Below are 230,686 nucleotides of genomic sequence, written 5' to 3'. Positions count from 1 at the left end.
CGGCTAAACAAATTGCTAAACACAGCGATCAACCGATTTCCACCGGAGCCTATGTTGGTGGTACCGATAAATTGCGGCAGGAAACCAAGTTGAAGCGGGAACAACCACAACTCGTCATTGGAACGCCAGGTCGGATTTGGGATCTGATCAAAAACGGTGGCTTAGACGTTCATACGGCTTCCCAACTAGTCATTGACGAAGCTGATATGACACTTGATATGGGATTTTTAGACGTTGTGGATAGTATCGCTGCCAGCTTCGGTAAACATGTCCAAATGATGGTCTTTTCGGCCACCATTCCACAAAAGATCAATGTTTTTCTCCGCAAATATATGCAAAATCCAGTCATTGAAGAAATTCCGGTTTCCTCAATTATTAGTCCCACGATTGATAACTGGTTAATCTCGACTAAGGGCCACGATAAGAATCAGTTAATCTACCGGCTCTTAACTGTTGGGGAACCTTATTTGGTTTTGATTTTTGCCAACACCCGAAAACGAGTGGAAGAATTGACAGATTATTTGAAGAAACAGGGCCTGAAAGTTGCAATGATTCACGGCGGTGTTAAACCCCGCGAACGAAAGCAAATTATGAGACGGGTTAAAAACCTGGACTTCCAATTTGTGGTTGCAACCGATCTCGCGGCCCGAGGAATTGATATCGAAGGGGTTTCTGAAGTCATTAACGATGATATCCCGACTGAAGATCTTGAATTTTTCATTCACCGAGTTGGCCGAACCGGTCGGAATGGGATGTCTGGAGTGTCGATTACCCTCTATTCACCGGATGAGGAAAAAGACGTTCAAGAACTCGAGAACATGGGGATTCATTTCAAGCCAAAAGCATTGAGTAATCACGAGATTGTCGATACATACGATCGCCATCGTCGAAAGACTCATCGCAAGAAGCACGAGAAGCTTGATCCAACCATGATTGGCATGATTAAGAAGAAAAAGAAGAAAGTCAAGCCTGGTTATAAACGTCAAATCAAGATGTCAATTGCCCGAAAAGATGAGATGGACCGTCGGGTTAAAAAGCGTGAAGAAGCTCGTGCCCAACGAAAGCAACGAAAGAATAGCTCATCAAGGTACAGGTAAATAATTGACAGCAATTTAACGAACAAGTATAATTTGGTTGTTTAAGAATATGCTGATTGGATTTATCTTTTAGAAACGTTTTGGTTGATGTAAAAAACGATTTAAACCAATCAGTGCTCTCTTAACTTTCACATGAAAACGCAACTCTACGTTATAGAGATTAAGTGGTTACGATAAACATCGTTGCAATCAGAGTGGTACCGCGTCAATCGGCGTCTCTGTTAGCAACGGTGTTTTATTTTGTCAAAGGAGAATTAATGATGAAAAACTTAAGCAGTGGTCAAATCCGACAAATGTTTTTAGACTTTTTTCAAGAAAAGGGCCATACAATTGAACCAAGTGCCTCTTTGATTCCGGTTGAGGATCCAACTTTACTCTGGATTAATTCCGGAGTTGCTACTATGAAAAAATACTTCGACGGTTCGGTGGTTCCAAAGAATCCACGGATGACGAGTTCTCAAAAAAGCATCCGAACCAACGATATTGAAAATGTGGGAAAGACGCCTCGGCATCACACATTATTTGAAATGTTGGGAAACTTTTCAGTTGGTGACTATTTTAAAAAGGAAGCCATCACTTGGGCTTTTGAATTGCTGACTTCGCCAAAATGGTTTGGTTGGGATAAAGAGAAGCTTTATATGACCGTTTATCCCAAAGATACAGATGCAAAGAAATTTTGGGAAGAAGTGGGTGTTGCTCCCGACCACATCATTGAAATGGAGGATAATTTCTGGGATATTGGTCAAGGACCTTCAGGACCTGATTCAGAAATTTTTTATGACCGTGGAGCTGATTTCGATAATTTGGCTGCTGACGATCCCGAAAATTATCCTGGCGGTGAAAACGATCGTTGGCTGGAAGTTTGGAATATTGTGTTCTCACAATTTAACCACACGCCCCAAGATACGTATGAACCTCTTCCGAGAAAGAACATTGATACTGGAATGGGTCTCGAGCGGGTGGTTTCGATCTTTCAACACGCCCGGACGAACTTTGAAACCGATTTATTTTTGCCAATGATCAGGGAAACCGAAAAGTTAAGTGACGGCAAGAAATACAACGCTAATAAACATGATGATGTCGCCTTCAGAATTATTGCTGATCACGCTCGAGCAATTACTGTTGCCATTGGGGATGGTGCTTTGCCTTCCAACGTTGGCCGTGGCTATGTAATCCGGAGACTAATTCGACGGGCAATCGTGAATGGGCAGCGTTTGGGAATCAATGAGGCCTTTTTGTACAAATTGGCTCCAGTGGTTGGTCAAACACTTGAATCTTATTATCCAGAAGTATTGAAGCAAAAAGATTATATTGCTAAAGTCATCCGGTCCGAGGAAGATCGGTTTAACGAAACATTGGCTGATGGAATGAAGTTATTGCACCAGGTGATTACTGATGCCAAGCAGAATAGTCAAACCGTGATTGATGGCCCGACGGCATTTAAACTGTATGACACTTATGGATTCCCAGTTGAACTGACTCAAGAAGAAGCTGGGGAGGTTGGCCTAACAGTGGACCATAAGGGATTTGAAGCTGAAATGGATAAGCAAAAGCAACGGGCCCGTGATGCGAGAAGTGGGGCTAAATCCATGGGTGTTCAACGTGATCTATTGCTTGAAGTTAAAGATCATAGTGAATATGTCGGCTATGATACCCTCGAAGTTGATCATGCCAGCATTGAAGAAATTATTGAAAATGAAAAGCTGGTTAATCAGTCAAAGGGTGGGACAGTTGAAGTCATTTTCGATAAAACCCCATTTTATGCTGAAATGGGTGGCCAAGTTGCTGATCGAGGAGTTGTCCTTGATGAAGAAGGCGATAAGGTTGCCGATGTTGTTGACGTTCAACATGCGCCAAATGGTCAGAACCTGCACACTTTGAAAACTCAAGAGCCATTAATTAAGGGCAACAAGTATCACTTAGTGGTTGATCGATTGTTCCACAGTCGAGTTGAAAAGAACCATACCGCAACTCATTTGCTCGATCAATCATTACGAAATGTTTTGGGTGGCCATACTCAACAAGCCGGGTCATTAGTTGAGCCTAACTATCTAAGATTTGACTTCAACCACTTTGGTCAGGTGACTGACGAAGATTTGGAAAAAGTTGAAAACATGGTGAATCGCCAAATTTTCAACGAAACGAACGTTGACACAGTTGTCACTGATCCGAAGACCGGTAAGAAGATGGGTGCGATTGCGTTATTCAGTGAAAAATATGGTGACAAGGTTCGAGTAGTCAGTATCGGTGACTTCTCAGTCGAATTCTGCGGTGGTACTCACGTTAAGAATACGCGAGACATCGGCTTGTTTAAGATTGTCTCGGAATCTGGTGTTGGAGCCGGAATTCGTCGAATTGAAGCTGTTACTTCCAAAGATGCCTTTAAATTACTGAATGATCGTAATAAAGAGCTCAATCAAATTGCCAGTTCTTTGAAGGTTAACCAAATCAAGGATGTGCCAACCCGAGTAACTCAAGTTCAAGATGAAATCAAAGAGCTTCAGCAAAAACAGCAGTCCCTCGAGGCGAAGCTGGCTGGTCAGCAAGCCCAAAATGTCTTTAATGACAAGAAACAAGCTGGTGACAAGACGATCATTACCGGTATCATTAAAGACGCTGGAATGGATCAGCTGCGACAACTGGCCGATACTTGGCGATCTAAGAAACTTTCAGATGTATTAGTGTTAGGAACTGGCAGTGGCCAGAAAGCTAATTTAATTGTTGCAGTGGCGGATGATAAGGTAAAAGCTGGTATTAAGGCCGGTGACTTGATTAAATCAATCGCCGGTAACATTAAAGGTGGTGGCGGTGGTCGACCAAACATGGCCCAAGCTGGCGGTAAGGATCCGGCCGGGTTGGATAAGGCAATGAACGCTGCTGTTGATTGGTTAACTAACAAATAATTATTACACTGCGATTACATGTCGATTACATTGCCTCTCTTGATTGTAGTTTTACGGATAATCAGTTAAAATTAGTACAAATGACCGTATGTCATAGAGGTGAATCGTATGAGTTCGTTAGATAAAACAATGTTTTTTAATTTCAATGAGGATCAGCCTAAAGACGTTCGAGATACATTATTGACTGTGTATGCCGCATTGGAGGAGAAGGGATACAATCCTTACAATCAGATAGTTGGGTATTTGATTTCCGGTGATCCTGCCTATATTCCACGTAATTTGGACGCTCGTAATTTGATTCGCAGGCATGAACGCGATGAGATAATCGAAGAACTAGTTCGTTTCTATTTGGACAACCATCCAAGCAATCAGCCAACAGAAACAAAAAAAGGTGAAAAATGAGATTAATGGGATTAGACGTTGGTTCAAAGACCGTGGGAGTTGCAGTTAGTGACGCTCTTGGTTGGACTTCTCAAGGGGTGGAAATCATTCCAATTGATGAGGAGAATCAACAATTTGGTTTAGATCGGGTGGCAGAACTAGTCGATCAATATGAAGTTGACGGCTTTGTCGTTGGCTTACCCAAAAACATGAATAATTCGCTGGGGCCTAGAGCTGAGGCTTCCGAACAATATGGTAAGCGTTTGGAGAAGAAGTTTGATCTACCGGTCGACTTTGAAGATGAGAGATTGACAACTGTTGAGGCTCAACGGATGCTTACTGAAGAAGCCGATATTTCTCGGAAAAAGCGAAAAAAGGTTATCGATAAGTTAGCAGCAGGATTGATCCTGCAAAACTATCTAGACCGAAAAGGAAAACTAACAAAAATTTAGCGAGGTATGCAAATTATGGCAGATGAACCAGTACAACAACAAATTACACTAGTTGATGACAATGGTGAAGAAACGTTATACGACGTTTTATTCACTTTTAAGTCAGAAGACTTCGACAGATCTTATATCCTGATTTACCCAGCCGGCAAGAGCGATGATGATGAGGTTGAAATCCAAGCATATGCGCTTCCAAAGGGCGACGACCCAAGTGATCCTCAAGGCGGTGAACTTCAGGCAATCGAAACCGACAAGGAATGGGATATGATTGAATCAGTCCTTAATACCTTCTTAGGCAAAGATGGCGATGATCAAGACGATGATGGCCAGTAAAGTGGCGGTTATTTGATCAAATGGATGCAGGGATTGAGAACAAAGCGTCAGTTTTGTCTCAGTCCTTTTTAATTGATTTTTTTAGGATGTGAGTGAATGGAAAAAAAGGAGAAACGGCGATTTAAAGCAACAATTGCTGGTAAAGACTATGTATTGGTGGGTAATGGAACCGTTGAACACATGCAGGCGGTAACTGATTTACTCAACGAACAATTGAATCAATTGCATGAAGCAATGCCAACTTCCACAGAAGAAGAGCGGGCAATTTTGATTGCTTTCAATGCAATTTCTAAGCAATTTGAACTTGAAGAGAAACATCTTCAGCAAGGGCACTCAACTCACAAAAATGATTAGTCGAATACGAGAGGTTGATGACGATGATTTTTGATATTGGCATTCTTTTCATTTTAATCATTGGCTTTCTAAGAGGTATTCACCGGGGGCTGGTAGTGGAACTATTCAATCTGGTCGGTTTTTTTGCTGCAACGATTGGAGCCATTATTTTTACCACACCGGTGAGTGATTTTTTGGCTGGGATTTTGAACAATCATTCGGAAAACACCTCGATGGGAACAATCATTAAGTGGATCGTATTTATAGTCGTATTTGTGATCATTACCAGGCTCGTCAGGATGATCCGAAATATGATCAGACCTGTTACCAAACTGCCCCTTATTAGTCAGGTGAATTCATTACTTGGCGGCGGGGTGAATCTTATTTCACATTATTTATTGGTTTTTATTATATTGAGTTTCTTGTTGATCTTGCCCAGTCAGGCAATTCATCAGCAATATGATCAATCGGCGATTTCTCAATGGATTGTGACCAAGACCCCAATTCTGTCCGACAAGATGATGCAGATTTGGGATGAGAATTCCAGTGAGGTGAACGTATGAACGAAAAAGTATTAGAAACACTCGAATATGACAAAATTAAACAGCAGCTGGCTGCTTATTTAACAACGGATCGGGGCAATGAGATTTTGGGGAATTTACGACCCAGCCCAGATTTTGATGTGGTCACTGATCGGCTCAACGAAACGGCTGATGGGGCTGATATTGTCCGGTTGAAGGGCGAAATTCCAATTCCAAAATTAACGGAAATTTCTCCGTACATGAAGCGACTCCGCATTGAAGACGCCTCATTAGGCGGGACTGAGCTGGCCCACATTACTAAATTATTGAGAGCCGTTCAGGTGGTTCATTCATTCTTCAATGATTTGGCAGAAGAGGCAGTTCATTTGCGAACAGTGACAAAAACTGTCGATCAATTGACTTTGATGCCGGAAATTACCAAACGAATGATTTCCTCGATCGATGATGATGGCCGGGTCTTAGATTCCGCTTCTTCAGAGTTGCGGTCAATTCGAAAGTCCATTGGTCGCACTCAGACTGATATCCGGGCCAGGATGGGCAAATTTATTAAGGGATCGGATTCTAAATATCTCAGCGAACCGATTATTACCGTTCGTGATGACCGATTTGTCCTGCCAATCAAGGCAGAATACAAGCAACGGTTTGGTGGGATTGTCCACGATCAAAGTGCTTCTGGGCAAACGCTCTACGTTGAGCCCAGCAACGTGGTTGAAATGAATAACCAACTTCGAAGGGATCAGCTTGCTGAAAAAGCCGAGGTTCGGAAAATATTGGCTGAATTAACCAATCTCATTCGACCATATCGAAATGAATTGATGCAAAATATGAACTTGGTTGGTCAGCTCGACTTCGTCAATGCCAAAGCGAAGTATGCTCATCAGACTGGTAGTGTGCTACCACTGATTTCTTCCAAAAATGTTGTTAATTTGAGACAAGCCAGGCACCCGTTAATTGATAAGGACCGGGTAGTGGCTAACGATATCGCGATTGGTGATCAGTATCAAACAATCATCGTGACCGGCCCAAACACGGGTGGTAAAACGATTACAATTAAAACGGTTGGCATTCTCCAGTTGATGGGGCAATCGGGGCTGTTTATTACCGCAAACGAAGACAGCCAAATCGGCGTGTTTGATGAAGTCTTTGCCGATATTGGTGATGAGCAGTCAATTGAAGCCAATTTGAGTACTTTCTCGTCCCACATGGATAATATCATTTCGATATTGCATCACATTTCCAAAAAGAGTTTAGTGTTACTGGATGAATTGGGTGCTGGGACCGACCCTAAAGAAGGGGCTGCGCTCGCAATGGCGATTATCGATGCAATTCATGCTACTGGGTGCGAATTAATTGCCACGACCCACTATCCTGAACTAAAGGCATTTGCATATAATCGACCAGGAGTCATCAATGCTTCGATGGAGTTCGATGTCGATACCTTACGGCCAACTTATCGATTCTTGATGGGTATTCCCGGTCAAAGTAATGCATTGAATATTGCCAGAAAGCTTGGGTTCCCCAAACAAATTATTGACAATGCCCGGGCATTCACCGATTCGAAAAATCAAGATATCAATAACATGATTGAGGAATTGACGGCCCAAACCAAACGGGCTCATGATGAAGCAGATCAATTGCAGCGCCAGCTGAGTGAATCAACGAAACTTCATCATGAATTGACTGATCAATTTAATAAATATCAAAGCCAAAAAGACCGTTTAACCGAGCAAGCCCAAGAGCGAGCGAATCAGGTGGTCGAAGAGGCTAAAAAGAAAGCTGATAAAATTATTGCCGACCTTCACCAAAAGCAAAAACAGGTCGGCAAAGTCGCAGTTAAAGAAAATGAATTAATCGATGCAAAGGGTGCCCTCAACAAGCTGGAAGTAGCTCCTAATTTAAAGAAAAATAAGGTGCTCACCAAAGAAAAAGCTAAGCATGATTTTCATCCTGGTGACGACGTGTTGGTCAAATCATACGGCCAACAGGGTTCCCTGATTGGAAAAGAAAAAAATGGTACCTGGGATGTGCAAATTGGAATTCTCAAGATGAAAATCAATGAAGCTGACCTTGAAAAAGTTGGTAAAGAGAAGAAATCAAACCAAAAATTTCAAACGCATGTTTCCAGAACTCGTTCAACCGGGATGTCACCAACCCTCGATTTGCGGGGTCATCGATATGAAGAAGCGATGTACGAGCTGGATCGATACATTGATTCGGCCTTATTAGCCGGTTACCCGTCTGTTACGATTATTCATGGTAAAGGTACCGGGGCACTTCGAAAAGGCGTTACAGACTATTTAAAGCGCAATAAACGGGTAAAGAGCTTTGGTTATTCTGCCCCCAACGCGGGTGGCGATGGATCCACCATCGTGAAATTTTAATAATAAATTGTGTGCAACTTATTTGCTTTTTTTCAAATAATTGGTAGTATTAGTTTATTAGAAGATGGGAGTGTTTGAAATGGTTAAAGAAACAACAGATCAAACTTTTGAGCAAGATACTGCCAAAGGCGTTACTTTGACAGACTTCTGGGCAACTTGGTGTGGTCCTTGTCGGATGCAATCACCAGTTGTTGAAGAATTAGCAGATGAAATGGCTGACGTAACCTTTAATAAAATGGACGTCGACAAGAATCCGAATACCGCCTCAAAATTTGGCATCATGAGTATTCCAACTCTGCTTGTTAAAAAGGATGGCCAAGTCGTTGATACAATCGTTGGCTATCATCCAAAGGAACAACTTAAGAAGGTATTGGCTCAATATACTGACTAATGTCTAAAAAAGCGTTGCGAAAGACCTCAGAGGCCTTCACAGCGCTTTTTAAATTGCAAACAGTTATTTAGTTTTTGGTTCAGCAATAGAATCATCAGAGTTCTCAACAATTTTGAAAATTTCTGATGCCTCTTGGCCATCGTTGGGCTTGTCCTTGCTTAAATAAGTGGTGATCAACACAATTCCCTTGGAAGCGTTGATCTTCTCGACTTCAGATTCCGCTTGCTGATCAAGAATGTACTGGCAGCTTTGAGCAATGAAGCCGGATTCTAAAAAGAAATCAGGATCTTCAAAAAGTGATAGGCGATTGGCGACGATTTCGCCGCTTAATTGCCAGTTGATCTGGCTGTTGGTCCGCTTCAGTAATTTGAGATCACCAAATTTGAACTGGCTAAAGAAGGTTTCCAAATCTTCATAAGTTGGGAGTCGGTGAGTTCGAGATAATCGCTTACCCGCCCAGTAAGAAATCTCGTGTGAATCATTACCTAAAATGCTGGGTAATAGATCATCACGAATGAGTTCTTGACCAAGGATATCTGTGCCACTGTTGCTGTTAATCAATGTGTTATATGCTTCGTTATCCATTTTTTAATCTCCATCAATGCAAAATGTAATAAAGTTATTATACAATATATTTACTAAGTCTGTTTTGTTAGTTGAATATCTTAATTGCTTGCAAGATAATGATATTAGCAATAAAGGAAGAAGGAATTCAGGTGGATAATCGCCCAATTGGCGTGATGGATTCGGGGGTTGGTGGTTTAACTGTCCTCCGCCAAATTGTCAAAATACTTCCAAATGAATCGTACATCTTTGTTGGCGATCAAGCCAATTTACCGTATGGGCAAAAAAGTTCAGCAACGGTCAAAGCATTAACAAAACGGATTGCTGACTATATGTTGACCCAAAACGTTAAATTATTTGTCATTGCTTGCAATACATCAACCGCCGCTTCGCTGGAATATCTTCAGCAGATTTTACCAATCCCTGTGATTGGCGTCATTGCCCCGGGGAGTGAATCGGCTGTTAAAACTTCAGCTACTGGTCAGATTGGTGTGATTGCGACAAATGGGACCGTTCGATCAGGAGACTATCAACGAATTATCACAAATTTAAATCCGGAAAGTCACGTTTACGCTTTGGGTTGTCCTGAATTTGTGACGATGGTTGAGCAAGGGCTGGCTGGAACGCAAGCTGCTCAGGTCGCCGTTAACAATCGGTTAGCCTATTTTAGTGATTTGCCGATTGACACACTGGTCATGGGATGTACCCATTTTCCAGTTTTGAGTCAAGAAATTCAAAACGTCGTTGGCCAGCAGGTGTCACTGGTGGATCCAGGGATAGCCACTGCTCAAAAAGTCGCAGAGTATTTGAACAAGCACCAACAACTATCGGCTGGTGCTGCTAACATCGCTAACCAGTTTCATACTACCGGTAATCCAGCTGAATTTGCAAAGATTGCTGAAAATTTATTAAATAAAAAAGTTGTTGCTGATCACTTAGATATCTGAAAGGGATGCTCATAACTTGAAACAACCAGATCAAATTGTGATTGTTTCCAAGAACGATCACAAAATTATCGAATTTGAAGATGCTTTCAAGGACACGGGAATTATTGTCAAATCACTCAAGCATTTTCCAGACGCACCAGACGTTGAAGAAACCGGCACCACATTTGCTGAAAACGCAACGCTCAAAGCTCAGGCAATTATGAAGTACACTGGCCAAGCGGTGATTGCCGATGATTCTGGCTTGGTTGTCAAATCATTGAATGGCGACCCGGGTGTTCATTCAGCTCGCTATGCTGGCGATCATGATGACGCAGCTAATAACGCTAAACTTCTTAAAGAAATGCAAAATAAATCCAATCGGGATGCCTATTTTGAATCAGTTCTGATATATTTAACTCCAGAAGGCGACAAAGTTGAAGCCGCTGGACGAGTGAACGGGCAGATTCTGAGCGCTCCTCGTGGTGATAACGACTTCGGCTATGATCCGCTCTTCTATGTTCCGGAAAAGCAACAGACCATGGCTGAGATGACAACTCATGATAAGAATATGATCAGTCATCGTGGCCGGGCCATTCGAAACATGATTAACAAACTACAAGGGTTGTGGGATCAATGAAAATTGTCGTTGTCAGTGATAATCATGGTGATCGTCAGATTATTGAAAAGATCGTGGATCGGTATGCCGGAAAGGTTGATGGAATTTTCCATTGTGGGGATTCCGAGTTTCAGGCAGATGATCCATTAGTTGCAAAACTCCATATTGTTGTTGGCAATATGGATGCGAGTTCTTTTGCAACTGATGAAACTGTGACGATTGGGGATGAGGTGGTTTTACTTACCCACGGACATCTCCAAAATGTGAATGGCGGATTACTTACCTTAGAGTTATTTGCAAGGAGCAAGCAAGCCACCATTGCATTGTTTGGTCACACGCATCAACTTGGTGTCACCCAAGATGATGGGATCTTATTACTGAATCCCGGCAGCATTTCATATCCACGGGGTAAATATGCATCAATTGGCGGGACTTACGCAGTTTTATCTGCGGATCAGAATCAGTATGATGTCCAGTATTATGACCGTCAATTAACCCCTGTTAAGGACTTACATTTCACGTTCACTAAATAAAAAGGAGACCTTGTTCATCAATGATTGATAAGCCAATCGAAACTGTAATGAGGGAAAGTAAGCGGGATATTCTGATCCCTGCAGATTTAGTTGCAACGGTTAACGAAGATAATAATCTTCAACACGTTTTCCTCGTACTCACAAAAATTAAATATGCCAAGATTCCAGTTCTGGATAATCATAATCATTTTAAGGGATTGGTATCTTTGTCGATGATTGCGGAACAAATGCTGCAAGACACCGGTATTACAACCCGACCACTAGAGACAATGAAAGTCAAAGAGGTCATGCAAAAAGAAGTGCCGACAATTTACGAGCGGGATAATTTAGAGGCTATTCTTCGTTATTTGGAAGATGAAAACTTTCTGCCTTATGTTGATGGTAATAATGAATTTAAGGGAATTATTACGCGGCGGGAAATTTTCAAGGAACTTAATTACCTTGCCCATAATTTTTCAAAGCATTACATTGCTTTACCTGTGTACATGCAGGCCAATAAAAAGACCGATCACAAGACTAGCGTGAGTAGTTCGTAAATCAAGTGTTCATCAGGACTTTCCACAAAATGAATAGTTGGTTAGCAATGGGAAAGTTAACCGGTCTTAAGATTTAATAAAGCCAGAGGCGAAGACGCTCGTTGGAAAAGCATTTAGAAATGCAAATTCGTCCTCTATTCTTATATTGATAAAACTTGTGATAAATAGCTGATATCCGCTATCTATGTCAAAAAACAATGTCATTCAAAACTAGAATGCATTGTTTTTATTTGGATTCTGGGATCAAATTGCCTTTGCCCCCCTTTTCTTGTTTTTAGCGCCTCATTTTCTGTTATGTCTGGTTGCCATTTATGATCAAATATGTCACACTTTTCAATGAAATGATTGTTTGGGGGAAGGATGAAACGGTGTGGATATTCTATATTGTGGGGACGACCGCATGCTTGATGGGTTGATTATATCAATCTTATCACTCACTAAGCATGCTCAAGAACCATTGCGAATCTTTATTTTAACCGGTACGTTGCAGAATCGGCATCGGCAGTTTTCCGCGCTAACTGATAAGCATGTCACAGTGTTGGATCAAATTGCCAAACGCAAGAATTCGGCCCACTCAGTGACTAAAATTGACATGACTGCGCTATTTAACGCCGACCCACCAAGTGCGAATATCAACACTTTGTTTACACCATATAGCATGTTACGGCTGTACAGTGACTTAATTCCGGAATTTTCTGACCGGATTCTTTATCTGGATGCCGATGTCGTTTGTCGGCAGTCGTTTGAATCGTTTTACCATCAGTCATTGGAAAATACCGAATTTGTGGGTGTGCTTGACCATTACGGTCGGTGGTTCTTCCACCACGAATGGCAGCTCTTTGACTACGTAAATTCAGGAGTGCTGTTGCTTAATCTGAAGGCGATTCGGACTGACGGATTATTTAAACGCTGCCGTGACTATTGCCGCCGACGACCAATGATTATGCCTGACCAGTCAGCGATTAATAAGCTGGCGCACCATAAGCGGTTAGCCTCTGAACGCTATAATGAGCAGCAGGATGTGCAAATTGACACGGTGTTTCAACATTTCTCCACCCGCTGGTCGTTTTGGCCGATTATTCATACCGTGTCCGTCAAACCCTGGGATGTTGATGAGATGCACGCAAAACTCCACCTACACATTTATGATGATATTTTGGCGGAATACCAGAACGTTGTCGAAGAATTGAATGACGAGGCTTCTATTCCGGCAAATTCGTCATCGGCTGGTAAATTGAATCAATAAATCAAAAAGGCAATTCGATTAACAATTCCGAAATTGGAAAACGTTAATCTGGTTGCCTTTTATGTTTGAAGTTGTAATGGCTTTTTATCGGTGGAAAATTGATTTTGAACGTATTCCCGGTATAAGGGATGGGTGGCGACCAATTGCTGGTGAGTGCCATGCCCGCTCACTTGGCCGTCCTCAATGAAGTAAATTTCGTTGGCATCGGTAATCGTACTGAGTCGGTGAGCAATCACCAAGGTTGTTCGGTTGACCATCAACTTATCAAGGGCGTGTTGGACCATCATTTCTGATTCGGAATCCAAACTAGCGGTGGCTTCATCCAGCATGAGAATTTTGGGATCCCTGAGAAATGCCCGGGCAATGGCGATGCGCTGCCGCTGACCACCGGAAACTTTGATTCCGCGTTCGCCGACTTCGGTATCGAGTTGTTGGGGCATGGCTTTTATGAAGTCAGTGGCATAAGCCATCTTGAGAACGGTCCACAATTGGTCATCGGAAAATGAACCAGGAAGGCCATAGGTTAGATTATAGCGAATCGTCCCCGACATAATGGCGGCGTCCTGGCCGACTAAGCCAATTTGGCTGCGCCAGTCGGCAAGCTTGAGCGAGTTAACGGGGGTTTCACCGATTGTGATTGATCCACTGTCTGGTTCATAAAAGCGCTCAAGAAGGCTAAAGATGGTTGATTTTCCGCCCCCAGACGGCCCGGCAAATGCAATTACCGAGTTCGGTGCGGCTTCAAATGACACATCGTGAAGGATTGGTTTGTTTGGCTGGTATGAAAAACTAACCGCATTCATTCTGAGAGTCTTACCGGAAATGTTTGTGGTAAGACCAACATGCGGGTCTTCTTCGACAACACGAAGCAGTGACTGGATCCGGGTTGTCGACCCGCTGGCCTTAGCCACGTCAGTCATAAATTGGCCAAGAACCGTGAAAGGCCCAATGAGCTGGACCAGATACATCAGAAATGAAAATAATGTACCAATATCAATAGCGCCTTGACGAACCCGAATTGCTCCGTAAGCTAATACGCCGATCACCATTGCCATCATGATCATTCCCATAACCGGGCCGGCAATTGAATCATAAATTGCTTCACGTAACCCGATGTGATAGAGTCTGGCCATTTGGCTGTTGCCGGCCTTTTGTTCAAAGGGCTCGGCAGTGGATGATTTGACAAGCCGGATCTCGCTTAACATTTCACCAGCTTTTCCGTTTAAGTCTGCCAAGGCATCCTGGCGCGCCCGGGCAATCTTGTGAGACGCGCGGATGATTGGCAAGAGGCCGACAAGAACCAGCGGAACGGCGATAAACATAATTAACGTCATCCGCCAGTCCATGATCAGCATCAGGATCAAGGCGCCAACCAATTGAATTGTCGACGTGGCAGTACGTGGCACGGAATTAGCCAGCAGCTCCTTAACCTGGGTGGAGTCATTGACCAATCGGGACGTTAATTCACCAGACTTGGTTTGATCAAAATAGGCAACTGGCAGATTCAAAATTTTTTGCCAAAGCCGGGCCCGGAGCTTGTATACGACGTCTTCACCAAAGAACCCAAGAATACTGCCGGAAACGGCGCCGATTATTGTGCTGGCAATGAACAACCCGGTAACGCCGATCACCAAGCCATGATTGATGGCATGGCCAATTGAATTGATAATTGTTTTGGCCAACATCGGCACTGCTAACTGCATGCCAGTTGCTAGGACGCCAAGCAAGAACCCGCAAATGAGCTGCCAATAGCGGGGATGAATTTGGTTGATAAGTTGGATAAATGATTTAAAATTAAATTTTGTTGAGTGATGTTTTTGCATGACCAACGGCCTCGAATGATTAATTTAATAAAGGAGTTAACTTAAGTATCCTAGCATAGCTGTTTCCAATTACACAACAATTTCACGAAAATGTCGGTATTTTGAGTACAGCTATGCTAAAATGAACCCATTATTGGCATGTGAATGACTTATCAATTAAAATGGGTTCTGTATGGGATTCATTTTTCGAAGTGGGGATGATTGAATGGGGCGCCCAGGGAAAACGTATTATTACCGGAATTGGGATGATGATGTCGTTTTTACTAAGCATCAAGAAGCTTCAATTCCACCGGGATTTATTTGGTTACATACGAATTGGGTTTATCGACTATCTTCAACGATTGTGTCCGGGTTGTGCGTTGGCTTTGCGACGATCTATTGTCGTTTGTTTTTACACGTGACCTTTCAAAACAAACGTTGTCTGCGCACTCAAGGGAAACAGGGGGCGTTCGTTTTTGCAAACCACACTCAACCGCTGGGTGACGTCTTTATCCCAATGTTGGCGGCCCTTCCTCGCCGGGCATACACCATCGCTGAAGCTGCTAACTTAGGAATTCCAATCGTTGGAAAAATGCTGACGATGGGCGGGGCGTTGATTTTGCCGGCTAAATTGTCACAGATGATGCAATTCCAACGGGCGATGACGGTTCGCCTCAAGCAGCACCAGCGTATCTTCGTTTATCCGGAGGCTCACGTTTGGCCTTACTACACAGGGATTCGGCCGTTTCCAAACGGGGCGTTTCACTATCCGGTGTCAGCCAACGTGGCCAGTTATGCCATGACGGCAACTTATCAGCAGCGAAGGGGATTTACCAAACCACGAATGATTATCTACTTCGACGGTCCGTTTTATCCTGATTCGGCACTGCCCAGAAAAGTCCGCCAGGAAAAATTACACGATGAAGTTCGTCATGCGATGATTGTTCGCAGCCGTCAAAGCAACGTTCAGTATGCGAAATATCAGCGGCGGTCGGATTCATCAGAGTAAATTAGAGGGGGAAAATAAATGTCATCATCAGAAATTCCAGTGTTCTTTGCGGTCGATGATAACTACGCGGCGTATTTGGCTGTGGCGATAAAGTCATTGACAGCCCACACCGATCCATCCCGTCAGTATCACCTTATTATTCTCTGTGATAATTTGAATACAGCAAATCAAGAATTGTTAAAAACCTACCAGCAAGCCAACGTGGCAATCAGCTTTGTGACAATTAATGCCCAGTTAAAACGCGCAATTGATGATCATGGTAATAAATTGCGCAGCGACTATTTTACATTTACGATTTATTTCCGACTATTTATCGCTGAATTGTTTCCAGATTTGGATAAGGCGCTCTATTTAGACGCCGACACGGTAATTCTGGATGACGTCGCAAAGTTGTACGACATCTCGTTACGATCTAATTTAATTGGCGCGGTTCCGGACTATTTCATCGGTCATACTCCAGAAACAATTGATTATGCCAATCAGGCGGTCGGCATTGATTCCCAGAAATACGTTAACTCGGGGGTCCTACTGATGAACTTGAAGGAAATGCGAGAGTGTCACTTCGCTGATCATTTTCTTAATCTTCTTAATCGCTATTATTTTAAGAGTTTGGCTCCAGACCAGGATTATATGAACGCCATTGCCAGAAAACGAATTTGCTATCTTGATTCTTCGTGGAATGTTCAGATCACGACCCCACAAACGGTCAAGCCACGACTGATTCATTATAATTTATTTGCTAAACCATGGCGATATGCCGATGTACCCCGGCAAGATTATTTCTGGCATTATGCCAAGCAGACCAGCTTTTATTCAGAACTTAAACATGACCTTACCCAGATGACGCCTGAGCAAACCGAACGTGATCAGAAAAATCAACGAGATTTAATTGCGTTGGCAGTTAATATTATCAAGACGCCGGTGACATTTGCGGCGATTTCAAAACAAGGAGTAAAAATTGCGCTATGACTTTTACACCAGTAAAACTTGGTGATCGCGATAAGGTGATTGCCAATATTGAAGCCAATGCCAACCGCGGCCATTTCAATGATAAAGTGGAAATTCATGATCCTGTTCTAAATCTTGATCAGCAGCACGAGGTTCTCAAGACTTATCTTGCGTTGCGCCAAACCCACCGATACCAGTGGCGAGGAGCTGAGGCACGATCGATGATGAACGTGGCAGCAAATATGGCGGCGGCTGATATGAAGGTGAGAGGGGCTGAAAATCTTACCAATATCAGTTGGCCGGCAATTATTACCTGCAATCATTTTAGCCCCATTGATAGCCTGCTGGTCCGTTCTGCGTTAAAGCAGCCTGATCTGGCAATTGTCGTCGAGCTTACCAATCTAAAGATGAGCGGGATGTTGGGCTTCTTGATGACCTATGCGGACACTATCCCAATTAGTGACAGCATTGAGTACATGGGTCACGAATTCATCAGCCTTCTAAAGCAGGCCCTTTCGCATCAGCAGTCAATCTTAATATATCCAGAGCGGGAGATGTGGTTTAATTATCGCAAACCGCGACCAGCTGAGCGTGGGGCATACTACTATGCAGTTAAACTCAACGTTCCCATTGTGTCCTGCTTTGTCTCAATGGTTGACGCTCCGACGAAAAATGATCCTCACGGAATTGATTTTACATTTCATATATTACCGCCCATCTTTCCCGATCAGCAGTCGGGCACGCCGCGGGAGGTTGCCGACAAAATGCGACGTATTGACGAACAGCAAAAAATGACCGCATACGAAGCAGCCTACAAGCGACCGTTTCGACCGGCATTTGAAAATCAAGATATCGCCGGTCATTATGGTTAGCCATTCTAACGTTATTAACAAAATTGACAGAGATTCATCTGCATCACTGAAAGGTGATGTTTTTTTGTATTGAGATATGAATCAATTTAATTCTGATGAACCGTGCTTCATGTTTTAAAACCTTTGCCGACTAATGTCTCAGCCCCTCTTTATCTTTTGGGATAAGTCCTTTTAATGGATTATTCGAAGATGATTAATTTGGAACAGCCCAATACCTCACTTTGATTTTTGATTAAACACTTAAATCAGGCAACTGGGATGGTGACATTCTAACTTGTTTTGACTAAAAAAGGCATTGATGAGTGTCATCAATACCAGAAAGTTCAGCTCTTATATTACTGAGCAGCTAGATCCAGCGTTAGGCTGAGTCTCTCTTTTCAAATTAGCAAGCGTACGGTGATGTTTCCACCAATTTTACTTGGGCGAGTTTCCCGGCATCACTACCGGACTGCTAGGAAGCGTTATTCCATTTTTGTTTAACTCTGAAAGGTACTTTGCTAAGAAGTCGTGGGATATTTGATATTGGGCGCCGTTTTTCGTTGTGATATTAACTTGCACAACTAATTTTCCATTGGGTAAATTGACTGTTCCAATCACTTTCGGTTGGCCAATAATATCTGGATAGTTCTTAATCTCTTTAGCGTTAATTTGATTGATAATCTGAATCACTTTATCAATAGGGGTTTCCGGGAGAATTGCCACTTGAATCATTGCGGTCATGTTATTGCGAGACATGTTGGAGATTGTCGTGATGGTTCGATTAGGAATGAACGTGAGGGTCCCATCGTCGGCAACAATTTGAGTGGTACGCAGACCAACTGAGCTGATTGTTCCTCGGATAGCGTTAATCTGGACATATTCCCCAACTTCAATTTGCTTTTCAAGCAGGATGAAGAACCCGCTGACAATGTCGGTCACAAAGCCCTGAGCACCAAGACCAATTGCCAAGCTAAAGACACCGGCACTCGCAATCAATGTACCCACGGGAACCCCGATAGCGGATAAGACTGAGTAGATCCAAAAGAACCATAAGCAATAGACCAAAATATTCATCGTGAGAGTGTGAAATGTTTTGATCCGTTTTTCAGTCACTGTATTCTGATATTTTTCCCGGTAACGTTTAAAGAAATGGTTAATGATTGTTTTGCCAAGCCGGCGACAAATTAACATCAGAAGTGTTAATAATAAAACGACGCCAATTTTTTCGCTCACTTGGACGAGAAGTTGTTGCCAATCGAATAAGTTGACGTAATGTTTCCAATTAATTGATAAAATGATCGGACTAACTATTTTTAACATTTTGGTTCCTCAATTCTTTGATATAAGTACATATTAGCAAATCAATCCGTTAATTGAAACAGGTGTCATGAAAAACAATTTCATTGTCAAACCCTGATGGTAATGCTATTCTTAAGTAAATTGTTGCACAAGGAGGAATCTTGATGACAGTTGGACAGATCGCGGGATTGATCGCCGCAATTGCGTTTTTATTACTCGTACTATTTATCGGTTTGTTCTTAATGAAGGTCAGCAAAACCATGTCTGAAGTGAATTCGTCGATCCGTTCCATGACCAGCAACGTCGATGTGATTACCAAACAGACGGATAAAATCATGGCCACATCCAATAGTCTGGTCAAAGACGTAAACGACAAATTAAATATTGTAACCCCTGTTTTTCAAGCAGCTGCAGATTTAGGTGAGAGCGTTTCAAGTCTTAACAAGGCCACTCAGAATCTGACTGGAAAAGTTAAAGAAACCGGTAAAAAGGGTGTCACGGCTGGAATTGCTGGCAAGTTTGGCAAATCTGCTTGGAATATGTATCGTAACCATCGCCACTCTAAGAATCATCCAACAGAATAAATAAGGAGGTTGTTCATATGGGTAAAAAACTTGCAAGCGGAATTTTCGCCGGATTGTTAGGTGCTGGATTATATGCAGCCTATCAAAAATTAGATGAAGATAAAAAGAATCGTATGAAGAAAAATTTGCGTGAAAAATCAGACGAATTGCGAGATCGGGCAGTTGATTATGCGTTTTACGCAAATGACGCGATGAGTGATTTTAAAGATGTTTTAAAAGACGAGATGGACCAGGCAAAGGGTAACGTCAAGGACGCTTCTTCAAAGTTCTCAGAGAAAGCTAAGACTTTCACTGATAATCAACAAGAGACTGAGGATGGTAATGCTGAGAAGAGCCAAGATGACATTGTTGTTGATGCGACCGAAGCTTTTAAAAATTCAGGAATCCCAAGTGCCGATGATGATTTGAATGAAGAAAGCGATGAACCATCAACAGATAATGCGGCTTCGTCAGACGCGGCAAAGCCGGATGGTGATGGGGCTCCAGAAAAATAAAGCAAACTTGTATTCATTGTCTGGGTGCCATTTAAAGTTGGTGCTTTCAGCAGAAGTGTACTAAGGCTTTGTAAAAGGATATCGTGTCATACTCCTCTTATCCAGGTGGTCGAGCGTCATCCTTTTTATTTTAAGGTCCGCCAAGGAAATGCAAAGCGAATGTGTCTACTTTTTACGTTTCTAACATAACGACTTCAACTCAAAAAAGCCCTCCAAGCGATTTTTCATCGATGAGGGCTTTTAGTCTGCTTAAAATTATTTTTCGACGTATCTTAATTCTTTCGTGGTGTGAGTAAATGGCTCAGAACCTGTTTCAGTTACATGGACACAGTCTTCAATTCTGACCCCGGCAACGTTTGGAATGTAAATTCCGGGCTCGATTGAGAAACACATCCCTGGTTGAAGTTCCATATCATTACCTTCCATGATAGATGGAAATTCATGTTCGCTCATTCCCATTCCATGACCCAATCTGTGAATAAAGTATTCGCCATAACCGGCTTTGGCGATCACGTCACGGGCAATCTTATCCAGTTGGGCGGCGGTAACTCCGGGTTTCACTGCAGCTTGGGCCGTGAGTTGTGCCTCCAGACAAACTTTATAGATCTCCATTGATTTTTCATCAGGTTTGCCAACCGCAATTGTTCGAGAAGCGTCACTAATGTATCCTTGCCAAACTGTTCCTAAATCAAATAGGACTAATTTATTGTTTTCAATCTTCTTTTCACTGGTAGCACCATGAGGTTCAGCCGCGTGAGCAGCGGATTGAACAAGTGAAGGGAAACTCAATTCCATGATACCATTTTGCATCAAGGCGTATTGGAGAACGGCAGCAACCTGGTCTTCGGTTTTGCCAGCCTGAACAGCTTCAAATCCCTTTTGGAGGGCAAAATCATCCCATTTCCCGGCAATCTTAAGCTTTTCAATTTCGTCAGCGGACTTGATCAACCGCATTCGCTCGATGAACGGGGTGAGGTTTGCTGAAAAGTCACCGTTTGGAAATAACTGTTGAAGGTTTTCGAGCCGTTCTACGGAAAGCTGAGCCTTTTCAATCGCAAACTTTTCGGTGTCAGCATGCCGGGCTGAAATTTGATCGGCAATCATTTTCCATGGGTCTTCATGGTCCAAGTAGCCGTAAACCGGACTTGTCCAACCGGTATCTTTGATTGCTTCAGTTTCCAATGCAGGTCCAAATAAGAATGGATCATCATTCTTAAAGACTACCAACATTAATACCCGCTCAGCTGGATCACTGTAAAAAGTAGTCAGATACTGGATTGTTTTGGGATCGCTGATTAAGGCAACATCTTCATTATTGTCAGCAAGCCAACGTTGGACTTTTTCTATTTTATTCATCGGGTTCCACTCCTTCATATTTTACCAGTAGTATATCATAACTATTCTGCAGAAAATTCCGCTTACACTTGAATTTTCACAAATGTTAGTTTATGATTTAATTGAAAACGTTTTCAAATTGCCGTCGGGCTTTTTATTTGTTATATTAGATGGTGTTTTGAAAATCGATGAAAACAGATTGTGACATGGAAGAAAGGGCTATCTTTATGGATAAACAAACGATTACAATTTATGATGTTGCCCGAGAAGCTAGCGTATCAATGGCAACTGTCTCGAGAGTAGTGAATGGAAACGCTAATGTGAAGCCTGCCACCCGTAAAAAGGTGTTGGACGTGATCGAAAAGCTGGACTATCGACCAAATGCGGTTGCACGAGGCTTAGCAAGCAAAAAGACCACGACGGTTGGGGTGATTGTTCCAGATGTGACAAATATGTACTTTGCTTCACTCGCACGTGGAATTGATGATGTTGCAACGATGTATAAATACAATATTATTTTGACCAATTCGGATTCTAACAGCGAAAAAGAAATCAAGGTGCTCAATACCTTACTGTCAAAGCAAGTTGATGGCATTGTCTTTATGGGTAACGAAATTACTGAAAAGCTCCGTGAAGAGTTCAAACGAACTAAGACACCAATTGTCTTGGCAGGATCTGTTGATGATGAGGGAGACAACCCAAGTGTTAACATTGACTACGTTGCCGCCGTTCAAGAAGAAGTCAAGAACTTAATCGACCGTGGGAACAAGCGGGTTGCCTTTGTTTGTGGGCCACTTGATCAAGCAATTAATGGAAAGTATCGTTTGAAGGGATACAAGCAGGCCTTAAAGAGTGCCGGGATTGCTTATGATGATAAGCTGGTGTTTGAAACTGATGATACATACAAGACAGGCACCTTGCTTCAACCGGCATTAATGGCCGTGAATGCCACTGCAGCAATGGTTACTGATGATGAATTGGCTGCCGGTATCATGAATGGCATGTCAGATGCCGACGTTAAAGTTCCTGAACAATTCGAAATCATTACCAGTAACGATACAAAATTAACTGAGATGGTTCGACCAAAAATGTCGTCAATTACTCAGCCACTTTACGATATTGGTGCGGTTTCAATGCGTTTGTTAACCAAGTTAATGAACAACGAGCCAGTTGACGAGAAGAATGTCTTGCTTCCTTATGGTTTGATGAAGCGTGAATCAACAAAGTAATCTCGCTTCCGGTACGCTCAGTTTGATTGAAGATGGTTTCATTTTACAGAAAACGTCCGCTTGTGGATCGATTGAAAAATCTTGAAACGCTGGGACGTATCTGGTAAGATGTTGTCGTATGTTTGAAACTAGTAAACTATTTAGAAAAGAGGAGTTATTATGTCAGGACATTCAAAATGGCATAACATTCAGGGCCGTAAAAACGCCCAGGATGCTAAACGTGGAAAGATTTTCCAAAAAATATCACGTGACTTGTATCAAGCCGCTAAAGCAGGTGATCCTGATCCCGAAAATAATCCTCAACTGCGTTTGGTAATGGAAAAAGCTCGTGCTGCTAACATGCCTAAAGACAACGTTCAACGAGCAATTGATAAGGCTTCCGGTGTTGGTGGAGCCAAATTTGAAGAAATTACTTACGAGGGTTATGGCCCAGGTGGAACTGCAATCATGGTTTCCGCTTTAACTGATAATAAAAACCGAACGGCAGCTGCTGTCCGTTCCGCATTTACTCATCACGGTGGCTCACTTGGTGCTAACGGATCAGTTTCATACATGTTTGATCGAAAGGGTTACATTGTAATCCTTAGAGATGGTCTTGATGCTGATGAAGATACAATGTTGATGGACGCATTGGATGCCGGTGCTGATGATATGAATTCTACTGATGAAGAATATCAAATCTTCACTGATCCCAAATCCATGCCCGAAGTACGAGATGCGCTTCAAAAGAAGGGCTATGATTTGGATACGGCCGAAGTCCGGATGTTCCCAGAGAACACAACCGAAGTTCCGGAAGATAAGATTTCTCAATACACTGGTTTGATCGATGAGCTTGAAGATAATGATGATGTGCAGGATGTCTATGAAGCCGCTACATTACCTGAGGGCAACTAATTTAATAGTTTAACCAATCAAGGATGACCATTTTTGGCCATCTTTTTTTATTTTCTAAATAAATTTCATTTAGTCTCCGTATTTAACTAATAAGGGGTGAAATAAATGGAAATTAGCCAACAAATTGATGCACTTTTATCTGATGCGGTATCCAGACAGGCAAGTGATATCTATTTTCTGCCAATGAACGGTGAATATCAGGTCAAAATTAGAAGTCAACAGGAGGTGACTTTGTGGGATCAAGTTAGGTACTTAAAGGCCCGGAGAATGATGAATTATTGCAAGTATTTAGCAGACATGGCTTTGAGCGAGCAGCGGCGGCCACAATTGGGCGCAATGGAATGGCATAGTGGCGATGCAAAATACGCACTCCGATTATCGTCGGTCGGCAACTTCAATGACGATGAGTCAATGGTGATTCGAATTATTTACTCTTTAGCAGATGTGAAAGGGACTTTCGTCAATGATCATCAGATTCGGACAATTGCTGAGTTAAGTCAGCGTCGGGGATTAGTCGTGTTTTCAGGGCCAACCGGGTCTGGCAAGACAACGACCATCTATAATCTTGTGAAAGACTTGGTTTCAGATGAATTTGTCATGACGATTGAAGATCCAATTGAAATCAAGGAATCCCGTTTTCTCCAGTTGCAAGTCAATCATGACGCGGGGATGGACTATGCCGATCTAATTAAGGTCGGTCTTCGGCATCGACCAGATATTTTTATTATCGGTGAAATTCGGGATCAGGAAACAGCGGCAGCTGCGGTTAAAGCCGCCCTGAGCGGTCATTTGGTATATACAACCGTTCATGCTCAGGATCCAGTTGGGGTGATTCAACGGTTGAGTCAGCTTGGAATTGATGATGAGTTCATTTCTCAAGCATTGACTGCAGTTGCCTATCAGCGGCTGTTGCCGACAATTGGCGGGGACCAACGCGCTCTATTAGTGGCCCATGATTTCGACAAATTAACGTCGATGACAAACTATGATTGGAGTGACTGGCAGAATGAGCTCAAACAAGCAGAAAAGTCGGGGTTGGTATCCGAGCAAACTGTTCAAAAATATTGGCAGGGGTAATCGATGGAATACAACCATTCAGGCGAATTTCTTTGATTCGTTGGCCAACTTGTTAAACATTGGCTTTTCACTTACAGAAGCGTTGGGATTCATCGCTGACACTGATAAGCAATTGACGAGCGGCGTTATCGAAATCCAGCAAAAATTGACAGATGGTTATTCATTTTCAGAAAGTATTAAGTCGATGGTTGACGCCCAGTCATATCACCAATTGCTGATAGCTGAAAGACATGGGCAATTACGTGAAGTATTGGCCGAGCTGGCCACCTTTGATCGGCTGAAGCTCAAGCAATTTAAAAAAATTCACGCGATCCTGGTTTACCCGCTGTTTTTATGCTTAATTTTGCTGATTCTGATCACAATGATTCACGTGTATGTTTTCCCACAAATTGAACAACTCATGCCAAGTATTAACGCCGGTCAAACCAAGAACCCGACAACGATGATCATTAAATGCATCGGCATCATTGTAGTTGCGGGCGGTATTCTTTTCTGGCTGCATTTGCGGCGACAAAATGCCATCAAGCGGGCTCAGATACTAGTCAAGTTGCCACTTGTCGGGCCGCTTTGTCGCCGATACATTGCTTATTATTTGGCCAGCAATTTGGCAACCTTACTTAAGAACGGGCTAAGTGTGCAGGAAATTTACCACACATTAAATGAGTTTGATCCGCATTCGTTATTGTATGAACTTGGTCAGCAATTGAATGAAGCGATTGTTGGTGGCCAATCAATCCAGCAACTTGTCAATCAGCATCAATTCATCCCCAAAGAGATCCTGAAATTTATGAGTTCCGGGAATACGATCCCCGAAATGGCAAATTCAATGACCGCGTACTCAAAATTAATGTTTGACGAAATGATTATGACGACCAACAAAATGATTGGCTTCATTCAACCCGCAATGTTTATGATCATTGGCATCACAATTGTATCGACTTACTTCCAACTGCTAGTTCCAATTTACAGTTCAGTGAAAGGAATGTATTAACATGAAAAAAACTTTGAAGAAATCCAAAGCAGGTTTTACGCTAATTGAAATGACGATCGTGTTGTTCATTATTTCCCTCTTGATTTTGATTATTATTCCCAACCTAACCAACCAGAGAAAACATGCGCAATCTGTGCACACCTCTGCCATGAGTTCCGTGGTCCAGGCTCAGATAGATGCCTATACCAGCCAGCATCCGACTGTTAAATCGGTTGGTTTTACCGAATTAAGTCGCGATGGCTATCTTACCAAGAAACAGGTGAAAGAGGCTAAAGATGAAGGGCTGAAGATTGCAAACAATGAAGTCACGAAATAAATCGGCGTTTACGATGATTGAGTTGATTGTTTATATGGGTATCATCGTGGCTGTTTTGCTCCTAGATTTAGCATTGACAAAAGTGATTAAAGTTGGCAATCCGGCGGAGAATATTTTCTGGGAAGCGGTTGAAGATTCTTGGAATGAAATGAACATTAAATCTCAAATTTATCATACCGGTTATCGAATTGACTTCAATCGTGATCGGATGGTCTTTATTCCAGGTGATCGGCGAATCAAACGCAAAACTATCGATTATCCTGGTACATTAGAACTCAAGCAGCATGTTCAATTTTCTGTGGCGGATGACGGTTTTGAAAGCCCTCGAACGATTCATTGGTACACCACGGATGGCCAGGAAAAATATCAACAGCGAATTCAATTAGGATGGAGTGGTTATCGTCTTAAAACAATATACTAGAAATGGCTTTACTGCCATCGATTCACTGATTGGGTTAACAATTATTTCGGTTTTCAGCCTGTTTTATATTCACGTCACAACGCAAATGAATCGAAATATTGATCATTCTCAGCGAGTCATGGTGGTAGAACGGAAAAATTACGAGAGGACAATTCATCATTAAGGGGAAGAAACGGAAGGGCTATTTATTAATTGAAAGCTTAGTGAGCTTAATGATCTGCATCTGCGCGGTTTGGACAGTTGTGGTTATGATTAAATATGTTGGCCAAACCCGCAACCGGCATCAGGTTGATTTCTATTCATATGTCCAAATCCTTGAATCTGAGCGGTTTAAGTTTGAATTGCAAAACGTGCGGTCAAAAGATGTCAGAATGTATAGCCCAGTCACCAAGAAAAAATATCAGATGCAACTTTACGACGACATGATTAGAATAACCGGTGTCAAAATGGGCCATATCCGTGCATTAACAGCTGTTAAGGATGTGAAGTGGTCACGTGATCGGGGGTGTCTTAAAACAGTCGTTACTTTTTCGAACGACCAAACATGTTATGCATATTCAAAAATCAGTAAAAAATAAAGGCCGTCAGGGATCATTGACGGTTGTTGCAATCATTTTTACAGGCATTTTACTCACATGTTTAATTTTTCAATGTGTGTCTTATAATAAAGAAATATCAACGATTTATGAAATCACGCAAAGTTATCGAAATAAACGAATGGTCAATAACCCGTCGCACCTCAAACCGCCAGCAAAAAGTCACCAAGCAGAACGCGATTAACCTCATCTATTTGCGAATTGAAAGATTATTGACTTCAACCCTTGTGTTTTTGTAAACTTACTTGAATTGTTAAAGCCTTTTCTGGTAGTATTTAATAGTGTTCAAGTATTGTGAAAAGGAGTTGAGCATTCTGACAGAAGGACAAATTGAACGTTTCTTTGACATTTTGAACCGAGCCAGCGAGCTGATTCAAAAAGCTAGGGATCAATCCTACTTGGATTCACTCATCGAAACATTGGCCGTGATTCAGGATCCGGATACTGAGGAATCAGGGCTAAATGATGCCGACGCAAAGAAGTTAATCAATATTTGTTCGGAATTTAAACGAAGCGAATATGATTCTGAAACACTTCGTAAGGGCCTTCAAATGGCTATTCTAAAAGCGATTCGGGTTGACAATGTTCAGGCTAATTACCAAATAACCCCTGATACGATTGCTAACGTGATCGGCTATATCATTTCCGGAATATTCCGGGGTACTGAATCGATCAGCTTGCTTGATCCCGCAATGGGGACTGGAAATTTACTAACAGCTTTAAATAACCAGTTAAGCAATACATTGTCATTAACGCCAACGGTTTCCGGAATCGAAAACGATGATGCCATGTTTGAACTTGCCGCCGACTCATTTGAACTTCAACACATTCATGCCGAATTATTTCATGAAGATGCCGTTCAAAACGTCCTGGCCCCCATGGTTGACGTTGCCGTTAGCGACCTGCCAATTGGTTATTACCCAATTGATAAGAATGCCAAGGGATTTGCCACTCACTCTGAAAATGGTCATTCATACGTTCACCATTTGTTGATTGAGTTTGCAATGAACCATGTCAAAAAAGGTGGCTTCGGGTTCTTTTTGGTTCCCAGTCAACTTTTTCAGACGGATGAAGCCAAGCAGCTGCTAAAATGGATGCAGGGCAGGATTTATTTACAAGGCCTACTTAACTTGCCAAGTGAGTTATTCCAGAATGCAGCCGCTCAAAAGGCAATCTTGATTTTACAGAACACGGGTGAAAAAGCTAAGCAAGCTGATCCGGTTATGCTTGGAGAATTCCCGTCATTCAAGGACCAACAAGCATTTGCCAAATTTCTAACTGAAATTGACGCTTGGGAAGAAAAAGATCTTAAATAAAATATTAGAGGAGCAAATTTATCGTTATGGGAAAATCAATCGCAATTAACGCTGGTAGTTCAACACTTAAGTACAAGTTATTCCAAATGCCCGAAGAAAAAGTTTTATCAAGTGGTGCCATTGACCGAATTGGCCTTGGCTCATCAGAAGTATCAATTAAATATGGCGATGGTAAAAAGTTTAAAGACACTGAAGACATTGCGAACCATGAAGAGGCCATTCAGCTTGTTTTAGACAAATTACTAAGTTTGAAGATTATCAAGGATTATAACGAAATTACCGGAGTTGGCCATCGAATTGTTGCTGGTGGTGAATTATTCCCTGATTCAGTTGTGATTGATGACGATGTAATGAAGAAAATTGAATCATTGACCGACTTCGCGCCGTTACATGAACCTGCTAATTTGCTGGGGATTAAAGCCTTCAAGAAGATCTTGCCCAACGTCATCAGTGTTGCAGTATTTGATACGTCATTCCATACGACACTGCCAGAAGTTAACTACATGTACAGTTTGCCTTATGAATATTACCAAAAGTTCCAAGTACGTAAATATGGCGCTCACGGTACCAGTTATCGTTATGTTTCTCAACGAGCAGCTAAAATGTTGAACAAACCACTTGAAGACCTTAAGCTGGTTGTCCTTCATTTAGGTGCCGGCGCCTCAATTGATGCGATTAAAGATGGTAAATCATTTGATACGTCAATGGGCTTCTCACCTGTTGCTGGGATCACAATGGCAACTCGTTCAGGAGACGTTGACCCATCAGCACTTCAGTATGTGATGGATAAGGCTGGTATCAAGGATATGGATGAAATGGTTGATATTTTGAACCATAAGTCCGGCTTAGTTGGTGTTTCTGGCGTTTCTGCAGATATGCGTGAAATTGAAGGTGTCATGCATACAAACCATCGGGCAATGCTGGCTCGTGAAATCTTCAAGAATCGAATCATTCGTTACATCGGTAGTTACATTGCTGAAATGGATGGGATTGATGCACTGGTCTACACAGCCGGAATTGGTGAAAACGATATTATGATTCGCCAAGAAGTTGCTGACAAATTGGATTACTTTGGCATTAAAGTTGATCCAAAAAAGAATGATATTCGTGGCGTTGAACGCGATCTTTCAGCAGAAGGCTCAAAAGTTAAAACTTTGTTGATTCCAACTGATGAAGAGTTGATGATCGTCCGAGATATCGAAAGATTACGTCAAGCTCAAAAATAGATTTAGTAACGGATTTAAAAAGGTTCAAAAAGTATTTGGCCGTGATATTGCATCACGGCTTTTCTTTTAAAAAGGAGGCAACTCATTGACCGATCAGCAGAATGATCAACAATTATCTCGGGGGCTCAAGAATCGACACGTGCAGTTAATTGCGCTGGGAGGGACGATTGGAACTGGACTATTCTTAGGTGCCGGTCAATCCATTCATTTGGCTGGACCGTCAATTATGCTGGCATATATGATTGCCGGGTTGGCGTGTTTTCTGCTAATGAGAGCGCTGGGTGAACTGCTACTGTCTGACTTAAGCAGCAACTCGTTCGTATTTTTTATTGAGAAGTACCTCGGTGATAAAATTGGTTTTGCAATTGGTTGGACATATTGGATGTGCTGGATTTCCATTGCAATGGCCGAGGTGACTGCCTCAGGGCTTTATGTTCAATTCTGGTTTCCAAAAATACCAATTTGGTTGACCGGATTAGTGTTGCTGACAATTTTATTTATCATTAACATTATTGCCGTTTCTGCATTTGGCGAGACTGAATTCTGGCTGGCTATCGTTAAAATTGTGGCAATTGTGGCATTGATTTTGGTTGGCATTATTTTGGTTGCTGTCCATTTTAAGACACCATATGGTCACGCATCTCTCAGCAACGTTATCGACGGTGGGATTTTTGCAAAAGGAATTAAAGGCTTCGTGTTATCATTTCAGATGGTGTTATTTAGTTTTGCTGGGATTGAAATGATTGGCATGACCGCTTCTGAGACTCAGGACCCGACCGTCACGATTCCTAAAAGTATCAACGAAGTGCCTACCCGAGTGTTATTGTTCTATATTGGATCTTTGTTAGCACTGATGAGTATCTTCCCTTGGCAACATGTTTCACCTGTGTCAAGCCCGTTTGTGCAGGTGTTTGCAGGTGTCGGAATCAAATCTGCAGCGGTTATCATCAACTTTGTGGTCCTGACAGCAGCAATTTCGGCTTGCAATAGTTCATTATTTACAACTGGTCGAATGTTATTTTCCCTAACCTATGGCGGGAAATCAAAATTTAGTCAGCGGGTTGGAAAATTGTCGAGAAGGCAGATTCCGTTTAACGCCATCCTGTTTTCCACTGCTGTGATTGCCGTCATTGTTTTATTAAGCATTATGATGCCGGGAAATGTGTTCAGCTTCATTTCAAGTGTCGCAACGACTTGTTTCTTATTTGTTTGGGGAATGATTGTTGTTGCCCACATTAAGTACCGACACGAAGTTAAACGCAGTGGCAAGCATTCTGAACTGAAGTTTAAAATGCCACTTTTTCCAATTTCGGATTACTTTGTGTTGGCATTCCTGGTCTTTGTTGGCTTTGTGCTACTCCTCAAAACAGACACCCTGATTGCCCTCATTGGGTCGATTATTTGGCTTGGAGCATTGTTTGTTGTAAAAGCAATATCAGATCGAGCAAAGGAAAGCTAAACTTTTTAATTACTTCATTTTGCTCGGGTGGTATCATTGACTGTATACTTAATCTAATTGAAAGAAGTCTTTTCATGCAATATTTTACAGCTGACACTCATTTCTTTCATGAACGATTATTGGGACTGAGCGAATTTGCTCCGCGACCCTTTTTGACTGTTGAAGACATGAATGAAACGATCATCAATAATTGGAATAAGCGTGTGGGTCCTGACGATATTGTTTACCACTTGGGCGACATTGCTATCTTGCATACGCGCCCTGAGAAAGTAGCCTTGGAAAAGATTTTTGAGGTGCTTGATCAGCTCAATGGCCGACTCGTGCTCATTAAAGGCAATCATGATTCTCGAGCCTTATTTAAATATCTGCAGCAACACAATCATCCGGTTGGTAATCATAACAAGTTTGAATTTCATGATGTTGGCGTTTTGATTAAAATGAATCACCGTCAATATTACATGACCCATTACCCGATGATGTTGGGGATTGTGAAGCAAATTATCAATTTGCATGGACATATTCACCATTATGCAGTGCCGGTAAAAGAAAACATTAACGTTGGGGTGGATACGCCCGAAACAGATTATTTAACTCAGAAACCGCCTTTTGGCACACCATTTTCTCAGGCAGAAATTGAAAAGATGGTCGAACAAAAGGCAATTGATTTTGCAAAAAGACAGTAATTATAGGTGGTTATTGGATGACTGAAAAAATTACGATTTTACACACAAATGACATCCATTCACATTTTGAAAATTGGCCGCGCATCCGGCGCTTTATTACCAGTCGCCGGGAGCTTTTGAATCAGCAAAAGAATTCTTCAGTGATCACAGTGGATCTGGGGGATGCGGTTGATCGGGCGCACCCATTGACGGAAGTGACCAATGGCAAAGCGAATGTTGAGCTACTTAATCAGATCCACTATGATGCGGTCACAATCGGCAATAATGAAGGCTTAACCAATAGTCACGAGCAACTAAATGAGTTATACACCGATGCAAATTTTGATGTGGTATTGGCGAATATTTTAGATGATAAAACCAAGCAGATTCCTCACTGGGCAAAACCATTTAAGATTGTAACAACCCCTGAAAAGACCCGAGTTTTGATCCTTGGTCTGACTGCACCGTACGTGTTAACTTACCCAATCTTGGGATGGGACCCGATTTCACCAGATGCGGTGATACCAAGAATTTTAACGCAAAATAAAGGTAAGTATGACATCGCGGTTCTGTTATCGCACTTAGGTCACGACGTAGATCGACGGTTGGCCCGGAAGTTTCCTGAGCTTGATGTCATCATTGGATCTCACACTCATCATTTGCTGGTTAAGGGTGAGCGGATTAATACATCCTTGTTGGCTGCCGCGGAAAAGTGGGGCCACTATATCGGTGAGATTACGATCAAGGTCGATAAACATCACAAAATTCTTGAAGATCATGCAGTCGTTACCAAAACGGAGACTTTACCTGTAGATCCTAAAGATGACAGTGAAATCACTGAGTACCAACAACATGGTGAAGCACTGTTAGCAAGAAACAAGCTTGCCCGAATTAAGACGCCAATGACAACTAATTTAGTTGGCCATTCAAGGTTAGTTGATGAAGGATTGCATTCAATTATGGAAAAGGCTGAAACTCAGGCTGGCATTCTCAATTCAGGATTATTTTTAAGAAATCTGCCAACCGGCATTGTTGACCGAAATCAGCTTCATCAGATGTTGCCTCACGCAATGCACGTCATGCGAGTTACTTTAGATGGCTACAATTTGTGGCGATTGATCAAAGAAATGGAACGTAATCATAACTTTTTGATCAAGTTCCCACAAAAAGGCATGGGTTTCCGGGGTAAATACTTTGGGGAATTGCATTATAATGGACTACGGTACGATAAAGACGCTGGTCAACTATTCTTTAGAGAAGAGTTAGTGTCACCGATTAAGACTTATCAGGTGGCCATGCCCGACCATTATTTGTTTATTCCATTTTTTCCAACAATTGATATAATCGGGAAAAATGAGATTTTGTATGATCAGAACTTACGTGATGTTTTTGGTGACTATCTTGCCAAACACTATCCACTAAATGGCTAGAGGAGGGATACTTTGGATCGAAAGCAATTAGACGAACTCGTCGAGCAACAAGCTGAAAAGCGCCGACCACTGGCACGAATTACGCGAACAACCGAAACTGAATTTTTAATCAATGATCATAAATATGAATTGGTTGAAGACCACGCCCATGGATTTGATTTTGACGAGTTTGTCCGTCGATATCATCCCGCTTTCAGTCAGTTTGATTATATTGTTGGTGATTGGGGATACGGGAAACTGCGGCTCCGGGGCTTTTATAATGATGACCGCGCGGTTCAAACTGGTCCATTTGTGTCAGCATTGAACGACTATATTCTTGAATTCGTTAATTTTGGGGCGCCTTATTTTGTAATTCATAATTTAGAAGCCCGACCGATTGTTCGAAAATCACACAATACGCGAAATCGACATCGTTCAAACAAGAATCGCAATCACAACAGCCATCGTCCCCGTCGAAATCATGCCTTCGTTGAACAGAAGGTGACGACCAAGAAAAAGCCTAGTCGAAAACACAAGGATATGGTTGTCAAGGCTGAAGAAAAGTCAAACAAACACCACTTCATTATTCGTGAAAGTAAAAATTAACTGAAGGGATGGCGTCAATGAAACAGTATAAGGGCTATTTTATCGACCTCGATGGGACCGTTTATGCGGGTAAGAAACGAATACCCGCAGCCAAGCGATTTGTCGAAAGATTGCAACAGAAACAAATCCCATTTTTATTTGTGACCAATAATTCTACCCAATTGCCACGGGATGTGGTTAAAAATTTGGCTGAAAATCACGATATTTTTGTTAAACCTGAAAATGTTTATACCTCTGGGATGGCAACTGTTGATTTTATGAATGAAAACAAACAGAAGGATCGGCCAACGGTTTATATCGTTGGGGAAATGGGCTTAAAGCAGGTTATTTTGGCAAATGGTTATCAATTAGATGCCGATCATCCTGATTATGTCGTGATTGGCTTGGATTCAGATCTAACCTATGAAAAACTTGCCCAGGCAGTTTTGGCAATTCGCAGTGGGTCTACATTCATTGGGACAAATCCAGATACGAATATTCCAAAGGAACGGGGCATGATGCCCGGCGCCGGGGCAGTCGTTGATTTTGTCCGTTATGCCACTCAACAAGCGCCAATTATGATTGGTAAGCCCAAGGCCAGAATTATCGATAGTGCTACTAAAAAGATTGGCTTGGAAAAGGACGATGTTGTCATGGTGGGTGACAATTACAATACCGATATCATGGCCGGAATCAATGCCGGAGTGGACACTATGCTTGTCTATACGGGCTTATCAACGCCTGATCAGGTTGCTAAACAGGAAGCGCAACCAACATACCAAATTAATAGTTTAGATGAATGGCGGCTTTAATGTGAAATTTACGGTCAAACAAATTGGCATATCGGTTCTCATTATTTTAGCGTGTTTATCGCTCGCTATTTTCTTAACTGTGAATAGTATTTGGCTTTTTTCAATTAACATCCCGTTACTCCACTTAACAACAGCCACGGGACTTGAACCTCATCAGCTGAGGCGGGACTACCTGCAAATTATTCAATATCTGCAGTTTCCGTGGATTAAGTCACTTCACTTTTATTACTTTTTTAGCTCTCAAAAGGGGATCCAGCATTTTAGCGATGTCCGACACCTTATTCTATTTAATAATTTAGTCGGCTTGGTGCTAGTCCCGATTAGCGGTTATGTATTAACTTGGTTAAACAAAAAATCATTAACGTGGCTGCTGATTACCCCAATTAAGGTTGTAATCACATTCTCGCTAATGATTATTGTGATGATGTTGATTAATTTTGACCAAATCTTTATTTATTTTCATGAACTCTTATTTCGAAATAACGATTGGCTGTTTGATCCGCGAACGGATCCGGTTATTAACATGCTTCCAGATACGTTCTTTTTAGAATGCTTCATCTTGTTTTTTGTGATTTTCTTCGGGGCTTTGGCGATTATTTACTGGCTTGGTCACCGATCACTTAAGAAAATTGCGAAATGATTAACTAATCGGGGTCGGCCATTAAGATCCAAAGAACTAAGTAGATAATGATTCCGGGAACCAATGGGATTAAGCTAAAAAGGATAAATAGCACCCGTGCCAGAGTGGCGTTCCAATGGTAGTGTTCACTTAAGCCGCCAATAACGCCGCCAATGATTCTGTCCGTTTTTGATCTACGAATATTGATCTTCATAAAAATCACTCCTTTGGTTGATTGTGCTTCTAAGATCACCATACCTGATTCGCTTTTGAATTTCAATTATGATATATTATGATGTTGTACAAACGAAATGCTAGGAGAATTGTATGTTAACTATAAACGTAAATGGAAATTTAGGAAATCAAGAAGTTATTCTTTCTGATAATACCACCGGAACATTTACTGGCGTCCGGGTCTTTGGCTCCGCACTCAGTGGTAATCAAGTTGTTCAATGGACGTTTGTCTCAACTGGTCATCAGCACGAAGGCTTTGTCTATGCAGGTGATCTCCATGAGGGACTGGAAATTGAGTCAATGAACGGTCATGACACTTATAAGATTCATTTTGTGAGTGAATGATTTTAAAATTAAGATGTTATACATAATGAGGCTAAGATATGAACGCTAATCCGTGATGTCTGGGTCTCATTCTTTCTTAAAAGGAGAACGATTATGACGGTTGGAATTGATAAAATTGGCTTCTTCACCTCTCCATATTATATTGACATGACAGACCTGGCGAATGCTCGCAACGTGGATCCTAATAAATATTTGATTGGCATTGGTCAAAGAAGGCAATCAGTGATCCCACAAACCCAAGACACAGTGACGATGGCTGCTAATGCAGCTGCCGAAATTTTGACGGCTGCCGACAGAGCACAAATTGATATGGTGATCTTTGGGACCGAAACGGGTGTCGATAATTCTAAAGCTGCCGCGATTTATCTGCAGGATTTACTAGGCATCTCAAAACGAGCCAGGGCGTTTGAAATTAAACAGGCCTGTTATGGCGCAACTGCCGGGGTCCAGATGGCCATTGATCACGTCTTCCTGCATCCAAACAGTAAGGTGTTGGTTGTTGCCTCAGACATTGCCAGGTATGGCTTAGAGACCGCGGGAGAGGTCACTCAAGGCGGTGGGGCTGTTGCCATGCTGATTACCCAAGACCCACACATTTTAGCTTTAGATGGGCAAAGTGCTTTTCATTCCGACAACATTATGGATTTTTGGCGGCCGTTGTACCGTCAAGAAGCCGTGGTGGATGGTCATTACTCGACTGATATTTACATTGATTTCTTTAATAAGACTTGGAACCAATATTGTTACCAGACGAAGCGAACGTTAGCTGATTTTGCCGCCATGGTGTTTCATTTACCGTTTACAAAGATGGGGTTAAAGGCATTGAAGTCAGTTGTTGCCGACGCGGACAATGCGAACCAATTATTACATGAATTTGATTTTTCAACTCAATATAATGCAGAAGTTGGCAATTTGTACACCGGTTCTCTTTATCTCAGCTTGATTTCCCTACTCGCCAATTCAGATAGTTTGCATCCTCAGGATCGGATCGGGTTATTCAGTTATGGTTCGGGTGCTCAGGGCGAGTTTTACAGCGGCACAATTGCCGAGTCATTTGATCGGGCCAAACTTAAGCGACAGGTGGATCGATTATTGGAAAATCGGGTCAAGCTGTCAATTCCGGAGTACGAAAAAATGTATCAATCTGGGCTGCCGCTGTCTGCTGGCGAAGTGACATTTGATATTGATTCTGACCAAAGTCGATTCGTGCTCCGTGGTAGGCACAGCGACCAATTGGAATATGTGGATACAAAAAAGTCGGAACAAAACGCTTAGCTTTGTCCCGACCAATAAGTGGTTATTAGTTTTATGAAATATCACTGCGATAAAGACTCACAACTTTACCTAAAATTGTGACCTTCGTTAAAATAATTGGTGCCATCGTGTCATTTTCCGGTTGCAGACGGTAGTGATCGCTCTCTTTAAAGAATCGTTTACAAGTCGCTTCATTCTCATCCGTCATAGCAATGACGATATCACCGTTGTCGGCGGACGATTGTTTGCGGACAACCACGTAATCGCCATTAAGGATCCCGGCGTTAATCATGGATTCACCACGAATTTGCAACATAAAGAGGGGTTGATCACTGTGGGCGAGCGCAGGCGGTAGTGGGAAATAATCCGTTGCTTCCTGAACGGCTAAAATGGGTTCACCAGCAGTGACGGTTCCTAAAACTGGAATTTGCTTTTGCTCTGGGGCAATTCCCAAAGTATCGAGACCGGCAGTTGTTACTTCCAGCGCCCTGGGCTTTGAAGGGTCTTTAACGATGTAGCCTTTGCGCTCAAGTCGGGAGATGTGACCGTGGACAGTAGATGTTGACGATAGGTGGACTGCTTCCCCAATTTCCCGAACCGTGGGCGGATAACCTTTTTCGTTAACTTTTTCCCAGATATAGTGTAAAATTTGGTATTGTTTACTTTCGGGATTCTTAGTCATATTGACACCTCGTAGGTTCTTTAATTATTGATTTAATCGTATCATAACCCTATGAACTTTTCAAACACACGTTCGCATATTTTAATAAAAAACGGTATAATCTAAACTTGGAGGGATGTACATGAACGAAGACGAAAAGAAAAAATTACAATCTAAAATCGGTGACAGTGTTTTAAAAGAAATTATTCCACGAATCAATGAACTGGCTCATAAGGCTAAAAAGGAAGGCTTAACTGAATTGGAAAAAGTTGAGCAGGCCGAGCTTCGAAAAAAATATGTTGCCCGTTTTAGAGATAATTTTAAGAAGCAGATTGAAATGATGAAGATTTACGATAAAGATGGCAAAGAGGTCACCTCAAAGAAAGTTCGAAAGATCCAGAAGGATAAGAATCTTCGGGATGACTAGTTACGATCAACTAAATGGCCATTTTGTGGATTAGGTCTTTAATTGTTGTTGATTATTGTGTAGAATTATTAAATGAGATTATAAAGGAGGCCTTGTCTTGGCAACTTGGATTTGGATATTGATCGTTGTGTTGGCCTTGATCTTAGGTTTAGTTGGTGGTTTTTACGGTGCTCGAAGATATATGGAAAAGTACCTCAAAGAAAATCCACCATTTAACGAAGATCAATTGCGACAAATGATGCTGCAAATGGGTCAAAAACCTTCACAGAAGAAATTGAATCAAATGATGCACTCAATGCAGAACCAAACCAGCAAGAAGTAGTGGTTTGTCTGTGTAAAAACTAAGCCCTGACAAGCATTAGATGTCAGGACTTTTTTGATAGGCACTATTCGCTTGATTTCTTACTGTCAATTTCCTTCACTTTTTTTGAGACGTCAACATACTTGAAAGCCGGATCAACCGCATAGTCAAGGGCATCAAAGGCGCTTTGCATCTGTTGCTCAACTTGCTTTTGGGCCTCATCATCAAGCTTGGCTTTTCGATCCAAATAAATTGGCTCCCCAAACGCAATTTTTACAGGTTTCCGGGTGAACAACCGTTTAAAAGTCAACGGTCCTTGATAAATAACCGGAACGAGGGGGACATTGGCCAATTTCGCAATTAATGCGGCTCCGCCCTTAAGTTGCTCTGAATGACGGGTTCCTGATGGAAATAAAATCAGCGATAGATCAGTCTTGCGTAGTCTTTTAACGGGGGTTTTGATAGCTGACGGTCCAGGATTATCCCGATCGACTGCAAATGCATTTGCATGAACTAAAATAAACTTCAAAACTGGATTTTTAAATAGTTCTTTTTTCGCCATAAAAGTAAACTTTTTAGGGCTGGCAGCCAAGGCAAAATAGATTGGATCAAACCAAGTCCGATGGGGTCCCACCAAGATAAAGTTTCCCTTTGGCAATCGCTCCGTGTGTAAATAATGAGCATTTCCATTAATCAAAAATACCAGGAAACGAACAATTATTCTGGCAAATGAATAAAACAATTCCATTTCCTTCTTTCATAATCTGATAGAATAATATTAACGTAAACTAGAAGTGTTTGGCAAACTAAAATGTGAAGGAATAATAATGATGCAGGTTAAATTACGAGCTGACGAGCGGATTGATCGCTTGTACAGTAAGGACATTTCGATTATTCAAAGCCCAGAAGTCTTTTCCTTTTCCCTTGACGCGGTGTTGCTGGCGGACTTTGCAAAAGTGAGCAGCAAAAGGATCAAAGAGGTAGTGGATCTTTGTGCTGGCAATGGGGCAGTTGGCCTTTTTCTGAGTGAAGCAACAACTGCTCACATCACAATGATTGAAATCCAGCAGCGATTGGCAGATATGGCTAAACGGAGTGTTTTACTCAATGATCTTGAAGGGAAGATTACTGTTATCAACGATGATTTGAGGAATGCCACGAACTACGTTAAAAAGGATTCAGTGGATGTTGTGGTTTGCAATCCACCTTATTTTGTTAATTATGATACCAGTGAAAAGAATCCAAACAAGTATCTGGCGATTGCTCGCCATGAACTGACCACAACTTTGGATCAGATTGTGGCGGTTGCGGCTGGCTTACTTAAAATGAATGCTAAGCTTTTTATGGTATACCGACCCGATCGGTTGACTGATCTGTTTTTCAGCCTTCGTTCAAATCGATTAGAGCCTAAAGTGGTTCAACTTGTTAGGCCCAGAAATGGGAGTGATGCCAACATGGTTCTGGTTGAGGCAATTAAGGATGGCAAACCAAATGGCTTAAAGATTAAGCCTGATGTGATTACTTATGATGGGGATGCCTACACACCTCAAGTAAAGAAGATGCTTTATGGAACAACCAAATAGTTTTTATATGTATGTATTATTATGCAGCGATGGAAGCTTGTATACGGGGTTTACTACTGATGTCCAACGCCGATTCAAACAGCATCAAGCTGGTAAAGGCGCAAAGTACACTCGTTCTCATTTTCCTGAAAAGATCTTGTTTACAAAAGCTTTTGAAAATGAGCACGACGCTCTTAGCGCAGAGTATCAATTTAAACAGTTAACGAGAAAGCAAAAGATTGATTACTTGACATCCCATGGTGTTCAGGCACGTTAAAGCCCTTTGTGTCGGCTCTGGCGGTGATAATTGTTCGGCTGGGTGGTATAATGAAATCACTTTATGAGGAGGTCGTATCCATGAAAATTATTGCGTATGGCATTCGTGCCGATGAAAAGCCTTTTTTAGACAAGTGGTCAGAAGAAAATCCAACAGTTGAGGTGGTGTCCACTGCTGAATTGCTTGATGAAAACACGGTTGATCAGGCAAAGGGTGCAGATGGCGTGGTTACATATCAGCAGAAGCCTTACACGGCGTCTGTCTTGGACAAGTTGGGCAGCTTTGGGATTAAGTATTTGTCGTTGAGAAACGTGGGTGTTGACAACGTTGATGCCACCGCTGCAAAACGAAATGGTATTCAAGTGACTAACGTGCCTGCCTATTCCCCACAAGCCATCGCAGAATTTACTGTGACCCAATTGATGCGATTACTGCGAAGGACACCAACTTTTGACAATAAAATGGCTAATGGTGATCTTCGCTGGGCACCAGATATCGCTGAAGAGTTAAACCAAATGACGGTGGGTGTCTACGCAACTGGCCGAATTGGCCGGGCAGCCATTCAAATTTATAAAGGTTTTGGCGCTAAAGTGATTGCTTATGATATTTACCATAATCCACAATTGGAAAAAGAGGGAATTTACGTCGAAACCCCTGATGAGTTGTATGCAAAAGCTGACGTTATTTCCCTTCATGCCCCTGCCACCAAGGAAAATGAACATATGCTCAATGATGAGGCATTTGCCAAAATGAAAGATGGGGTTTACATTCTTAATCCTGCGCGTGGCATTTTGGTTGATACGGATGCGCTAATTAAAGCGCTTGATTCCGGTAAGGTTGCTGGTGCCGCGTTGGATACTTACGAAGATGAAGTGGGTGTTTTCAATAATAATTTTGGCAGTTTTGACAAGATTCCGGATGAACGTTTAAAGAACTTGATGAAGCGGGAAAATGTGCTTGTCAGCCCACATATTGCTTTTTATACTAAACGAGCAGTTCGCAACATGGTTTATTATGCAATGGATGCTAACAAGTCATTGATCGAAACGGGTCAATCAGATAAGTTAGTTGAACTGTAATTAGTGCCATTCACCTGCCTCGGTGCTGTATATCATAAAAAGTGGACGCTTAACTTTAAATCCTCAGTTACAGGATTGTAAAGTTAAGCGTCCACTTTGGTTATCATGAGCGTTGGCGTTAATCAACTTGGGCAGCCAAGTCTAATAGTAAATCTCGCAGCTCCGCGGGATTTCTGACTGTTTGATCCGGAATGATGTTCGGATCGCTGATCGTACTGTTGTGATTATTGTACCAAACTGTTTGCCAGCCGGCTTTCTTTGCAGGAACGATATCGTCAAAGTAAGAACTACCGACATAAATCATTTCGTTTCCCCGCAGGTTGAATTTGCGGTTCATAAGGGTAAAAATCATTGGATCAGGTTTTTTAGCCTTGGCATCCTCGGAAGTGATAATTTGTTCTCTGGTAAACCAGTGATGCAGTTTGAGCTTCATTATTTTAGCAAGTTGAATTTCATTTGAGCCATTGGTAATAATCCCTAATTTAAACTTTGTAACGAGGGTATTAAACACAGTCGTTAGGCCGTCGAAGAGTTGGATACCGTTACTGAATTCTTCAAATGCCGACAGAAAATCAGTTGCGGCCGACTGAGCGAGACCTGGGAGACCAAATTTTTTAAAAGTATGGTGTAAGCAGTGAAAGTTAATTTCTTCTTTTGATAGTTTCATGTCTGAATCGGAATTTGATTTGGCAACCACTAGCTGTTCTTGGCGAATGTAGTTAGAAAAGATTTGATCCATTTCATCAGCTGAAACAGTCAGATCAAAAACTTGTCGGAACGCCTTCTCGAAAGGCTGTTGTTGGTCGTATAGTGTATCGTCAACGTCGAAAACGATGGCTTTAATCATGTAATTTCCTCCTTGTCACGAGTTTCAATTCTAACACGTTTTACTTAAATTTAACAATTTACATCACAAATTGGTGACAAACTGCAGTTAATGCTTGCGCTGGCGGGCAATATCTTATATACTTTTAAAGGTGTTTTAAATACACACCTGACGTGATGCTTTGAGCAGTGCCTTTTCTGGTTCTTGAAGCAGCAGATCGTTGGGGAGGAAAAACTATATGGAGGCTATATTATGTCTGTTATTTCTATGAAACAATTGTTGGAAGCAGGTGTCCACTTCGGTCACCAAACTCGTCGTTGGAATCCCAAAATGAAGCAATATATCTTTACTGAACGTAATGGTATTTACATCATTGACTTACAAAAGACTGTTAAGTTAATTGACGTTGCTTATAATTTCATGAAGGAAGAAGCCGCAAAAGGCGCCGTTGTTCTCTTCGTTGGAACTAAGAAGCAAGCTCAAGATTCTATCGCAGAAGAAGCAAAACGTGCCGGTCAATACTACGTTAACAATCGTTGGCTTGGTGGTACGTTGACCAACTGGGAAACCATCCAATCACGGGTTAAGCGTTTGAAGGACCTTAAGAAGATGGCGACTGATGGTACATTCGACATCCTTCCTAAGAAGGAAGTTTCACTTTTGATCAAGCAACAGGACAAGTTGGAACGATTCTTAGGCGGAATTGAAGATATGCCAAAGATTCCTGATGTTATCTTTATTGTTGATCCTCGTAAAGAACAAATTGCTGTTCACGAAGCAATGAAGTTGAACATTCCGATCGTTGCAATGGTTGATACCAACACTGATCCAGATCAAATCGATGTTGTCATTCCATCAAACGATGATGCAATCCGTGCCGTTCGTCTGATCACTTCAACAATGGCAGATGCCATTATTGAAGGCCGTCAAGGTGAAGATGACGTTAACGAAAAGACTTTCGAAGGCAAAGATGCTGATAAGAAAGACAAAAAAGAAGATTCAATTGAAGATATTGCCAATGCTGTTGAAGGCGACGATTCAAAAAAGTAATTAATTAAGCACTAGGCTGACCCTATCGCTGTGGACCAATTTGGCCTTGGTGTAGGGTCAGTTTTTATTAACATTAAAAGGGAGGCCATTATAATGGCAAAAATTTCCGCATCTCAAGTTATGGATTTACGAAAGAAAACCGGCGTTGGTATGATGGACGCAAAGAAAGCTTTAGTTGCTACTGAAGGCGATTTTGACAAGGCGATCGAAGTACTCCGTGAAAAAGGCGTTGCCAAAGCCGAAAAAAAGAGTGGCAGAGTTGCTGCTAATGGGTTAACCACGATTGCTGTTAAAGACAATACGGCCGCAATTGTTGAGATCAATTCTGAAACTGACTTTGTTGCTACTAGTGATCCCTTCAAGGCGCTTGTGAGTCGGGTCAGTGATGCAATTGTTGCCAACAAGCCTGCTGACGTTGATGCAGCTCTCGCATTAAAGACCGACAAGGGGACTGTTAAAGATGATTTGATCGAAATAACTCAGGTAACGGGCGAAAAAGTGACCTTACGTCGTTTCGCGATTCTTGATAAGAATGATGATGAAGTATTTGGTTCATACTTGCATAATGGTGGCTTGATTGGGGCCCTTGTTCAATTAAAGGGTGCTGATGAAGAAACTGCTAAGGACGTTGCAATGCACGTTGCTGCAACTAATCCCGAGTTCTTAAACAAAGATGAAGTGCCAGCCGATCGGTTAGCTCATGAAAAAGAAGTCTTAACTCAAGAAGCATTGAACGAAGGTAAGCCTGAAAAGATTGTTGAAAAAATGGTTGAAGGCCGACTTCACAAGTTTTTGGCGGAAATCTGCCTAGAGGATCAAGAATTCGTTAAGGATCCAGACCAAACGGTTTCCCAATACGTTGCTTCAAAGAATGGCTCAATTGTCAAATTCGTGCGTTACGAAGTTGGCGAAGGCATCGAAAAGAAACAAGAGAGCTTTGAAGACGAAGTTCGTGATCAATTAAATAACTAATAATGACATTAAGCCGGCCAGAACATCTTGTTTTGAACCGGTTTTTTTCTGCATTAAGCTAATTTTTCATCGGATTTTCAAACTGTTGGGTCCCTTTATTGGATTTTGATAAGAATAAATGCTAAGAATTCCTGAAAATGCCAGTTTTCTTGTTGCTGACTTCTTTAGTATGCTAAAATTGATTGTAATGATTAACTATGGGAGGCACCTAGATGTCTAAAGTAAAGTATAACCGAATTATTTTAAAATTAAGCGGCGAGGCATTAGCTGGCGAGCGGGGTTTTGGAATTAATCCACCCGTTATTAAAAATGTCGCCCAGGAAATCAAAGATATATTTGATCTTGGCGTTCAAATTGGAATCGTTGTCGGTGGTGGTAACATGTGGCGTGGAGAAGCCGGTGCCGAGATGGGGATGGAACGGGCCCAAGCCGATTACATCGGAATGTTAGGAACGACCATGAATGGTCTCGCACTTCAAGACAACCTTGAATCATTAGGTGTTCCTACCCGGGTTCAAACGTCAATTGAAATGCGCCAAATTGCTGAACCATACATTCGCCGAAAAGCAATCCGTCACCTCGAAAAGGGTCGGGTGGTGATATTCGCTGCCGGTACCGGTAATCCTTATTTTTCAACTGATACAACTGCTGCCCTTAGAGCTGCAGAAATCGGTGCCGATGCCATTTTGATGGCCAAAAATGGCGTTGATGGTATTTATTCTGCTGATCCACGGAAGAATAAAGACGCCGTTAAATTTCAAACTTTAACCTATATGGATATACTAGAAAAGGGATTGAAAGTGATGGATTCCACGGCTAGTTCACTTTCAATGGATAATCATATTCCGTTAGTTGTTTTCAACCTTAATAACCCTGGGAATATTCGCAAAGTGGTCATTGGTGAAAACATCGGAACGACTGTGAAGGAGAAATAGATATGGCAGATTCGCAAACAGTATTAAACGAAGCAAAACAAAAGATGAAGAAAGCCCAAGAAGTTCTTGAACGTGAACTTGGTAAAATCCGGGCAGGAAGTGCTAACGCAAGCCTGTTAAATGGTGTGATGGTCAATTATTATGGTGCACCAACACCACTGAACCAGATTGCATCAATTACAATTCCCGAAGCACGTGTTATACTAATTACTCCTTACGATAAATCTGCATTGGAGGACATCGAAAAGGGAATCTATGAAGCAGATTTGGGCATTAATCCAGCTAATGATGGGACAGCAATTCGGTTGGCGGTGCCAGCATTAACTGAAGATCGTCGAAAAGAAGTTGCCAAGCAAGTTAAAGCAACTGGCGAGGAAAGTAAGGTTGCTATCCGAAATGTCCGTCGCGAGGCAATGGATAGCTTAAAGAAGAGTAATAAGAATGAGGACATCACGGACGATGAATTACATCGTTTCGAAGATCAAGTTCAAAAATTAACTGATTCTAATATTAAAAGTCTTGAAAAAATCGTTTCTGATAAAGAAGACGAAGTCATTAACGGTTAGAAAGAAGGATATTAACATGGCAGAAAACAATTCAGGCAATAAAGATGATGAAGTTGCAGTAGTTCCTGGAACTGACGAATTTGGCAAAATGCTTTTTAAATTGAACCAACCAGTAACTCCCGACAATCTTTCTGTGTTGGACTACAATGGCGGTCACCTACAACCAGTTCAAGATGATCTATATGCAATGCCAGCATACGTTACTGACGATTTCAACTTATTCTTCATCGTTTCTCAACTGGTTGAAGAAGACTGGGTCATTGCATTCTCAAATGCAACAATCGAAAAGGGAAATGAGATTACCGACTTGTCAGAACCAATGACGACTGGTAAGGGGCTGAACATGTTAGGTCAAAAGAGCCCTGAAGATGCTAACAACTTGCTTAAATATTTCAATACCTTAGCTGATGCCAAACGTGGCGAATGGCGAATGGTTGAACGTCCAGATGGTGCAACAAACTAACAATTGAGCGCATTTTGGGATGAGTTCTTCTCATCCTTTATTTTTGCCCTCAACCAAATTTAGGAGCGTGCCATGTCCAAGCAAATCAATCAAAACAAGTTAATAGTAGATCCTAGCCGAATTCCCAATCACGTTGCCATCATCATGGACGGGAATGGTCGTTGGGCTCAAAAACGTCATTTACCACGAATTGCAGGTCATAAACAGGGGATGGAAACCGTTAAAACCGTTACCAAGGCTGCCAGTAAGCTGGGAGTGAAGGTGTTAACACTCTATGCGTTTTCAACCGAAAACTGGAAACGTCCCTCTGATGAAGTCAGTTTCTTAATGAGCTTACCAGTTAAATTTTTCAATAACTTTATTCCTGAGCTGATTGAAAATAATGTTCAAGTCAAGGTGATGGGACTGATTGACCAATTACCACCCAAGACCCAACAGGCAGTTCGGAATGCAATTGCAGACACCAGTCAGTGCACTGGCATGATCTTGAATTTTGCTTTAAACTATGGGAGTCGTTTAGATATTAAATTGGCGGTTCAACAGATTGCCAGTGAGGCTAAAGCCGGTAAAGTTGACCCTCAGAAAATTGATGATGAGATGATTTCGAGTCATTTAATGACCGGTTTTTTGGGAGATTTTCAGGATCCGGATTTACTGATCAGAACGAGTGGGGAGGAACGGATTTCCAACTTTCTTCTCTGGCAAATTGCCTATAGTGAATTAGTTTTTACAGATACGTTATGGCCGGATTTTGATGGGGTAACCCTTAATCAAATGATTAAGGAGTACCAGCAACGAGATCGTCGTTTTGGTGGCCTCAATAATAGTAAATAGGAGCGAACAGTTGTGAGACAACGGGTAATAACAGCAGTAGTTGCGTTAATCATTTTTATTCCAATTATCATATTGGGCGGCGTGTGGGTTGATATCGCTGCAATGGCATTAGGAGTTGTGGCAGTTTCTGAAGTCCTAATCATGAAGAAACGAATTCTGGTTTCTGCCGAGTCAATTATTGCTTATTTAGGTGTCAGTGTGCTGATCCTGCCGGACACTTGGACAGCAATTTTACCTGCCAAGGTAGAACAGAACTTCGTTTTCTTCTTGTTTGTGTTGATGCTGTTGTTATTGACCGTCTTCAGCAAAAACTTATTCACGTTCGATGACGCCGGCGTGATCGCATTGGGCATGCTCTATGTCGGAATGGGCTTCCATTATTTTATTTTGGCACGGGCTGTTTCGCTGACCGTCCTCTTGTATGCTTTATTCATCGTTTGGTCGACTGATAGTGGTGCCTATATTTTTGGCCGAATGTTTGGCAAACACAAATTGGCGCCGAGAATCAGTCCTAACAAAACGTGGGAAGGCTCAATCTATGGGTCGATTGCTGCGACAATTATCTGTTCAATTTATATTTACTTTTTCCCGGTTTCTGGATATTCACTATTGCAAATGATTATCATTACAATTCTCCTTTCAATTGCGGGTCAATTTGGTGATTTGATCGAATCTGCACTCAAGCGCTATTATGGGGTGAAAGATTCTGGTAAAATACTTCCAGGGCACGGTGGGATTTTAGATCGCTTTGACAGCCTATTGTTTGTCCTGCCAATGCTTCATTTAGTCGGAATCATTTAGTTTTTAGGAGGAAAGAGTCACTTGATAACTACAATTATTGTCTTCATAATCGTTTTTGGTATTCTGGTGATCTTTCACGAGTTTGGCCATTTTATTACTGCTAAGCGCTCGGGAATCCTTGTCCGGGAATTTTCGGTTGGAATGGGGCCAAAAGTGTTCTACTACCGAAAAAACAGCACAACGTTTACCTTGAGATTGTTGCCGCTTGGCGGTTACGTCCGCATGGCTGGTGAGGGTGATGACGGTGAAGAAGAATTAAAACCTGGAACTCCAGTTACACTTCAATTGAATGATCAAGGCGTCGTTACATCTATTAATACCAGTAACAAGCATTCCTTGTTTCAAGGGATCCCATTGACCGTTACCAATACTGATTTAGACACGGGCTTGTATATTAAAGGATACGAAAATGGGGACGAGTCGCAAGTGAAGTCCTATCCGGTTGATCATGACGCGACAATTATTGAAACGGATGGAACCGAGCTTCAAATTGCACCACGAGATGTTCAATTCCAATCGGCTCCTTTACCGAAGCGAATGCTCACAAATGTCGCCGGAGTCTTTAATAACTTTATTTTGGCAATTTTGGTTTATACCATTCTTGGCTTTGTTCAAGGTGGCGTTGCTTCAAACAGTAATAAAGTCAACGTGATGCCAAATGATTCAGTTGCGCGCGATGCGGGAATGAAATCAGGCGATCGGGTCGTGTCGATTGATGGACACAAAACCGCTGATTGGCAAGCGATGGCCGTCCAAATTAGTGCGAATCCAAACAAACAGATTTCAGTTGTGATCAATCGTGATGGGCAGAATAAGTCCCTCTCAATGAAGCCCAAGGCACAAACCCTCAACGGCAAGAAGACTGGTTTTATTGGGGTTACCCAATCCATGGATACAAGTTTTAAAGCAAAAATCCTATCTGGTTTCACAAAAACCTGGTCGATGGGTAAAACCTTGTTGGGGGCGCTTTGGTCTATGGTGAGTGGTCACTTCAGTTTGAATGATCTTGGTGGCCCGGTTGCAATTTTCGCAACTACTTCTACGGCCGCTTCCATGGGATTGAGTGGCGTCTTGAATTTCTTGGCGTTCCTATCTCTTAACTTGGCGATTATTAATCTCATTCCAATTCCAGGGTTAGATGGTGGTAAGTTAGTTCTGAACATCATCGAGGCTATTCGTCGCAAACCTGTTTCCCAGACAACCGAAACAGTTGTGACCTTGATTGGGTTTGCATTTTTAATGTTACTTATGATTCTCGTAACTTGGAATGATATCGAGCGTTACTTCTTACATTAATTAACAATTAGAATTTAAAGGAGATCTTTTTTCGATGAAGCAATCACAAATTTTGGTGCCAACCCTCAAAGAAACCCCAAGTGGTGCAGAGGCCCTGAGTCACAGAATGTTGGTTCGGGCTGGCTATATCCGTCAGGTTTCAGCTGGAATGTATGCCTACTTGCCACTTGCCTACCGCGTATTGACCAAGATCGAAACGATCGTTCGTGAGGAAATGGAAAAAACATCTGCCCACGAAATGCTGATGCCTGATATTTTACCGGCTGACCTCTGGAAAGAGTCCGGCCGTTACGATACATATGGGCCTGAACTTTTTAAGTTCAAGAACCGTCATGATACCGATTTTATTTTAGGCCCAACGCATGAGGAAACATTCACGGCGCTTATTCGTGATTCAATTAAATCGTATAAGCAGTTACCACTGATCCTTTATCAAATTCAGAATAAATATCGGGATGAAAACCGGCCTCGTTATGGGTTGCTCCGTAGCCGGGAATTTATTATGAAGGATGCGTATTCTTTTGCCACTAACGAAGAGGACTTGGACAAGGCCTATCAGGCAATGGAAAAAGCCTATCGGACGATTTTTGATCGAATTGGTTTGAAATACCGGGTCATTATTGGCGATGGTGGTGCAATGGGGGGCTCTGATTCCAAGGAATTCTCCGCAATGGCAGCTGTTGGTGAGGATACGATTGTTTATTCCGACAAGAGCGATTACTTTGCCAACCTTGAAATGGCAAAATCCAAAGTGGATGCGACCCCAGATACAGATGCCGAGGAAACAATCAAGAAGGTTGAAACCCCCAATGCTAAAACCATTCAAGAAGTTGCCGACTTTTTGAAAGTTCCTGAAACCAAAACAATCAAGTCGATGCTGTATATTGCGGATGAAAAACCGGTTATGGTACTCGTTCGTGGTGATTATGACGTGAATGAGGTTAAGGTTAAAAATTATCTCAAGGCTGATTTCCTTGATTTGGCAACCGATGAACAAGCTCAGAAATATCTCGGAGCAGACTTCGGCTCATTGGGACCAGTTGGAGTGGGCGAAGACGTTAAAATTCTTGCTGATCAACGGGTAGCTAACATGAAGAATGCCGTTGTTGGTGCCGATGAGGATGGCTATCATTACATCAATGCCAATTCTGACCGTGATTTTCGGATCGACGAAGTGGACGATTTTGTCACCATCAAGGAAGGCGAACTGTCACCTGATGGCAAGGGTAAGCTGAAGTTCACCCGGGGAATCGAAATTGGTCACATCTTTAAACTTGGTACAAGATATTCAAAGAGTCTAAAAGCCAATGTTTTGGATGAAAATGGCCGAGCTGTTCCGGTTATCATGGGATCATATGGGATTGGAATCAGTCGTTTATTATCAGCAATCTCTGAACAAAACGCTGACGAAAACGGACTTGTTTGGCCAGTTGCCGTGGCCCCATACGTGGTTCACGTTATTCCAATTAACGCTAAAAAGCAGGTTCAGATGGATTTGGCCAACCAGATTGAGGATCAATTAACCAAGAATGGCCTTGAAGTCTTGGTTGATGACCGTAAAGAACGGGCTGGCGTTAAATTTGCTGACTCTGATTTGATGGGAATTCCATTGAGAATCACCATTGGTAAAAAAGCCGAAGACGGGATTGTCGAAATTAAAATTCGTAAAACCGGCGAAACTGTTGAAAGCAAAGTCCAAGAATTAAGTGATACAATAAAAATACTGTTAAAGAATCTTGACTAATCTCGTATATACCTTCTAGTATGTAACTGATTGTCATCAGTTCAATTTGAGGAGGCTGGGGCAAGCTGTGTTTTGTCCTTGGTCTTCTCTTTTATTTGAGGAAGTTTGACTGTTTGATTGCTAAATTGTGATTTGGGCGACTACTTTCTGTTATTAGGTATCAGCAACAGGACAAAAAGTCTTTTCTATTGCTGATATTTTAGAAGACAATCGCCTTTTTCACCACTATAGGAGGACCTGCCGTGAGTTTGGATCGGAACGCATTATTTGATAAATTATTACAACAACTTCAATGGTCGCAAGCTGGCCAAATGCCGTACTTCGACGGTGCCAAAATTGATCGTTTGGAAGTCCATCAGAAAAGTAATCGTTGGCAGTTTGACATCACAACACCCCGAATTTTACCATTTGAAGTCTTCACAGACTTCAATGCCCGCCTTAAGTCTGCGTTCGACGAGATTGCTCAGGTCTCGCTTAATATTTCAGCGGCCAACAACAATTTCAATGAACAACTGCTTCGGCAATATTGGCAGTGGGTCGTGGTTAACAGTGGAGTCACTTCGCCTTTAATCAAGGAATTGTGTGAAGATAAATATCCTTCAATTGTTGATTCGCGAATTGAATTCATTGCCGAAAATGACATTGTCAAGGATTTCATGACCAACACTGCCTTAGGACCCATTGAGGAAATGTATCAACAGGCGGGTTTCCCCGACTTTACAATTCATACAATCGTCGATGAAAGCTTGTCTCAACAGAATATTCAGGCCTTCAAGAAGAAAAACGAGGCGGCCAATGCCGAGTTGGTCAAAAAAGCCAATGAAGCCATTCAAAAAACTAACGCTGCTAAACCAAAGCGCGGTGGTTCAGCCAAAAGCTTGATTGGCCGAAAAATCAAGGATGATTTGCCAGTCACCCAGTTGGAAGAGATTACCGAAGAAGAACGGTCGATTGTTGTTTCCGGATATGTCTTTAACAAAGAAATTCGGGAGTTGCGCTCTGGCCGTCAGTTACTAATGCTAAAAATAACTGATTACACCTCTTCTATTCAGGTGAAGAAGTTCTCTAACAAGGGTGAGGAAGCCTTGTTTGAAGGGGTTAACGAAGGCGATTGGGTCAAAGTTCGTGGGAATGTTCAAGAAGATAATTACTCTCATGAGTTAACCCTTAATGCTTATGACATTAATCCCGTCAAAACGGTTTCCCGTCAAGACAATGCGCCTGACGATAAAAAGCGAGTTGAGCTTCATCTCCACACGTCAATGAGTCAAATGGATGCCACCAATAACATCGCCGATTTTACCAAGCAGGCTAAAAAATGGGGGCACAAAGCCATTGCAATCACGGACCATGCCGCGGTGCAAGGATTCCCAGATGCCTTTCATGCTGCCGAAAAAAATGATATTAAAATGCTTTATGGCGTTGAAATTAATTTGGTTGATGATGGTGTCCCGATTACTTACAATGATCAGCATATTCCGTTACTTGATGCAACGTACGTTATTTTTGATACCGAAACAACGGGATTATCTGCCATGTATGACCGGGTCATTGAATTATCAGCTGTTAAAATGAAAAATAGTAATGTGATCGATCAATTTGAAGAGTTCATTGATCCCGGTTTTCATCTTTCTGAACAGACAACAAACCTGACGTCAATTACCGATGAAATGGTCCACGGTTCTAAATCCGAAGAAGAAGTTTTCAAATTATTTAGAGAATTTTGTGGCGATGCAATTGTTGTCGGCCATAACGTTACTTTTGATATGGGCTTCATGAATAAGGGGTATGTTCGCCATGGCATGCACGAGATGGCCAATCCCATCATTGATACACTGACACTTGCCCGATTCCTGTACCCTAACATGCGGGGTTATCGGTTAAACACCTTGGCAAAGAAATTTGATGTCAGCTTGGAGCACCACCATAGAGCGATCTATGATGCCGAAACCACCGGTCATTTGAATTATCTCTTTTTAAAAGACGCGGAAAAGCGTTATGGGATTGTCTATCATGACCAATTAAACGAGCATATGACGGATAATGACGCCTATCGTCACGCGCGCCCGTCCCACGCAATTTTGCTTGCCCAAACTCAAGCGGGATTGAAGAATATGTTTAAAATCGTTTCACTTTCCAACGTTCAATATTTCCACCGAGTTCCTCGGGTTCCTCGAAGCCAACTTGAAAAATACCGTGACGGGATCATCGTAGGCTCCGCTTGTTCATCAGGAGAAGTTTTCACCGCGATGATGCAAAAAGGGATGGATGAGGCTCGCCAGAAGGCCCAATTCTATGACTATCTTGAAGTTCAGCCAAGACGGGCTTATGCACCACTGATTGAATCTAGATTGATTGCTGATGAAGATAACTTAGAGGAAATCATTTCTAACATTGTGAAACTTGGCGATGAACTGGGTAAACCAGTGGTTGCTACCGGAGATGTTCACTATCTTAATCCGCAGGACTATATTTATCGAAAAATTCTGATTAATTCTCAAGGTGGCGCCAATCCGCTGAATCGCCAGGAGCTGCCAGATTTGCATTTCCTAACGACTGACGAAATGTTAGGTGACTTTGGCTTTCTTGGTGCGGACAAGGCAGAAGAAATCGTTGTCACCAACACAAATAAAATCGCTGATGAGATTGATGATATCCATCCATTAAAAGATAAGCTCTACACGCCTCGAATGGAGGGTGCCGAAGACGAGATTAAGACCCGGACCATGAATACTGCTCACGAGTGGTATGGTGATCCGTTGCCTAAAATTGTGTCTGATCGTTTGGATAAAGAACTGAAAAGTATCATCGGCAACGGATTTTCCGTTATTTATTTAATTGCTCAACGACTGGTTGCCAAAAGTAACAAAGATGGGTATTTGGTTGGGTCACGGGGATCTGTTGGGTCAAGTCTGGTGGCGACACTGACAGGAATTACCGAAGTAAATCCATTGCAACCCCATTATCGTTGTCCAAATTGTCGCCACACAGAGTTCTTCACAAAGGGCGAATATAGTTCAGGCTATGATTTACCCCGGAAGAAGTGTCCAGAATGCGGCACCTTAATGATTGGCGATGGCCACAATATTCCGTTTGAAACTTTCTTGGGATTCACAGGAAATAAGGTTCCAGATATTGATTTGAACTTCTCTGGTGACTATCAACCAATTGCTCATAATTATACTAAGGTGCTGTTCGGTGAGAAGAACGTATTCCGTGCCGGAACGATCGGGACGGTTGCTGATAAGACTGCTTATGGATACGTGAAAGCCTATGAGCGGGACAAGGGTAAAGTTTACCGACAAGCTGAGGAAGATCGGCTTGCAAAAGGCGCAACTGGTGTTAAGCGGACAACTGGCCAACATCCAGCTGGGATTATCGTTGTGCCGGATTATATGGATATTTACGACTTTACGCCCATTCAATATCCCGCTGATGACCAAGATGCTGCATGGAAAACGACCCACTTTGATTTCCATTCGATCCATGACAATATTTTAAAAATCGATATTCTGGGTCATGATGATCCGACGATGATTCGAATGCTTCAAGATTTATCTGGCATTAATCCAAAAACAATTCCAATGGATGATCCTGGCGTCATGTCAATCTTTTCAAGTCCTAAGGTATTGGGCGTAACAGAGGACCAGATCCAATCCAAGACTGGAACGTTGGGAGTGCCGGAATTTGGAACGCGGTTTGTTCGGGGGATGCTTGAACAAACTCATCCAAGTAATTATTCAGAGTTGCTTCAAATTTCTGGTTTGTCTCACGGAACTGACGTGTGGATGGGCAATGCTGACGAGTTGATCAAGAACGGGACGGCAACGATTGCCAATGTGATCGGCTGCCGGGATAACATTATGACCGATTTGATTAATTGGGGCCTGGATTCTGAATTATCCTTCCAGATTATGGAAAGTGTTCGGCATGGCCGGGGAATTCCAGATGATTGGCAAGCAGAAATGAAGAAAGCCAAAATTCCCGACTGGTATATTCAATCCTGTCTAAAGATCAAGTACATGTTCCCACGAGCTCATGCGGCTGCTTATATTCTGATGGCGCTTCGAATTGCTTACTTCAAAGTCTATTTCCCAATGATTTACTACGCTGCTTACTTCTCAGTTCGGGCTGATGATTTCGACATTGTTTCGATGTGCCGTGGTAAGGAAGCCGTTAAGAATGCAATGCGGCAGATTAATGATAAAGGGATGGAAGCTTCGACCAAGGAAAAGAATCTGTTAACGGTTCTGGAGCTTGCAAATGAGATGCTTGAACGGGGATATCAATTCCAGATGGTCGATTTAAGCAAATCGGATGCCAGCCAGTGGTTGATTGATGGTGATACGTTAATTGCCCCGTTTAATTCTGTTCCGGGGCTCGGTCTCAACGTTGCCAAACAGATTGTGGCCGCTCGAGAAGATAAGCCATTCCTGTCTAAGGAAGACTTGTCTAAACGGGGGAAAGTATCCAAAACCTTGATTGACTTTATGACTGAAAATCATGTATTAGATGGTCTCCCTGATGAAAATCAACTCAGCCTTTTTGATATGATGTAACGGGGTTAATAGTCGCGTTTGTAATATTTTCAGCGATATGTTATACTTGATTTACTAAATAACTTGCAAGGAGTGAGCAGAAATGCTCGCTCTTTTTAATGGATAATTTTTAGGAGGCCTTTTTTTGAGCAATGTTGTTGAAACGGTGAAGCAGGTCGTCAAACCAATTTTAGATGAACATTCATTTTACTTATTCGATGTTGAGTTTGTAAAAGAAAAAGGCGGTTGGTACCTTCGGGTTTATATTGATAAGCCCGGCGGCGTCACAATTGACGATTGTGTTGTCGTGAGTGATGAATTAAGTGAAAAATTAGATGCCCTGGATCCAGATCCGATACCCCAAGCTTATTTCTTGGAAGTATCATCGCCAGGTGCAGAACGGCCGCTTCGTAATGAAGAAGAGCTTAAACAGGCAATCGGCGAGTACATCAATGTGTCACTTTATAAGAATTTAAATGGCAGCAAGTCATTTGAAGGAACGCTGACAGCTGTTGATGACGATCAATTGATCATGGAAAACGACAAATGGGGCAAGAACCCAACTTTGAAAGTTCCCCGTGATTTAGTTGCTAAGGCTCGGTTGGCGATTAAATTTTAGCTAAAGGAGACAATAAAAATGAGTAAAGAACTTTTGGGTGCCCTTTCTGCACTTGAAGAAGAGAAGGGTATCAAGAAAGAGGTTGTGATCGACGCCTTGAAAGCGGCCCTTGTTTCTGCGTACAAGCGAAACTACGGTCAGTCTCAGAACGTCGAAGTTGACTTTGATGAAACAAAGGGTGAAATGCACGTCTATTCTGTTAAAACCGTTGTGGAAGACGTTGTGAACGATCAACTTCAAGTGACCTTGGATGACGCCCTTCAAATCAATAAGGGTTACGAACTGGGCGATGAAATAAAGTTTGAGGTGACGCCAAAGAACTTTGGTCGAATTGCTGCTCAGACCGCAAAACAAGTGATCATGCAACGGGTTCGTGAAGCTGAACGTGAGAACGTCTTTGACGAGTATTCCAAGTACATGGACGAATTGGTCACTGGAACCGTTGAACGTCAGGACACCCGTTTCGTATACGTTAACCTGGGTAAAGTGGAAGCCGTTATGGGTGTCAAAGATCAGATGCCAAATGAAGTGTATCGGCCACAGGACCGGATTAAGGTCTATGTAACGAAGGTTGAGAATGCCACCAAGGGGCCACAAGTCTTTGTGAGCCGGACTGCCTCCGGAATGTTAAAACGTTTATTTGAACAAGAAGTCCCAGAGATTTATGATGGTACTGTGGAGATTGTTTCAATTGCAAGAGAGGCTGGGGATCGAGCTAAAGTAGCCGTTCGCTCAAATAGTTCGGATATCGATCCAGTCGGAACAGCTGTTGGCCCCCGTGGGCAACGAGTGCAGACAATTGTGAACGAACTACACGGCGAAAATATGGATATCGTAGAATGGGATGAAGACGATGCGTCATACATTGCCAATGCCTTGAATCCTGCTGAAGTGGTTGATGTGATCTTCGATGAGGATAATGATCGGGCATGTACGGTCATTGTTCCGGATTATCAGTTATCATTAGCAATTGGTAAGAAGGGGCAAAATGCTCGGTTGGCTGCTAAATTGACTGGATTTAAGATTGATATTAAATCTGAAACAGAAGCCAAAGAATTGATGGACCAGCGCCAAGCCGCAGCCGATGATTCAGATGATCCGGTTGATGATTCAACCGATTCAACCGATGATTCAGTTGACCCATCAACTGACGAGGATTCTGCAGAAGCATCAGTGACAAATCCAAATGATCCGGATTCTGATCAATCTGATGAAGACTAATTTTTAGGAGGCGATTGTATGAAAAAGCGAAAGATTCCAATGAGAAAAGACATCGTCACTGGAGAAATGGCTCCTAAAAAAGAATTAGTTCGGATTGTTCGAGATTCAGACGGTCAGGTTTCCATTGATGAAACTGGTAAGAAATCCGGTAGAGGTGCTTACATTTCCATTAATGTCGACATTGCGAAGAAGGCCAAGGCAGAACATACTTTTGAAAAAGTATTTTCTACAAAACTGGATGAAAACTTCTACGATGAACTAATTGCCTACGTTGATCATAAACAGGCTCGAAAAGAGTTGTTTGAGAATGGACAATAAGCAAGCAATTTTAAATTTTATTGGAATTGCCAGAAGAGCCAGCAAAATTGTTTCTGGACAAGATAAATTATTATCTGAAATTCGAAATGGCAAAGTTCATTTCCTGTTTATCGCTTCAGATACCGGCCAGGCAACTCAAAAAAAATTTACAGATAAGTCTAATTACTATCATGTCCCCGTCAATACCATGTACACTAAAGCAGTGCTGAGTGATGCAATTGGTATGAAACGTACAATCATCGGAATTTCCGATCGGGGTATGGCAAAAAAATTGGTTGAATTAACCGATAACAATAAGGGAGAGTGATGATATGGGGAAAAAGCGGATTTATGAATTAGCTAAAGAACTCAATGTCTCCAGTAAACAAATCGTCGATCGCGCTGACAAAGAAGGATTTACAATTAAAAACCATATGTCAACCGTTGATGATAACCAAGAAAAGCAAATCAGAAAGATGTTTAGCAAAGGTGCAAGTGCGACTAGTCACTCTGCTAGACCACAACAAAACAAGTCACAACATGCAACTTCTCATGTAGCCAAGAAGCCTAATGAAACGCATTCGACAACCAGCAGTTCAAGCCACACTGCAAGTCGGCCAAACAATCGGAATAGCGATTCTAGAAATGGGAATCACAATTCTCGTGACCAACATCAAAGTGCCCGGACAAATCACAGTAATTCAGCCCAGCACACTAATAATGCGGCTCATAATGATACGCATCGCAATAATAATGCGAACCACTCAAGCTCTAACAACAGTGGGAATCATAACGGCGGTAATCAAAACAGTCGCAATCAAAACCAGAACCATAGCAATTTACGTAACAATAATACAAACAATCATAATAACAACAGTAACAACACGACGCGGACATCTCGGCCCGCAGCTTCAAACACAAGCTCGTCTAACAATCGGACCAGCAGTAACAGTGGCAATGCGCATTCAAATAATGCCCATCGAAATACTGGAAGCGGTCGATTTGGCGGTAGTTTGAACCGTAATAACAATAACAATCGCGGCGGTTCTAGAAAGTTCAATAAGAAGCGCAATAAAAAGCAACGGAAGCAAAAGAATCAACGATTGCGTGAAGTTGAACATCATGGTGCTCCAGAACGTAAGGAACGGCCATTACCAAAGGTGCTTGAATATCAAGATGGGATGAATGCCCAAGATCTTGGTAAGATTTTGCATCGGGAACCAGCTGAGATTGTTAAAAAGTTGTTCATGCTTGGTGTGATGGTTAACCAAAACCAATCACTTGATAAGGATACAATTGAAATTCTCGCAGCTGATTATGGAATTGAAGCTCAAGAAAAGGTTCATCAAGATCTATCCAACTTGGATAAAATCTTTGAAAAAGAAGAAGCCAACACGGATAATCAGGTATCACGGCCAGCCGTTGTGACAATAATGGGTCACGTTGATCATGGTAAGACCACTTTACTTGATCATTTGCGTCATTCGCATATCACTGCTGGCGAAGCTGGTGGAATTACTCAAGCAATTGGTGCTTACCAAGTTCGCCACGGCGATAACTTGATCACCTTCTTGGATACCCCTGGACATGCCGCATTTACTGAAATGCGAGCCCGTGGTGCTAACATCACCGATATCACTGTTTTGGTGGTTGCGGCCGATGATGGGGTGATGCCTCAAACAATTGAAGCGATTAACCATGCAAAGGCAGCTAAGACACCAATTATCGTTGCCATTAACAAAATTGATAAGCCGGATGCTAATCCACAGCATGTGACTGATCAATTGATGCAGTATGGCCTTATCCCAGAAGATAATGGTGGTAATACTATTTTTGTTAATATTTCTGCCAAGTTTGGGAAGAATATTGATGAATTGCTTGATATGATCATTCTTGAAGCTGAAATGCTTGAATTGAAGGCCAACCCTGATCAACCAGGCGCAGGTTCTGTAATTGAAGCTCGACTGGATCAAGGCCAAGGACCAGTTGCAACCCTACTTGTTCAGCAAGGAACGTTGCGGGTTGGTGATCCAATTGTTGTTGGTAATACTTTCGGTCGAGTTCGGACAATGACGAACGAACGGGGACGGGATCTGAAGAAGGCCACCCCAGCTACACCAGTTTCCATTACCGGATTAAACGACGTGCCAGAAGCTGGTGATCGATTCGTCGTCTTTGCAGATGAGAAGACCGCTCGTTCAGTTGGTGAGGAACGTGCTAAAGAAGCTCAAGTTGAAGAGCGTCGAAAGACCACCCGAGTAACCTTGGATAGCTTGTTTGATTCCCTCAAAGAAGGGGAAATGAAGGAAGTTGACATTGTGATTAAAGCCGATGTTCAAGGTTCCGTTGAGGCACTTTCCAACAGTCTTCAAAAGATTGAGGTCAAAGGCGTGAAAGTCAACATTATTCATGCGGCTGTTGGGGCGATTAATGAAAGTGATGTCGCTTTGGCTGAAGCAAGTAATGCGATCATCATTGGCTTTAATGTTCGACCAACGCCTCAAGCTAAATCACAAGCTGAAAGTGACCACGTTGACATTCGTCTTCATCAAGTGATCTACAATGCAATTGATGAGGTGGAATCAGCTATGAAAGGGATGCTTGCCCCTACTTACAAGGAGGAAGTTACCGGTCAAGTTGAAGTTCGTGATATCTTTAAGGCTTCCAAAGTCGGAACAATTGCTGGTGGAATGGTTGTTGACGGTTTCGTTGAGAAGAACAGTAAGGTTCGTCTAATTCGGGACGGTGTCGTTGTTTACACTGGTGAATTGAACAGTCTGAAACGCTTTAAAGATGATGTGAATGAAGTTAAACAAGGATTTGAACTTGGTTTAACAATCAAGGACTATAACGATATCAAGGTCGGCGACGTGATCGAGGCCTATGTGATGAAGGAAGTTCCTGTTAAGTAATTCGGAGGTGTTTTCATGGCTCATTATCGCGTTGGTCGATTGGAACAAGAAATTCAAAAAGAAGTTAACGATATCTTGCTCAAACGAGTCCGGGATCCTCGAGTACAGGGAGTGACTTTGACTGGAGTCGAGGTAACCGGTGATCTTCAGCAAGCAACGATCTATTATAGTATTCTCTCCGATAAATCGGAGGACGAACAGACAACTCAGACAGGGCTTGAAAAGGCCGCTGGGCTGATTCGTGGCGAGTTGGGACATCGATTGAGTATTTACAAAACACCTGAAATTAAGTTTGAACTGGATAGTTCAGTTCAATATGGTGATAAGATTGACCAATTGATTAATAAATTGAAGCAACAAGGCGAATAAGAAGTGTCTGGAGAAAAACGTCTTGCGGTTACATAAGAGCTCCTGAATTAAACCCCTGATTTGGGGATTTAGTTCAGGAGCTCTTATGTCGTTAATGACAGTTTTCACCATGTTAATAGGATGACAGTAAGGGCAAAACCCACTATTACCCATGCTGATTTTTATGATATAATTTTACTACATGATTTTATTAGGAGAAAAACAATGGATGGCGTAATTGCTTTATATAAAGAACGCGGAATGACGAGTCATGAATGTGTGAGCTCATTACGAAAAATTTTACACACGAAAAAAGTTGGGCACACTGGTACTTTGGATCCAAATGTTGATGGGGTTCTGCCTATTTGTATTGGTCAGGCAACTAAAATTAGTGAACTGATGATGCAATCAGGTAAAGTCTACCAAGGCGAAATTACGCTAGGGATGGCCTACGATACTGAGGATTTGGATGGAACATTGATTGCGCAACAGCCGATTGAATCTCCGTTAACATCTTCCCAGATTGATGATGTCTTGGCAAAATTAACAGGCGATATCATGCAAGTGCCACCAATGTATTCCGCAGTTAAAGTGAATGGTCATAAGTTGTATGAATATGCCCGTAAAGGATTAACAATTGACCGTGACCCTCGGCCAATTCACATTGATTATTTTAAACAACTTAAACCGGCCACTTATGATCCGGAAAAGCAGACCCAGACGATTTATTTTGAAGTTGGTTGTTCAAAAGGAACTTATGTGAGGACCCTTGCAGTAGATTTCGGCAAACTAATCAATGTCCCCTCAGTGATGACGAATTTAACCCGGATTAAGAGCGGTGGCTTTGATATTTCCCAGTGTGTTACTTTGAAAGAGGTTCAAACGGCAGTTGACAGTGACAATTTGGAAACAATCTTTCGGCCACTGGCAGAGGCCTTAGCCAGTTATCCTCAATATAAACTCGATGAGAGCCGTTGGGAAATTGTTTCCCATGGTGGCTTTCTGGATCAATCTATCAATCCTGATCATGATCCCGTTGTTTGTTTAACCTACATGGGAGCAGTTAAAGCCTTATACAAATTTGATCTTGAGCTTACGAAGTATCGTCCCTATAAAATGTTTATCGCGTAAATTAAGAAGGTGTAACTAATTATGAAAATATCTAAACTTCATTATCCACTAGCCGATTCCTTTCATGTCGAAGGCAAGACAGTCGTTGCAATGGGGTTGTTTGATGGCTTTCACAAGGGGCATCAGGAGGTGCTTCGACGCGCCAAAGTAGAGGCAGAAAAAGTGGGAGCTAAATTTGCAGTTCTCACTTATGATCATCACCCTGCTTTAGTTTATAAAAAAATGGCAGCTCATGAGAAACGTTATTTGACGCTACTCGACTACAAGATGCAGTTGTTTGAAGAATTTGGGGTTGACCAAGTCTTTCTGGTTAACTATTCTTATGCATTTCAAAGCCAGACGCCAGCCCAATTTGTGACGAACTTTATTGAGCGTTTTAATGCCGTTGCTGTCGTTGCTGGATTTGACCATACATACGGTGATAAACAAACTGCCACGATGGAAAATCTCCCGAAGTATGCCAACGGGAAATTCAAAGTCATTACCGTTCCTCCAGTTGATAGCGATGGGAAAAAGGTCAGCTCTACCAGAATTCGAATTGAGTTGGATTCCGGTAATGTCGATGAAGTTAATGGGTTGCTTGGTCGGCCGTTTCAAACAAAAGGGGTGATCGTCCACGGTGAGGAACGTGGCCGTTTATTGGGTTATCCCACTGCCAACGTTGAGCATTCAGAATATCAGTGGTTACCGCGCATTGGGATCTATGTTGTGACCGTGGCGATTGCCGGGGAAAAATACCTTGGAATGGCTTCAATCGGCAAGAATGTTACTTTCTCAGATGTTCATCCGATGACCGTTGAAATCAACTTATTGGACTTCGATCAAAATATTTACGGCGAAATTGTGACAGTTGATTGGCTGCATTATCTGCGAGATGAGATTAAATTCCAGACACCAGAGCAATTAATCAACCAACTCGATCAGGATGCCAACGAAACCCGTCAATATCTCAAAGACCATCCCGAGAGTTTGAATTAGCACAATTAGCACTCAAAACAAAATAATGCTAAAAATCGACCATAATTCCTTGACTAATGTGGAGTGGTTTGTTAAATTATAAATGTGCCTTAGCACTCGAATATATTGAGTGCTAAAAAGAGGTGATTCTGGTGTTAACGGATAGGCAAAAAAATATTCTTCAAATAATCATTCGTGATTATACAAGAACGGGAATGCCAGTTGGTTCCAAGGCATTAGCTTCAGAGTTTCCAACCCATGTCAGTTCCGCGACGGTTAGAAACGATATGGCTGCACTTGAATCAAAGGGCTTGATTACTAAGACACATTTTTCATCAGGCCGGGTACCGTCCATTGAAGGTTATCGGTATTATGTGGATAACTTGGTTGAACCGGATCCACTTGATGATAGTGCCGAAGATTTGATTAAGAGTTCTTTTAACAGTGAGTTTAATAGAATTGATGAGATCGTCCAAGAATCCGCGAAGGTTTTGTCTGATTTAACCAATTATATGGCGTTAACCTTCAATCCAGAATCGGGCGATGATGTGACGCTGGGTGGCTTTCGACTTGTGAAGCTTGATGACCGACAGGTGATGGCAATTATCGTCACGAATAACGGTCATGTTGTGAATAAGATTTTCCGTCTGGCAAACGTATCGTCTGAGCAGCTGGAAACGATTGTTAACATTATTAATTCTGAATTGGTTGGCAAGCCGTTGCGACAGGTTTTAGAGAAACTCAAGTTCGACATTCCAATGCTCATGACCAAGTATATTCAAACTCCTGAAGGATTTTTGAAGATATTTGGTGAGATGCTTAACGAAGCCGGTAAGGACAAAGTTCACGTTGATGGTGAATTGAACTTGCTGCGATTTGTCGAGCGTCAAGATGTTGATCGTTTGAAGCCTCTTTACAACTTGCTCGGAACCGAGGACACGGTACAAAAAATCATTAATACCAAGTCTAACGATGTTCAGGTTCGAATTGGTGGCGAATTGCGAAACGATCTGTTAAAAGATTACAGTATAATCACCGGAACTTATGATTTAAAGGAGTATGGACACGGGGTCATTGCGGTCGTTGGGCCGACAAGGATGCCGTATTCAAAGGTTATTGGCATAGTTGGTGCTTTACGAGAGGAACTGACTAAGAAGCTTCTCGGCTACTATGATGATGACCAGGACTAATGCCAACGATTTGGCAACCTAAGGAGGCGATTGTTTGGCAGAGAATAAGGAAGAATCACTGGATAAGAAGCAGGATCAGCCAAAGAAACAGTCGGCTGCCCAGCCCAAAGATCAGTCAAAAAATGATCATGAAAAAAAGGTTGTGGCTGACCATTCCAATAAGAATGCTGAAGATGTTACCAAGTTGAAGCAGACAGTTGTTCAACTTCAAAAAAAGCTTGATGATATGGAAAATCGATATCTTCGTGCTGAAGCTGATATGAAAAATATTCAGAATCACGCCAAAAAAGAACAAGCTGATTTAATTAAGTACGATGGCCAGCAGTTGGCTCATGACATCCTACCAATTGTTGATAATTTACAACGAGCACTTGCTGTTGAAGTCACTGACGACAATGGTAAACAACTCAAAAAGGGTGTATCGATGGTTTATGAGCATCTTAACAAAGCGCTCAAGGATAATGGCGTGGAGGTTGTTGACGCCCTGAATAAACCATTTGATCCAAAGTTTGAACAGGCTATCCAGACTGCAGATGCGGATGATGATCATCCTGCTGAAACGGTTGTTCAAGTTCTTCAGGACGGTTACCGTTTGAAGGACCGCGTTTTACGACCAGCAATGGTTGTTGTAGCAAAATAAATCTTTAAAAGAAAAAGAGGATTATCTATGGCAAGTAATAAAATTATCGGTATTGATTTAGGTACCACTAACTCAGCCGTTGCCGTATTGGAAGGCAGCGAGCCTAAAATCATTGCAAACCCTGAAGGAGCCCGAACCACACCATCTGTTGTGGCATTTAAAGATGGCAAGCCTCAGGTTGGTGAAGTTGCTAAGCGTCAAGAGATTACCAATCCTAACACTGTTCGGTCAATCAAGAGTCATATGGGTGAACAAGGTTATACAGTTGATATCGAAGGCAAAAAATATACACCACAGCAAATTTCAGCAATGATTTTGCAGTATATTAAAGATTTCGCTGAAAATTATTTGGGTGACAAAGTGACAGATGCTGTTATCACTGTTCCTGCCTACTTTAATGATGCCCAACGTCAGGCAACCAAGGATGCTGGAAAGATTGCCGGTTTAAATGTTAAGCGAATCATCAACGAACCAACTGCTGCAGCTTTGGCTTACGGCCTTGATAAGCAAGACAAAGATGAAAAGATCTTAGTTTACGACTTAGGTGGTGGTACTTTTGATGTTTCCATCCTTGAATTAGGTGATGGTGTTTTCCAAGTACTTTCAACTAATGGTGATACTCACCTTGGTGGGGATGACTTTGATCAACGGATTATTGATTGGTTGGTTGATAACTTCAAGAAAGAAAATGGAGTTGATCTTTCTAAGGATAAGATGGCACTTCAACGTTTGAAGGATGCTGCCGAAAAGGCTAAGAAGGACTTGTCAGGTGTGACTGAATCCGAAATTAGCCTGCCATTTATTTCAGCTGGCGATAACGGTCCATTGCATTTGCAAACAACTTTGACTCGTGCAAAGTTCAACGAATTGACCTCTGACTTGGTTGCAAAGACCAAGGTGCCATTTGACAATGCTCTGAAGGATGCCGGATTACAAACTTCAGACATCGATCAAGTGATCTTAAATGGTGGTTCAACTCGAATCCCAGCCGTTCAAGAAGCCGTTAAGTCATGGACTGGTAAGGAATCTAATCACTCAATTAACCCTGATGAAGCGGTTGCCTTGGGGGCTGCTGTTCAAGGTGGTGTGATTACTGGTGATGTTAAGGATGTTGTTTTGCTTGATGTTACCCCATTGTCACTTGGTATTGAAACCATGGGTGGGGTCTTCACTAAGTTAATTGATCGGAATACAACTATTCCAACTAGTAAGTCACAGGTCTTCTCAACTGCTGCCGATAATCAACCAGCCGTAGATATTCATGTTCTTCAAGGTGAACGACCAATGGCTGCCGATGACAAGACACTGGGTCAATTCCAGTTGACTGATATTCCTGCTGCCCCTAGAGGTGTTCCTCAAATTGAAGTTACCTTTGACATTGACAAGAACGGAATTGTGAACGTTTCTGCCAAGGATAAGGGAACTGGTAAGGAACAAAAGATTACCATCAAAGATTCATCAGGTCTTTCCGATGATGAAATCAAGAAGATGATGAAGGAAGCCAAGGAAAACGAAGAGGCAGATAAGCAACGTAAGGAATCTGCTGATCTCAATAACGAAGTTGACCAATTACTCTTCCAGACTGACAAGACCCTTAAGGAAGTCAAAGGTAAGGTTTCCGATGACGAAATTAAGAAGGCCGAAGATGCCCGCGATGCACTTAAGAAAGCTAAGGAAGACAATAACGTTGACGACATGAAGGCTAAGAAAGACGATTTGAACAAGATCGTCCAAGACCTTGCCGTTAAGTTATATCAACAACAAGCGCCAAAAGATGGCGGTGCTCAGGGTGCTCAAACCGGTTCGCAAGGGTCATCTGATGATAACAAAGATGATGGTAAAGGCGGCGACGGTACCGTTGACGGCGACTTCCATGAAGTTCACGATGATAAAAAATAATCTTTGAGATTGTTATTTAGACGAGAAGTCAAGGCCAATCTGGCTTTGGCTTTTTGTTAAAATATGGTATTCTATCAAGGATAAACAATTGATTGAAGATGGGAGTTTCTAATGGCAAGTAAAGATTATTATGATATCCTCGGGGTCTCAAAAGACGCCAGCGACGATGAAATCAAACACGCCTATCGTAAGTTGTCCAAGAAGTGGCACCCTGACATCAACAAGGCTCCTAATGCTGAGGAGAAGTTCAAGGAAATTAACGAAGCATATGAAACGTTAAGTGACCCACAGAAGCGGGCAAACTATGACCAATACGGATCAGCCGATGGTGCTGGTGCCGGATTTGGCGGTGGCGGCGCTGGTGGATTCGGTAATTTCGATGGTGGCGGCGGTTTTGGCTTTGATGATATTTTCAGCCAATTCTTTGGTGGCGGCCAACGGAATGCGGATCCTTCTGCACCAAGGCAGGGCCGCGATCTCCAGTATCAAATGACGCTGGAATTTGAAGAAGCCATTTTTGGTAAGAAGACGGTTATTAAATATAATCGTGAAGCTCAATGTAAGACTTGTGGCGGAACTGGTGCCAAGCCAGGAACTTCACCTGTAACCTGTTCTCGTTGTGGCGGCCGTGGATATGTCACGACCGAAACGAATACCCCGCTCGGTAGAATGCAGTCACGGCAAACTTGCCCGGTTTGTCATGGAACTGGTAAAGAAATTAAAGAAAAGTGCCCAACCTGTGGTGGCCGTGGTCGAGTTGACGAACGTCATGAATTAGAAGTTAACGTTCCAGCCGGAATCGACGATGGTCAGCAAATGCGCCTTCAAGGACAAGGTGAAGCTGGCGAAAATGGTGGCCCTTACGGTGATCTGTACATTGTCTTTAAAGTTAAACCAAGTAAAGACTTTACTCGAGATGGCTCAACTATTTTTGTTGACGAGAAAATCAGTTTTGCCCGTGCTGCTTTAGGTGGCAAGGTCAAAGTGAAAACGGTCCATGGGGATGTTGAATTGAAGATCCCTGCTGGAACGCAAACTGGAACGACGTTTAGATTGAAGGGTAAAGGCGCTCCTCGTCTTCGTGGTAATGGCACTGGTGATGAACGGGTTACGGTGACTGTTACAACCCCTAAGAATTTAAATAAGGATCAAAAAGTTGCTTTGGAAGCATTTGCCAAAGCGAGTGGTGAAAGCCTTGATGGCAAAGGCGGCGGTCATTTTTTTGACAAAATGAAGGATGCTTTCGATAACAAAAAATAAAAGCATTCTAAACTTAAATAAGTGACATTATTTTAAGAGGTTGGTTAAATCCAGCCTCTTAATTGTTATAATGGTTGGTATAAGAGATTTAATGAAGAATGAAAGTGAGATACAACATGGATTTAGAAAAAATGAAGGATCATCAAAAGTATATTCGCAATTTCTCCATCGTTGCTCACATCGACCATGGGAAATCGACACTTGCTGATCGAATTCTCGAAATGACTGATACAGTTGCTAAACGGGACATGAAGGATCAATTGTTGGATAACATGGATCTGGAACGAGAACGGGGCATTACGATCAAGTTGAATGCCGTTGAGTTGACTTATCATGCCAAAGACGGGCATGACTATGAGTTTCATCTGATTGATACCCCTGGACACGTTGACTTCTCATACGAAGTGTCACGAAGTTTGGCGGCCTGTGAAGGGGCTGTTTTGGTCGTCGATGCTGCTCAAGGGGTTGAAGCTCAAACGTTGGCTAACGTTTATTTAGCTATCGATGACAACCTTGAAATTGTTCCGGTGATTAACAAAATTGATTTACCGTCAGCTGAGCCTGAAAAAGTGCGAACTGAAATTGAGAATGTTATCGGAATTGACGCATCCGACGCTGTTTTGGCAAGTGCGAAAAAGGGCATTGGGATTGAAGATTTGCTAGAACAAATTGTTCATAAGATACCGGCTCCCGATGGTGATGTGAACGGGCCATTAAAGGCGCTGGTTTTTGATTCAGTTTACGATGACTATCGTGGGGTTGTTTTGAGCGTCCGTCTGTTCGAAGGAACCGTTCAGCCAGGTGACAAGATTCGGATGATGAACAGTGGCAGTGAATATGAAGTAACCGAAGTTGGTGTAAACTCACCCAAGCCGGTTAAACGTGACTACTTGATGTCTGGCGATGTTGGCTACATCACTGCCAGTATTAAGGATATTACTCAAACTCGTGTCGGGGATACAGTTACTAACGCTGACGACCCCGCTGACGAAGCGCTGCCTGGCTATCGGATTATGAATCCAATGGTATACGCCGGACTTTATCCAACCGACAACGCGAAGTTCGACGATTTGCGTGAGGCCCTTGAAAAATTAAAACTGAACGATGCTGCGTTGGAATTTGAACCAGAAATTTCTAAAGCGTTGGGGTTTGGTTTTCGCTGTGGCTTTTTGGGCTTGCTTCACATGGATGTTGTTCAGGAGCGGTTAGAGCGGGAATTTAATCTTGAGTTGATTACCACGGCGCCGTCAGTTACCTACGAAGTCGATATGACCGATGGTGAAAAGAAAGAAGTCGAAAACCCATCTGAAATGCCCGATGTTTCAGCAATTAAACAGATTTCTGAACCCTATGTGAAGGCAACCATCATGGTCCCTAACGAATATGTGGGACCTGTCATGGAACTTTGCCAACGCCGCCGGGGTGAATTTGAAACAATGGAATACCTCGATGAATACCGGGTAAATGTGATTTATCACATGCCATTGTCAGAAATTATCTTTGACTTCTTTGATAAATTAAAATCCAGCACCAAGGGATATGCTTCGCTGGATTACGATTTGGAAGACTATAAGCCAAGTGATCTAGTTAAAATTGATATTCTCCTAAACGGCGAGCAGGTCGATGCCTTGAGCTTTATTTCACACAGACAGTTTGCGGCCACTCGTGCTCGTGACATCGTTGGCAAATTAAAGAACATCATTCCACGACAAAACTTTGAAATTCCGGTCCAAGCCGCAATTGGGGCGAAAATTATTGCCCGGACCAATATTAAGGCTTATCGAAAAGACGTGACCGCCAAGTTGTATGGTGGTGATCGAACTCGACGGATGAAGTTACTTGAGAAGCAGAAGGCCGGTAAGAAACGGATGAAAGCTGTGGGGAAGGTCGATATCCCGCAGGAGGCTTTCATGGCCGTTTTGCAGACTGACGAGGAAGAAAAAGGCGACAAATAAGGATTTATGGGCTGATATTGCTTACTAAAGAATATCAAATTCCTACCTAAGGTTTGAATGTCGGAAATTTTAGCCCTCATCTTTAGATTGCTTCAGCATCTTTTCGAAGATATTAACGGTCTGATTTTGCATCTTTCGGGTGACGTGAGAATAGGTGTCCATCGTTGTGGTGATCTTGGCGTGACCTAATCGATGCTGAACCTCTTTCATCTTGGCACCATTTTCTAGTAACATGGTCGCATGAGTATGTCGTAAAGAATGAAAACTAAACGGGAAACCAAGCTTTTTCTGAATTTCTGCACAGTAGTATTTAACAGAATTCGGGAGAACCGGTTTCCTGTTTTCTTTTGTACAAATGAAGTTGGATTCATAATAGAATTCTCCATAACGAAATCGTTGTTCCATTTGATGTTTCTTCTGCTCCTTTAAAATATTGATCAGGGTCGGGCCAATTACGATTTTTCGATAGCCTGCCTGGGTTTTCGGCGTTTCTAACTTCCAATCTGCTTTGCCGTATTGCTGCATATTGCGTTTAACCTGGATCGTTTGTTTATCAAAGTTGACACAATCCCATTGCAACCCGCAGACCTCGCCACGGCGCATACCAGTATTGAAGGCAATTTGAATCGGCATATAGACTGGATTAGCTTTAGGGGTGATTGCTAGGATTTGTTCAAATTGATCCATTGAGATTATTTTCAATTTTTCTCGGGTGTAGGTTCGATCCTCATTGTATTGGGGGAATTGGGTGTAGATGGTAGGATTTTGTTTAATTAATTGATATGGGAACACTGCCATCTTAAAAGCTTTCCGTAAAACGGTCTGAATAATCTCACAAGTGTGTTTGGATAGAGATGATTCACCAAGTTGATTCAGGTACGCCTGGATCATGGCCAGATTAACACTTTTAATTTTATAGATCCCAAATTTGGGGATGAGATGGTTATCCAAAATTCCCAGATAATTCTTTTGGGTATTTTCTTTGAGATTGGTCACGACATAATTTTCATACCAGAAGCGAAAATATTCCTCGGTGCTCATATTGCTTTCAACAGGGACTTGATCACCACTCTCATATTCACTGAGAGCCTGCCTAAGCAACTTTTCAGCCGTTTGCTTTGAAGCACCTGCCGAGCGCTCTATACGCCGACGCTTGCCATCTTTACGCCCAATTTCAAACGAATAGTAGTAATAGCCATCTTTTTTGCGGATTGATCCTCGTGCCATAATAATCTTCCTTTCTTCATAGATAGAATATTGAATATGAATAGAACATACGTTCTTTTAACTTGTTAAATAAAAGCCCTGAACGGGCAATTATTATAGATAATATTTATATCAATTGTGTTTAATATAAATATTATTGATGTATACTGAATTTATTGAATATTGTTTACCAGTTAATGCATCCTGTTGTCTGTTAGCGTTTTGGATAAATTTGGACATTGGGCTTTCAGCGAAGTGTGAAGCAATCTTACTCATACGGTTAATTGTTGCCATGCTGTCAGCCACATTAGAATTCAAGTGTCCCATTGGTGCAAAGTTCTTGTTGATGCTATCAACTCCTGTAAATGGTTTCTTAGAAAGGTTAGTGCTATTTGGAGTAGGTAATGTAACTTTGAACATACCGGATGCACGATTCAACATTGTTATCGCCCTGTCGACTTAGGTAGGGCTTCTTTTTGTTCCCAAAAAGTTCAGACTATCTTTTCATCCGCATGGGATGCTGGGCGCTCGTGTCCGTATTATTGTTGCCACTCAACGGTTAGTCGTTGCACCTTCACATAATTATTTCAGGCGATTATGCGCTTGGCTCAGGATAACCCGACAGGCTTCCCCTGAATTCACCCAGTGCTAGGGTATCGATTGCTCGATACTAGGGCATAATATTCAAAAATTTAATGGATCCCGGTTCTAAACCACGATTTTCCCTGATGGCACAATACATATGCGTAGCGTGATCCAGAGTTGAAATGACCACTTTCGGCTACCCAACCAAATACCCATGATTCACGAATTTTGATGTGATGGCCGCGATGTAAAGTATGCCATCCAACTGTATAGCTATTGGACATTGGATGACCAAGTTTGACAGTCCGAACCCTCGTTGTCTTCGTCAATGTGACCCAGCGACCATAGGCAAATGAAGAGCTTGCCGACACATTAGCTGTTTGAGGTTCATTAGATATGCTTTCGAAGCTGAATCCAATTGTTAATGCTGCAACTCCCAACAAGATACTATTTTTGATCTTCATGATTTGCCTCCCAATAAGTAATCATTCTATTTCTTGATCCATTTTGTATTGTAATGGCCCTTAACAACCCATGTATAACCTGACGAGTGATGCAAATTGGATGATTTGACAACCCAGCCTAAGTTTGCCGAATTATAAATACGAATTCTTGTACCAGATTTTAAAACTTTGCATTGTCGAACAGACCATGTTTTTGGGTTAATTTGCGAAGCATAAACTGCATGTCGAACGTGTACAGTCCGTGCTTTATACCAATATGATGACGCAAAAGACGGTAAGTTCTTCGCTTGAATTGAAGTTTCAACGCCCCCTAAACTGACGGTAATTGCTGCAACCCCCAACAAAATTGATTTCCTGAATTTCATGATTTTCCTCATCTCTTGAAGAACGAATTTGGATAGACAGATCCACGAGTAATTGAATGACCATCGAAATATGCCCGAAGGCGATGAGAACTCAACTTTTTGATTGTAATTCGCTGATCAAAACCACCATCTCGATACCATGAACCGTGAAAGGTATAGGAATGAGCGCCGGTTTTTTGCCAATATGTTTTGTGCAAGGTAATGTTCGATGATGCTGAGTAGGCAAATTCAACTTTATGTGTCGTTGCTTTGAAAGTAGCATGGTTGCTAAAACCCATATATTTAAGGTAGACATTCCGGGCCACCCAATGACCACGTATATTAGTAGGTGTGCCATCCCACCATGTGTGTGCTGATGCGGACAAAATATTACTGATGAAAGCAATAATCCCCATTGATAATATTGTAACCCCGAATAAAATCGATTCTTTGATTTTCACGATTTCCTCCGTAAGATGTTAAATTATCTAAAATATGAATGCCAAAATGATTCCATGGTTATTTTGTGAGGACCAAAGTAATGTAGAGAAAAAGCACCTCCGCCATAATTAGTTGGGTAAAATTTGTAAAAATGATTGCCGATATATTTCCACTTAACGTGTAATGATTTTTCACCAGAGTAATGGATATAATGGCGATAGATTTTGACCCCTTGATGGGGGTTGACTTTGGCATACCAATGACCACGCAACCGATATGGTATAGCAGAACTATGCCATGACGATGCTTCTACGGTAGCAGGAGCAAAAGTGATTGCTTCCCCAAATGATAGTGCGGCAACTCCTAATAAAATTGATTTTCTAAATTCCATGATATTCCCCCAAGACTAAAGTTTTTACATTTCAAAGATGTCGGACAGCATAACGGGCTTGCGACTTGGTAAACATGTCTCCATATGATGAGATTAACTGATGGTAGATTGCCCGGTTTGACATATGTTCGCTGTGTCGGTAGAAACGTGCCGATTTTAATGCATTCCGATTCCAAGAAATACCGTGGAGATGACGAACAGCATAACTGGCAGAGCGCTTTGAAAAACCATCACCATATTTAGAAATCAATTGGTGGTAGACACCACGTTTAGACATGTGCTGTGAACGGGCATAAAAATATGCACTATGTAATGCTGCACTCTTAGAAGATGCACTGACTTGGATGACGACTGGTGAATTTTCTGTGACAAGCGGTGTGATTGTCACACCTAACCCCAGTGTTAGGGATGTTGCAAAAATTAAAATAGACTTCTTAAAACTCATAGTAATTCCCTCCAACAATTAATAAATATCCTTAAAATGATACTAATACATAAATCCAACCCTATGCAGATAGTCAGCTTGAACGCCAAGATCGTCGGCAATCTCATAGTCGCTATCTACATCAGCCTTAGTTAGCCTTTCCAGTGGATCTTTTGGTACTTGATGTTCCATTCCCCAGTTACGAACTCGTTTCACTTGCATCATATTACCATCAACATGATATCTACTACAGATGTAAATTTCCTCATACAGTCATTGTAGCTGCTTGTATTTGATATATCTGAACTTATGGTTATTTCGTTGCCCACGGCCAACCCCTGTAAACCGTACAATATATGTTAAAATTTGTAACTGAGCTGGGAATATTGAGACTTCAAACGCTCAATAGCATCCATTCGAATCAGTCCTTTTTCTTTTGATGATCTTTCCTATACTGTGCTTTCTTGAACTCAATATACTCATCAATCTCTTTTTGCTGTTCAGGGGAAAGATCTGGATCTTCATGAGCAGCTACTCTGTGATTATCATTTACTTTGTGACCGAGAATGTAATCAGTTGTAACTCCAAAGTAATCAGCTAAGCGGAGTATTGTTGTAGCATCAGGTTCGTTTCTGTCATTTTCAAAATGAGAGTAGGCTGCTCGACTTAATTCTACTCGTTTTGCAACCTCTTCTTGAGTACGGTTGGTTTGTTTTCGCAGATACCGTAATCGAGCGCCAATCGTTTCTTTTGCCATTTTACAACCGCCTTTCGCAACTAATTGTATCAGAAAAGCGATACAATATGTATCTTCATTTAAAAAACATCAAAAATGTATCGAAAAAGTATTGATAATATATACTATAATATTAATCGGTTGATACGATATGTATCAGAAATAAAGTTAGGATTTGAAACACCAAGCATTGGTAAATGCATGTAAAAAGATAGGAGTGTCTCAAAAAATTTTGGGCGGAATGCTTGGCATAGCTAAACTGGCTTTAGAAGTATTGAAAATGGCAATAGGAATACAGACACAAAATTGGCTGCAAACTATTCACAGTTATTTTAAACGAGCATTGAAAAAGTTGTTCTCTGATATTTTTTCGCTTTTTAATGAGACAAAGCGTATTAAAGGGAAAAGGGCGATTGAATGAAAATTACAATTAGCGATTCCAAAGATGAAATTAAAGAAGTGCTTCAAGCTATTGCAGGTAGCTTAAAACACTCAGAGTTTGCACATAGTGTTTCTAAGATCAGTTCACAGCCTATTGAATGTCGTAGCTCCGCCAAGGGATCTGTGAAGGATCAAGATTCGAAAGAAAATTGACAATGTCCGTTCTTCCGTAAAACTCTAATCCTGATCGAGACTCACGGGCAACAACAATTGGTCTTGGAAAATCATTAGGGAGTTCGGAATTCAAACTGGCCATATTGCCAGAAGTTAATTGAAAGTTCGGCTTCATTAAGACAACTGAAAAGTTGATTCCTTGTTCTGAAATAGGTGCAATGGTTATCCGCATGTAATTCACCACCTTTAATGGAATAACTTAATTATCTCACTAAAGATATTTTCTAGCCTTGTTATCCTAAAAATGATGGGATCACGCATACCGGGTTATGTGAGAAGACTGCTCATGTTACATCAGTTTAAATGCTAATTGTGTCACAATGAACGCCTTTCGCTAATTATCTTGAAATTTATTGAGCCACTTTGGAAGCTCGGCAAAGAGTAAGATATCCAATGACTCTTCTAAGATTGTGATAGTGCCGTAAGCTACACGAAAATACATCTTCCAATCATTTCAAATTGGGCTTCTATCATTACACTCACATCTATATTAGATATACGAAAATTTGTATACAGAATATTCTAAGAGTTATAAAATAATTGAATTCCGACATTTTTCCTACCATATTAGTTAAGAGAGCTGATGAATATAGAGAGATGTTCTAAGATCTATTATGAATTCTAATACCCTATGAAGACACATTTAGGAGGACATTCAAGGAGATTATAGACTTGCTCGACCATTGTCATAGGAAGCCTTCATGGCTGTTTTGCAAACTGACGAGGAAGAAAAAGGCGACAAATAAGCGCAAAAAAACGGGAGGCGATCACATCATGATCTGCTTCCCATTTTTAATGTTTCATGTGTTTTTGAATCACACCGTTGGCTTCTTAGTTAACTTCTGATTGTAGATTTGTTTCATTTTTTCGATCTCTAACTGATCAGCCAAAACGTCATTAAAGAGTTGCTCGATGACTGCAGCCATTGCCTGTTCATCATCAGGGGCGGCCACTTGTTCAACCTTTTCCTGCTGGAACTCATACAATTCCTGTAAAACGTTGATGAGTCGGTGGCGAAAATGCGATAAATGGACATCCTTTGGTGCGGGATGTTTGGCTGATAAGTGATAATCATAGTACTGTTCAAGTTTCTCTACGGTTTTCAATGATAAATTATCAATCGAACGGTTATTATTTCTTAAGCGAATAATGACTGATGAGTTAACTCCAGTCAATTGTTGAATTTGATAAGCACTATCCCCGCTATCGATAATCACTTGAATTTTATCCCTGACGTTCATATTCCTTCACCCGGAATTGATCCCTAATTTTGATAACAAATGTCATCAATTCCCCAAATCAATTTCCACATTAAATTGTTTAAATTAATAATTCCACCTATATCATATGTCAGCTGACATATAGAGTCAAATTTTTTATTAATTATTTGGTCTGGAGACTATACAAAAAACACGTTTTCAATTTCGGTTCTGTTCACCCAATGGTTTGGAAATATGCTGACTTGAGAGAGGATCACCCGATTCGGAGCTCGGTAATCAATTTGGTGTCAATGATCGCATGGTGCTCATCGTCCGTTTTCTTGATGACGCGATCTATTTGATGATTATTGATAATATAGTCATCAAAAAACTGCTTGGTTGGAACTTGCAATAGATTACGATCATGGGATTGTTCGAAACTGACTTTATCCAAAACAAGATTCTTCGGAACCGCCGAAAAAATATTTGTGATGGCTCGTAACGCCACCTCACCGTTTTTTAAAATTGTATAGTCTAAGTAATTTCGATTGAAACACTGATGCCCTTCAAAGATTGTATCGCTTGAATGAGCTTCTAAGACTGCCCGATATCTGATCTCAATGGTATCTGGCCGAATTTTGTTAATAAACCGAATACGAAATAGTTCCATGTCCTTTCAACTCCTTTCTTCAATAATATGATAGATAGATCAAGGAAAGCAAGCGGGATTGTCAACAAAATGTTTGCGTTTTCGATCACATTCAATTATTATATATATTAATTCGTTTTTTATTCGATTTGAGTTCCTTTAATAAAATAACAAGTAAGGAGGTAGCTATCGTTGTTAAGTAGAACAAAACAATATCTTAGAAAAAATGGTTATTTTTATAAAAAAGAATATATTCGCCCCTTACTTACGCCAGATAACATTTATATTTTCCGATTTGGTCGTGATCGTTTAGACAATCGGTTAATTATTCGTTACAGTCATAAGTGGACCGGCAGGCAACGAATCAATGAAATTGACTTACGCCTTCACAAGCAAAAGCATCCACGGATTTTTGATAATGAATCTGAATTGCTGCAATATTTGGAAGGGCACCTTCTTAAGCACGAGGCCAAAGTTCGTGCTCGTGAGGAAAAGGCTCAGAAAGCTCATGAGAACAATGACGATAAAGAGCATCAAGTACCTGATGGGGCATCCAAGTAGGATGCTCTTTTTGTATTTACTAAATTAACAAAGGGGAACCAACATGGACTGGACAGAAGTTTCAATCATCACAAGTAGTGAGGCTGTCGAGGCAGTTTCAAATATTTTGATGGAGGATGGTGCAACCGGCGTATCAATAGAAGACGCCAAGGATTTTGATAAACTCAAAGCCGGCCGGTATGGTCGTCACGGAGAAATTGTGGATCCGGCATCATTAACCCACGTTGCAACGGGAGCGATTGTTTCCGCTTATTTTCCAAATAACAAAAATATTCAAACGAAAGTGCCTGAAATAACCAAACGGGTTCAGCAATTATCATCATTCGGGTTAAATCCTGGTCCCGCTGAAGTGACTACTAACGCTGTCGAAGACGAAAACTGGCGGACTGCTTGGGAAAAATATTATCATCCCGTTTCAATTACCAGAATGTTGACGGTGGTTCCAAGTTGGGAAGATTATCAACCGAAAACTGATTTTGAAAAAATCATTCGATTGGATCCAGGAATGGCTTTTGGGACCGGAACACATCCGACAACCCAACTATCTTTGCAGGCGCTCGAAATTGTCATGCACGGCGGCGAATCGGTTTTGGACGTCGGCACTGGCTCAGGAGTTCTAAGCATTGCGGCCAAGTTAATGGGTGCGGGTAATGTGCAGGCATTTGACGTCGATGATGTGGCGGTTAAATCTGCAAAGAAAAATATTGATTTAAATCCGGCTGCCAAGGATATTCAAATTTCTGCTAATGACTTGCTGAAGGGCATTCATGAACACGTTGATATCGTGGTTGCCAATATTTTGGCGGAGATTATTGTGCCACTGGTTCCTCAGGCATTTGCCAACCTCAAAGTGGGCGGGTACTTTTTAACTTCTGGCATCATTAATGATAAGTATGACTTAGTCAAACAGGCGATGGTTGATGGTGGCTTTCAAGTCTTAGAATCAATGAAAATGAAAGACTGGTACGCAATTATTGCCCAAAAGCCAAAGGATGAGGAATGATATGCAACATTATTTTTTAAGCCAAACAATTAAAGTTGGCGATCAAATCCAACTTCCTGATGACGTCAGCCATCACTTAAGCCGAGTGCTTCGGGCTGAAATTGGCGACCAAATTGAGGTAGTCTCTTCAGAACAGCGTGTTTTTCAAGCTGAAGTAAGCCAATTAGTTGGGCAAAAAGTCACCGTGACGGTCATCAAGCAATTACCTGTGAACGTTGAACTTCCAATTAAGGCGACGATTGTCAGTGGCCTTTCAAAGGGGAATAAACCAGAACTGATCGTCCAAAAAGCGACTGAACTGGGGGTTTCTCAGGTGATCTTTTTGCCAATGAAATGGTCAGTTGTTAAGTGGGACCAAAAAAGTGCCAAAAAGATCAAGCGACTTAACGAAGTCGCCTTGAGCGCGGCAGAACAGTCACATCGAAATGTGGTGCCGACAGTGAGCTATTTAAAGAGTTTGGAAGCGCTTGTGGCGATGGATTTTAATACCAAACTGGTTGCCTACGAAGAATCTGCAAAAGCTGGTGAAAAGGCTGAACTTGTTAAGCAAGTGGAAGCTACGGCGGCTGATCATTCGGTCGTTGCGGTGTTTGGACCCGAAGGCGGGGTTGCCCCTGAAGAAATTCAATTATTGAATCAAAATGGATTTATCAACGTTGGTTTGGGGCCACGGATTATGAGAACCGAAACGGCGCCGTTATATTTTCTAACGGCAGTTTCCGTCTTGACCGAATTACAAGGTAGCTGAATAAACGTGCAAATCATGCTAGAATATTCATAATAGCATTCACAAACCCGGTGAGGGGTAGATTTAGAGAAGAGTTGATAAGAATGGCAACTAAAATTTGGACAGCGGACGATGTCATTAAAAAAGTGTCTGAATATATGAATGATGAGCACGTTAAGCAAGTCAAGAAGGCCTATGAATTTGCCAAAATCGCTCATCAGGATCAGAGACGGCAATCGGGAGAGCCTTATATTACTCATCCCATTCAAGTGGCCGGGATTTTAGCTGACCTTCATATGGATCCTGAGACTGTTTCAGCCGGTTTTCTGCATGATGTGGTTGAAGATACCGGTGCAGTTCTTGGTGACATTAGAGAGCTGTTTGGGGACGATGTTGCCTTGATAGTTGATGGGGTCACGAAGCTTTCCAAAATTAAATACAAGTCCAGTCAAGAACGGTTGGCGGAAAATCACCGAAAACTACTCTTGGCAATGTGTAAAGATATCCGGGTGATGATTGTTAAGTTGGCTGATCGACTGCACAATATGCGGACACTGAAATCATTGCGGCCTGATAAACAACGGCGAATTGCAAAAGAAACGCTGGAGATTTATGCCCCAATCGCTGATCGCTTAGGTATTGGAACGATTAAGTGGGAACTTGAAGACATTTCATTACGTTATTTGAACCCTCAGCAATACTATCGGATTGTTCATTTGATGAATTCACGTCGGGATCAACGAGTGGATTATATCGAAAAAGCAATTGCGGAAGTTAAAAGCGCAATTGCTGATTTGGACATTAAGAGTGAAATTTATGGCCGCCCAAAGCACATTTATTCCGTTTACCGAAAAATGGTTGAAAAGCATAAACAATTTAGCCAGATATATGACTTGCTGGCAATTCGGGTGATTGTTGATTCAATCAAGGATTGTTATGCCGTTTTAGGGGCAATTCATTCCAAATGGAAGCCGATGCCCGGTCGATTTAAGGATTATATTGCAATGCCTAAGGCCAACATGTATCAATCCTTGCATACAACCGTCATTGGACCCGAAGGCAAGCCGCTTGAGGTTCAAATTCGGACCGAGGAAATGCATCGGGTCGCTGAATTTGGTATTGCAGCTCACTGGGCATACAAGGAAGGTATTCATAGTGAGGTTAAAGCTTCCCAAGACAACAATAAGTTGAATTGGTTTAAACAGATCATTGAATTACAAGAGGATACCGATGACGCTGCTGATTTTATGGACAGTGTTAAAGGTGAACTTTTTGGCGATCACGTTTATGTATTCACCCCCAAGGGGGACGTTTACGAATTACCAAAGGGGGCCGGTCCGCTTGACATGGCCTATATGATCCACACGGAAGTTGGTAATCACACAACAGGTGCAAGGGTCAATGGCAAAATTGTGCCACTGGATCATCAAGTCAAAACGGGTGATATTGTTGATATCATTACCTCGACAGGTTCTGCTGGGCCGAGTCGTGATTGGCTGCCATTGGTTCATACGAGACGGGCCCGAAATAAAATTAAGCAGTACTTTAGACAGGAAGATCGGGCTAAAAACATTGAAGATGGTCGTCTGATCATTACTCGTAAATTGCGTGAAGAAGGATTTGACCCGCACGCAGTCATGACTCCTGAGAAGTTAGAAATGACTGCTACCAACATGCACTATCAGCATGCAGAAGATTTGCTGGCAGCCATTGGATTTGGGGATGTTCAGCCCACTGGTGTTGTGAATCGACTTACTGAAGACGTCAGAGCACAACAGAAGCGGGAGCGTCAGGATCAAGCTGAAAAAGAAGTGCTCGAAGGCCATCAAACGATCACCGAGAATACCAGTGAGGCCGCTAAGAAGAAGGCTCGTAAATCCTCAAATGGAATCGTCATCGAGGGCGTCGATAATCTACTGGTTCGGTTGAGCCATTGTTGTACCCCAGTTCCTGGCGATGAAATTGTCGGTTATATTACCAAAGGTCGGGGTGTTTCAATTCACCGAGTCGACTGTCCGAATATCGTGAAGGCTGAAGAAAATGGTGAGCGGTTGATTGAGGTTGCCTGGGCAAATGATCCGGGGGCCAGAACCACTTATGAAGCCAGCCTTTCGGTTCAGGGATACAATCGATCTGGACTGCTCACAAATGTTCTGACCGCAGTCAATAACGTGACCAAGACAGTTTCGTCAGTAAATGGTCAGGTGGACAATAATAAAATGGCAACGATCAGTTTATTGGTTGGCATTCGAAATCTTGAACAATTGGAACGGTTAATTAACGCAATTAAGAATGTTCATGACGTTTATTTGGTTGAACGAAAATTCAGGTAAGGAGTTAATCAATTGAGAGTTGTCTTACAAAAAGTTAAACAAGCGTCAGTATCGATTGATGGTAAGGTCCACGGGAAAATTGGTCAGGGCTTTGTCTTATTGGTTGGGGTTCAGGATTCTGATGGCCAAGAAGAAATTGACTATCTGGCCCACAAGATTCATAAGTTAAGAGTGTTCGAAGATGACAACGACAAACTGAATCTAGATATCGATACGGTTGGTGGTTCAATTTTGTCAATTTCACAATTTACTTTATATGGTGATACCAGAAAAGGGAATCGACCCAGTTTTACTGGAGCAGGCGAACCCAGTCATGCTAATCAGATATATGAACAATTTAATGACAAATTACGGGATGCAGGATTAGATGTCCAAACCGGCATCTTTGGTGCTGATATGTTGGTGGACATCCAAAATGATGGCCCAGTCACGATTTTATTTGACACCGAGAATAAGTGAGTGACAATCAAAGAGGATGATCCTTAATCAACGTCACATTAGGTTTCCGAATATCGTTCTTGCGCCGTAGCAAAACAACCAATGATGGACCAAGTTCGTTCATCGTTGGTTGTTTTGAGTTAATATTTGAGGAATTTTCGGTTTTTTCAACAGCTTGACTCGGCAATCTCTTACAGAAGGAGCAACATAACTAAATGATCAATCAATTGTTTTGGGATTTTGATGGCACTTTATTTAACACCTATCCAAAAATGGTGCAGGCGTTCAAACACGCCTTAATCGACCTCGATATTGATGAGGTTGAAATTGATGAGCACGATATTTATCTCACGATGCGTCAGCATGATGTCGGAACGGCGATTCGAAAGAGCGCGGCCTTTTATGGCATTGACGAAAAAACATTGCGAACATTGAATAAGCGGTATCAGACTGAACTGGTTTCTTCGGCCGAACCGTTTCCGGGAGCAAAAGCTGTTCTTGCCCTCGCTGAACAGCTTGGCGGTCATAATTATTTGCTGACGCATCGTGATAATCAAGCCAAGGCATTATTGGCCCAGTTTGATCTGGCGCAGCATTTTACAGATTACGTGACTTCTAACCAAAAATTTCCTCGAAAGCCCAATCCAGAATCGATCAATTACCTGATTACCAAAAATAATGTTGACAGAAAAAAAGCAATAATGATTGGTGACCGCAAGCTAGATGTTGCTGCGGGGCACAATGCAAATATTGCTTCTTGTTTGTTTGATCCTGATGGAATTATTGGTGATTCTGGGAATCCGGATATTCGGATCACTGCGTTATCTGATCTAATCCCTTGGCTATCCAAATCCTAGTAAGCTCTCAGAATTTGATCGACCATTGGCCCGTAAGTTTCCCCGAAGAGGTTCAAATGCGCTAATAGGTAGTTCAGCTGATACCAGCCAAGTCTTTTATCGACGCCGATCTTGAGTGGATAGACAGAATTATAGCCTTGATAAAATTCTTGAGAAAAGCCTCCAAAAATAGTGGTCATGGCAATATCGAGTTCCCGGTCGCCATAAAAGACGTCCGGATCGATCAGCATTGGGGTGCCATCTGAAGTGAACATATAGTTTCCAGACCAAAGATCTCCGTGTAAAAGGCTTGGGGTCACATCATGAGTTGAATAGTATTTTTTAAATTGGTTGCTCATTGACTGGAATTGTTTTTTTCGCCAGTCATTCCAGCGGCCTTTTTTGATGGCCAAATCGACAAGCGGTTGAAGTCGCTGATTGAGATAAAAGGTTGTCCAGTCCGACTGCCAAGTGTTATTTTTGGGCAATTTACCTGCTGTAAAATTATGATCTAAGCCAAACTGCTTGGCGTGTTGTTGGTGGACCTTGGCGACCATTTTGCCGAGTTCGACTTGGCTGCCGCTGCCAGTATCAATCCAATTTAAAATGAGGAAGCCATCAAGGCCAACTTCACCGGTGGCAACAATTTTGGGGGTATTGGCAACTTTTCCCAGTAACTCCAAGCCTTCAACTTCATGAGCAAAGAATTCTTTTCCCCGTTTTGGTTGAACCTTCATAAAATATTTGTTGGTTTGAGTTTCTAACATGTAAGAATCGTTGATATCACCGCCTGAAACTGATTTGATGGTTTTGACGTCATCGATTGGTAATTGTTGAAGCCAACTTTTGCTTAAAGACATAAGATGATCTCCTTAGTGATTGTGATTTTTAAAGTAGTTTGCCAATCCAGAAACAACGTCATCGGCATATGCTTCTTGATAAGACTTGCTTTCAATGAGCTTGAAATCTTTGTTGGTGTTAATATACCCGCCTTCAATCAGGATTGCTGGTACCGAATTGTCCCGGATCACGAGGTAATTGCCAAAATCGACGCCCCGACTCCTTAGCGGTAACGCTTGCATTTGGGTATTAACAGCTTTGGCAAGATCCTTAGATTGACCATTGTGGTAATAATAACACGTGTAACCCGAAGCAGTGTTATCGGCATCAGAGGAATCAAAGTGAAAGCTAATAAAGGCATTGGCCGACGCATTGATTGCCGTTCGTGGCCGCGAATAAAGCGGAACGGTTTTATCGCTATCTCGGGTCATGATGACTTTTGTTCCCCGAGCACGCAACTTTTGGGCCACTAATTTGGCGACATCTAAAGTATAGCGCTTCTCTGGCTGCCCAGTTGCGGATAGGGCACCTGTGTCGTCGCCGCCGTGGCCGGGATCAATGACGACCGTTGCTTCGGAAAGCTTGGTGACATTTTTAATGTCCGGATTGGTGACTAACCACGATGCCACCCAGCCGATAATTTTGTGATTATAAATTACTTTAAGCCAGTCATCTTTGCGGCTGATGACCTGCAGGCGTTGGCCTTGTTTGACTTTTGCTTTGACCGAGTAGGTGACTGCCGGCCCGCTGCGAATATTTAACTGGTTCACTTTAACCGTGACTGAGTTGGAGTAGAGTGCCAACAACAGAATGAGGAACGTGATCACGATTGCTGCAGTGGTGATTATCCAATTCTTATTTTCCTTAATCGTTTTCATTAAATGTCTTCCATTCACTCAAATAACATTATTATAGTTGAAAATTGCCAAGGAGGCTAGCTTTGTTGACGGTTCCCACCAATCGGTTCTTGACTTTTCAGTCGTTGTCAACTAATCTTAATTACAGTTAAATATTCAACCGAATGAAAAGAACAGTAAGAGGAATTGCCGGACAGAGAACATTCATTTGCTGAGAGAATGTGGTAATGATTCTGAAGTGACACTTTTTGAGTTAATGGTTAATAGTGATTGCTATTCGCGCGAGCGTTATTCTTGAGAGTTAATAAAGGTGGTACCGTGCGTTTGCACCCTTGTCTGAGGACAGGGGTCTTTTTTTTCGGAAAATATAAATGGGAGGCAACAATTAATGAAATATCAACGACCAAAAGGAACAGCTGATATTCTTCCAGATGATGCAAAAAAATGGAATTATGTTGAAGAAACTGCTCGGATGTTGTTTGAAGATTATCGATATCATGAAATTCGCACACCGATGTTTGAAAGCTTTGATGTTTTTTCCAGAACATCTGGTGACACTTCAGACGTTGTCACCAAAGAAATGTATGACTTTGATGACAAGGGTGGCCGGCACATGAGCTTGCGCCCAGAAGGAACGGCTGGGGTTGTTCGGGCGTTTGTTGAAAATAAATTGTATGGTCCGGAGCATCCACGGCCGGTTAAAGTGTTCTACATGGGGTCGATGTTTCGTTATGAACGGCCACAATCCGGCCGGCAACGAGAATTTCATCAGATTGGCGTTGAAGCGTTTGGGAGTAACGAACCTGAGTTAGACGTTGAAGTGATTGCAATGGGCATGGATTTGCTCAAACATTTCGGGCTTTCAGATCTGAGACTGGAAATTAACACGCTTGGTGATAAAGAATCTCGGGATGCTTACCGTCAGGCTTTAATTGATTACTTGGATCCTCATTTTGATGAATTAAGCGACGACTCCAAGGTTCGCCTCCACAAGAATCCATTGCGGGTTTTAGATAGTAAAGACAAACGGGATCAAGCCATTGTCAAGGATGCGCCATCAATTCTTGACTATCTCAATGAAGACTCGAAGCGTCATTTTGATAAAGTTAAGTCGTTGTTGGATGCCTTGAACATTCCCTACGTGATTGATCCTGATATGGTTCGAGGCTTGGATTACTATAACCATACGATCTTTGAGATCATGGTCAATTCAAAGGCACTTGGGGATGGCTATACGACTATTTGTGCCGGCGGTCGTTATAACGGGCTGGTTGAACAGCTTGGTGGGCCAGAAATGCCCGGAATTGGGTTTGGAATGGGAATGGAACGGTTAATGTTATTGATGGAAGCTCAAAACGTTAACTTCCCAGTCCTTGACCAACTTGACGCTTATGTTGTCGGAATTGGTGACCAAACCAGTGTTGAGACCCTCCAGATTGTTCAAGCACTGCGGGCAAATGGATTTGCGGCTGATCGGGATTATCTCGATCGCAAGCCAAAATCCCAGTTTAAGACTGCAAACAAATTAAACGCGCAATACACGATTACAATCGGTGAAAGTGAACTTGAGGCCAAGACCGCAAATGTTAAACAAATGGCAACCGGAAAAGAAGTTTCGGTTCCGTTGAATGACATTGTTCATGATTTTGATGATGTGATCAATAAATATTTTAATGATGATGAGGAGATTGATTAGACATGAAGAGAACCACTTATGCTGGCTTGGTTGACGATAAGTTGATCGGCCAAGAAGTTGTTTTAAAAGGCTGGGTTCAAAAGCGCCGAGACCTTGGTGGCTTGATTTTTATTGAACTGCGTGACCGTGAAGGAATCGTTCAATTAGTGTTTAGTGAGGAGTTTGGCAAGGATGCCCTTGCAGTAGCCGATAAGCTTCGAAGCGAGTACGTTGTTGAAGCCAAGGGCAAGGTTGTTGCCCGAGACCCTAAAGAAATCAATTCGAAGATGAAGACTGGTAAAATTGAGGTCGACATCACCGATGCCAAGATTTTGGCCACTGCCAAGACCCCGCCATTTTACATTCAGGACAATATCAACGTTTCTGAAGACCTTAAACTCAAGTATCGATACTTGGATCTTCGTCGTCCTGAGATGCAAAAAAATATTTTGTTGAGAAATCGAATTATTCAATCAATTCACAGTTTCTTTGACAAAGAAGGTTTCATCGATATTGAAACGCCAACGTTGACAAAATCAACTCCAGAAGGTGCTCGGGATTACTTGGTTCCTTCACGAGTTTATCCAGGGTCCTTTTATGCGCTGCCACAATCTCCCCAACAATTTAAACAATTGTTGATGGGCGCTGGCTTCGACAAATATTATCAAATTGCACGTTGTTACCGTGACGAAGATTTGCGTGGTGATCGTCAACCTGAATTTACCCAAATTGATATGGAAATGTCATTTGCCGATCAAGAGGAAATTGAAGACGTCACTGAAGGCTTCATTGCCAAGGTCATGAAGGATGCCATGGGAATCGATGTTCAATTGCCATTCAAGCGGATGGACTGGGATGAATCAATGGCCCGCTTTGGGACTGATCAGCCTGATGTGCGTTTTGGAATGGAATTGAAAGATCTTTCAGACATTATGAAAGACGTTGATTTCAAGGTATTTTCAGGTGCTGTTAAAGATGGCGGCCAAGTTAAGGCGATTGCCGTTCCTGGCGGTGCTGATAAGTATTCTAGAAAAGATTTAGATCAATTTGCCGACTACGTTGAACGATTTGGTGCTAAGGGGCTTGCCTGGTTAAAAGTTACTGACGATAGCTTCAATGGGCCGATTGCGAAGTTCTTCAAGGATCCTGATCTGCGAGAAAAGATTTTAGCCAAGGCAGAAGCGAAACCTGGCGACTTACTTTTATTCGCCGCTGATAATACCCGGGTTGTTGCCAATACGCTTGGTTACCTACGAGTTGAAATTGCTAAGCAACAAAATATGATCGATGAATCCAAGTTTGCTTTCCTGTGGATTGTTAACTGGCCATTATTCGAATGGGATGTTGATTTAAAGCGGTACGTTGCTGCCCATCATCCATTTACAATGCCAAATGAAAACGATGTTCACTACTTAATGAACAAGGGCGAAGATCCTCATAAGGCTTACGCTCAAAGTTATGATATTATTTTGAACGGCCTCGAACTTGGTGGGGGTTCCATTCGTATTCATACCCGGGCCCTTCAGGAAAAAATGTTTGAAGCCCTTGGGTTTACGAAAGAAAGTGCCGAAGCTCAATTCGGTTACTTCCTAAATGCACTTGACTACGGTTTTCCGCCTCATGGTGGTTTGGCAATCGGTTTGGATCGTTTTGTCAGATTGCTTGCTGACCGCGAGAACATTCGAGACGTCATTGCGTTCCCTAAGAATTCTAAGGCTGTTGAACCGTTGACCAGCGCCCCACAACCCGTTGCTAACAAACAGCTCGAAGACTTGGGCTTGTTTGTTGCTGATCATGACGATCAAAAATAAACGACGTTCTTTAATCACTATTTGAATAGTCTTAGGCAAATAATTGCCATTTTTAAGCAAGAGATTGGGAGAAAAGGCAATTTGATCCCAGAATTTAAGCCAAGAAAGCAATGCATCCTAGTTTTGGATGCATTGCTTTCTTGGCTTAAATGGCAGGGGTTAGTCGTTAACTGCAGGCTTTAGAAAGCCAAGTCGCATTTATCAACACTTTTCTGACTAATATTTCAGCCAATTTTGATGTATTATTGCGGCATCAAGGTTATCATAAAACCTGAAGATATTTTTGCGATTTATGAAAGGAAACTAATATGGATGACGTTTCAAAACTTATGCGTCGGCACACCTATGTTACTAAAACCTCAACTTCTCTGATTTATGCAATTCTCGTTTCGATTGCGGTGAACTTTTTTTGGACACCTGGTCATATCTATTCATCAGGGATCACCGGTTTTGCTCAGTTGCTGAATACAATTTCGATGCGGGCGTTGCCAATCACAATCTCGACTGGCCTTGGCTTGTTTCTGTTAAACGTGCCATTATTTTTCTTAGCCTGGCGGGCAATTGGTAAACAATTTACTGTTTTTACCATCATTACCGTTTTTCTATCTAGTTTTATGATCCAGTTATTGAAGCCGATCCCGTTAACCCATGACCCAATTATCTGTGCGATCTTTGGTGGGGCGGTTAATGGTTTCGGAACTGGTTTGGCTTTGAAGAATGGCATTTCAACCGGTGGCCTGGATATTCTTGGCATTGTCATTCGCCAGCGGACTGGCCGCAGTATTGGGACGATTAATATTGCCTTCAATACTTTGATCATCATTGCTGCAGCTTTCATGTATGGCTGGCCGTATGCTTTTTACTCTGCATTGAGTTTGGTTGTCAATGCGAAGGTCATGGATATGACCTATACCAAACAGCAACGAATGCAGGTGATGATCATCACCAATCGACCCAATACGGTGATTGATAGTGTCCAAAATCATCTTCGGCGGGGGATTACCATTGTTCACAACGCAGAAGGCGCCTATCGGCATGACGCGAAAACAATTTTATTCACGGTTATTTCGCGTTATGAGATGAACGAATTGGAAGAGGCCTTATTGGAGTCGGATCCAAATGCATTCGCTAGTATCGCAGACTCAGTTAAGATATTGGGAAGATTTTACGAACCGAAACCATGAGAAAGGTTATTGGTCTAATCCCTTGCTTGGATCCAAGTTAACAGATTGAAAACCCAGTTGCTAAAGTTAACTTTCTTTGCTGCTTGAGTTAATGCAGAAGGGGATCCAGCTCGAAGCGGACGCTTCTTTCTAAAGATTCTTTAAGAAACCAGTTCTGAAAAATGTTTATGTTATAATATTTCAGTGTGTGATTACAAAATACTGAAAAACGGTGAAAATTTTGAAAGTTTTATATTTATGGCTGATTAAAATGATTTCTGGGTTGAACGTTTTTCGGCGCAGAAATAAAGTCGTTTACTTGATGAGTTTCGATGATAATGTTAACTTCATCAAAGAACTGGCCCAGAAGATGCCGCCAAAGATGAAGCTGGTCGTCCTGTATCGTCCCGATACTGAGGCGGCTGCAACCGATTTGGCCGCATTTGGGATTATCACTCGGCCATTTAATGATGGTCTCAAATTTGTTTTTGATTTTGTGCCGTTATTGATGGGGGCAAAGTTGATTATTTGTGATAATTATTATGCCTTTTTGGGAGGGCTGGTTCATCGGCCTTCGACCAAGATCGTTCAAATTTGGCATGCCGATGGGGCAATTAAAAAGTTTGGCTGGGAAGACCCAACAACCGCTAAACGAAGTCAATTTGATAAGCGACGTTTCCAATCTGTTTATGATCATTTTGATGAATACATTGTTGCTTCCAAAGCAATGGGTAATGTGTTTGTTTCAAGTTATCATGAAAGTTTTGATAAGATTCGGTTGTTAGGTTATCCCAGATCAGATCAGTACCTCGATCCGAAGTGGCAACAAGTCGCTCGAGAACGAATCTATCGGGCAGCTCCTGAACTAAGAAGCAAACGAGTTATTTTATATGCACCGACTTATCGGCCCCACCAAAATTTTAAGCTGCCAATTGGGCTGAGTGATGCTTTGGCTGCTGATCAAAATGCGATCGTGGTTGTCAAATTGCATCCGGTGCTTCGAGATAAGGAAACCGCTGTGCGGGAAGTCGGTAATCCAAGAATTAAGTTCTATCATGAACTGGCAACGAGTGACTTATTGGCCGTTGCTGACACATTAGTAACCGACTATTCATCTGTGGCCTTTGATTTTAGTTTGCTGCCCAATGCCAAATCAATGATCTTTTTCATGTTTGACATCGATCAATATCAACGCAATCCAGGCATTCAAGATGATTATTTAGACTGGTTGCCAACGCCGCCGATTACGACAGTTCATGAATTAAAACAAGCAATTATTGACGCTAAACCAACTAATTTTGATGATTTTAACAAACGATGGAATACCTTTAACGACGGTCAAGCAACTCAGCGGGTCGTTAATCGGTATATCCAGTTTCTAAAGTCACGTTAAGGAGTGCCTGAAAGTGAAAGAAGTTTTAACGCTATTACGAGAACAGTTTGAAAATATTGGGATTATTTTTCGGATTTCCAAGTATGAAGATAAAGCTGAGTATCAAAGCCATTATTTAGGACTTGTTTGGGAATATCTCTATCCATTAATTCAAATCGGAATTTACTGGCTGGTATTTGGTATCGGCTTGAAACATGGGAATACCACTCACGGGGTCGACTACCTGCCATGGATGGTGATCGGAATTACACCATGGTTCTTCATGAACCGAGCAAGTTTGGATGCCTCAAAGAGTATCTACCAACGGGTTGGTATGGTTTCTAAAATGAAGTTTCCAGTTAGTATTTTGCCAACCATCAAGATTGTCAGCAATTTAAGTGCCTTTTGGACAATGTTGGTCTTTTCAATTGTAGTTGGCGGGATGTATGGTGTTAGGCCATCAATCTATTGGTTCCAATGGCTCTATTACTTTATTTGTATGATTGCCTGGTTAATTGCGTTTGGTATTTTCAATTCAACCATTTCTGTGCTCGTCCGGGATTACCGAATCTTATTGCAATCATTGATGAGAATGTTATTTTACATGTCTGGCGTGCTTTTTAACTTTGAAACCAATTCATTTCCGGCACCATTCGTCCACATTTTGCAGCTAAATCCATTCTTCTATGTTGTTTCTGGCTTCAGGGATTCAATGCTATCGACGAATTGGTTCTGGCAAAAGCCAACCTTAACAGTTGTCTTTTGGGGAATGATTCTTTTCTTTCTCCTAGTTGGTTCCCATCTCCACTACAAGTTCAGATCAAGATTCGTTGATTTAATATAGTGTGGAGGATGAGCTGTTGAAAAATCAAATGATTCAGTTACTTAAATTGATAGCTCGCTGGATACTCATCGTGATGAACGATGGGTTTCTTTGTATGCGAGTGAAAAAAGGCACGGTTATTTTTGAAAGCTTTAATGGGCGTGATATTAGCGACAATCCATTTGCTATCTACAAGCAACTGGTGAAAATGAATCCTGCTGAACGGGATCATTATTATTTCAGTGTGAAGCCATCCGAATATCAGCGGTTATCCAAAACATTTCCGGACATTCAACTCATTCGGCGGTTTACCCCGGGGTGGGTCAGTTACATAGCCCGGGCAGATTTCTGGGTGATGAATTCGCGAATGCCTAAATGGTGGCATAAGAACCGCCAAACGACCTATATTCAAACTTGGCATGGGACGCCGTTAAAAAAATTGGGTGTGGATATTGAACATGTCGAGATTCCCGGGACGACCACAGCACAATATCATCAGGGATTCGTTGATGAAGCTGCTCGCTGGGATTACTTGATCGCTCCCAATCAATATTCAGAGGATATTTTTAAATCAGCCTTCAAGTTCAAACATCAGTTTTTAGAAGTTGGCTATCCCCGCAACGACACCCTTTATCAGGATAATCAGCAAAGCCACATTGCGGAGATTAAGCAACGATTATTCGGTTATCAGCCAAAACGGATCGTCATGTATGCACCCACATGGCGGGATGACAATTTCAAGCAACAAGGGCGCTACAACTTTACGTTGCCGTTTTCGCTTGCAAATTTTTTCAAAACGGTTTCTGATGACACGGTTCTGATTATTCGGCCCCATTATTTGGTCAAAGATCACATCGATATCACTGGCTTTGCCGATCGGGTGAAAATCTTTGCTGAAGAAGATATTAACGAGTTATATTTGATCACAGACCTGCTAATTACCGACTATTCTTCAGTGATGTTTGATTATGCCAATCTTGAAAGGCCAATGTTGTTTTTCCCGTACGATCTCGCTCATTATCGAGATGAGTTGCGAGGATTTTATTTTGACTATGACCAGGCCAATTTACCGGGACCGATGGCGACTGACGAAGCGGCTTTTATAAAATACTTAAAAGAATACACTGAGACTGGTCAGTTTTCAGCTTTTGATGATCAATTGCGCGCATTTAATCATCAATTCTGTAGCTGGGAAAATGGTCATGCAGCCGAAAAAATTAGTCGGCTCATTTTGCAGCAAGGAGGAAAATAATGAGTGAAGAAAAGTTCTTAATCGGGTCCCACGTCAGTATGAATGGCAAGGACATGTTCCTGGGTTCGGCCAAGGAAGCTGATTCGTACGGCGAAAATGTCTTTATGGTTTATACTGGGGCCCCTCAAAATACGGTTCGCAAACCAATTGATAAGCTAAATGGAGATGCCGGTAAAGCCTATATGAAGGATCACGGGCTACAAGAGGTTGTCGTCCATGCCCCTTATATCATCAACTTGGGGAATACTTTGAAGCCTCAGAATTTTACCTTTGGCATTCAATTCTTGCAGGAAGAAATTAAACGGGCAGAAGCCATTGGGGCTAAGCAGATTGTTTTACATCCAGGTGCGCATGTCGGGGCAGGCCCGCAAAAGGCGATTGCTCAAATTGCCAAGGGCCTCAATGAAGTCATCACCAGCGATCAAAAAGTCCAAATCGCGCTAGAAACCATGGCTGGTAAAGGAACCGAAGTGGGCATCACGTTTGAACAACTGGCAGAAATTATTGACAAGGTTACTGATAATGACAAACTTTCAGTGACGTTCGATACCTGTCATACCAGTGATGCCGGCTATGATATCAAGAATAATTTCGACGGTGTTTTGAATGAATTTGATCATGTGATTGGCATTGATCGATTGAAAGTCATTCATCTCAATGACTCCAAGAACGAACAGGGCAGCCATAAAGACCGCCACCAAATCATTGGGTTGGGGACCATTGGCTTTGAGACGTTGAACTATATTGCGCATCATGAACAGTTGACCAACGTTCCAAAGATTATGGAAACACCGATTTTAAAAGATGAAACAGATAAGAAGATTAAATATAATCCTCATGGCTATGAAGTTGCGATGCTCAAACGGCAGCAATTCAATCCAAATATCATTGCTGATATGAAGGCTGGTCGGCCATTTAGTTAGGTTTAGGTCTTTGATATTTGTAAAAAGAAGAGTTACAGAAGCGGCATGCCAATTACGGCGGACTACTTTTGTAACTCTTTTGTGGGTGTTCAGCAGACTCATCAAGCCCGTATTGCATTAAAGTTGATATAAGATTGATCGTGCTTGTCTTTCTTGATAGTGTGATAAAGTCGTTAGGTCACCTCAATGTTTTCTGATTATCAGTCTTCAAATGTTGTTGTATCCAGATTCAAACTTTCCAAAATAATTGTTGCGGTTTCCTCAATTGACTTATTGGCAACGTTAATTGTCAAGCAACCAAGTTTTCTGTAGAGATCCTTTGCATATTTCAATTCTTTCTTAATATTTTCGGTGTCTGAGTAAGGTGTATCTGCATCTAGACCATATGACAACATCCGCTGTCTTCTGATCTTGTGGAGCTTCTCAGGGGTGTTCAAGAGGCCGAAAACTTTATTCTTGTCCACTTGGTCGAGTTCTTCAGGAATTTTTAAACTTGGACCGATCGGTAAATTTGCGACCTTTTGATTTTGGTTGGCTAAATAAAGGGAGAGTGGTGTCTTGGATGTTCTGGAAACTCCTAGTACAACAATGTCTGCCTCCAATAGGCCTTTAGCATTTTTACCATCGTCATTTTCAACCGCAAATTCGATTGAGGAAATTCTTTCGAAATAATTTTGATTAAGATCGTGGATCAACCCAGGGACGTGGGCAGGTTGCTCATCGGTTAGTTTGCTGAGCATCCGCATTGGCGCTTGAATACAATCAAAGTTATAAATCTGATTTTGGGTACAGAATTCGTCAACCATTTCACTTAAATCGGTGCTAACCAATGTATGGAAAATCATGGCATTGTTGGTTTTGGCTAATTTAAGAATTCCCCGCAGGATTGAGTCGGTTTGAATGAACGGAAAGCGCCGCATTTCGGCCTTAAGATTAGGAAATTGTGAAACGGCTGTTTGGGCAATTGTTTGAGCGGTGGCACCACTTGAATCAGAAATAATGAACACATTTTGGGTTTTCATATAGGTTATTCTCCTCTAAAATAAAATTTCCTAATTAAATATTAACATGTGATAGCGTTTTTAACTTAAATCATTGACGACAAAGACATTAATATGTATAATTTATTTCGAACCGTTTTAGGACGCACTTGGAGTGCTTTTTAAACAGTTACATTCAAGCTCGGAGGGAGGGAATTTCACATGGCAAAGACAGTCGTTCGTAAAAACGAGTCTCTTGATGATGCTCTTCGACGCTTCAAACGTACAGTTTCAAAAAGCGGTACATTACAGGAATATCGTAAACGTGAGTTTTATGAAAAACCAAGTGTAAAGCGTAAATTAAAGTCAGAAGCAGCACGTAAGCGTAATAACAAGAAGAAGCGTCGTTTCTAAGACACTACTCGAGAGATCGGAGCCTAATTTTTATTAGTCTCTGATCTTTTTTAATGGTAAAATTTAATTATAAATTGAAAAGAGGTTACTTTGATGACTGTTTATGATCAATTGAATGCAGACTTAAAAGAAGCAATGAAGGCACATGATAAAATTCGCTTAGGTGTGATTCGGGGCATTAAAGCTCAAATAATGAACGCTGAAGTTGAAAGTGCTGATCATAAGTTAACTGAAGATCAAGTGAGTTCAATCGTCATGAAAGAAATTAAACAACAAAAAGAATCGATTGAAGAATTTAAGAAGGGTAATCGTGATGATTTGGTTAAGGATCAAGAAGCCAAATTAAAGATTGCAGAAGAATATGCCCCCAAACAAATGTCAACCGATGAGGTTAAAGCGGTTGTCGAGGAAACCATCAAGCAGGTTGGCGCAGAGTCAATGGCTGACTTTGGTAAGGTGATGGGTGCTGTGATGCCTAAAGTTAAGGGTAAAGCTGATGGAAGTATTATTAATCAACTTGTAAAAAAACACCTTCAAGGTTAATTAATGATTAATAATGCTTTGGAAATGGCTTTTTCTATGCTAGTATCACAATAATAGGATTAAAAAGGAGTTTGTGTATTTGGCTGATACTGAACAGATTACAAAAGAATTTATCGTATCCGATCCCAATGAGCTATTGCAAATTGTCGGTACTCAAGATGAGTTTGTGACGATTCTTGAGGAGGGCATGGACGTTTCCATTAACGTGTTCGGTAATTCGATGCGGATCTCTGGTACAGAAGATTTAGTCAAAACGACGATCCACATTTTGGAAAATATTCTTTCCCTGATTGAAAAGGGCATCAGTATTAATAGCAGTGATTTTATTAGTGCAATTAATATGGCCAAGAACGGCACATTAGAATATTTTCAGGACTTATATAACCAAGTCTTAATCAAGGATGCTAAGGGTAAGGCAGTCCGAGTCAAAACGTTTGGTCAGCGCCAATACGTTCAAGCGATTCGTCATCATGATGTGGCTTTTGGCATTGGACCTGCTGGAACCGGTAAGACATATTTGGCGGTGGTCATGGCGCTGGCGGCTTTAAAACAGGGAACCGTTGATAAAATTGTGCTGACACGACCCGCTGTTGAAGCCGGGGAAAGTCTTGGCTTTTTGCCGGGTGATTTGAAAGAAAAGGTTGACCCTTATCTCAGGCCAATTTATGATGCCCTGCACGCAATTTTAGGCGCGGAGCATACTGAACGGTTGATGGATCGTGGCGTGATTGAAATTGCGCCGTTGGCATATATGCGTGGCCGGACCCTGGATAACGCATTTGTGATCTTGGATGAAGCTCAAAATACCACCAATATGCAAATGAAGATGTTTTTAACCAGATTAGGATTTGGCTCAAAGATGATTGTGAACGGTGATATTTCACAAATTGATTTGCCAAAACGAACAACGAGTGGTTTGGTTGCTGCCCAAAAAATTTTGAAAAATATCGACCAAATTGAATTTGTAACCTTCACTGCGGAAGATGTTGTTCGACATCCAGTGGTTGCAAAAATCATCACCGCGTACGAGAATAGCGGTCATTAACTAATCGAGGAAGAATGAGAATGGATTTAGAGATATACGATAAAACACAGGACGGCATTGATGAAAAAGATAGAAAGTTAATTGCCAACGTGCTTGATTTTGCTGGTAAGTACATCCACCTGGCAGATGACACGGAAATGTCCGTGACCCTGGTCAATAACGACGAGATTCACCGGATTAATAAAAAATATCGCGGCGTTGATCGGGCAACTGATGTAATTAGCTTTGCGATTGAAGATTCAGCTGATGATGATTTTCCGATTATTATGGATGAATCTCTCAAGGAAAGCATCCCAGAAAATATTGGTGACATCTTCGTGTCGGTCGATAAAGTTGCCGAGCAAGCTGATTACTTGGGTCATTCTTTCCAGCGAGAACTTGGCTTTCTAGTGGTTCATGGTTTCCTGCATCTGAATGGCTATGATCACATGAAGAAAGCTGATGCTGACGTGATGTTCCCCTTGCAAAAAGAGATTTTAAATAAATATGGCCTTAAAAGATAAAGACAGCAGACAAATAGATAAGAACAAGACTTTTTTCCAATCAGTAGGACACGCCTTAGAAGGAATCAAACGTCTCATTTTAGAGGAACGTAATTTTCGGTTTGACCTTATCATTGCATTTTTAACATTGTGTCTAGGTGTGATTCTTCAGATAAGAATTAACGAATGGCTATGGTTATTCGCCGCATTCTTTTCTGTGATTGGATCAGAAGTGTTGAACTCAATCATTGAGAATGTGGTCGACTTAATCGTTGGCCATCATTTTGACCTGTTAGCCAAACGAGCAAAGGATATCGCCGCTGGTGGTGTCCTGATGTCAGCGTTATTTGCAATCATTATCGGGTCGTTAATCTTTATTCCCCGGTTTATTGAGTTACTAAGTTAGGTGAGGTAAAAAATGGATAATCCAAATTATCATTCAGGATTTGTTGCAATTGTTGGCCGACCCAATGTTGGGAAGTCAACTTTCTTAAATAGAGTGATCGGCCAGAAAATTGCGATCATGAGTGACAAAGCCCAAACAACTCGAAATAAGATTCAGGGAGTCTACACAACGAAGGAAGCCCAAATTGTGTTTATTGATACCCCGGGAATTCACAAGCCCAAGGATAAATTGGGCGATTTTATGATGGAATCAGCTTTGTCAGCTCTGAAAGAAGTTGACGCTGTGTTATTCATGGTCAATGCGACTGAACGTCGAGGCGCTGGGGATAATTACATTATTGACCAGTTAAAGAAGACTGACCAACCAGTTTACCTGTTAATTAATAAAATTGACCAGATTTCGCCTGATGACATTATGGCAATCATTGGTGAGTATCAAAATGCGTTGAAATTCAAGGATGTTTTCCCGATTTCTGCCTTACAAGGAAATAATGTCCCAGAATTGATTGATGCTTTGGTAAAGGAATTGCCAGAAGGGCCTCAGTACTATCCAGAAGATCAAGTAACGGATCACCCGGAACGATTTGTGATTTCAGAGTTAATTAGAGAAAAAGTGATGCAATTAACTCGCCAAGAAATTCCGACCTCGACCGCCGTTTATATTGAAAAGATTAAGGATGACAATGGGTTGTTGAGAATTCAAGCAACAATCATCGTTGAACGGGACGGTCAAAAGGGAATTGTGATCGGTAAGGGTGGCTCAATGTTGAAGAAAATTGGGACCCTAGCAAGAAAGGACATCGAGAACATGATGGGCAACAAAGTGTTCTTGGAGTTATGGGTAAAAGTCCAACCAAGATGGCGTGACAAGCAAAGCTTATTGGATTCGTATGGGTACAAAAAATAGTGAACGAAGCAAAGCGTTTAGGAACTGGAACTTAAGTCTCCCACGCGTGAATTCTTTGCTCTGGGGATTGTCCGGCTGCTTTTGTGGCAGTTCCTGCTTTGCGCACCTAATCTATTCTATGTAGACGCAACTTTACCTTTTTTCAATGTTGGTTGAAGCGTGTCCTATTTTGCCTAGCAAAAATGTGCACCAGGAGGCTGATCTCAACCATGTAAGCTAGAAATCAATCATTCCAAAATGGAAGTAATTAATTTCTCCTCACATTTCGGGATCAAAGCACTTATTATCGCGTTCTGAGGTGATTTCATGTCTAAAGGTCAAATCACAGATTTTAATGGAATTTTACTCTACACCAAGCCCTATCGTGAACATGATCTTTTGGTAAAATTTTTGACCCGTGAGTTTGGAAAGAAAATGTTTCTGGTTCGTGGTGCCAAGCGACCTCGCTTCAAGATGCGGGCGGCGATTTTACCGTTTACATATGGGCTGTATGGTGGTGACATCAAAGATGATGGCTTGTCATACATCAATGACGGCAAACATGTTGAACACTTTAATGAGATCGCTGAAGATATCACTAAGAATGCTTATGCAACTTACACAATGTCGTTAATTGATCTGGCATTTCACGATGGTGAACCCATCGCCGTTTGGTATGACAAGTTACTAATGGGATTGAAACTGATTGATGAAGGCTTCGACGCAGAAATTATCACAAATATCTTTGAAGTTCAATTACTTCAAGCCTTTGGCGTTGCCCCTAATTGGGTTGACTGTGTGATTTGTCATCGCCGAGATTTGCCGTTTGATTATTCCGAGGCGTATGGTGGCTTGCTTTGCCAAAATCACTGGGATAAGGATCCTTATCGAATGCATCTGGACGCGAGAACCATTTATTACTTGAGGTTATTTTCGGTTGTGGATTTATCAAAATTAACGCACATTGCAGTGGGTGATAAAACCAAAAAGTCATTACGGCAAGTTTTAGACCAAATCTACCAGCGTAGCGTCGGGGTGGTTCCCAAAAGCAAACGATTCATTGATCAACTGGGTAAATTCAAAATTTGATGTAAGCTGCGTTGACAATCGTTTTAATGTCAACTATGATTATTTCTGAAATAAATAATTCGGCAATGAGAAAAGAAACTGATTGATGATTTTGTCCAACGAGACTGGGTAAGTGAGAGCCAGTTCAAACTGATCAATTAGATGGCGCTTTTTGAGCTGAACAATTAAGTGCTGGTAATGATTTACCAGAAGTAGGGTGGAACCGCGATTGACTCGTCCCTATGTTTAAGTGGCTAAGTATAGCTTTTAAACATAGGGATTTTTTTGTGATTAAACTAGGAGGAATATTGATGACTGAAAAATTATCAGTTCAAGAAATTATCCTACGGCTGCAAAAGTATTGGGCAGCTCAAGGATGTATGTTAATGCAAGCATACGATACCGAAAAAGGGGCTGGAACAATGAGCCCTTACACATTTTTGCGGGCAATTGGCCCCGAACCATGGAATGCCGCATATGTTGAACCTTCCAGACGGCCAGCTGATGGCCGTTATGGTGAAAACCCGAACCGGCTGTATCAACATCATCAGTTTCAAGTTATTATGAAGCCTTCGCCAGAAAATATTCAGGAACTTTATCTGAACAGTTTAAAGGAACTCGGTATTAATCCCTTGGAACATGACATCCGCTTCGTTGAAGATAACTGGGAAAACCCTTCAATGGGATGTGCCGGTGTTGGTTGGGAAGTTTGGCTAGACGGAATGGAAATTACCCAGTTTACATATTTCCAAATCGTTGGGGGCCTCGAGATGGATCCCGTTGCTTCTGAAATTACTTATGGTTTGGAACGGCTTTCATCGTACATTCAAAACGTCAACTCCGTATTTGATTTGGAATGGTCAGACGATGTTCTTTACGGTGATATCTTCAAAGAACCTGAATATGAACATTCCAAGTACAGCTTTGAGGTTAGTGACCAAGAAATGCTGCTGAAGCATTTCAATGAGTATGAACATGAAGCCAAGCGTCTATTGGATCAAAGCCTTGTTCATCCTGCCTATGATTACATCTTGAAGTGCAGTCATACGTTTAATCTTTTGGATGCTCGCGGCGCCGTATCAGTCACCGAACGAGCTGGTTATCTATCCCGAATTCGCAATTTAGCCCGGCGAGTCGCCAAGGAATTTGTTGCCGCCAGAAAACGTCGAGGATTCCCGTTGATTAAAGATGAGAAGAAACGTCAAGAACTACTCAAAGACGAAACGGAGGAAAAATAATGGCTAACAATTTCTTACTGGAAATCGGTTTGGAAGAAATCCCTGCCCATGTTGTGACGCCAAGCATTAATCAACTCAAAAAACGGGCAACCGATTTTCTTAAAGCACAACGAATTACATTTGCCAACATTAAGACTTTTAGCACCCCTCGGCGGTTGGCTCTTTATATAACGGACTTAGCTGATAAGCAGCCAGATATTGATAAATCCGTTAAAGGGCCCGCAAAAAAGATTGCTCAAGATGCTGATGGTAACTGGACGAAGGCTGCGGTTGGTTTCTCAAGAGGACAAGGTGCTACCACTGATGACATCACGTTTAAGGATGTTAAAGGGACACAATACGTTTTCGTTGAAAAACATATTGCCGGTAAACCTGTCGACGAAATTTTAACCGGGATGAAAAACGTTATTACCGCAATGACTTTCCCAACGATGATGAAGTGGGGGAACTATTCATTTGAATATGTCCGACCGATCAAATGGCTGGTCGCCTTACTTAACGATCAGGTTGTCCCCTTTAAGATTCTTGACGTGACAACTGATCGCATCACTTCTGGACATCGTTTCCTTGGTAAAGATGTTGAATTGGCAAACGCAGATGAATACGAAGAAAAGTTGACTGAACAATTTGTCGTTGCCGATGCTGATAAACGAAAAGAAATGATCACCAAGCAAATTCAGAAGATTGCCCAGGACAACAACTGGAAGATTAATCTGGATCCTGACCTATTGGAAGAGGTTAATAACCTGGTTGAATGGCCAACCGCATTTGCGGGTAAGTTTGATGACAAATACCTCAAAATCCCAGATGAAGTCCTGATTACCTCGATGAAAGATCATCAGCGTTTCTTCTATGTAACTGATCAAGAAGGCAAATTACTTCCTCATTTTGTTTCCGTCCGAAACGGGAATGATTATGATTTGCAGAACGTGGTTCAAGGAAATGAAAAAGTTTTAACTGCCCGTCTGGAAGATGCCATGTTCTTCTATCAAGAAGATCAAAAGAAGTCAATTGCTGATTATGTGGAACGCCTGAAAAAGGTCAGCTTCCATGACAAAATTTCGACGATGTATGACAAAATGCAGCGGGTGCAAGTTATTTCACATTACTTTGGCCAATTATTCGGCCTTTCTGATGACCAACTCAAAGATTTGAAGCGGGCAGCTGAGATTTATAAATTTGATTTGGTTACCGGCATGGTTGGCGAGTTTGCCGAACTCCAAGGGGTAATGGGTGAAAAATATGCGTTGCTAAATGGCGAATCAGAAGCGGTTGCCAAAGCAATTTCCGAACACTACATGCCAATCTCAGCAAACGGTGATTTACCCCAATCAGATATCGGTTCAATTTTGGCGATCGCTGACAAATTGGATAGCATTTTAACGTTCTTTGCCGCCGGGATGATCCCAAGTGGCTCAAACGATCCGTATGCTTTACGTCGTCAAGCAACTGGGATTGTTCGAATCGTTTCTAACAAGAACTGGAAATTCGATTTAACTTCAACGCTGAACAAAGTGATTGAATTGCAGAAGCAGCAAAACGTTGCTCCCGATTTGGATATGAGCGGACAGATTTCAGCAATTGATGACTTTGTTAAGGATCGAATCAAACAGTTCCTTGATGACTTAGGCATTCGTTATGATATTTCAGATGCCGTCACCTCTGGATCACATACCAACATTGTCTTCAACATTGCAAGTGGTAAGGCTTTGCAAAATCACAGTGATGATCGTGACTTCAAGGAGGTCATTGAGTCACTGACGCGGGTTCAACGGATTGCTAAAAAAGGTTCATTTAGCAGTGATGATTTGACGGTTGACCCAAGTTTGTTTGAGAATGATTCAGAAAAGGCACTTCATGATGCTGTGGCCAAGGCTGCAGATGGTTACACGAGCTTGACTGCTGAAGCCGATTTTGAACGACTAGCAGGGCTTAAAGATGAAATTAACACTTATTTTGACGCCACAATGATTATGGCTAAGGATGAAAAGTTGAAGAATAACCGGCTTCGTCAGTTGACAATGATTGCCAACATGATTATGTTCTTAGGCGATTTGGATAAATTGGTTGTCAAGGGATAATGAGTGTTTATGATTGTACTAATTGACATTGTATGATAGTATTTAGATACGTATCGCTAAGACAATAAGTCGCACTCTTGGGTGCGGCTTTTTGCCGGTATTTATACGGCTTTTAAAGATGGGAGGCGAAAGACTATTAAGATCCCAGAAGATGTGATTGAGCAAGTTAGATCACAGGTCAACATAGTTGATGTTGTTTCTCAGTACGTTCAATTGAAACAATCTGGCAAGAATTTATTTGGTCTCTGTCCGTTCCACGAAGAGCGGACCCCGTCTTTTTCAGTTTCAGAGGATAAGCAGATTTTTCACTGTTTCAGTTGTGGCCGCGGTGGAAATGTATTCAAGTTCTTAATGGAGCTAAAGAATATTTCATTCCCAGAAGCCGTTAATGAAGTTGCCCAACTTGAAAATATTCCTTTGGATAAGAAGTATCTTGCGGATCATTCGAATGACCCATCCGCTAATGAGAATTCACAGCAAAAGCAATTGATCGATCTCCATGAGCAGACAGTCAAGTTATACAACCATATTTTAACAAACACCAAGATGGGACAACCGGCGTTGGATTATCTCCATAAACGGGGAATTACTGATGAAACGATTGCCACCTATAAGCTTGGATATGCGCCTGCCCAACGGTTATTGAAGCCATTTTTCGATGAGCGAAAGGTTGATTATCAGCTGCTACGCAAAACGGGGCTGTTTTCTGAGGATCAGGATGGTAACTTGCGCGATCGTTTTGTTGATCGGGTGATGTATCCGATTCGAAATGGTGGCGGGCAAACGGTTGGCTTTTCCGGCCGGATGCTGACGAAGAATCCAGATATGCCAAAGTACCTGAATAGTCCGGAAACCGAAACGTTTAATAAACGCAAAATCCTCTTTAACCTGGATTTAGCGCGGGCAAACATTCGCAGCCAACAACCTGCCTTGTTGTTTGAAGGTTTTATGGACGTCATTACAGCGTATCAAGCTGGCATTAAGTCTGGGATTGCTTCGATGGGAACCAGTCTTACCGAGCAGCAAATTTATGATATCAAACGGATTACGCGGGATGTCATTATTTGCTACGATGGTGACACCCCTGGACAAAAAGCCATTAAACGCGCCATTGACGAGTTCGGTGAGCATGATAACAGTATGGGTATCAAGGTTGTCACGGTTCCCGATGGTATGGACCCTGACGAATTCATTCGCAGTAAAGGTGCCGATCCCTTTAATGAGTTGCTTACTCACGCCCAGGCCCCCATTGAATTTGAATTGAGCTACTTGAAAAAACAGTACAATTTGAATTCTGAAGTTGACCAGAGCAACTATATCGCTGAAGCAATCAAGTTAATTAGCAAAGTGGACTCCAGCATTTCAAGGGATCTTTATCTGAATCGATTGGCGGATGAATTTTCGGTGGAGAAGAAGTTGTTGCAACAGCAGCTGATGCCGTTATTAAAGCGAACGCCATCGGTTCCTACTAATCAATATCAACAACCTAATCCCCCCATTCGGCCAAGGCAGACAAAGCATTTAACTAAAGTGCAGGTTGCGGAAATGCAACTGCTTAATCGAATGCTTCATTATCATGATGTTTGGCTGAAAGTCAGTAATATTGCCGGATTTGCGTTTGTTGATGAAAAATTTCAAATGTTGTATCTATTGGCAGAAGGTTATTTTACCAAATACAGCGATTATAATGTGGCTGCGTTTAGCAATCTCATCACGGAAAATTCACTGCAAAGCCTGTTAATTGATATTGAAATGCTTGAATTACCAGATCAACCCAGCGATCAAGAAATTGATAACTGTGTCAATGTGTTGATGCATCAGGCACCTGTAGACGCCAAGTTGAAGCAAAGGCGAACCGAATTGAAACAAGCAACGAAGATTGGCGATGTTGACAAACAAAAAGAACTAATGATTGAAATTATAAAACTTGAGCAACAAAAGAGAACGAAGCAACAAGTCTAACTTCAGGAGGCATTTTGATGGCTAACAAAAAAGCAAGCAAGGTAAAGGTAACAAAAGCAACTACAAGCAAGAAGGCTGCATCAACTAAGACAAAGGCCGCAAAGAAAGCTGCTAAGCCGTATAAAAAGGAATTTGACGCAATTGTTAAAGCGAATAAGCAAATTGGTCATATTACCTATGATGAACTCCAGAAGAAAATCCAAGAACCATATTCTTTGAATGAAAAAGATATGGAAGGACTCCTTGAAGAAATCGAAGACTCAGGAATTAGTGTCGTTGATGAAAATGGCGAGCCAGATCCACGGGCGATTGGTGCTGCCAAGAAGGTTACTAAGAAGGAACTTTCTGATGTTTCTGCGCCCACTGGTGTTAAGATCAATGATCCGGTTAGAATGTACCTCAAAGAGATTGGCCGGGTATCACTTTTAAGTGCTGATGAAGAAATTTCACTTGCTAAACGAATTGAAGATGGTGATGAAGAAGCTAAGCAGGAATTAGCTGAAGCCAACTTACGGTTGGTGGTTTCGATTGCCAAACGTTATGTGGGTCGTGGAATGCAATTCCTTGATTTGATCCAAGAAGGTAACATGGGCTTAATGAAGGCCGTTGAGAAGTTTGATTATCGGAAGGGATTTAAATTCTCAACTTATGCCACTTGGTGGATTCGTCAAGCCATCACCCGAGCCATTGCTGACCAGGCTCGAACAATTCGGATTCCAGTTCACATGGTTGAAACCATTAACAAATTGATCCGAATTCAACGTCAATTACTTCAAGACTTGGGCCGTGAGCCATTGCCTGAAGAAATTGGTGCTGAAATGGACATGCCAACAGAAAAGGTTCGAGAAATTTTGAAGATTGCTCAAGAACCAGTTTCGCTTGAAACCCCAATTGGTGAAGAGGATGACTCTCACTTGGGCGACTTCATCGAAGATCAAGATGCAACTTCACCAGCCGACCATGCAGCTTACGAGTTGTTAAAGGAACAGCTGGAAAGTGTTCTTGATACATTAACTGACCGTGAAGAAAATGTCCTACGGTTGCGTTTTGGGCTTGATGACGGTCGAACTCGGACCCTTGAAGAAGTTGGAAAAGTGTTTGGTGTAACCCGTGAGCGGATTCGTCAAATCGAAGCTAAAGCATTACGGAAGCTCCGTCATCCATCACGTAGTAAGCAATTAAAAGATTTTCTAGAATAATTTGGTTCAACAGAACAGCAGGCGTTCATAACAAAATGACAAATTTTGTTTATGGGCTCCTGTTTTTTTGTCAGGTTATAAATTATAATGAATCTATAAACTAATTTAGGAGTTATTTATGAATAGCACGCATTTATCGAAACGCTTACAAACGGTTAGTGACCACGTTGAACCCGGGAGCAGATTAGCTGATATTGGGTCTGATCACGCATATTTGCCAATCCACCTTGCCAAAAACGACATTATTTCCTATGGGGTTGTTGGTGAAGTGGCGAAGGGGCCGCTCTCAAACGCGGTTTCAGAAATTAAAAAGGAAGGCTTATTATCCGTCTTGCAACCGCGCTTGGCTGATGGACTTGATGCCATTCAGCCTGCAGACAAAATTGATGCGATTACGATTGCCGGCATGGGTGGGAATCTGATTAGCCACATTTTAGAAAACGGTTACGATAAGTTGACCGGTCAAGAAAAATTGATTCTCCAACCGAATGTTGGCGAAGGGGTCGTTCGAACTTGGTTGATGACCCATCGATACCAGATTAAGGCCGAACAAATATTATCTGAGGATGACCATATTTACGAGATTATCACAGCAGTTAAGGCGCCAACCAAGCTAGCTTATACCGACAAAGAACTTAAGTTTGGACCTTTCTTGATGAAGGAAAAATCGCCGATATTTGTGGCAAAATGGCAGAGTGAAATAAAACTACTGGAAAGAGTCCTCAACAATATGAAAAAAGCATCTCATGAAGATGTCCCTAAAATGGCAGCTATCAGAGCTGAAGTTCAAATGATAAAGGAAGTGATTGCCTGATGAAAGCGAAACAATTAGTCGATCGATTCGAACAATTTGCACCCAAGAAATTGGCGATGGAACATGATCCGATTGGGTTACAAATTGGATCGTTGAATCATGATATTCACAAAGTGATGACCACTTTGGATGTTCGCCCAGAAGTTGTGGATGAAGCCATTGCCAATCATGTGGACTTCATCTTTGCGCATCATCCGGTGATGTTTCATCCGGCCCGAAATCTGGATTTGGATGTGCCCCAGAATGCGATGTACGCCAAGCTAATTTCTCATGGCATCACTGTTTATGCTGCCCATACCAATCTAGATTCTGCTGATGGTGGCATGAACGACTGGCTGGCTCAGGCATTGGGACTGGATCAGCTTGAAGGATTGGTCCCTGGCTATGCTGAATCAGTTTTCCGATTAACAGTCCAGGTTCCCAAAGTCTATGCTACAGCCGTGCGAATGTCGTTGGTCGATGCAGGTGCTGAAGTCAGCAGCGATCAGTTTGCCGGCTATACTTACGAAATTGATGGCACGGTCTATTATGTTCCCAAGGCCGGGGCCGATCCAACAATCGGAGCTGCCGGTGAGCCCCGTGAAGTGGAAGATTCCCGATTGGAGTTCGAAGTGCCGGAAAAGAATCTCAACCATGTGCTGAAAACGTTGGCGGACGTCCATCCCCTGAGTAAGCCGCTTTATAATTTGATTCGCTTAGAGGATAAGAAGCACCATTTCACAATGGGACGAGTTGGAGATCTGCCAAGGTCAATCACCCTCAAAGAATTTGCTGAGCAATGTAAACGGGCTTTCAATGTTACCGGATTACGGGTTGTCGCCAATGACTTAAATCGGCCGGTTAAAAAAGTGGCCATTCTCGGTGGCGATGGCGGTAAATTTTTCAACTTTGCTCAGCAAAAAGGCGCCGATGTTTATGTGACAGGTGACGTTTATTATCACACAGGTCATGATATGTTAGCTGCAGATTTACCAGTGGTTGATCCCGGACATCATATCGAAAGTATTTGCATCCCCAAATTAGCTGAATTATTCGAAAAATGGACAGCCGAAAATAACTGGCCATTACAAGTGATTCAATCTAAATTAAATACAGATCCATTCACATTTATGTAACTCAAAAGGAGTGTTCAAAATGTCAAAGTATCCTGAATTAATTGCCAACTTTTTAGATTTCGTCAAGGTTAACAGTCGCTCTGATCCAAATTCAACCACCATTCCATCATCTGATCGCGAAACGAAATTTTTGAATACCTTGAAAGAAATGCTCGAAAGAATGGGCTTAAGTAACGTTCACACCAATGACCAGAGTGCTTACGTTTTTGCGACATTACCTGCCAATACCGATAAACAAGTCCCGGCCGTTGGGTTTATTTCTCACATCGATACGGCGGACTTTAATTCTGAAAACATTAACCCACAAATTGTTGAAAACTATGATGGTAAATCTGTGATTCCGTTGGACAAGGCAGGCAAGTATACCTTGGATCCGAAAGTTTTCCCAAGCCTCAAAAAATACCAAGGGGATACATTGATTACGACGGATGGGTCAACCTTGTTGGGGGCTGATGATAAGGCCGGTGTTTCAGAAATTCTTGCAGCTCTCACTTACTTGATGGCCCATCCAGAAATCAAGCATGGCGACATCAAGATTGGCTTTGGCCCAGATGAAGAAATTGGAACTGGTGCCGATCATTTCGACGTGAAGGACTTTGGCGCTGACTTTGCTTACACAGTTGATGGTGGTCCATTAGGGGATTTGAATTATGAGACCTTTAACGCTGCCGATGCGAAGGTTGATATTCAAGGGACTGACGTTCATCCGGCTGAAGCAAAGGGCGTGATGGTCAATGCCATTCAATTGGGCGTTGACTTCCATCAAGCGTTACCTGAATTTGACCGCCCAGAACGGACCGAGGGCCGACAGGGATTCTTCCACATTTATGATTTTGAAGGAAGCGTTGACCATACCCAGTTAGCTTACATTATTCGTGATCATGACCGTGATCGATTTGAAGCTCGGAAACGGCTTTTCAAGGGAATTGCAGAGCGCATGAATGCTGAATTTGGCTCTGATCGAATCAAAGTAACGTTAAAAGATCAATATTACAATATGGGTGAAATCATTGAAAAGGATCCAACCGTCGTTGAGATTGCTGAACAAGCAATGAAGAACGTCGGCGTCAAACCTCACGTTTTCCCAGTTCGTGGGGGAACAGATGGCTCCAAGATTTCGTTCATGGGCTTGCCAACACCAAACTTATTTGCAGGTGGCGAAAACATGCATGGTCGCTTTGAATACGTTTCTGAGCAAACAATGGAAAAGGCCGTTGATGTGATCATCGAAATGGTTAAGCTGTACGCAGAAAAATAATTGGTCAAAAAAGGTCAAATAATTGTTTTTGTTTCCTAAAATTTGATAATATAACAACAGACGGTTTGAGATGAAAATGAATCATTTTTATTTCGAACCTTTTTGTTAGAGCTTAAAAAGCAAAATAAAAATCCAAATAGATAAGGTGATTATTTAATGAATCCTGATAATTTAACTGAAGCAGTCACTCAGGCCATTTCTCAGGCCCAACAAATCGCCACAACCCGGAAACAACAGAACATCACGGTTGCCCATTTGTTTAAATTCCTGGTTCAGCCGGGTGAGTTAGCGCGGGAAATATATTCGCAATTAGGTCTGAACTTAACTGATCTCAATACCGAGCTTGACAATGAGATTGATGCAATTGCCACGGTAGAGGGCAGCAATGTCAATTACGGTCAATCCCTATCCTCAAACCTCTATGAACTCTTGCAGGATGCAGAACAGATTAAGAATGAATTTGGGGACTCATTTATTGCCGTTGATACCTTGACAATTGCTGTCATGCAGCTGCACGGTGACAAGTTCTCCGATTATTTAGCCGCTCAGGGAATTACTGAGCAAAAAGTGCGGAATGTGGTTGAGAAAATCCGTGGTGGTCAGAAAGTGACGACTAAAAACCAGGAAGATAGTTATCAATCATTGGAAAAATACGGAACTGATCTAGTTCAAGCAGCCCGTGACAACAAATTAGGTCCCATCATCGGTCGAGACGAAGAGATTCTTGATGTCATTCGGATTCTATCCCGAAAAACTAAGAATAATCCAGTCTTGATTGGGGCACCTGGCGTCGGCAAAACGGCGGTTGTCGAAGGATTGGCTTTGCGAATCGCTTCTGGTGATGTCCCGGAGAATTTGAAGGATAAAACCATTTTCCAATTGGATATGGGTTCTTTGATTGCTGGTGCCAAGTATCGAGGTGAATTTGAGGAGCGCCTGCAAGCCGTTCTTAAAGAAGTGAAGAAGGCTGAGGGCCAGATTATCATGTTCATCGACGAAATTCATAATATTGTTGGTGCTGGCAAAGCGGAAGGCAGCATGGATGCCGGCAATATCTTGAAGCCCATGCTGGCTCGTGGCGAGCTTCACCTGATTGGGGCAACGACGATTGATGAGTATCGTAAATACATGGAAAAGGACAAGGCCCTTGAACGTCGTTTCCAACGGGTAATGGTTCACGAGCCTTCAGTTGAAGACACCATCACGATTTTGCGGGGGTTGTCTGAAGGGTTGGAAATTCATCACGGCGTCCGAATTCACGATAACGCCTTAGTAGCGGCCGCAAAGTTATCGGACCGCTACATTACTGATCGTAATTTGCCAGATAAAGCGATCGATTTGGTTGATGAAGCTTCAGCCGAAATTCGAGTAGAAATGAACTCCAGTCCGACCGAATTAGACCAGGCAAGGCGACAATTGATGCGTCAAGAAGTCGAAGAAGCCGCTTTAAAAGAAGAAACCGACGAGGCTTCCAAGAAACGCCTGCAAGAGCTCCAAGGTGAATTGGCAAATACCAAAGAAAAAGTCAATGCTTTAAACGCCCGCTGGAAGCAGGAAAAAGACGCAATTAAAAAGATTAGCGACAAGAAGAAGCAACTTGATCAAGCCAAAAACGATTTAAAACAAGCCGAAAATACTTATGATTTAAATAAAGCGGCTGTTTTACAACACGGAACGATTCCGCAATTGGAAACTGAACTGAAGCAGTTAGAACAGAATGACCAGCATGCGGATTGGCTGGTATCTGAATCAGTAACGGCTAATGAAATTGCCAGTGTGGTCAGTCGAGAAACTGGAATTCCAGTAACTAAACTCGTCGAGGGGGAACGCAAAAAGTTACTCCACTTGGCTGATAATCTCCATAAACGGGTGATTGGCCAGGATACGGCCGTTACGGCGGTCGCAGATGCCGTTATCCGCTCGCGTGCCGGCTTGCAGGATCCCAGCCGGCCATTGGGCTCATTCTTGTTCCTCGGGCCCACAGGGGTTGGTAAAACCGAATTAGCCAAGGCTCTGGCTGAAGACTTGTTCGATTCAGAAAATCACATGGTTCGAATTGACATGTCTGAATACATGGAGAAAGAGTCAGTTTCCAGGTTGGTTGGTGCCGCTCCCGGTTATGTTGGTTATGAAGAGGGCGGTCAATTGACTGAAGCCGTTCGCCGGAATCCTTACACAATTGTGTTATTTGATGAAATTGAAAAGGCTCATCCAGATGTTTTCAATATTTTGTTGCAGGTGTTGGATGATGGCCGCCTTACAGATAGCCAGGGTCGGACAATTGATTTTAAGAACACGATTTTAATTATGACTTCCAACTTAGGGTCAGATATTTTGTTGGATGGCACTGACGAAAATGGCGTCATCTCCGACCAAGCAAAGCAACGGGTTGATCAACTACTCAAGACGTCGTTCAAGCCTGAATTTTTGAATCGGATTGATGACGTGATCATGTTCAAGCCATTGTCACGGGATGACATTGAGAAGATTGTTCAGAAACTAATTGATCAATTATCACAGCGAACCAAAGCCCAAGACATCAAGCTGTCAATTTCGGCTGAAGCCAAGAGCTGGATTGCCGATAATGGCTACGAACCCCAATACGGTGCGCGACCACTACAACGTTATGTCACCAACGTGGTCGAAACACCCCTGGCTAAGATGATTGTCGCCGATGAAATTAAGCCGCACAGTATTGTGCATATTAATTTGGCTGACAATCAATTGACTTTTGTCCCGGAAAGAGTGCCGGAAACCCAAACAATCTAATCCTATAAGGAGGCGCTCAGGGTGCCGGAATTGGTCCAGTTAGCAACAAATAATCAAACAACCTTGTCTGTGGCATTGTTTACTGCCAACAGTCCGCGCGGGATCGTTCAAATTATTCACGGGGCATTGGAGCACAAAGAGCGGTACTATGATTTTGCAAATTACCTCTGTACTCACGGTTACCATGTCATCTTATCGGATAACCGCGGCCATGGGCAGTCAACATCCAGGGACGATCCCAGAGGTGTAATGGCGAACTTGTCCCAATTATTGACAGACCAGGTGAAAATCACCCATTATGCAAAGCAACGATGGCCTGGACTTCCAGTTGCCCTGTTTGGCCATTCGTTCGGGTCAATTTTAGCTCGGTTATATCTTCAGCGGCATGATCAGGAATTGACAGGGCTGGCGATGACCGGAACGGCTAATTATATTCCGATTGTTCCGGTTGGCTTGATGTTGGCCAAACTCTTTTTGAAATTTTATCCGGCTGATAAGCGTTGTCGGCTCCTCTCCAATATGTCGGGACTCAATCCAAAAAATCATCGTTGGTTGAGCTATAACCAGCAAAATATTCAAAGGGTGATTGATGATCCGAAAATGATTGCCGAATACCCGGTTAAAAGTCTCCAGACGTTATGGCGGGGCGATTATGAATTGAAACAGGTTGCTCATTTTAAGTGCCAATCACCACACTTGCCAATTCTGACGATTGTCGGTGATCATGATAAATTTAGTGGTGGTAAACGCGGCCTCAACGATACGATTGCAACTTTGCACCAAATTGGTTATCAGAATGTCACAAGCATCGTCATGCCACACATGAAGCATGAAGTGTTAAACGAAAGCTATCATCCGAAGGTTTATCGCTTAATTTTGAAATTTTTAAATCAACTTGGATAATAAAAAAGATTGAAACCAAAATCGTTTCAATCTTTTTTATGACTTCAATTATCTTAATAAGTTACGCATCTTTACTAATTAAGTAAATTCCGTTAACAGCAACGAATGCAACTATTGCAGCAGCAATTCCAACTTGCCACATATTATAAGGCATTACTTCAAGCTTAGAACCTATGTAACCGACAATTTCGCCGAAAATAAATGCCCAAAAAATTGCCACAAGGTTTGAACTAATCAGTTTCATGACAACAGCCACCTCTCTACATTAACAATCAAAAGTATTTTAGCACAATCCTTGGTAAAAATCACTAAGACTTTTCTGGAAGAATCACAACTTAACCGGTTAAGTTTGGTATAATTTCACATAGAAAGTGGGGTAATAAAGTGAGTTATGTGCCATTACAAGTCATCAGTTCATATAGTTTGCTTCAAAGTCCAATTCGAATTTCTGAACTGATTACCGAAGCCAAAGAACGCGGATATAAGGCCCTAGCTCTCACCGACATCAATGTGATGTACGGTTCGGTTGCTTTTTATGATGCCTGTTTGAAGGCAAATATCAAGCCAATTATCGGCCTGACACTACAACTTCCCGGCGTTATCCTGAACGAAAAAGATTATCCAATTGTTTTGATTGCAAAAGATCAGGTTGGGTATGCCAATCTCATGCAACTTTCAACACTAAGAAGGACCAATCCAGATTTAACCATGGCGGATTTATCAGCCAACCTAAGCCATTTGTTTATCATCTTGCCGCCGCTTGCTGAAGTCAACGATTTATTGCTTCAGGGGAGACAAGCGGAAATTTCGGCCTTGCTTCATTCAATCGGGCAACTGGGACTGGACGATCATTCGCTTAAAATTGGGATTGATTATCATGCTTCTGACAGCATGATTGATATGCTCAGTAAATTAGCTGCCGACAACCAAGTTGCTTTGATTGCCGACAGTCCGGTGGATTATATCAATGCGACCGATTATTTCCCAATGCAGGTCTTAAAGGCTATTGGAGCTGGGACTAAGATCAGTAACGTTGCTCAACTCAGCCAACAAGTCGGACCATATTGGTTACGGCCCGCTGAGCAAATGGACGCAGAATATCAGCAGATCCATTTGCAGGCGGCTGTCAAAGAAGCTGAAGCCCTCGTTGATAACTGTCAGGTTGAAATCAAAAAGCAACAACCAAAGTTGCCAGCGTTTGATACGCCAAATGGCATTGACTCTGGCCAATATTTACGGCAATTGTGCGAAAAAGGATTAAAATTTCGGCTGAAGCGCAATCAAATCACCGACAGCCAGCCATACATCGACCGCTTAAATCGCGAACTTGGCGTTATTCACTCAATGGGGTTTGACAATTATTTTCTGATTGTTTGGGATGTAATCAATTTTGCCCACAAAACTCATATTATTACTGGTCCCGGCCGAGGTTCTGCTGCGGGGTCATTAGTGGCCTACGTGTTGTTTATTACGGACGTTGACCCAATTAAGTACAATCTACTGTTTGAGCGTTTCTTAAATCCCGAGCGGGTGCAGATGCCCGATATCGATCTGGATATTCCCGACAACAAGCGTGATGAAGTTATTCAGTACGTTCACAGGCGTTACGGACATGAGCGGGTTGCCCAAATTATTACATTTGGAACGTTGGCCGCCAAGCAATCTATTCGGGATGTTGGTCGGGTGTTCGGGTTGAATACTACCCAGCAAGACCAATGGAGTAAAGCAATTCCAGCGGCTTTTCACGTGTCATTGAAGGACGCGCTGAATAACTCACAGAAACTAAAGAATCTGATCGCTGACAGCCCATTGAATCAAGCTTTGTTTGACACTGCCGCCTTACTGGAAGGCCTGCCACGGCATTATTCAACTCACGCAGCCGGTTTGGTGTTAAGTGATAATCCCTTGGTCAACTTGGTGCCGCTTCAAGATGGTAATGACGGCCTGTTGATGACCCAATATTCTAAAAACTATGTTGAATCGGTGGGGTTGTTGAAAATTGACTTTCTGGGATTGCGCAATTTATCAATTTTGGCTGACGCCCTTAACGAGGTCAAGCAGGTTACCGGAACGGATTTGGATATTTCAGCTATTCCACTTGATGATCCTAAAACGATCGATTTATTCGCTCGTGGTGACACGACCGGGATTTTTCAGTTTGAGTCGGCAGGTATTCGAAATGTGCTCCGACGCCTAAAGCCGGAATGCTTTGAAGATGTGGCGCTGGTCAATGCTTTATATCGACCGGGACCCATGCAAAACATTGATGAAGTGGTCAAACGTAAGAACGGGCATGAGGGACTGACCTATCCTGATGATTCGTTGATTGATATTTTAAAACCGACCTATGGCGTGATTGTTTATCAGGAACAGGTCATGTTAGTTGCCTCCAAATTAGCTGGATTTTCACTTGGGCAAGCTGACATTTTACGGCGGGCAATGAGCAAGAAAAAGCTGAACGTAATGGAACAAATGAAATCACTTTTCCTCTCTGGCGCCAAAAAGCGGGGGCATCCCGAAGCCGTTGCCAACAAAGTTTTTGATTACATTGAGAAGTTTGCCAATTATGGTTTTAACAAGTCACACGCCGTTGCCTACAGTAAAATGGCTTACGAACTAGCTTATCTAAAAGTTTATTATCCAGGGGAATTTCATGTTGCACTGCTCAATTCCGTTCAGGGGAACCCGGTTAAGATTAAGGAATATTTGCTCGATGCAAAAGCCATGAAGGTCGGCGTTAGCGCTCCTAATATTAATCAAAGTTTGGCAGCATTTTCTTTCCAAGCTGGTGAAATTGTTTTTGGCCTGGAATCCATTAAGGGGGTTCGCCATGACATGGTTCAGGATATGTTGAACGACCGTCAGCAAAATGGTGCCTTTAAAAATTTTCCGGATTTTTTAACTCGGCTGCCAGGCAAATATCGTAAGCCGGAATTAATTAATGCGCTCATCTATTCAGGCGCATTGGATACTTTTTCATTTAATCGGTCGGAACTGATTGCCGCGGCACCTGAATTTATTAGTTCGGTTGAGCTCAGCGGCAATTCCATGAGTCTTTTTAAGGCCCTTGAGCCAAAAATGCCAAAAAAGCCCGAACTGCCTTTGATGGAAAAATTGGCCAAGGAGAATCAATATTTGGGGGCCTATTTGTCGGGGCATCCGACCGAACGCTTTACTGAATTAGCGAATGAGTTGCAAGCTAAGGCGACTAATCAGCTGAGTGTTGGAATGAATAATATTTTCATAATCTTATACGTCACTAAGGTTAAGGTTATCCGAACAAAAACTGGCAAACAAATGGCATTCGTGGATGGTAATGACCAAGTCGGGGAGACTTCCGTGACGGTTTTTCCAAACATTTTCAGTCAGACTCAGTCTTGGCTTCACAAAGATATGGTGATTTTGGTCCAAGGAAAAGTCGAGAAAACAACTGATATTCAAATCGTGGCTAATCGCATTGAACCAGCTGACAATGCAATGCGTCGCCTGGGTCATTCCGCGACCCAACCTCAGTGGTACCTCAGAATTGACCAGGATCATGATAAAAATACAATTTTTCACAATTTGACCCAATTAGCAACCACTGCCCACGGATCAAATTCAGTGGTCGTTTACGAGGCTGAAACCAAACGGACTTGGAAACTTGACAATCAGTTTGATCTCCAATCGGGGGACCAAGTAAAAAATAAGTTAATCACAATCTTTGGTCAAAAGAATGTTGTATATAAGTAATTTTCAAAATAACGCATCAACTTGGTAAAGGCTTACATTTCCGTTATGCTAACTTTCCTGCTTGTAAAAGACTTTCAAAACAGGGTTAGAACGGCAAAATGTGGGCGACAACCCGGCTAAAAAGTGATAAAATACGAATGAAATCTAAAAGGATACCGATAGTTTGTTCGTAACGTTTTATTAACGTTGCGGTAAAGTGTTTGGTGCCCAAAAACCGAAGGAGAGATTTTACTTATGAAGAAAACTAAGATCGTAAGTACATTAGGACCAGCAAGTACTGATGTCGAAACCATTACCAAGCTTATTGAAGCTGGCGCTAATGTATTCCGATTTAACTTTTCACATGGTGACCACCCTGAACATCTTGATCGTATGAACAAGGTTCACGAAGCTGAAAAGAAGACTGGTAAAACTGTTGGAATTATGCTTGATACTAAAGGTGCTGAAATTCGGACCACTGTTCAAAAGGACGGTAAGATCGAATATCACACTGGCGATAAGTTCAGAATTTCAATGGATGACAGTCTTGAGGGGACAAAGGACAAGATCGCTGTTACTTACCCAGGACTTTTCGATGATGTTCATGTCGGCGGCCACGTTCTTTTTGATGATGGTTTGTTGGACACTGTAATTGACGAAAAAGATGACGCTAACAAAGAATTGCTTGTAACAGTTCAAAACGATAGCGTTCTTGGCTCACGTAAGGGTGTTAATGCACCTGGTGTTTCAATCAACTTGCCTGGTATCACTGAAAAAGATTCAGATGACATCCGCTTTGGTTTGGAACATGAAATTGACTTCATTTCTGCTTCATTTGTTCGTAAAGCCCAAGATGTCTTGGATATCCGTGCTTTACTCGAAGAAAAACACATGGAACACGTTCAAATCTTCCCAAAGATCGAATCACAAGAAGGTATCAACAACTTTGAAGATATCATCAAGGTATCTGATGGTTTGATGGTTGCCCGTGGTGATATGGGTGTTGAAATTCCAGCAGAAAATGTTCCGTTGGTACAAAAGACTTTGATCAAGCGTTGTAACCAATTAGGCAAGCCAGTTATTACGGCTACCCAAATGCTTGATTCAATGCAAGAAAATCCTCGTCCAACTCGTGCCGAAGCATCTGATGTTGCCAACGCTGTCTTTGACGGTACTGATGCAACTATGCTTTCAGGTGAAAGTGCAAACGGTGATTACCCTGTTCAATCAGTTCAAACAATGGCTCGGATCGACGTTAAGGCTGAAAATGCATTTAGCGAATTCGGTACCCCACGTCCTAAGTTTGACTCAAGTGATGTAACTGAATCAATTGGTGAATCAGTTGCTCGAGTTGCCAAAGAATTGGGTGTTCATACAATTGTTGCTGCTACCCGTTCAGGCTACACTGCTAAGATGATTTCCAAGTATCATCCAGATGCTGACATCCTTGCCATTACATTTGACGAACGAACTCGTCGTGGCTTGATGATCAACTGGGGTGTTCACCCAATCTTAGTTGATGAAGTTAAGAGCACTGATGAAATCTTTGAATTAGCTTCAAAGAAAGCTCTTGAAACTGGTTTGGCCAAGGAAGGCGACTTGATCATCGTCACTGCCGGAGTTCCAGTTGGTGAAAGTGGAACGACTAACTTGATGAGAGTTCAATTGATCGGCTCAAAGCTGGTTCAAGGCCAAGGTGTTGGTGACAAGACCGTTATTGGTAAGGCTGTGATCGCAAAGAACGCAGCAGACGCTAAGAGCAAAGTTACTGAAGGTAGCATTTTAGTTACGAAGTCAACTGACAAAGAATACTTACCAGCTATCGAAAAGGCAAGCGCCGTTGTTGTTGAAAACGGTGGTTTGACTTCACACGCAGCTGTTGTCGGTATTTCAATGGGAATTCCAGTTGTCGTTGGTGCCCAAAATGCAACCACTAAGATCTCTGATGGTGAATTAATTACTGTTGATTCACATCGTGGGGTTATCTACCATGGCGCATCAAGCTCAATCTAATGAGGTTCCAGATTAACTCAATTAGTTATTTAAATGAATAAAAATGGAGGATGGAACAAAACAAATTGTTTTGCTGCCATCCTCTTTTGACTTTATGAATCAGTTCGATATTTACCGTTAAAACGTGTAAAATAAGATCATGAAGTTTTAGATCGGAGATAACCATGAATAATATAATTGCGCAAGTTGTGACCGGTAAAGTCATTGATGAAAATGAGAAAGACTACTATGTTCAAATTGAAGGGGAAACCTTTCTCTTGGACAAGACGGAAGTTAACAAGCCCTTAAAAATCGGGGCCAGCTTTACCGGCTTCACCTACGAAAATGAACAACATAAGATGCAAATCACGCGGAACATCCCCAAGATTCGACGAGATCACTATGGCTTTGCAACTGTGGTTAAGGAGAAATTCGGGCTTGGTGTTTTTGTTGATATTGGTCTGCCTAACAAGGATGTTGTTGTGTCAATTGATGAATTGCCAACCATTCGGTCACTTTGGCCACAATCCGGTGATCAGTTGTTGATATGTCTGACCGTTGACAACAAGAATCGGATCTGGGGCCACTTAGCCGACGAAGAAATTTTTGCAGCGATTTCTCGCCCAGTTACTGGCGACATCAAGAATAAGAATTTGAAAGCGCGTGTTTACCGGCTAAAAATGTCTGGCACCCGCTTATTGACTGAAGATTATCACCTGGCATTTTTGCATCCTGATGAACGGCAAATCGAGCCTCGTCTCGGCGAAGAAGTGAGTGGTCGGGTAATCGGGACCTTGCGGGATGGTTCAATTAATATTTCGACCAAGCCAAGGGCGTACCAAGAAATTGGTGAAGATGCCCAGATGATTTTGGCAGCTATTAACCATACTGATGATAAACAATTGCCTTTCAGCGATAAAAGTACCCCAGATTCAATTAAAGATTATTTCGGAATCAGCAAGGGGGCATTTAAACGGGCCTTGGGTCACTTATTAAAAGGACAGTTAATCGAACAAGAGGATGGCTATATCAAGTTAAAGAAGTAGGGATAACATGATTGACCAAGTCGAGGACTATTTGCATTATTTGCGGGTTGAGCGTGGTTTGTCTGAAAATACACTAACCAGCTACCGTCAAGATCTATTGGAAGCTGTTCATTACTTTAAAAAAACTGTTTCAAAGTTCAGCGAAGTTGATCAATTTTTGATTTTGGATTATTTACAAACCCTCCAAAACGACAATAAAGCTCGCAATACTGTCATTCGAACAGTTTCCAGCTTGAGACGCTTTTTTCAGTATCTGGTTCAATTTGGGATTGTCAAAGAGGATCCGATGCTCAAAGTTGATTCTCCTAAAAAAGCCCAGGGTTTACCGGATGTCCTGACAGAGCAGCAGGTAGATCTTCTGTTGGCCACTCCTGATACCGGCAAGAAGCTGGGAGTGCGCGACCGAGCAATCCTAGAGACGCTTTATGCGACCGGGTTACGGGTCAGTGAATTAATTAACCTTAAATTGGTTGATTTGCACCTCTCGATGAATTTGTTACAAACGATTGGTAAGGGCGACCGCGAACGGATTATTCCCATTAGTGATGTTGCTTTAGATTGGCTAAACCGTTATTTGAAAACGACCCGACTTGCATTATTGAAGAACCGGACCAATACCGACTATGTTTTTTTGAATGCTCATGGTCGGCAATTGACCCGCCAAGCAATTTGGCAAATGATCAAGAAGTATGTGGCCCAAGCTGGGATTAAAACACACGTCACGCCGCACACCCTCCGGCACTCTTTTGCGACCCATCTACTTGAAAATGGTGCCGATCTGAGAATTGTTCAAGAATTATTGGGCCACTCGGATATTTCAACTACCCAAATTTATACGCATATTTCTCACAGACATTTGAAAGAAGTGTACGATAAATTTCATCCCAGAGCTTAATTGAACGAGGTAATAGCATGTTATATCAATATCGTAAAGATTACGAAAAAATCACAATGGGTCTTTTTTCCCTCGTATCCGAACTTCAGAATATGGATCTCGTCACTCAAGAAATGAATTGGTACGCTGGCAGTGATAATCGCATGATTTACCTCTGGCGGGATCAAAACAATAATTGGTCAGGACTGGTTGGCATTGAATTGCGAGGCAAACAATTATTAATTCATCGATTGGTTTTAACGCCTCAAAGTGTTGATCAGCAAAACTACAATCAACTTTTAGACGAACTGCAAGCCCTCTATCCTGACGACACGATTATTAGTGGATTTGATAACCGAGAGATCTGCGCTAAATGGGAGAAGTCAAAGCCTCATGCTTGAAACCACACAACCCCAATTACATTTAAATGATTTTGATGGGCCATTAGAAGTCCTGTTGCACTTGATTCAGCAATCAAAGATGGATATTTATGATATCCAGATTTCCAAAATCACCGAGCAATACATGGATTACATCTATGATGCTCAAAAGTTGAACTTGGAAATTATTGGTGAGTATTTTGTGATGGCCGCCAAATTAATGGTGATTAAATCAAAAATGCTGCTGCCAACCGAAAATGTGGCTGATCCCGACCAGGAGACTGACGATCCGCGAGCTGAGTTGGTTGCTCAGCTATTGAATTACAAACGCTATAAGGCGGTTTCTTCCAAATTAAAGCAGCTTGAAGCCAAGCGCCGTTGCAGTTTTACGCGATCAGAAATGGTGGCTGCTCCATCGAAAGAAGAGTTGATGGTTCCGTCACCTTTTAATTCATTAGATTTGATGGCGAGTTACGTTGATGCTTTGAAGAATTTTCATTATAATCAGCCAATGTCCACGGTGATTCATGAGTGGGAATTTACAATTGAAAGTCAAACAAAGTTGGTTCGGAAGTTATTGAGGCGATCAACTTCCCATATTTCGTTCGATAAGCTGGTCAGTCACACCCATAAAACTGAAGAAGTGGTCACTGACTTCTTGGCAATCCTGGAAATGGCCAAGTACAACGAAGTGATTTTAAGGCAGGATAGTCCTGACAAGTCAATCCAAATTAGAAGGGGACCCGCATATGACAGTGAGTAATTTAGCAAAAGTCGAAGCACTGCTGTACGCTTCTGGTGATCAGGGAATCACGTTGCGGCAGATGTCACAGCGAACGGCCCTGACCGTCGCTGCTTGTCGCCAACTGGTCGAACGGATCGCTGAACAATTTATAAATGATGGTGATTGTGGCTTGAAAGTATTTATCAGCAATGACGTCTACCGTCTGGGCACTAAGGAAGCGCTGGCAAGCCTGGTTGAGGATTACGTTAATGATGCCAAGCCGCGAGTCCTTTCCCAGGCTGCATTAGAAACGGTTGCGATTATCATGTATAATCAACCAGTTACCAGAATTGAAATTGATCAGATTCGGGGAGTTAATAGTTCGGCAATTATTCATCGATTGTTGAACCAAGATCTGATTGAAGTCACAGGCGTCAAACAAGAAGTCGGCAATCCTAAACAGTATGGGGTCACTAATTTTGGCTTGGATTATTTTGGCCTCAAATCATTGGATGACCTGCCAGAATTACCTAAGGATGAAAGCTTGGATGAAAATACCAGTGACGCGCTACTAACACGATTTAATAAGGAAATTGATCATCATGATCAGGATGATCAGGAGGTGAACAAATGAGTGAACGATTACAAAAAGTGATTGCCCATGCGGGAATTGCTTCAAGACGAAAAGCGGAGACGCTGATTACATCAGGACATGTCAAGGTTAACGGGGAAGTTGTGACCGAACTTGGGACTAAAGTGACCTCAGCTGATGAAGTTAAAGTTGATGAAGTTCCGATTTCAAAAGAAACGCTTGTCTATTATTTGCTGTATAAACCACGTGGTGTGATTACCGCGGTAACCGATGATAAGCATCGAAAAACAGTTGTGGATATCCTCAAGGAAGTCCCAGAGCGGATTTATCCTGTCGGCCGTTTGGATTACGACACATCTGGATTGTTACTCTTAACAAATGATGGTGATCTTGACAATAAGCTTACGCATCCCAAGTATGAAGTTGAGAAGACTTACGTTGCCAAGGTTAAGGGAATTGTAACCAATGATGATTTGAAGCAATTGAGAACCGGTGTCGTAATCGATCATCGAAAGACTGCCAAGGCTAAGACCAAGTTAATTCGAACGAACAAAGAATCATCAATTGTATCATTAACGATTCATGAAGGTCGCAACCACCAAGTTAAGAACATGTTCGAAAAGATTGGCCATCCAGTTGAAAAGCTTAGTCGAGAAACATATGGCTTCTTAGATTTGCATGGGCTCCAAGCCGGTGAATACCGGCGGCTCAAGCCCCATGAAGTTGAAGAACTAAAAGAGTTGTCTGACAACACAAAGCGTTGACAAATTGTAAGTTTCTGATATATTTGTAGTTGAAATTAAATAATTTGGTTTATCTTCAGGGCAGGGTGCAATTCCCGACCGGCGGTATAGTCCGCGACCGTGATTTATCACGTTGAACTGGTGTGATCCCAGTACCGACAGTAAAGTCTGGTATGCAGAAGATTAATTCTATGCTATTAATAATACCCTGACATATTCTATGTTGGGGTATTATTTTTGAAGATTGACCATTGGGAAGAGGTTTTTTCAATGGAAAATAGTGGCAACAATCGTCAGGTACTGACGACCCGTTTGGTTGAGATGTCAGTGTTAGCTGGCTGCTCATATGTACTAATGTTTATTTCGTTTCCAATCATTCCGATTGTGCCGTACATGAAGATTGATTTTAGCGACATGCCGATCTTGATTGGGACGGTTTTATTTGGGCCCGTTGGCGGCATGACCATCGCCGGATTGAAATCAATTCTGTATTGGGTGACCACTGGTGCATCGGTACCAGGATTGATTGGTGTGGGTTCCTCATTTATCTCATCGCTGGTCTTGATTTGGGCATTTTACCTGGCTAATCGGGTGCTTTCCGGAATGAAAGGTTTCAAAAAAGCACTGTTGGTCATTATCACAATGGCAGTCAGTTTGGCAATTATCATGTCTGCGCTTAATTGGAGTGCTGTGATTCCACTGTATATGAGCGTGATTGGGCTAAAACTCAGTTTACCGTTAACCACAATCATTATGGCTGGGGTCGTACCGTTTAACTTGATCAAAGGAGTTGTCGTTGGTGGTTTGTTCTATGCGATTAAAGATAAATTCCTGCCAAGGTTAAAGATTAAATAATTTTCTCGACGAACATCGTATATAATAGATATAAGATTAATAATGAGCTGTTTCAAAACGATTCGTTTTGGTTCGGCTTATTTTTTAGGAGAAAATATGGATCTTTCAACACTGTATTTAATCTTTGGCGATGCCAATCAAGATCGCAGAGCTAAAGCAATCAAGAACATTCTAGATGGTAGGCGAACGGTTTCCAATCTTTATTGGGGGTTGGAATATGGGCTCTTACCTTATTTTGGGGCCCTTCATGATTTCGATTTAGGTGATGAACAGGCAGCCGTTGATACCTTGAACAAAGCCGGCTTGGCCACAGTGAGTGATGGATTACTGTATCGGCTGAGCAGTCGAGGGGTTGATCAGCAAAAGAAACTTCAGGCGTCAATAACGCCCTTGAATGAGCTGGCGACGGTTGCTCAATATGACATTGTACGGTTTTCGCGCCGGTTTATCTTTGCTGTTCAGGTAGTTTCGGAGTATAGTTATTCGAACAATCGGTACTATCCACAAACAATTGGTTTCTTTGACGATCAATTAATTAAACGCTGGTTTATTCAAAATAAGCAGCGAAATTTGTCTGGTTATTTTCACCAACTGCTTCAGCAATTTTTGAGTGGTTTGGAAAACGATCAACTTGCAGACATCTTTGCGGCCAGTTTGACAGGTCACGGCTTTTCTGGGCTAACGGAAGATCAGCTGGCAGTTCAAACGGATTTAGAACCGACGATTATTCAGCTGAATTGGTTAAAATTATATTCTCGATTATTTTTACGGTTAAAAAAAGATCCGGAAACGCCTTTGCAATTACTATTGACAGGTCTCATCAAACCTCTGATGTCAGGGAGTGCCAAGCAAACCTTTGATTTATTCGTTTCTGCCCGACAACCGGATCCAGCCACAATTGCCCAGCTGCGTAAAATTAAGTTGACAACTGTTTATGAGCATCTGATTGAAGCGGCGATTGAGCTGCCGCTCGACCAATTTCCGTATCAACGATTGCTCCACGAACCGACCCTTACTAACTTACGGCAAGCTGCCCCGGTAAATGTTGGTGAGTGGCAATTTAAAGCTGCTAAGGCTCAGATAACTGATTTACAATTTTTTGAATTTCGACTTTTTCAAATTTCTGAACGAAAGAAGGGTGACAATGATTGACTTAACCGCTGAATTGCATCGTTATTCGGGCTTTGACTCCTTTCGGCCTGGGCAAAGAGAAGTGTTGGAAAATCTGTTTGCCGGTCGAGACACCTTGGCCATTTTACCAACTGGTGGCGGTAAAACTCTGTTATATCAATTATATGGGGCCATTACCCATCAGCGGGTTATCATTGTTTCTCCCTTAATTTCCCTCATGCAAGATCAGGTCAGCAGATTGCAGTATTTAGGGTCAAAACGCGTGGTTGCCATTACTTCGGCTATGGATTTTCAGGAGCGGGCAGCAATTTTACGCAATCTCAATCATTATCAGTACATTTACGTGTCGCCTGAAATGCTAAGTAATCGCAATATTTTTGAAATGATTGCGAGACAGTCTATTGGCTTGTTTGTCATTGATGAAGCACATTGTATTTCTGAATGGGGCCCTGACTTTCGGCCTGATTATCTGCGGCTTGGCAAAATCCGACATCAGCTTGAAAATCCACTCACGTTGATGATGACCGCAACGGCCACTCAACGAACCAGGGATGATATTTTAAACCGGATGGGCTTTACGGCCACAGACGTCAAGCAATTGGTATTGCCGACCAACCGTTCAAACATTTTCTTGAGCGCTAAAATTTGTGCAAATCAACCAGAGAAAAATGAACAGTTGGAAACACTTGTCAAAGAGTTAAATGGCGCCGGCATTATTTATTTTTCCAGTAAAAAGCAGACTGAGCAGATTGCCGCGATGTTAAGCCAAAAGACCGATAAACGGGTGATGGCCTATCATGGGGGGATGGACAATCAGCGTCGCTTTTTGATTCAGCAGCAATTTATGAATGGCGATATTGATATCGTTTGTGCGACCAGTGCCTTTGGAATGGGAATTGACAAAGAAAATGTCCGTTACGTGATTCATTACCACCTTCCGGATAATATTCAGAGTTATGTTCAAGAAATTGGTCGTTGTGGACGAGATCAGCAGCCCAGCCTCGCAATTTTGCTTTACGAGCCCAACGATCAATATCTCCAACAGAACCTGATTGCTAACACGATTCCTGAAGAACAGCTTCTTCGATACTTTTACCAGCATCCTGACCAGCTCCAGAACAATGATGCTTTTCGAGTGATTAAGTATTATTACGATATTGGCAAAACCGTGGATCAAACGTTGGCTATTTTTGATCAGGCTAAATCTCGGCGGATCGGCGAGTTGAATGCGTTAATTCAGTATATTTATACGACGGGCTGTCGTCGGAAGCTACTGCTTCAACATTTCGATGAAACGGCTGAGCATGTCGATCCAGAATTTTGCTGTGATTTTCATACCGATTTTTGGGGAAATTGGCGGCAGTTCAATCAGCAATATTTGAAACCTTCAGAAACTGATCAAGGCGTTCAATCGACGGATTGGCGCCAAATCATTGATAAATTGTTTTTATTAAAAAATTAAGAAAACTTTACCGAAAATAATGATAAAATGAAAATGTCTATATCCATATGAGGGAGGGGTTAATATGAATACGAATGACCCACAAAAAAAATCGGCGGATGACCAACCGTGGAATCAAACATTTTCTGAGGATCGTGATGAAAACGGCAATTTATCTCGAGTGAAACTACGAAAAGAAAGCCAGAATCATCATTTGATTACGATCATCCTTGCGGCGTTAATTATTATTGTTGCGCTGGTCGCCTTAGCTTATGGATTGATTCGCCAAAGTGCAATGGGACAGGCTGATTCCAGTAAGTCTGCTTCGTCAGTTAGAGTTGTCAGACAAGATAATGCAAAAAAAAAATCATCTTCAGCTCACTCTGATGTGAAAAAAGAGAACGCAAAGCAGTCTTCAGTTAATAAGGCCAAAACTGCCGAGCGCTCAAAACGCGAACAGAGACGAGCGAGTGCTGCCGAATCGTCTCCAACAACTAAAGCCAAGGCATCCACTAGTTCAAGTATCACAGCAGCCTCTAGCGAATCAACTGCTCAAAAGCCTGCGGGCACTTCAGCTGCTAAGAGGACAACAGCGACACAGAAATCGGTCTCAGGAAGTCGGTATGCGACTGTTGAGCCAGGCCAAGGCCTTTATCGGGTGGCCGTTAACCACGGCATCAGTTTAGCAGAACTGATGCGGTTAAATGGATTGAGCACAACGTCATCAATTCATCCCGGTCAGCAGTTACGAGTTCGATAAAGTTTACTAAAATATTGTCAGGTAAGGAATGTTAAAATGCATAAAAATGGATTACAAGTTGCGATTGATGGTCCCGCGTCCGCGGGTAAAAGCACGGTTGCCAAATTAGTTGCCAAACAATTTGGCTATATCTACTGTGATACTGGTGCAATGTATCGGGCAATCACCCTGAAAGCAATTCGAGCAGGAATTTCCTTGGATAATGATTCTGAAATTTCTAAAATTGCCAAGACAACTTCAATTACTTTTGCTCCCGATCAAGGCGGGCAAAAGGTTTTTATTGATGGTCAAGAAATCACTGAAGCCATCCGCCAAGAGGATGTGACCAATTCGGTTTCAGCAGTTGCTGCAATTGGTGAAGTTCGACAAGAACTAAGTGCTCAGCAGCAGTCAATTGCCAAAGACGGTGGGATTGTCATGGATGGCCGCGATATTGGAACCGCTGTTTTACCCAAGGCTGAGGTCAAAATCTTCTTGATTGCAAGTGTTGCAGAACGGGCCCAACGGCGATACAAAGAAAATATTCAAAAAGGCATTAATACGCCACTTGATGAATTACAGCTGGAAATTGAAGCCAGGGACTATAAAGATTCTCATCGAAAGATCTCTCCGCTTACTAAGGCTAAGGATGCGGTCGAAATTGACACCACTTCACTTTCTATTCAACAGGTGGTTTCTGAGATCGCAAAAGTGATCAACCAAAAATTGAATGCGAACTAATTGTTCAATTAACTGGTAATCTTAGTGAATTTAAGATAAAATTATGAATAGAGTTGTTTCAAGGAGGAATTGTTTGATGAGTGAAAATGCAAATAACGATAAAAATGATTTATTAAACGCTTTAAATAGCGTTAATGAAGTAAAAGTGGGCGATGTTGTCACTGGTGAAGTTTTAGCCACTGATGATAATCGTCAATTAATTGTTGGTATTGAAGGTTCCGGTGTTGAAGGCGTTGTTCCTGAACGTGAATTAGGTGCCAACCAAAAGTTTGAGGATATCAAACAGGGTGACAAGTTAAAGTTAATTGTTACTTCTAGAATTGGTAGTGACAAAGAGGGCGGTAGTTTTGTCCTTTCATCACGTCAGATTGAAACTCGTAAAGTTTGGGATGAATTGGCTGAAAAGTCAAAGAATGATGAAACAATCACTGCGAAAGTTTCCCAAGCTGTTAAGGGCGGCTTAGTTGTTGATGCTGGTGTTCGTGGCTTTATTCCAGCTTCAATGATTTCAGATCATTTTGTTGATAACTTGAATCAATTCAAGGGTCAAGAACTTGAATTGAAGATTATTGAAATTGATCCAGTTGAAAACCGTTTGATTCTTTCACATAAGGCAATTGTTCAAACAGAAAAGGCCCAAGAACGTGAAAAATTAATGGAAACTCTTCATGAAGGTGACATTGTTGAAGGAACGGTTGCTCGTTTGACAAGTTTTGGTGCCTTTGTGGATCTTGGTGGCATGGACGGATTGGTTCATGTTTCTCAAATCGCTTACGAACGGGTTGAAAAGCCATCAGATGTTCTTAAAGTTGGCCAAAAGGTTAAAGTTAAGGTATTGTCAGTTGACTTTGACCGTAATCGAATTTCACTTTCAATTAAACAAACTCTTCCAGAACCTTGGGACGGAATCGAAGAAAAAGCACCGGTTGGCAGTGTCCTTGAAGGAACTGTTAAGCGTTTAGTTGATTTTGGTGCCTTTGTGGAAGTATTCCCTGGCGTTGAAGGCTTGGTTCATATTTCACAAATTTCTCATGAACATATTGCCACTCCTGGTGATGTCTTAAAAGTTGGTGAAACAATTCAAGTTAAAGTCTTGGATGTCGATCCAGAAAGAAAACGTTTAGCTCTTTCAATCAAGGCTTTGACTGATGCTCCTGAAGAAGACAAGCCAAAGAAAGAATCAGCACCTAAGCGTTCATCACATAAGCCTCGTCAAAGTTCTAACAACAATAATGCCCCTGAAGAAGAAACTGGATTTACTCTGGGTGATATTATTGGTGATGAACTTAAGAAGCATGAAGATAAGTAATCATGTATCAATTAACCCAAGTTAGATAAACGGGAACAACAAAGTGGATGGTGACAAAACCAAGTTTTGTCTCAGCCACTTTTCTTATGAATGAGTGAAAAGAAGGAGGTTATTTTATGGCAATGCCAACAGTCGCATTTATCGGTCGTCCAAACGTTGGGAAATCAACAATTTTTAACCGAATCGCGGGAGATCGAATTTCAATTGTTGAAGATACCCCTGGGGTTACTCGTGACAGAATCTATTCACATGGAGAATGGTTAACAACCAAGTTTGCGATGATTGATACTGGTGGTATTGAAATCAGTGACGCTCCTTTCAGTACCCAGATTAAGAATCAAGCTGAAATTGCAATTGATGAAGCCGACGTAATCGTTTTTATCGTCAGTGGTAAAGAAGGGTTGACTGCTGATGATGAGCAAGTCGCCAAGATTCTTTATCGAAGTGATAAACCAGTTGTGTTAGCTGTTAACAAAGTCGATAATCCGGAAGGTCGAGAAGATATTTATGACTTCTATTCTCTTGGATTTGGCGACCCAATGCCAATTTCTGGGGTTCATGGATTAGGTCTTGGCGATCTGCTTGATAAAGTTGTTGAGAAGTTCCCTAAAACCGATGAGACGGCTCCCAATGATGATATTCGTTTCAGTATCATTGGTCGGCCTAATGTGGGCAAGTCATCGCTGGTCAACGCGATTCTTGGTGAAGATCGGGTCATTGTTTCAGATATTGCCGGAACGACCCGGGATGCAATTGACACCCGGTTTGAAGCTGATGGGATTAAGTTCACAATGGTGGACACAGCTGGAATTCGAAAGCGTGGAAAGGTCTATGAAAACACTGAACGTTACAGTGTGATGCGGGCTATGAAAGCAATCGACCAAAGTGATGTGATCTTATTTGTGATGAATGCTGAGGAAGGGATTCGCGAACAGGATAAGAAGGTTGCGGGTTATGCTCATGAGGCGGGTAAAGCGATTATCACCGTTGTAAACAAGTGGGATACGCTGAAAAAGACTAATCATACCCAGCAAGATTTTGAAACCCTGATTCGAAACGAGTTCCAGTATATGGCCTACTCTCCAATTATTTTTGTTTCGGCGGTGACTAAGCAGCGAATTGAAAAGCTGCCACTGCTGATCAAACGCGTTTACGATAACCATGAAAAGCGGGTTCAATCATCTGCACTGAATGACGTGATCATGGATGCTATTGCCGTTCATCCCACCCCAACGGTCAATGGTAAACGTTTGCGGATTTATTACGCCACTCAAGTCAAAGCAGGACCACCAACTTTTGTCGTATTTGTGAATAATCCGGATCTGATGCATTTTTCATATGTCAGATTTTTAGAGAACCAAATTAGAGAAAATTTTGACTTTAGTGGAACACCGATCAAAATCATCACCAGAAGCCGAAAGTAGTGCATTTTGCCCCAATTATTACAATATTGTCTTAATTAGGCGGATTTGGGCACTAAATTCGAATAAAACATTGCAATGACGGCGTTCTTATGCTATCTTGGAACAAGAAATGATACGAAAAGTATTGTTTTAGCAATTCTGGATTCCAACGAATCAAGTTTGTGATGTTTTACATACCTATCTTCGAGGGAGGTGAATACACTCATGGCAAATAAAGCAGAATTAGTAAGCAATGTTGCATCAGCAACTGGTTTAACTAAAAAAGATGCTACAGCAGCTGTGGATGCCGTATTTGATTCAATCCAAAGCAGTTTAGCAAAAGGCGACAAGGTTCAATTGATCGGCTTCGGTAACTTCGAAGTACGTCAACGTGCCGCTCGTAAGGGTCGTAACCCACAAACAGGTCAAGAAATTCAAATTCCTGCAAGCAAGGTACCAGCTTTCAAACCTGGTAAGGCGCTCAAGGATGCTGTTAAATAGTATTCATCTGTTAAGCCAGAACGGCATATGTCGGGCTGGCTTTTTTGATACCTATGGAGGACTGACATGACTTATTCACAAACCGCCCTTGACCAACTTGAAAGTGGTCAATTAGATGATTTCAAAAAATCATTTCAATTAGCATTGGCTAACGATTCAGACGACATGCTTTATTCACTTGCCGAGGAATTGTATTCGTTGGGATTTTCAGATGATTCAACTACTATTTATGAAAAGTTACTCAAAAAATTTCCAGATGACGATAATTTAAAAATTAATTTGGCGGAATTGGCAATTGATAAAGACGATGATGACAAGGCGTTGAATTATTTGTCCCATGTATCACCAAAATCACCCGAATATGTACGCTCATTGATGGTCTCCGCCGATCTCTACCAAACCCAGGGTATGTTTGAGATCAGTGAGCAAAAGCTCTTAGAAGCCCAAAAATTAGCTCCTGACGAGCCGGTCATTCAATTTGCGTTAGCTGAATTTTACTTTACAACCCGCAACTACCGGAAAGCGATTAATTTGTATCTGACGCTCATCAAATCAGGAACGCTTGAAATGTCGGCCGTTGATTTGGTTGAGCGCTTGGGAGTATCTTATGCTGAAATTGGCAAGTTTGAGCAGGCCGTCGGTTATTTGGAACAAATTAAGCCCGTCAAAATGAGCAGTGATGTTAAATTTGAATTAGCATTTACTTACTTTAATTTAAAAGATTACACCAAAGCAATTAAAGCATTTGAAGATCTTCGTGACTCCGACCCCCAATACAGCTCCTTATATCCATATCTAGCTGATTCATTTGTTAACCTGAAGCGAGTGGATGAAGCCTTGACGGCGATTCAGGAAGGAATTGCGATTGATCAGTACAACGAAAAGATCTGGCAGAAGGCTGGCCAAATTGCCACAATGGCTAACGAGGATGATCTCGCATTAAAATACTTGCTAAAAGGTCGAGAAATCGCCCCTGACGATATGGAAATCCTGACATTAGTATCCGACTGGTATATTTCCCATGAGCGTTACAGCGATAATCTGAAGCTTTTAGAGCCAGTCGTCGAAGATCACGTTTTTGATGCCCATTTAGCCTATAATTTGGCGCAATCTTATCAAAATGCAGGTAAAACGAAGTTGGCTGCCAATAATTATGAGATTGCTGCCCATGAATTGAGTGACAACCCAAGTTTCTTGAAACATGCGGCTTTGTTCTATCGAGAAGCAGCTGATGTTGAGAAAGAAAAGCAATATCTGAAGAAGTATCTTGAATTGGTGCCGGATGATTTGGAGATGGCGTCGATGTATGACGAAGATAGTGATTTATAACTAAAAGCATCCCCACAGAGACTGATTGAGTTTCTGGGAGGATGCTTTTTGAGTTGGACGAGACTGAACTGGTCGGAAATGTACTCACATTACAGTATTTTGAACTTCTTTGGCCGCTTATACGTAAATCCTTCACCAATGGCCTCGTTGACATTTAAAATTGAAATAAACGCTTCTTTATCGATGGATTCCACAAGTTGTTTTAGACTATGCAGCTCACTCGGGGATACCACGCAGTAGATGATTTGCTTTGGATGATGCGAATAGCCGCCCTCTGCATTTAAAAAGGTGACGCCACGGCTCAGTTCGCTCTGGATGGCCGTCGAAATGGCGTTTGATTCATTACTGATGATGAGAATTCCGCGGGCGGTGTAAGCACCCTGTTGGGTAAAGTTGACGATGACCGAAAAGATCCAGACGTAAATTAAAGTGTAGGCCATTTGGCGGACGTCCAAATAAATCAATGATGACAAGAGAACGATAACATCAATTGTTAATAGGGTTTGCCCCATTTGAATTCCTTTGAAACGTTCAAAGAGGCGAGCAACAATATCGACACCGCCAGTCGTGCCACCAAATCGATAAACAATTCCACAACCAAAACCGCCGAATAGGCCGGCACCGATCGCTGACAGCAATAAGTCGTGATCAATATTAATCACGAGGGGCACTCGTTGCCAGATCCACAGGAACACAGCTAACACAATTGTGCCATACAATGTGTAAAACATGTCTTTTTTGCCAAGGAAACGATAGCCAATCATAAAAAGGGGGATGTTGACCAGAATGGTTGAATACGCTGGATCAATATGGAAAAGGGCTCTCAAAATCAATGTAATACCAGTTACCCCGCCGTCAGCAAGGTGATTATAAATGTTAAAGAAAACAATTCCAAACGAATAAATTGCAGTTCCAAGTGCGATTACGACCAAATCAATCAACGAAATATTTAAATGAGTTTGTTTTTGTGCCATCGTTTTACCTCCCAGAAATAGTCACCGACTAATCATAGCAAGTTTCGTTGCCAAATGGCAATCTTTGCGACATTCTTTTTTATTCTGGCCCTAATTCTGTTAAAATTGTTGGAGGAGTAAAAAGAAATTGGATGGCGATTAGCGTGAAAATGGATAAAATTCCAACTGAATTTCAAGAGGCATTACCAATCCTAAGAAAGATTGAAGCCGCAGGTTATGAGGCTTATTTTGTTGGTGGTTCTGTTAGAGATACACTCTTGCATCGACCAATTCATGATGTCGATATTGCCACTAGTGCTTATCCCAGCGAGGTTAAGAGCTTATTCAAGCGAACAGTTGATACTGGAATTGAACACGGAACGGTGATGATTCTTGATCACGGAAACGGCTACGAAGTGACGACTTTTCGGACTGAATCGGGCTATCAAGATTATCGTCGACCGGATGAAGTGAACTTCGTGAGGTCGCTAAAAGAAGACCTTAAACGCCGAGATTTTACAATCAATGCGCTTGCGATGAGTGAGAGCGGACAGATCACTGATTTATTCGGTGGCTTGGCTGATATGGACGCTAAAATTATCCGCGCGGTGGGTGATCCCAACGAGCGCTTTAATGAGGATGCCTTGAGGATGATGCGAGCGATCCGATTTGCCAGCCAGCTAGACTTTAAAATCGAAGCAAAAACCCTCGCCGGCATCAAATGTCATAGTCAGTTACTGGCAAAAATTGCGGTGGAGCGAACCCATTCCGAGTTTGTCAAAATGATGATGGGGGTGGATGCCCAAAATGGCTTGAACTTGGCTATTGAGACAAACCTTTACAAATATATGCCCGAATTAGGCAACTGGCTGGCTCAATTACAAACGATCGTTAACAGCCATTTTCGACTGACTAATGAGCCTCAGGTTTGGTCATTACTCGCCTTTTATTTCAACTTCTCAGCCGAAGCGATCCGCACATTTTTGAAAAAGTGGAAGACTGCCAATAAAGTGATCAATGATGTTATACTAACGACTGAATTACTTTTTAGAATGAGTTCGAATGAACTGTCCAACTGGGATTTATACCGAGCTGGCAGGGAAAATGTTGAAAACGCTGTGACTATTTTGAATGCCATTTCGACCAGTGATTTCTCCGGGTATGTGGCTGATTATGACCACTTACCAATCACGGACAAAAAACAGCTTAAAATTACCGGCGGCCAACTCATTAAGGATGGGATTTTACAACCCAGCCCACAATTAGGTGAAACGTTAAGTTATTTAGAAAAAGCTGTGGTTGACGCTAAGGTGGCCAACACCCAACCAGCGCTCATCAGTGCGACAAAAAGTTTTATAAACGAGGATGATTAATTAATGGAAACAATGCGGGTTGAAGGATTAACCAAAACGTATGGTGAAAAAACGCTTTTTGATAATCTCAGTTTTATGATCAATGAACATGATCGAATCGGGTTGATTGGAACAAACGGAAGTGGCAAAACATCGCTTTTGAATGCAATTTCTGGAATGGATCATGATTCGACTGGCGATATCATTACTTCCAAGTCGTATACGATCGGCTATTTGACCCAGGATCCCGAACTTGATGACAATTTATCAATAATGGATGCCGTTTTTTCGGGTTCACAGAAGGTTTACCAAACAATCAGAAATTATGAAAATACGTTGAAAGAATACTCTGCCCATCCAGAAGATGAAGCAGCAGAAAAGCGTTATACCAAGGCTGAAGCTCGAATGAATGAAGAAGATGCTTGGAACGCTCAAAGTGATGTTAAAACGATTTTGACTCAGTTAAAAATCGATGATTATAACCAAAAAGTTGGTGAACTTTCCGGTGGCCAGCGCCGTCGTGTCGGGTTGGCTCAGGTGTTGATTCAATCGCCCGATCTTCTGTTGCTGGATGAACCGACTAACCATTTGGACTTTGACTCCATTGACTGGTTGCAAAACTACTTGGCTGGTTATAAAGGCTCCTTGATTGTTGTGACCCATGATCGATATTTTCTGGATCAGGTTGCGAACAAAATTTGGGAACTGTCATTTGGTAAGCTCTATGAATACGAGGGTAACTATCAAGATTATGTTGCTCAAAAAGCCACGCGGGTACAGGGAGAAATTGACGCTCAACATAAAACCCAGCAGCTTTATAAGTCAGAATTAGCTTGGATGAAGACCGGTGCGAAAGCCCGTTCTACCAAACAACAAGCTCGAATTAATCGGTTTAATGATCTCAAGGAAAATGTGAATACGCTTAAGCTTGATCAGGACGTTGATATTTCCCTTGGCCAAACTCGACTGGGTAAGGAAGTTATCAAGATGAAGGATGCCAACTTGAGTATTGGCGGTCAAACCATCCTGAAGGACTTTAATATCCTGGTTCAGCCCAACGAACGGATCGGAATCAGCGGTGAGAACGGCGCTGGGAAGACCAGTTTACTGAATGTCATTGCCGGGCGACTGAAACTGGATTCGGGCATCATAAAGATTGGCGAAACGGTTAAAATGGCGTATTATACCCAGTTAACGGAACCGATTCCAGAAGATAAGCGGGTGATTAGCTACTTAAATGAAATTGGTCAGCAAGTCACTGACAAGAATGGCCAAAAAATCAGTGTGACTGAACTTTTGGAGCAATTTTTATTTCCAAGATTTATGCATGGGACGCTGATTCGGAAATTATCCGGTGGTGAAAAGCGGCGTCTTTACCTGCTGAAATTATTGATGCAGCAACCAAATGTTTTGTTGTTGGATGAGCCAACCAATGATTTGGACATCGCAACTCTGACCGTGCTGGAAGACTATATTTCTAAATTTCAAGGAACGGTCATTACCGTTTCTCACGACCGTTATTTCTTGGATAAAGTAGCCGATCGATTATTGATATTTGATGGTGATGGCGTCATTGAAGAACATCGTGGCCGGTTTACGGATTATTTAGCTCACAAACGCCAGTCCGTAAAAAAAGAAACCAGTCAAGCTAAATCTGTTTCGGTTAAAGAAAAAGCGCCGGATTCCGCTGAGAATTCCGGTGATAACGACAAAAAGAAAAAATTAACGTATGCTGAACAACTCGAGTACGGTCATATTGAGAAGGATATTGATACTCTGGAAGGCCAACAGTCTGAGATCGAAAAGCAGATGCAGTCCAACGGCAGTGATTACGACAAGCTTGCCGATTTGCAAGCGCAAAAGGATAAATTAGAAGCAGAAATCGATCAAAAGATCAAACGTTGGGAATACCTGAGTGAATATGCTGAATAACCATTTAAAAGGAGAATTATCATGTTAGAAGATGCCTATCTGAACCTCGAAAAGTATGTTTTGGAAAATGGTCACAAAAAATCCGATCGAACCCACACAGGTACTTTGAGTACTTTTGGGTACCAAATGCGTTTTGATCTTTCTGAGGGATTCCCGTTACTGACCACAAAAAAAGTGCCATTCGGCTTAATTAAGAGTGAACTGTTATGGTTCTTAAAGGGTGGCACAAATATTCGGTTCTTATTACAACACAAGAATCATATTTGGGATGAATGGCCATTTCAAAACTACGTTCAATCTGCTGATTATCAAGGCCCAGACATGACCGACTTCTCTCATCGGGCCCTCAAGGATCCTGAATTTAACAAAGTATATAAGGAACAGATGAATTTGTTTTGTCAAAAAATTCTTGACGATGAAGACTTTGCCAACAAATACGGCGATCTTGGCTTGATTTATGGGAGTCAATGGCGTGCTTGGAAGACTTCGAAGGGCCAAACCATTGATCAAATTCAAAACGTGATTGATTTGATCAAGAATCATCCTGATTCCAGAAGAATGATTGTTTCCGCCTGGAATCCAGAGGACGTGCCTTCAATGGCTTTACCCCCTTGTCATACAATGTTCCAGTTTTATGTCGTTGATGGCAAATTAAGCTGTCAGCTTTACCAGCGTTCAGGCGATATCTTTATTGGGGTCCCGTTTAATATTGCCAGTTACGCGCTTTTAACGTCCTTAATCGCTCGCGAATGTGGTCTGGAAGTTGGTGATTTTGTTCATACGCTTGGAGATGCCCATATTTATTCCAACCACATTGAACAGGTAAAGGAACAATTAACCCGGAAACCACATGATGCCCCACAATTATGGTTAAATCCGGAGAAAAAACATCTTGACGATTTCACAATGAGCGATATTAAAGTTAAGAACTATGATCCATATCCCAAAATTAAAGCGCCAGTGGCCGTTTAGGAGGCTCAATCAATGATTTCTTATATTTGGGCAGAAGATGCCAACGGTTTGATTGGTACCAAAGGTGGGCTCCCTTGGCATTTGGCTGACGATATGAAATATTTTAAGAATACAACGATGGGGCACCCGATCATTTCAGGTGCCAATACGTTTCGGAGTTACAATCGACCGCTGCCAGGACGACAAAACATCGTTGTCTCTCGAAAAACTGATTTTCCAGCGGGGGTTTTGGTGATTTCCTCAATTTCTGAGTTATGTGAAATGATTGATCAAAATCCAAATGAGAATTATTTTGTGACCGGTGGCGCCAATATTTTTTCTCAATTATTAGACAAAGTTGATCGATTATATCGAACCAAGATTGACCATTCCTTTACGGGAGATACCTACATGCCTGAAATTAATTACACGGACTTCAAGCTAGCCAAGTCAGTCGATGGCATTGTGAATGAAAAGAATCCGTTTCCACACACGTTCGAAGTTTATGATCGAAAAGCTTAATTGAACAAAAATGATCATGTAAGTTAACAAAAAACTTTGATATAATTGTCTTTGAGTAACAAAACGATTATCAATTTTGTAAAGAAACGAGTGGCGTAAATGGCAAAAGTAAAAATTGTGACGGACTCATCTGCTCAATTATCCGATGAGGAAGTTAAACAATATGATATTACAATTGTTCCCCTAACAGTCATGATCGATGGCACGGTCTATGTTGAACGTGACACAATCAACAATGAACAGTTTGTTCCTAAAATGATGGCAGCCAAGGATCTTCCCAAGACCAGTCAACCGCCTGTTGGTAAGTTCATTGAAGCGTTTGACGAGGCTGGAAAAGACGGCAGCCAAGTTCTTTGTATTGATATGCTGGAGGCCATCAGCGGAACGGTCCACGCTGCAGAACAGGCTGCAACGTTGAGCAAGAGTGATGTAACGGTCGTTGACAGTACTTTTACTGATCGGGGCTTGAGCTTTCAAGTTCTTGAAGCTGCTAAGCTTGCCCAAGAAGGGGCCGACCGTGATACAATCGTAAAGCAAATTAACAAAGTTCGGGATAATACCAAACTTTATCTTTGTGTAATGACGCTTGACAATATTGTCAAAGGTGGCCGGCTTCACCCGATTGCTGGAGCAATTACCAATTTCTTAAATTTAAAATTAGGACTAGAAGTTGCTGATGGCAAATTGAAGGTTATTTCAAAGGGACGGGGTGATAAGTCACTTCGAAAATTCTTTGGCAAAGTTCTCGATGAAATGAAGAATACCAAGGCACTTCAAATGATCGGAATTTCTTATGTAACCGAAACCGATGTGTTACGGGAAACGGTTCAACAATTAAAAGAACTCTTTCCTAATGTGCCGTTATTTTACCGAACGACTTCTCCAATTATTGCGACCCATGTTGGCCAAGGTGGATTTGCCTTGATTTATTATAGTGATCCAGATTAAAATAGCTTCGTTATGCGAGAAGGGCTGAGACGAGAATGTGATGTCGATGCTCTCTTTTATATTGTCAGTACTTTGACGACAGGGGGTGCCCGTTGGTGAAAAAAAGAAGTCATAAACTGAGGTACTTGCTCATGATCATTGCGGTCATTGTTGTGGCAGCTGTCGGTTATGTGGCATACAATCAATACCAGAACCGACCGCCAAAGCAGGTTAAATTAACGGCAGTTGGCGATTCACTGACCCAAGGGGTTGGCGATCCAAATAACCGTGGTGGGTATACGTACATGATCACAAACAAAGTGAATCGGAATAATCCTCACGTTCACATGTCCAGCGCTAATTTTGGCATATCCGGGGAAACAACCGATCAAATTGATCATCGCGTCATGACTTCAAAAAAATTGCGAACGAGTTTAAGCCATGCAGATGTGATCACAGTGACAACCGGTGGGAACGATCTGCTGCACTTTTTAAAACAAAATGTGACCGATCCCAGTGACCATAAACTTGATTCAAAGCTCGCTCATTACCGAGCCACATACAGTAAGCGGGTTACGCGACTATTTAATCATATTCGCCAGCTTAACCCGCACTCACCAATCTTTGTCTTTGGAATCTATAATCCGGTGTACGTCTATTTCCCTCAAGTTTCCTTCATCAGCCGAGCCGTTGCCCAAAATAATTCCGCAACCCAAGCTGTCGTTAATCATCAATCACGGATTTACTTCATTCCAATCAATAAGCGGATGTCTGATGGCCAGTTTAAAACGGTTCAATCCCGTGAACGATTACGAAAACGAGCTCATGTGATTGGAAACGGCCACTATGACGCGACACAAATTGAGGCATTATTAAGCGGGCAAACAGCACAATCGAATGCTTACTTGTCAACGGATGATCATTTCCATCCAAATACGAAGGGTTACCGAATCATGACCAATTTGCTATATAAACAACTGGTTGACCATACAGACTGGGCGAAGGGATGATTAATTTTTATGCAGAAATCTAGAACCAAGAATAAACGGCGAAATCCGTGGAAAGTTGCCTTTATATCACTTACCGGACTCATTGTCTTGGCAGCTGTTGCCCTGATGGTGATTGTTCACATGCCGTCCAAGGCTGACAATACGTTTAATAATGAAGCCAAAAATACCGGAACGACGCCGATTTCAGTGCAACTTAACAAGGACCAGTTGAACACCTTATCAGATTATTATCTTGACAAGCTTCAAGATGGCAGTGATAATGCCAAGTATCATTTTGAAGTGGCTGACCAAGGGATCGTATACGGGTCAATGAAGCTCTTGGGAAGTGCGGTTGACTTTACGGTTTTCTTTACCCCAAAGGTTCTCTCAAACGGCAATGTTGAATTGCATGCCACTAAATTAGCGTTAGGTCGATTTCCGGTTCCCATCAGCTTTGTTTTGACATACGTTAAAAATGCTTACGAACTGCCCAAATGGGTTCAATTGGTGCCTAAAAAGAAGCTCATTCGACTGGACATCAATCATATGACCAAGCATGGCCTCAACTATAGTGCCCAAACAATTGATATGAAGGGCAAAGGAAAATTTGTATTTAAAATTATTTTGCCAAAACAGTAAGGAGTATTGAATTTTGAACAAAACCTTTTACCAGTTTTTGATGACTCAGCGCAATCCAGGTAGTACAGATCCAATCGCGGAATTTGCCAATAACGCCTTTTTCGATCAGTCGTTTCCCAAACAACTGGATGAATTTGATTCACTTTCAAAATATTTGGAAGAAAATGCGTCGTATTTACCCAATATGGAAATATTTGATGAGGTTTGGAAAATGTATGAAGAAAGCATGTAGGAAGTGAAAATATGGCAATAACAATTCAATGGTTCCCTGGACATATGGCAAAAGCAATTCGCCAGTTTGAAGAGAATCTTTCATTAGTCGACATTGTGTTTGAAATTCTTGATGCCCGGATTCCTTATTCATCACAAAATCCCGAAATTAAACGGATCAGCGCTGATAAGCCGCACTTGTTCATTATGACAAAGCGAGATCTTGCTGAGCCTGAAATGACGGCCAGGTGGTTGAAGTATTTCAAAGATAACGACCAACCAGCAATTGCGATTGATGCTAAAACGCAATTTGGGATTAATAATGTTATTTCAGTCATCTCACCGATTTTAAGAGATAAATTACAGCGAGAGCAGGATAAGGGCATGAAAAAGCGGCCAATCCGGGCGATCAGTGTCGGCGTTCCAAATGTCGGCAAATCAACTGTTTTAAATCGATTAGTCAATCGCCGGGCAGCTCAAGTCGGGAATCGTCCTGGCGTTACCAAAGGGCAACAATGGTTGAAATCTGGCAATAAGTTAGAACTCTTGGATACACCAGGGATTTTGTGGCCAAAATTTTCTAGTCAAGAAGTTGCCAATAAGCTGGCCCTAACTGGCGCTATTAAGGACAGCGTTTTTCATAGTGATGATATTGCGTTGTTTGCCTTAAAACTGTTCCGGGTTTCACAACCTGACCAACTCCAACAACGGTATCACTTAAATGATGAGGACTTGCAGTTGTCTGATGTTGATTTGCTATTGAAGATTACGGCTAAAATTGGCATGCGCGATGATTATGAACGAGCTTCCAATCGGATCATTCAAGATATCCGGTCTGGTAAAGTTGGCCCTTATACATTGGATACTCCAGAAATGGTGGCAACAGAAAACAATGACGATCACAGAAATTAAAACATTACTGGCGGCGATCACGAATCCTGATGACCAACGAATTGCCCAATTCATGACTGACCCAAGGAAAGGCGTTCAACAAGCCGTTCAAAGCACCCAAAAAAGGCTGGCCCGCCAACAGGAGCACTTGGCCGCTTTTCATCAACGGTTTCGCTATGAGCACCAGTTCTGGCAGCGTGGGGTTGAATATGTTGCCGGTGTCGATGAAGTCGGCCGCGGCCCACTTGCTGGACCAGTGGTCGCCTGCGCAGCCATTCTCCCGCATGATTTCGATCTCATTGCGGTCAATGATTCCAAACAGCTTTCTCCTGTTATGCGAGAAAAATTGGCACCGCTGATTTGCCGAGAAGCATTAAGCATCGGGATTGGGGTTGTTGATAATATTGGAATCGATCAGATGAATATTTATGAAGCGACTCGAGTGGCAATGAAGCAGGCGGTTAACCAACTTAATCCGCAGCCCAACGAAATTATCGTTGATGCCATGCAGATTGCCGTGCCAATTCATCAAACCAGATTGATTAAGGGGGATGCAAAAAGTATTAGTGTTTCTGCTGCAAGCATTGTGGCTAAAGTTTATCGGGATGAGTTAATGGCACAATTTGCCAAACAGTATCCGGAATATGACTTCGAACATAATGCTGGTTACGGAACCGCTAAACATTTGGCGGCCCTTAAAAAATTTGGTCCAACCCCCATCCACCGAATGACTTTTTCACCAGTTCAAAAAAATTCGAAATAATGACTCCCTTTTACGTATTTATTCTTAAAAGGGGAGAATTTAGATGCTGTTAAGGGATTATTTATTACGACTTCATTTGTGTAAGGGAATTGGAATTGTGGGTAAGGCAAAGGTTTATGAGTGGCTTTCTCAAGAAATATGGGATGACCAGCATCTGCCAGTTGTTGACCATTTACTGGCCATTGCAGGGATTCAAGATCGAAATATTGCAGCTTTTTGCGCCAGCTATCAACAAATGATGACGGATGATCAACTGGTCGATCAGTTAGTTGACGGCGAAAACTGGTTGGCAATTTGCGATCCGAGTTACCCTGAAATTCTCAGAGAAGCTTACAGTGCACCAATTGTGCTATTTTATCGTGGTCACCTTGAATTGATTAATGGCGAGTTATTAGGAATTGTGGGTGCCAGAGAGGCCACCCATTACTCGACTGAAGTCTTAAAACAGTTGATTCCTGGTAAGATTTCAAATAAAATGACAATTGTGTCAGGGCTCGCCAAGGGTGTTGATAAACTTGCTCACCAATGTGCAATTGCAAACCAAGGCCGCACGATTGCGGTTATTGGAACTGGATTGGACATTGCTTATCCAAGTGCAAACAAATATTTACAAGAGCAAATTGCCCGGGACCATTTACTGCTAAGTGAATATCCTAATCAAACTCGTGGCTTTCGAAACCATTTTCCCGAGCGCAATCGTATCATTGCCGGACTGGTGCAAAGTGTCCTCGTGACTGAGGCTAAGCATCATTCTGGCAGTCTGATCACAGCCAATTTAGCGTTGCAAAATAATCGAAATGTTCTCGCAGTTCCCGGACCGATCAATAGTAGATTGTCGGTTGGAACTAATGAATTAATTGCGGCTGGGGCCAATCCAATTCTGTGTGCTGATGATATCTTGGAAGAATTCATTAGTTGACACTCAAAAACACTTGCAATATGATATGGTAGATTTGTGCAGATAATTTAAACGCTTAACTAATAAATAAGAAGTAATGTTGAAAGGAGAACACATGGCTACTACAACGAAACCTAAAGCCAAGAGTAAAGCAAAACGAAGGTCCCCTAAAAAGACCTTGGTGATTGTTGAATCTCCTGCGAAAGCCAAGACGATTGAAAAATATCTTGGCCGTTCTTACAAAGTTGTTGCCAGTAAGGGTCACGTTCGTGATTTACCCAAGAGTAAAATGGGTGTCGATATTGATCACGACTATGAACCCCATTATATTTCGATTCGAGGAAAAGGCGACACGATTAAAGAGTTACGTTCTGCTGCAAAGAAGGCAAAAAAAGTCTACCTGGCAGCCGATCCGGATCGTGAAGGTGAATCGATTGCGTGGCATTTGTCACACATCCTAGATTTGGACCCGAAAGAAGACAATCGGGTTGTGTTTAATGAAATTACCAAAGATGCCGTGAAGGAATCCTTTAAGCATCCCCGCAACATTGACATGAATTTGGTTGATGCCCAGCAAGCTCGTCGAGTACTCGATCGACTAGTTGGTTACTCTATTTCACCGTTATTGTGGCAAAAGGTAAAGAAGGGCTTAAGTGCCGGCCGGGTTCAGTCAATTGCGCTTTGGTTAATCATTCAACGGGAAAATGAAATTAAAAACTTCACCCCTGAAGAGTACTGGTCAATTGACTCTGAATTTAAAAAGGGGCGGAGTAAAAAGTTCAAGGCGAGTTTTTATGGCCTGAACGGTAAAAAGCATGATTTGCCTAATAATGACGCGGTTCAAGACGTGATGAAGCGCCTTGATCCAAAAGGTGACTTTGATATTACCAAAGTGACCCGTCGTGAACGCAAGCGTCAACCGCAACCGCCATTTACCACAAGTACAATGCAACAAGAAGCTAACCGGAAGTTGAATTACCGAACTCGTAAAACGATGATGGCGGCTCAGCAGTTGTATGAAGGCATTAATATTGGTAAAGAAGGCAGCCAGGGCCTTATTACCTATATGCGGACGGATTCAACTCGAATTTCGATCATTGCCAAGCATGAAGCTTCTACTTTCCTGCATGAGAAGTACGGAGCGGAGTATGCTGCTACCAAGCCAATCAAGGGCAAGCTACCTGAAGGTGCTCAAGATGCCCATGAGGCAATTCGTCCCACTTCAGTTTTCAGAACGCCTGCCAGCTTGAAAAAATACCTAACTAAAGATCAGTTTAGATTGTACCAACTTATCTGGTCTCGCTTCATGGCTAGCCAAATGACACCGGCAATTATGGATACAATGGCTGTCACTATTGAACAAAATGGGGTTACTTTTAAAGCTAACGGTTCAAAGATGAAGTTTGATGGTTTCTTGAAGGTTTACGGCGATGGCAAAGAAAAGGATAATCTTTTACCAGATTTGGAAACGGGTGATCAAGTCAAACTGGTTAACAGCAATCCTGATCAGCATTTTACTCAGCCACCTGCAAGGTATAGTGAAGCGAACTTGATCAAAGCCCTCGAAGAAAAGGGCGTTGGTCGGCCATCAACTTACTCACCAACCATTGATACGATTCAACGACGTTATTATGTTAAAGAAGTTGGCAGAAGATTTGAACCGACTGAATTAGGCGAGATTGTTAACAAGATTATCGTGGAATATTTCCCAGATATTGTTAACATTGACTTTACTGCCAATTTAGAAGGTAAGCTTGACCAAGTTGAAGAGGGCAAGGAAAACTGGATTAAGTTAGTTGATAAATTCTACCGACCATTTTCAACCGAGGTCGAATCAGCCACAAAGAATATGGAAAAAGTTCAGATTAAAGATGAACCAGCCGGCTTTAACTGTGAAATCTGTGGCGCCCCAATGGTGATCAAAATGGGCCGTTACGGTAAGTTTTATGCCTGTTCCCGATTCCCGGACTGTCGAAACACGAAAGCAATTGTTAAAGAAATCGGCGTGATCTGTCCAAAGTGTCACGAAGGCCAGGTCATTGAGCGGAAATCTAAACGTCATCGAATTTTCTATGGCTGTTCCCGATTCCCAGATTGTGATTTTGTTTCTTGGGATAAACCAGTTGGCCGAGATTGTCCAAAGGATGGGCACTTCTTAGTCGAGAAGAAGGTCAAGGGCGGCACTCAAGTTGTCTGCCCAAATGGTGACTATGAAGAACCTGCTCAAAAGTAGGGAGTTTCTATAGAGACCCAATTTGGCCTCGAAATGCATTGTCAAACTATATTATCCAAGTCCAATGAGGTTGTTCAAAATAGCAACCTCTTTTTTGATCATTTTTAGTAATACGCTTACATCCAATTAGGTGTAAGATGATTATCAAGAGAGCTATTAAGGAGGCTTCATCATGTTTGCATCAAAACATAGTAGTTGTACAACCATCTTGGTTGGTAAAAATGCCAGCTATGATGGTTCGACGTTAATTGCCAGGAATGAAGACGCTGGCGAAGCGGTTCATCCGAAAAAATTCGTTGTCATCCATCACGAAGACCAACCAAGTGAGTATCATTCAAAATTATCCAAATTTTCGATTCAATTGCCCGATAATCCGGTTCGCTACACGTCAGTGCCAGATGCTGCGGTCGACGAAGGCGTTTGGGGTGAAGCAGGTGTCAATGCCCATAATGTTGCAATGAGTGCCACCGAAACGATTACCACAAATTCGCGGGTTCTAGGAGCTGACCCCTTGGTTAAGAACGGCCTGGGTGAGGAAGATTTATTGACGATCACGTTGCCATACATCAGTTCAGCCAGAGACGGTGTCGAACGCGTTGGCAGCCTACTTAAGAAATATGGGACCTATGAATCAAATGGAATCATTTTCTCAGATGTCAACGAAATTTGGTACATGGAAACGGCTGGTGGTCATCACTGGGTTGCCCAACGGATTCCAGATGATGCCTACGTGATCGCCCCCAATCAAACTGGAATTCAGGAAGTTAAGTTTGACGACCCTGATAACTTCATGTTTTCTAAGGATTTACTGAAGTTTGTTGAGAAATACCACTTGAATTTAACGAGTAACTTTAACTTCCGAGAGATCTTTGGTTCAGATACCCAGCTTGATCATCATTACAATACCCCTCGTGCCTGGTACGGTCAGCGTTACTTTAATCCTGAATCGGTTAAGGATCTGTCACCAATGAGTAACAAATTGCCATTCATCAATTATGCCGATCGAAAAATCACCATTGAGGACATTAAATTTGTATTGAGTTCTCATTATCAAGATACCCCATACGATCCATTTGCACCTGGAGCTGATTACAAAACCAATCCCTACCGACCAATTGGGTTCAATCGGAATCAAGAACTGTCAATTTTACAGTTACGGCCATATGTTGCTGAAGATCACGCCGCAATTCAATGGTTGGCTTTTGCGGGCAATCCGTTTAATACGATCGTGCCATTTTACACCCATATTCTTGACACACCGGATTGTTATCGCGATACCACGACCACTTTGGATAGCCATAATGCTTATTGGGCAAATCGATTGATTTCGCTAATCGTTGCTGATCATTATCAGGAATTGATGGCAGACGTTGAGGACTTCCAGCTTAAATCATTGGCATATGGGCATCAACGGATCGCAAAGGTGGATAAAGCAGTGAGCGGTAAAAAGGGTGGCGAACTCATGCAAGCTTTGAGTCAGGCAAATGAACGCACCGCCGATCGAATCATGAAAGATACAGAAGAGCTATTAACCAAATTAGTGACTCGAGCAAGTGATAACAGTCGTGGTGCATTTACACGCGAGCACTACTAAAGAAGCTTAAGAAAATTAAAACGGGATCATCAATTCATTGCTTTGAGGCAGTGAGTTGACGATCCCGTTTAGTTTATTTGTGAGATTAAGTCTATAAATTGACATCCTGTTTAAAGTTCAATGGCGATAAATCGGTTGCATTGGTCACCAGATCCGAAATTAAGCTGTTGTAGGCATTCAGTCCTTTCTGGCTGTTTTCAAAGTTAATCTTAGTCAGATAGTCAGCTTGTTCAACATTGGATAACCCGCGAACAACCTTGTCGGCAGCTTGGATTGATTGTTGAAATGCAATTCGCAATTGCTTTTGGGTCTCACTCAGTTTTGGCCCAAATTTCACATAATGTGGATCTACAAGCGTTCCGGCGAGTTTGTAAGTCCAATAGGCCTGATCAGGGGAATAAGAACCAGTGGCATTTTGATATTGCTTAGGGGTGTCAGTGGCGCCAGCGTAAAATGGCACAAACGAACTCTGGGCAGCAACGCCCATGGCCAACCATTGGATACCCGCTGCTGGAGTCGGCATAGAAGGCCGAATTTGGAGGATATGGGCTTCCTGGGTCTTAGCTAGACTAATTGGTCGGAAACGGTGCTTATCAGCTTCAGATCCTTCACCAATTGGATCGTAGGGGGTGCCTTGGTAATGAGACGCTAAAAAGTCTTGAACATCAAAGACACTGAGCTTCCGATTGGCTTGATTTAGGAATGGCATATTCTGGTCAACGGGGGTATGTTGTTGATCTGGTGAGAATAACTTGAGCCCATACCACACTCTGGGAGTATTGTAGTAAGTATCAGAGAGTGTGGCCGTTCCAAAAATCTGACGGAAGTTGAACGTGCTGCCAGTTGGATCTGGATTCAGTTGATGATCTTCAACAAACTGTCGAATATGAGTTGACCAGAGGTAATTTTCTGGATCCTGAAAGTCAATGTATTGAATAGCTGTCTGATTTGCGATCACAGCATAGGAATCGTCAGGAATCTTGACGGCAACCCAATTGTGGCCACCACCAGTTTCCATATACCAGGCTTCGTCTTTATCAGCAAATAAAATACCGTTAGATTCGGAAGTGCCATAATATTCAATGATGCGGCCAAGCCGTTTGACGCCTTCACGGGCAGTTTTGACGTAGGGTAGCACAACGGTAATCATGGCCTCCTCCCCAATTCCGTCCTTCTCAAGCGGATCGGCACCCAGGACGTAGTCGTTCGTGTAGGTACTTTCGGTGGCGCTCATCGCAACTCCGTATTCATTAATCCCGTCTTCTTCAAATAGACCAAATTTAGCGGTCCATTCCGGAGTCGCCGAATATTTTGCCCGAACTTTTGGAAGCGGGAGTTTAAAACCATTATCGTTAGAGGAAAATTCCTGTTCAGTGTCAAATTCTTGATGGGGATGAATGACATAGTTCTTCGGCCATGAAGATTTGCTGTCTTCATTTCGGGCGATCATGATCGACCCATCAATACTGGCATTCTTGCCAACAATCATACTGGTACATGCGGAATAATTTTTAGTTGGAATCATGAGTTATGTCTCCTATCAATACTGAATTCTGTCTGATATATTGTATCATTTTTCAAGTTAAGATGGTGAAATGACTGTTTGGCTTGTGAAATTTAGATTGCGGTCAAAAATAAAATAGGGTATACTTTTTTCAATTTAAAAATTTGGAGGAATCGATATGCCAATTGTTGATATTCATTTAATTGCTGGCCGTTCTCAAGCTCAATTGAAGGGTTTGGTCGAAGATGTTACCGCCGCTGTTGTCAAAAATACTGGTGCGCCAGCTGAACATGTTCACGTTATTTTAAGTGAAATGCAAAAAGATCGTTATAGTGTCGGTGGTGTGTTGAGTAGCGACCAAAAGTAAAAGGTGCCAAACCAAGCGTTTAGAATCCAGATATGAGACCCCAAGGCAGGAATTTTTGACCTTGGGATTTTTGCTGTCTGTCCTTAAGTTTTAATTTCGACTGATCGAAGCACCTCTAAACCGTTTGCTGAAATTCTGGGATCAAAAGGCCGGCATTCTTAATCTCAATACTTTTCGGGTAATCTGCCAAATGTCCAAGCTAATTCTTGTACTTTTCTAAAATTTACAAACGAGTTGGTTTGTCGATCAAGAATATTGTATACTAACTTAAGATGTTACAGTTACGACAAACGCAGGAATAATAAGAATGGAGACCTTTACATGAATGATCAACAATACATAATGTCAATCGATGAGGGGACCACGAGTACCCGGGCGATTCTCTTTAATCATGATGGCGATATCGTTGGTAAATCGCAGCGTGAATTTCATCAGTATTTTCCAAAGTCTGGTTGGGTTGAACATGACGCCAATGAAATTTGGAATGCGGTTCAATCAGTCATTTCTGAAGCCTTAATCAATGCAGATGTGCCACCATACAAAGTTCGCGGAATTGGGGTGACCAATCAGCGTGAAACGACTGTTATTTGGGACAAAAACACTGGCGAACCAATCTATCATGCAATTGTGTGGCAGTCAAAACAAACTGCCGGTTTAGCTGATCAGCTCAAGAATGACGGTTATGATGAGATGATTCATGACAAGACTGGGTTAATCATCGATTCTTATTTCTCTGCGACTAAAATTAAGTGGATCTTGGACAATGTTGATGGCGCCCGCCAAAAAGCCGAAAGTGGTGACCTTTTATTTGGCACGATTGATACTTGGGTTCTTTGGAAATTGACCGGCGGTAAAGTTCATGCGACAGACTATACGAATGCCAGCCGAACAATGCTATTCAACATTCATACACTGCAATGGGATCAAGACATCCTTAAGTTACTTGATATTCCAGCAAGTATGTTGCCCGAGGTTCATTCATCCTCAGAAATTTATGGCTATACTTCAGGTTACTCTTTTGCAGGGGTTCAAGTACCAATTGCCGGAATTGCTGGTGATCAGCAAGCTGCGTTATTCGGGCAGATGGCATTGCAACGTGGAATGATCAAGAATACCTACGGAACCGGTGCTTTTATTGTGATGAACACCGGTGAGGAGCCAACCCTTTCTAAACGTGGCTTATTAACGACAATTGCTTATGGGATTGACGGTAAAGTAAATTACGCCCTTGAAGGTAGTATCTTTGTCGCTGGTTCAGCGATTCAGTGGTTAAGAGATGCGATGGAAATGATCAAAACCTCCCCAGAGTCAGAACAACTTGCAGTCGATGCTAAAACGAGCGATGGCGTTTACGTTGTGCCTGCCTTTACCGGCTTAGGGGCACCCTATTGGGATCAGAATGCCCGGGGTGCGGTATTTGGCTTAACGCGTGGAACAACGAAGAATCAATTCATTAGAGCGACCCTTGAATCCTTAGCATATCAGACTCGGGATGTTGTTGATACAATGGTGAGCGAAACCGGGATTGATTTGAAGGAACTTGCCGTTGATGGTGGGGCAGCTAATAATAACTACCTCATGCAATTTCAGGCAGATATTTTGGGAACGCCAATTCAACGGGCATCAATTGCTGAAACCACAGCTCTTGGCGCAGCATATTTGGCTGGCCTGGCCGTTGGCTTTTGGAGTTCTGTTGATGAAATTAAGGAAACGATCAAGGCTCGAGACGAATTTAAGCCAGACATGGATGATAAGAAGCGAAAGCAACTGTATTCAGGCTGGAAGCGAGCTGTCAATGCAACAATCCAGTTTCATCCAGAAGAAGATTAACTGAAAACCGTTTAATGATTTGAGAACTGAAAGTGTGGCGCCGGGATATGGGTTAATTTCAATCGGCCATCATTAACTTGGATTGCGACTAATCTTTGGATTAATGTTATGCCAAATGACTAATCCCAGAATTTAACGAAAAGGACCAATTATTCCTGATTTTGGAATAGTTAGTCCTTTTCGTTAAATTCTGAGATCAAAATGCCTATCCCAGTTTCTTCTTGTTTTGTTAACATCTGAGATTAAGCTGCCGATTATCCCAGCCGGTTCAACTCCTCAGTCGATATTCGAACCACAACTTATCTTCATAGGGCTTCAAAATCTCTTCCAGTTTTGTTCGAACAACATTAATTCTCAAATCAGCAGCTAAAATAATCGCACAGATAAATAACATGGAAATTTCAATTGCAACTAATCCCCAATTTTGCCTCGCAGTAAACAGCAGCCATTGTTCAATTGCCAATAAAAGAAGCATTGAGCCAGTTTTGCTGGCTAAAAAGTACCAACGCTTAATGACTCGAACCTTTTTGGTGGCTAGTCGACGTGTTTCTGGGGACAAATTAGGTGCGCCCGATAGTGCAACCTGAAGTCCGGCAGCATCTTTTTTCAGCAATTGAGATACGTACTTTGATGTTTTACCAATGTTACGCATGGCAAAGAAGTCACCGAACCATAATCCGATTAGCATGTAAATAAACGCGAAATCTGATATTTTTAGCAAATCATTCATGGCCATCCCTCCAGTTCTCGGTATTCCTTGAAACTTTCAAAATTATGACGTAAAAATAACCTGAACTTGATTTCTAGTCAATGGTCTTTCAATCAACAAAAGTATAAAACCATCACTCGTTTTTGGGTATAAATATGCTTAGAAATTTTTTAGTGGAATCTAATGGTAAATTAATTGATAGAGTTTTACCGATGAACCAGCTCATAAAAATGGGATTGTTAACCGTTAGTTTCCAAAGTATCAGTGGGTTTGTCCAGATATTCTGGATTTGGCTGCGATGGTCTGAGTGGAGGGCTTCAAAGTGCCTATTCGTGGTGGACTTACTGCCATGTACGCAAATAGCGCAAGCATTCAAAAAATAGAATGACCGCGCTATTTGCGTAATCTTTGGAATTATATTGCTGTCTAAATTATCAATAAAATTTGATCCTTGATGCCCTTTTTATCAACGGTTACTAATGGTAATTATTGGTTGACTGCCAAATCTAAATGTTCTTGTAAATAACGGGCAACGCCGTCGTTCTCATTCGTGTACTCCGTGACGTCGTCCGCCAATTCTTTAATTTGTGAGTTGGCATTTTTCATGGCGACGCCTGTTCCAGCAAACGCCATCATGGTAGCGTCGTTGCTTTCGTCACCGAACGCAATAATATCGCGTTGCAAGATGCCATAATAATCAGCTAGAAATTTGAGGCCAGTTGACTTGTGGACGCCTTTTGTTGCGATTTCGACGATGGGATGGGGGCCACCCCAAGGCGATACTTCTACTTGGTCGCCAAATTGATTCTTAATGAAATCAATCAAGCCAGCCTTTAACTCGGGCTTAACTTCAACGGTGATGCTGATTGGGTTGTCTTTTAAGCTTTGCTGACTCAGAATTTGGTTGGTTTTCAAAGTGCTCGGGAAGAAGCCAAAGCCACTTTTCAGCCCGTGATTGGCTAAAAATAGATTCCGCCCTTCTACAGCAATTAATGACAGGCCAAGTTCTTGGCTCTTTTCAAGCAGCTCCATCACAATTTCTTTGTCGATTGTGTACTGATATTCGCGAGGCCACTGTTGATGTGGTAAAATGCCAAGGTTACCATTAAAATTAATCATTGGTGTATTTAAATTAAGTTCATCATAAAAGTTTTCAGATATTCGGTTAGGACGACCAGTAACCAGACTCACAACACAACCGGCTTTAACTGCCTGATTGATTGTTGTTTTGGTTTGAGGGCTGATTTTGCCGTCGTTATTCAACGTCGTCCCATCTAAATCAAGCGCAATTAGTTTCTTTGTAATGATGCTCACTCCTTTAATTACGTATTGCTTTATGTTATCTGATTATTAATACTTCGTCAATCATTGACACCGAAAAGGAAGATAAGAATGGATTTACCTACTGACTTTATTAACAAGTATCAAAAATTAATGGGCAAGCCGGAAGCTGACAAATTTATTGCAAGTTTCTCAGAACCGGCTAATCACGGTTTCCGACTCAATCCATTAAAGAATGTGAAGCCTAAAGATTTGGATTATCGTTATCCGACCGACCATTGCCAATTTGGGTACCGCGGAACTGTTAGCGGAAAAAGCATTGGCCACCAAGCAGGGGCAGTTTATAGTCAAGAACCCAGCGCTATGTATGTTGGGGAAGTTGCTCATCCCCAACCGAATGAAAAAGTGCTTGATTTATGCGCGGCGCCGGGTGGAAAAACAACTCACTTGGGCAGTTATTTGCAGAATACAGGATTGCTTGTTGCCAACGAAATTGATTCCAAACGGGCGAAAGTCCTCGTTGAGAATGTCGAACGCTTTTCGTTTACCAATACGATTGTCACGAACACTAATCCCGATGCTTTGGCTGAAAAGTTGCCTGGTTATTTTGATCGATTGTTGGTGGATGCGCCGTGTTCGGGGGAAGGAATGTTTCGTAAGGATCCTGACGCTGTCCAATATTGGAACAAGGATTATCCAACAGAATGTGCAACCCGCCAGCGAACAATTTTAGCCGCTGCCGTTAAGAATTTGCGGCCTGGCGGGGAGCTTATTTATTCAACTTGCACCTTCGCCCCAGAAGAAGACGAACAAATCATTTCTTGGTTAGTCACCAATTATGATTTCGAAATTTTACCAGTCAAGAAATATCCGGGGATGGACTCTGGAATTCCAGAGTGGGCCGATGGTAACGAAGCATTACGGAACTGTGTCCGAATTTTCCCCCATCATTTTAAGGGGGAAGGGCACTTCATTGCGAAGTTAAGAAAGTTGGGCAACCCCGTCGACAAGGAGACGCGTGATCGTCCTGTTAAGATTAGTCGGAATATTTCTGATCTATCCCGTGATCAGCAGCAACTCTGGCAGGCGTTTAAGAAAGAAACGCTGAACTCGGTTTCATTTGGTCGGTTGGTTAGCTTTAAAGATGACTTATATGCTGTTCCGGAAATCACGCCTAATTTAGATGGCATTAAAATTGTGCGGTTAGGATTGAAATTGGGGACGTTCAAAAAGAAGCGGTTTGAACCCAGCTATGCACTTGCCCTGGCATTGAAACCGGGCGAGTTAAAACACACCATTAACATTAATGATGAAGATTGGGCTAAATACGTTCATGGTGATACTTTCCAAGTTGATCGAGAATTAATGAAGGGATGGTATCAAATCGTGTGTGAGAGCCTCCCAGTTGGGTTTGTAAAGGTTGTGAATGGGACCGCCAAGAATTTCTTTCCTAAGGGGTTAAGATTTAACGTATAACAGAACAATCTAAAATACGGACGATAGACGGTTTGAGCCTAGAATTTTAGCCAAAAGAAGCAATGCATTCTGATTTTTGGAATGCATTGCTTCTTTGGTTTAAATGGCAGGAATCAGCCATTTGTCGCAAGTTCTATCAGTATCAAAATGTGAAACCAACTTGCATTGATAAATCCTTTGCCGCTTGTTGTTAGCTTGTTTTTAGTAGCTGAGATGTCGTTGTTGCATATATGACATCAATTGAGGGGATAAAATCATTTTTTTGCTTTTTAACTCACTAATCGTGTGACAATTTTGCATTAACATGATTGCTTTTAAACCGTATTTCCAGTTATTGATGGTCTCAATAACTTCTTGTTTGTCATGTTTGATAACCTGATTAAGAAAATAACCGGCAACGCCAACTGCTGAACTTCCCAGCGCAAGGCACTTAGCAACATCTAGTGGCGACTTAATGCCCCCAGAGGCAATCATTGTTGCTTGATTCTGGAATTGCCGGCTTTCCAATAAGGATTCTGTCGTCGTTAATCCCCAGTTTTCAAGGTAACCCATATCTTTTGAATGCCGGCGAAAATTTTCAATCTTGGCAAAATCCGTTCCGCCACGACCACTGACGTTGATATATTTAACACCCATATTGATTAATTGATGAATCGTTTCTTGACTAATCCCGAAGCCAACTTCTTTAACGATGACCGGAACTTGAAGTTTGGCGATGATTTCAGCAATGTTTTCAGTAAAATGAAATTCTCGATCTCCCTCAGGCATAATCAACTCTTGGGCCGTATTAATGTGAACTTCTAGAGCGTCCGCTGAAATCATCTTGACTGCAGCTAATGCATCTGTAACGGAACGATTAGCACCAATATTGGCAAAGATGGGGCCGTCCGGATTCACTTGGCGGACAATCTTAAATGTATCCCTTAAAGATGGATCACTCAATGCCACACTTTGAGACCCGACTGCCATTGCAATACCGGTTTGAGCGGCAATGGCAGCAAGAGTGGCATTAATTTTTTTGGTATATTCGCTGCCGCCAGAAATTGCCTCCAAATAAAATGGGGTTGGTAATTTGACGGGTCCAAGGTGCGTTGATAAATTAATCTCATCAAGAGAAACACTTGGCAGTCCAGCATTGACAAAACGGAGGTCATCAAAAGAATCGACATCATCCCGATAAAATTTCTCGGCTAATGAAACGTGTTCATCTTTTCGATGTGAGTGTTTTGAAATCATAATTTACTCCTTATTCAGGTCGATAACCGGGTGCACATTGAGTGCGAGCCGGGTGATGCCGTTTTCTTTCCAGCGCTCGATCATTGAATCGACATTGACTTGCTTATCGATTACAACGATCCCACAATCACCACCACCGGCACCAGAGGACTTAGCAGCAGCGGTATTTTCCACAGCAATGTCGCACATCTTTTTTAAAGTTGGGGTTTCAATTGCAACTTTGGTAAAGTCTGCAAGTTGCTGCAAAATTTCCCGGTTGCGTTTAATTCCCGCCTTGATGCGTTCCAAGCTGCCATCCTTAAATCCTTGGATTAAGTCTTCAAGGCAGTTTTTGCTGTCCCGAAGGAATTCGGCATAAATTTGGTGTTGCCGACTTTTCTGAATGGCCACCTTATCAACCAAGTGAGAGGTTGATGCTGGCGTTCCGGTCCAGCCGATAATCAATCGAAGGTTATCAGGTTGGGTTAATTGGGTGATCTTTAAAGATGGCCAAGGCTGGTTAACCAATTCAGTTAAACTTTGTTGGGTCCGAGCAGCCAATAACCAATCACGGTCAAATGACCAGTAGGCAATCCAACCGCCGTATACACTGGCGGCAATGTCGCCTAATGAACCATTACCTTGAACGTCTAAATGGGCAATTGCGGATAATTTAAACAATTGGCTCTTGGTCAGTGGCAATTTGTAAAATTGACATAGGCCTTTAACCGTTGCAACGGTCACGGCAGCTGATGAACCCAAGCCGTATTTTTTACCGTTTGGGCTATCAAGATCGCTATTGACTCGTAGATCATAAAGCTCCATCGGCCGGCCGAGTGCTTGGGCATATTCCTCAGTCAGGCGGATGGCTGAAATTATGTAATTAAAGGTATTATCACGATTATCCAAGATCATTTGGTCACCTTGACGACGCCAAAGAACTGAATCATCACGATATTGTTTGGAAACGATACTGCCATAAGATTTGCTCTGAGAAATTTCTACGGTTACAAATTGGTTCAATGCCACAATAATAGAAGGGTAGCCAGTCTCGACCACCGCATATTCTCCTGCAATGTATAATTTTCCTGGAGCTTTGACCGTAATCAACCGATCATTTCCTTTCTGGTTATAAATATTGAACACCGGGACCCGCTTTCAACGTGGTGACTCGTTTTGGTCCCAGTAGTTTAGTAAATGCGTCCACGATCTGCGGTTTGTTTGCTTGCTGGCAGATGACTTTAACGTTTGGGCCGGCATCGATCGTATAGTAGCATTCAATGCCTTGATGTCTTAAACGCTTTACGAGGTTCATGGCCGTTAGGGTCTCGCCGTTGAAATACATAAAATCCGGTGCCGCACTGAGCGTCAAAGCATGCATTCGCATCGCATTCAATTCGCTGATCGTCCCAAACTTGGTAAAATCGTTTGCAGCGATTGCCAACTTGATATCTACCAAATCATTTTGAGCAACATTGACCCAAGTCGGATAGTAGGGGGAAGTGGTGACTGATCGATTCATGCCTTCCCGACTGGAAATCGATTTCGGCTTACTTTCAACGGTGAGGGCAATGACTGAAATGTCCTTCAAGCCAGTCTGCTGAAGGGGGGAAGCGTATGAATCTGTGTCATCATGGCCACGTTGCCATTCAACAAAGCCACCAAAAATGGAACGGCAAGCTGAGCCTGAACCCCGGCGGGCAAGTCGGGAAAGATCTTTTGATGCCAATTGAAGCCCGGCTGCTCTGCTGGCGGCTGCAGCCAACGCAGCAAATGCGGACGCAGAGGAAGCCAACCCGGCGGCAATTGGTACGTGATTAAGGGATATCACCTCGGCGGCGGCATTGATTCCGGCAAGCTGGCGAACCACGGTTAGAAAATCATGGACCCGCTGCCAACTTTTCCCCGAAACAGCGGCACCGTCGATCTCAACTTTGTCTGCTGACAGTGATTGATCAAATCGAACTGAAGTTTCTGTATAAAATTGGTCAAGGGTCAGTGATAAGCTACTCGTGTAAGGAATGATGAGCTGCTCATCTTTTTTCCCCCAATATTTAATCAGGGCAATGTTGGTATGGGCTAAGGCCCTCACTGGATCATTTGACAAGGTTGTCATGACGTTCTCCCGTAGAAAATTCGTAATTTTTGAATGATTGGATCCAAGTTTGAGTTGCACCGGCTTGGCGAAGCTTGGTGGAAATTACTTGGGCATCCCGTTGATTGCGGGCCAAAGCGATCATACAGCCGCCGAGACCGCTGCCAGTAAGCTTGGCACCGAGAGCCTTATTAGCGACTGCAATTTGGCAAAATTTATCGAGCGTCTTGGTGCTAACACCCAATTGTGCAAGGTTCAACTGGCTGTGGTTCATTAATGTTCCTAGTAATTCTTCATCTGAATCGGCCAACGCATCTCTGGCTGTATTGGCAATTTGTCCGAGTTGATCGATCATTGGAATGGCCATTTCGGCGTCTTCGACAACGTTGTTATGAACCAATGAAACTGCCTCGCTGGTTTTACCTTTAAGACCACTGTCGGCGATAACCAGGCACAGGTCAGAACTATGAAATTCAATTTGCTCATTAATTTGATTTTTAATAAACCAAATGGGTGCTTCCGAACTAGCCGTTGCAGCATCCAAACCACTTGGATTGCCATGCGTAATTTTTTCCTCAATATCAGCTAATTCCAGTAATTTTGCTCGAGTCAGTGGCTTTTCGAAAAGGTTAAAAAAGCCGCGAACCAGTGCCACTGCAGTAGCTGCAGACGAGCCCATTCCCCGTTCTGAAGGAACTTTGCTGGTGATTGAGAGTTCAAATGGTAGATCAGGCGCATGAAATCGGCTTAATAGCCGTTGAATTAAGACGCCAACGCCTTTGAGGTTGTCGTTCATTTCAGAAATCGGTCCATCGAAGTATCTGCAATGGATTGTTTGCCCGATGGCCGTTAATCTGATGGCGACATTTACATCAACCGAATAGAGGGGAATGGCAATGGCCGGCTTTCCATAAACCACACTATGTTCCCCGAAAAAAATAATTTTTGCATAACTTGTGCCGGTTGCTTTTTCTTTCAATCTTTATCCGCTCACTTTCAAACATTCCAATTTTATCATAATTAACCGTTGGAAGAAGCTTTTCATCATATTTTTAGAGTTTTATAAAAATTAGAAGTCATTTTATGTGGTAGATTATCACATTGAGCTTGTAGTATTATTAAAGTTAGTGAACCTTTAAGAAAAATCACGATATTCATGAGATTGGTGAACACTATGAATTCAAAAACAACTTTCGCAGTTGTTGACATTGAAACGACCGGGACTGACCTAGCAGCAGATAACCGGACCATCCAATTCAGCTGCTGTTTGGTTTCAGACAATAAAATAATTGATACCTTCGTGACCGACATTAATCCGCAGTGCGAGGTTCCCAACCGGATTGTCCAGTTAACGGGAATTGACAATGATCGCTTAAAAAAGGCCCCAACGTTTGATCAAGTAGCTGCTAAACTTTATGGTTTGTTGAGCGGGACTGTGTTTGTGGCGCATAACGTTAATTTTGATTTCCCATTTTTAAATGCTGAATTCCAGCGGGTGGGATATCCCGAACTTCAAATTGAAGCGATTGATACGGTTACGTTAAGTCAGATTCTCTTGCCAACGTTGTCAAGTTATCGTCTGCAGGACCTCAGTGCCTACTTTAATATTGAGCATGACCATCCCCACACGGCTGACAGCGATGCTTTGGCAACCGCCAAATTATTACTCATTTTATTGCGGCAAATTAAAGAATTGCCAAGTATTACTTTGGAACAGATCGTTAATGTCAGTCCGTCATTGCCACAGGATACACTGAAAGTCTTTCTGGACGCAAACGAAGTGAATCAAAAGAACTCCCGAAAACGGGAACTGCCTGCATACTTAAAATTGTCATCCGGGCTGGTGATTCGCCGGCGGGAAGTTGCTGACAACGTGGATGTCCGCCAGCCGGGGGCAAAATACCCCAAAACCCGCAAAGCTAAATCCAAAGTATTGCCTGATCAATTGGAATCACGGCTTGAGCAAAACAAGATGATGAACTTGATCTACAACAATTACGCGGACCAGGCTCATCATTCAGCTAAGACAATGGTGATCGAAGCCCCGACTGGAATTGGTAAAAGTTTAGGCTATTGTTTGCCATTTTCATACCTTGCAACTCCTAAGAAGCCGGTTGTGATCAGCACGTCGACCACTTATTTACAATTTCAATTACAAAACCAAACACTGCCAATGCTGAACCAAGAACTGCCCTTTAACGTTCGCAGCGTCACTTTGAAAGGATCCAGACATTATTTGGATCTCTATAAATTCCGAAATCTCTTATTTGTGCCGGATAATTCGAATCAAACCCCATTTATCAAAGCCCAGATGCTCGTTTGGCTGACGATTACCACAACAGGTGATTTAGATGAATTGCATTTGAATGTTGACCAGACGCCATTTGTTTGGAAAATTCAGCACACCGGCGTGAAGTGGTTGGATCCCAATGAACCCTTTTACCAAGATGATTTTCTCCGTTACAATTTGCGCCGAGCCGAAACGGCTGAGTTTGTTATTGTTAACCACACGTATTTGATTAAAAATTGGCAGTATTTTAAAGCCTTACCAGCTAAACCGTATCTTTTGATTGACGAGACCCAGCAATTTGCTGAGACGGCGATCCGAAATAATCAAGAAAAGATTAAACCTTTATCGCTAATTTCGGCAATCAATAAGATTCTTGCCAGTATTAACCAAAGCCACGGCGAGAATATTCGCGATATCGTTGCCAGCAATGCCATCTTGGGCGACTTGACCGATCAACTGGAAAGCCAGCTTGAAGCAATTAAAGAACTGGTGAATGCGATCATTCGTACCTTTTATGATCAAGTTGTTAATCACAAAAAGCTTCATCGCAACGTTGATTTTTTTGAACGATTAATTCCGATTACTGAAATGAAGGATGCAACTAAAGCCAATCAAGCATTGATTCAGCGGCTCCGGGGATTGAAAGATCATACTGATGATCTGTTGGTTAAGCTGAATCGAGAAGTTGATAATACTTCAGATTCATTTACCAATCAGGATTTTATGGCGATCTATTCGTTCTTTGAGAATTATAATGATTTTAATGATCGACTCGCTCAGATGTTAGAAATTATCGATGTCGATGATCATTCCATTGAACAGCATGTCACTTGGATTACGATTAACCATGCGAAAGACGTGAATAGTTTGAATTTGAACCGGGGAATCTTAAAGACTGAAGACTATTTGAATGATCACATTTATTCCTCGTTTGAACCGACGACCTTCACGGGAGCAACTATTTTCTCATCACGACGCTCCCAGTTTATTTATGATTTACTGGGAATTGACCGGCAAAAATCTGCGGTTAAACGGCTAAAAAGTGATTTTAACCCGGCTGATCAAGCACGACTTTACTTGGTCACAGGTGAGAACGATGGGAAGTTTGCGACTAACTCGGATACCTATTTGCAGCAAACTGCCAACAATATTGAAGCAATTTATCGAAAAGGGCCCCGGCAAACCTTGGTGCTGTTCAATTCGTTGAACGCAATTGAACGCACTTACCGAATGCTTCAAGAAAGTGGCTTCACAGCTAATCACTTTGTCTTGGCTCAGGGGGTTCATGGGACTGCCACTAAGATCAGCAAGCAATTTGTTCATCACGAACCGGCAATCTTACTTGGAGCAAATACTTTCTGGCAGGGAGTTGATTTTCCAAGGCATTTGCTTGAAAATTTGGTGGTGGCTCAACTGCCATTTGACACACCGGCAGATCCTTATAACCATGCTTTGTATTCGATCGAACGCAGTAAGGGTAAAAATCCATTTTACAGTATCACGCTGCCAAAAGCGACGTTACGGCTGCGACAAGGCATGGGACGACTACTGCGTACCAGGGATGATTTTGGGACGATCTTTATCCTTGATCCACGACTATTGACGAAACGTTACGGTAGTATCGTTCTTGCCAATTTACGCAATGAGATCCCAATTGTGAGGGGCGATATCAATGAATGCATTGCCGATATGGTTAAATTTTTCGAAAGCAAGGCCTAGAACGTCTCAAATAGTGCGGTTATTTGCTATAATAAATAACAATACTGATGTGAAAGGAAAACATTATGCAAAGGCAGCGTCGCATTAAAAAACAATCAAAAGTAAAAGTGTCATGGATTGTCACATCTGTTATTCTGGTCCTGCTTTTCTCCGTTTTTATTATTTTTCACCAAGCTGAAAAACCGATGAGGACTGCGAGAAGCCAAACAGTATCGATGGCTAAGAAGTACGCCGGGTTGACGACGGTGAGCTCGTTTTATTCGTCTAATCTGAATAAAACGTACTATTCGGTCGCTGGAACTGATAATAAGGGCAAAAAGATTTATGTCATTATTGCCAAGAAAGGCGGAACAATCACTGTGGTCAACCAAAGCAGCGGCTTATCCGTTGATGCGATTCGAAATGTTGTCCAAGAGAAGAAATCTCCGAAAAAAATCAATAGTATTAGTTTGACACTTATCAAGGGTAAACCATATTGGGTGGTCAGCTATTTAAATTCCAGCAACAATTTGTGCTTTGCCACGTTGAATTTCAAAACCGGCAATGTCTATCGATCAATTAACAACATCTAAACTAACTGAAGGGAAATTAATATGAAATTTTCAAAACGGATCAAGCACATCACCCCCTCTGCAACAATTGGGGTCTCGAATCGGGCTAAACAAATGGTTCGAAACGGGATTGATGTGATCAATCTCAGTATTGGTGAGCCAGACTTCAAAACCCCCACCGTGATCACTGATGAGGCAATCGAAGCCATTCGAACTGGAAAAACCAGTTTTTATACGCCGGCTAGTGGATTAGATGACCTCAAGCAAGCCGCCGCTGATCGGACCAATATTGATTATGGGACCAACTATTCATCCGACCAAATTAGTATCACTTGTGGTGCTAAAACCGCTTTGTATGCTTTGATGCAGGTATTGGTTGACCCAGGCGATGAAGTTTTGATGCCTAAACCCAGCTGGGTGAGCTATCAAGAGCAGGTTATTTTGGCTGGTGGCAAACCTGTGATGGTTGAAACCAACGATCATTTCAAAATTTCCCCAGAAACTTTGGATTGTGTAGTTAATGCCCATTCAAAGCTGTTGGTGATTAACACGCCGCAGAATCCCACAGGAACCATCTATTCGAGCAACGAGCTGGAAGACATCGGCAATTGGGCAGTTAATCACGGGATCGTGATTATTTCTGATGATATTTATGGCAAATTAATTTATAATAATAACCGGTTTTATTCCCCAATCCAATTAGGTGGTCGGATTGCCCAATCAACCATTTTAGTGAACGGGGTTTCAAAGGCTTATTCAATGACTGGTTGGCGGATAGGCTATATTGCCGGGTCAACTGAGTTAATCTCACAGGTCAATTCCGTGTTATCCCACATGACAGGAAATCCTGCAACAGTTAGTCAATATGCAGCAATCACCGCGCTTCAATCAGATCAAGCGGATGTTGAAAATATGCGGCAATCGTTTGAGGACCGCCTCAATACCGTGTATCCATTAGTCAACGAAATCCCTGGCTTTGAAGTTGCTGAAAAGCCACAGGGAGCTTTTTATCTGTTTCCAAAGGTCATTGACGCTATGCGGTTAGTTGGGGTGACAAGTTCCGAACAACTCGTCGCTTGTTTATTGAATGAGGCCCACGTTGCGGTCGTGGATGGTTCTGCATTTGGAATGCCTGGTTATTTACGAATCAGTTATGCAACCAGCTTGAATGATTTGAAGATTGGCATTACCAGAATTAAAGCATTTATGGATCAATATTTAGAGAAAGAGTTGTCTGGAGGAATTAGTAGTGAAGCAGATTAGTATGGTCGATGCACCCAAGTATGTGAACGAAAAAGTGAAGATGGGCGTTTGGCTCACCAATAAACGATCTAGTGGAAAGATTGCGTTTCTGCAATTACGGGATGGAACTGCGTTTTTCCAAGGGGTTGTGGTTAAGAACAATGTTTCTCCTGAAACTTTTGAAATAGCCAAGGAAGTTAAACAGGAAACCAGTATGTGGATTACTGGGATTATTCATGAAGATAGCCGCTCAAAGTTTGGTTACGAGATCGAAGTTGAAACAATTGAAGTGGTTTCTGAAACCCACGATTATCCCATCACGCCTAAGGAACACGGGGTTGATTTTTTGATGGATCATCGTCATCTTTGGTTGCGGTCCAGCCGCCCAAACGCTGTGATGCGGATTCGAAATGAAGTGATCAAGGCCAGTTATGACTTTTTCTACAATGAGGGCTTCGTTAAAATTGATGCGCCGATCTTGACTGGTAGCGCACCTGAAGGCACCACAACTTTATTCCATACCGAGTATTTTGATCGGGATGCTTATCTATCCCAAAGTGGCCAGTTATATGAAGAGGCCGGTGCTGAGGCATTTGGTAAGGTGTTTTCATTTGGACCTACATTTAGAGCTGAAAAGTCCAAAACACGGCGTCATTTAATTGAATTCTGGATGATTGAACCCGAAATGGCCTTTATGCATCAAGAACAAAGCTTGGAGATTCAAGAACGGTACATTGCTTATTTGGTTACCCGAGTGATCGAAAATTGTAAGCATGAGCTGCAAACACTTGATCGTGATATCGACACCCTTAAGAAGTATACAGTCCTTCCTTATCCAAGAATTAGTTATGATGAGGCAATTGATATGCTTAAAAAGGGTGGTTTCGACCTTGAATGGGGCGTTGACTTTGGATCACCGGAAGAAACTTACCTGGCCGACCAATTCAACCAACCTGTATTTGTGTTGAATTATCCTAAAGCCATTAAGGCGTTTTATATGAAGCCGCATCCAACCAGGGATGATGTCGTGATCTGTGCTGACTTATTAGCACCTGAAGGTTATGGCGAGATCATTGGTGGTTCAGAACGGGCAACCGATTATGATTATTTGTATGATCAAATTGTTAAACACGATCTTGATCCGAAAGAGTATTCCTGGTATTTGGATCTTCGAAAATACGGAAGTGTTCCTCACGCTGGATTCGGGCTTGGCCTCGAGCGCTGCCTGACCTGGTTAACTGGCGAGGATCATGTTCGAGAAGCCATTCCATTCCCAAGATTGTTGAACCGGATTTACCCATAAATTAGAATTTGTTAAATTGAGAGTGAGGTAATTTGATTGGATGATTACGCACGCGAACTTCTCAACGAGGGTCAAACAACCGTTAATAACGATCTGTTAAAAAATTATCGCCGAATTGGCCTTAGCAATGAAGAACTACTGATATATCTGTTAATAAAGGGAAATCATGACTTAATTGTTCCAATGCCTGAAATTGGTGATTTACAACGACAGACGGGGTTGAGCGAACAGCAGCTTTTTAACTTGTTTCACCAAATGATCGAGAAAAAGTTGGCTGCTATTACCCAATTAAGCATTGAAGGTCAAAAAGTCGATGCTTATGACTTCACGCAGATGTATGACAAATTGGGGATTCTTAAGTCAGCTGAACATGAGCAAGATCAGCAAACCGCTCAACCTGTTAAAGTAAACGAGCGGCAAGCCGTTTTTGAAAGCATCGAGAAAGAATTTGGTCGAACGCTATCACCTCTGGAGATGGAAACGATTAGTCAATGGCTGGATATAGACCATTACACCCCAGAAATCATTCAATTAGCTTTAAAAGAGGCAGTTTTAAGTCAAGTTTACAACCTGAAATATATGGACCGAATTTTGGTGAGCTGGGAGAAAAAGAACCTAAGGTCACCTCAACAGGTAGAAGCCTATCAGCATCAACGTAAATCAGCTGATAATGAGGCCCCGGCCAGATACAAAGGACCCAAAATTCCGTTTATTGATTTGTCTGGAAATTCCGAACAAAAATAATCCGTTTATTAGATTTTAAAACTGGGACATTTTACAGTTTGATCCCGGAATTTGATGAAAAGGGCAACCATTCCTGTTTTCTTGGAATGGTTGTCCTTTTTCGGAACTAATTCGCATGCATTTAGACAAAAATAACGCCAAGGCAAACAGCACCTTGGCGTAGAGACAATCTTTTCTATGGATTGGTTTGATTTCCGTTCGTATCAGTTCCGGCATTATTATCTGGGGTTGTATTGTTATCAGTATTATTGCTGGTATCACTACTACCGCCAGCACTTGAATCTGAAGATGCCGAAGATGAATTGGCATTATCATTTCCAGAGCCGTCACCGCTTGGTTCCTGAGTTGTTGGTGTTTCAGACGATTCAGTTGTTCGGTCACTTCGTTCTGAGCTTTCGTTACTTCGTGGCTGTGTAACAGTGGTGTTGCTGGAATCGCTGCCCCGGTCGACCGTGTAACCACTAGTTGTCTGACTTGAACTATTGTCCGCAACTGTGCCCGGATAGCCAGCAACATAATATTCAGTTTGACCGCCACGGGTGGTTGCCACAACATCGTCCGGCTTGGTCCAATCAGTATTTGGTTTATCTTGTGAGATATAACTCATAACTGATTTATAGATCTGCTGGGCAATCGTTGTTTCTGTTGGTGAAATATAGGAGTTGGCTTTGAATTGATGATCATATCCAGTCCAAATCGCGAGTGAATAATTTTTGGTAAATCCAGAGAACCACGAATCCATTGACGAATCTGAAGGAACTTGGTTAATGTAGTCGTCAGGATATTGCGTAGTACCAGTTTTCCCGGCTTCAAATAATCCAGAGACTTTAGCGGCGGTTCCAGACCCATTTGAATCTGTCATAACCCCTTTGAGCATATTCGTGATCATGAATGCAGTGGCAGGGGACATCGCCCGTTTGCCCTGACTGTGGTACTTGTGAGTAACGCCATTGACTTGGGTTACTTTTCGGATCAGGTAGGGTTTATAATACGTTCCACCGTTTGAGAAAGCTGCATAGGAAGCCGCTAACTGTTCTGATGAGATATACAGGCCAATCCCGTTTTGAAGTTCAAGTGGTTTACTGAATGACATTCCCAAATTTTTGAGGAATTTAGTCGCTCGAGGGACGCCGACATTTTCCAAAGTACGGATTGCCGGAATATTCCGCGATTCAACTAATGCTTTTCGCATCGTGATTGTTCCTTGGTATTTATTATCAAAGTCCATCACAGATTTGTCAGAGCCGGCATAAGTGTACGGGGTATCTTTGACCGGTTGATAGGTCGGATACTTAAGGTACTGGATTGCAGGACCATAATCCATAATTGGCTTGGCAGTTGAGCCTGAGGATCGGCCGGTTTGAACGGCTCGGTTTAACCCGAAAGCGACTTTAATTTTTCTACCACCTTGCATGGCAAGGACTTTACCATTGTTGGGATTGACTAAGGTTGCCCCAAGCTGGAATCGATTACTTGGATAAACAATTCCTGAAGAGGTGCCATTTGCGACATTGTACAGCTTCTTTTGGGCATTTAAGTCTAAATTCGTGTAAACTTTCAAGCCACTATTTGTTTTGTAGCCTTTATCATGAAGCTCTTCTATTGTCTGTTTGAGATAGGAATCGATATATTTGGACGTTTTTTCAGAAGTTTTGGCTTTGGCATGTGTTTTTGACAGGTTGCGTTGAACGCTGATGTTCTTTGCATTTTGTGCCTGTTGTTCCGTGATCACTTTGTTTTTAACCATTGCATTGAGGACTTCATTACGTCGTTCAGTCGCGTATTTTGGATACTTATAAGGATTGTATAGGGTCGGGGACTGTGGCATCCCGGCTAACATGGCAAATTCTGGTAATGTCAGGTGATCAAGAGTCTTATTATAATAGAACTCAGCCGCCGTTTGCATCCCATAGACGCCATTGCCCATATACACTTTATTAATATAGAATTCTAAGATTTGACTCTTGGAATAGTGTCGTTCAACTTTAATGGCCAGCCAAGCTTCTTGGGCTTTTCGCTTTAAAGTTCGATCACTGGCAGCAGTTGAAAAGACTGATAATTTAACTAATTGTTGGGTTAACGTACTGCCACCTTGAAGACCCAGGGAAGACCCGGTAACGTTTGAAATGGCAGCCCCCATAATTCTAATCGGGTCAACACCACCATGTTTGTAAAATCGGCGGTCCTCAATTGAAACGACAGCTTGCTTCAGTGTTTTTGGAATTTTCTTGGATTTCACGTAATCCCGGTTTTGACTGCCCAATCTGGAAATTACATGACCATTTGCATCATAAAACTTGGTCGAATTATCACTTGAAAGGGCAGAACGGGTAATCTGTGGGGCACTGGATGCGTAAAAAGTAAACAAACCCGCACCGAACAAAATGATCAGGCCGAAGAAAATTAAAAGATACTTTAAAATTCTTTTAAACGGTCCTTTTTTCTTGGTAAACTGGCGTCCGCGTCGACGTTCGGCACGAGACTTAGGACTATTCTGTGACATAGAGTTCTCCTTCGTATCTTAGTCAATGATTGAATCAACCGCCCGCAAATAGGGAAGCAGTGGGTTAATTCTATATGGAACTAAAAAGCCGGTTTCTTCGATGACTTTTCTTGGAATGGATTTTCGACCTCCTGAATCCTGGTTATCCCAGTAGTCAATTAGCGTGGTTGCTTTGAGAACAAAAACGGATTGGTCATTCACAAATTTGATGACCGCAAAACAAATACCTTGTTGCTTTAAACATTGTCTCATATGTTCCACTTGATGTTTATGAAAATTCTTTAAAGGAAACGATGTCCGATTCTTGGTTTCTTTGGCATCGAAGTCGATGTAGCGGCCTTTGTAAACGCCGTTATAGTCGGTCGTTGAAGAGCGCCGAAAATAAGCCTCGTTGATTCTGGCGGCACTTCGCTTGGGATAATCCACGGAAACAATTTGAATGGGAGTCGGTTTCTTGTGAATGACCGCAATTCCATTATTCAGGTAATAGGTATTGCTTTTATTAATCTCATCTTCTAGCGTCATTCCTCGATTTGAAAAATCAATGGCGTCGTTGTGTTCATTCGTAGAGGCCGGTTGTTCGTAAAATTGATTGCCATTGGGGTATCTAATAGTCATGAACTGAAAGCTTCCTTTTTGATTATGAATAGTTACATTGTACTGCAAATTTGGAAAGAATAATCATAATAATGTTATTATATCAAGAGTGGGTATTAATGAAAATATTTTATTGTAAGGGTGATACTTTGAGCCGCTTGTGGATAACTGGCTACCGAAGCTATGAATTAGGGATCTTCAAGGACGATGATCCTAAACTAAAAGTAATTGATTCAGTGTTAAAGACTGAACTGGTTCAAGCAATTATAGATGGAACTGACTGGGTTATTTCTGGTGGTCAGCTTGGCGTTGAACAGTGGGCGTTAAGGGTTGGGACTGATTTGAAGAAAGATTACCCGGGCGAATTTCAAACCGCGATGATGCTCCCATTTTTGGAATTTGGCAGTAATTGGAACGCGGCTAATCAGGAGAAATTTGCCAAGATTAAAAGTCTCGTAGATTTTTCTGCCGAGGTGAGTCAAAAGCCCTATACTTCGCCAGAACAATTAAGAAATTATCAAGAATTTATGTTAACCCATACAGACCAGGCAATCTTGATATATGATTTAGATAATCCTGGAAAAACTCAATACGATTTCGACAAAATTAAAAAGTTTGCTGAGAATCATCCGTATCCGTACAAATTAATCACTTTCGATGATTTGCAGGCGGCTGCAGATGAATATCAAGAAAACTTAAATAATGGTTCCCAAGACAACTAAACTATGATATTATTTTATTGGTTTGTTGCAAATTAAAGATGAGGTGTACCCAATAGTATGGAAAACATTAATTATACTCCGAAAGATATTCTTCAAAAAGAATTTCGACAAAAGATGCGGGGCTATGATCCCAATGATGTCGATAGCTTTTTGGACAATATAATCAAAGATTACGAGGCCTTTAATAAGCAATTGCAAGAATTGAGCGACGAAAATGAACGGCTTAAGGTTCAGGTCGATGAACTGAACAAGCAGATTGCCGTTTCTGGTACTCAACCACTTCCAACTGCTGGTGTCGCGCCAAGTCGGGCTACTACTGCCAGCCAGCCAATGTCCAGCGCAACTAATATGGACATTCTAAAACGTTTATCCAATTTGGAACGGCGAGTATTTGGGTCTCAGTTAGATAATAATGCCAATGACTCCCATAGACTTTAGTTTCAAGTAATTTGATAACATCTGGTGTAAATCCTGAGTAATTGCGGTCGTATTATTACGGCTGAGGAAAGTCCATTCTCGCACAGGCTGAGATGCCTGTAGTGTTCGTGCTCGGTGAAAAAATAAGCCGGGGGACTCTTAATTGAGTTACGGCGGAATCAGCAGCTAAGGCTTTGCTATGCTGTTTGTTCCCTAAGGTGCCACAGTGACGAACAATGTAGGAAACTATGTTGATGGAACGCGGTAAACCCCTCGAGCGGGAAACCCAAACTTTGGTAGGGGAGCTTCACACACGGTAAATGAACCAAGTGTGGGGGAGAGGTCCTTGTGACTTCTCAGATAGATGATTACTACTTGCTTTATCGTCCTGGGATAAAGTAAGCACAAAACATGGCTTATAGGGATTTACACCAAACAGGTTGGGTGGGAGCTTGCTCCCACTTTTTTGTTACACAAAACTAGAAACGAGATGAACATCAATGAAATTTAATTTAATTGCAACTTGTGCTGCAGGAATTGAGGCACTGGTTGGTAAAGAACTCAGAGATCTTGGTTACGATGTCCAAGTTGAAAATGGCCGGGCACGATTTGAAGGCACAGAAGAAGATATTATTAAAACCAATTTGTGGTTGAGAACTGCAGATAAGATCAAGATTGTGATTGATGAATTTGATGCCCAGACTTTCGACGAGTTATTTGAACAAACGACTGCCATTGCATGGGACAAGATGTTGCCGATGGACGCTGCCTTTCCAGTCGAAGGGCGGTCAAAGAACTCCAAGCTGCACAGTGTTCCTGACTCACAAGCGATTGTTAAAAAAGCGATTGTCAACGAATTGAGTACCGCTTATCACCGTCACACAAGATTACCAGAAACGGGGGCTGAATTTCCGTTAGAAGTTGCCATTAGCAAGGATCATGTGATGTTAACATTGAACACAACTGGTGCCAGCTTGTTCAAGCGGGGATACCGGGTGGAAAAAGGGGAAGCACCCTTAAAAGAGAATATGGCGGCTGCCTTGGTTATGCTGACAAACTGGTACCCAGATGTGCCGTTTTTAGACCCATTCTGCGGTTCTGGGACAATTCCAATCGAAGCCGCACTAATTGGTCGAAATATTGCCCCGGGCTTTAACAGGGACTTTATATGCGAACAATGGCCATGGATTGATGCAGATATGGTTCAACACGTCCGTGATGAAGCTGATGCCAAAGCAGACTACGATACCGAGCTTGATATTTCTGCCAGTGACATTGACGGTAATATGATCGAAATTTCAAAACGAAACGCTGAAGAGGTCGGCTTATTGGATGATATTCAGTTCAAACAGTTGGCAGTGGCTGATTTCAAAACAGATAAGGTAAACGGTGTAATTGTTGGCAATCCCCCTTATGGTCAACGAATGAGTGATGCAACTCGGGCTCATGAACTTTACCGACAAATGGGTAAGACATTTAAACCCTTAACAAGTTGGTCAAAATATTTTCTAACGTCGGACCTGGAATTTGAAAAATATTATGGTCAAAAGGCAACTAAGCGCAGAAAGTTGTACAACGGTTCTATCAGAACGGACTATTTCCAGTTTTGGGGCAAGAAAGTTCGTGATTTAAGCAGTTTAAGCAGTTTTAAAGAAAAATAATTCAATTAATATGTTAAAATAAGAACGACTCGGTTGGAAGAAGTGATTTGTTTTTGAAACATATAGCGATAATCGGTGGCGGGATCATTGGCGCGACTGCGGCATTTTATTTAACGAGGCCAACAGAAACTGACTCTGTTGAAGTGACGTTATTTGATGATGGTGAGGGTCAGGCAACCAAAGCGGCTTCAGGAATCATTTCACCATGGTTGTCCAAACGGCGTAATAAGCGTTGGTATGCTTTGGCAAAACGTGGGGCTGAATTGATCCCTGAACTTGTCCATGGTGCCCAACTCGGATCAGAAGTTTATGAACAAACGGGAACAATCGTGACCAGAAAGTCTTCTGAGGATCTGAAAGCTCTGTACACTGAGGCGAAAGAAAAAGCAGCCACCACTCCTGCAATGGGAGAAGTCCAGTTGTTTTCGGCGACCCAAGTAGGTGAAAAGCTGCCATTCTTAACGACCCCACCCGCAGGCGTCTTTGTGAGCGGTGGGGCAAAGATTGATGGCGCACAATTTGTCAATCAGCTCTTAGACAATGCTCAGGCACATCACCTCAAAATCGTACATGGTCGAGCGAAATTCAATTCAAGCGGTCTGATCACTTGTGATTCCCAGCAAGTCAGCTTTGATCGGACGATTGTCGCAACCGGTGCTTGGATGAAAGCGACGTTGGCGCCGCTGGGATTAAACCTAGCCGTTCGGCCTCAAAAGGGTCAGCTGATTGATATCTCCGTCCATACCAAGGAATCCTGGGATACGCTGCCGGTGATGATGCCAGAAGGAAGCAGTGACATTATTCCCTTCGCCGGTGGGAAATTAGTGATTGGCGCAACTCATGAGGATGATCAACAGTTTGATTTGACACCAACAAAAACCGCTCGTGACGAACTCTTGGCAAATGCTGGGGCCTTTATCAGTAATCTGGCCAAAGAGCAGGTAGTCGACATGCGGGTTGGAACTCGAGCTTACACCCCTGATTTTGGCCCATTCTTCGGTCAATTGCCCACCAATCCGGCGATTTCAGTCGGTGGTGGTTTGGGGTCGTCAGGACTAACGACTGGCCCGATCATCGGTTATCTGTTGGCCAAATCTGTTTTGGGTGAATTGGACCAAGACCTTAGCTGCTATACTAAACCGGTGAGTGATTACCTGGCTAATCTTTAATTGCATGTAAAGCTTGTAGTGCCAGAAAGTGCGCCCCGTGATTTTGACTATCCGGAATCCATGTGTTAACAACGGTTGTAAATTTTGACTGGAGATCGATCAGGTGATCAACCTCTGCTTGAAAATGTTTGGCATAACTTTTGTTGAGGCTGTCAATGACGATCTTGCTATCAGTGTAGTAAAAAACGAATTCATTTGGGTCTTGATTTAAAGTAGCCAGTTTTTCAAAAGCCTTAATTGCCGCAATAAATTCTGCCTCGTGATTATTTGTAGAGGCAATCCGTTGTTTGAACTGGATTTGCTGGCCATCGTGGAGGATTAAAATCCCAATGGCGGCATGCTGGTTATTCTGGTTGACTGCTGCATCACTATATATTTTATACATTATTAATGACTAACACTTTCTAAGGAGTTTTATTAATGATAACTCAAAAACGACACTTCTTTTACCAACCAAGTCCACTCGGAAGCATTATTTGTTGGAGCTGGACGTTTGTCATTTTCTTTATTGGGGTCATTATCTGGCTGGAAATCACTCATTTTCAGTGGATAACGCTATTTTTCTTTGTCTTATTTGCATTTACTGCCTGGGCAGAAATTCATTTTCGGAGTATCCAGATTTATGATCACCAATTGGTTGTGAGCCGGATTACGAATCCGCATTGGTTGGTGATCGATTTGGATAAAATCTCACATGTCCAAACTTCAAAGTATCAACTAGGGTTCGTTGCCAAGACAAAGATTTATAGTTTTATTTTACCCGCAAACTCTGTTATTGAAATAAAAGAATTAATTACCCATCGGTAGACGTCCACAATGTTGTGTATTTTCCTGTGAAATAGCTTAGGAGGCCGTTATCATCATGAAGAGCGATGTTGAAATTTCTCAAGAGTCATCCATGGAACCAATCACCAAAATTGCTGGTAAACTTGGTATTACTGAAGATCAGCTGGAACAATATGGTCATTATAAAGCAAAAGTTCATTTCGATCCTAAAACAGAACGAAATGATGGTAAATTAATTTTAGTCACCTCAATTAACCCAACTGCTGCCGGAGAAGGAAAAACAACGGTAACAATTGGGCTTGGAGATGCCTTTACAGAATTACATAAAAAGGTCGCGCTTGCATTAAGAGAACCTTCGTTAGGCCCAGTTATGGGCATGAAAGGCGGTGCAACCGGGGGTGGCTATGCGCAGGTTGTCCCAATGGATGACATTAATCTGCATTTTACGGGGGATTTTGATGCCCTAACCGAGGCCCACAACACTTTGGCTGCCTTAATTGATAATCATATTCAGCACGGGAATCAATTAAATATTGATCCTCGCCAAATCACTTGGAAACGGGTTTTAGACGTTAACGATCGTGAACTCCGTCAAGTGGTCATCGGTTTGGGTGGTCGAACTTCCGGGGTTCCACGGCAAGATGGCTTTGACATTACAGTTGCCAGTGAATTGATGGCAATTTTATGTTTGGCAACTGATTTAACTGATCTTAAAAAGCGGATCGGAAAAATGTTAATTGGATATACATATGACCGTAAGCCAGTCTTAGTTTCCGATTTGCATGTTCAGGGCGCATTGACATTATTATTGAAAGATGCTATTAAACCTAACTTAGTTCAGACAATTGAGCATACCCCAGCATTTATCCATGGTGGCCCATTTGCCAATATTGCCCATGGCTGTAACAGCATTTTGGCCACTCAGGCGGCTTTACATTTTGGGGATTATGCAATTACGGAAGCTGGATTTGGCTCAGATCTTGGCGGCGAAAAGTTTATGGATATTGTTTCGCCAAAACTCAAAAAGTCACCAGACTGCTTTGTCGTAGTTGCAACCGTTCGGGCGCTTAAGCTTAATGGCGGTGCGAACAAAAATGACCTAAACGAAGAAAACTTAGCTGCATTAAAGGCAGGGGCCGTTAATCTCAAACGTCACGTAGAGAATATGGAACAATACGGCAAACCAGTTATCGTAGCGATTAACAAATTTGCGAGTGATAGCGACGCTGAAATTGATTTCTTAAAGCGTTACGTGACTGATACATTGAAAGTTAAGGGCGAAGTCATCAACAGCTGGGCAGAAGGTGGTAAAGGCGCTATCGATTTGGCCAAACAAGTGATTACAGCTTGTGATCAACCGGCGGAATTTAAGCCCTTGTATACGAGTGACGACTCTCTCCTGGATAAAATGAAAGCCATTGTGACCCATGTGTATGGCGGCGCTGATGTTGAGCTATCAACTAAAGCCCGAAATACCCTTAAACGGATTGAAAAAATGGGTTATGGTGACCTGCCTGTCTGCATGGCCAAAACTCAATATTCGTTAACTGACAATGCCAAACAGCTGGGTGCCCCCACAAACTTCACAATTCACGTTTCAGATTTACAGTTAAAATTAGGGGCTGGCTTTATTGTGGCAATTACTGGTAAAATATTAACAATGCCAGGGTTACCAAGCCATCCAGCTGCCCTTGACATGGATATTGATGAAAACGGTCGAATTACTGGACTGTTCTAAAGGAGTTTTTAAATTGCCTGTCGTATATATTATCGGAATTGCTTTGCTAGTTGGGGTTGACCAATTTGTTAAGCACTGGGTTGTAATGAGCTTGGCATTAGGGCAGTCGTTTACGCTCATTCCTGGTGTTATTTCATTAACCCGGATTAATAATACCGGTGCTGCTTGGAGCATTTTGGCGGGCCACCAGGAAGTGTTTATCATCATTGCATTATTAGCTGTGGTGATCATCGGCTACTTCTTGGTTCATTATTGGAAAAATGTGCCTTATCGCATTGGCTTAAGCCTCTTATTTGCGGGGACTGCCGGTAATGTCATCGATAGAATTTTAAATGGTCACGTTGTTGATATGTTTCAACTGGATTTTATTAATTTTCCGATCTTCAACTGTGCAGATATGTTCTTGACGTTTGGAATCATTATTTTAGGAATTGCGATTTTGCGGGAACAATAATTGGGGATTGATAATAAGTTGAAAACAGTTGTATTAACCGAACATACCGGGCGACTTGATAAAGTGGTTTCAGAGATTGATACCACAATTAGTCGCTCTCGGGCAAAAAAATTAATTGAAGATGGTCACATCAAGGTCAATGGGCAACTTAAGAAGCCTAAATACCATGCAGAAGTGGGTGACCAAATTGACATTGAAGATATTGAACCAACACCAATCAGCTTGGAACCAGAAAACATTCCCTTGGATATCATTTACGAAGATGATGATGTCATTGTCGTCAATAAACCCCAAGGAATGGTCGTCCATCCATCAGCGGGTCATTCAAACCACACCCTAGTCAATGCATTACTGTTTCATAGTCCATTATCAACGATTAACGGGGAGTTTCGTCCCGGAATCGTTCACCGAATTGATAAGGACACCTCAGGTTTGTTAATGGTCGCCAAAAACGATGCAGCTCATCAAGCGTTATCGGAACAATTAAAGAAACAAAAAAATTTGAGAAAGTACATTGCGTTAGTTCACGGTCGGATTAATGAAAATTCTGGGGTTGTCAATGCTCCAATTGGCCGCTCTGTTAAAGATCGTAAGAAACAGGCAGTTGTTGCTGATGGGCGACCTGCGATTACCCATTTTAAGGTGCTCGAGCGTTTTCAAGATTACACATTAATCAGTTGTCAACTTGAGACTGGTCGAACTCACCAGATTAGAGTCCATATGAAATATATTGGCCATCCAATTGCCGGCGACCCACTTTATGGCCCCCGAAAGACCCTCAAGGGGAATGGTCAGTTCTTACATGCTCAGGAATTGGGATTTGAGCACCCGGTGACGCACAAGTTAATGGTTTTTTCAGCCCCGATTCCACCGATTTTTGAGAAAACTTTGGCTCATTTACGGCTGAATAATGCGTTGAATTCTTGACAAGTTGGCTCAGCTCTCATATTCTGAAACTAACATGCTTTTTCGGTTTATAAAACCTTACACTAATTTAAGGAGCACTTGATGATGGGAAAAATTATTTTAGACAAAATGGCGATGCAACGTGCTTTAACCCGGATCACATATGAAATCGTTGAAAAAAACAAGGGTGTTGAAGACCTCGTCCTCATTGGGATCAAAACGCGGGGGATTTTTCTCGCCAATCGGATTGCCGACCGGCTGCAACAATTAGAAAATGTCACCATCCCAGTGGGTGAACTCGATATCACGAATTATCGGGACGATATTGAACACGATTCAATGAGTATCGACGTCAAAATGTCCAATAATAAGATTGATTTTTCAATTGAGGGCAAACGGGTGATTCTAGTCGATGATGTTTTATATACAGGCAGAACCGTTCGCGCCGCTCTTTCGGCCGTTATGGACCTTGGCAGGCCTAAGAGTATTAATCTCGCAGTTTTAGTCGACCGCGGTCATCGTGAATTGCCAATTCGCGCCGACTTTGTGGGTAAAAATATTCCAAGTTCACAAAAAGAGCAAATCAAAGTATACGTATCGGAAATTGATGATAAAGATGCTGTTGAACTCATCAAATGATACTTAGTAATGGGGAGTCAGCATGACGCAAAGATATTTGATATTAGAAGATGGATCTGCGTACCCTGGTAAGGCATTCGGTTCATTAGCGACAACAACTGGAGAACTGGTTGCCAATTCAACAATGAATGGCTACCAGGAAATCATCTCCAACCAAATTTACCACAACCAAATAATTGTTTTTACCCAATCATCAATTGGTAATACCGGACTCGACCAAAATGCGTACGAGTCCATTTTGCCGTCTGCTAAAGGCGTGATTGTTCGTGAATATGAGAATCTGGCAACTGACCACTTTAAACGAATTTCGTTGGATCGTTATTTGAAACAGCATAAGATTCCCGGTATTTATGATGTAGATACCCGTGAAATTCGTCACCGACTCCAGAAATACGGTAATATGAAAGCCAGCATTGTTGACGTGGCGGATGATCATGCATTCGATCAGCTGCATGCCACTGTTTTAACGAATCAACAAGTCGCCCAAGTTGCAACACCGAAACCTTATCCCAATCCTGATGAGGGGGATAACGTTGTTGTCGTTGATTTCGGCCTCAAAAGTGGAATTTTGCGTGAATTATCCCGTCGAAATTGTAACGTAACGGTTGTGCCTTGGAATGCATCCAGTGAAATGATCCTTGATTTAGATCCAGATGGGATTGTTTTATCAACTGGCCCTGGGGCACCATCGAATTTGCCCCAGTCAGTCCTAAAGATGATTGAAGAAGTTCAAAGCCAAGCGCCGTTATTTGCTATTGGGTTGGGTCATGAATTATTCGCTTTGGCAAACGATGCCAGTGTTTACCAACTTAGAGTTGAGCATCACGGGGCCAACCATCCAATTCGTGAAATTATCACAAATGAAATCTTTTATTCCGGTCAGGAACAAGGATATGCGGTTGATCCCAAGTCAATTGATCACGCGAAATTATTTATTACCCACATTGATTTAGTTAATGGTACGGTTCAGGGGCTTCGTCACCGTGATTTTCCGGCCTTTTCAGTTCAATTTTCACCTGATGGGGCACCGGGACCTAAAGATAGTGTTGGCTTGTTTGATGACTTCACGGAAATAATGGAAAGAAGAAGGGTCGACAATGGCAATAGATATTAATAAAGTCCTATTACTAGGTGGTGGCCCAACAAGTATTGGTCACGAAAATGAGCTCGACGCGGCCGCTTTTGAGCGATTAATTGCCCTGCGAAAAACGGGTGCTCAAATTATTTATGTCGATGATAACCCGTTCTCGGTTACTAGTGAAGAGATTCAGCCTGCCAACGTTTATGTTCAGCAGGTCAATTTCAAAAATGTTGTGAACATTATTGAGAAGGAACAGCCGGATGCAATTATGGCCACGACGGGTGGTTTAAATGCAATGCAAATTGCCTGGCAGTTGTCAGAAAGTGGCGTGTTAAGCGCCAATAACGTGACATTGCTTGGCATTAAGCCAGCAGATTTGCGCAAAGTCATCGATAATCAGAAATTACGAGATTTGCTGACCGAAATCAGTGAGAAAGTGATTGCTTCCAAAATTGTCGCTGACGATAGTGAAGCAATGGATTTTGTCCGCGAAGTCGGTTTCCCGGTTATTGTAAAGCCAATTTCAGCTAGCCATGATACCAGCCGGTTCATTTGTAACAATACCGATGAACTAGAAGATGCCCTAGACGTGAGCTTTAAACGAACTTATATTAAACGCTGTTCGATTGAACAAAGTATTGTTGGCTATAAAGAAATTGAAATGGTTGGTGTCCGGGATACCAACGGGAACAAAATGTTGATTACTGGTTTGGAAGACATGGATCCAATTGGAATTCATTCTGGTGATTCAATCATTTTTGCCCCAACCCAGACATTAATTAACGAAGAATATCAGGCACTGCGAACGGCTACTTTTCGAATTATGGACGCGCTTAATGTGACGGGAACTTGTCATGTCCAATTTGCCCAGAGTAGAACCGATTCAAATTATTTTGTTACCAAAGTTAGCCCTTTTTTTACTCGAAATACTTTGTTGGCAGCTAAGGCAACCGGTTATCCATTGACTTACGTTTCAAGCTTTTTGGAATTAGGCTATACTTTCACAGAGATTAAACTGCCAACGAAATATAGCAAATATCTTCCATTCATGGAACCAACGATGGATCACGTATTGGTTAGAATTCCACTCTGGCCATTTCGGGATATCAATGACGTTGATCAACATCTCAATACCCTGATGAAATCGGTAGGGTCGACAATCGGGATTGGCAGAACCGTTGAAGAAGCAATTATCAAGTCCATGCATAGCTCCCAATTTTCACCGAGGGATATTCTTCCGAGTGTGTCTAAAGTTGATGACGATGATGTGATCAATCAATTAATTCACCCGTTGGCCAGCAGAATATTGATCTTAATGGAAGCACTAAGAAGAGGCTTCTCAGTTGACGAGTTATCTGAACTGACCCGAATTGATCGTTTTTATTTCTATAAGCTCAATCAATTGTTACGGGCCCAGGACTATGTGATTAATAACCCAATGTCGCCGCATTCGGTTCAGGTTGGTCACAAATACGGTTTTGGTGATGGCATGCTAGCCGAGCTATGGAATGTAAACATTTCTGAAATCACTCGAATGAATCGAAATACCAAGCAACCAGTGACTTATAAAGAAATCGAACCAAGTGCTGGGGAATTCATAGAAGCAACCAATATTTTTTACAGCAGCTATGAACTTGAAAATGAAAGTCAACCATTTTCCGGCAAAACAGCCTTAGTAATTGGAAGAGGTGGCAATCAGTTAGGACCCAATTCTGCAGCTGATTATTACACGACTCAAATCCTTACATCGCTTAAAAAAGCCGGCTACAAAACAATCATTATGAATACCAATCCCAATGCAGTTTCACTTACACCTCAGTTAAGTGATAAGCAATACATTGAGCCGATCCAATTGGGAAATATTTTGAATATTATTAATGTTGATCAGCCTGATGTAGTTTTCCTACCAGGGAATCGGCATTATCTTTCAAAACAGTTAAAACAATTCACTGGCTTGAATGTGGTCGTTTTACCGCCAGATCAAAAAGTTGCCGTATACAAGGAACAAGAAGCCACAGCGGCAGTTGATTTGTTTATTCAGGACGACGAAATCATTCCTGTTACGACGCTTTCGTTTTTCAACCATAACAATCGGCTGGATCTCCATCATATTAACGATTATCAAGAACCCATGAGTCATTGGGAAACTGATGAACAGCCATTGATTAAGCAGGCGATTAGTTCGGTGGATCCCACTGAATGGCAAGGTCTCGTACAAGTATTATTTGATCAATCAGGATCTGAGTACACATGCACAGGGATTCGGCCCGTTCGAATCACTGAAACAGCCTTTTTGACTAAGACGACAGGGGTTAACTGGATTAATGTATTAGTTAGAAAGTATCTTGGATTGCTTGATATGGAATCTTTGCGGGAACAGTTACGACCAGCTGAGCATAAGCGTTATTCAATTATGACTGCCAAGTTCCCATTTAAAGAGCTCCAGTCTAATCGCCAAGAGGGAACCACGAAACAGGAAGTTGGCGCATCTTTATCATTTAAAAACTTTGAATAGTCAATAAATTGTATATAACAAATAGTGGCTAAACCAGACTTCTACTTGCCTGGTTTAGCCACTATTTTATCATGAACTATTTTCTAAGTTTATTAACGATGTCTTCTGAAGGATCAATGAATAGCGTTTGCTGACTATCATAAATAACGAAGCCGGGTTTTGCGCCATTCGGCTTTCTAATATGCTTAACCTTTGTATAATCTACAGGGACCTTAGCTGAGTTACGAGCTTTTGAGAAATATGCTGCCAAATTGGCTGCCTCGGTCAAGGTTTGTTCGGATGGATTAAAACTTCGCACAATCACATGAGAGCCGGGAATATTCTTCGTATGAAGCCATGTCTCCCGTTTATCAGCAGTATGCATGGTCAAACGTTCGTTTTGGAGATTATTTTTCCCGACGAGAATTTCGGTACCATCAGTTGAAACAAATTCCTCTGGTTTGTTAATCTTTTGGCGCTTAGCTTTTTTCTTTTTACCATGTTGCTCATGATCCCGAAGATAGTGGCCCTGTTCTAATTCGTAGCGAATATCTATTAAGTCTTCTGGTTTAGCCAATTCAATCTGAGACTGAATATTTTCAAAGTAATCAATTTCTTGTTGCGTTAACTTCATCTGTTCGTTCAAATATTTAACAGCGTTCTTTAATTTTTGATACTTTTTAAAATAACGCTGGGCATTTTCTGAAGGAGACAATTGGTTTGAAAGGCTAATTGAGATCATAGCGTTATTGTCATAATAGTTGGGAAGCTCAATTGTTTGCATTCCCCGTTGGATTTTGTTGAGATACGTCGTTAAGATTTCACCTTTAATTTTGAACGCATCTGCATTCTCAGTTTCGGCCATGTCCCGAGTCAGTCGCTTGAGCTTCGTTCGATTTTTCTTGAGCTGTTTTTTAACGACTTGAATTAAAACGGCTCCTTGCTCACGAACTCGATCCCGTTGCGCTTTTTCTGCGTAATAGGCATCTAGTAATTCGCTAAGCGTCGAATAAAAAGTATTTTTTGCTGTATCTGGATACGGAAATGCGGTAAAATTAAGTTTGTTATTAGCAATATTGCTCAACGTCGGCTTTGGCTCATCAAATTGACTAAAAAAGTTCTTGAAATTAGTTTCCGTTTGATCAGATTTGTGCAAATAACTTGCTAGTGCCAAGGACGTGTCTTTACCCAATCCCTGAATCATTTTGCGAACATTATCTGCGAGAACCTGAACATTTGGAAATTCTTCAATTAATTGATCAATATCAGTAAAGCTTGTCTTTGTAAATGGATTTTGTACGTCTTGCTTTGGTGGATTAATGTAAGTTGCTCCTGGTAGCAAAATCCGATAGCGGTTGACATCTGAACCAACATGCTTAATGGCATCGATGACCTTGCTGGTTTTTTGATCAACTAAAATAATGTTACTGTGTCTGGCCATAATTTCGACATTTAAACACAGTTCGGTTTGATCCCCGAGTTCATTTCTTGAGGTGAACAGAAATTTGAGGACCCGATCGTTGTCTAATTGCTGAACATCGGTCAAAATTGCACCACTCAGGTGTTTTCTCATGATCATCGTAAAATTACTTGGAACACTTGGATTTGAATAGGGAATTTTAGTTAATTGAACCCGTGCATAGGTCGGGTTAGCAGACAGCAATAATTGTTGATTTTTACTTTGGGCACGGATTGTTAATATTAATTCATTTGGATAGGGTTGATTTATTTTGCTTACCCTTCCAGTCTTCAAAATTGAAGCTAATTCGTTTCTCATGGAATGGGTAAAAGAACCATCAAATGACATCTTATCACTCACTTTCATATAGGTAGCATCTATTAGTATAGCGCACTTCACGCCTTGATGCGAAACCTGTTGTTCATTTGTAAGTCATAATTATTTAGCGTATACTATTTTTTCGGAGGTATTGTCATCATGAAGGATATTCTTCCAGCACTTAATTCTGCTGCCAAAAACCATAAAGCACAATTATTTGCGATCACCAAAGCAACGGGGCTCACAATTTCGGAATGGAAGTTACTAGATCAGGTCATTGATGGCCATACTACTCAAGAAGCTTTGTCGGCAACGACCCAACTGGACATTTCAACCTTGTCCCGCCAGTTAAAGCGCCTCGTTGAAAAAGACATGTTAGAAAAGACAGCTGTGGGTAAGGATAAACGTCAATTGATATATAATGTTACCCATAAAGGGATCGAATCAAGTACATACGTCAAAACCAAGCTCAATGCTCTTACAGATCGAATTTTTAGTCACTGGACCGATGAAGAGAAGAATCTACTGAAGATTTTGATCAATCGGTTGGAACAAAGTCTTGGCAGAATATAATTATGAGCAGGTGGATTGAATGAAGATTGCTATTGTAACTGATAGTACTGCGTACCTTACTGAAGCAGAACAACAAAAATACCATATAACAGTGGTTCCAATTCCAGTCATTATTGATGGTAAGGAGTACAAGGAGGGCGACGACATCACCACTGAGGCCTTCTATGAAAAATTGAAAACGTCTCACTCCTTTCCAAGTACCTCTCAACCACCAGTTGGTGAAATGATTGAACTTTATGAGAAATTAGCGGATGAAGGCTATGATACTGTTATTAGTATTCATTTAGCCAGCACAATATCGGGTTTTTATAATTCGTTGGAACAAGTGGCGCCATCGATCGATAATATTAGGGTGATTCCATATGATTCTAAGATTACTGTCAAGCTGATGGGGTATCTTGCGATTCAAGCTAGTAAAATGGCTACTCTGGGCAGGACTCCTGAACAGATTATCCATTATTTGGATGATTTAAGGTCAACAATCGACGAATTGTTTGTGGTTGATGATCTTCAGAACCTTGTCCGTGGTGGACGCTTATCTAATGCATCCGCATTTATTGGGGGAATCCTGAAAATTAAGCCATTACTCACGTTTGACGATAAGAGCAATGAAATTGTCGCCTTCGAAAAAATTCGATCGCGAAAAAAAGCGCTCAAGAGGGTTGAAGAGTTATTTGCACAGGCGCAACAGCGGACGACTTATCCGTTGCGTGCTCTTGTAATCAATGGGAATGATCCTAAAGCCGGAAATGAATGGGCAAACAAAATTCACGAACTTTATCCGGATATGAAAATTGAACAAAGTTATTTTGGACCCACCATCGGAACCCATCTGGGAGATAAAGCACTGGCACTTGCATGGCTTCGTGATTTCGATCAGGATCAATTATAAAAACGAAACAATCATTTGAAACAATCACTAAATGTTCGGTAAAATCCGGCTAAGTGATTGCTTTTTTATTTGAATATGATAAGCTTTAATAGTTACATAATTAAATATTGGGGTAGGATTCAATGCGTTAAGTGTCGAAGGAACGGAATGTGAACTTCGAACGAAAGCTAAAGAGCTTCGACTTGTTCTTTAACTGCGGTGTTGTTTCCGCATTCACCAGCTTATTTAGACATTCTAAATAGTGGTGAGCTCCTTTAGAGGAGATGTCAGCATTATGAAGTCATTATCACTAGGTTTTAGGAAGCTCAGAACATTAGATGTTGTCGTGTTAGGTGTCTTAATGGCACTTGCACTGATACTGGGTCGATTTACGGTTGGAACCCAATTTATGAGACTGAGCTTTGGCTTTATCGTAGTTGCAATCACCAGTTACTTATATGGACCACTGTGGTCTTCGACGACTGCTGCATTGGGTGATATTATTGGGACGCTTATTTCTGGCAGTCCATACTTTCCGGGTTTCACGGTTTCTGCTATTTTGGGAGCGGCCATTTATGGTTTCTTCTTCTATAACAAGGAAATCACTTGGAAACGCGTTATTGTGTCTCAACTGATTATTGCTGTCCTTGTGAATGCGGTTTTGAATACATTTTGGCTAACGGTTCTATACAAAACGCCTTTCTTCGGGTTGCTACCAATGAGAACATTGAAGGAAGTTATTATCACTCCAATTGAAATCGCAATTTTATACTTCATTATGAATTCAAAATCATTTGAGATGATTAAAAATCGCCTCTTAAATTGATCACTGTGACGACACGCAGTACACGTTTAACGTTGTACTTGTGGGCCGTCTTTTTGTCCTATGATATTTGTCAAAAAGGAGTCGAATTATGTACACAATTAAGTTAAATAATATGGCGTTTCATGCACATATTGGTGTTTTACCAGAGGAACAGGTGGTGGGGCAATCACTTCAGATTGATTTAATTACCCAAATTGAGGCGGATCCCAAGCATGATGATTTGTCAACGACTGTTTCTTACGGCGACTTTTATCAAAAGGTGCAAACCATTGTCACTAATCATCACGTTAAACTAATCGAAACTCTGGCTCAGATGATCATCACCCAAATTAAGGCATTGGATCCCCGAATCGGGAAAACAACTGTTAGAATCAGAAAACTTGGGCTGCCGATTGATGGTGTCCTAGACAGTGTCGAAATTGAAATGGAGGATGAATGATGGAAGAAGTTTACTTAAGTCTGGGGAGCAATATTGGTAATCGGCAACGTTATATTAATAGCGCGATTCAAATGCTTGGCAATAATTCCCAAATTATCATTGACGATGTCGCAAGCTTCTATGAAACGTCACCGGTTGGTAATGTTTCTCAGCGATCGTTTATTAATACGGCAGTGAAAATCACCACTAATCTTGATCCAGAATCATTATTAAATGTGATTCACGCCATCGAAAAGAGTCTTCGGCGAACACGAAAAGTTCATTGGGGCCCCCGGACGTTAGATATTGATATTATCTTTTATGGAAACCAAGTGATCAATAGTGACGATTTACAGATTCCTCACCCAGAAACGTTTAACCGAAAATTTGTGCTTGTTCCAGTTAAGCAGTTAATCCAACGGACATTCCCGTACTACGAACAAATCAATACAGCTATTTCAAAGCTTGATTCCCAAGAGCAACGATTAACCAAAGTTCCAGATACTGATAATAGTCAAGATACCATTGAAAAAGCAATTACCGATATTCTGGCAGCGATTGGAGACGATCCACAACGTGATGGGCTCGTTGAAACACCTAATCGGGTGAGTCGTATGTATAGCGAAATCTTTTCTTCAGTCGGATTGAAAGATTTTTCAGATTATAAATTGTTCCATTCTGAAGAATCTGGCAAGTCTAAAATGGTGATCATGAACCACATTCCATTTTATTCAATGTGTGAGCATCACCTGATGCCATTTTTTGGAACCGTTAATGTGGCTTACATTCCAAATAACGGAACCATTATTGGACTGAGTAAAATCCCCAGACTAGTTGATTTTGTATCACACAAGTTAACATTGCAAGAACAAGTAACGGATGATATTGTTGATCAACTGAATCAAATTTTGTCACCTAAAGGAGTCGCAGTCGTGATTGATGCCCGCCACATGTGTGTTGAAATGCGAGGCGTTAAGAAATCTGGTTCAACAACAAGAACAGTCCGGTTTGATGGTGATTTTGATGGTAACGTACCACTGCAAAACGAATTTTTGAGCTCAATTGAGGCGAACTAAAATGGCAGACACAAAATTTGCTTCTTTTTTATACGATCAAGGTGATCGGATTGCGCTTCTGAAGCGAATCCTAACGAAACTTGGAAATCCGGATCAGGATTTTTCAATCATCCACGTTTGTGGGACCAATGGCAAAGGGTCAACCTCCATGATGATTGCCGCTTGTTTGGAAACCATGGACCAAAAGGTGGGGTTATTCACTAGTCCTTTCATTGGTGATCAAACAAATAGCATCCAAATTAACGGTCATTCAATTAGCCAATCCCAATTGGCTGGATTAACTGGTTTAGTGAAAAATATGATGGCTACACCGCAGTTTGCAGATGATGAATTGTCTGATTTTGAAGCATTGTTCCTCATTGCGATGCTGTATTTTTCTAACCAGTCAGTTGATTATGTGGTCCTTGAATGCGGCCTAGGTGGTGAATTAGATGCAACTAACGCCGTCACCACAACTCAATATTCAATTTTTACAGAAATTGGTTTGGATCACGTTGGCATTTTGGGTAGCACGATTGAAGAAATTACCACAACCAAGTCGAAGATCATTCGACCTGGCAATACAACCATTATTGCGCCGCAACATTCTGATACTGTTAACCGGATCATTCGCGAAGAAGCCAGGTCCAAGGGTGCTAAAGTGATTGATGTTGGTCGCTTTGTCCATGTCAAATATCAAAAATTGAATAGTCAACTCATCATCAATTATCAAACGACAGAATTTGCTGGGACATTTAAATTTGGCTTAATAGCTGATTACCAACTCGAAAACCTTCGAACAGTTTTAACCTGGTTGATTAATTTCTATCAATCGGCCAAAACACCATTAACGATTGACGAAATATTGGAACGCTCCTTGAGCCAAATAAACATTCCAGGTCGTTTTGAAACGATCAATGAGTCACCAATGATAATTGTTGACGGGGCACATAATTTAGACGGCATTAAATCATTCGTCGACAGTGTCAATACAAATTTTGAAAGCTTAAAAAAAGTCATCGTTGTTGGTTTTTTAAAAGATAAAGATTATCAGGATTCAGTCGATCAATTGTCAAGGATCAAACATGCCACTTTCATTATCTCTGAACCAGCCAATGATTCTAGAAAATTATCAGGCGAGCAATTACAGCAAACGTTTTATAACACAACGCACATCAAATACCCAGTGATTAAAGATCCAATTGATGCCATTAATGCTGCTAAAATCCAAAGTGGCTCATTAGATTTAGTCGTCGGTTCCTTTTATTTGTTAAACCCAATCAGAACTTACATCAAAAGTTTGGAGGATAACATCCATGACAAAACAAGTTGATCATCACTTTACAGGCAGTAACTTTGACTTCAATCTGACAAAATCGCCAATCATTTATTCCATTTTGAATTTAACCCCGGATTCCTTTTATGATGGTGGGGTAAATTCAAGTGTTGGTAAGGTATTGGATCGAATCGAAACAGAGATCGGGTATGGCGCTTCGATTTTTGAACTTGGTGGCAAATCTTCCAAACCACACTTTGATGATATTAGTGCAGATGAAGAATGGGGGAGAATCGAACCTTATTTGACGGCCATTCAGCGAAAATTTCCTAAGATTGTGTTGGCACTAGATTCAAATACAAATGAAGTAATCGAACGTGGATTAAAATCTGGTATTCAGATCATTAATGACATTGATGGTTTTAATTCCAATAAAAAGCTCCAATTGGTTCAGCAATATCATCCATCAGTTGTCATCATGTTCAATGGCCGAAACTTCGACGAGCAACCGGACACCTTAGTCAAAACAATGACAGATTTTTTCCAAGATTCTATCAAGCGACTTCAAGAAGTTGGTCTGAGGAAGTCGGAAATTGTGATTGATCCTGGTGTTGGTTTCTCTAATCACAATACATTAGAATTTGATACCATCAAAATGAAAGCGACAAAACGGTTTGCAAGTTTTAACACGCCAGTGATGATTGCCATTTCCAGAAAGAGTTTTGCAAAGCGATTATTCGACTTGGAATTATCTGATCGCTTAATTCCGACGTTGCTGTTTGAATCCTTTATGATACAACTTGGCGGTCGGGTCATTCGGGTTCATGACGTAAAAGAGACCAAACAGTTGATTGATACGTTTAATTTGTTTAAAGATGAATTGAGTTAGTTTAATTCCAAAAAGTGAAGCCAGTCAGACAATAGGTGAGCCTTTTGATTGGCTTTTTACATTTTCTACTTTACATAATATATATTATACGAAGTAGTTAAATTTAAAAAATATGGCCGATACAGGCCAAATCATTCATTTCTACTTAGCAGTTATTTGATCATATCTGTCTTTCCATTAAACTGGTTAAACGTCACATTCTCAATTGTTAAGACTTACAGAAAGTCAGCTGCAGACTCAGCAAAGTTCACAAAAACTAGTTGATCAATTATCTGTCTTCATTGTTAAAGCATGACGCTCAACACGTTTCCTTAACACGATATTTGGTAAAATACAGTTTAACAGCCTTGAGAGCTTAGTGTTGTCATTCTTCACTAGTATGGCTCGAGATTCGCAAAGTTATTTTGAAGATTCATAGTGCTGTTTTTTGCGATATCCTGTTACTTAAAATTAAGACTTCTGTATTACTTAATCACTTACAAATTCTGATCCATTCCGCAAAACAGTTAATATGATCTTTCTAAGGAGTTGTGTAAATACGCCTCGCTTGATGGTTTTCTGAGCTAAGCCATTTTAAAACAGCTTAACGGAAAATACGCTTATTTCACACCGAATTGCGTCAGAGAATTATCCTGGACTGTTACTAATTTCCTCTTGTTTTTAAGGATCTGAGAACAATTATATGGTAAAATATAACTTAATAAAACCAATATTTTATTAAGTTATCTATCTCAACAAAAGTAGGTACCTCTTAATTTTTAACCATATTTCGAATTGATTAATGCTTATTTTAAGGTGATTTTACATGAAAAAAGAAAATTATATTTCCAATAACGAACAACTCAGTCAACTAATGCCATCTTACGTTCAGGATTACTATCTTGAAAAGTCCACCGTTCCACTGTCACCAGCTACCCTCTACCAATATCTCAATGAATTTAAGCGATTTTTTACTTGGATGATTGATACGAATATTACGAACGCTTCTGCCATTAATAACATTTCCCTTACTGAGTTGGAACATCTTTCAAAACAAGATATGGAGCTTTATAAGGCATTTTTGCTGAATCGTGGCAAACAAAGTGCTAACAAACCTCAGGGAACACTTTCTCATCAGACAATTAACCGCTCTCTAAATGCGCTGAGTGCCCTTTTTCGCTACTTAACAGAGGAATCTGAAAATGAGAATGGTGAGCCTTATTTTTATAGAAATGTCATGAAAAAGATTGCTTTAGTACCAGATAGTGAAACCTACCAGACTCGTGCCCATAATATTAAAGACAAGTTGATGCTTGGCCACACGGATGTTGATTATCTGGATTTCATTCAAAATCGCTATCCCAAACAACTCCGCGGCAAACGACTGCTGAAGATGTATGAACGCGACCGTGAACGTGATGTGGCGATCAATGCTTTAATGCTGGGAACCGGCATTCGAGTGTCAGAATTAACGAATTCAAATCTGAGTGATTTAAACTTAAAGAAAGCAATTATTTCAGTTATTCGTAAAGGCGGCAAACGAGATGCCGTGCCAATTGCAGACTGGGTGTTACCTTATATTGAGCCATATTTATCGATTCGCACTAATCGTTACCTCGCAACAAAGGCCACCCCTGCCCTCTTTCTTACAAAGGGGGAGCACTATCCGCGTCGGATTTCCACAGCCACGGTCGAGTTATTAGTCGCAAAGTACTCACAGGCATTTAACCATGTGAGAATCACTCCCCACAAATTAAGACATACGTTAGCATCCAAGCTTTACCTTGAAACAAACAATGAGCACTTGGTTGCAACTCAACTGGGCCAAACTTCAACAAAGGCAACTGGGCTTTATACTCACATTATTGATACCAAGCAAAAAGCTGCCCTTGATGAATTGCATCGGGATCACTAACAGGTGATGCTCGAGCGTTTCTATAGGGTTTTAACTGATTTTTCGTACTTCAACCACATTTTTGATTGCACTTTGGAAAAAGTCATCGCTTCAAAATCAGCAGCTGGAATCCATTTGCCAGGGAAAAAACTCAGGTCGGAATCTGCTGGTAACTCTCCTGATAGCAATGTGATCTGCCACTTTTGATGGGTAAATGTGTGACTGACCGGCTGATGATCAATTTCTGATAAACTGACCTGAAGTTGGTAATCTGCCGCAAGTTTGTCCTGCAATCGTTGGATTAAGACCTGCTTTGAAGTCGGTTGATCATTTATTAATTCCTGTTGGTCAATTAGTGGAAACATCCAGAAGCCAGCTAGGATTCCTTTGGCTGGTCGTTGTTCAAATAAGTAACCCTTTGTGGAATGAATCACCAATCCAAAGTAATCGACTGGGATTGGTCTTTTTTTCTTTGTCTTGACAGGATATTGGGATTCAATCCCATCTATGTACGCTTGATTGAATGCTCTGACCGGTGACTGACTTGTATCATAGTTTGTTGCAGTCATGTAACTTGCGCCTAAGTCCATGATTGCCTGATTAAAGTCGCCAGGCCGATCTTTTGAAATAATTTGGTTAATGATCTTTTCAAAGACTTTCCGAGTTTGCGGTTTTGCAACATCATCGTCAATTTCTAACAGCCGGGCAAAAACGCGAAATGCATTCCCATCAACAGCGGCAACCGGTCGGTTAAATGCAATACTAGCAATTGCGCCAGCGGTATATGGGCCGATGCCACTCAATTCTTGAAGCCCACCAACAGTTGTTGGCCACTTCCCCTGATAATCATCCACCAGCTGGCGGGCCGCTCTTTGCAAATTCCTGGCACGACTGTAATACCCTAAGCCTTCCCAAGCTTTCATTAACTTTGCTTCATCGGCGGTTGCCAGTGACTGGACAGTTGGAAATTGCTTCATGAATTTTAAATAATAAGGAATGACCGTCTGAACCTGAGTTTGTTGAAGCATGATTTCTGATATCCAGATATGATAAGGATCATGATCTTTGCGCCAAGGAAGATCTCGTTTGTGATGATCATACCAATCAAGTAAAGTCTTTTGGAATGCTTGAATTCGTTTTTGGGACCAGGTAATCATGGACAATACCGCCTTTCAGATGATGCTTGATTGTTCATTGAATCTTCGAGATTTATGTAAAAAACGGCTAACCAATCACGTCAAGTGTGGTGGTTAGCTGCCTCAAACCTTTATTTTTGCCAATTCTGTTTAATAAACTTCTCTCGTCCGCCCATTTCTTCCATTTGGAAGCGTAACGGATTCTTTTTGTAAAACTGTTGGTGTTCTTCTTCTGCAGGATAAAATGGTTTTGCATCTTCTATTTGGGTCACGATTGGGTCATCAAATTGATTACTTTCTGCCAATGCTTTTTTAGATGCTTCAGCGATCTGTCGCTGTTCGTCATCTTTAACAAAAATCACTGGGCGATAATTGTCACCCCGATCTTGAAACTGACCCATTGCATCTGTTGGATCAGTCTGGTGCCAATAAATATCAACTAATTGTTTGTAACTAATCTTTTCGGGATCAAAAATGATCTTAACTGCCTCAGTATGGCCGGTGGTATGACTGCTGACCTGCTCATAAGTTGGGTTGGGCACATGTCCACCTGTATAACCTGAAATGACCTTGTCGATTCCGGGCATGGTATCAAATGATTTTACCATACACCAGAAGCAACCACCAGCAAAAATCGCTGTATCTTCCATGGATTTCACCTCATTTAAATAATGTCGTATATTTACCATATCCTGATTCAGTAAGTTTTTCAACCGGAATAAACTTTAATGCAGCAGAATTAATGCAAAAACGTTGTCCGCCGGTTTCTTTGGGCCCGTCAGGAAAGACGTGCCCAAGATGAGAATTGGCATCCTTACTGGTAACTTCTTCGCGAATCATGCCGTGCGACGTATCCAAATGGCGCTTCACAGTCGACTCATCAATTGGTTTTGTGAAGGATGGCCAACCACAGCCCGCATCATACTTATCAGTGGATGAAAATAAAGGTTCTCCGCTGACAACGTCAACGTAGATGCCATCCTGGTAGAAATCGTCATATTGACCCGAAAATGGGGCTTCAGTTCCCTTTTCTTGTGTCACGGCATATTGTTCAGGGGTTAAGTGGTTTTTGAGCTCATTTTTATCCATTAGAGTCCTCCATTAAAATAGTGAGAATACCGACTTCCGGTATATAAATTGTGCACAACCTAACGTTTAGTATAGAAGTATTTTCAGACAAAGTAAACAAAAATAGCCGCAGCCCATGCATCGGGTCCGGCTATTCAGGTTAAATTAGTTTAAAGCATCATTTAATGGTGGGACAACCTGCTTCTTACGCGAAACAACCCCTGGCAATGATAAAGTTGCATCCTTGCTGAGCTTGCTATTAAAGGCCTTCTCAACAGCATCAACGGGATCACCAATGACGATCATTCTTGAGTCACTATTCAAGACGTTGGTGACCAGAACGAGGAATAAATCATAACCCTTGTCGGCAGCCTCTGCCTTCATCGCCTTTTTGATGTCTTCTTGACGTTTGTCGATGTCACTAAATTCAACAACGTTAATTTGATCAATTCGAACGCTCTTGCCACCCATTGTGAATGACTTAGCATCAGAATCAATTAATTCTTGGTCACTCTTGGCAGCAACGTTTGTCCCTGCTTTAAGCATTTCAATCCCATACTTTTCATAATCGATATCAGCGATCTTAGCCAATGTCTTCACGACAATTCGATCTTCATCCGTCGTGGTTGGTGACTTCAGCAACAAGGTATCAGAAATAATCGCTGATAACATCAAACCAGCTAATTGAACCGGGATGTCAATCTTGTTTTCATCAAACATTTTGGTAATGATCGTGCTGCAACAGCCAACTGGTTCTGCCCGATAATACAATGGTTGATCCGTTTGGAAGTTGGAAATTCGATGGTGATCAACAACGTGCGTGATGGTCAAATCTTTGATATCACTCACACTTTGTTGGAACTCATTATGATCAACCAACATAACAGAATCAACTTCATTTTTAGCGGTTTTGATGATGCGTGGTGTTGGCTCGTCGAAGTAATTCAATACAAAGACAGTTTCGGCATTCGGTTCGCCGAGGGCAACGGCTTCCGTATCGTAGCCTAACTGGTTTTGCAAATAAGAATATGCTTTAGCAGCAACAATCGCGTCAGTATCAGGACTTTGGTGACCAAAAACTAATTCTTTACTCATTAATATGATCTCCTTTAAAATAATTTTATTTATTTTGCCAGGCGAGATAAATAATCTTTCTTGGCGAGATATTCATCAAATTTAGTTAAGAATCGACCAATTCGAGGAATTTCATTCTTATTTTTTCGGTAAACAAATTTTAAATCAAATCGGATCTTTGGATCAAACTCAGTAACCCAGATATCATCGTCAGTCATCTTGTTTAAATCAAGGTTGAGTAAGAATGACTTCGGCAATGCTGTATTGGTGTGAGTATTAATCGCAAATTTCAAAATTTGTTCCGGCATCGTATATCTTGCGGCCGTTTGTGGAAAATCAACCATTTGGTTCTTGAAGGTTTCCCGCAACGTCTGGTTCAAATAATAGTCTTCAGGATACATCACCCACGGACGGTCACCTGAATACTTTAAGCGAATCTTTTTCTTATCGGCAAATTTTGGATTGTGATGAATAAACAATAAATCATCTGAAATAATCTTCTTCGAACTGTATGGTTTCCAGTTCTTAATCGATTCATCAGGCAAATACATGATGGCCAAATCGATTCGGTTGTTTTCCAAACTTTCCCAAATTTCCTTGCGAGTCAACATATGGAAGTTAACTTCAAGATCGGGATTCTCTTTGTATAAGTCGAGCGCAAAATCCTCAAAGACTTTGGTTTCAATGGAAGCTAAGATCCCTAAGTTAATTTGACCAGTTGTTGAACTGGTTGCTTGTTGAATTTCGTCGGTTGCATCGTTCAACAGGTCATAAATCTGATGGGTTGTTTTAAGCATGATATAGCCGGCATCAGTTAGCCGCAATTTTTTACCCACCGAGTAAAATAATGGTGTTCCAACAGTCCGCTCAAGCTTTTTAATTTGTTGTGTTAATGCAGGTTGGGTAATTCCCAAGATCTGAGCTGCTTGAGTATAGTTCATGGTATCGGTTAGTTGGAGGAAGTACGTTAAAGTTTTTGATGAAAAAATATTTTCCTGAGTGGTTTTCATTCAGTCTCTCCTTAATAGGCCAATACTGACCATTAGATAATTAATACTTAACGGTTACCATTAATAATAATTCGAATTGAAAATACTTTCAATCAATATAACCTAACATGAGATAAATTTAATTAATTGATAGAAATTTCTGATGGTTTTTGCCGAATTTTTGTTGGAACCCCTTCAGTTTCGACATCCACCACAAACGAACCGTTCGAATAACGGCCGCCGATTGAGAATTCGCTTGGCAAAATGTCATGAACCCGTTTGCGATCGGTCAAAATTTCCAATGGTGAATGTTCATCGGCGATCGTTTCAAAGTCGATTACCCGATGTGAATTGCTCTTGAGTTCGCGGAGAATCATTACCCCTTTACGAGCCCGTGAAGTCACAGGAATTTCTTTCACAGCCAACTTCTTGAAGGCACCTCGCTGAGTCACAATGGCCACAATACTGTCTTCATTAACCAATTGAAGGTTAATCACCTTATCATCACCACGAAGGTCCATCGATTTAACCCCGGTTGTCCTTGAACCGTTAACCGGTACTTCCGGAAGCGTGTATCTGAGTGCCAGGCCGTTCTTGGAAATCAATAATAACTGCCCAGCTTCCTCTGGATCTGAAAGATAATCTACAGAAACAACTCGCGAATCGGCATTCTTTAACTTCTCGTACATATAAGCATGCTTTTTGTAGGTTCGCCCAGGCTTCAAGTCCGCAAATGCAGTTTGCTTAATGTGGCCTTCGTCGGTTGTAATCAAGAAGTTACCGGGTTCCTTTAACGAATTGAAGGCAAAGGTCCCAATAATTTCTTCATCATTGTCTAAACCGATCGTTTGTGAAATATGTTCGCCAGTATCTTTCCACTTAACGTCAGCAATTTCATAAACGGGTCGATAGATCAAATTACCCTTACTGGTGAACATGAACAAGTGATCCCGAGCATTGAGCTGTTCCATGAAGATCGGATAATCTTCGTCTTTGAGGCCACTTTCACTTGTCGAGGCTTTATATGAACGAATACTGCTTCGTTTGATATACCCATCATGACTGACCATGACAACCACGTCCTCATCAGGGATCAGGACGTCCGTATTAATCTTAATATTGGAAACTTGGCTTTGAATCTCTGTCCTGCGGGGATTTCGATAGGTTTTAGCCAGTTGACGTAATTCTTTTGATAGAACCCGATTGAGTTCGGTTGGATTATTGAGAATTTTTTCAAATTCAGCGATTTGTTCGGAAAGCTGTTTGGATTCATTTTCAAGCTGGGTAACATCGGTATTAGTCAACCGATAAAGTTGTAATGCCACAATTGCGTCAGCTTGTTTTTCGGAAAAATCGTATTCCTTCACTAAATTATCCCGAGCATCTTTTCGATTTTTACTTGCTCGGATCGTTTTAATGACTTTATCCAAGATTGAAAGGGCCTTAATTAAACCGAGAACAATGTGTTGACGTTCCTGAGCCTTCTTGAGATTAAAGGTCGTCCGTTTTTCAATGACCTGTTGCTGAAATTCTAAATATGATGTCAGAATCCGCTTGAGAGACAGTCGTTCCGGCCTCATGTGATCGATGGCAACCATGTTGAAATTGTATGAAACCTGTAGATCCGTATTTTTAAACAGATAATTCAGGATTCCGGTTGAATCAACATCGCGTTTCAACTCAACCACAATGCTTAAACCATTGCGATCACTTTGATCGCGAACTTCCGCAATTCCTTCGATCTTCTTATTGAGGCGAATTTCGTCCATCCGTTTGACCAACTGGGCTTTATTGACTTCATAAGGGATTTCAGTGATTACAATCTGCGATTTATTACCCTTTAATGGCTCGATTGATGTTCGCGAACGAACCATGATTTTTCCGTGGCCAGTTTCGTAGGCTTTCTTAATGCCGTCAATTCCTTGGACAATTGCGCCCGTTGGGAAATCGGGTCCCTTCACAAACTGCATCAGATCATCCAATGTTGCATCTGGATGCTTTTGAAGATACAAAATGGCATCGATCACTTCACCTAAATTATGCGGGGGAATATCCGTTGCATAACCAGCTGAGATTCCAGTAGAACCGTTCACCAATAAGTTTGGAAATCTTGACGGTAACACAGTTGGTTCATATTCAGTATCGTCAAAGTTCAATACCCAATCGACCGTATCTTTGTCAATATCCCGAAGCATTTCACTCGATATTTTACTTAACCGTGCTTCAGTGTATCGCATGGCTGCAGGCGGATCACCATCCATCGATCCATTATTGCCATGCATTTGAATGAGTGGTTCTCGAACTTTCCAATCCTGACTCATTCGAACAAGTGCTTCATAAATCGAACTGTCACCATGAGGATGAAAATTACCCATCACGTTTCCGACCGACTTGGCAGACTTACGAAATGCCTTGTCGAAGGTGTTACCATCCTTATTCATTGCGTATAAGATTCGTCGTTGAACGGGTTTTAAGCCATCGCGAATGTCTGGTAGTGCCCGTTCTTGAATGATTGAACGGGAATAACGGCTAAACCGCTCCCCCATGACATCCTCGAGGGTTAAACTCTCAATTTTACTCAAAGCCGCTCCCCCTTAATTAGTTGTGTTATCCAAAATACTGCCCTCTTCTTCGAGGTTAAATTTAACGTTCGTTTCGATCCATTTCCGGCGAGGCTCCACTTTGTCACCCATAAGTGTGGTTACTCGGCGCTCTGCCAAAGCAGCATCGTCAATTCGGACCCGGATCAGGGTTCTGGTCTTAGGATCCATTGTGGTCTCCCACAATTGATCGGCGTTCATTTCTCCAAGACCTTTGAATCGCTGTAGGCTATAACCCTTACCAAATTGTTTGGAAACCTTGGTAAGCTCCTCATTAGTCCAGGCATACTGGATCTTCGTTTTCTTTCCGGCACCCTTTTGGAGCTTATACAGAGGTGGTAAAGCAATATAAACTCGACCACTGTCAATCATTGGTCGCATATATTTATAGAAAAATGTCAGCAGGAGGATTTGAATGTGGGCACCGTCATCATCGGCATCGGTCATGATAATGATCTTATCGTAATTGGCATCGTCAATATTAAAATCTGCACCAACTCCAGCCCCAATCGTGTAAATCATCGTATTGATTTCTTCGTTCTTCATGATTTCGGGTAATTTGGCCCGTTCAGTATTTAATACTTTACCTCTTAACGGTAAAATTGCTTGGTAGCGACGATCACGACCCTGTTTGGCGGAACCGCCGGCAGAATCACCTTCGACTAGAAATAATTCGTTTTTACTATAATCTTTAGATTGAGCTGGGGTCAGTTTCCCGGACAGCAGTCGCTCCTGTTTCTTATGACGCTTACCGTGACGTGTTTCATCACGGGCTTTTCTGGCCGCTTGCCGGGCTTGGCGGGCACGTAATGCTTTATGAACTAACGTTTGGGCAAACTCACCGTTTTCCATGAGGTAGTAGCCTAATTTTTCACTCACAACCCCGTCCACAATTGCTCGGGCTTCTGGGGTTCCCAATTTTTCCTTGGTTTGGCCTTCAAATTGCAAAATTTCTTCTGGAATTCGAAGTGATAAGACCACAGAAAGTCCCTCGCGGACATCACTACCCTCGAGATTTTTATCCTTTTCTTTTAACATCCCGACTTTGCGTGCGTAGTCGTTAAATGCCTTAGTCCAGGCATTTCGAAACCCAGCTTCATGGGTTCCACCGTCTTTGGTACGTACATTGTTAACAAATGACAACATCGTTTCTGAATAACCATCATTGTATTGGGCAGCGACTTCTACTTCAACTCCAGATTTAACGCCATCAAAGAACATGACATCACCAAGCGTGTGTTTGTCCTCGTTCAAATATTGGACAAACTCTTTGATGCCTTCATCATAATGAAAAACGTCTTCTTGCTCTTGACCAGGACGTTCATCAGTTAACGTGATCTTGGTCCCTTTAAGCAGAAATGCAGATTCCCGCAGCCGTTCTGACAAGGTTGAAAAATTATAAACGGTACTGGTGAAAATCTTTGAATCTGGTTTGAACGTGAGGGTCGTTCCACTATGTTCCCGGGTTTTACGGGTTTTTTTCAAAGTGCCAACCGGATGCCCACCATTGGTGAAATCCTCTTCGTACTTGTAGCCATCTCTAACAATGACAACCTTCAATGAGGAAGATAATGCGTTAACAACACTGGCACCAACTCCGTGCAGTCCGCCGGAAGTTTTATAACCACCTTGGCCAAATTTTCCACCGGCGTGCAGCATTGTCAGAATTACTTCCGGCGTGGGTTTGCCAGAAGCATGCATCCCAACTGGCATTCCTCGGCCATGATCTTTGACCGTGATACTGTTGTCCTTGTGAATCGTGACATTGATCTCATCACCATATCCAGCCAAGACTTCATCAACCGCGTTATCAACAATTTCATACACGAGATGGTGCAAGCCTCGGGAATCGGTTGAGCCAATGTACATTCCAGGACGTTTTCTAACAGCGTCGAGTCCCTCTAATATTTGTATCGAGGAATCATCGTATTTTACTTTTTGTTTTACCATTTCGTCGTGACTCCTTTTTTGCAATCTACTTCATAATAACCTAAAATCACCACTTTGAAAATAAATTTTGTTGGCGCAAACCAATTATCATGCTAAAATTAAAGACGCTATATTGGTTCGATACATCCTAATAATAAGAGGTTTAACATGAATTCAGACACAATCCAAATTATATCAATGTTAGTTATCGCTTATCTACTCGGTTCAATTCCAAGTGGCGTCTGGATCGGCAAACTATTCTTCCATATCGACATCCGCCGCCACGGTTCCGGTAATATTGGAACCACTAATACTTATCGGGTTTTGGGACCCATTGCTGGGACGATTGTAATGGCAATGGATATCTCAAAAGGGGCGATTGCCACCCTGTTACCAACTTTTTTCGGGAATTTTACTGTGAATGCGCTAGTTTTTGGCTTAGCGGCCATTTTAGGGCACACATTTTCCGTCTTTGACCACTTCAAAGGCGGTAAAGCAGTCGCAACCAGTGCAGGGATGATTCTAGCCTATCGACCCATGTTTTTCTTAATTGCTGCTGGAATTTGGATCCTGTTGATTCTGCTGACCAGTATGGTGAGCCTTGCCAGCATGGTAGCCTTCACCCTAACAACCATCACCACATTTTTTGTTAATGATGCCTTCCTGAGTATCCTGGCAATTGTGCTGACAATCTTTATTTTCTATCGGCACCGCACAAATATTCGGCGAATTATGAACGGAACGGAGAGTATGGTGCCGTTTGGGTTAGGAAATTACTTTCGAAAGAAAAAGGCAACCAACTAAAATTTAACCGTTATACCAACAAAAGCGAGCGATTCGATGCTGAATCACCGGCTTTTTGCTACCTTAAATTATTAAAAGAAACTGATTTCATATTTGGCATCAAAGGTTTGTTTGCCAGCCAACTCGTTGATTGCAAACTTATGGCCCAAAATACCGTCAGAATCAACAGGATCCGCTAATCCCCACCAGGGTTCAATACAAACGAATGGTGCCTTCTTCGGATACGGCGACCAAATACCTACATATGGCGCATTAAAGACTGTCACGGCGACGCCATGGTCATTGGCGGTACTTGCCAACATCACAGTAGTCTCTTGATGATCTAAATTTAAAATTAACGCGTCATTCTCAAACAATTTATGTTTTAATGCCAACGGTTTAGTTAAATCTAACTCTCGGGGATTTTCTGGATCGCTGTACGGTGGTTTAAGAGGCGTTTGCTGGTAGTTCTTTTTAGGAGCCACCCGAACAAAGGCATCTTTGAAAGTTCCTTGACCGTCGATGAGCGGCACGTTGAACCCAGGATGAGCACCAATTGAGAATAAAAGTTGATCGTCGCTTGGATTAAACACGCTCAATTGAACTTTGAGTGCATGGCCAACTAACTGATATGAAATTCTGAGTCGAAAATGGAATGGATAACGTTGAAGGGTTTCTTCATTATCTTTTAATTCCAATTGAACTGAGCTCTCGTCTTGGTCAACAACATCAAAAAAGTTATCTCGAGCAAACCCATGTTGGGTCATCTCATAAGTTTGATGATTGTATTGATATTGATTATCCTTTAACCGACCGACGATTGGAAAGAGAATTGGCGCGTGACGTTTCCAATAATTGGGGTCGGCTTGCCAAATATACTCAATTCTCTCACCATCGTTTTCTTGAACACTGCTCAATTCGGCGCCAAATTCATTAATCTGGACTGACAAATATTGATTCTTTAATGTAATCATTATAGTCTCCCCGGCTTATCCTAGAGAATGTAGCGTGAAAGATCCTTATTCTGAGCGAGTTTGCCAACTTTATCGTCGACATACTTTTCAGTGATTGTAATGTCGCCCATCTGCATGTCAGGACCTTCATACAAAATATCTTCAAGTAATTTTTCCAAAATTGTGTGTAATCGGCGCGCACCGATGTTATCGGTGTTGTGATTAACATCAGTTGCGATCTCAGCAATTCGATTAATCGCTTCAATCGTGAAAGTCACCTTAATGTTATCAGTTCCAATCAAGGCGATATATTGTTTAGTCAGTGAGTTTGTTGGTTCCGTCAAGATGCGGACGAAGTCGTCCTTGGTTAAATCATTTAATTCAACCCGAATTGGGAAACGGCCTTGAAGTTCAGGAATCAAGTCAGAAGGCTTACTTTCAGCAAAAGCGCCTGAGCCGATAAACAACATGTGATCAGTGTTAACAGGACCATACTTTGTATTTACTTGAGAACCTTCAACGATCGGTAGGATGTCTCTTTGGACTCCTTCACGCGAAACTTCACCACTGTTCTTGGAATTGCCCGGGGCAATCTTATCAATTTCATCAATGAAGATGATCCCGGTATTTTCGGCCCTGGTAATCGCATTATGATAGAGATCAGCCTTGTTAATTAATTCTTCTGATGCTTGGCGGGTTAGAATGGTTCGAGCTTCACTGACGGGAACTGTTCGTTTGATTGTCTTCTTTGGCATTAAACCAGACAGCGTGTCGTTAAGATCAATTCCCATTTGATTCAGCATGGTATTTTGACCAGAAAGTTGTTGAGAAGGATCAGCCATTTCAATTTCAACCTGGTCATTTTCGAGTAGGCCGGAACGCAATTTTTCGGCAACTGACATCCGCTTTTCCCGAACATCATCCGTCACATTTTCCTGATCATCAGTTTCTTGAGATGGCATTTGACCCTGTTGCATCCGGCTGAACATACTCATCAAGTTCTGCATTTCGTTTTGGTTCTTCTTTTTCTTTTCTGCTGGAACCAGTAATTTGACCAGTTTATTGTTAGCACGTTTTTCAGCTTCAACGTGAACCTGTTTATATTCATCCTCACGTTCGAGCTGAATGGCATTTTCAACCAAATCGCGAACCATTGATTCAACGTCACCGCCGACATAGCCAACTTCAGTAAATTTAGTGGCTTCCACTTTAACAAATGGGGCATTCACAATTTTGGCCAAACGGCGGGCAATTTCAGTTTTACCGACTCCAGTGGGGCCGATCATGAGTAAGTTTTTAGGCGAAATTTCATCCTGCATATCCTGTGAGAGCTGCATGCGCCGATAACGGTTTCTCAAAGCAACTGCGACAGCTTTTTTAGCTTCACCCTGGCCAACAATGTATTGGTCTAAAACTTCAACAATCTCTTTTGGTGTTTGGGTAGATTCTGTCAATGTTAATTACCTCTCTATATTTCTTCAGAAATGACATTTTGATTAGTAAAAATGTCAATATTACCAGCAATATGAATAGCGGCTTCAGCAATTTCTCTAGCACTCATATCAGGTGCATGGTGCTTCATGGCCGTCGCTGCAGCCAGAGCAAAGTTGCCGCCTGAACCAATTGCGAGAATGTCGTCGTCTGGTTCGATCACTTCTCCTTGGCCAGAAACCAACAGTAAGTCGTGATCGTTCATCACAATGAGTAATGCTTCAAGCTTTTGCAATTGTTGGTCTCCACGCCATTCTTGAGCAAGTTCAACAGATGAGCGTTTGAGATCACCGTCAAATTGATTGAGTTTTTTTTCGAAACGTTCTTCCAGGTTAAATGCATCGGCCACGCTGCCGGCAAAGCCGACGACAACTTTATCGTTATAAATTCGACGAACTTTGTGTGCAGTCCCCTTCATAATTACTTTTTCGCCCATGGTAACCTGGCCATCACCCGCCATTGCTAAGTGACCTTGATGACGAACGGCGACGATGGTTGTTGCTTCAAATTTAATTGGCATAATAGTCCTCTTTTAGTCTTTAGATTTTAATGATGCGTTGTTTCTTGGAAAATACTTCTGATAATCTTTCATTAAATGACTTTTGGTGACATGAGTATAAATTTGGGTAGTGGATAAGCTGCTATGGCCAAGTAATTCTTGGACCGAGCGCATATCTGCCCCATTGTTCAACATCTCAGTGGCAAATGTGTGCCGCAGCATGTGGGGATGAATGCCGGTGGTCAAACTACTTTGATTAATGATTTCATTCATAATGTATTCAATACCACGCGGCGTGATTGGCTTGCCATAGTGGTTAACGAATAGGAATGAATGATTTTGCCCATACTTTTTCATTAATGGTGTCCGGGCACCCTGTTCATAAGCCAGAATCGCTTCTCTGGCATGATTACCAAAGGGAGCGTACCGTTGCTTGTTCCCTTTCCCGGTGACCAGCAAGATTCGATTATCCAAATCAATATCCAGTAACTGTATCCCTGAACATTCACTTACCCGAATTCCAGTGGCGTAAAGCAGTTCGAGGACAGCGGTGTTTCGAAGAGCCAGCTTGTCATCTGGCCCCTTCCTTGCTGCGGCAAATAGTTCACGCATCTCATTTTGGTAGAAAAATCGTGGTAAGTGGCGATGATGGCTTTTCAAATGCACATACTCAAACGGATTAACTTTGAGCACTTCATTTTTCACTAGAAAGTTATAAAACGATTTGAGTGCCGATACTTTTTGAGCAATCGAATTACGAGAATACTGATGTTCATAGAGCTGGGTCAAATACGATTCCACATCAAACGCATCAACATCAATCAGGGATTTAACGTCTTCAGGAACTGCATTTAAAAAGCCAATAAATTCACTGATCGAGATTTTGTATGCAGTAATCGTATCTTCGGAGTACTGGCGTTCACTCTTTAAATACTGTAAAAACCGCTTAAAATGTTTTTGATCATCCATCAACATCGCCCTACTTGAAATTCATTTCTGCCAAGTAACTGATAATTTGCAAATGTAATCGTCATCATGCACTAATACTATCATATCAAATAAATCACATTCGTGTCTGGATTTATGTGATTAATTGGTAAATATTGGATGCATGTAAGGCATTTTAACACTTTCTCAAAAAATGGAAACAGTTAAAACAAAAAAGGACTGAATCAGGGTTACCTGATCCAATCCAATTATCATAATTATGAACGGGTTCTAAGTGATGCTCGAATACGAGCAGCCTTACCTTGCAATGCACGCAAGTAATAAAGCTTGGCACGACGAACTTGACCATGTCTTATGACTTCAATTTTGTCAACTCTTGGTGAATGAAGTGGGAAAATACGTTCAACACCAACACCGTTACTTACTTTACGAACAGTGTAGGTAGCTTGAATGCCTGAACCCTTACGTTTGATAACAACGCCTTCAAACAATTGAATTCTTTCTCGAGTACCTTCGACAACCTTAACGTGAACTCGTAAAGAGTCACCTGCACGGAAATCTGGGATATCATCGCGTAGTTGTTCATTGTTGATTTTGTCAATCAATTGATTCTGTCGCATAAACAAATCTTCCTTTCACTAACATTCATTATCTTGTTTGACAGCGGAATGTTGTTTTGCGGCTTGCGCCAAATGCTAGTTTACCACAAGCTCTAGTTCTCTGTAAAGGGCTTTTTCTTGTCAGTGTCTTCACTGGCAGCTCTTTCTTCCTCTTCAATCCGAACATCAGCGAGTAAATGTTTCTGAGTGCTCGTTAACTTCCGATGGTCAATCAAGTCTGGCCTCCGTTGATAAGTCCGTCTGAGGGCTTCTTTTTGGTTCCAAAGGGCAATCTTTTTGTGATCACCATTCATCAGGACTTCGGGAACTTTCATTCCGCGAAACTCTGCCGGCCGGGTATATTGAGGTTCCTCGAGCAGGCCGGTTGAAAATGATTCCTCAACTGTTGATTGTTGGTTACCAAGGACGCCCGGGATAAGCCGACTAATTGCGTCGATCATCACCATTGCTGGCAATTCACCACCCGTTAGGACAAAATCGCCAATTGAATATTCATCGGTAACAATCGAACGGATTCGTTCGTCATACCCCTCGTAATGCCCGCAAATGAACGTCAGGTGTTCAGCTTGCGCCAATGATTCGGCATCGTGTTGCTTAAACTGTTTACCAGCTGGATCCATTAAAATGACCTGCCCCGCTGGTAAGCCCGCTTTTTCCGCTTCGGCGCGGGTATGATCGTAAGCGTCAATGATCGGTTGGGCTTGCAGCAACATTCCGGCGCCACCACCAAAGGGATAGTCATCAACGTGCCGATGTTTATCCTGAGTAAATTCACGAAAGTTGGTAACGTTTAGATCAACGATTTTATTTTCAATTGCTTTTCCCATAATTGAGTCGTGCATGGGAATGCTGAACATTTCGGGAAATAAACTTAATACATCAATTCTCATTCGTCTAGCCCCTCCGGAACGTCCACAGTAATTGTTGATTGATCCAAATCGACTTTCTTGATCACTGAATCAATCTTTGGAAGTAGTAAATCGCTCTTGCCTTCCCGTTGAACGACCCAAACGTCATTGGCACCTGGAGACAAAATTTCCTTCACCGTTCCGATTGAATGACCATCAAGATCGACAACCTTGAGACCAATAATTTGGTGATAATAATATTCGCCAGGTTTCAAGTCATCGTCTGAAAGAAGGGTTTCATCCACAAAAATTTCGGATGGCTTCAAAAATTCAACATTATTGATAGATGGATAACCTTCAAAATGTAGTAGGATAAAATTCTTATGTTTTCTGACACCGTCAATGACTAATGGAATGAAATCTGGGTTTTTGGCGACCTTTGCATAAATGGTGTTGCCAATTTGAAACCGTTTCTCAGGGAAATCAGTAATCGCAATCACGCGGACTTCCCCCTTAATTCCTTGTGTATTCACAATTTTGCCAACGGTATAGTAGTTCATAAGGTCCTCCTTTAGTGTTTATGTATAAGAAAAAAGTTCTTAAACAAAACATTCGTTTCGCTCAAGAACTCACTGTTTGCCATCATCGACTATTAAACGAGCTTTCTTCTGTCCTTCAACGGGAACGCTATAAACAATCGTTCGAATTGTTTGAATGACATGACCATGTTTACCAATAATTCTACCAATATCATCTTCGTTTAACCGCAGATGATATTCCATAAAACGATCGGATTCATTATGAGAAATCTCAATCTGTTTTGGATAATCAACTAATGGTGAGACAATCTTTTTTATTAATCCATCAATACTAACCATGATGTTTAATCACTCACTTTACTTTTTTGAGTATTTAGCTTCGTGATATTTCTTCATGATACCGGCATCTGATAGCAAGTTACGAACAGTATCAGATGGTTGAGCACCATTGTTTAACCAGTTCATAATTGACTCTTCTTCAAGAGTAACTTTGGCTGGTTGTGATAATGGGCTATAAGTACCAACGTTTTCAATGAAACGACCATCACGAGGGCTACGTGAATCTGCAACAACGATACGGTAGTATGGACGCTTCTTTGAACCCATGCGCTTTAAGCGAATCTTAACTGACATGTATTTTACCTCCTATAATCATTTAACGATTAATAATATACCAGTAATTAGAAAGGTTGTAAAGGTTTTTTTCTTTACACCATAAAAGAAAGTGGCTATGAGGATCGCAAGTGGGATTTAGCGACGTTTCTTTTTCTTATTTCGGCGTTTTTTATTCTTCTTCATTCTCCGGCTCAATTGCTTCATCGCCAGCTTGGAAAGCTTGCCACCGCCCATTCCACCGGCGTTCATCATGTTTTCCATGCCAGACATGTTCCCTTTTGAGACTTTGTTCATCATCGTTTTCATTTGGCCAAACTGCTTAATCATCCGATTGACTTCTTGAATTGGCCGCCCAGATCCTCTTGCAATTCGGCGTCTTCTTGACGGATTCAAAACGTCAGGATTCGTCCGTTCCTGTTCAGTCATTGAATAAATGATCGCCTTCAAATGATCCATATCTTTGGGATCCATATTAACATTCTTGAGGGCGGGATTATTGGCCATCCCTGGAATCATCTTCATGATTTCATCCATTGGCCCCATTTTTTGAATTTGAGATAACTGATCCAAGAAATCGTTGAAATCGAATGTATTTTCTTGAATTTTTTCCTGAAGTTCTTCAGCTTGTTTTTGGTCATATTCCTTCTGAGTCTTTTCGATCAGCGATAACATATCGCCCATTCCCAAGATTCGAGAAGCCATCCGGTCTGGATAAAAGACGTCCAAATCGGTCATCTTTTCGCCTTGACCAACAAACTTAATTGGTTTTTCAGTTACGGCACGGATAGAAAGCGCAGCACCACCACGGGTATCGCCATCTAACTTGGTTAAGACAACTCCAGTCACATCAAGGGTCTTATTAAATCCTTCAGCCGTGGCAACGGCGTTTTGACCAGTCATCGCATCAATTACCAACAGAATTTCGTCAGGATGGACAGCATCTTTGATATTCTTTAACTCGCCCATCAACTTTTCATCGATTTGGAGACGACCAGCTGTATCAATGATGACATAATCATTGTGATTCTCTTGAGCCTGCTGAAGACCACGTTTTGCAATTTCAACGGGATCTACGTCTGTCCCTAGTTGAAACACCGGGACGTCGATTTGCTGACCAACCGTTTGCAGTTGCTCGATGGCAGCTGGTCGGTAAACATCATCAGCGATTAAAAGGGGCCGGGCATTTTGCTCGTTTTTCAATTTTAAAGCGAGTTTACCTGCAGTGGTCGTTTTACCGGCACCTTGAAGTCCTGACATCATAATAATCGTCGGAATTTTCTCGGATTTATTCAGGGGAACGGCCTCATCCCCCATCATCTTGGTTAATTCTTCATCAACAATTTTGACAATTTGCTGGGACGGATTCAACCCTTCCAGTACTTTGGCACCAGTTGCTCGTTGCTCGACTGTTTTGACAAAGTCACGAACCACTTGGAAGTTAACGTCGGCTTCGAGCAAGGCCAGCCGAATCTCGCGCATTGTTTCCCGCAAATCGGCCTGAGAAACCTTGCCTTTCCCACGTAACTTTTTCATGGCATTTTGCAGCCGTTCTGTTAATCCTTCAAAAGCCATTGTTTCACCACTTTCATTGTTCTTCAGTTGTTTCCAAACTGGAAATTAAGGCATTCAGTTTGGTGTCTGTCGGATACTTCTTTTTTACGTATGTTTGAATCTGATCTAGTTTCTGATTTCGATCGACAAAGCTGTGATATAAATCGAGTTTGTCCTCGTATTGCTGCAAGATCTTTTCTGAGCGGCGGATATTGTCATATACTGCTTGGCGACTGACATCGTATTCTTCCGCAATTTCGCCGAGTGAAAAATCATCTGCATAATACAATTGAATATAATTCGCCTGCTTTTTTGTGAGTAATGGTTCATAAAATTCGAACAAGGAATTAATATAGTTGTTTTTTTCCAGTTCCATTTTGAAACCCCTTTTAGTTGTCATGACGCATACCCCTAGACTACAGATTTTTCCTGAGACCGTCAATCACAACCGCTATCTAAGCAGATCATTATTCAGAAATAAGCCCTTTAAACAAGCCATATACAAAATCGTTAGGGTCAAACGGCTTCAAGTCAGTGACTTTTTCGCCCAGCCCAACATATTTGACTGGCAAGTGAAGTTCACTCCGGATGGCTAAAACAATCCCACCACGGGCAGTTCCATCCAACTTAGTCAAGACAATTCCAGTCACGTCGGTGGCTTCTTTAAACATTTTTGCCTGGGTCATGGCATTTTGACCAGTTGTGGCATCAAGAACCAGTAAAACTTCATGAGGAGCAGCGGGAATTTCTCTCGTTAAAATCTTCTTCATTTTACTTAATTCATTCATTAAGTTTACTTTGTTCTGTAATCGACCGGCAGTATCGACCATCAAAATATCATAATTTTCATCGCGCGCTTTTTGGACGGCGTCAAAGACAACAGATGCCGGGTCACTCTTAGGCTTGCCTTTAACAATATCAACACCATCACGTTCGGCCCAAACGTTCAACTGTTCGATGGCACCGGCCCTGAATGTATCAGCAGCAGCCAGAACAACCTTTTTCCCCTGATCTTTGTACATCTTCGCCATTTTCCCAATGGTTGTCGTTTTACCGACGCCATTTACCCCGACAAACAGCAAAACAGTTGGTCCACTGGCTGCCATATTAATCGCGGGATTCTCACCGTTGCCGGCTTGATCATACATATCAATCAGCTTTTTAACAATCACATTTTGAACATCTTTGGGTTTCTTAGCATTTTCTAGCTTAACTTCTTCCCGTAACTCATCGGTAATTCGCATTGATGTCTCAAAACCCACATCAGATTCAATCAACATATCTTCCAGATCGTCAAAGAAGGATTCATCAACATGGCGAAAATTGGCCAATAAAGCATTCAGCTTTTGACCAAAAGTTGAACGGGATTTTTCTAGTCCTTTTTCATATGAAGCAGTTGTGGTATCTGACTGTTCTTTGGCCTCGGTGGCTTCTGAAACTGGCTTAGCTTGACTAGAAGCAGAATCATCCATACTGGTTGATTGAGACGCGGTGGATGCTTCATTTGATGCTGGAGAAGTTTCCGACTGGCTTATATCGGCAGTGACATCAGCATCGCTTTCATCTGCAGTTGGAGTTGCCTGGGACTGCTCATTTATTGGCTGTTCGGAATCTTTGGCAGTTTCTGACTGGTCTGAATTTTCAGCGGCTGCTGTTGAGGTAGCCTGTGATGATTCTGAACTGATTGCCGCTGAGCTAGGAGCATTAGATTCAGCTGATTTGGCATCATTGGACTTTTCAGTAGCGGATTGTTGGTCACTAGTCGGTTGGCTCTCAGTTGACTTGCTTGATTCTGGCTTCTTTTCTGGTTCTTCATTCTTTTTGGAACGACGTTTAAAAATATCAAATAAACCCATTAGCTCACCTCCGTTTGTAAATTATCTAAATTAACAGTAACAACTTTTGATACGCCTGATTCTTGCATGGTTACCCCATAAAGTTGATCAGCGTAAATCATGGTTTCCTTTCGATGAGTAATGACCACAAACTGGGTCTGATCACCGAAACGTTTTAAAAACTTGGCAAATCTGTCAGCATTAAATGGATCTAGTGCAGCTTCAGCTTCGTCCAAGATACAGAATGGCACTGGTCGGACTTTGATGATCGCAAACAGCAATGTAATGGCAGTTAATGCCTTTTCACCACCTGAAAGTAAGCTCAAACTGCGGTAATTCTTTCCAGGTGGTTTCACCATAATCTCAATTCCGGTTGTCAGCAAATCCTCCGGGTCCGTTAAAACTAATTTTGCCTCACCACCACCAAACATGTCGACAAAGACCTTCGAGAAGGCCCGGGCCACTTCTTTGAAGGCTGTGGCAAATTTGGTACTAATGGTTGAATCCATATCTGCCATTGTTTCTGTCAGGTGATTCTTAGCGTCAAGCAAATCTTGCTGCTGCTTGATTAAGAAATTGTAGCGGGCTGAAACTTCTTTAAACTCTTGAATAGCTGAAATATTCACCGGACCAATTTCATCAATCCCTGTTCGAAGCATCTTAATTTGGTTATTCATATGCTCAATCGTGACATCGAGCTTGAGTTTGCCGAGTTGCTTAGGATCGATGTCATAATTTGATTGTAGTTGTTCATAATTTGCTTGAAGAGTTTGAATTGATTTTTGTAATTTGGTTGTGACTTCTTGCAGTTCATGCTTGGCATTATTAAGGTTCAACTGATCAGACTGGACGCGTTGACCCAAATGATCTAATTGTTGATCGTCATCGGCAACCTGTTGTTTTTTGGTCGCCAATTGCTTGTTAAGGTCAGCTTGTAATTCAACAGCTTGCTTGATTTCGTGATTCAGTCTACCGGCATCAACCGTTTCAGCTAATTCGGCAATATGTTGCTCTCGTTGGCCCTGTAATTTCTGTAACGTTGCCTGATGTACTTTGATTTGATCGTGAATCTCATTCTGGGAGCGTTCAGTTTGTTGGATCTTTTGTTTGGCCACGACGATCTGATCGTGAACTGCCTGTTTGGCCTTTGAATACTTCTCAGCGAGTTCTTTAACGTGATCCAGGCGATCTTTTTGCTGGGTCAACTGGTGATTGATCTGATCAAGTTCTGCTTGAATTGACTGACTCTTTGCAGTTAGATCGGGTTGAGTGCCGGTTTCAGAACTGCTGGAGAGGTTCTTCAAGGCTAATTTGTAAGTTTCGGCCTCCCGTTGCTTTTTCGCTAATTCCCCGGCTAACTTATTAAGCTGCTGATTTTGATTTTCATCAATTTGTTTCAGTTCAAAGACGTGTTGGCGACCACGTTCATGGGAATCAATGATCTTTTGAAGCTCAGCCTTGGCATGGTTAAGCATTGTTTCTTTTTCCGTTAATTTTTGACTCATTTCAGCGGTGGACTTGGTTAATGCTTCTAATTCAGTTTTCTGAATCAGCACGCCTTGATCATCCCCACGATTAGCACCACCCGTTAGTGAACCACCAGCATTGACGACTTGACCATCCAATGTAACGATTCGGGTTCGGTGGTGAATCAACTGACTCATTTCAATTGCGTGGTCCAATTGATCCGCAATTAAAGTCGTACCGAGAAGAAAACCTTTAATCTGGTTTAATTGATCAGGCATCGAAACCAGTTCAGAGGCAATCCCGATGTAGCCCTGGGCTTGCCTAGCAGCCGATACAATTCCCGTGTTGAGGGAACGGGCAGAAATGGTGGAGATTGGCAACAGCGTGACCCGTCCCAGGCGGCCTTGAGTTAAATACTTAATTGCAGCGGCCGCGGATCGATTGTCTTCAACAATGACATGTTGTACTTGGCTGCCCAATGCCGTATTAATCGCTTTAACGTATTTTGGATCAACTTTCAAATAGTCGGCAACTGGGCCTAAAATGCCATTCAGTTGATCTTTATGCCGAAGCAGATTTGAAACGCCACGATAAAATCCGCGGTAAGAATCATGTAACTGCCTCAGTGAAGTCGCCTTGGCCTTGGCTTCTTCAGCGATTTTCAAGGCTGCTAACCAGTTAGCTTGATGATCGTCGACAATCTTCTTGTTTTTAGCGAGTACTTTTTCTAAATCAGCCAATTTTTGTTGATTTGTTTCAAGTTCATGATGACTGTCAGCAAGTTTCAACTTCAAAGTTTCGGATTGTTCCTGAAGTGTTTTAACTTCATTATCTGCCTGGTCGATCCGGGCTTGTTGCGCGACAATTTTTTCATGGGTCCGCTGGTTGTCATGAACCTGATCGTTAACCTGATTCTTAATATCGGTCTGTTCTTGAAGGAGATCGACATAATGATTTCTTAATGCCTCGATTTTAGTCTCGATTGCCGCAACACTATTTTGTTGTTGGCTGGTCGTGATCCTGGTCAGTTCGGTAGTGTTGGCATTAAGGTCTGCTTTAAGTTGATGTTGTTGATCTGCTGACTGGGACAACTTAATTTGATAATCATCAATTTGGTTTTGAGTTAATTTAATCTGTTCAGTAATCCGGTTTAAATCAGCATTCTTGAAACTCTTTTCCTGCGTGGTTAATTGATGCTGACTCTTTAGAGATTGAATTTTTTTAGCAGTCTCTAAAAGCTGGTCATTCAGATCGTCAATCTGTTTACGTCCATCATTTACCTGCTGTTTGAGAGAATTTTGTTGATGATTCCCCTCGGCAACTTGTTTGGTTAATTTAGTGACAATGGCTTGTTTCGCCGTTGATGAAGCTTTTAGCGCTTGAGTTTCTGAAAGGAGCTGAGTGGTTGCCAACACCAATTGTTGCTTTAACAGTGTATCCAACCGCTTTTTCTGATCTAAATAGTCGGTTGCCAAACTGCTTTGTTCTTCTAACGGTTGAAGACGAACCTGTAATTCATGGATGATGTCTTCAACTCGGTTTAAATTATCAGTTGTTTCGTCAATTTCTTTTTTGGCCGTTTGCTTGTGCTGCTTATATTTATAAACTCCAGCAACATTTTCAATCACCGAACGCCGTTCAATTGGTTTGCTATTAAATATTTCTTCAACATTCCCTTGAGAAATAATTGAAAGTGAGCCTTGACCAATCCCGGTATCCATAAACAAATCGGTAATATCCCTTAAACGACACTGCTTATCGTTGATAAAATAAGAGCTGTCGCCATTCCTGAACAACTTTCGGGAAATTTGTAATTCATCAAGCGGCGTATTGATATAGCGATCGGAATTGTCCAACGTTAGAGTCACGGAAGCCATACCCAAAGAGCGGCGATCGGCTGAACCGGAAAAAATCACATCCGGCATTTTCGATCCCCGTAGATTTTTGGCAGACTGTTCCCCCATTACCCAACGGATTGACTCGGCTATGTTGCTTTTGCCACTTCCATTTGGGCCGACAATTCCGGTCATCCCACCAGGGAAATCTATTCTGGTTTTATCTGCAAAAGATTTAAAACCAATAATTTCGATGGATTTAAGTTGCACTGTGTTTCTCCAATCTAAACAAGATTATCGCCCTCGGTGTCAAAATGGGTAAGCGCCTGCTGGGCTGCGTGTTGTTCGGCTGCTTTTTTTGAGTGGCCCACGCCAACCCCAAATAATTTACCACCGATTGAAACATTCACTTTGAATGAGCGATCGTTATCCGGACCAAATTCATCGATCAATTCGTAATCGATGTCGACTGGCCCCTCTGCTTGGGCTAATTCTTGAAGTTCTGTCTTATGGTCAAAGAACTCGGCAAACATCCCTTCGTCCAACTTGGGAAAAATGACCTGCTGGACAAATTTTTCCACGGTTGGCTGACCCTGATCCAAATATAATGCACCGACAAATGATTCAAAGATATCACAGAGCAGTGAGTCACGATCTCGAGCGCCAGCCTTTTCTTCCCCGCGTCCAAGGCGAATGTACTTATTAAAATTACACTCCCGGGCGAAAGTACTGAAGCTTTTTTCATTAACCATGGCAGCTCTTAAACGGGTGAGTCGTCCTTGAGGCATCTTCGGATATCGCTTAAAAATATATGAAGACACGATCAGCTGCAACACCGCGTCGCCCAAGAATTCCAGGCGCTCATAAAACTTTAGATTTTGACCTTTATGCTCGTTAACATAAGATGCTTGAGTAAACGCTTCATCAAGCAAATCCTGATTATCAATATGAATATTGAAATCATTTTTCAACATTTCATTCAAGCCTTTTATCAATCCGCTGCCTCCAAATTTATTTCATTAAACAGTAAAAAATTGAAATTATATCTCAGTCGAAATAATTCCAATCTTATCGGTTGCTTGCCTACGAATCGTTCGTTATCGTAAAAATGCAGTTATTTTTGGTTCTTCATGACAAAATCAACTGCTTCATCAATCGTGTTGAGCTTCTCAGCATCTTCGTCAGAAATTTCTGCATTAAAAGTATCTTCGAGGTCTAACACAAATTCGACAAAGTCAATTGAGTCAGCGTCCAAATCCTGCTTGAAGTTAAGAGAACCAGTGATTTTATCACGATCGACATCGAATTGATCGGCAACTAAATCTGCAATTTTATTAAAAACTTCTTGTTTGTCCAATCCTATCCACCTATTTCAATTTATAGATTAACTAAATCCTATTATATCAAACTATTTACTGCTTTTGATACTATCTTTAATTTGTTTTAAATCCTCAGCATGATCGGTGACATAGGTGTTTAAGTCAGCAATCATATGAGAATCAATAATTTCTCTGATTTGACCGATCGTATTTTTAACCGTTGGGGCTTTACTGCTACCATGGGTTTTAACAACTGGCGCCTTGACACCCAGCAAAACTGCCCCACCGTACTGAGAATAATCCATTGAATCGGCGATTTCACCAAAGGTACTCTTTAACATGAGGGCACCAAACTTGGACTTTGCGCCGCCATTCATGATACTGCCTTTGATCAGTTTTAGCATCGAGAGAGCAGTTCCTTCAATACTCTTTAAGACGGCGTTACCAGTGAAACCATCGGTCACGACGACATCGGCAGCACCATTTAAGAGTTCACGGGATTCAACATTACCAATAAAGTTTAAATCTTTATCAGCGGCTAATAGGTCATGCACTTTGCGGTGATTCATGTCACCTTTGTCAGCTTCAGTTCCATTATTCAATAAGCCAATTCGTGGGTTGGCAACTTTATGGACATTTTGAGCATAATACTTGCCCATCAAGGCATACTGATAAATGTTCAATACTTTTGTATCAGCGTTGGCCCCAACATCAATCATGACAAATTTACCGGTATCCTTACCGGTAATCACTGGTAAGGTGGTTGTTAGACCAGGTCGATCGATGCCCTTAATTCGGCCGACAATGAATAAGCCGGCTGCTAAAATGGCTCCGGTATTTCCAGCAGAAAAGAATGCGTCGGCAGTTTCTTCTTTAACGGCAGTCGCTGCTAATACGATACTGGACTGTTTTTTGGTTCGAACGGCCTTAACCGGCTCGTCGCCCATTTCAATCACTTCATCTGCTTGAATAAGCTGAATGTTGTGGTCATTCTTCAAATATTTTTTTACTTGATCAGTTTGACCAAATAATTGGAATTCAACGTCCGGATAGGCATCCCGAGCTAATTCAATTCCTTCGACAATTTCTTTTGGGGCGTAATCTCCGCCCATTGCGTCAACTGCAATTTTCATTTTTTATCCCCTTAATCAGTGGTAATGGTTTGTGTGTATTTTAAATACTTAGCTAATTGTACATTTTCTGGCTTTTTTTGCCAATCCGAATTCACGGTAATACTTTGAGCCTCTTGGTTGGCAACCGTCAAAATGTTAAGGTCACCAACTGGATCGGCTACTTTAAAATCAGGCATCCCTGATTGTTTGAGACCAGTGATATCCCCTTGACCCCGAAGTTCGAGGTCTTTTTGGGAAAGAAAGAAACCGTCCGTACTGCTGGCAACAGCTTTCATTCGCTTCTTACCAATTTCATTTCGCGGATCGGCAATCAAAATACAATAAGATTGTTTTTCGCCTCGGCCAACTCGCCCACGCAACTGATGGAGTTGGGCCAAGCCAAAATGATCGGCGTCAAAAATGAGCATAGTGTTGGCATTGGCAACATCAACCCCCACTTCAATGACGGTTGTGGCAACTAAAACTTGAAACTTATTTTCTTTAAAATCGGTCATTGCGTCATCTTTTTCTTGATTGGACATTCGCCCATGCAACAAACCGACAGTAAATTGAGGCTCAAAAATAGCTTTGAAACGTTCAAAGATAGCCAGGGCATTTTTCATATCAACGGCTTCGGATTCTTCAATCAACGGCGTGACCACATAAATCTGACTTCCAGATTCGAGTTGTTTTTTGACAAACCTTAATGCGGATTCGGTTTTCGCTGAAGTGATCCAAGTTGTTTTAATGGGCTTTCTTCCCTTGGGTAACTCGTCGATTACTGACACGTCCATATCACCGTACATTGTGATCGCAAGCGTTCGGGGAATCGGGGTTGCCGTCATTGCAAGCATATTTGTGCTGGTACCCTTTTGACGAAGCGCCTGCCGCTGATTAACGCCAAATCGATGTTGCTCGTCAATAACGGCCAGTCCCAGATTATGATAATCCACCTGATCCTGAAACAAGGCATGGGTGCCAACGATCAGATCAACTTCACCAGATTGAATGCTTGGCAGCATTGCTCGTCTAGCCAAAGCTGAAGTTGCGCCGGTTAGAAGAGCAATATTGACATCAAAGTCCGCAAACATTTTAGCAAAACTGTTAGCATGCTGTTCAGCCAAGATTTCTGTGGGGGCCATAATTGCCGCCTGACGGCCTGAACTGATCGCCGCTAGAATGGCGATTGCCGCAACAACCGTTTTTCCACTCCCAACATCTCCCTGCAGCAGCCGGTTCATTTCAATGGGATTTTTAAGATCAGTTAAAATTTCATTCACAACTTTTTGCTGCGATTGAGTGAGTGCAAATGGTAATTGTTGAGTGAACGATTTGATTAGCTTGGGATCATAAATGATCTTGGACTTCGGGTCTGGTTGACGATGAGTCGCTTTTAACAATTGAATTTTCATTGCGAACAAAAAGAATTCCATAAACTTAGCCGTCCGAAAAGCGCGTTTGGCTGCGATCGGTGATGATGGAAAATGAATATTTTTAATCGTATCGTGAAAGCTTTCAAGTCGATATTTTTGGCGTAAAGACGTTGGAATGATGTCCACCAGAATATTTTCATACTGTTTGAAAGCCAGTTGAATTAATTGCTTAATGGTATTTTGTTTAACCTCTTTATTGCTCGGATAGATTGAATCATAGGTATCGCTTTTGTCGCCATTCAAAATTTTCATTCCCTGAATCTGGTTATGATTCAGATTAAATGTGCCAAAAATAATCACTTCAGCTTCCAATTCAAGTTGTTTTTTTAGCCATGGTTGGTTGAAGAAAGTGACGTTATAGATGTTATCATCAATTTTGAGCCGAAAACTCAGCCGACTTTTCTTGCGACCAAAAAAGTTCAAAGTCGGTGCGGTAATGACTTGTCCTTTAACGGTCACTTTCTGACCATCGACGGCCGTTCCCAAATCCTTGAGCGACAGATCATCGTAACGACGAGGAAAATAGGTCAATAAGTCGTTAATGGTATGAATGCCAAGCTTATTTAAGGCTGTCAGCCGTTTTTCGCCAACTCCTTTTAATACTGCGACTGAATCAGTTAAACTGCTCACTTCATTTCCCTCATTTCAAAAAATACAAATAAAAGCTTGGCCAACTGGCGACCAAACTTTTAACAAGAACTTATTCAACGGAAATCAAGAATGGATATACCGGTTGATCTCCTTCATGAACCTCAATTTCTAATTCGTCATCCATCTCGGAAACGGCTGTTTGAACCTGATTTGCTAAGGACTCATTGGCCCCATCACCCCAAATGACAGTAATTGCCTCACTGTCATCATCGAGCATTTTGGCAACCATGTCAGTAGCAGTTTTGACAAGATCATCACCCGTCGTAACAATATCACCATCAACAATTCCCATGAATTGATCCTTCTTAATCGAAAAACCATTGATTTCAGTATCCCGGATGGCTGTCGTTACTTGACCAGATTTAACTGTACTTAAATTGTCTTCCATCGATTCTTGATTTTCATCGAGCGAACTTTCAGGATTGAAGCCAAGCATGGCCGTAATTCCTTGAGAAATCGTTTTGGAATGAACGATCACTGTTGGAATATCTGCTACTTTGGCAGCTTGTTCAGCCGCTAAGAAAATATTCTTATTATTAGGTAGCACGATGGCTTTTTTAGCATGAGTTTCATTAATTGCGTTGACAATATCCTCAGTGCTGGGATTCATCGTTTGCCCACCACTTACAATATAATTAACCCCAAGGCTCTTAAACAGGGTGTTTAACCCCTTTCCTGACGATACAGAAATCACGGCAGTATCGGATTGTGGCTGGCCACCATTCAAGCTTTCGGCTTTTTGAACAGCGGATTTATCATTGTCAGAAGTTTCTTCATCATTTTCAATGATCGTTTCCTGTTGGAGCCGCATATTATCGACCTTTACAGTTGCCAAGTCACCGAATTCTTGACCCCAAGCAAGGACTTTGCCAGGATGTTCAGTGTGGACGTGAACCTTCACAATGTCTTCATCGTTCACCACTAAGAGTGAATCACCCAATTTTGCGAGATAATCGTAAAAAGTCTGGTAATCGAACTTATGGTCAACTTCGCGACCCTTACCGATTCGAACCATGATCTGGGTACAATATCCATACACAATATCTTCTGGATTCAACTTGCTTTGAACACTTTGATCGGCTGCATGGATCATTTGATTTAACTCGGCGTCATTAGGCTGGTGTTCACCGCTTTCAGCTTCACTACGGCCATTAAGCACGTCATCGAACGCCTCCAAGACAAACACTAATCCTTGACCACCTGAGTCAACAACTCCCACTTGTTTTAAAACGGGCAACAAGTCAGGCGTTTTTTCCAACGCTTTTGTTGAACTTTCGTAGATGGCATCCATTACGGCAACCACGTCATTGGTCGTGGCAGCCTTCTTTTTTCCAGCTTGAGCGGCCATCCTAACGACCGTCAAAATAGTTCCTTCAGTGGGTTTCATAACTGATTTATAGGCAGTCTCTGTCCCCACAATAAATGCATCAGAAAGGTCTTGAGCACTTAGAGTTTCCTTGCCCTCAGTTGACTTTTGGAATCCTCTGAAGATCTGCGATAAAATAACCCCGGAGTTTCCCCGGGCACCCATTAACAGGCCTTTAGCAAGCGCGCCAGCAAGATCACCGACGTTAGTTTTGACGTCTTTATTGACATATTTATAACCACTTGCCATCGATAGACTCATATTTGTGCCGGTATCGCCATCAGGAACTGGAAAAACGTTTAAAGAATTAATGAATTCAGAATTTTTATTTAATTTGTTTGCTGCTGCTTGAACCATTGCCGTAAATTCGGTATTGGTAATTTTTGCTACTTTCAACTACTTGTCCTCCTTGGTCAATATCAGTAATCAATTAGTCGTTTAGTACTTGAACGCCCTGGACAATTACATTGACCGAATTTGCAGTTACTCCAAGCATGCTCTGCAGATTGTACTTAACTTTTGATTGAACATTTTTAGAAATTTCAGAAATTTTGTTACCATACGCCACAATAATATAAACGTTAATGATGATATCATTGTCGTGCTGCTTAACTTCAACGCCTTTGAAATAATTTTCGCGGTTTAAGATGACGTTCACGTTGTCTCGCAGTTGATTGCGGCTGGCCATTCCGACGACGCCGTAGTTATCGGTTGCGGCGCCACCCACAACATTGGCAATGACATCATTATCAATGTCAACTGTTCCGAACTTAGTTTTAATTTTGACGGCCATAAGTTACAGCCTCCTTGATTTTAATCTATTACCTATAACGATAGTTAATATTACCACAATCAGGCCAAAAACCAAAGTAAACTTAACTAGCTTGAGTGTTCCTGTCAAGTATAATTACTTGAAAGAAAAGTATTGCAATGTCGGGGTAGATATGATAAATTGTTCTAGTGTAATGAATCAGAAAGTAACACTAAAATTGCAGAGAAGGGAGATTTGTTACCCATGGCTAAAGATTTTATTAATGGCAAGCGTACTCATTTTGGCAACAAGCGCTCACACGCTTTGAACTCAAGTCGTCGTAGCTGGAAGCCAAACTTGCAAAAAGTTCGGATCTTAGTTGACGGAAAGCCAAAGAAAGTATGGATTTCTGCTCGAACTCTTAAATCAGGTAAAGTAACACGAGTATAACACTCAACGGATCGATTAGTAGTCGGTCTTTTTTTGTGGCGTGAGATAAGCCGGTGGAACAAACAATTAACTAAAGGGTCTCCAAATTGAAATTCAGAACCTGAATTTCAGTTTGGAGACCCTTTAAATATTCGGTCATATAGTCAATTGGAATTTAATTGAATCGATCAATATCTTTACTCTGAATCACACACATGACGCCACTGCCAAATTTAAACCGAGCCTTGTCACCAACAAACTCATTGCTGGCCAGTGAAATGGGCCGTTTAACTTGGTAGTCATCCAACTTGTATTTTTCGTCAAATAACGTCAAGTGATCCATAGGGGTTAAGGCCACGAACGCCAAATACTTCTTGTCAGGTTCTTTCGTGATGGTATACTCCCCAGGCAGAAAAAAGGTGATCGTATTTTGTTTGTCGATCATTCTAATTTTTGGCGCGTATTTTTTGAACCGGGGTTCCAAGACCATCCACAGATTAGCCAAAAAATGGTCCAATCTTCCGCCGGTGGCACCGTAGATATCCAAACGGTCAGCGTGATGTTCTTCAATGGCAACTTTTAGGCCCAATTGCGTATCCGTATCGTCCTTTTCAGGAATCGATTGGCGAATATCGCTGACATGATCCTTCATTAATTGATATTCTTCCGGTTTAAGTGAATCAAAGTCACCAATCGCAACTAACGGATCAATGCCCATTTTGATGAGATGGAGGTTGCCACGATCGATGCCAATCCAGTTTCCTTTTATCTCACCGTTTTTCAATTGTTGTGGCCACAGATCGATTGGTCCGCCAACCAGTAAGTTTAATAATTTCATTTATTTTGTGGCGTCCTTTAAAGCTTGAATTCTTGAAACCGGATCATCGTTATCAAAAACATATGAACCCGCAACAGCAACGGTCGCACCTGCTTGATAAGCGCCGACAACGGTTGAGTCGTTTACCCCACCATCGATTTCAATGTCGAAGTCCAGGTTTTGTTGCTTTTTGATTTCGTTTAATTCAGCAATTTTCTTAACCGTTTCTGGTAAGAACTTTTGGCCACCAAAGCCTGGGTTAACAGTCATGACAAGCACTTGGTCGACCATATAAAGAACAGGGGTAATGGCCGCAACTGGGGTCCCTGGGTTGATGACAACTTCTGCTTTAACCCCTTTATTCTTAATCATCTGGAGTGCCCGATGAATATGGGGAGTGGCTTCAGTGTGAACACCAATAATATCGGCCCCTGCATCGGCAAAGTCTTCGACGTAACGTTCCGGAGATTCAACCATCATATGAACATCCAGCGTCATATCAGTAATGGGGCGAATGGCTTTTACCCAGCCAGGGCCATATGACAATGCTGGCACAAATGCCCCATCCATAATATCAATATGTAAGAGCTCTGCGCCACCCTTATCCACCATTTCGATGTCTCGTTGAAGGTTCACATAATCTGCGCTCAAAATTGAAGGTGCTACTTTAATCATTATTAACTTCCTCACTTTTTATAAATTGGTTTACGATTCCTGATATCTGTATATAACTGAAGGTAATTTGCATATCGTGATTTCATGATTGTCCCGGCACTCACTTGACGCTTCACTTCACAATCCGGTTCATTAACGTGAACACATCCCCGAAATCGACATTTTACTGCTGCTCGTTTAAATTCAGGGAAATAGTTGGCTAATTCACGGTAATCAATCTCTAGTGTATCATATGAAGAAAAGCCAGGCGTATCAGCAATTAAGCCATCATTAACTTGAAGTAACGCAACTTTTCGAGTTGTGTGTTTTCCACGATTCAGGGCAGCCGAAATTTCTCCAGTCTTTAACTGGAGTTCCGGTGCCAGATGATTGAGCAGCGTTGATTTTCCGGCACCAGTTTGCCCCATAATGACATTCTCTTTGCCGGCAAATAACTGTCGCAGTTGATCTAGTGATGACGGATCAAATGCCTGCTCCGGAAAGATGACTTCATAGGGGACGGCCCGATACCCCTTGGCAATCGTTTCTAAATGAGCCCGCTGTTGATCAGTTAACAAATCCGTCTTGGTAAAATAAATTATGGGTGTAATGCCACTAATTTCTAACGCAATCAGTTGACGGTCCAACAGATTGCTTGAAAATTCGGGTTGGACAGCGGCGGTTGCGACAATTGCCTGATCAATATTTGCAATTGGTGGCCGAACCAAAGAATTCTTTCTTGGTAACATGCTCAAAATGTAACCCTTATCGCCATCTTCAATTTGAAACTCGACGTCATCGCCAACCAACGGCGTAATCTTACGTTTTCGGAAATTCCCCCGTGCCCGTGTCCGGTATACCTTCCCCTCAGAGTGGACATCGTAAAATCCACTTAGGGATTGAAAAATCTTTCCCTTTGTCAATTCATCACCTCGATAAAAAAATTACTTCACCTATCATTATAGGAGAAGTAACTTTAATTTGCAGTAATTAATTATTGAGAATCTTGCGTAACGTTGTTATCTCTCAGAATTGTTTTGCCATCACGAACAACTTTGTAACGGCCAACCTCATTCTTCGTCAATTTAAATGGCAAGTTCACAGCTGTATCTTTAGTGATCACCATCTGTTTGTAAATCGTTGAAAAGTCATGATCGTGATCCTTTAAATAGATAAACACAACATTTTCGCTACTACCACTCGTTGCTTGGGCATCGCCTGAACTATCAGACGGGGTATCCGCACTGGGGCTGCCAGTCAACGGCTGAGAACTACTTTCGGCGTCACTATTGGCATCAAAGTATGGAATCGTGATTCGAACGTTGAAACTCTTCAAGGTATCCTGTTTGCTACTCTTTGATCCTCTGGATAACCAAACAGCAACGTTGCCCCCTTGTTGAATCACTTCATTGGCTCCTGGGGACTGGCGAACAACGCGTCCCTTAGGCTGATCATCAGAATAGACATAGTCAAAGGTTGGATTAATTTCTTCCTTGTTGGCATAACTCACAACCTGAGCCTTGGTCATCCCAGTCAGGTCTTTAAGGGTAATTTGCTTAACCCCGGTTGAAACCACAAATGTCAAAGTGTGCTTAGCCGGATTCAGCTTAGCCCCCGACCTGAAGTCTTGTTGTAAGATCCGACCTGATTTGAACGTGCCAGATGGGGCATTGCGCTTGCGAATTTTAAACCCTTCCCGTTCGAGGCGGTCTTTGACTGAGTTGTAGTTCTGGCCGACGTAATTACCAACGCGGACTTTCCGCGGACCAGAACTTACCACAAGGGAAACTTTGGTGTTTTTCTTAATCTTAGTATTCTCCTTGGGGTTAGAAGAAATTACCCGATTACGGTCGACGGTATCACTACTATGGTACTTAACCTTACCTACTTGAAGATCGGCATCCTGAAGCTTTTGGGATGCCTCTTCCTCAGTTGTGCCCGTGATGACTGGGACAGTTGTTCGACCATTGGCAGTCACAATCATGACAAAAGCAGCTAAGAGCACCAGTAGTCCTAAAATAGCGGCGATAATCAACCGACGGCGCTTTTTCTTTTTAGACGTCGACTTTTTGGGCGGCTGGTCTTTTGAAGCTTGTTTAGCTGGTTCGCTTCGTTGACTAGCCTGATCATTAGCTGAGGCAGACTGGTCTTGGAGCGGTGGGAACGGCATGACCCGGGTTGCTTCGTTCAAGTCAGATTTTTTCTCAGGCACAACAAATCGTGGTTCATTGGCTCTTGAACGATCAAGCGATGTGTTTAAGTCGTCAGCCAGCTGATCGACGGTTGCATAACGGTCGTTTGGGTCTTTTGCAGTCGCTCGTAAGACAACGTTTTCCATTGCCTGGGGGATTCTTGGATCAAAGTCACGGACGGATGGAATCGCTTCTTGAGAATGCTTAATTGCAATTGAAACGGCCGTATCCCCTGTAAACGGTACCTTCCCTGTCAACAGTTCATACAAAATGATTCCCAGTGAGTAGATATCTGACTGTTCGGTTGCAACCTGGCCCTTAATCTGTTCTGGTGATAAGTAATGAATGGAACCAATAATTGAACGGGTCTGAGTCATTGTATCTTCGGTACCGGCCCGAGAAATTCCGAAATCAGTAATTTTAATATAACCATTTTTATCAACTAAAATATTTTGCGGCTTGAGGTCTCGGTGAATGATGTGGTGGCGATGGGCTTCACTAACAGCGGAACAAATCTGTTCCATAATGTTGACCACTTCAGCATATGGAATCGGAAAATGGTCACCAATGTACTTCTTAAGATCTTCACCATCGATGTACTCCATGACCAAGTATTGCATCCCCTCAACTTCATCAACATCATAGATGCCGACAATGTGGGGATTATCCAGTTGGGTTGCCGCCATTGCTTCGTGCTGGAACCGTTTCTTGGCTTGCGGGTTATCCCGAAAGTCCAATCGCAAAAGTTTAACGGCGACCTCCCGTTTTAAAATGAGATCCTTGGCCAGGTAAACGTCAGCCATACCACCTTCACCAAGCCGGCCAATAATTTCATAACGGCCATTTAACACATACCCTTTATTCATCGGTTTCCACCTCCGAATCGTATTGAGCAATTAAAACGGTGATGTTATCTAAACCTCCGTTTTGATTTGCAATGGATACTAACAAGTCACATTTATCCTGTAAGCTTTCATCCATCGCTAGAACTTTTTCAATATCGGTATCATCGACCATATTAGTGAGTCCATCCGTGCAGAGGAGAATCTGATCATTTGGGGATGCAGTATGCGGTTTGAAATCAGCAACAGAATCATCGTTGATACCAAGGCTTTTCGTAATGATATTTTTATAAGGATTATTTTTGGCTTGATCGGGGGTCAAATCACCATGCTTAACCAACTCATTCACATATGAATGATCTTCGGTAATCTGAGTTAATTGACCATCCGAATAGACATAGCCCCGACTGTCGCCAATATTGGCAATCAAACCTTGTTTACCGTCGATCAGAGCGGCAACAATTGTTGTTCCCATCCCATGGAGCCGACTATTCGTATTTGATTCTTCAATAATCGTCGTATTTTCTTCAGTTAATTTATTCTCAAACCAGGTTTCCAGTTCGTCCAGACTATCGATGTCAGTTTGTTGAAAGCTCTCTCCAAAATGAGTCACGACCATCTGAGAAGCTACTTCGCCGGCGTTATTGCCCCCGATGCCATCGGTAATAATGGCGAGGACTAACCCCTTTTTGTTTGAAAATGCGCCGACAGCATCCTCGTTCTTGTCACGAACTTTACCTGTCGACGATTGATACGCAATTTGCATGTAAATCAACTCCGTTACGATTTCCTTACTAAAGAACTAACAAAGAAGCCATCAGAACCATAGTCATCGGGATAGATTTTAAGCATTTGATCGTCATGATTATGATCAAGATCCAAAGCGGTTTGCGTCTTGACTACCTCAAAATTTGGATGAGCTGCAATGAATTGATCAATGACATCTTGATTTTCTTGGTTAACAATTGTACAAGTGCTATACGTAATCATACCACCAGTTTTAACCTTTGGGGCAATGGCGTTTAGAATTTGCAGCTGAATGGTACTGAGTCGGTCAATGTCTTCAGGCGTCTTATCATAACGAATTTCTGGTTTTCGCCGTAATAATCCAAGTCCCGAACAAGGTGCGTCGACTAAGATCTGGTCGAATAGACCATCGTTAAACTTTTGATCAACTTTTCTAGCATCTAGCTCAAAGGTCTCAACTTGTTTTTCAACTCCCAGCCGGGTCGCGTTACGTAACACCGTCTTTAGTTTATTCTTGTGAATATCGAGGGCGAAGACTTTCCCACCGTCCAATCGACTGGCAATTTGGGTCGTTTTCCCACCCGGAGCACTGCAGGCATCCAAAATGGTATCATCAGCGGCAATCTTCATCGATTCCACCGGCAACATAGCGCTTTCATCCTGAATAGTCAATAAACCATCTTTGAAAAATGAACTGTGAACAATCTGGCCACTTTTAACGATGATTCCTTCACTGGCAACCTCACTATCTTCAACATCATAGCCATCGGCGTTGAGTTTGGTCATCAAATCAGCCTTCGTTGTCTTGGTTGAATTGAAACGAACCGATTGTTTGGGAGCCATGTTCAGTGATTGCAAAATTGCCTTGGCTTTTGGCTTTCCAAGTTGATCTTGTAACATTGTGACTAACCAGGTTGGCACACTGTAGGCAATCGATAAGCGCTCAGTTACATCTTTGATGGCATCAACTTCAGGAGTCCCCTTACGATCCATTTGATGTAGGATTCCAGTCACGAACCGTCTCGTCCCATCGTGGCCCATCGATTTGGCAATCTTGATGGTTTCATCAAAAATGGCCCGTTTGGGAACGCGGTCTAGATATTCCAGTTGATACATTGCTGTGTATAATAATTCTTTGACCCAGGTCTCTGTATTTTGAGGCTCGCGAATGAATGGGCTAAGCTTGTATTGGAGCGTGAGCCGATGTTGGATGACCCCATAGACGATATTGGTAAATAATGCTTTGTCTTCTGGTTTCATTGAAGTTGACTGAATCACCGCATTAATTTGTAAATTGGAATATGACCCCGTACTGGTTCTCACTAAGGTTTCAACTGCAAGTTGACGCGGATTGTTCGTTTTGTATTTCATTTATTTAATCACCTGTTGACCAACTTTTAACGATTGGCCGCTTCCATTTAAATAGTCTGTAATTGCTTGTTTGGGTTTGCCGGCCGGTTGAACTTCCAATAAGGAAAGCACACTGCCATTGCCAGCCGCTAAGTATAAATCATGTTTATCCTTTTTGACAACTGTTCCAGGGACTGCGGTCGTTGAATCGTCTGTGACAGCGGTTTGCCAAATCTTGACCCGTTTGCCATTTAACATTGCATAGGCTCCCGGATCTGGTCGTAAAGCTCGAACTTTGGCGTCCACTAAAAAGGCAGACTGATTAAAATCGAGTTCTTCTTCCTCTGGCTTAATGTTTGGCGAAAAGACAACCTTGTCAGCATCTTGAGGTGTCGCCTGGATATCTCCGGAAATGATTTTTGGTAAGGTTTGTAGGAGCACATCTCGACCAACGATGCTTAGCTTGTGAAACATGGATTCGGTATCGTCATCATCTTCTATCGGGATGGCTTTTTGTGCCAAGATATCGCCGGCATCCATTTTTTTGACCATGTAAATTAAACTAATGCCGGTCTCTTTATCGCCATTCATGATCGCGTATTGTACCGGTGCACCACCACGGTACTTGGGTAATAACGAACCATGAACGTTGACAGCCGCAATTTTGACGGCATTTAACATCTTTGTTGGTAAGAATTGGCCATATGCGGCGGTGACGATGAAATCAGGATGCAGATCGATGACCCGCTGCATTTCTGCGCTGCCGCTTAATTTAGCTGGTTGAAAAACGGGGATTTTGAGACTCACAGCCAGCTTTTTGACGGGTGTTTGTTGAATCCGGTGTTTTCTGCCAACCGGCCGATCCGGTTGAGTGACTGCTGCTACAACATCATAATCGTTGTCAACGAGCCCCTGCAGAACTGGAACAGCAAATTCTGGAGTCCCCATAAATACTATGGTTGTCAAATTAATCGTTTCCTTTCATTACATAAAATCGAGTGGTTCATTATCAATTGCAATCTGTAACCCATGACGTTGCTTTTTCTGTGAATCAACTAAAATTTGATCCAAAGTCTTTTTTAAATTGGGTTCTTTTCGATACTTAATGATGATTTGATAGTAATACTGATTATTAATCCGAGTAATGGCTTTAGGCGTTGGTCCGAGGATAATCGCCTGCTTAGATAAATTATCCTTCAAAAAGGTCAGAATGCCAAACATTTCTGAAGCCGTTTGATTTTCACTGGGCGAATTACCCGTCAATTTAACGGTGAAATAGTATGGCGGGTACTTGCCGTCATGGCGAACGCGCATCTCAGTCGCATAAAATCGTTCATAATCCTGGGTTTTAGCCAATTGAATGGCGTAATGATCCGGATTAAACGTCTGAATAATGACTCCACCAACTTTATCAGCACGCCCCGATCGACCGGAAACCTGGGTAAGGAGTTGGAAGGTCCGTTCACTGGAACGAAAATCCGGAAACTGAAGCGCAGAATCGGCATTCAGCACCCCAACCAAAGTGACTTCCGGGAAATCCAGCCCCTTTGCAATCATCTGAGTGCCAAGCAAAATGTCAGCCTTGTGGGCGCCAAACTTATCAATAATGGCTTCGTGTGACCCCTTTCGCCTGGTGGTGTCGACATCCATTCGTAGCACCCGGGCAGTTGGAAATTGATTTCTCACCTGTTCTTCTAATTGTTGGCTGCCAACCCCATAAAACCGAATTCGTTTACTGTGACATTGTGGGCAAACGGATGGAATCGGTTCCTTATGGCCACAATAATGGCAATCCAGGGTATGAGTGTCTTTGTGAACCGTCAGTGAAATATCGCAATTGGGGCACTTGGGAACATAACCGCAATCTCGACACATCAAAAACGACGAGTAGCCACGCCGATTTAACAATAGAATAATTTGTTCATGTTTTTCAAGCCGGTCAGAAATTGCATTCGCAAGTTGGTTCGATAGGATGCTTTGATGTTGTGCCATTTCGGTTTTCATATCGACAATCGAAACATGGGGCAAAGCATGGTGGTTAATCCGCTCAGGGAGAGTCAAAAATCGATAGACTCCCTTCATTGCCCGCGCCCGTGACTCTAATGATGGCGTGGCGCTTCCCAATACGACTGGGCAATGGTTGTAAGCAGCCCGCCATTTGGCAACGTCACGCGTCTGATAGCGGGGATTATCGGCCTGCTTGTAACTACTATCGTGTTCTTCATCGATAATGATCAAGCCAATATTGTCTAAGGGCGCAAAAACTGCTGACCGCACGCCGACAACCACTTTAGCTTGGCCGGAATTAATCCGCTGCCATTCATCGTAGCGCTCACCATTGGATAGCGCGCTATGGAGCATGGCAACCTGATCACCAAACCGGCTCCGAATTCGCCCAACAATTTGTGGCGTTAAAGTAATTTCGGGCACTAACATCAATGCTGTTCGCCCGGTTTCAAGGGCGTGGGCAATCGATTGGAGATATACTTCGGTTTTGCCGGAGCCAGTGACCCCTTCCAATAAGAAGACGTCATTTTTTCGATCACTCACATCAATATTAATTTGGTCGACAGCTTTTTGCTGATCAGCATTTAGATGGAGGGGGGTCGTGTGGGCAACGGGTCTTAGAAAGGGATTTCGAACGTGGCGCTTCAGTGTGGCCTTTACCCAGCCTTTTTGTTCACCCGTTTTAAGGGCTGAAGTTGTCACTCCAGCAGCTGTTAACTTACTTTGTAAAAAAGTTTCACCTGGGTGTTGCCTCAAGATATCGAGTAATCTGATTTGGCCGTTTGCATTTTTTCGAACACCTGCCAGCTCACCAGAGATTTGGTCTGGCTTCAGCATTGCTTGGTAGGCTTTCATCATGATTGGTCGCGCGTGTTTGGTTAAATTATATTCCACCCGAATTTTTCCCTGACGCTCTAGTTCGAGCACTTTTGTGACAGATTGGTTATCTAAACTTTGACGATTATAATCGACTTCATGTTGACCATGGAATATTTTTGGATAAGCCGCTACAACTGAATCCTCGGTTGCAATTAACCGTTTCTGATTCTTCGTTCGCATGCCACCAGGTAGCATGGTTTGCAAGCAGCTGATTTTAAACGAATAGGTTTTGTCAGCCATCCAAGTTGCCAGCTGAAGAAGTTCTTTGTTGATCACGGGTGCCAAGTCAATCAGCGAATCAATTGGTTTTAATTTACCGTCAAATGCCGCTTTGTCTGTGATAGCAACCACAAAACCAGTGATTTTTCGGTTGCCAAAAGAAACGGCCACTCGCATTCCAGGAACAACCTGGTCAGTCAGGTAGTCAGGAATTAGATAGCTGTAAGGATTATTAGTTTGGCGAGTTGGGATATCAACGATGACCTGTGCAATCTGCAAGGTTAGGCTGCTCCTTTCATGATGTCGATTTTATTCATTAAACGAGAATTTGTTTGCAAGAATCGTAATCAGTTCATTTGCGACGGCACGCTTGCTTTCAAGAGCAGTCTTAGTTTTTTCACCGTTTGCAAACAAAAAAGTGACCTGATTATTTTCGGAATTAAAGCCAATTTGGTGATTGGAAACATCATTGGCAACAATCAAATCCAACTTTTTAGCAGCAATTTTTTTAGTTGCGTTTGCCAGTAAGTCATTTGTCTCCGCAGCAAATCCGACAATGACCTGATTAGGTTCTTTGGATGCAGCAACTGTCTTCAAAATATCAGGATTGCGGACTAATTGAAGGGTCATGGTTTCATTATTAGCCGTTTTTTTAATCTTTTGGGTTGCAACCGTTTTAGGTCGATAATCGGCCACAGCTGCGGCCATAATTAAAATGTCGGCAGTTGCAAAGTTTTGTTGGACTGAAGTCAATAATTCAGCGGCTGTCTGGACACGAACCAGTTTGACGTTAGATGGCGTCGGCAGTGCCGCATTTGCAGAAATTAAAGTCACGTCGGCACCAGCAACTTGAGCTGCTTCGGCGATCGCATACCCCATTTTCCCTGAAGAACGGTTTGTTAAATACCGAACTGGGTCCAATGGTTCTTGGGTCCCGCCAGCAGTCACAACGATCCGCTTGCCAGCTAATAGTTGACGCGGAGATTCATATGTATGATCAATCCATTCAAAGATTTCAGCTGGTTCCGGCATCCGGCCACGGCCAGAATAACCTTCAGCTAAAAAGCCTTCTGCTGGCTGCATGATGTGAATCCCATGGTCAGCTAGAGTCTGTAAGTTAAATTGGGTGGCAA

The 230,686-nt window shown here is 42.0% G+C and carries 223 protein-coding genes, 1 other RNA gene and 2 riboswitches (2 of these 226 only partly in view); of the genes, 154 read left to right on the top strand and 70 right to left on the bottom strand.

The features are described from left to right. From FD12_RS09845 to trxA, 9 genes are all read left to right on the top strand, one after another. Positions 1 to 1,097 carry the 3' portion of a DEAD/DEAH box helicase gene (locus FD12_RS09845; protein WP_056982914.1) on the top strand. The gene continues 265 nt to the left of window position 1, outside the view, so only the last 1,097 of its 1,362 coding nucleotides appear in the window; the start codon falls outside the window, past its left edge; the stop codon is at positions 1,095 to 1,097. Positions 1,098 to 1,357: 260 nt separating this feature from the next. After that, complete coding sequence (gene alaS, locus FD12_RS09840; RefSeq protein WP_056982911.1) at positions 1,358 to 4,000, top strand: alanine--tRNA ligase; 2,643 nt, start codon at positions 1,358 to 1,360, stop codon at positions 3,998 to 4,000. 108 nt (positions 4,001 to 4,108) lie between these two features. Then, positions 4,109 to 4,402, top strand: coding sequence for an IreB family regulatory phosphoprotein (locus FD12_RS09835; RefSeq protein ID WP_056982909.1), 294 nt, complete (start codon positions 4,109 to 4,111; stop codon positions 4,400 to 4,402). Continuing rightward, on the top strand, positions 4,399 to 4,833 hold the full coding sequence (gene ruvX, locus FD12_RS09830; RefSeq protein WP_054746563.1) for a Holliday junction resolvase RuvX: 435 nt from the start codon (positions 4,399 to 4,401) through the stop codon (positions 4,831 to 4,833). The genes FD12_RS09835 and ruvX overlap by 4 nt, the downstream gene beginning before the upstream one ends. A gap of 6 nt (positions 4,834 to 4,839) precedes the next feature. Next, on the top strand, positions 4,840 to 5,163 hold the full coding sequence (locus tag FD12_RS09825) for a DUF1292 domain-containing protein (protein ID WP_082622236.1): 324 nt from the start codon (positions 4,840 to 4,842) through the stop codon (positions 5,161 to 5,163). Between the two features lie 96 nt (positions 5,164 to 5,259). Then, entirely contained in the window at positions 5,260 to 5,517 is a 258-nt protein-coding gene (locus tag FD12_RS09820) for a cell division protein ZapA (RefSeq protein ID WP_054746564.1), read from the top strand. 23 nt (positions 5,518 to 5,540) lie between these two features. Next, positions 5,541 to 6,059: a CvpA family protein gene (locus tag FD12_RS09815; RefSeq protein WP_054746717.1), complete on the top strand. Its 519-nt coding sequence runs from the start codon at positions 5,541 to 5,543 to the stop codon at positions 6,057 to 6,059. Further along, positions 6,056 to 8,419, top strand: coding sequence for an endonuclease MutS2 (locus FD12_RS09810; protein ID WP_056982906.1), 2,364 nt, complete (start codon positions 6,056 to 6,058; stop codon positions 8,417 to 8,419). Before FD12_RS09815 ends, FD12_RS09810 begins: the two co-directional genes overlap by 4 nt. Before the next feature lie 79 nt (positions 8,420 to 8,498). Next, positions 8,499 to 8,810, top strand: coding sequence for a thioredoxin (gene trxA, locus FD12_RS09805; RefSeq protein ID WP_054746565.1), 312 nt, complete (start codon positions 8,499 to 8,501; stop codon positions 8,808 to 8,810). A 63-nt stretch (positions 8,811 to 8,873) separates the two neighbouring features. On the opposite strand, the gene FD12_RS09800 is transcribed toward trxA, so the two are convergent. Beyond that, positions 8,874 to 9,395 (bottom strand): DUF2507 domain-containing protein, encoded by a 522-nt coding sequence (locus FD12_RS09800; protein WP_054746566.1) that lies wholly within the window; start codon positions 9,393 to 9,395, stop codon positions 8,874 to 8,876. A gap of 155 nt (positions 9,396 to 9,550) precedes the next feature. Between FD12_RS09800 and murI the strand changes: the two genes are divergently transcribed. From murI to FD12_RS09775, 5 genes are all read left to right on the top strand, one after another. Beyond that, the gene (murI, locus tag FD12_RS09795) at positions 9,551 to 10,321 is read left to right on the top strand and encodes a glutamate racemase (protein WP_056983136.1); all 771 of its coding nucleotides are present in this window, start codon (positions 9,551 to 9,553) and stop codon (positions 10,319 to 10,321) included. Positions 10,322 to 10,337: 16 nt separating this feature from the next. After that, positions 10,338 to 10,937, top strand: coding sequence for an XTP/dITP diphosphatase (locus FD12_RS09790; protein WP_054746568.1), 600 nt, complete (start codon positions 10,338 to 10,340; stop codon positions 10,935 to 10,937). Next, positions 10,934 to 11,449, top strand: a complete 516-nt coding sequence (locus FD12_RS09785) for a metallophosphoesterase (RefSeq protein ID WP_054746569.1) — start codon at positions 10,934 to 10,936, stop codon at positions 11,447 to 11,449. The genes FD12_RS09790 and FD12_RS09785 overlap by 4 nt, the downstream gene beginning before the upstream one ends. Before the next feature lie 20 nt (positions 11,450 to 11,469). Beyond that, complete coding sequence (gene cbpB / locus FD12_RS09780) at positions 11,470 to 11,985, top strand: cyclic-di-AMP-binding protein CbpB (RefSeq protein ID WP_056982904.1); 516 nt, start codon at positions 11,470 to 11,472, stop codon at positions 11,983 to 11,985. Between the two features lie 370 nt (positions 11,986 to 12,355). Then, on the top strand, positions 12,356 to 13,231 hold the full coding sequence (locus FD12_RS09775; protein WP_082622234.1) for a glycosyltransferase: 876 nt from the start codon (positions 12,356 to 12,358) through the stop codon (positions 13,229 to 13,231). A 59-nt stretch (positions 13,232 to 13,290) separates the two neighbouring features. Here FD12_RS09775 and FD12_RS09770 read toward each other — a convergent pair whose 3' ends face one another. Further along, positions 13,291 to 15,054, bottom strand: a complete 1,764-nt coding sequence (locus FD12_RS09770) for an ABC transporter ATP-binding protein (protein ID WP_056982902.1) — start codon at positions 15,052 to 15,054, stop codon at positions 13,291 to 13,293. A gap of 205 nt (positions 15,055 to 15,259) precedes the next feature. Here FD12_RS09770 and FD12_RS09765 point away from each other — a divergent pair, with 205 nt between their 5' ends. The 3 genes from FD12_RS09765 to FD12_RS09755 are packed head-to-tail and all read left to right on the top strand — an operon-like array spanning position 15,260 to position 17,862. After that, the gene (locus tag FD12_RS09765; protein ID WP_056982901.1) at positions 15,260 to 16,042 is read left to right on the top strand and encodes a 1-acyl-sn-glycerol-3-phosphate acyltransferase; all 783 of its coding nucleotides are present in this window, start codon (positions 15,260 to 15,262) and stop codon (positions 16,040 to 16,042) included. Between the two features lie 18 nt (positions 16,043 to 16,060). Continuing rightward, a complete protein-coding gene (locus tag FD12_RS09760; RefSeq protein WP_054746571.1) occupies positions 16,061 to 17,011 on the top strand; it encodes a glycosyltransferase family 8 protein in 951 nt (316 codons plus the stop codon). Further along, positions 17,008 to 17,862: a lysophospholipid acyltransferase family protein gene (locus FD12_RS09755; RefSeq protein WP_056982898.1), complete on the top strand. Its 855-nt coding sequence runs from the start codon at positions 17,008 to 17,010 to the stop codon at positions 17,860 to 17,862. Before FD12_RS09760 ends, FD12_RS09755 begins: the two co-directional genes overlap by 4 nt. A 414-nt stretch (positions 17,863 to 18,276) precedes the next feature. Here FD12_RS09755 and FD12_RS09750 read toward each other — a convergent pair whose 3' ends face one another. Next, complete coding sequence (locus FD12_RS09750) at positions 18,277 to 19,161, bottom strand: mechanosensitive ion channel family protein (RefSeq protein WP_054746572.1); 885 nt, start codon at positions 19,159 to 19,161, stop codon at positions 18,277 to 18,279. A 143-nt stretch (positions 19,162 to 19,304) separates the two neighbouring features. Here FD12_RS09750 and FD12_RS09745 point away from each other — a divergent pair, with 143 nt between their 5' ends. Together FD12_RS09745 and FD12_RS09740 are read left to right on the top strand one after the other, a co-directional pair. Then, positions 19,305 to 19,724, top strand: coding sequence for a DUF948 domain-containing protein (locus FD12_RS09745; RefSeq protein ID WP_054746573.1), 420 nt, complete (start codon positions 19,305 to 19,307; stop codon positions 19,722 to 19,724). A 17-nt stretch (positions 19,725 to 19,741) separates the two neighbouring features. Next, positions 19,742 to 20,218, top strand: a complete 477-nt coding sequence (locus FD12_RS09740; RefSeq protein ID WP_056982897.1) for a YtxH domain-containing protein — start codon at positions 19,742 to 19,744, stop codon at positions 20,216 to 20,218. A 255-nt stretch (positions 20,219 to 20,473) separates the two neighbouring features. Here FD12_RS09740 and FD12_RS09735 read toward each other — a convergent pair whose 3' ends face one another. After that, positions 20,474 to 21,574, bottom strand: coding sequence for a M24 family metallopeptidase (locus FD12_RS09735; protein ID WP_054746574.1), 1,101 nt, complete (start codon positions 21,572 to 21,574; stop codon positions 20,474 to 20,476). Positions 21,575 to 21,780: 206 nt separating this feature from the next. On the opposite strand from FD12_RS09735, the gene ccpA reads away from it, so the two are divergent. From ccpA to FD12_RS09660, 15 genes are all read left to right on the top strand, one after another. Next, a complete protein-coding gene (gene ccpA / locus FD12_RS09730; RefSeq protein ID WP_054746575.1) occupies positions 21,781 to 22,782 on the top strand; it encodes a catabolite control protein A in 1,002 nt (333 codons plus the stop codon). Between the two features lie 159 nt (positions 22,783 to 22,941). Continuing rightward, positions 22,942 to 23,676, top strand: coding sequence for a YebC/PmpR family DNA-binding transcriptional regulator (locus FD12_RS09725; protein ID WP_056982895.1), 735 nt, complete (start codon positions 22,942 to 22,944; stop codon positions 23,674 to 23,676). 105 nt (positions 23,677 to 23,781) lie between these two features. Beyond that, the gene (gene comGA, locus FD12_RS09720) at positions 23,782 to 24,753 is read left to right on the top strand and encodes a competence type IV pilus ATPase ComGA (RefSeq protein WP_054746576.1); all 972 of its coding nucleotides are present in this window, start codon (positions 23,782 to 23,784) and stop codon (positions 24,751 to 24,753) included. Next, on the top strand, positions 24,683 to 25,744 hold the full coding sequence (locus FD12_RS09715; protein ID WP_056982893.1) for a type II secretion system F family protein: 1,062 nt from the start codon (positions 24,683 to 24,685) through the stop codon (positions 25,742 to 25,744). Before comGA ends, FD12_RS09715 begins: the two co-directional genes overlap by 71 nt. A 1-nt stretch (position 25,745) precedes the next feature. After that, positions 25,746 to 26,060, top strand: coding sequence for a competence type IV pilus major pilin ComGC (gene comGC, locus FD12_RS09710; protein ID WP_056982891.1), 315 nt, complete (start codon positions 25,746 to 25,748; stop codon positions 26,058 to 26,060). After that, positions 26,044 to 26,481, top strand: a complete 438-nt coding sequence (locus FD12_RS09705) for a hypothetical protein (RefSeq protein WP_054746578.1) — start codon at positions 26,044 to 26,046, stop codon at positions 26,479 to 26,481. The genes comGC and FD12_RS09705 overlap by 17 nt, the downstream gene beginning before the upstream one ends. 248 nt (positions 26,482 to 26,729) lie before the next feature. Beyond that, entirely contained in the window at positions 26,730 to 27,059 is a 330-nt protein-coding gene (locus FD12_RS09700) for a ComGF family competence protein (protein ID WP_225427242.1), read from the top strand. A gap of 299 nt (positions 27,060 to 27,358) precedes the next feature. After that, a complete protein-coding gene (locus FD12_RS09695; protein WP_225427240.1) occupies positions 27,359 to 28,393 on the top strand; it encodes a class I SAM-dependent methyltransferase in 1,035 nt (344 codons plus the stop codon). Between the two features lie 26 nt (positions 28,394 to 28,419). Then, positions 28,420 to 29,619: an acetate/propionate family kinase gene (locus FD12_RS09690; protein WP_056982888.1), complete on the top strand. Its 1,200-nt coding sequence runs from the start codon at positions 28,420 to 28,422 to the stop codon at positions 29,617 to 29,619. Positions 29,620 to 29,704: 85 nt separating this feature from the next. Next, on the top strand, positions 29,705 to 31,078 hold the full coding sequence (locus FD12_RS09685) for an amino acid permease (protein WP_056982886.1): 1,374 nt from the start codon (positions 29,705 to 29,707) through the stop codon (positions 31,076 to 31,078). A 74-nt stretch (positions 31,079 to 31,152) separates the two neighbouring features. Continuing rightward, positions 31,153 to 31,761, top strand: coding sequence for a metallophosphoesterase (locus FD12_RS09680; protein WP_054746580.1), 609 nt, complete (start codon positions 31,153 to 31,155; stop codon positions 31,759 to 31,761). A gap of 17 nt (positions 31,762 to 31,778) precedes the next feature. Then, entirely contained in the window at positions 31,779 to 33,170 is a 1,392-nt protein-coding gene (locus tag FD12_RS09675; RefSeq protein ID WP_056982884.1) for a bifunctional metallophosphatase/5'-nucleotidase, read from the top strand. 12 nt (positions 33,171 to 33,182) lie between these two features. Further along, complete coding sequence (locus tag FD12_RS09670) at positions 33,183 to 33,755, top strand: YutD family protein (protein ID WP_054746581.1); 573 nt, start codon at positions 33,183 to 33,185, stop codon at positions 33,753 to 33,755. A gap of 17 nt (positions 33,756 to 33,772) precedes the next feature. Continuing rightward, entirely contained in the window at positions 33,773 to 34,546 is a 774-nt protein-coding gene (locus tag FD12_RS09665) for a TIGR01457 family HAD-type hydrolase (protein WP_056982881.1), read from the top strand. A gap of 1 nt (position 34,547) precedes the next feature. After that, positions 34,548 to 35,186: a TIGR01906 family membrane protein gene (locus FD12_RS09660; protein ID WP_225427239.1), complete on the top strand. Its 639-nt coding sequence runs from the start codon at positions 34,548 to 34,550 to the stop codon at positions 35,184 to 35,186. Between the two features lie 4 nt (positions 35,187 to 35,190). On the opposite strand, the gene FD12_RS09655 is transcribed toward FD12_RS09660, so the two are convergent. Continuing rightward, positions 35,191 to 35,379, bottom strand: a complete 189-nt coding sequence (locus FD12_RS09655; RefSeq protein WP_054746718.1) for a PspC domain-containing protein — start codon at positions 35,377 to 35,379, stop codon at positions 35,191 to 35,193. A gap of 113 nt (positions 35,380 to 35,492) precedes the next feature. On the opposite strand from FD12_RS09655, the gene FD12_RS09650 reads away from it, so the two are divergent. After that, entirely contained in the window at positions 35,493 to 35,744 is a 252-nt protein-coding gene (locus FD12_RS09650; protein ID WP_054746582.1) for a hypothetical protein, read from the top strand. A 93-nt stretch (positions 35,745 to 35,837) separates the two neighbouring features. Further along, positions 35,838 to 37,019, top strand: a complete 1,182-nt coding sequence (locus tag FD12_RS09645; RefSeq protein WP_056982877.1) for a hydroxymethylglutaryl-CoA synthase — start codon at positions 35,838 to 35,840, stop codon at positions 37,017 to 37,019. Positions 37,020 to 37,050: 31 nt separating this feature from the next. On the opposite strand, the gene lexA is transcribed toward FD12_RS09645, so the two are convergent. Next, positions 37,051 to 37,680, bottom strand: a complete 630-nt coding sequence (gene lexA, locus FD12_RS09640; protein ID WP_054746583.1) for a transcriptional repressor LexA — start codon at positions 37,678 to 37,680, stop codon at positions 37,051 to 37,053. Between the two features lie 121 nt (positions 37,681 to 37,801). On the opposite strand from lexA, the gene FD12_RS09635 reads away from it, so the two are divergent. Next, positions 37,802 to 38,086 (top strand): DUF896 domain-containing protein, encoded by a 285-nt coding sequence (locus FD12_RS09635; protein ID WP_056982875.1) that lies wholly within the window; start codon positions 37,802 to 37,804, stop codon positions 38,084 to 38,086. A 97-nt stretch (positions 38,087 to 38,183) separates the two neighbouring features. After that, positions 38,184 to 38,408, top strand: coding sequence for a YneF family protein (locus tag FD12_RS09630; protein WP_054746584.1), 225 nt, complete (start codon positions 38,184 to 38,186; stop codon positions 38,406 to 38,408). Positions 38,409 to 38,472: 64 nt separating this feature from the next. On the opposite strand, the gene FD12_RS09625 is transcribed toward FD12_RS09630, so the two are convergent. Continuing rightward, positions 38,473 to 39,129, bottom strand: coding sequence for a lysophospholipid acyltransferase family protein (locus FD12_RS09625; protein WP_056982872.1), 657 nt, complete (start codon positions 39,127 to 39,129; stop codon positions 38,473 to 38,475). An 88-nt stretch (positions 39,130 to 39,217) separates the two neighbouring features. On the opposite strand from FD12_RS09625, the gene FD12_RS09620 reads away from it, so the two are divergent. From FD12_RS09620 to FD12_RS09610, 3 genes are all read left to right on the top strand, one after another. Then, positions 39,218 to 39,970: a tRNA1(Val) (adenine(37)-N6)-methyltransferase gene (locus tag FD12_RS09620; RefSeq protein ID WP_056983131.1), complete on the top strand. Its 753-nt coding sequence runs from the start codon at positions 39,218 to 39,220 to the stop codon at positions 39,968 to 39,970. After that, on the top strand, positions 39,954 to 40,226 hold the full coding sequence (locus tag FD12_RS09615; RefSeq protein ID WP_054746585.1) for a GIY-YIG nuclease family protein: 273 nt from the start codon (positions 39,954 to 39,956) through the stop codon (positions 40,224 to 40,226). Before FD12_RS09620 ends, FD12_RS09615 begins: the two co-directional genes overlap by 17 nt. An 80-nt stretch (positions 40,227 to 40,306) precedes the next feature. After that, positions 40,307 to 41,305 (top strand): D-2-hydroxyacid dehydrogenase, encoded by a 999-nt coding sequence (locus tag FD12_RS09610; RefSeq protein WP_056982870.1) that lies wholly within the window; start codon positions 40,307 to 40,309, stop codon positions 41,303 to 41,305. Positions 41,306 to 41,423: 118 nt separating this feature from the next. Here the strand turns inward: FD12_RS09610 and FD12_RS09605 are convergent, their stop codons facing one another. Next, the gene (locus FD12_RS09605; RefSeq protein ID WP_056982868.1) at positions 41,424 to 42,152 is read right to left on the bottom strand and encodes an HAD family hydrolase; all 729 of its coding nucleotides are present in this window, start codon (positions 42,150 to 42,152) and stop codon (positions 41,424 to 41,426) included. 231 nt (positions 42,153 to 42,383) lie between these two features. Here FD12_RS09605 and rpsB point away from each other — a divergent pair, with 231 nt between their 5' ends. The 23 genes from rpsB (at position 42,384) to lepA (ending at position 69,759) form a co-directional block, all read left to right on the top strand. Further along, on the top strand, positions 42,384 to 43,181 hold the full coding sequence (rpsB, locus tag FD12_RS09600) for a 30S ribosomal protein S2 (protein WP_056982866.1): 798 nt from the start codon (positions 42,384 to 42,386) through the stop codon (positions 43,179 to 43,181). Between the two features lie 93 nt (positions 43,182 to 43,274). Then, the gene (tsf, locus tag FD12_RS09595) at positions 43,275 to 44,153 is read left to right on the top strand and encodes a translation elongation factor Ts (RefSeq protein WP_056982864.1); all 879 of its coding nucleotides are present in this window, start codon (positions 43,275 to 43,277) and stop codon (positions 44,151 to 44,153) included. A gap of 212 nt (positions 44,154 to 44,365) precedes the next feature. Continuing rightward, complete coding sequence (pyrH, locus tag FD12_RS09590) at positions 44,366 to 45,088, top strand: UMP kinase (RefSeq protein ID WP_054746587.1); 723 nt, start codon at positions 44,366 to 44,368, stop codon at positions 45,086 to 45,088. A gap of 2 nt (positions 45,089 to 45,090) precedes the next feature. Beyond that, positions 45,091 to 45,654 carry a ribosome recycling factor gene (frr, locus tag FD12_RS09585; protein ID WP_056982862.1) on the top strand — a complete coding sequence of 188 codons (564 nt, stop codon included), beginning with the start codon at positions 45,091 to 45,093 and terminating at the stop codon, positions 45,652 to 45,654. Positions 45,655 to 45,670: 16 nt separating this feature from the next. Further along, complete coding sequence (locus tag FD12_RS09580) at positions 45,671 to 46,117, top strand: hypothetical protein (RefSeq protein WP_054746588.1); 447 nt, start codon at positions 45,671 to 45,673, stop codon at positions 46,115 to 46,117. Between the two features lie 72 nt (positions 46,118 to 46,189). Next, positions 46,190 to 46,951 (top strand): isoprenyl transferase, encoded by a 762-nt coding sequence (locus tag FD12_RS09575; protein WP_056982860.1) that lies wholly within the window; start codon positions 46,190 to 46,192, stop codon positions 46,949 to 46,951. A 12-nt stretch (positions 46,952 to 46,963) separates the two neighbouring features. Further along, positions 46,964 to 47,752: a phosphatidate cytidylyltransferase gene (locus FD12_RS09570; RefSeq protein WP_056982859.1), complete on the top strand. Its 789-nt coding sequence runs from the start codon at positions 46,964 to 46,966 to the stop codon at positions 47,750 to 47,752. A gap of 21 nt (positions 47,753 to 47,773) precedes the next feature. Further along, the gene (gene rseP / locus FD12_RS09565) at positions 47,774 to 49,048 is read left to right on the top strand and encodes an RIP metalloprotease RseP (protein ID WP_054746589.1); all 1,275 of its coding nucleotides are present in this window, start codon (positions 47,774 to 47,776) and stop codon (positions 49,046 to 49,048) included. A gap of 34 nt (positions 49,049 to 49,082) precedes the next feature. Then, positions 49,083 to 50,792 (top strand): proline--tRNA ligase, encoded by a 1,710-nt coding sequence (locus FD12_RS09560; RefSeq protein ID WP_056982858.1) that lies wholly within the window; start codon positions 49,083 to 49,085, stop codon positions 50,790 to 50,792. 242 nt (positions 50,793 to 51,034) lie between these two features. After that, positions 51,035 to 55,351 (top strand): PolC-type DNA polymerase III, encoded by a 4,317-nt coding sequence (locus FD12_RS09555; protein ID WP_146985851.1) that lies wholly within the window; start codon positions 51,035 to 51,037, stop codon positions 55,349 to 55,351. A 124-nt stretch (positions 55,352 to 55,475) separates the two neighbouring features. Further along, the gene (gene rimP, locus FD12_RS09550) at positions 55,476 to 55,949 is read left to right on the top strand and encodes a ribosome maturation factor RimP (protein WP_054746590.1); all 474 of its coding nucleotides are present in this window, start codon (positions 55,476 to 55,478) and stop codon (positions 55,947 to 55,949) included. 18 nt (positions 55,950 to 55,967) lie between these two features. Next, positions 55,968 to 57,170, top strand: a complete 1,203-nt coding sequence (nusA, locus tag FD12_RS09545) for a transcription termination factor NusA (protein ID WP_054746591.1) — start codon at positions 55,968 to 55,970, stop codon at positions 57,168 to 57,170. An 18-nt stretch (positions 57,171 to 57,188) separates the two neighbouring features. After that, entirely contained in the window at positions 57,189 to 57,488 is a 300-nt protein-coding gene (gene rnpM / locus FD12_RS09540; RefSeq protein ID WP_056982856.1) for an RNase P modulator RnpM, read from the top strand. Further along, complete coding sequence (locus tag FD12_RS09535; protein WP_056982855.1) at positions 57,478 to 57,795, top strand: L7Ae/L30e/S12e/Gadd45 family ribosomal protein; 318 nt, start codon at positions 57,478 to 57,480, stop codon at positions 57,793 to 57,795. The genes rnpM and FD12_RS09535 overlap by 11 nt, the downstream gene beginning before the upstream one ends. Before the next feature lie 4 nt (positions 57,796 to 57,799). After that, a complete protein-coding gene (gene infB, locus FD12_RS09530) occupies positions 57,800 to 60,379 on the top strand; it encodes a translation initiation factor IF-2 (RefSeq protein ID WP_056982853.1) in 2,580 nt (859 codons plus the stop codon). Between the two features lie 15 nt (positions 60,380 to 60,394). Further along, the gene (gene rbfA, locus FD12_RS09525; RefSeq protein WP_054746592.1) at positions 60,395 to 60,748 is read left to right on the top strand and encodes a 30S ribosome-binding factor RbfA; all 354 of its coding nucleotides are present in this window, start codon (positions 60,395 to 60,397) and stop codon (positions 60,746 to 60,748) included. 204 nt (positions 60,749 to 60,952) lie between these two features. After that, positions 60,953 to 61,858 carry a tRNA pseudouridine(55) synthase TruB gene (gene truB / locus FD12_RS09520; protein ID WP_056982851.1) on the top strand — a complete coding sequence of 302 codons (906 nt, stop codon included), beginning with the start codon at positions 60,953 to 60,955 and terminating at the stop codon, positions 61,856 to 61,858. Between the two features lie 21 nt (positions 61,859 to 61,879). After that, positions 61,880 to 62,836, top strand: a complete 957-nt coding sequence (ribF, locus tag FD12_RS09515; protein ID WP_054746593.1) for a riboflavin biosynthesis protein RibF — start codon at positions 61,880 to 61,882, stop codon at positions 62,834 to 62,836. 125 nt (positions 62,837 to 62,961) lie between these two features. Next, positions 62,962 to 64,005: a heat-inducible transcriptional repressor HrcA gene (gene hrcA / locus FD12_RS09510; protein ID WP_056983129.1), complete on the top strand. Its 1,044-nt coding sequence runs from the start codon at positions 62,962 to 62,964 to the stop codon at positions 64,003 to 64,005. Positions 64,006 to 64,039: 34 nt separating this feature from the next. Then, the gene (grpE, locus tag FD12_RS09505) at positions 64,040 to 64,645 is read left to right on the top strand and encodes a nucleotide exchange factor GrpE (protein ID WP_056982849.1); all 606 of its coding nucleotides are present in this window, start codon (positions 64,040 to 64,042) and stop codon (positions 64,643 to 64,645) included. Positions 64,646 to 64,672: 27 nt separating this feature from the next. Next, on the top strand, positions 64,673 to 66,544 hold the full coding sequence (gene dnaK, locus FD12_RS09500; RefSeq protein WP_056982847.1) for a molecular chaperone DnaK: 1,872 nt from the start codon (positions 64,673 to 64,675) through the stop codon (positions 66,542 to 66,544). 111 nt (positions 66,545 to 66,655) lie between these two features. Continuing rightward, positions 66,656 to 67,804: a molecular chaperone DnaJ gene (gene dnaJ, locus FD12_RS09495; protein ID WP_056982845.1), complete on the top strand. Its 1,149-nt coding sequence runs from the start codon at positions 66,656 to 66,658 to the stop codon at positions 67,802 to 67,804. A 116-nt stretch (positions 67,805 to 67,920) separates the two neighbouring features. Beyond that, positions 67,921 to 69,759 carry a translation elongation factor 4 gene (lepA, locus tag FD12_RS09490; protein WP_056983128.1) on the top strand — a complete coding sequence of 613 codons (1,839 nt, stop codon included), beginning with the start codon at positions 67,921 to 67,923 and terminating at the stop codon, positions 69,757 to 69,759. A 69-nt stretch (positions 69,760 to 69,828) separates the two neighbouring features. On the opposite strand, the gene FD12_RS09485 is transcribed toward lepA, so the two are convergent. The 8 genes from FD12_RS09485 to FD12_RS09450 form a co-directional block, all read right to left on the bottom strand. Then, entirely contained in the window at positions 69,829 to 70,986 is a 1,158-nt protein-coding gene (locus FD12_RS09485; RefSeq protein WP_056982844.1) for a tyrosine-type recombinase/integrase, read from the bottom strand. 111 nt (positions 70,987 to 71,097) lie between these two features. Continuing rightward, the gene (locus FD12_RS09480) at positions 71,098 to 71,406 is read right to left on the bottom strand and encodes a hypothetical protein (RefSeq protein WP_054746595.1); all 309 of its coding nucleotides are present in this window, start codon (positions 71,404 to 71,406) and stop codon (positions 71,098 to 71,100) included. Positions 71,407 to 71,657: 251 nt separating this feature from the next. Continuing rightward, positions 71,658 to 72,014, bottom strand: coding sequence for a hypothetical protein (locus tag FD12_RS09475; RefSeq protein ID WP_054746596.1), 357 nt, complete (start codon positions 72,012 to 72,014; stop codon positions 71,658 to 71,660). Between the two features lie 373 nt (positions 72,015 to 72,387). Beyond that, on the bottom strand, positions 72,388 to 72,819 hold the full coding sequence (locus tag FD12_RS09465) for a hypothetical protein (protein ID WP_056982843.1): 432 nt from the start codon (positions 72,817 to 72,819) through the stop codon (positions 72,388 to 72,390). 23 nt (positions 72,820 to 72,842) lie between these two features. After that, positions 72,843 to 73,190, bottom strand: coding sequence for a hypothetical protein (locus FD12_RS09460; RefSeq protein WP_054746599.1), 348 nt, complete (start codon positions 73,188 to 73,190; stop codon positions 72,843 to 72,845). A 31-nt stretch (positions 73,191 to 73,221) separates the two neighbouring features. Continuing rightward, a complete protein-coding gene (locus FD12_RS09455) occupies positions 73,222 to 73,635 on the bottom strand; it encodes an Ltp family lipoprotein (RefSeq protein ID WP_054746600.1) in 414 nt (137 codons plus the stop codon). Between the two features lie 42 nt (positions 73,636 to 73,677). Continuing rightward, the gene (locus tag FD12_RS13915) at positions 73,678 to 73,839 is read right to left on the bottom strand and encodes a hypothetical protein (protein WP_162258727.1); all 162 of its coding nucleotides are present in this window, start codon (positions 73,837 to 73,839) and stop codon (positions 73,678 to 73,680) included. A 196-nt stretch (positions 73,840 to 74,035) separates the two neighbouring features. After that, a complete protein-coding gene (locus FD12_RS09450) occupies positions 74,036 to 74,371 on the bottom strand; it encodes a helix-turn-helix domain-containing protein (protein ID WP_054746601.1) in 336 nt (111 codons plus the stop codon). Positions 74,372 to 74,525: 154 nt separating this feature from the next. Here FD12_RS09450 and FD12_RS09445 point away from each other — a divergent pair, with 154 nt between their 5' ends. After that, the gene (locus FD12_RS09445) at positions 74,526 to 74,771 is read left to right on the top strand and encodes a hypothetical protein (RefSeq protein WP_056982841.1); all 246 of its coding nucleotides are present in this window, start codon (positions 74,526 to 74,528) and stop codon (positions 74,769 to 74,771) included. 111 nt (positions 74,772 to 74,882) lie between these two features. Here FD12_RS09445 and FD12_RS09440 read toward each other — a convergent pair whose 3' ends face one another. From FD12_RS09440 to FD12_RS09430, 3 genes are all read right to left on the bottom strand, one after another. Beyond that, positions 74,883 to 75,137, bottom strand: coding sequence for a hypothetical protein (locus FD12_RS09440; protein WP_054746602.1), 255 nt, complete (start codon positions 75,135 to 75,137; stop codon positions 74,883 to 74,885). Positions 75,138 to 75,780: 643 nt separating this feature from the next. Further along, on the bottom strand, positions 75,781 to 76,206 hold the full coding sequence (locus FD12_RS09435) for a hypothetical protein (protein WP_056982839.1): 426 nt from the start codon (positions 76,204 to 76,206) through the stop codon (positions 75,781 to 75,783). 232 nt (positions 76,207 to 76,438) lie between these two features. After that, entirely contained in the window at positions 76,439 to 76,834 is a 396-nt protein-coding gene (locus tag FD12_RS09430) for a hypothetical protein (protein ID WP_056982837.1), read from the bottom strand. A 171-nt stretch (positions 76,835 to 77,005) separates the two neighbouring features. Between FD12_RS09430 and FD12_RS09425 the strand changes: the two genes are divergently transcribed. The 6 genes from FD12_RS09425 (at position 77,006) to FD12_RS09400 (ending at position 82,732) form a co-directional block, all read left to right on the top strand. After that, on the top strand, positions 77,006 to 77,374 hold the full coding sequence (locus FD12_RS09425; RefSeq protein ID WP_056982836.1) for a hypothetical protein: 369 nt from the start codon (positions 77,006 to 77,008) through the stop codon (positions 77,372 to 77,374). Positions 77,375 to 77,417: 43 nt separating this feature from the next. Further along, positions 77,418 to 78,377, top strand: a complete 960-nt coding sequence (prmA, locus tag FD12_RS09420; protein ID WP_056982834.1) for a 50S ribosomal protein L11 methyltransferase — start codon at positions 77,418 to 77,420, stop codon at positions 78,375 to 78,377. 1 nt (position 78,378) lies between these two features. After that, positions 78,379 to 79,125, top strand: a complete 747-nt coding sequence (locus tag FD12_RS09415; protein WP_056982832.1) for a 16S rRNA (uracil(1498)-N(3))-methyltransferase — start codon at positions 78,379 to 78,381, stop codon at positions 79,123 to 79,125. Positions 79,126 to 79,208: 83 nt separating this feature from the next. Then, positions 79,209 to 81,437: a RelA/SpoT family protein gene (locus tag FD12_RS09410; protein WP_056982830.1), complete on the top strand. Its 2,229-nt coding sequence runs from the start codon at positions 79,209 to 79,211 to the stop codon at positions 81,435 to 81,437. A gap of 12 nt (positions 81,438 to 81,449) precedes the next feature. Then, the gene (dtd, locus tag FD12_RS09405) at positions 81,450 to 81,896 is read left to right on the top strand and encodes a D-aminoacyl-tRNA deacylase (protein WP_056982828.1); all 447 of its coding nucleotides are present in this window, start codon (positions 81,450 to 81,452) and stop codon (positions 81,894 to 81,896) included. A gap of 194 nt (positions 81,897 to 82,090) precedes the next feature. Beyond that, a complete protein-coding gene (locus FD12_RS09400) occupies positions 82,091 to 82,732 on the top strand; it encodes an HAD-IA family hydrolase (RefSeq protein WP_056982826.1) in 642 nt (213 codons plus the stop codon). Here the strand turns inward: FD12_RS09400 and FD12_RS09395 are convergent. Beyond that, a complete protein-coding gene (locus FD12_RS09395) occupies positions 82,729 to 83,571 on the bottom strand; it encodes a fructosamine kinase family protein (protein WP_056982824.1) in 843 nt (280 codons plus the stop codon). The genes FD12_RS09400 and FD12_RS09395 overlap by 4 nt on opposite strands. 12 nt (positions 83,572 to 83,583) lie before the next feature. Further along, complete coding sequence (locus FD12_RS09390) at positions 83,584 to 84,429, bottom strand: N-acetylmuramoyl-L-alanine amidase family protein (protein ID WP_054746604.1); 846 nt, start codon at positions 84,427 to 84,429, stop codon at positions 83,584 to 83,586. Positions 84,430 to 84,796: 367 nt separating this feature from the next. Between FD12_RS09390 and hisS the strand changes: the two genes are divergently transcribed. The 7 genes from hisS to FD12_RS09355 all read left to right on the top strand — a co-directional run bounded on the left by hisS (position 84,797) and on the right by FD12_RS09355 (position 93,427). Next, positions 84,797 to 86,104, top strand: coding sequence for a histidine--tRNA ligase (hisS, locus tag FD12_RS09385; RefSeq protein WP_054746605.1), 1,308 nt, complete (start codon positions 84,797 to 84,799; stop codon positions 86,102 to 86,104). A gap of 2 nt (positions 86,105 to 86,106) precedes the next feature. Continuing rightward, on the top strand, positions 86,107 to 87,894 hold the full coding sequence (gene aspS / locus FD12_RS09380) for an aspartate--tRNA ligase (protein ID WP_056982822.1): 1,788 nt from the start codon (positions 86,107 to 86,109) through the stop codon (positions 87,892 to 87,894). Between the two features lie 308 nt (positions 87,895 to 88,202). Continuing rightward, on the top strand, positions 88,203 to 89,078 hold the full coding sequence (locus tag FD12_RS09375; protein WP_054746606.1) for a YitT family protein: 876 nt from the start codon (positions 88,203 to 88,205) through the stop codon (positions 89,076 to 89,078). Between the two features lie 220 nt (positions 89,079 to 89,298). Further along, a complete protein-coding gene (locus FD12_RS09370; RefSeq protein WP_054746607.1) occupies positions 89,299 to 90,450 on the top strand; it encodes a CDP-glycerol glycerophosphotransferase family protein in 1,152 nt (383 codons plus the stop codon). A gap of 13 nt (positions 90,451 to 90,463) precedes the next feature. After that, entirely contained in the window at positions 90,464 to 91,273 is an 810-nt protein-coding gene (locus FD12_RS09365; protein ID WP_054746608.1) for an ABC transporter permease, read from the top strand. Positions 91,274 to 91,289: 16 nt separating this feature from the next. Further along, positions 91,290 to 92,504, top strand: coding sequence for a CDP-glycerol glycerophosphotransferase family protein (locus FD12_RS09360; RefSeq protein ID WP_056982820.1), 1,215 nt, complete (start codon positions 91,290 to 91,292; stop codon positions 92,502 to 92,504). Continuing rightward, a complete protein-coding gene (locus FD12_RS09355) occupies positions 92,504 to 93,427 on the top strand; it encodes a deoxyribonuclease IV (RefSeq protein WP_082622230.1) in 924 nt (307 codons plus the stop codon). The genes FD12_RS09360 and FD12_RS09355 overlap by 1 nt, the downstream gene beginning before the upstream one ends. A gap of 200 nt (positions 93,428 to 93,627) precedes the next feature. Here the strand turns inward: FD12_RS09355 and FD12_RS09350 are convergent, their stop codons facing one another. After that, a complete protein-coding gene (locus FD12_RS09350) occupies positions 93,628 to 94,449 on the bottom strand; it encodes a pyruvate, water dikinase regulatory protein (RefSeq protein ID WP_054746609.1) in 822 nt (273 codons plus the stop codon). Positions 94,450 to 94,629: 180 nt separating this feature from the next. Between FD12_RS09350 and rpsU the strand changes: the two genes are divergently transcribed. The 16 genes from rpsU to FD12_RS09270 all read left to right on the top strand — a co-directional run bounded on the left by rpsU (position 94,630) and on the right by FD12_RS09270 (position 112,589). Continuing rightward, on the top strand, positions 94,630 to 94,821 hold the full coding sequence (gene rpsU / locus FD12_RS09345) for a 30S ribosomal protein S21 (RefSeq protein WP_003553874.1): 192 nt from the start codon (positions 94,630 to 94,632) through the stop codon (positions 94,819 to 94,821). Positions 94,822 to 94,914: 93 nt separating this feature from the next. Further along, a complete protein-coding gene (locus FD12_RS09340) occupies positions 94,915 to 95,364 on the top strand; it encodes a GatB/YqeY domain-containing protein (protein WP_054746610.1) in 450 nt (149 codons plus the stop codon). A 79-nt stretch (positions 95,365 to 95,443) separates the two neighbouring features. Next, complete coding sequence (locus tag FD12_RS09335; protein ID WP_054746611.1) at positions 95,444 to 96,409, top strand: PhoH family protein; 966 nt, start codon at positions 95,444 to 95,446, stop codon at positions 96,407 to 96,409. 20 nt (positions 96,410 to 96,429) lie between these two features. Continuing rightward, positions 96,430 to 96,912, top strand: coding sequence for an rRNA maturation RNase YbeY (ybeY, locus tag FD12_RS09330; protein WP_054746612.1), 483 nt, complete (start codon positions 96,430 to 96,432; stop codon positions 96,910 to 96,912). Further along, positions 96,896 to 97,297 carry a diacylglycerol kinase family protein gene (locus FD12_RS09325; RefSeq protein WP_056982817.1) on the top strand — a complete coding sequence of 134 codons (402 nt, stop codon included), beginning with the start codon at positions 96,896 to 96,898 and terminating at the stop codon, positions 97,295 to 97,297. Before ybeY ends, FD12_RS09325 begins: the two co-directional genes overlap by 17 nt. Positions 97,298 to 97,309: 12 nt before the next feature. Further along, the gene (gene era / locus FD12_RS09320) at positions 97,310 to 98,203 is read left to right on the top strand and encodes a GTPase Era (RefSeq protein ID WP_056982816.1); all 894 of its coding nucleotides are present in this window, start codon (positions 97,310 to 97,312) and stop codon (positions 98,201 to 98,203) included. 306 nt (positions 98,204 to 98,509) lie between these two features. Continuing rightward, positions 98,510 to 99,271, top strand: coding sequence for a DNA repair protein RecO (gene recO, locus FD12_RS09315; protein ID WP_054746613.1), 762 nt, complete (start codon positions 98,510 to 98,512; stop codon positions 99,269 to 99,271). A gap of 290 nt (positions 99,272 to 99,561) precedes the next feature. Continuing rightward, positions 99,562 to 100,488, top strand: a complete 927-nt coding sequence (gene glyQ, locus FD12_RS09310) for a glycine--tRNA ligase subunit alpha (RefSeq protein WP_056982814.1) — start codon at positions 99,562 to 99,564, stop codon at positions 100,486 to 100,488. Beyond that, entirely contained in the window at positions 100,488 to 102,569 is a 2,082-nt protein-coding gene (gene glyS, locus FD12_RS09305) for a glycine--tRNA ligase subunit beta (RefSeq protein WP_056982812.1), read from the top strand. The genes glyQ and glyS overlap by 1 nt, the downstream gene beginning before the upstream one ends. Positions 102,570 to 102,704: 135 nt before the next feature. Continuing rightward, a complete protein-coding gene (gene dnaG / locus FD12_RS09300) occupies positions 102,705 to 104,531 on the top strand; it encodes a DNA primase (RefSeq protein ID WP_056983125.1) in 1,827 nt (608 codons plus the stop codon). Positions 104,532 to 104,548: 17 nt separating this feature from the next. After that, positions 104,549 to 105,730 (top strand): RNA polymerase sigma factor RpoD, encoded by a 1,182-nt coding sequence (gene rpoD / locus FD12_RS09295; protein ID WP_082622229.1) that lies wholly within the window; start codon positions 104,549 to 104,551, stop codon positions 105,728 to 105,730. Positions 105,731 to 105,848: 118 nt separating this feature from the next. Next, positions 105,849 to 106,544, top strand: coding sequence for a tRNA (adenine(22)-N(1))-methyltransferase (locus FD12_RS09290; protein WP_056982810.1), 696 nt, complete (start codon positions 105,849 to 105,851; stop codon positions 106,542 to 106,544). Continuing rightward, entirely contained in the window at positions 106,544 to 107,659 is a 1,116-nt protein-coding gene (locus FD12_RS09285; protein ID WP_054746614.1) for a Nif3-like dinuclear metal center hexameric protein, read from the top strand. The genes FD12_RS09290 and FD12_RS09285 overlap by 1 nt, the downstream gene beginning before the upstream one ends. Before the next feature lie 19 nt (positions 107,660 to 107,678). Continuing rightward, positions 107,679 to 108,917, top strand: a complete 1,239-nt coding sequence (pepT, locus tag FD12_RS09280) for a peptidase T (RefSeq protein WP_056982808.1) — start codon at positions 107,679 to 107,681, stop codon at positions 108,915 to 108,917. A gap of 156 nt (positions 108,918 to 109,073) precedes the next feature. Then, the gene (gene clpB, locus FD12_RS09275; protein ID WP_056982806.1) at positions 109,074 to 111,686 is read left to right on the top strand and encodes an ATP-dependent chaperone ClpB; all 2,613 of its coding nucleotides are present in this window, start codon (positions 109,074 to 109,076) and stop codon (positions 111,684 to 111,686) included. Between the two features lie 21 nt (positions 111,687 to 111,707). Then, the gene (locus FD12_RS09270; RefSeq protein ID WP_056982805.1) at positions 111,708 to 112,589 is read left to right on the top strand and encodes an alpha/beta fold hydrolase; all 882 of its coding nucleotides are present in this window, start codon (positions 111,708 to 111,710) and stop codon (positions 112,587 to 112,589) included. 61 nt (positions 112,590 to 112,650) lie between these two features. On the opposite strand, the gene FD12_RS09265 is transcribed toward FD12_RS09270, so the two are convergent. Then, positions 112,651 to 112,833 carry a DUF2929 family protein gene (locus FD12_RS09265; RefSeq protein ID WP_056982803.1) on the bottom strand — a complete coding sequence of 61 codons (183 nt, stop codon included), beginning with the start codon at positions 112,831 to 112,833 and terminating at the stop codon, positions 112,651 to 112,653. Positions 112,834 to 112,973: 140 nt separating this feature from the next. Here FD12_RS09265 and dnaE point away from each other — a divergent pair, with 140 nt between their 5' ends. The 17 genes from dnaE to FD12_RS09180 all read left to right on the top strand — a co-directional run bounded on the left by dnaE (position 112,974) and on the right by FD12_RS09180 (position 132,100). Next, positions 112,974 to 116,321 (top strand): DNA polymerase III subunit alpha, encoded by a 3,348-nt coding sequence (gene dnaE, locus FD12_RS09260; RefSeq protein ID WP_056982801.1) that lies wholly within the window; start codon positions 112,974 to 112,976, stop codon positions 116,319 to 116,321. 234 nt (positions 116,322 to 116,555) lie between these two features. Next, positions 116,556 to 118,313 carry a pyruvate kinase gene (pyk, locus tag FD12_RS09255; protein WP_054746615.1) on the top strand — a complete coding sequence of 586 codons (1,758 nt, stop codon included), beginning with the start codon at positions 116,556 to 116,558 and terminating at the stop codon, positions 118,311 to 118,313. Positions 118,314 to 118,477: 164 nt separating this feature from the next. Next, entirely contained in the window at positions 118,478 to 119,338 is an 861-nt protein-coding gene (locus FD12_RS09250; RefSeq protein ID WP_056982799.1) for a CvfB family protein, read from the top strand. A gap of 7 nt (positions 119,339 to 119,345) precedes the next feature. Beyond that, on the top strand, positions 119,346 to 120,233 hold the full coding sequence (gene xerD, locus FD12_RS09245; RefSeq protein ID WP_056982797.1) for a site-specific tyrosine recombinase XerD: 888 nt from the start codon (positions 119,346 to 119,348) through the stop codon (positions 120,231 to 120,233). A 17-nt stretch (positions 120,234 to 120,250) separates the two neighbouring features. Then, the gene (locus tag FD12_RS09240) at positions 120,251 to 120,613 is read left to right on the top strand and encodes a hypothetical protein (protein WP_056982795.1); all 363 of its coding nucleotides are present in this window, start codon (positions 120,251 to 120,253) and stop codon (positions 120,611 to 120,613) included. Further along, complete coding sequence (locus FD12_RS09235; protein WP_056982793.1) at positions 120,606 to 121,355, top strand: segregation and condensation protein A; 750 nt, start codon at positions 120,606 to 120,608, stop codon at positions 121,353 to 121,355. The genes FD12_RS09240 and FD12_RS09235 overlap by 8 nt, the downstream gene beginning before the upstream one ends. Further along, positions 121,342 to 121,950, top strand: a complete 609-nt coding sequence (gene scpB / locus FD12_RS09230) for an SMC-Scp complex subunit ScpB (RefSeq protein ID WP_054746616.1) — start codon at positions 121,342 to 121,344, stop codon at positions 121,948 to 121,950. Before FD12_RS09235 ends, scpB begins: the two co-directional genes overlap by 14 nt. Further along, the gene (locus FD12_RS09225) at positions 121,947 to 122,672 is read left to right on the top strand and encodes a pseudouridine synthase (protein WP_056982790.1); all 726 of its coding nucleotides are present in this window, start codon (positions 121,947 to 121,949) and stop codon (positions 122,670 to 122,672) included. The genes scpB and FD12_RS09225 overlap by 4 nt, the downstream gene beginning before the upstream one ends. 47 nt (positions 122,673 to 122,719) lie before the next feature. Continuing rightward, positions 122,720 to 122,839: riboswitch (FMN riboswitch) on the top strand. 82 nt (positions 122,840 to 122,921) lie between these two features. Further along, on the top strand, positions 122,922 to 123,506 hold the full coding sequence (locus FD12_RS09220; RefSeq protein ID WP_056982788.1) for an ECF transporter S component: 585 nt from the start codon (positions 122,922 to 122,924) through the stop codon (positions 123,504 to 123,506). A 96-nt stretch (positions 123,507 to 123,602) separates the two neighbouring features. After that, on the top strand, positions 123,603 to 124,658 hold the full coding sequence (locus tag FD12_RS09215) for a helix-turn-helix domain-containing protein (protein ID WP_056982786.1): 1,056 nt from the start codon (positions 123,603 to 123,605) through the stop codon (positions 124,656 to 124,658). After that, complete coding sequence (locus FD12_RS09210) at positions 124,651 to 126,099, top strand: RecQ family ATP-dependent DNA helicase (protein ID WP_056982784.1); 1,449 nt, start codon at positions 124,651 to 124,653, stop codon at positions 126,097 to 126,099. Before FD12_RS09215 ends, FD12_RS09210 begins: the two co-directional genes overlap by 8 nt. 64 nt (positions 126,100 to 126,163) lie before the next feature. Beyond that, complete coding sequence (locus FD12_RS09205) at positions 126,164 to 126,838, top strand: LysM peptidoglycan-binding domain-containing protein (RefSeq protein ID WP_056982782.1); 675 nt, start codon at positions 126,164 to 126,166, stop codon at positions 126,836 to 126,838. A gap of 36 nt (positions 126,839 to 126,874) precedes the next feature. Further along, positions 126,875 to 127,558 (top strand): (d)CMP kinase, encoded by a 684-nt coding sequence (cmk, locus tag FD12_RS09200; protein ID WP_054746618.1) that lies wholly within the window; start codon positions 126,875 to 126,877, stop codon positions 127,556 to 127,558. A 76-nt stretch (positions 127,559 to 127,634) separates the two neighbouring features. Further along, positions 127,635 to 128,867, top strand: a complete 1,233-nt coding sequence (gene rpsA / locus FD12_RS09195) for a 30S ribosomal protein S1 (protein ID WP_054746619.1) — start codon at positions 127,635 to 127,637, stop codon at positions 128,865 to 128,867. A gap of 116 nt (positions 128,868 to 128,983) precedes the next feature. After that, positions 128,984 to 130,291 (top strand): ribosome biogenesis GTPase Der, encoded by a 1,308-nt coding sequence (gene der, locus FD12_RS09190; protein ID WP_054746620.1) that lies wholly within the window; start codon positions 128,984 to 128,986, stop codon positions 130,289 to 130,291. A 204-nt stretch (positions 130,292 to 130,495) separates the two neighbouring features. Continuing rightward, positions 130,496 to 130,771, top strand: coding sequence for an HU family DNA-binding protein (locus tag FD12_RS09185; protein WP_054746621.1), 276 nt, complete (start codon positions 130,496 to 130,498; stop codon positions 130,769 to 130,771). A gap of 66 nt (positions 130,772 to 130,837) precedes the next feature. Continuing rightward, on the top strand, positions 130,838 to 132,100 hold the full coding sequence (locus tag FD12_RS09180) for a tetratricopeptide repeat protein (protein WP_056982779.1): 1,263 nt from the start codon (positions 130,838 to 130,840) through the stop codon (positions 132,098 to 132,100). Between the two features lie 89 nt (positions 132,101 to 132,189). Here FD12_RS09180 and FD12_RS09175 read toward each other — a convergent pair whose 3' ends face one another. Continuing rightward, positions 132,190 to 133,074, bottom strand: a complete 885-nt coding sequence (locus FD12_RS09175; RefSeq protein ID WP_056982778.1) for a YitT family protein — start codon at positions 133,072 to 133,074, stop codon at positions 132,190 to 132,192. A gap of 149 nt (positions 133,075 to 133,223) precedes the next feature. Between FD12_RS09175 and FD12_RS09170 the strand changes: the two genes are divergently transcribed. The 13 genes from FD12_RS09170 to FD12_RS09110 all read left to right on the top strand — a co-directional run bounded on the left by FD12_RS09170 (position 133,224) and on the right by FD12_RS09110 (position 146,954). Then, entirely contained in the window at positions 133,224 to 134,426 is a 1,203-nt protein-coding gene (locus tag FD12_RS09170; protein WP_371862790.1) for a CCA tRNA nucleotidyltransferase, read from the top strand. A 3-nt stretch (positions 134,427 to 134,429) separates the two neighbouring features. Continuing rightward, positions 134,430 to 136,337 (top strand): ABC-F family ATP-binding cassette domain-containing protein, encoded by a 1,908-nt coding sequence (locus tag FD12_RS09165; protein ID WP_056982773.1) that lies wholly within the window; start codon positions 134,430 to 134,432, stop codon positions 136,335 to 136,337. Positions 136,338 to 136,358: 21 nt separating this feature from the next. Beyond that, complete coding sequence (locus FD12_RS09160; protein WP_056982771.1) at positions 136,359 to 137,309, top strand: thymidylate synthase; 951 nt, start codon at positions 136,359 to 136,361, stop codon at positions 137,307 to 137,309. 12 nt (positions 137,310 to 137,321) lie between these two features. Beyond that, positions 137,322 to 137,810: a dihydrofolate reductase gene (locus FD12_RS09155; protein WP_054746622.1), complete on the top strand. Its 489-nt coding sequence runs from the start codon at positions 137,322 to 137,324 to the stop codon at positions 137,808 to 137,810. 99 nt (positions 137,811 to 137,909) lie between these two features. Continuing rightward, positions 137,910 to 138,758 carry a DegV family protein gene (locus tag FD12_RS09150; RefSeq protein WP_056982770.1) on the top strand — a complete coding sequence of 283 codons (849 nt, stop codon included), beginning with the start codon at positions 137,910 to 137,912 and terminating at the stop codon, positions 138,756 to 138,758. Positions 138,759 to 138,853: 95 nt separating this feature from the next. Next, positions 138,854 to 139,747 (top strand): GDSL-type esterase/lipase family protein, encoded by an 894-nt coding sequence (locus FD12_RS09145; RefSeq protein WP_225427237.1) that lies wholly within the window; start codon positions 138,854 to 138,856, stop codon positions 139,745 to 139,747. Between the two features lie 9 nt (positions 139,748 to 139,756). Next, positions 139,757 to 140,365, top strand: a complete 609-nt coding sequence (locus FD12_RS09140) for a YpmS family protein (RefSeq protein WP_054746624.1) — start codon at positions 139,757 to 139,759, stop codon at positions 140,363 to 140,365. 13 nt (positions 140,366 to 140,378) lie between these two features. Then, a complete protein-coding gene (locus FD12_RS09135; protein ID WP_054746625.1) occupies positions 140,379 to 140,597 on the top strand; it encodes a YozE family protein in 219 nt (72 codons plus the stop codon). Positions 140,598 to 140,608: 11 nt separating this feature from the next. Continuing rightward, a complete protein-coding gene (ylqF, locus tag FD12_RS09130; RefSeq protein ID WP_054746626.1) occupies positions 140,609 to 141,487 on the top strand; it encodes a ribosome biogenesis GTPase YlqF in 879 nt (292 codons plus the stop codon). Beyond that, positions 141,468 to 142,229 (top strand): ribonuclease HII, encoded by a 762-nt coding sequence (locus FD12_RS09125; RefSeq protein ID WP_056982768.1) that lies wholly within the window; start codon positions 141,468 to 141,470, stop codon positions 142,227 to 142,229. Before ylqF ends, FD12_RS09125 begins: the two co-directional genes overlap by 20 nt. A gap of 43 nt (positions 142,230 to 142,272) precedes the next feature. Continuing rightward, complete coding sequence (gene dprA, locus FD12_RS09120) at positions 142,273 to 143,148, top strand: DNA-processing protein DprA (RefSeq protein ID WP_054746627.1); 876 nt, start codon at positions 142,273 to 142,275, stop codon at positions 143,146 to 143,148. Between the two features lie 94 nt (positions 143,149 to 143,242). Further along, positions 143,243 to 145,360 carry a type I DNA topoisomerase gene (topA, locus tag FD12_RS09115; protein WP_056982765.1) on the top strand — a complete coding sequence of 706 codons (2,118 nt, stop codon included), beginning with the start codon at positions 143,243 to 143,245 and terminating at the stop codon, positions 145,358 to 145,360. A gap of 172 nt (positions 145,361 to 145,532) precedes the next feature. Further along, positions 145,533 to 146,954, top strand: coding sequence for a C69 family dipeptidase (locus FD12_RS09110; protein ID WP_056982763.1), 1,422 nt, complete (start codon positions 145,533 to 145,535; stop codon positions 146,952 to 146,954). 91 nt (positions 146,955 to 147,045) lie between these two features. Here FD12_RS09110 and FD12_RS09105 read toward each other — a convergent pair whose 3' ends face one another. Continuing rightward, positions 147,046 to 148,479: a C69 family dipeptidase gene (locus FD12_RS09105; RefSeq protein ID WP_054746628.1), complete on the bottom strand. Its 1,434-nt coding sequence runs from the start codon at positions 148,477 to 148,479 to the stop codon at positions 147,046 to 147,048. Positions 148,480 to 148,636: 157 nt separating this feature from the next. On the opposite strand from FD12_RS09105, the gene FD12_RS09100 reads away from it, so the two are divergent. Beyond that, entirely contained in the window at positions 148,637 to 148,825 is a 189-nt protein-coding gene (locus FD12_RS09100) for a 2-hydroxymuconate tautomerase (protein ID WP_054746629.1), read from the top strand. Between the two features lie 321 nt (positions 148,826 to 149,146). Beyond that, the gene (gene glpK / locus FD12_RS09095) at positions 149,147 to 150,655 is read left to right on the top strand and encodes a glycerol kinase GlpK (RefSeq protein WP_054746630.1); all 1,509 of its coding nucleotides are present in this window, start codon (positions 149,147 to 149,149) and stop codon (positions 150,653 to 150,655) included. Positions 150,656 to 150,923: 268 nt separating this feature from the next. On the opposite strand, the gene FD12_RS09090 is transcribed toward glpK, so the two are convergent. Next, positions 150,924 to 151,385, bottom strand: a complete 462-nt coding sequence (locus FD12_RS09090) for a hypothetical protein (protein ID WP_054746631.1) — start codon at positions 151,383 to 151,385, stop codon at positions 150,924 to 150,926. 465 nt (positions 151,386 to 151,850) lie between these two features. After that, positions 151,851 to 152,678, bottom strand: a complete 828-nt coding sequence (locus tag FD12_RS09085) for a Cof-type HAD-IIB family hydrolase (protein WP_054746632.1) — start codon at positions 152,676 to 152,678, stop codon at positions 151,851 to 151,853. A 78-nt stretch (positions 152,679 to 152,756) separates the two neighbouring features. Between FD12_RS09085 and FD12_RS09080 the strand changes: the two genes are divergently transcribed. After that, positions 152,757 to 154,121, top strand: coding sequence for an RsmF rRNA methyltransferase first C-terminal domain-containing protein (locus tag FD12_RS09080; RefSeq protein WP_054746633.1), 1,365 nt, complete (start codon positions 152,757 to 152,759; stop codon positions 154,119 to 154,121). 201 nt (positions 154,122 to 154,322) lie between these two features. Here FD12_RS09080 and fni read toward each other — a convergent pair whose 3' ends face one another. Genes fni through mvk form a run of 4 tightly spaced genes read right to left on the bottom strand, consistent with a single transcriptional unit; the run spans position 154,323 to position 158,410 of the window. Next, positions 154,323 to 155,357 carry a type 2 isopentenyl-diphosphate Delta-isomerase gene (fni, locus tag FD12_RS09075; RefSeq protein ID WP_056982761.1) on the bottom strand — a complete coding sequence of 345 codons (1,035 nt, stop codon included), beginning with the start codon at positions 155,355 to 155,357 and terminating at the stop codon, positions 154,323 to 154,325. Between the two features lie 3 nt (positions 155,358 to 155,360). Further along, positions 155,361 to 156,446, bottom strand: coding sequence for a phosphomevalonate kinase (locus tag FD12_RS09070; RefSeq protein ID WP_056983119.1), 1,086 nt, complete (start codon positions 156,444 to 156,446; stop codon positions 155,361 to 155,363). Between the two features lie 19 nt (positions 156,447 to 156,465). Then, entirely contained in the window at positions 156,466 to 157,452 is a 987-nt protein-coding gene (gene mvaD / locus FD12_RS09065) for a diphosphomevalonate decarboxylase (RefSeq protein ID WP_056982759.1), read from the bottom strand. Then, positions 157,433 to 158,410 carry a mevalonate kinase gene (mvk, locus tag FD12_RS09060; protein WP_054746634.1) on the bottom strand — a complete coding sequence of 326 codons (978 nt, stop codon included), beginning with the start codon at positions 158,408 to 158,410 and terminating at the stop codon, positions 157,433 to 157,435. Before mvk ends, mvaD begins: the two co-directional genes overlap by 20 nt. Positions 158,411 to 158,605: 195 nt before the next feature. On the opposite strand from mvk, the gene FD12_RS09055 reads away from it, so the two are divergent. From FD12_RS09055 to FD12_RS09035, 5 genes are all read left to right on the top strand, one after another. Next, positions 158,606 to 161,440 carry a helicase C-terminal domain-containing protein gene (locus FD12_RS09055; RefSeq protein ID WP_056982758.1) on the top strand — a complete coding sequence of 945 codons (2,835 nt, stop codon included), beginning with the start codon at positions 158,606 to 158,608 and terminating at the stop codon, positions 161,438 to 161,440. A gap of 185 nt (positions 161,441 to 161,625) precedes the next feature. Then, complete coding sequence (locus FD12_RS09050) at positions 161,626 to 162,012, top strand: cell wall elongation regulator TseB-like domain-containing protein (RefSeq protein WP_225427235.1); 387 nt, start codon at positions 161,626 to 161,628, stop codon at positions 162,010 to 162,012. 21 nt (positions 162,013 to 162,033) lie between these two features. Then, positions 162,034 to 163,254 carry a pyridoxal phosphate-dependent aminotransferase gene (locus FD12_RS09045; protein ID WP_056982753.1) on the top strand — a complete coding sequence of 407 codons (1,221 nt, stop codon included), beginning with the start codon at positions 162,034 to 162,036 and terminating at the stop codon, positions 163,252 to 163,254. Next, entirely contained in the window at positions 163,241 to 164,536 is a 1,296-nt protein-coding gene (gene asnS / locus FD12_RS09040; RefSeq protein ID WP_056982750.1) for an asparagine--tRNA ligase, read from the top strand. Before FD12_RS09045 ends, asnS begins: the two co-directional genes overlap by 14 nt. A 36-nt stretch (positions 164,537 to 164,572) precedes the next feature. Beyond that, positions 164,573 to 165,280, top strand: a complete 708-nt coding sequence (locus tag FD12_RS09035) for a DnaD domain-containing protein (protein WP_056982748.1) — start codon at positions 164,573 to 164,575, stop codon at positions 165,278 to 165,280. A gap of 175 nt (positions 165,281 to 165,455) precedes the next feature. Here FD12_RS09035 and FD12_RS09030 read toward each other — a convergent pair whose 3' ends face one another. Both FD12_RS09030 and recU read right to left on the bottom strand, forming a co-directional pair. Next, positions 165,456 to 167,783, bottom strand: a complete 2,328-nt coding sequence (locus FD12_RS09030; RefSeq protein WP_054746635.1) for a PBP1A family penicillin-binding protein — start codon at positions 167,781 to 167,783, stop codon at positions 165,456 to 165,458. Between the two features lie 18 nt (positions 167,784 to 167,801). Beyond that, on the bottom strand, positions 167,802 to 168,401 hold the full coding sequence (recU, locus tag FD12_RS09025; protein WP_056982746.1) for a Holliday junction resolvase RecU: 600 nt from the start codon (positions 168,399 to 168,401) through the stop codon (positions 167,802 to 167,804). A gap of 128 nt (positions 168,402 to 168,529) precedes the next feature. On the opposite strand from recU, the gene FD12_RS09020 reads away from it, so the two are divergent. From FD12_RS09020 to FD12_RS09005, 5 genes are all read left to right on the top strand, one after another. Next, a complete protein-coding gene (locus tag FD12_RS09020; RefSeq protein WP_186825925.1) occupies positions 168,530 to 169,102 on the top strand; it encodes an SLOG family protein in 573 nt (190 codons plus the stop codon). 57 nt (positions 169,103 to 169,159) lie between these two features. Further along, positions 169,160 to 169,540 carry a cell division regulator GpsB gene (gpsB, locus tag FD12_RS09015; protein ID WP_054746637.1) on the top strand — a complete coding sequence of 127 codons (381 nt, stop codon included), beginning with the start codon at positions 169,160 to 169,162 and terminating at the stop codon, positions 169,538 to 169,540. Between the two features lie 29 nt (positions 169,541 to 169,569). Then, positions 169,570 to 169,943: RNase P RNA component class B (gene rnpB, locus FD12_RS13655), an RNA gene on the top strand. 76 nt (positions 169,944 to 170,019) lie between these two features. Beyond that, positions 170,020 to 171,180: a THUMP domain-containing class I SAM-dependent RNA methyltransferase gene (locus FD12_RS09010; protein ID WP_054746638.1), complete on the top strand. Its 1,161-nt coding sequence runs from the start codon at positions 170,020 to 170,022 to the stop codon at positions 171,178 to 171,180. 53 nt (positions 171,181 to 171,233) lie between these two features. After that, positions 171,234 to 172,349 carry an NAD(P)/FAD-dependent oxidoreductase gene (locus FD12_RS09005; protein WP_054746721.1) on the top strand — a complete coding sequence of 372 codons (1,116 nt, stop codon included), beginning with the start codon at positions 171,234 to 171,236 and terminating at the stop codon, positions 172,347 to 172,349. On the opposite strand, the gene FD12_RS09000 is transcribed toward FD12_RS09005, so the two are convergent. After that, positions 172,339 to 172,734 (bottom strand): ribonuclease HI family protein, encoded by a 396-nt coding sequence (locus FD12_RS09000; protein ID WP_056982744.1) that lies wholly within the window; start codon positions 172,732 to 172,734, stop codon positions 172,339 to 172,341. The two genes, FD12_RS09005 and FD12_RS09000, sit on opposite strands and share 11 nt — an antisense overlap. Positions 172,735 to 172,769: 35 nt before the next feature. Between FD12_RS09000 and FD12_RS08995 the strand changes: the two genes are divergently transcribed. The 7 genes from FD12_RS08995 (at position 172,770) to FD12_RS08965 (ending at position 180,468) form a co-directional block, all read left to right on the top strand. After that, positions 172,770 to 173,156 carry an EbsA family protein gene (locus FD12_RS08995; RefSeq protein WP_054746639.1) on the top strand — a complete coding sequence of 129 codons (387 nt, stop codon included), beginning with the start codon at positions 172,770 to 172,772 and terminating at the stop codon, positions 173,154 to 173,156. 55 nt (positions 173,157 to 173,211) lie between these two features. Further along, positions 173,212 to 174,873 carry a formate--tetrahydrofolate ligase gene (locus FD12_RS08990; RefSeq protein ID WP_056982742.1) on the top strand — a complete coding sequence of 554 codons (1,662 nt, stop codon included), beginning with the start codon at positions 173,212 to 173,214 and terminating at the stop codon, positions 174,871 to 174,873. Between the two features lie 13 nt (positions 174,874 to 174,886). Continuing rightward, positions 174,887 to 175,327, top strand: coding sequence for a signal peptidase II (gene lspA, locus FD12_RS08985; RefSeq protein WP_054746640.1), 441 nt, complete (start codon positions 174,887 to 174,889; stop codon positions 175,325 to 175,327). Between the two features lie 18 nt (positions 175,328 to 175,345). Beyond that, the gene (locus FD12_RS08980) at positions 175,346 to 176,254 is read left to right on the top strand and encodes an RluA family pseudouridine synthase (RefSeq protein ID WP_056983117.1); all 909 of its coding nucleotides are present in this window, start codon (positions 175,346 to 175,348) and stop codon (positions 176,252 to 176,254) included. A gap of 84 nt (positions 176,255 to 176,338) precedes the next feature. Next, entirely contained in the window at positions 176,339 to 176,872 is a 534-nt protein-coding gene (gene pyrR, locus FD12_RS08975; protein WP_054746641.1) for a bifunctional pyr operon transcriptional regulator/uracil phosphoribosyltransferase PyrR, read from the top strand. A gap of 22 nt (positions 176,873 to 176,894) precedes the next feature. Then, a complete protein-coding gene (locus FD12_RS08970) occupies positions 176,895 to 177,986 on the top strand; it encodes a carbamoyl phosphate synthase small subunit (protein ID WP_054746642.1) in 1,092 nt (363 codons plus the stop codon). Continuing rightward, positions 177,970 to 180,468 (top strand): carbamoyl phosphate synthase preATP-grasp domain-containing protein, encoded by a 2,499-nt coding sequence (locus FD12_RS08965; RefSeq protein ID WP_056982740.1) that lies wholly within the window; start codon positions 177,970 to 177,972, stop codon positions 180,466 to 180,468. The genes FD12_RS08970 and FD12_RS08965 overlap by 17 nt, the downstream gene beginning before the upstream one ends. A gap of 76 nt (positions 180,469 to 180,544) precedes the next feature. Here the strand turns inward: FD12_RS08965 and FD12_RS08960 are convergent, their stop codons facing one another. Beyond that, a complete protein-coding gene (locus tag FD12_RS08960; RefSeq protein ID WP_056983115.1) occupies positions 180,545 to 182,254 on the bottom strand; it encodes an NFACT RNA binding domain-containing protein in 1,710 nt (569 codons plus the stop codon). A 129-nt stretch (positions 182,255 to 182,383) separates the two neighbouring features. On the opposite strand from FD12_RS08960, the gene FD12_RS08955 reads away from it, so the two are divergent. The 8 genes from FD12_RS08955 to xerS all read left to right on the top strand — a co-directional run bounded on the left by FD12_RS08955 (position 182,384) and on the right by xerS (position 190,026). Beyond that, positions 182,384 to 182,797 carry a MarR family winged helix-turn-helix transcriptional regulator gene (locus tag FD12_RS08955; protein WP_054746643.1) on the top strand — a complete coding sequence of 138 codons (414 nt, stop codon included), beginning with the start codon at positions 182,384 to 182,386 and terminating at the stop codon, positions 182,795 to 182,797. A gap of 19 nt (positions 182,798 to 182,816) precedes the next feature. Beyond that, on the top strand, positions 182,817 to 183,689 hold the full coding sequence (locus tag FD12_RS08950) for a DegV family protein (RefSeq protein WP_054746644.1): 873 nt from the start codon (positions 182,817 to 182,819) through the stop codon (positions 183,687 to 183,689). Positions 183,690 to 183,795: 106 nt separating this feature from the next. Next, a riboswitch (THF riboswitch) is annotated at positions 183,796 to 183,910 on the top strand. 53 nt (positions 183,911 to 183,963) lie between these two features. Further along, positions 183,964 to 184,494 (top strand): folate family ECF transporter S component, encoded by a 531-nt coding sequence (locus tag FD12_RS08945; RefSeq protein ID WP_054746645.1) that lies wholly within the window; start codon positions 183,964 to 183,966, stop codon positions 184,492 to 184,494. Between the two features lie 88 nt (positions 184,495 to 184,582). Beyond that, positions 184,583 to 184,933, top strand: coding sequence for a dihydroneopterin aldolase (gene folB, locus FD12_RS08940; RefSeq protein WP_054746646.1), 351 nt, complete (start codon positions 184,583 to 184,585; stop codon positions 184,931 to 184,933). Beyond that, positions 184,930 to 185,988, top strand: a complete 1,059-nt coding sequence (folE, locus tag FD12_RS08935; protein ID WP_056982738.1) for a GTP cyclohydrolase I FolE — start codon at positions 184,930 to 184,932, stop codon at positions 185,986 to 185,988. Before folB ends, folE begins: the two co-directional genes overlap by 4 nt. 1 nt (position 185,989) lies before the next feature. Further along, positions 185,990 to 187,300 carry a bifunctional folylpolyglutamate synthase/dihydrofolate synthase gene (locus FD12_RS08930; RefSeq protein ID WP_056982736.1) on the top strand — a complete coding sequence of 437 codons (1,311 nt, stop codon included), beginning with the start codon at positions 185,990 to 185,992 and terminating at the stop codon, positions 187,298 to 187,300. Next, complete coding sequence (gene folP / locus FD12_RS08925) at positions 187,284 to 188,132, top strand: dihydropteroate synthase (protein ID WP_054746647.1); 849 nt, start codon at positions 187,284 to 187,286, stop codon at positions 188,130 to 188,132. Before FD12_RS08930 ends, folP begins: the two co-directional genes overlap by 17 nt. An 805-nt stretch (positions 188,133 to 188,937) precedes the next feature. Next, on the top strand, positions 188,938 to 190,026 hold the full coding sequence (gene xerS / locus FD12_RS08920) for a tyrosine recombinase XerS (protein ID WP_056982734.1): 1,089 nt from the start codon (positions 188,938 to 188,940) through the stop codon (positions 190,024 to 190,026). A gap of 20 nt (positions 190,027 to 190,046) precedes the next feature. Here the strand turns inward: xerS and mutY are convergent, their stop codons facing one another. The 7 genes from mutY to parE all read right to left on the bottom strand — a co-directional run bounded on the left by mutY (position 190,047) and on the right by parE (position 198,822). Beyond that, on the bottom strand, positions 190,047 to 191,162 hold the full coding sequence (mutY, locus tag FD12_RS08915) for an A/G-specific adenine glycosylase (RefSeq protein ID WP_056982732.1): 1,116 nt from the start codon (positions 191,160 to 191,162) through the stop codon (positions 190,047 to 190,049). 110 nt (positions 191,163 to 191,272) lie between these two features. Beyond that, positions 191,273 to 191,791: a peptide-methionine (S)-S-oxide reductase MsrA gene (gene msrA, locus FD12_RS08910; RefSeq protein WP_056982730.1), complete on the bottom strand. Its 519-nt coding sequence runs from the start codon at positions 191,789 to 191,791 to the stop codon at positions 191,273 to 191,275. 10 nt (positions 191,792 to 191,801) lie between these two features. Then, positions 191,802 to 192,230: a peptide-methionine (R)-S-oxide reductase MsrB gene (msrB, locus tag FD12_RS08905; protein WP_054746648.1), complete on the bottom strand. Its 429-nt coding sequence runs from the start codon at positions 192,228 to 192,230 to the stop codon at positions 191,802 to 191,804. Between the two features lie 144 nt (positions 192,231 to 192,374). Then, positions 192,375 to 193,304, bottom strand: a complete 930-nt coding sequence (locus FD12_RS08900) for a manganese-dependent inorganic pyrophosphatase (RefSeq protein ID WP_056982728.1) — start codon at positions 193,302 to 193,304, stop codon at positions 192,375 to 192,377. A gap of 29 nt (positions 193,305 to 193,333) precedes the next feature. After that, complete coding sequence (locus tag FD12_RS08895) at positions 193,334 to 194,293, bottom strand: LysR family transcriptional regulator (RefSeq protein ID WP_056982726.1); 960 nt, start codon at positions 194,291 to 194,293, stop codon at positions 193,334 to 193,336. A 122-nt stretch (positions 194,294 to 194,415) separates the two neighbouring features. Beyond that, positions 194,416 to 196,854, bottom strand: a complete 2,439-nt coding sequence (gene parC / locus FD12_RS08890; RefSeq protein WP_056982724.1) for a DNA topoisomerase IV subunit A — start codon at positions 196,852 to 196,854, stop codon at positions 194,416 to 194,418. Between the two features lie 12 nt (positions 196,855 to 196,866). Beyond that, positions 196,867 to 198,822, bottom strand: a complete 1,956-nt coding sequence (gene parE / locus FD12_RS08885) for a DNA topoisomerase IV subunit B (RefSeq protein WP_056982722.1) — start codon at positions 198,820 to 198,822, stop codon at positions 196,867 to 196,869. A 147-nt stretch (positions 198,823 to 198,969) separates the two neighbouring features. Between parE and plsY the strand changes: the two genes are divergently transcribed. Continuing rightward, positions 198,970 to 199,605: a glycerol-3-phosphate 1-O-acyltransferase PlsY gene (gene plsY, locus FD12_RS08880; RefSeq protein WP_056982720.1), complete on the top strand. Its 636-nt coding sequence runs from the start codon at positions 198,970 to 198,972 to the stop codon at positions 199,603 to 199,605. A gap of 71 nt (positions 199,606 to 199,676) precedes the next feature. Here plsY and FD12_RS08875 read toward each other — a convergent pair whose 3' ends face one another. The 19 genes from FD12_RS08875 to FD12_RS08785 form a co-directional block, all read right to left on the bottom strand. Next, positions 199,677 to 200,558, bottom strand: a complete 882-nt coding sequence (locus FD12_RS08875) for an aldose 1-epimerase family protein (RefSeq protein WP_056982717.1) — start codon at positions 200,556 to 200,558, stop codon at positions 199,677 to 199,679. A gap of 20 nt (positions 200,559 to 200,578) precedes the next feature. Next, on the bottom strand, positions 200,579 to 201,991 hold the full coding sequence (gene hslU, locus FD12_RS08870) for an ATP-dependent protease ATPase subunit HslU (RefSeq protein WP_056982715.1): 1,413 nt from the start codon (positions 201,989 to 201,991) through the stop codon (positions 200,579 to 200,581). A 14-nt stretch (positions 201,992 to 202,005) separates the two neighbouring features. Beyond that, a complete protein-coding gene (gene hslV, locus FD12_RS08865; RefSeq protein WP_008856814.1) occupies positions 202,006 to 202,548 on the bottom strand; it encodes an ATP-dependent protease subunit HslV in 543 nt (180 codons plus the stop codon). 12 nt (positions 202,549 to 202,560) lie between these two features. Then, positions 202,561 to 203,496 carry a tyrosine recombinase XerC gene (gene xerC, locus FD12_RS08860; protein ID WP_082622228.1) on the bottom strand — a complete coding sequence of 312 codons (936 nt, stop codon included), beginning with the start codon at positions 203,494 to 203,496 and terminating at the stop codon, positions 202,561 to 202,563. Positions 203,497 to 203,732: 236 nt separating this feature from the next. Further along, positions 203,733 to 204,095 carry a 50S ribosomal protein L19 gene (rplS, locus tag FD12_RS08855; protein WP_054746650.1) on the bottom strand — a complete coding sequence of 121 codons (363 nt, stop codon included), beginning with the start codon at positions 204,093 to 204,095 and terminating at the stop codon, positions 203,733 to 203,735. A gap of 92 nt (positions 204,096 to 204,187) precedes the next feature. After that, on the bottom strand, positions 204,188 to 204,985 hold the full coding sequence (trmD, locus tag FD12_RS08850; protein ID WP_056982713.1) for a tRNA (guanosine(37)-N1)-methyltransferase TrmD: 798 nt from the start codon (positions 204,983 to 204,985) through the stop codon (positions 204,188 to 204,190). Further along, positions 204,982 to 205,503: a ribosome maturation factor RimM gene (gene rimM / locus FD12_RS08845; protein ID WP_054746651.1), complete on the bottom strand. Its 522-nt coding sequence runs from the start codon at positions 205,501 to 205,503 to the stop codon at positions 204,982 to 204,984. Before rimM ends, trmD begins: the two co-directional genes overlap by 4 nt. Positions 205,504 to 205,572: 69 nt before the next feature. Further along, positions 205,573 to 205,821: a KH domain-containing protein gene (locus tag FD12_RS08840; protein WP_056982711.1), complete on the bottom strand. Its 249-nt coding sequence runs from the start codon at positions 205,819 to 205,821 to the stop codon at positions 205,573 to 205,575. Positions 205,822 to 205,839: 18 nt separating this feature from the next. Next, positions 205,840 to 206,115, bottom strand: coding sequence for a 30S ribosomal protein S16 (gene rpsP, locus FD12_RS08835; RefSeq protein WP_054746653.1), 276 nt, complete (start codon positions 206,113 to 206,115; stop codon positions 205,840 to 205,842). Positions 206,116 to 206,232: 117 nt separating this feature from the next. Further along, a complete protein-coding gene (gene ffh, locus FD12_RS08830; RefSeq protein WP_056982709.1) occupies positions 206,233 to 207,669 on the bottom strand; it encodes a signal recognition particle protein in 1,437 nt (478 codons plus the stop codon). Positions 207,670 to 207,682: 13 nt separating this feature from the next. Next, positions 207,683 to 208,024, bottom strand: coding sequence for a putative DNA-binding protein (locus FD12_RS08825; protein ID WP_056982708.1), 342 nt, complete (start codon positions 208,022 to 208,024; stop codon positions 207,683 to 207,685). Between the two features lie 91 nt (positions 208,025 to 208,115). Continuing rightward, on the bottom strand, positions 208,116 to 209,504 hold the full coding sequence (ftsY, locus tag FD12_RS08820) for a signal recognition particle-docking protein FtsY (protein WP_054746654.1): 1,389 nt from the start codon (positions 209,502 to 209,504) through the stop codon (positions 208,116 to 208,118). Then, the gene (smc, locus tag FD12_RS08815) at positions 209,504 to 213,055 is read right to left on the bottom strand and encodes a chromosome segregation protein SMC (protein ID WP_056982705.1); all 3,552 of its coding nucleotides are present in this window, start codon (positions 213,053 to 213,055) and stop codon (positions 209,504 to 209,506) included. Before smc ends, ftsY begins: the two co-directional genes overlap by 1 nt. Positions 213,056 to 213,069: 14 nt before the next feature. After that, entirely contained in the window at positions 213,070 to 213,780 is a 711-nt protein-coding gene (gene rnc / locus FD12_RS08810; protein WP_056982703.1) for a ribonuclease III, read from the bottom strand. Between the two features lie 119 nt (positions 213,781 to 213,899). Next, a complete protein-coding gene (gene acpP, locus FD12_RS08805) occupies positions 213,900 to 214,142 on the bottom strand; it encodes an acyl carrier protein (protein ID WP_054746655.1) in 243 nt (80 codons plus the stop codon). 51 nt (positions 214,143 to 214,193) lie between these two features. Then, positions 214,194 to 215,237 (bottom strand): phosphate acyltransferase PlsX, encoded by a 1,044-nt coding sequence (gene plsX, locus FD12_RS08800; RefSeq protein WP_056982700.1) that lies wholly within the window; start codon positions 215,235 to 215,237, stop codon positions 214,194 to 214,196. Between the two features lie 11 nt (positions 215,238 to 215,248). Then, positions 215,249 to 217,279, bottom strand: coding sequence for an ATP-dependent DNA helicase RecG (gene recG, locus FD12_RS08795; protein WP_056982697.1), 2,031 nt, complete (start codon positions 217,277 to 217,279; stop codon positions 215,249 to 215,251). A gap of 70 nt (positions 217,280 to 217,349) precedes the next feature. After that, positions 217,350 to 219,062: a DAK2 domain-containing protein gene (locus FD12_RS08790; RefSeq protein ID WP_056982695.1), complete on the bottom strand. Its 1,713-nt coding sequence runs from the start codon at positions 219,060 to 219,062 to the stop codon at positions 217,350 to 217,352. Positions 219,063 to 219,096: 34 nt separating this feature from the next. After that, a complete protein-coding gene (locus FD12_RS08785) occupies positions 219,097 to 219,459 on the bottom strand; it encodes an Asp23/Gls24 family envelope stress response protein (protein WP_054746656.1) in 363 nt (120 codons plus the stop codon). Positions 219,460 to 219,681: 222 nt separating this feature from the next. On the opposite strand from FD12_RS08785, the gene rpmB reads away from it, so the two are divergent. After that, the gene (rpmB, locus tag FD12_RS08780) at positions 219,682 to 219,867 is read left to right on the top strand and encodes a 50S ribosomal protein L28 (protein WP_008856832.1); all 186 of its coding nucleotides are present in this window, start codon (positions 219,682 to 219,684) and stop codon (positions 219,865 to 219,867) included. 154 nt (positions 219,868 to 220,021) lie between these two features. Here the strand turns inward: rpmB and FD12_RS08775 are convergent, their stop codons facing one another. From FD12_RS08775 to coaBC, 9 genes are all read right to left on the bottom strand, one after another. Then, positions 220,022 to 220,684, bottom strand: coding sequence for a thiamine diphosphokinase (locus tag FD12_RS08775; protein ID WP_056982693.1), 663 nt, complete (start codon positions 220,682 to 220,684; stop codon positions 220,022 to 220,024). Then, on the bottom strand, positions 220,685 to 221,338 hold the full coding sequence (gene rpe, locus FD12_RS08770) for a ribulose-phosphate 3-epimerase (protein WP_054746657.1): 654 nt from the start codon (positions 221,336 to 221,338) through the stop codon (positions 220,685 to 220,687). It lies immediately after the preceding gene. A gap of 11 nt (positions 221,339 to 221,349) precedes the next feature. Continuing rightward, positions 221,350 to 222,240, bottom strand: coding sequence for a ribosome small subunit-dependent GTPase A (gene rsgA, locus FD12_RS08765; RefSeq protein WP_056982691.1), 891 nt, complete (start codon positions 222,238 to 222,240; stop codon positions 221,350 to 221,352). A gap of 71 nt (positions 222,241 to 222,311) precedes the next feature. After that, a complete protein-coding gene (gene pknB / locus FD12_RS08760; RefSeq protein ID WP_056982689.1) occupies positions 222,312 to 224,375 on the bottom strand; it encodes a Stk1 family PASTA domain-containing Ser/Thr kinase in 2,064 nt (687 codons plus the stop codon). Next, positions 224,368 to 225,117: a Stp1/IreP family PP2C-type Ser/Thr phosphatase gene (locus FD12_RS08755; RefSeq protein ID WP_054746658.1), complete on the bottom strand. Its 750-nt coding sequence runs from the start codon at positions 225,115 to 225,117 to the stop codon at positions 224,368 to 224,370. The genes pknB and FD12_RS08755 overlap by 8 nt, the downstream gene beginning before the upstream one ends. Before the next feature lie 14 nt (positions 225,118 to 225,131). After that, the gene (gene rsmB, locus FD12_RS08750; RefSeq protein WP_054746659.1) at positions 225,132 to 226,469 is read right to left on the bottom strand and encodes a 16S rRNA (cytosine(967)-C(5))-methyltransferase RsmB; all 1,338 of its coding nucleotides are present in this window, start codon (positions 226,467 to 226,469) and stop codon (positions 225,132 to 225,134) included. Further along, a complete protein-coding gene (gene fmt, locus FD12_RS08745; RefSeq protein WP_054746660.1) occupies positions 226,470 to 227,414 on the bottom strand; it encodes a methionyl-tRNA formyltransferase in 945 nt (314 codons plus the stop codon). It abuts the gene before it with no gap. Positions 227,415 to 227,432: 18 nt separating this feature from the next. Next, positions 227,433 to 229,832 (bottom strand): primosomal protein N', encoded by a 2,400-nt coding sequence (gene priA, locus FD12_RS08740; protein ID WP_056982688.1) that lies wholly within the window; start codon positions 229,830 to 229,832, stop codon positions 227,433 to 227,435. A gap of 30 nt (positions 229,833 to 229,862) precedes the next feature. Continuing rightward, positions 229,863 to 230,686 carry the 3' portion of a bifunctional phosphopantothenoylcysteine decarboxylase/phosphopantothenate--cysteine ligase CoaBC gene (coaBC, locus tag FD12_RS08735; protein ID WP_056983113.1) on the bottom strand. It continues 391 nt past the right edge of the window, so only the last 824 of its 1,215 coding nucleotides appear in the window; the start codon falls outside the window, past its right edge — the gene reads right to left on this strand; its stop codon occupies positions 229,863 to 229,865.

The organism is Lentilactobacillus rapi DSM 19907 = JCM 15042, from assembly GCF_001436255.1.
Lineage (GTDB): Bacteria > Bacillota > Bacilli > Lactobacillales > Lactobacillaceae > Lentilactobacillus > Lentilactobacillus rapi.
The sequence above is the reverse complement of the archived record's forward strand: the minus strand, read 5'-3'. Positions and strand labels throughout refer to the sequence as shown.

Coding starts and splice junctions, on each gene's coding strand:
- pyrH (WP_054746587.1), top strand. CDS start 44,366: ATGTCTAAAGTAAAGTATAACCGAATTATTTTAAAATTAAGCGGCGAG.
- FD12_RS09725 (WP_056982895.1), top strand. CDS start 22,942: ATGTCAGGACATTCAAAATGGCATAACATTCAGGGCCGTAAAAACGCC.
- lepA (WP_056983128.1), top strand. CDS start 67,921: ATGGATTTAGAAAAAATGAAGGATCATCAAAAGTATATTCGCAATTTC.
- msrB (WP_054746648.1), bottom strand. CDS start 192,230: ATGGATAAAAATGAGCTCAAAAACCACTTAACCCCTGAACAATATGCC.
- aspS (WP_056982822.1), top strand. CDS start 86,107: ATGAAGAGAACCACTTATGCTGGCTTGGTTGACGATAAGTTGATCGGC.
- FD12_RS09285 (WP_054746614.1), top strand. CDS start 106,544: ATGAAAGCGAAACAATTAGTCGATCGATTCGAACAATTTGCACCCAAG.
- rpsU (WP_003553874.1), top strand. CDS start 94,630: ATGGCAAAGACAGTCGTTCGTAAAAACGAGTCTCTTGATGATGCTCTT.
- pyrR (WP_054746641.1), top strand. CDS start 176,339: ATGGGAAAAATTATTTTAGACAAAATGGCGATGCAACGTGCTTTAACC.
- FD12_RS09080 (WP_054746633.1), top strand. CDS start 152,757: ATGGATTTACCTACTGACTTTATTAACAAGTATCAAAAATTAATGGGC.
- FD12_RS09125 (WP_056982768.1), top strand. CDS start 141,468: ATGACGATCACAGAAATTAAAACATTACTGGCGGCGATCACGAATCCT.
- fni (WP_056982761.1), bottom strand. CDS start 155,357: ATGATTTCAAAACACTCACATCGAAAAGATGAACACGTTTCATTAGCC.
- FD12_RS09715 (WP_056982893.1), top strand. CDS start 24,683: ATGAGCTCAAACAAGCAGAAAAGTCGGGGTTGGTATCCGAGCAAACTG.
- FD12_RS09700 (WP_225427242.1), top strand. CDS start 26,730: ATGATTAAATATGTTGGCCAAACCCGCAACCGGCATCAGGTTGATTTC.
- folP (WP_054746647.1), top strand. CDS start 187,284: ATGACAAAACAAGTTGATCATCACTTTACAGGCAGTAACTTTGACTTC.
- FD12_RS09110 (WP_056982763.1), top strand. CDS start 145,533: ATGTTTGCATCAAAACATAGTAGTTGTACAACCATCTTGGTTGGTAAA.
- topA (WP_056982765.1), top strand. CDS start 143,243: ATGGCTACTACAACGAAACCTAAAGCCAAGAGTAAAGCAAAACGAAGG.
- ccpA (WP_054746575.1), top strand. CDS start 21,781: ATGGATAAACAAACGATTACAATTTATGATGTTGCCCGAGAAGCTAGC.
- FD12_RS09000 (WP_056982744.1), bottom strand. CDS start 172,734: ATGTATAAAATATATAGTGATGCAGCAGTCAACCAGAATAACCAGCAT.
- FD12_RS09240 (WP_056982795.1), top strand. CDS start 120,251: ATGTTATATCAATATCGTAAAGATTACGAAAAAATCACAATGGGTCTT.
- truB (WP_056982851.1), top strand. CDS start 60,953: ATGGATGGCGTAATTGCTTTATATAAAGAACGCGGAATGACGAGTCAT.
- FD12_RS09250 (WP_056982799.1), top strand. CDS start 118,478: ATGAATAATATAATTGCGCAAGTTGTGACCGGTAAAGTCATTGATGAA.
- FD12_RS08775 (WP_056982693.1), bottom strand. CDS start 220,684: ATGAAATTATTAAACTTACTGGTTGGCGGACCAATCGATCTGTGGCCA.
- FD12_RS09090 (WP_054746631.1), bottom strand. CDS start 151,385: ATGAATGATTTGCTAAAAATATCAGATTTCGCGTTTATTTACATGCTA.
- lexA (WP_054746583.1), bottom strand. CDS start 37,680: ATGACTAAGAATCCCGAAAGTAAACAATACCAAATTTTACACTATATC.
- FD12_RS09185 (WP_054746621.1), top strand. CDS start 130,496: ATGGCAAATAAAGCAGAATTAGTAAGCAATGTTGCATCAGCAACTGGT.
- cmk (WP_054746618.1), top strand. CDS start 126,875: ATGCATAAAAATGGATTACAAGTTGCGATTGATGGTCCCGCGTCCGCG.
- msrA (WP_056982730.1), bottom strand. CDS start 191,791: ATGGAAGATACAGCGATTTTTGCTGGTGGTTGCTTCTGGTGTATGGTA.
- FD12_RS09820 (WP_054746564.1), top strand. CDS start 5,260: ATGGAAAAAAAGGAGAAACGGCGATTTAAAGCAACAATTGCTGGTAAA.
- recU (WP_056982746.1), bottom strand. CDS start 168,401: ATGACTATTAGATACCCCAATGGCAATCAATTTTACGAACAACCGGCC.
- FD12_RS08900 (WP_056982728.1), bottom strand. CDS start 193,304: ATGAGTAAAGAATTAGTTTTTGGTCACCAAAGTCCTGATACTGACGCG.
- FD12_RS08875 (WP_056982717.1), bottom strand. CDS start 200,558: ATGATTACATTAAAGAATCAATATTTGTCAGTCCAGATTAATGAATTT.
- FD12_RS08785 (WP_054746656.1), bottom strand. CDS start 219,459: ATGGCCGTCAAAATTAAAACTAAGTTCGGAACAGTTGACATTGATAAT.
- FD12_RS09620 (WP_056983131.1), top strand. CDS start 39,218: ATGCAGGTTAAATTACGAGCTGACGAGCGGATTGATCGCTTGTACAGT.
- FD12_RS09475 (WP_054746596.1), bottom strand. CDS start 72,014: ATGAAGATCAAAAATAGTATCTTGTTGGGAGTTGCAGCATTAACAATT.
- FD12_RS13915 (WP_162258727.1), bottom strand. CDS start 73,839: ATGATGCAAGTGAAACGAGTTCGTAACTGGGGAATGGAACATCAAGTA.
- dnaJ (WP_056982845.1), top strand. CDS start 66,656: ATGGCAAGTAAAGATTATTATGATATCCTCGGGGTCTCAAAAGACGCC.
- cbpB (WP_056982904.1), top strand. CDS start 11,470: ATGATTGATAAGCCAATCGAAACTGTAATGAGGGAAAGTAAGCGGGAT.
- pknB (WP_056982689.1), bottom strand. CDS start 224,375: ATGAATAAAGGGTATGTGTTAAATGGCCGTTATGAAATTATTGGCCGG.
- mvaD (WP_056982759.1), bottom strand. CDS start 157,452: ATGACAACCTTGTCAAATGATCCAGTGAGGGCCTTAGCCCATACCAAC.
- FD12_RS09750 (WP_054746572.1), bottom strand. CDS start 19,161: ATGTTAAAAATAGTTAGTCCGATCATTTTATCAATTAATTGGAAACAT.
- FD12_RS09155 (WP_054746622.1), top strand. CDS start 137,322: ATGATTTCTTATATTTGGGCAGAAGATGCCAACGGTTTGATTGGTACC.
- FD12_RS09050 (WP_225427235.1), top strand. CDS start 161,626: ATGAGGACTGCGAGAAGCCAAACAGTATCGATGGCTAAGAAGTACGCC.
- FD12_RS09205 (WP_056982782.1), top strand. CDS start 126,164: ATGAATACGAATGACCCACAAAAAAAATCGGCGGATGACCAACCGTGG.
- FD12_RS09650 (WP_054746582.1), top strand. CDS start 35,493: ATGTTAACTATAAACGTAAATGGAAATTTAGGAAATCAAGAAGTTATT.
- rpsB (WP_056982866.1), top strand. CDS start 42,384: ATGTCTGTTATTTCTATGAAACAATTGTTGGAAGCAGGTGTCCACTTC.
- FD12_RS08840 (WP_056982711.1), bottom strand. CDS start 205,821: ATGGTTAGTATTGATGGATTAATAAAAAAGATTGTCTCACCATTAGTT.
- comGA (WP_054746576.1), top strand. CDS start 23,782: ATGGAAATTAGCCAACAAATTGATGCACTTTTATCTGATGCGGTATCC.
- FD12_RS09340 (WP_054746610.1), top strand. CDS start 94,915: ATGACTGTTTATGATCAATTGAATGCAGACTTAAAAGAAGCAATGAAG.
- ylqF (WP_054746626.1), top strand. CDS start 140,609: ATGGCAATAACAATTCAATGGTTCCCTGGACATATGGCAAAAGCAATT.
- rnpM (WP_056982856.1), top strand. CDS start 57,189: ATGAAAAAGCGAAAGATTCCAATGAGAAAAGACATCGTCACTGGAGAA.
- FD12_RS09825 (WP_082622236.1), top strand. CDS start 4,840: ATGCAAATTATGGCAGATGAACCAGTACAACAACAAATTACACTAGTT.
- FD12_RS09735 (WP_054746574.1), bottom strand. CDS start 21,574: ATGAATAAAATAGAAAAAGTCCAACGTTGGCTTGCTGACAATAATGAA.
- comGC (WP_056982891.1), top strand. CDS start 25,746: ATGAAAAAAACTTTGAAGAAATCCAAAGCAGGTTTTACGCTAATTGAA.
- parE (WP_056982722.1), bottom strand. CDS start 198,822: ATGGTAAAACAAAAAGTAAAATACGATGATTCCTCGATACAAATATTA.
- FD12_RS09740 (WP_056982897.1), top strand. CDS start 19,742: ATGGGTAAAAAACTTGCAAGCGGAATTTTCGCCGGATTGTTAGGTGCT.
- FD12_RS09765 (WP_056982901.1), top strand. CDS start 15,260: ATGGGGCGCCCAGGGAAAACGTATTATTACCGGAATTGGGATGATGAT.
- FD12_RS09160 (WP_056982771.1), top strand. CDS start 136,359: ATGTTAGAAGATGCCTATCTGAACCTCGAAAAGTATGTTTTGGAAAAT.
- FD12_RS09220 (WP_056982788.1), top strand. CDS start 122,922: ATGGAAAATAGTGGCAACAATCGTCAGGTACTGACGACCCGTTTGGTT.
- FD12_RS09450 (WP_054746601.1), bottom strand. CDS start 74,371: ATGGCAAAAGAAACGATTGGCGCTCGATTACGGTATCTGCGAAAACAA.
- FD12_RS08990 (WP_056982742.1), top strand. CDS start 173,212: ATGAAGAGCGATGTTGAAATTTCTCAAGAGTCATCCATGGAACCAATC.
- FD12_RS09100 (WP_054746629.1), top strand. CDS start 148,637: ATGCCAATTGTTGATATTCATTTAATTGCTGGCCGTTCTCAAGCTCAA.
- pyk (WP_054746615.1), top strand. CDS start 116,556: ATGAAGAAAACTAAGATCGTAAGTACATTAGGACCAGCAAGTACTGAT.
- FD12_RS08965 (WP_056982740.1), top strand. CDS start 177,970: ATGGCAATAGATATTAATAAAGTCCTATTACTAGGTGGTGGCCCAACA.
- ruvX (WP_054746563.1), top strand. CDS start 4,399: ATGAGATTAATGGGATTAGACGTTGGTTCAAAGACCGTGGGAGTTGCA.
- rpsA (WP_054746619.1), top strand. CDS start 127,635: ATGAGTGAAAATGCAAATAACGATAAAAATGATTTATTAAACGCTTTA.
- frr (WP_056982862.1), top strand. CDS start 45,091: ATGGCAGATTCGCAAACAGTATTAAACGAAGCAAAACAAAAGATGAAG.
- FD12_RS09225 (WP_056982790.1), top strand. CDS start 121,947: ATGAGTGAACGATTACAAAAAGTGATTGCCCATGCGGGAATTGCTTCA.
- dnaK (WP_056982847.1), top strand. CDS start 64,673: ATGGCAAGTAATAAAATTATCGGTATTGATTTAGGTACCACTAACTCA.
- plsY (WP_056982720.1), top strand. CDS start 198,970: ATGAATTCAGACACAATCCAAATTATATCAATGTTAGTTATCGCTTAT.
- FD12_RS09355 (WP_082622230.1), top strand. CDS start 92,504: ATGAGTGAAGAAAAGTTCTTAATCGGGTCCCACGTCAGTATGAATGGC.
- alaS (WP_056982911.1), top strand. CDS start 1,358: ATGAAAAACTTAAGCAGTGGTCAAATCCGACAAATGTTTTTAGACTTT.
- gpsB (WP_054746637.1), top strand. CDS start 169,160: ATGGAAAACATTAATTATACTCCGAAAGATATTCTTCAAAAAGAATTT.
- rpoD (WP_082622229.1), top strand. CDS start 104,549: ATGGCTAACAAAAAAGCAAGCAAGGTAAAGGTAACAAAAGCAACTACA.
- FD12_RS08970 (WP_054746642.1), top strand. CDS start 176,895: ATGACGCAAAGATATTTGATATTAGAAGATGGATCTGCGTACCCTGGT.
- FD12_RS09680 (WP_054746580.1), top strand. CDS start 31,153: ATGCAATATTTTACAGCTGACACTCATTTCTTTCATGAACGATTATTG.
- FD12_RS08960 (WP_056983115.1), bottom strand. CDS start 182,254: ATGTCATTTGATGGTTCTTTTACCCATTCCATGAGAAACGAATTAGCT.
- FD12_RS09690 (WP_056982888.1), top strand. CDS start 28,420: ATGGGAAAATCAATCGCAATTAACGCTGGTAGTTCAACACTTAAGTAC.
- FD12_RS09375 (WP_054746606.1), top strand. CDS start 88,203: ATGGATGACGTTTCAAAACTTATGCGTCGGCACACCTATGTTACTAAA.
- FD12_RS08945 (WP_054746645.1), top strand. CDS start 183,964: ATGAAGTCATTATCACTAGGTTTTAGGAAGCTCAGAACATTAGATGTT.
- ftsY (WP_054746654.1), bottom strand. CDS start 209,504: ATGGGTTTATTTGATATTTTTAAACGTCGTTCCAAAAAGAATGAAGAA.
- FD12_RS09615 (WP_054746585.1), top strand. CDS start 39,954: ATGGAACAACCAAATAGTTTTTATATGTATGTATTATTATGCAGCGAT.
- FD12_RS09835 (WP_056982909.1), top strand. CDS start 4,109: ATGAGTTCGTTAGATAAAACAATGTTTTTTAATTTCAATGAGGATCAG.
- FD12_RS09810 (WP_056982906.1), top strand. CDS start 6,056: ATGAACGAAAAAGTATTAGAAACACTCGAATATGACAAAATTAAACAG.
- FD12_RS09430 (WP_056982837.1), bottom strand. CDS start 76,834: ATGGAACTATTTCGTATTCGGTTTATTAACAAAATTCGGCCAGATACC.
- hslV (WP_008856814.1), bottom strand. CDS start 202,548: ATGCCAATTAAATTTGAAGCAACAACCATCGTCGCCGTTCGTCATCAA.
- FD12_RS09290 (WP_056982810.1), top strand. CDS start 105,849: ATGAATAGCACGCATTTATCGAAACGCTTACAAACGGTTAGTGACCAC.
- FD12_RS09675 (WP_056982884.1), top strand. CDS start 31,779: ATGACTGAAAAAATTACGATTTTACACACAAATGACATCCATTCACAT.
- FD12_RS08895 (WP_056982726.1), bottom strand. CDS start 194,293: ATGAAAACCACTCAGGAAAATATTTTTTCATCAAAAACTTTAACGTAC.
- folE (WP_056982738.1), top strand. CDS start 184,930: ATGATGGAAGAAGTTTACTTAAGTCTGGGGAGCAATATTGGTAATCGG.
- ffh (WP_056982709.1), bottom strand. CDS start 207,669: ATGGCTTTTGAAGGATTAACAGAACGGCTGCAAAATGCCATGAAAAAG.
- rsmB (WP_054746659.1), bottom strand. CDS start 226,469: ATGAAATACAAAACGAACAATCCGCGTCAACTTGCAGTTGAAACCTTA.
- FD12_RS09235 (WP_056982793.1), top strand. CDS start 120,606: ATGCTTGAAACCACACAACCCCAATTACATTTAAATGATTTTGATGGG.
- FD12_RS09785 (WP_054746569.1), top strand. CDS start 10,934: ATGAAAATTGTCGTTGTCAGTGATAATCATGGTGATCGTCAGATTATT.
- FD12_RS09460 (WP_054746599.1), bottom strand. CDS start 73,190: ATGGAATTTAGAAAATCAATTTTATTAGGAGTTGCCGCACTATCATTT.
- FD12_RS08930 (WP_056982736.1), top strand. CDS start 185,990: ATGGCAGACACAAAATTTGCTTCTTTTTTATACGATCAAGGTGATCGG.
- rpe (WP_054746657.1), bottom strand. CDS start 221,338: ATGATTAAAGTAGCACCTTCAATTTTGAGCGCAGATTATGTGAACCTT.
- FD12_RS09760 (WP_054746571.1), top strand. CDS start 16,061: ATGTCATCATCAGAAATTCCAGTGTTCTTTGCGGTCGATGATAACTAC.
- FD12_RS09165 (WP_056982773.1), top strand. CDS start 134,430: ATGGAAACAATGCGGGTTGAAGGATTAACCAAAACGTATGGTGAAAAA.
- FD12_RS09580 (WP_054746588.1), top strand. CDS start 45,671: ATGGCAGAAAACAATTCAGGCAATAAAGATGATGAAGTTGCAGTAGTT.
- FD12_RS09400 (WP_056982826.1), top strand. CDS start 82,091: ATGATCAATCAATTGTTTTGGGATTTTGATGGCACTTTATTTAACACC.
- der (WP_054746620.1), top strand. CDS start 128,984: ATGGCAATGCCAACAGTCGCATTTATCGGTCGTCCAAACGTTGGGAAA.
- rbfA (WP_054746592.1), top strand. CDS start 60,395: ATGGCTCATTATCGCGTTGGTCGATTGGAACAAGAAATTCAAAAAGAA.
- FD12_RS09535 (WP_056982855.1), top strand. CDS start 57,478: ATGGACAATAAGCAAGCAATTTTAAATTTTATTGGAATTGCCAGAAGA.
- FD12_RS09030 (WP_054746635.1), bottom strand. CDS start 167,783: ATGTCACAGAATAGTCCTAAGTCTCGTGCCGAACGTCGACGCGGACGC.
- glyS (WP_056982812.1), top strand. CDS start 100,488: ATGGCTAACAATTTCTTACTGGAAATCGGTTTGGAAGAAATCCCTGCC.
- FD12_RS09665 (WP_056982881.1), top strand. CDS start 33,773: ATGAAACAGTATAAGGGCTATTTTATCGACCTCGATGGGACCGTTTAT.
- ribF (WP_054746593.1), top strand. CDS start 61,880: ATGAAAATATCTAAACTTCATTATCCACTAGCCGATTCCTTTCATGTC.
- FD12_RS09150 (WP_056982770.1), top strand. CDS start 137,910: ATGGCAAAAGTAAAAATTGTGACGGACTCATCTGCTCAATTATCCGAT.
- FD12_RS09325 (WP_056982817.1), top strand. CDS start 96,896: ATGGCCTTAAAAGATAAAGACAGCAGACAAATAGATAAGAACAAGACT.
- FD12_RS09055 (WP_056982758.1), top strand. CDS start 158,606: ATGAATTCAAAAACAACTTTCGCAGTTGTTGACATTGAAACGACCGGG.
- glpK (WP_054746630.1), top strand. CDS start 149,147: ATGAATGATCAACAATACATAATGTCAATCGATGAGGGGACCACGAGT.
- FD12_RS09770 (WP_056982902.1), bottom strand. CDS start 15,054: ATGCAAAAACATCACTCAACAAAATTTAATTTTAAATCATTTATCCAA.
- FD12_RS09800 (WP_054746566.1), bottom strand. CDS start 9,395: ATGGATAACGAAGCATATAACACATTGATTAACAGCAACAGTGGCACA.
- FD12_RS08950 (WP_054746644.1), top strand. CDS start 182,817: ATGAAGATTGCTATTGTAACTGATAGTACTGCGTACCTTACTGAAGCA.
- prmA (WP_056982834.1), top strand. CDS start 77,418: ATGGACTGGACAGAAGTTTCAATCATCACAAGTAGTGAGGCTGTCGAG.
- dprA (WP_054746627.1), top strand. CDS start 142,273: ATGCTGTTAAGGGATTATTTATTACGACTTCATTTGTGTAAGGGAATT.
- pepT (WP_056982808.1), top strand. CDS start 107,679: ATGTCAAAGTATCCTGAATTAATTGCCAACTTTTTAGATTTCGTCAAG.
- plsX (WP_056982700.1), bottom strand. CDS start 215,237: ATGAAAATTGCAGTTGACGCAATGGGCGGAGATTACGCCCCAAAAGAA.
- FD12_RS08755 (WP_054746658.1), bottom strand. CDS start 225,117: ATGCAAATTGCGTATCAATCGTCGACAGGTAAAGTTCGTGACAAGAAC.
- FD12_RS09435 (WP_056982839.1), bottom strand. CDS start 76,206: ATGAACGTCAGGGATAAAATTCAAGTGATTATCGATAGCGGGGATAGT.
- FD12_RS09455 (WP_054746600.1), bottom strand. CDS start 73,635: ATGAGTTTTAAGAAGTCTATTTTAATTTTTGCAACATCCCTAACACTG.
- FD12_RS09610 (WP_056982870.1), top strand. CDS start 40,307: ATGAAAATTATTGCGTATGGCATTCGTGCCGATGAAAAGCCTTTTTTA.
- FD12_RS09180 (WP_056982779.1), top strand. CDS start 130,838: ATGACTTATTCACAAACCGCCCTTGACCAACTTGAAAGTGGTCAATTA.
- FD12_RS09140 (WP_054746624.1), top strand. CDS start 139,757: ATGCAGAAATCTAGAACCAAGAATAAACGGCGAAATCCGTGGAAAGTT.
- FD12_RS09560 (WP_056982858.1), top strand. CDS start 49,083: ATGAAGCAATCACAAATTTTGGTGCCAACCCTCAAAGAAACCCCAAGT.
- FD12_RS09175 (WP_056982778.1), bottom strand. CDS start 133,074: ATGGCACAAAAACAAACTCATTTAAATATTTCGTTGATTGATTTGGTC.
- FD12_RS09755 (WP_056982898.1), top strand. CDS start 17,008: ATGACTTTTACACCAGTAAAACTTGGTGATCGCGATAAGGTGATTGCC.
- FD12_RS09485 (WP_056982844.1), bottom strand. CDS start 70,986: ATGGCACGAGGATCAATCCGCAAAAAAGATGGCTATTACTACTATTCG.
- xerC (WP_082622228.1), bottom strand. CDS start 203,496: ATGGATGATCAAAAACATTTTAAGCGGTTTTTACAGTATTTAAAGAGT.
- rpmB (WP_008856832.1), top strand. CDS start 219,682: ATGGCTAAAGATTTTATTAATGGCAAGCGTACTCATTTTGGCAACAAG.
- FD12_RS09575 (WP_056982860.1), top strand. CDS start 46,190: ATGTCCAAGCAAATCAATCAAAACAAGTTAATAGTAGATCCTAGCCGA.
- rpsP (WP_054746653.1), bottom strand. CDS start 206,115: ATGTCAGTTAAGATTCGCTTAAAGCGCATGGGTTCAAAGAAGCGTCCA.
- era (WP_056982816.1), top strand. CDS start 97,310: ATGGATAATCCAAATTATCATTCAGGATTTGTTGCAATTGTTGGCCGA.
- folB (WP_054746646.1), top strand. CDS start 184,583: ATGTACACAATTAAGTTAAATAATATGGCGTTTCATGCACATATTGGT.
- FD12_RS08995 (WP_054746639.1), top strand. CDS start 172,770: ATGATAACTCAAAAACGACACTTCTTTTACCAACCAAGTCCACTCGGA.
- FD12_RS08825 (WP_056982708.1), bottom strand. CDS start 208,024: ATGGAACTGGAAAAAAACAACTATATTAATTCCTTGTTCGAATTTTAT.
- rimM (WP_054746651.1), bottom strand. CDS start 205,503: ATGAACTACTATACCGTTGGCAAAATTGTGAATACACAAGGAATTAAG.
- FD12_RS09645 (WP_056982877.1), top strand. CDS start 35,838: ATGACGGTTGGAATTGATAAAATTGGCTTCTTCACCTCTCCATATTAT.
- FD12_RS09745 (WP_054746573.1), top strand. CDS start 19,305: ATGACAGTTGGACAGATCGCGGGATTGATCGCCGCAATTGCGTTTTTA.
- FD12_RS09815 (WP_054746717.1), top strand. CDS start 5,541: ATGATTTTTGATATTGGCATTCTTTTCATTTTAATCATTGGCTTTCTA.
- FD12_RS09440 (WP_054746602.1), bottom strand. CDS start 75,137: ATGCGGATAACCATTGCACCTATTTCAGAACAAGGAATCAACTTTTCA.
- xerS (WP_056982734.1), top strand. CDS start 188,938: ATGAAAAAAGAAAATTATATTTCCAATAACGAACAACTCAGTCAACTA.
- scpB (WP_054746616.1), top strand. CDS start 121,342: ATGACAGTGAGTAATTTAGCAAAAGTCGAAGCACTGCTGTACGCTTCT.
- FD12_RS09605 (WP_056982868.1), bottom strand. CDS start 42,152: ATGATTAAAGCCATCGTTTTCGACGTTGACGATACACTATACGACCAA.
- clpB (WP_056982806.1), top strand. CDS start 109,074: ATGAATCCTGATAATTTAACTGAAGCAGTCACTCAGGCCATTTCTCAG.
- FD12_RS09390 (WP_054746604.1), bottom strand. CDS start 84,429: ATGAAAACGATTAAGGAAAATAAGAATTGGATAATCACCACTGCAGCA.
- FD12_RS09045 (WP_056982753.1), top strand. CDS start 162,034: ATGAAATTTTCAAAACGGATCAAGCACATCACCCCCTCTGCAACAATT.
- FD12_RS09705 (WP_054746578.1), top strand. CDS start 26,044: ATGAAGTCACGAAATAAATCGGCGTTTACGATGATTGAGTTGATTGTT.
- trxA (WP_054746565.1), top strand. CDS start 8,499: ATGGTTAAAGAAACAACAGATCAAACTTTTGAGCAAGATACTGCCAAA.
- recO (WP_054746613.1), top strand. CDS start 98,510: ATGTCTAAAGGTCAAATCACAGATTTTAATGGAATTTTACTCTACACC.
- FD12_RS09395 (WP_056982824.1), bottom strand. CDS start 83,571: ATGTCTTTAAGCAAAAGTTGGCTTCAACAATTACCAATCGATGACGTC.
- FD12_RS09010 (WP_054746638.1), top strand. CDS start 170,020: ATGAAATTTAATTTAATTGCAACTTGTGCTGCAGGAATTGAGGCACTG.
- FD12_RS09215 (WP_056982786.1), top strand. CDS start 123,603: ATGGATCTTTCAACACTGTATTTAATCTTTGGCGATGCCAATCAAGAT.
- FD12_RS08955 (WP_054746643.1), top strand. CDS start 182,384: ATGAAGGATATTCTTCCAGCACTTAATTCTGCTGCCAAAAACCATAAA.
- FD12_RS09105 (WP_054746628.1), bottom strand. CDS start 148,479: ATGATTCCAACTAAAAATTATTCCGCATGTACCAGTATGATTGTTGGC.
- glyQ (WP_056982814.1), top strand. CDS start 99,562: ATGACTGAAAAATTATCAGTTCAAGAAATTATCCTACGGCTGCAAAAG.
- FD12_RS09210 (WP_056982784.1), top strand. CDS start 124,651: ATGATTGACTTAACCGCTGAATTGCATCGTTATTCGGGCTTTGACTCC.
- FD12_RS09265 (WP_056982803.1), bottom strand. CDS start 112,833: ATGAAACTGATTAGTTCAAACCTTGTGGCAATTTTTTGGGCATTTATT.
- nusA (WP_054746591.1), top strand. CDS start 55,968: ATGAGTAAAGAACTTTTGGGTGCCCTTTCTGCACTTGAAGAAGAGAAG.
- trmD (WP_056982713.1), bottom strand. CDS start 204,985: ATGAGAATTGATGTATTAAGTTTATTTCCCGAAATGTTCAGCATTCCC.
- infB (WP_056982853.1), top strand. CDS start 57,800: ATGGGGAAAAAGCGGATTTATGAATTAGCTAAAGAACTCAATGTCTCC.
- murI (WP_056983136.1), top strand. CDS start 9,551: ATGGATTCGGGGGTTGGTGGTTTAACTGTCCTCCGCCAAATTGTCAAA.
- mutY (WP_056982732.1), bottom strand. CDS start 191,162: ATGATTACCTGGTCCCAAAAACGAATTCAAGCATTCCAAAAGACTTTA.
- FD12_RS09170 (WP_371862790.1), top strand. CDS start 133,224: ATGGATAAAATTCCAACTGAATTTCAAGAGGCATTACCAATCCTAAGA.
- FD12_RS09410 (WP_056982830.1), top strand. CDS start 79,209: ATGGCAACTAAAATTTGGACAGCGGACGATGTCATTAAAAAAGTGTCT.
- rplS (WP_054746650.1), bottom strand. CDS start 204,095: ATGCGACAGAATCAATTGATTGACAAAATCAACAATGAACAACTACGC.
- tsf (WP_056982864.1), top strand. CDS start 43,275: ATGGCAAAAATTTCCGCATCTCAAGTTATGGATTTACGAAAGAAAACC.
- xerD (WP_056982797.1), top strand. CDS start 119,346: ATGATTGACCAAGTCGAGGACTATTTGCATTATTTGCGGGTTGAGCGT.
- FD12_RS09350 (WP_054746609.1), bottom strand. CDS start 94,449: ATGAAAACCCAAAATGTGTTCATTATTTCTGATTCAAGTGGTGCCACC.
- FD12_RS09635 (WP_056982875.1), top strand. CDS start 37,802: ATGAACGAAGACGAAAAGAAAAAATTACAATCTAAAATCGGTGACAGT.
- FD12_RS09480 (WP_054746595.1), bottom strand. CDS start 71,406: ATGTTGAATCGTGCATCCGGTATGTTCAAAGTTACATTACCTACTCCA.
- hisS (WP_054746605.1), top strand. CDS start 84,797: ATGAAATATCAACGACCAAAAGGAACAGCTGATATTCTTCCAGATGAT.
- FD12_RS09415 (WP_056982832.1), top strand. CDS start 78,379: ATGCAACATTATTTTTTAAGCCAAACAATTAAAGTTGGCGATCAAATC.
- FD12_RS09655 (WP_054746718.1), bottom strand. CDS start 35,379: ATGAAGATCAATATTCGTAGATCAAAAACGGACAGAATCATTGGCGGC.
- ybeY (WP_054746612.1), top strand. CDS start 96,430: ATGGATTTAGAGATATACGATAAAACACAGGACGGCATTGATGAAAAA.